At 63.5% G+C, this 230,686-nt stretch carries 180 protein-coding genes, 4 tRNA genes, 1 pseudogene and 1 riboswitch (1 of these 186 only partly in view); of the genes and pseudogenes, 105 read left to right on the top strand and 80 right to left on the bottom strand.

What is annotated here, in order from left to right; translation table 11 throughout:
* The 4 genes from frc (BM408_RS06475) to oxc form a co-directional block, all read right to left on the bottom strand.
* A protein-coding gene (gene frc / locus BM408_RS06475) for a formyl-CoA transferase (RefSeq protein WP_092128096.1) crosses the window boundary here: on the bottom strand, nucleotides 1-53 show its beginning. The gene continues 1,195 nt to the left of window position 1, outside the view; only the first 53 of its 1,248 coding nucleotides appear in the window; its start codon is at nucleotides 51-53; the stop codon falls past the left edge of the window.
* Between the two features lie 126 nt (nucleotides 54-179).
* Nucleotides 180-626, bottom strand: a complete 447-nt coding sequence (locus BM408_RS06470; RefSeq protein ID WP_092128094.1) for a PAS domain-containing protein — start codon at nucleotides 624-626, stop codon at nucleotides 180-182.
* Nucleotides 627-731: 105 nt separating this feature from the next.
* Nucleotides 732-2,003, bottom strand: a complete 1,272-nt coding sequence (frc, locus tag BM408_RS06465; protein ID WP_092128092.1) for a formyl-CoA transferase — start codon at nucleotides 2,001-2,003, stop codon at nucleotides 732-734.
* A 26-nt stretch (nucleotides 2,004-2,029) separates the two neighbouring features.
* Nucleotides 2,030-3,748, bottom strand: a complete 1,719-nt coding sequence (oxc, locus tag BM408_RS06460; protein WP_092128090.1) for an oxalyl-CoA decarboxylase — start codon at nucleotides 3,746-3,748, stop codon at nucleotides 2,030-2,032.
* Between the two features lie 264 nt (nucleotides 3,749-4,012).
* Here oxc and BM408_RS06455 point away from each other — a divergent pair, with 264 nt between their 5' ends.
* On the top strand, nucleotides 4,013-4,621 hold the full coding sequence (locus BM408_RS06455) for a Crp/Fnr family transcriptional regulator (protein ID WP_092128088.1): 609 nt from the start codon (nucleotides 4,013-4,015) through the stop codon (nucleotides 4,619-4,621).
* A 134-nt stretch (nucleotides 4,622-4,755) separates the two neighbouring features.
* Here the strand turns inward: BM408_RS06455 and BM408_RS06450 are convergent, their stop codons facing one another.
* The 3 genes from BM408_RS06450 to BM408_RS06440 all read right to left on the bottom strand — a co-directional run bounded on the left by BM408_RS06450 (nucleotide 4,756) and on the right by BM408_RS06440 (nucleotide 7,999).
* Nucleotides 4,756-6,285 carry a tripartite tricarboxylate transporter permease gene (locus BM408_RS06450; protein ID WP_092128086.1) on the bottom strand — a complete coding sequence of 510 codons (1,530 nt, stop codon included), beginning with the start codon at nucleotides 6,283-6,285 and terminating at the stop codon, nucleotides 4,756-4,758.
* A 38-nt stretch (nucleotides 6,286-6,323) separates the two neighbouring features.
* Nucleotides 6,324-6,842, bottom strand: a complete 519-nt coding sequence (locus BM408_RS06445; RefSeq protein ID WP_092128083.1) for a tripartite tricarboxylate transporter TctB family protein — start codon at nucleotides 6,840-6,842, stop codon at nucleotides 6,324-6,326.
* Nucleotides 6,843-6,976: 134 nt separating this feature from the next.
* The gene (locus tag BM408_RS06440; protein ID WP_092128080.1) at nucleotides 6,977-7,999 is read right to left on the bottom strand and encodes a Bug family tripartite tricarboxylate transporter substrate binding protein; all 1,023 of its coding nucleotides are present in this window, start codon (nucleotides 7,997-7,999) and stop codon (nucleotides 6,977-6,979) included.
* A 321-nt stretch (nucleotides 8,000-8,320) separates the two neighbouring features.
* Between BM408_RS06440 and BM408_RS06435 the strand changes: the two genes are divergently transcribed.
* Entirely contained in the window at nucleotides 8,321-9,205 is an 885-nt protein-coding gene (locus tag BM408_RS06435) for a hypothetical protein (RefSeq protein ID WP_092128077.1), read from the top strand.
* A gap of 137 nt (nucleotides 9,206-9,342) precedes the next feature.
* On the opposite strand, the gene BM408_RS06430 is transcribed toward BM408_RS06435, so the two are convergent.
* The 6 genes from BM408_RS06430 to gcl form a co-directional block, all read right to left on the bottom strand.
* On the bottom strand, nucleotides 9,343-10,353 hold the full coding sequence (locus BM408_RS06430; protein WP_092128075.1) for a 2-dehydropantoate 2-reductase: 1,011 nt from the start codon (nucleotides 10,351-10,353) through the stop codon (nucleotides 9,343-9,345).
* A gap of 22 nt (nucleotides 10,354-10,375) precedes the next feature.
* Complete coding sequence (locus BM408_RS06425; RefSeq protein ID WP_092128073.1) at nucleotides 10,376-11,143, bottom strand: fumarylacetoacetate hydrolase family protein; 768 nt, start codon at nucleotides 11,141-11,143, stop codon at nucleotides 10,376-10,378.
* 9 nt (nucleotides 11,144-11,152) lie between these two features.
* Nucleotides 11,153-11,521: an HAD family hydrolase gene (locus tag BM408_RS06420; protein ID WP_175541709.1), complete on the bottom strand. Its 369-nt coding sequence runs from the start codon at nucleotides 11,519-11,521 to the stop codon at nucleotides 11,153-11,155.
* A 234-nt stretch (nucleotides 11,522-11,755) separates the two neighbouring features.
* Nucleotides 11,756-12,688, bottom strand: coding sequence for a 2-hydroxy-3-oxopropionate reductase (gene glxR, locus BM408_RS06415; protein WP_092128071.1), 933 nt, complete (start codon nucleotides 12,686-12,688; stop codon nucleotides 11,756-11,758).
* A 28-nt stretch (nucleotides 12,689-12,716) separates the two neighbouring features.
* The gene (gene hyi, locus BM408_RS06410; RefSeq protein ID WP_092128069.1) at nucleotides 12,717-13,514 is read right to left on the bottom strand and encodes a hydroxypyruvate isomerase; all 798 of its coding nucleotides are present in this window, start codon (nucleotides 13,512-13,514) and stop codon (nucleotides 12,717-12,719) included.
* A gap of 47 nt (nucleotides 13,515-13,561) precedes the next feature.
* Entirely contained in the window at nucleotides 13,562-15,358 is a 1,797-nt protein-coding gene (gene gcl, locus BM408_RS06405) for a glyoxylate carboligase (RefSeq protein WP_092128067.1), read from the bottom strand.
* A gap of 146 nt (nucleotides 15,359-15,504) precedes the next feature.
* Between gcl and BM408_RS06400 the strand changes: the two genes are divergently transcribed.
* Both BM408_RS06400 and BM408_RS06395 read left to right on the top strand, forming a co-directional pair.
* Nucleotides 15,505-16,416 (top strand): LysR family transcriptional regulator, encoded by a 912-nt coding sequence (locus tag BM408_RS06400; RefSeq protein ID WP_092128065.1) that lies wholly within the window; start codon nucleotides 15,505-15,507, stop codon nucleotides 16,414-16,416.
* A gap of 108 nt (nucleotides 16,417-16,524) precedes the next feature.
* Nucleotides 16,525-17,484, top strand: a complete 960-nt coding sequence (locus BM408_RS06395; protein WP_092128063.1) for a LysR family transcriptional regulator — start codon at nucleotides 16,525-16,527, stop codon at nucleotides 17,482-17,484.
* Nucleotides 17,485-17,503: 19 nt separating this feature from the next.
* Here BM408_RS06395 and BM408_RS06390 read toward each other — a convergent pair whose 3' ends face one another.
* The 3 genes from BM408_RS06390 to zapB all read right to left on the bottom strand — a co-directional run bounded on the left by BM408_RS06390 (nucleotide 17,504) and on the right by zapB (nucleotide 19,233).
* A complete protein-coding gene (locus BM408_RS06390) occupies nucleotides 17,504-18,304 on the bottom strand; it encodes a sulfite exporter TauE/SafE family protein (protein ID WP_092128061.1) in 801 nt (266 codons plus the stop codon).
* A gap of 360 nt (nucleotides 18,305-18,664) precedes the next feature.
* Nucleotides 18,665-19,000 (bottom strand): cell division protein ZapA, encoded by a 336-nt coding sequence (locus tag BM408_RS06385; protein WP_092128059.1) that lies wholly within the window; start codon nucleotides 18,998-19,000, stop codon nucleotides 18,665-18,667.
* Nucleotides 18,997-19,233, bottom strand: a complete 237-nt coding sequence (gene zapB / locus BM408_RS06380; protein ID WP_092128057.1) for a cell division protein ZapB — start codon at nucleotides 19,231-19,233, stop codon at nucleotides 18,997-18,999. The genes BM408_RS06385 and zapB overlap by 4 nt, the downstream gene beginning before the upstream one ends.
* 46 nt (nucleotides 19,234-19,279) lie before the next feature.
* Nucleotides 19,280-19,575: riboswitch (cobalamin riboswitch) on the top strand.
* A gap of 85 nt (nucleotides 19,576-19,660) precedes the next feature.
* Between zapB and BM408_RS06375 the strand changes: the two genes are divergently transcribed.
* The 21 genes and pseudogenes from BM408_RS06375 to BM408_RS06275 all read left to right on the top strand — a co-directional run bounded on the left by BM408_RS06375 (nucleotide 19,661) and on the right by BM408_RS06275 (nucleotide 41,638).
* On the top strand, nucleotides 19,661-21,541 hold the full coding sequence (locus BM408_RS06375) for a TonB-dependent receptor domain-containing protein (RefSeq protein WP_092128056.1): 1,881 nt from the start codon (nucleotides 19,661-19,663) through the stop codon (nucleotides 21,539-21,541).
* A gap of 16 nt (nucleotides 21,542-21,557) precedes the next feature.
* Complete coding sequence (locus BM408_RS06370) at nucleotides 21,558-22,898, top strand: cobyrinate a,c-diamide synthase (protein ID WP_092128054.1); 1,341 nt, start codon at nucleotides 21,558-21,560, stop codon at nucleotides 22,896-22,898.
* A complete protein-coding gene (locus BM408_RS06365; RefSeq protein ID WP_092128052.1) occupies nucleotides 22,895-23,743 on the top strand; it encodes an ABC transporter substrate-binding protein in 849 nt (282 codons plus the stop codon). The genes BM408_RS06370 and BM408_RS06365 overlap by 4 nt, the downstream gene beginning before the upstream one ends.
* Nucleotides 23,740-24,324 (top strand): bifunctional adenosylcobinamide kinase/adenosylcobinamide-phosphate guanylyltransferase, encoded by a 585-nt coding sequence (locus BM408_RS06360; protein WP_092128048.1) that lies wholly within the window; start codon nucleotides 23,740-23,742, stop codon nucleotides 24,322-24,324. Before BM408_RS06365 ends, BM408_RS06360 begins: the two co-directional genes overlap by 4 nt.
* Nucleotides 24,321-25,193 (top strand): ABC transporter substrate-binding protein, encoded by an 873-nt coding sequence (locus BM408_RS06355; protein WP_092128045.1) that lies wholly within the window; start codon nucleotides 24,321-24,323, stop codon nucleotides 25,191-25,193. Before BM408_RS06360 ends, BM408_RS06355 begins: the two co-directional genes overlap by 4 nt.
* Nucleotides 25,190-26,272, top strand: a complete 1,083-nt coding sequence (locus BM408_RS06350) for a FecCD family ABC transporter permease (protein ID WP_092128043.1) — start codon at nucleotides 25,190-25,192, stop codon at nucleotides 26,270-26,272. The genes BM408_RS06355 and BM408_RS06350 overlap by 4 nt, the downstream gene beginning before the upstream one ends.
* Nucleotides 26,269-27,066, top strand: a pseudogene (locus BM408_RS06345) (ABC transporter ATP-binding protein); the annotation flags it as partial. The gene BM408_RS06350 and the pseudogene BM408_RS06345, both read left to right, overlap by 4 nt.
* Before the next feature lie 24 nt (nucleotides 27,067-27,090).
* The gene (cobO, locus tag BM408_RS06340; protein WP_092128537.1) at nucleotides 27,091-27,660 is read left to right on the top strand and encodes a cob(I)yrinic acid a,c-diamide adenosyltransferase; all 570 of its coding nucleotides are present in this window, start codon (nucleotides 27,091-27,093) and stop codon (nucleotides 27,658-27,660) included.
* Between the two features lie 4 nt (nucleotides 27,661-27,664).
* Nucleotides 27,665-28,528 (top strand): ABC transporter substrate-binding protein, encoded by an 864-nt coding sequence (locus BM408_RS06335; protein WP_254774724.1) that lies wholly within the window; start codon nucleotides 27,665-27,667, stop codon nucleotides 28,526-28,528.
* Between the two features lie 32 nt (nucleotides 28,529-28,560).
* Nucleotides 28,561-29,622, top strand: a complete 1,062-nt coding sequence (gene cobW, locus BM408_RS06330; RefSeq protein ID WP_092128041.1) for a cobalamin biosynthesis protein CobW — start codon at nucleotides 28,561-28,563, stop codon at nucleotides 29,620-29,622.
* 16 nt (nucleotides 29,623-29,638) lie between these two features.
* Nucleotides 29,639-33,457: a cobaltochelatase subunit CobN gene (gene cobN, locus BM408_RS06325; protein ID WP_092128039.1), complete on the top strand. Its 3,819-nt coding sequence runs from the start codon at nucleotides 29,639-29,641 to the stop codon at nucleotides 33,455-33,457.
* 8 nt (nucleotides 33,458-33,465) lie between these two features.
* On the top strand, nucleotides 33,466-34,542 hold the full coding sequence (locus BM408_RS06320; RefSeq protein WP_092128533.1) for an ATP-binding protein: 1,077 nt from the start codon (nucleotides 33,466-33,468) through the stop codon (nucleotides 34,540-34,542).
* Nucleotides 34,543-34,607: 65 nt separating this feature from the next.
* The gene (locus BM408_RS06315) at nucleotides 34,608-35,210 is read left to right on the top strand and encodes a vWA domain-containing protein (RefSeq protein ID WP_254774723.1); all 603 of its coding nucleotides are present in this window, start codon (nucleotides 34,608-34,610) and stop codon (nucleotides 35,208-35,210) included.
* A 24-nt stretch (nucleotides 35,211-35,234) separates the two neighbouring features.
* Nucleotides 35,235-35,639: a DUF1636 family protein gene (locus BM408_RS06310; RefSeq protein WP_092128035.1), complete on the top strand. Its 405-nt coding sequence runs from the start codon at nucleotides 35,235-35,237 to the stop codon at nucleotides 35,637-35,639.
* Nucleotides 35,640-35,694: 55 nt separating this feature from the next.
* Complete coding sequence (locus tag BM408_RS06305) at nucleotides 35,695-35,886, top strand: CbtB domain-containing protein (protein WP_092128033.1); 192 nt, start codon at nucleotides 35,695-35,697, stop codon at nucleotides 35,884-35,886.
* A gap of 28 nt (nucleotides 35,887-35,914) precedes the next feature.
* Nucleotides 35,915-36,739, top strand: a complete 825-nt coding sequence (locus BM408_RS06300; RefSeq protein ID WP_092128031.1) for a CbtA family protein — start codon at nucleotides 35,915-35,917, stop codon at nucleotides 36,737-36,739.
* Entirely contained in the window at nucleotides 36,736-37,464 is a 729-nt protein-coding gene (gene bluB / locus BM408_RS06295; RefSeq protein ID WP_371326992.1) for a 5,6-dimethylbenzimidazole synthase, read from the top strand. The genes BM408_RS06300 and bluB overlap by 4 nt, the downstream gene beginning before the upstream one ends.
* A 25-nt stretch (nucleotides 37,465-37,489) precedes the next feature.
* On the top strand, nucleotides 37,490-38,503 hold the full coding sequence (cbiB, locus tag BM408_RS06290) for an adenosylcobinamide-phosphate synthase CbiB (RefSeq protein ID WP_092128529.1): 1,014 nt from the start codon (nucleotides 37,490-37,492) through the stop codon (nucleotides 38,501-38,503).
* A complete protein-coding gene (locus BM408_RS06285; RefSeq protein WP_092128029.1) occupies nucleotides 38,500-39,522 on the top strand; it encodes an aminotransferase class I/II-fold pyridoxal phosphate-dependent enzyme in 1,023 nt (340 codons plus the stop codon). The genes cbiB and BM408_RS06285 overlap by 4 nt, the downstream gene beginning before the upstream one ends.
* Nucleotides 39,519-40,985 carry a cobyric acid synthase gene (locus BM408_RS06280; protein ID WP_092128027.1) on the top strand — a complete coding sequence of 489 codons (1,467 nt, stop codon included), beginning with the start codon at nucleotides 39,519-39,521 and terminating at the stop codon, nucleotides 40,983-40,985. The genes BM408_RS06285 and BM408_RS06280 overlap by 4 nt, the downstream gene beginning before the upstream one ends.
* 98 nt (nucleotides 40,986-41,083) lie before the next feature.
* Nucleotides 41,084-41,638, top strand: coding sequence for a DUF4124 domain-containing protein (locus BM408_RS06275; protein WP_092128025.1), 555 nt, complete (start codon nucleotides 41,084-41,086; stop codon nucleotides 41,636-41,638).
* Here the strand turns inward: BM408_RS06275 and BM408_RS06270 are convergent, their stop codons facing one another.
* From BM408_RS06270 to BM408_RS06260, 3 genes are all read right to left on the bottom strand, one after another.
* Complete coding sequence (locus BM408_RS06270) at nucleotides 41,639-42,181, bottom strand: hypothetical protein (protein ID WP_254774722.1); 543 nt, start codon at nucleotides 42,179-42,181, stop codon at nucleotides 41,639-41,641.
* 81 nt (nucleotides 42,182-42,262) lie between these two features.
* A complete protein-coding gene (locus BM408_RS06265; protein ID WP_175541708.1) occupies nucleotides 42,263-44,200 on the bottom strand; it encodes a sensor histidine kinase in 1,938 nt (645 codons plus the stop codon).
* Entirely contained in the window at nucleotides 44,166-44,891 is a 726-nt protein-coding gene (locus tag BM408_RS06260) for a response regulator transcription factor (protein WP_092128021.1), read from the bottom strand. Before BM408_RS06260 ends, BM408_RS06265 begins: the two co-directional genes overlap by 35 nt.
* 372 nt (nucleotides 44,892-45,263) lie before the next feature.
* On the opposite strand from BM408_RS06260, the gene BM408_RS06255 reads away from it, so the two are divergent.
* Both BM408_RS06255 and BM408_RS06250 read left to right on the top strand, forming a co-directional pair.
* Entirely contained in the window at nucleotides 45,264-49,574 is a 4,311-nt protein-coding gene (locus BM408_RS06255; protein WP_092128019.1) for a two-partner secretion domain-containing protein, read from the top strand.
* Between the two features lie 276 nt (nucleotides 49,575-49,850).
* Entirely contained in the window at nucleotides 49,851-54,923 is a 5,073-nt protein-coding gene (locus BM408_RS06250) for a beta strand repeat-containing protein (RefSeq protein ID WP_175541707.1), read from the top strand.
* 32 nt (nucleotides 54,924-54,955) lie between these two features.
* Here the strand turns inward: BM408_RS06250 and BM408_RS06245 are convergent, their stop codons facing one another.
* Nucleotides 54,956-56,959 (bottom strand): sensor histidine kinase, encoded by a 2,004-nt coding sequence (locus BM408_RS06245; RefSeq protein ID WP_254774721.1) that lies wholly within the window; start codon nucleotides 56,957-56,959, stop codon nucleotides 54,956-54,958.
* Nucleotides 56,960-57,202: 243 nt separating this feature from the next.
* Here BM408_RS06245 and BM408_RS06240 point away from each other — a divergent pair, with 243 nt between their 5' ends.
* From BM408_RS06240 to BM408_RS06210, 7 genes are all read left to right on the top strand, one after another.
* Entirely contained in the window at nucleotides 57,203-58,486 is a 1,284-nt protein-coding gene (locus BM408_RS06240) for an ABC transporter substrate-binding protein (protein WP_092128015.1), read from the top strand.
* A 14-nt stretch (nucleotides 58,487-58,500) separates the two neighbouring features.
* A complete protein-coding gene (locus tag BM408_RS06235; RefSeq protein ID WP_175541706.1) occupies nucleotides 58,501-60,714 on the top strand; it encodes a CHASE domain-containing protein in 2,214 nt (737 codons plus the stop codon).
* 16 nt (nucleotides 60,715-60,730) lie between these two features.
* Nucleotides 60,731-61,414, top strand: a complete 684-nt coding sequence (locus BM408_RS06230) for a response regulator (protein ID WP_092128523.1) — start codon at nucleotides 60,731-60,733, stop codon at nucleotides 61,412-61,414.
* A gap of 361 nt (nucleotides 61,415-61,775) precedes the next feature.
* Nucleotides 61,776-74,144, top strand: coding sequence for a YDG domain-containing protein (locus BM408_RS06225; protein ID WP_092128011.1), 12,369 nt, complete (start codon nucleotides 61,776-61,778; stop codon nucleotides 74,142-74,144).
* Between the two features lie 323 nt (nucleotides 74,145-74,467).
* Nucleotides 74,468-80,656: a YDG domain-containing protein gene (locus BM408_RS06220; RefSeq protein ID WP_175541705.1), complete on the top strand. Its 6,189-nt coding sequence runs from the start codon at nucleotides 74,468-74,470 to the stop codon at nucleotides 80,654-80,656.
* 339 nt (nucleotides 80,657-80,995) lie between these two features.
* Nucleotides 80,996-83,620: a two-partner secretion domain-containing protein gene (locus BM408_RS06215; protein WP_092128007.1), complete on the top strand. Its 2,625-nt coding sequence runs from the start codon at nucleotides 80,996-80,998 to the stop codon at nucleotides 83,618-83,620.
* Nucleotides 83,621-83,908: 288 nt separating this feature from the next.
* Complete coding sequence (locus tag BM408_RS06210) at nucleotides 83,909-91,132, top strand: two-partner secretion domain-containing protein (RefSeq protein WP_175541704.1); 7,224 nt, start codon at nucleotides 83,909-83,911, stop codon at nucleotides 91,130-91,132.
* 119 nt (nucleotides 91,133-91,251) lie between these two features.
* Here BM408_RS06210 and BM408_RS06205 read toward each other — a convergent pair whose 3' ends face one another.
* Together BM408_RS06205 and BM408_RS06200 are read right to left on the bottom strand one after the other, a co-directional pair.
* On the bottom strand, nucleotides 91,252-93,162 hold the full coding sequence (locus BM408_RS06205; RefSeq protein WP_092128521.1) for a sensor histidine kinase: 1,911 nt from the start codon (nucleotides 93,160-93,162) through the stop codon (nucleotides 91,252-91,254).
* A 138-nt stretch (nucleotides 93,163-93,300) separates the two neighbouring features.
* Nucleotides 93,301-94,029: a response regulator transcription factor gene (locus BM408_RS06200; RefSeq protein ID WP_092128003.1), complete on the bottom strand. Its 729-nt coding sequence runs from the start codon at nucleotides 94,027-94,029 to the stop codon at nucleotides 93,301-93,303.
* 206 nt (nucleotides 94,030-94,235) lie between these two features.
* Between BM408_RS06200 and BM408_RS06195 the strand changes: the two genes are divergently transcribed.
* From BM408_RS06195 to BM408_RS06185, 3 genes are all read left to right on the top strand, one after another.
* On the top strand, nucleotides 94,236-99,479 hold the full coding sequence (locus BM408_RS06195) for a YDG domain-containing protein (protein ID WP_092128001.1): 5,244 nt from the start codon (nucleotides 94,236-94,238) through the stop codon (nucleotides 99,477-99,479).
* Nucleotides 99,480-99,977: 498 nt separating this feature from the next.
* On the top strand, nucleotides 99,978-101,657 hold the full coding sequence (locus BM408_RS06190) for a ShlB/FhaC/HecB family hemolysin secretion/activation protein (protein ID WP_092127999.1): 1,680 nt from the start codon (nucleotides 99,978-99,980) through the stop codon (nucleotides 101,655-101,657).
* Between the two features lie 133 nt (nucleotides 101,658-101,790).
* Nucleotides 101,791-102,207, top strand: coding sequence for a hypothetical protein (locus tag BM408_RS06185; protein ID WP_139237308.1), 417 nt, complete (start codon nucleotides 101,791-101,793; stop codon nucleotides 102,205-102,207).
* 39 nt (nucleotides 102,208-102,246) lie between these two features.
* Here BM408_RS06185 and BM408_RS22680 read toward each other — a convergent pair whose 3' ends face one another.
* Nucleotides 102,247-102,444 (bottom strand): hypothetical protein, encoded by a 198-nt coding sequence (locus BM408_RS22680; protein WP_139237307.1) that lies wholly within the window; start codon nucleotides 102,442-102,444, stop codon nucleotides 102,247-102,249.
* A gap of 521 nt (nucleotides 102,445-102,965) precedes the next feature.
* On the opposite strand from BM408_RS22680, the gene BM408_RS06175 reads away from it, so the two are divergent.
* Nucleotides 102,966-104,165, top strand: a complete 1,200-nt coding sequence (locus BM408_RS06175) for a YjgN family protein (protein ID WP_175541703.1) — start codon at nucleotides 102,966-102,968, stop codon at nucleotides 104,163-104,165.
* 23 nt (nucleotides 104,166-104,188) lie between these two features.
* Nucleotides 104,189-105,307, top strand: a complete 1,119-nt coding sequence (locus BM408_RS06170) for a M48 family metallopeptidase (RefSeq protein ID WP_139237306.1) — start codon at nucleotides 104,189-104,191, stop codon at nucleotides 105,305-105,307.
* 71 nt (nucleotides 105,308-105,378) lie between these two features.
* On the opposite strand, the gene BM408_RS06165 is transcribed toward BM408_RS06170, so the two are convergent.
* The 3 genes from BM408_RS06165 to BM408_RS06155 form a co-directional block, all read right to left on the bottom strand.
* The gene (locus tag BM408_RS06165; protein ID WP_092128519.1) at nucleotides 105,379-105,720 is read right to left on the bottom strand and encodes a pentapeptide MXKDX repeat protein; all 342 of its coding nucleotides are present in this window, start codon (nucleotides 105,718-105,720) and stop codon (nucleotides 105,379-105,381) included.
* A gap of 92 nt (nucleotides 105,721-105,812) precedes the next feature.
* Nucleotides 105,813-106,604: a molybdopterin-dependent oxidoreductase gene (locus tag BM408_RS06160; RefSeq protein WP_092127989.1), complete on the bottom strand. Its 792-nt coding sequence runs from the start codon at nucleotides 106,602-106,604 to the stop codon at nucleotides 105,813-105,815.
* Nucleotides 106,605-106,634: 30 nt separating this feature from the next.
* Complete coding sequence (locus tag BM408_RS06155) at nucleotides 106,635-107,231, bottom strand: cytochrome b/b6 domain-containing protein (RefSeq protein ID WP_092128517.1); 597 nt, start codon at nucleotides 107,229-107,231, stop codon at nucleotides 106,635-106,637.
* Between the two features lie 196 nt (nucleotides 107,232-107,427).
* Between BM408_RS06155 and BM408_RS06150 the strand changes: the two genes are divergently transcribed.
* Nucleotides 107,428-107,994 carry a TVP38/TMEM64 family protein gene (locus BM408_RS06150; RefSeq protein WP_092127988.1) on the top strand — a complete coding sequence of 189 codons (567 nt, stop codon included), beginning with the start codon at nucleotides 107,428-107,430 and terminating at the stop codon, nucleotides 107,992-107,994.
* A gap of 29 nt (nucleotides 107,995-108,023) precedes the next feature.
* Here BM408_RS06150 and BM408_RS06145 read toward each other — a convergent pair whose 3' ends face one another.
* The 5 genes from BM408_RS06145 to BM408_RS06125 form a co-directional block, all read right to left on the bottom strand.
* Nucleotides 108,024-108,440: a hypothetical protein gene (locus BM408_RS06145; protein ID WP_092127986.1), complete on the bottom strand. Its 417-nt coding sequence runs from the start codon at nucleotides 108,438-108,440 to the stop codon at nucleotides 108,024-108,026.
* A gap of 69 nt (nucleotides 108,441-108,509) precedes the next feature.
* A complete protein-coding gene (locus tag BM408_RS06140; protein WP_092128515.1) occupies nucleotides 108,510-109,232 on the bottom strand; it encodes an amino acid ABC transporter ATP-binding protein in 723 nt (240 codons plus the stop codon).
* The gene (locus BM408_RS06135) at nucleotides 109,219-109,986 is read right to left on the bottom strand and encodes an amino acid ABC transporter permease (RefSeq protein ID WP_092127984.1); all 768 of its coding nucleotides are present in this window, start codon (nucleotides 109,984-109,986) and stop codon (nucleotides 109,219-109,221) included. Before BM408_RS06135 ends, BM408_RS06140 begins: the two co-directional genes overlap by 14 nt.
* Nucleotides 109,987-110,006: 20 nt before the next feature.
* A complete protein-coding gene (locus tag BM408_RS06130; RefSeq protein WP_092128513.1) occupies nucleotides 110,007-110,774 on the bottom strand; it encodes a basic amino acid ABC transporter substrate-binding protein in 768 nt (255 codons plus the stop codon).
* 222 nt (nucleotides 110,775-110,996) lie between these two features.
* Nucleotides 110,997-111,890: a dienelactone hydrolase family protein gene (locus BM408_RS06125; RefSeq protein ID WP_092127982.1), complete on the bottom strand. Its 894-nt coding sequence runs from the start codon at nucleotides 111,888-111,890 to the stop codon at nucleotides 110,997-110,999.
* A 400-nt stretch (nucleotides 111,891-112,290) separates the two neighbouring features.
* Between BM408_RS06125 and BM408_RS06120 the strand changes: the two genes are divergently transcribed.
* From BM408_RS06120 to BM408_RS22675, 5 genes are all read left to right on the top strand, one after another.
* On the top strand, nucleotides 112,291-113,097 hold the full coding sequence (locus tag BM408_RS06120) for a DUF2726 domain-containing protein (RefSeq protein WP_092127980.1): 807 nt from the start codon (nucleotides 112,291-112,293) through the stop codon (nucleotides 113,095-113,097).
* Between the two features lie 14 nt (nucleotides 113,098-113,111).
* Nucleotides 113,112-113,402: an HNH endonuclease gene (locus BM408_RS06115; protein ID WP_092127978.1), complete on the top strand. Its 291-nt coding sequence runs from the start codon at nucleotides 113,112-113,114 to the stop codon at nucleotides 113,400-113,402.
* Nucleotides 113,399-116,230, top strand: coding sequence for a 7TM diverse intracellular signaling domain-containing protein (locus BM408_RS06110; protein WP_092127976.1), 2,832 nt, complete (start codon nucleotides 113,399-113,401; stop codon nucleotides 116,228-116,230). Before BM408_RS06115 ends, BM408_RS06110 begins: the two co-directional genes overlap by 4 nt.
* A 10-nt stretch (nucleotides 116,231-116,240) precedes the next feature.
* Nucleotides 116,241-117,818 (top strand): alkaline phosphatase D family protein, encoded by a 1,578-nt coding sequence (locus BM408_RS06105; protein ID WP_092127974.1) that lies wholly within the window; start codon nucleotides 116,241-116,243, stop codon nucleotides 117,816-117,818.
* Nucleotides 117,819-118,682: 864 nt separating this feature from the next.
* Entirely contained in the window at nucleotides 118,683-119,030 is a 348-nt protein-coding gene (locus tag BM408_RS22675) for a hypothetical protein (protein ID WP_139237305.1), read from the top strand.
* Nucleotides 119,031-119,227: 197 nt separating this feature from the next.
* On the opposite strand, the gene BM408_RS06100 is transcribed toward BM408_RS22675, so the two are convergent.
* The 3 genes from BM408_RS06100 to mfd all read right to left on the bottom strand — a co-directional run bounded on the left by BM408_RS06100 (nucleotide 119,228) and on the right by mfd (nucleotide 125,424).
* Nucleotides 119,228-121,084, bottom strand: coding sequence for an ABC transporter ATP-binding protein (locus BM408_RS06100; RefSeq protein ID WP_092127972.1), 1,857 nt, complete (start codon nucleotides 121,082-121,084; stop codon nucleotides 119,228-119,230).
* 132 nt (nucleotides 121,085-121,216) lie between these two features.
* Nucleotides 121,217-121,927, bottom strand: a complete 711-nt coding sequence (serB, locus tag BM408_RS06095; RefSeq protein ID WP_092127970.1) for a phosphoserine phosphatase SerB — start codon at nucleotides 121,925-121,927, stop codon at nucleotides 121,217-121,219.
* On the bottom strand, nucleotides 121,924-125,424 hold the full coding sequence (mfd, locus tag BM408_RS06090; RefSeq protein WP_092127968.1) for a transcription-repair coupling factor: 3,501 nt from the start codon (nucleotides 125,422-125,424) through the stop codon (nucleotides 121,924-121,926). Before mfd ends, serB begins: the two co-directional genes overlap by 4 nt.
* A gap of 141 nt (nucleotides 125,425-125,565) precedes the next feature.
* Between mfd and ispD the strand changes: the two genes are divergently transcribed.
* Complete coding sequence (gene ispD, locus BM408_RS23150) at nucleotides 125,566-126,297, top strand: 2-C-methyl-D-erythritol 4-phosphate cytidylyltransferase (protein ID WP_254774720.1); 732 nt, start codon at nucleotides 125,566-125,568, stop codon at nucleotides 126,295-126,297.
* Nucleotides 126,298-126,339: 42 nt separating this feature from the next.
* Nucleotides 126,340-126,825 carry a 2-C-methyl-D-erythritol 2,4-cyclodiphosphate synthase gene (gene ispF / locus BM408_RS23145; RefSeq protein ID WP_254774719.1) on the top strand — a complete coding sequence of 162 codons (486 nt, stop codon included), beginning with the start codon at nucleotides 126,340-126,342 and terminating at the stop codon, nucleotides 126,823-126,825.
* Nucleotides 126,826-126,867: 42 nt separating this feature from the next.
* On the opposite strand, the gene BM408_RS06080 is transcribed toward ispF, so the two are convergent.
* Nucleotides 126,868-128,244 (bottom strand): sensor histidine kinase, encoded by a 1,377-nt coding sequence (locus BM408_RS06080; RefSeq protein ID WP_092127966.1) that lies wholly within the window; start codon nucleotides 128,242-128,244, stop codon nucleotides 126,868-126,870.
* Nucleotides 128,245-128,532: 288 nt separating this feature from the next.
* Nucleotides 128,533-129,270 carry an osmolarity response regulator transcription factor OmpR gene (gene ompR, locus BM408_RS06075; RefSeq protein WP_007866319.1) on the bottom strand — a complete coding sequence of 246 codons (738 nt, stop codon included), beginning with the start codon at nucleotides 129,268-129,270 and terminating at the stop codon, nucleotides 128,533-128,535.
* 414 nt (nucleotides 129,271-129,684) lie between these two features.
* On the opposite strand from ompR, the gene BM408_RS06070 reads away from it, so the two are divergent.
* Nucleotides 129,685-130,401, top strand: a complete 717-nt coding sequence (locus BM408_RS06070) for an SIMPL domain-containing protein (RefSeq protein ID WP_092127964.1) — start codon at nucleotides 129,685-129,687, stop codon at nucleotides 130,399-130,401.
* 40 nt (nucleotides 130,402-130,441) lie between these two features.
* Here the strand turns inward: BM408_RS06070 and BM408_RS06065 are convergent, their stop codons facing one another.
* Nucleotides 130,442-130,912, bottom strand: coding sequence for a multidrug/biocide efflux PACE transporter (locus BM408_RS06065; RefSeq protein WP_092128511.1), 471 nt, complete (start codon nucleotides 130,910-130,912; stop codon nucleotides 130,442-130,444).
* 154 nt (nucleotides 130,913-131,066) lie between these two features.
* Here BM408_RS06065 and BM408_RS06060 point away from each other — a divergent pair, with 154 nt between their 5' ends.
* Complete coding sequence (locus tag BM408_RS06060; protein WP_092127962.1) at nucleotides 131,067-131,936, top strand: LysR family transcriptional regulator; 870 nt, start codon at nucleotides 131,067-131,069, stop codon at nucleotides 131,934-131,936.
* Nucleotides 131,937-132,026: 90 nt separating this feature from the next.
* On the opposite strand, the gene BM408_RS06055 is transcribed toward BM408_RS06060, so the two are convergent.
* Nucleotides 132,027-132,647: an outer membrane beta-barrel protein gene (locus tag BM408_RS06055; RefSeq protein ID WP_092127960.1), complete on the bottom strand. Its 621-nt coding sequence runs from the start codon at nucleotides 132,645-132,647 to the stop codon at nucleotides 132,027-132,029.
* A 232-nt stretch (nucleotides 132,648-132,879) separates the two neighbouring features.
* Here BM408_RS06055 and BM408_RS06050 point away from each other — a divergent pair, with 232 nt between their 5' ends.
* The 3 genes from BM408_RS06050 to BM408_RS06040 are packed head-to-tail and all read left to right on the top strand — an operon-like array spanning nucleotide 132,880 to nucleotide 135,906.
* Nucleotides 132,880-133,725 (top strand): N-formylglutamate amidohydrolase, encoded by an 846-nt coding sequence (locus BM408_RS06050; RefSeq protein WP_092127958.1) that lies wholly within the window; start codon nucleotides 132,880-132,882, stop codon nucleotides 133,723-133,725.
* A 46-nt stretch (nucleotides 133,726-133,771) separates the two neighbouring features.
* Nucleotides 133,772-134,812: a histone deacetylase family protein gene (locus tag BM408_RS06045; RefSeq protein WP_092127955.1), complete on the top strand. Its 1,041-nt coding sequence runs from the start codon at nucleotides 133,772-133,774 to the stop codon at nucleotides 134,810-134,812.
* The gene (locus BM408_RS06040; RefSeq protein ID WP_175541702.1) at nucleotides 134,812-135,906 is read left to right on the top strand and encodes an NAD(P)/FAD-dependent oxidoreductase; all 1,095 of its coding nucleotides are present in this window, start codon (nucleotides 134,812-134,814) and stop codon (nucleotides 135,904-135,906) included. The genes BM408_RS06045 and BM408_RS06040 overlap by 1 nt, the downstream gene beginning before the upstream one ends.
* 5 nt (nucleotides 135,907-135,911) lie before the next feature.
* Here the strand turns inward: BM408_RS06040 and BM408_RS06035 are convergent, their stop codons facing one another.
* Complete coding sequence (locus tag BM408_RS06035; protein WP_092127949.1) at nucleotides 135,912-136,694, bottom strand: 3-hydroxybutyrate dehydrogenase; 783 nt, start codon at nucleotides 136,692-136,694, stop codon at nucleotides 135,912-135,914.
* A 118-nt stretch (nucleotides 136,695-136,812) separates the two neighbouring features.
* On the opposite strand from BM408_RS06035, the gene BM408_RS06030 reads away from it, so the two are divergent.
* From BM408_RS06030 to rimO, 5 genes are all read left to right on the top strand, one after another.
* Entirely contained in the window at nucleotides 136,813-137,733 is a 921-nt protein-coding gene (locus BM408_RS06030) for an alpha/beta fold hydrolase (protein ID WP_092127947.1), read from the top strand.
* A gap of 57 nt (nucleotides 137,734-137,790) precedes the next feature.
* The gene (locus BM408_RS06025; RefSeq protein ID WP_092127945.1) at nucleotides 137,791-140,052 is read left to right on the top strand and encodes a RelA/SpoT family protein; all 2,262 of its coding nucleotides are present in this window, start codon (nucleotides 137,791-137,793) and stop codon (nucleotides 140,050-140,052) included.
* A gap of 57 nt (nucleotides 140,053-140,109) precedes the next feature.
* Nucleotides 140,110-140,186, top strand: a tRNA-Val gene (locus BM408_RS06020).
* Between the two features lie 275 nt (nucleotides 140,187-140,461).
* Nucleotides 140,462-140,953, top strand: a complete 492-nt coding sequence (gene phaR, locus BM408_RS06015; RefSeq protein ID WP_092128509.1) for a polyhydroxyalkanoate synthesis repressor PhaR — start codon at nucleotides 140,462-140,464, stop codon at nucleotides 140,951-140,953.
* A 66-nt stretch (nucleotides 140,954-141,019) separates the two neighbouring features.
* Nucleotides 141,020-142,429 (top strand): 30S ribosomal protein S12 methylthiotransferase RimO, encoded by a 1,410-nt coding sequence (gene rimO, locus BM408_RS06010; protein WP_092127943.1) that lies wholly within the window; start codon nucleotides 141,020-141,022, stop codon nucleotides 142,427-142,429.
* A gap of 131 nt (nucleotides 142,430-142,560) precedes the next feature.
* Here the strand turns inward: rimO and BM408_RS06005 are convergent.
* Nucleotides 142,561-142,645, bottom strand: a tRNA-Leu gene (locus tag BM408_RS06005).
* 167 nt (nucleotides 142,646-142,812) lie between these two features.
* Here BM408_RS06005 and rnr point away from each other — a divergent pair.
* Nucleotides 142,813-145,131 (top strand): ribonuclease R, encoded by a 2,319-nt coding sequence (gene rnr / locus BM408_RS06000; RefSeq protein ID WP_175541701.1) that lies wholly within the window; start codon nucleotides 142,813-142,815, stop codon nucleotides 145,129-145,131.
* Between the two features lie 45 nt (nucleotides 145,132-145,176).
* The gene (locus BM408_RS05995; RefSeq protein WP_092127939.1) at nucleotides 145,177-145,746 is read left to right on the top strand and encodes a YggT family protein; all 570 of its coding nucleotides are present in this window, start codon (nucleotides 145,177-145,179) and stop codon (nucleotides 145,744-145,746) included.
* Here BM408_RS05995 and BM408_RS05990 read toward each other — a convergent pair.
* The 4 genes from BM408_RS05990 to BM408_RS05975 all read right to left on the bottom strand — a co-directional run bounded on the left by BM408_RS05990 (nucleotide 145,743) and on the right by BM408_RS05975 (nucleotide 150,704).
* Nucleotides 145,743-147,263, bottom strand: coding sequence for an NAD(P)H-hydrate dehydratase (locus tag BM408_RS05990; RefSeq protein ID WP_092127937.1), 1,521 nt, complete (start codon nucleotides 147,261-147,263; stop codon nucleotides 145,743-145,745). The two genes, BM408_RS05995 and BM408_RS05990, sit on opposite strands and share 4 nt — an antisense overlap.
* 72 nt (nucleotides 147,264-147,335) lie before the next feature.
* Nucleotides 147,336-147,839, bottom strand: a complete 504-nt coding sequence (gene lysM, locus BM408_RS05985) for a peptidoglycan-binding protein LysM (RefSeq protein ID WP_092127935.1) — start codon at nucleotides 147,837-147,839, stop codon at nucleotides 147,336-147,338.
* Between the two features lie 117 nt (nucleotides 147,840-147,956).
* Nucleotides 147,957-149,216, bottom strand: coding sequence for a D-amino acid dehydrogenase (locus tag BM408_RS05980; protein WP_092127933.1), 1,260 nt, complete (start codon nucleotides 149,214-149,216; stop codon nucleotides 147,957-147,959).
* Between the two features lie 126 nt (nucleotides 149,217-149,342).
* On the bottom strand, nucleotides 149,343-150,704 hold the full coding sequence (locus BM408_RS05975) for an amidase (RefSeq protein WP_092127931.1): 1,362 nt from the start codon (nucleotides 150,702-150,704) through the stop codon (nucleotides 149,343-149,345).
* Between the two features lie 165 nt (nucleotides 150,705-150,869).
* Between BM408_RS05975 and rpsB the strand changes: the two genes are divergently transcribed.
* The 18 genes from rpsB (at nucleotide 150,870) to BM408_RS05885 (ending at nucleotide 167,763) form a co-directional block, all read left to right on the top strand.
* Nucleotides 150,870-151,622, top strand: coding sequence for a 30S ribosomal protein S2 (gene rpsB / locus BM408_RS05970; RefSeq protein ID WP_092127929.1), 753 nt, complete (start codon nucleotides 150,870-150,872; stop codon nucleotides 151,620-151,622).
* A 126-nt stretch (nucleotides 151,623-151,748) separates the two neighbouring features.
* Nucleotides 151,749-152,663: a translation elongation factor Ts gene (tsf, locus tag BM408_RS05965; RefSeq protein WP_092127923.1), complete on the top strand. Its 915-nt coding sequence runs from the start codon at nucleotides 151,749-151,751 to the stop codon at nucleotides 152,661-152,663.
* Nucleotides 152,664-152,727: 64 nt separating this feature from the next.
* Nucleotides 152,728-153,438, top strand: coding sequence for a UMP kinase (gene pyrH / locus BM408_RS05960; RefSeq protein WP_036838012.1), 711 nt, complete (start codon nucleotides 152,728-152,730; stop codon nucleotides 153,436-153,438).
* A 61-nt stretch (nucleotides 153,439-153,499) separates the two neighbouring features.
* Nucleotides 153,500-154,060, top strand: coding sequence for a ribosome recycling factor (gene frr / locus BM408_RS05955; RefSeq protein ID WP_092127921.1), 561 nt, complete (start codon nucleotides 153,500-153,502; stop codon nucleotides 154,058-154,060).
* Between the two features lie 27 nt (nucleotides 154,061-154,087).
* Complete coding sequence (gene uppS, locus BM408_RS05950) at nucleotides 154,088-154,828, top strand: polyprenyl diphosphate synthase (protein ID WP_092127919.1); 741 nt, start codon at nucleotides 154,088-154,090, stop codon at nucleotides 154,826-154,828.
* Complete coding sequence (locus BM408_RS05945) at nucleotides 154,828-155,685, top strand: phosphatidate cytidylyltransferase (protein ID WP_092127917.1); 858 nt, start codon at nucleotides 154,828-154,830, stop codon at nucleotides 155,683-155,685. The genes uppS and BM408_RS05945 overlap by 1 nt, the downstream gene beginning before the upstream one ends.
* A gap of 8 nt (nucleotides 155,686-155,693) precedes the next feature.
* Nucleotides 155,694-156,881: a 1-deoxy-D-xylulose-5-phosphate reductoisomerase gene (ispC, locus tag BM408_RS05940; protein ID WP_092127915.1), complete on the top strand. Its 1,188-nt coding sequence runs from the start codon at nucleotides 155,694-155,696 to the stop codon at nucleotides 156,879-156,881.
* Between the two features lies 1 nt (nucleotide 156,882).
* A complete protein-coding gene (rseP, locus tag BM408_RS05935) occupies nucleotides 156,883-158,259 on the top strand; it encodes an RIP metalloprotease RseP (protein WP_092127913.1) in 1,377 nt (458 codons plus the stop codon).
* A 13-nt stretch (nucleotides 158,260-158,272) separates the two neighbouring features.
* Nucleotides 158,273-160,570: an outer membrane protein assembly factor BamA gene (gene bamA / locus BM408_RS05930; protein ID WP_092127911.1), complete on the top strand. Its 2,298-nt coding sequence runs from the start codon at nucleotides 158,273-158,275 to the stop codon at nucleotides 160,568-160,570.
* On the top strand, nucleotides 160,570-161,076 hold the full coding sequence (locus tag BM408_RS05925; RefSeq protein ID WP_092127908.1) for an OmpH/Skp family outer membrane protein: 507 nt from the start codon (nucleotides 160,570-160,572) through the stop codon (nucleotides 161,074-161,076). Before bamA ends, BM408_RS05925 begins: the two co-directional genes overlap by 1 nt.
* A gap of 48 nt (nucleotides 161,077-161,124) precedes the next feature.
* Nucleotides 161,125-162,189: a UDP-3-O-(3-hydroxymyristoyl)glucosamine N-acyltransferase gene (gene lpxD, locus BM408_RS05920; protein WP_092127906.1), complete on the top strand. Its 1,065-nt coding sequence runs from the start codon at nucleotides 161,125-161,127 to the stop codon at nucleotides 162,187-162,189.
* Nucleotides 162,186-162,626, top strand: a complete 441-nt coding sequence (gene fabZ / locus BM408_RS05915) for a 3-hydroxyacyl-ACP dehydratase FabZ (RefSeq protein WP_007866435.1) — start codon at nucleotides 162,186-162,188, stop codon at nucleotides 162,624-162,626. Before lpxD ends, fabZ begins: the two co-directional genes overlap by 4 nt.
* A gap of 34 nt (nucleotides 162,627-162,660) precedes the next feature.
* The gene (gene lpxA, locus BM408_RS05910; RefSeq protein WP_092127904.1) at nucleotides 162,661-163,473 is read left to right on the top strand and encodes an acyl-ACP--UDP-N-acetylglucosamine O-acyltransferase; all 813 of its coding nucleotides are present in this window, start codon (nucleotides 162,661-162,663) and stop codon (nucleotides 163,471-163,473) included.
* A gap of 96 nt (nucleotides 163,474-163,569) precedes the next feature.
* Nucleotides 163,570-164,700, top strand: coding sequence for a lipid-A-disaccharide synthase (gene lpxB, locus BM408_RS05905; protein WP_092127902.1), 1,131 nt, complete (start codon nucleotides 163,570-163,572; stop codon nucleotides 164,698-164,700).
* Nucleotides 164,672-165,289, top strand: a complete 618-nt coding sequence (rnhB, locus tag BM408_RS05900; protein WP_092127901.1) for a ribonuclease HII — start codon at nucleotides 164,672-164,674, stop codon at nucleotides 165,287-165,289. Before lpxB ends, rnhB begins: the two co-directional genes overlap by 29 nt.
* Nucleotides 165,286-166,089, top strand: coding sequence for a TrmH family RNA methyltransferase (locus BM408_RS05895; protein ID WP_092127899.1), 804 nt, complete (start codon nucleotides 165,286-165,288; stop codon nucleotides 166,087-166,089). Before rnhB ends, BM408_RS05895 begins: the two co-directional genes overlap by 4 nt.
* A 94-nt stretch (nucleotides 166,090-166,183) precedes the next feature.
* The gene (locus BM408_RS05890) at nucleotides 166,184-167,368 is read left to right on the top strand and encodes a cytochrome P450 (RefSeq protein ID WP_092128507.1); all 1,185 of its coding nucleotides are present in this window, start codon (nucleotides 166,184-166,186) and stop codon (nucleotides 167,366-167,368) included.
* A 50-nt stretch (nucleotides 167,369-167,418) separates the two neighbouring features.
* Nucleotides 167,419-167,763 (top strand): antibiotic biosynthesis monooxygenase family protein, encoded by a 345-nt coding sequence (locus BM408_RS05885; RefSeq protein ID WP_092127897.1) that lies wholly within the window; start codon nucleotides 167,419-167,421, stop codon nucleotides 167,761-167,763.
* Here BM408_RS05885 and BM408_RS05880 read toward each other — a convergent pair.
* Nucleotides 167,760-168,176 (bottom strand): DUF2784 domain-containing protein, encoded by a 417-nt coding sequence (locus BM408_RS05880; protein ID WP_092127895.1) that lies wholly within the window; start codon nucleotides 168,174-168,176, stop codon nucleotides 167,760-167,762. The two genes, BM408_RS05885 and BM408_RS05880, sit on opposite strands and share 4 nt — an antisense overlap.
* 167 nt (nucleotides 168,177-168,343) lie before the next feature.
* Between BM408_RS05880 and BM408_RS05875 the strand changes: the two genes are divergently transcribed.
* From BM408_RS05875 to BM408_RS05865, 3 genes are all read left to right on the top strand, one after another.
* Nucleotides 168,344-170,755 (top strand): YgiQ family radical SAM protein, encoded by a 2,412-nt coding sequence (locus BM408_RS05875; RefSeq protein ID WP_092127893.1) that lies wholly within the window; start codon nucleotides 168,344-168,346, stop codon nucleotides 170,753-170,755.
* 65 nt (nucleotides 170,756-170,820) lie between these two features.
* Nucleotides 170,821-172,428: a tetratricopeptide repeat protein gene (locus BM408_RS05870; protein WP_092127891.1), complete on the top strand. Its 1,608-nt coding sequence runs from the start codon at nucleotides 170,821-170,823 to the stop codon at nucleotides 172,426-172,428.
* Between the two features lies 1 nt (nucleotide 172,429).
* Entirely contained in the window at nucleotides 172,430-173,611 is a 1,182-nt protein-coding gene (locus tag BM408_RS05865; RefSeq protein WP_092127889.1) for a rhomboid family intramembrane serine protease, read from the top strand.
* Nucleotides 173,612-173,682: 71 nt separating this feature from the next.
* On the opposite strand, the gene BM408_RS05860 is transcribed toward BM408_RS05865, so the two are convergent.
* Nucleotides 173,683-174,681 (bottom strand): ABC transporter substrate-binding protein, encoded by a 999-nt coding sequence (locus BM408_RS05860; protein ID WP_092127887.1) that lies wholly within the window; start codon nucleotides 174,679-174,681, stop codon nucleotides 173,683-173,685.
* Between the two features lies 1 nt (nucleotide 174,682).
* Nucleotides 174,683-175,675, bottom strand: a complete 993-nt coding sequence (locus tag BM408_RS05855; RefSeq protein ID WP_254774718.1) for a Bug family tripartite tricarboxylate transporter substrate binding protein — start codon at nucleotides 175,673-175,675, stop codon at nucleotides 174,683-174,685.
* Between the two features lie 271 nt (nucleotides 175,676-175,946).
* Between BM408_RS05855 and BM408_RS05850 the strand changes: the two genes are divergently transcribed.
* Both BM408_RS05850 and BM408_RS05845 read left to right on the top strand, forming a co-directional pair.
* Nucleotides 175,947-176,792, top strand: a complete 846-nt coding sequence (locus tag BM408_RS05850) for a hypothetical protein (RefSeq protein ID WP_254774717.1) — start codon at nucleotides 175,947-175,949, stop codon at nucleotides 176,790-176,792.
* 245 nt (nucleotides 176,793-177,037) lie between these two features.
* Nucleotides 177,038-177,943, top strand: coding sequence for a DMT family transporter (locus tag BM408_RS05845; protein WP_092127883.1), 906 nt, complete (start codon nucleotides 177,038-177,040; stop codon nucleotides 177,941-177,943).
* A 39-nt stretch (nucleotides 177,944-177,982) separates the two neighbouring features.
* Here BM408_RS05845 and BM408_RS05840 read toward each other — a convergent pair whose 3' ends face one another.
* Complete coding sequence (locus BM408_RS05840; protein ID WP_254774716.1) at nucleotides 177,983-178,369, bottom strand: DUF1294 domain-containing protein; 387 nt, start codon at nucleotides 178,367-178,369, stop codon at nucleotides 177,983-177,985.
* Nucleotides 178,366-179,286 carry a CoA transferase gene (locus BM408_RS05835; protein WP_092127879.1) on the bottom strand — a complete coding sequence of 307 codons (921 nt, stop codon included), beginning with the start codon at nucleotides 179,284-179,286 and terminating at the stop codon, nucleotides 178,366-178,368. Before BM408_RS05835 ends, BM408_RS05840 begins: the two co-directional genes overlap by 4 nt.
* A gap of 237 nt (nucleotides 179,287-179,523) precedes the next feature.
* On the opposite strand from BM408_RS05835, the gene BM408_RS05830 reads away from it, so the two are divergent.
* From BM408_RS05830 to BM408_RS05815, 4 genes are read left to right on the top strand one after another with little or no spacing between them, the layout of a single operon-like run.
* Nucleotides 179,524-180,093 carry a DUF2975 domain-containing protein gene (locus BM408_RS05830; RefSeq protein WP_092127877.1) on the top strand — a complete coding sequence of 190 codons (570 nt, stop codon included), beginning with the start codon at nucleotides 179,524-179,526 and terminating at the stop codon, nucleotides 180,091-180,093.
* Between the two features lie 21 nt (nucleotides 180,094-180,114).
* Nucleotides 180,115-180,330: a helix-turn-helix domain-containing protein gene (locus BM408_RS05825; protein ID WP_092127875.1), complete on the top strand. Its 216-nt coding sequence runs from the start codon at nucleotides 180,115-180,117 to the stop codon at nucleotides 180,328-180,330.
* 54 nt (nucleotides 180,331-180,384) lie between these two features.
* Nucleotides 180,385-180,588 carry a hypothetical protein gene (locus BM408_RS05820; protein ID WP_092127873.1) on the top strand — a complete coding sequence of 68 codons (204 nt, stop codon included), beginning with the start codon at nucleotides 180,385-180,387 and terminating at the stop codon, nucleotides 180,586-180,588.
* A gap of 7 nt (nucleotides 180,589-180,595) precedes the next feature.
* Nucleotides 180,596-180,853, top strand: a complete 258-nt coding sequence (locus tag BM408_RS05815; protein WP_092127871.1) for a hypothetical protein — start codon at nucleotides 180,596-180,598, stop codon at nucleotides 180,851-180,853.
* On the opposite strand, the gene pobA is transcribed toward BM408_RS05815, so the two are convergent.
* Nucleotides 180,832-182,001: a 4-hydroxybenzoate 3-monooxygenase gene (gene pobA, locus BM408_RS05810; RefSeq protein WP_092128503.1), complete on the bottom strand. Its 1,170-nt coding sequence runs from the start codon at nucleotides 181,999-182,001 to the stop codon at nucleotides 180,832-180,834. The two genes, BM408_RS05815 and pobA, sit on opposite strands and share 22 nt — an antisense overlap.
* A gap of 126 nt (nucleotides 182,002-182,127) precedes the next feature.
* Here pobA and BM408_RS05805 point away from each other — a divergent pair, with 126 nt between their 5' ends.
* Nucleotides 182,128-182,970, top strand: a complete 843-nt coding sequence (locus tag BM408_RS05805; RefSeq protein WP_092127869.1) for an IclR family transcriptional regulator domain-containing protein — start codon at nucleotides 182,128-182,130, stop codon at nucleotides 182,968-182,970.
* Nucleotides 182,971-182,985: 15 nt separating this feature from the next.
* On the opposite strand, the gene BM408_RS05800 is transcribed toward BM408_RS05805, so the two are convergent.
* The 9 genes from BM408_RS05800 to BM408_RS05760 all read right to left on the bottom strand — a co-directional run bounded on the left by BM408_RS05800 (nucleotide 182,986) and on the right by BM408_RS05760 (nucleotide 191,727).
* On the bottom strand, nucleotides 182,986-183,978 hold the full coding sequence (locus BM408_RS05800; RefSeq protein ID WP_092127867.1) for a Bug family tripartite tricarboxylate transporter substrate binding protein: 993 nt from the start codon (nucleotides 183,976-183,978) through the stop codon (nucleotides 182,986-182,988).
* An 87-nt stretch (nucleotides 183,979-184,065) separates the two neighbouring features.
* The gene (locus tag BM408_RS05795; protein WP_092127865.1) at nucleotides 184,066-184,797 is read right to left on the bottom strand and encodes an ABC transporter ATP-binding protein; all 732 of its coding nucleotides are present in this window, start codon (nucleotides 184,795-184,797) and stop codon (nucleotides 184,066-184,068) included.
* Entirely contained in the window at nucleotides 184,797-185,546 is a 750-nt protein-coding gene (locus tag BM408_RS05790; RefSeq protein ID WP_092127863.1) for an ABC transporter ATP-binding protein, read from the bottom strand. Before BM408_RS05790 ends, BM408_RS05795 begins: the two co-directional genes overlap by 1 nt.
* A complete protein-coding gene (locus tag BM408_RS05785; protein ID WP_092127861.1) occupies nucleotides 185,539-186,561 on the bottom strand; it encodes a branched-chain amino acid ABC transporter permease in 1,023 nt (340 codons plus the stop codon). Before BM408_RS05785 ends, BM408_RS05790 begins: the two co-directional genes overlap by 8 nt.
* The gene (locus BM408_RS05780; protein ID WP_092127859.1) at nucleotides 186,558-187,421 is read right to left on the bottom strand and encodes a branched-chain amino acid ABC transporter permease; all 864 of its coding nucleotides are present in this window, start codon (nucleotides 187,419-187,421) and stop codon (nucleotides 186,558-186,560) included. Before BM408_RS05780 ends, BM408_RS05785 begins: the two co-directional genes overlap by 4 nt.
* A gap of 8 nt (nucleotides 187,422-187,429) precedes the next feature.
* Complete coding sequence (locus tag BM408_RS05775) at nucleotides 187,430-188,056, bottom strand: LysE family translocator (RefSeq protein ID WP_092127857.1); 627 nt, start codon at nucleotides 188,054-188,056, stop codon at nucleotides 187,430-187,432.
* Nucleotides 188,057-188,163: 107 nt separating this feature from the next.
* Nucleotides 188,164-189,351 carry an ABC transporter substrate-binding protein gene (locus BM408_RS05770; RefSeq protein ID WP_092127855.1) on the bottom strand — a complete coding sequence of 396 codons (1,188 nt, stop codon included), beginning with the start codon at nucleotides 189,349-189,351 and terminating at the stop codon, nucleotides 188,164-188,166.
* 212 nt (nucleotides 189,352-189,563) lie between these two features.
* On the bottom strand, nucleotides 189,564-191,141 hold the full coding sequence (locus BM408_RS05765; protein WP_092127853.1) for a benzoate-CoA ligase family protein: 1,578 nt from the start codon (nucleotides 191,139-191,141) through the stop codon (nucleotides 189,564-189,566).
* 94 nt (nucleotides 191,142-191,235) lie between these two features.
* Nucleotides 191,236-191,727, bottom strand: coding sequence for a flavodoxin domain-containing protein (locus BM408_RS05760; RefSeq protein ID WP_092128501.1), 492 nt, complete (start codon nucleotides 191,725-191,727; stop codon nucleotides 191,236-191,238).
* 156 nt (nucleotides 191,728-191,883) lie between these two features.
* On the opposite strand from BM408_RS05760, the gene BM408_RS05755 reads away from it, so the two are divergent.
* From BM408_RS05755 to boxB, 3 genes are read left to right on the top strand one after another with little or no spacing between them, the layout of a single operon-like run.
* Nucleotides 191,884-192,786, top strand: coding sequence for a helix-turn-helix transcriptional regulator (locus tag BM408_RS05755; RefSeq protein WP_092128498.1), 903 nt, complete (start codon nucleotides 191,884-191,886; stop codon nucleotides 192,784-192,786).
* A 32-nt stretch (nucleotides 192,787-192,818) separates the two neighbouring features.
* On the top strand, nucleotides 192,819-194,513 hold the full coding sequence (boxC, locus tag BM408_RS05750) for a 2,3-epoxybenzoyl-CoA dihydrolase (RefSeq protein ID WP_371326995.1): 1,695 nt from the start codon (nucleotides 192,819-192,821) through the stop codon (nucleotides 194,511-194,513).
* A 9-nt stretch (nucleotides 194,514-194,522) separates the two neighbouring features.
* Nucleotides 194,523-195,947 carry a benzoyl-CoA 2,3-epoxidase subunit BoxB gene (boxB, locus tag BM408_RS05745; protein WP_092127849.1) on the top strand — a complete coding sequence of 475 codons (1,425 nt, stop codon included), beginning with the start codon at nucleotides 194,523-194,525 and terminating at the stop codon, nucleotides 195,945-195,947.
* A 6-nt stretch (nucleotides 195,948-195,953) separates the two neighbouring features.
* Here the strand turns inward: boxB and BM408_RS05740 are convergent, their stop codons facing one another.
* From BM408_RS05740 to BM408_RS05730, 3 genes are read right to left on the bottom strand one after another with little or no spacing between them, the layout of a single operon-like run.
* Complete coding sequence (locus tag BM408_RS05740) at nucleotides 195,954-196,340, bottom strand: DUF488 domain-containing protein (protein WP_092127847.1); 387 nt, start codon at nucleotides 196,338-196,340, stop codon at nucleotides 195,954-195,956.
* Between the two features lie 49 nt (nucleotides 196,341-196,389).
* On the bottom strand, nucleotides 196,390-197,853 hold the full coding sequence (locus tag BM408_RS05735; RefSeq protein ID WP_092127845.1) for a TRAP transporter large permease subunit: 1,464 nt from the start codon (nucleotides 197,851-197,853) through the stop codon (nucleotides 196,390-196,392).
* Nucleotides 197,850-198,353, bottom strand: a complete 504-nt coding sequence (locus BM408_RS05730) for a hypothetical protein (protein ID WP_139237304.1) — start codon at nucleotides 198,351-198,353, stop codon at nucleotides 197,850-197,852. Before BM408_RS05730 ends, BM408_RS05735 begins: the two co-directional genes overlap by 4 nt.
* A 155-nt stretch (nucleotides 198,354-198,508) precedes the next feature.
* On the opposite strand from BM408_RS05730, the gene BM408_RS05725 reads away from it, so the two are divergent.
* Nucleotides 198,509-198,585 (top strand) — tRNA-Pro (locus tag BM408_RS05725).
* A gap of 85 nt (nucleotides 198,586-198,670) precedes the next feature.
* Here the strand turns inward: BM408_RS05725 and BM408_RS05720 are convergent.
* Nucleotides 198,671-199,120, bottom strand: a complete 450-nt coding sequence (locus tag BM408_RS05720; RefSeq protein WP_092127841.1) for a response regulator — start codon at nucleotides 199,118-199,120, stop codon at nucleotides 198,671-198,673.
* A gap of 209 nt (nucleotides 199,121-199,329) precedes the next feature.
* Between BM408_RS05720 and BM408_RS05715 the strand changes: the two genes are divergently transcribed.
* Nucleotides 199,330-199,406 (top strand) — tRNA-Arg (locus BM408_RS05715).
* A gap of 168 nt (nucleotides 199,407-199,574) precedes the next feature.
* Here BM408_RS05715 and BM408_RS05710 read toward each other — a convergent pair.
* Entirely contained in the window at nucleotides 199,575-200,279 is a 705-nt protein-coding gene (locus tag BM408_RS05710; protein ID WP_092127839.1) for a glutathione binding-like protein, read from the bottom strand.
* Nucleotides 200,280-200,383: 104 nt separating this feature from the next.
* Here BM408_RS05710 and BM408_RS05705 point away from each other — a divergent pair, with 104 nt between their 5' ends.
* Nucleotides 200,384-201,067, top strand: a complete 684-nt coding sequence (locus BM408_RS05705) for a hypothetical protein (RefSeq protein WP_092127838.1) — start codon at nucleotides 200,384-200,386, stop codon at nucleotides 201,065-201,067.
* Nucleotides 201,068-201,260: 193 nt separating this feature from the next.
* Here the strand turns inward: BM408_RS05705 and BM408_RS05700 are convergent, their stop codons facing one another.
* The 5 genes from BM408_RS05700 to BM408_RS05680 form a co-directional block, all read right to left on the bottom strand.
* Complete coding sequence (locus BM408_RS05700; protein WP_092127836.1) at nucleotides 201,261-202,520, bottom strand: acyl-CoA dehydrogenase family protein; 1,260 nt, start codon at nucleotides 202,518-202,520, stop codon at nucleotides 201,261-201,263.
* 64 nt (nucleotides 202,521-202,584) lie between these two features.
* Nucleotides 202,585-203,676 (bottom strand): phosphotransferase, encoded by a 1,092-nt coding sequence (locus BM408_RS05695; protein WP_092127831.1) that lies wholly within the window; start codon nucleotides 203,674-203,676, stop codon nucleotides 202,585-202,587.
* Between the two features lie 36 nt (nucleotides 203,677-203,712).
* Complete coding sequence (locus BM408_RS05690) at nucleotides 203,713-204,438, bottom strand: Crp/Fnr family transcriptional regulator (protein ID WP_092127829.1); 726 nt, start codon at nucleotides 204,436-204,438, stop codon at nucleotides 203,713-203,715.
* A 158-nt stretch (nucleotides 204,439-204,596) separates the two neighbouring features.
* Complete coding sequence (locus BM408_RS05685) at nucleotides 204,597-205,376, bottom strand: oxepin-CoA hydrolase, alternative type (protein ID WP_092127826.1); 780 nt, start codon at nucleotides 205,374-205,376, stop codon at nucleotides 204,597-204,599.
* A 147-nt stretch (nucleotides 205,377-205,523) separates the two neighbouring features.
* Entirely contained in the window at nucleotides 205,524-207,044 is a 1,521-nt protein-coding gene (locus BM408_RS05680; RefSeq protein ID WP_092127824.1) for a 3-hydroxyacyl-CoA dehydrogenase, read from the bottom strand.
* Nucleotides 207,045-207,101: 57 nt separating this feature from the next.
* On the opposite strand from BM408_RS05680, the gene BM408_RS05675 reads away from it, so the two are divergent.
* On the top strand, nucleotides 207,102-209,276 hold the full coding sequence (locus tag BM408_RS05675) for a type IV pilus assembly protein FimV (RefSeq protein WP_092127822.1): 2,175 nt from the start codon (nucleotides 207,102-207,104) through the stop codon (nucleotides 209,274-209,276).
* Nucleotides 209,277-209,316: 40 nt separating this feature from the next.
* Here the strand turns inward: BM408_RS05675 and BM408_RS05670 are convergent, their stop codons facing one another.
* The 3 genes from BM408_RS05670 to lexA all read right to left on the bottom strand — a co-directional run bounded on the left by BM408_RS05670 (nucleotide 209,317) and on the right by lexA (nucleotide 211,727).
* Complete coding sequence (locus BM408_RS05670) at nucleotides 209,317-210,324, bottom strand: D-2-hydroxyacid dehydrogenase family protein (protein WP_092127820.1); 1,008 nt, start codon at nucleotides 210,322-210,324, stop codon at nucleotides 209,317-209,319.
* Between the two features lie 142 nt (nucleotides 210,325-210,466).
* On the bottom strand, nucleotides 210,467-210,889 hold the full coding sequence (locus BM408_RS05665) for a hypothetical protein (protein ID WP_092127818.1): 423 nt from the start codon (nucleotides 210,887-210,889) through the stop codon (nucleotides 210,467-210,469).
* Nucleotides 210,890-211,022: 133 nt separating this feature from the next.
* Nucleotides 211,023-211,727, bottom strand: coding sequence for a transcriptional repressor LexA (gene lexA / locus BM408_RS05660; RefSeq protein WP_092127816.1), 705 nt, complete (start codon nucleotides 211,725-211,727; stop codon nucleotides 211,023-211,025).
* A 141-nt stretch (nucleotides 211,728-211,868) separates the two neighbouring features.
* Here lexA and BM408_RS05655 point away from each other — a divergent pair, with 141 nt between their 5' ends.
* The 4 genes from BM408_RS05655 to BM408_RS05640 all read left to right on the top strand — a co-directional run bounded on the left by BM408_RS05655 (nucleotide 211,869) and on the right by BM408_RS05640 (nucleotide 215,597).
* Nucleotides 211,869-212,825, top strand: a complete 957-nt coding sequence (locus tag BM408_RS05655; protein ID WP_092127814.1) for an asparaginase — start codon at nucleotides 211,869-211,871, stop codon at nucleotides 212,823-212,825.
* Nucleotides 212,826-212,851: 26 nt separating this feature from the next.
* Nucleotides 212,852-213,271: a hypothetical protein gene (locus BM408_RS05650; protein WP_092127812.1), complete on the top strand. Its 420-nt coding sequence runs from the start codon at nucleotides 212,852-212,854 to the stop codon at nucleotides 213,269-213,271.
* 22 nt (nucleotides 213,272-213,293) lie between these two features.
* Nucleotides 213,294-213,773 (top strand): DUF6152 family protein, encoded by a 480-nt coding sequence (locus BM408_RS05645; protein WP_371326991.1) that lies wholly within the window; start codon nucleotides 213,294-213,296, stop codon nucleotides 213,771-213,773.
* A gap of 147 nt (nucleotides 213,774-213,920) precedes the next feature.
* Nucleotides 213,921-215,597: a M14 family zinc carboxypeptidase gene (locus BM408_RS05640; RefSeq protein WP_092127808.1), complete on the top strand. Its 1,677-nt coding sequence runs from the start codon at nucleotides 213,921-213,923 to the stop codon at nucleotides 215,595-215,597.
* 56 nt (nucleotides 215,598-215,653) lie between these two features.
* On the opposite strand, the gene adk is transcribed toward BM408_RS05640, so the two are convergent.
* The 6 genes from adk to BM408_RS05610 form a co-directional block, all read right to left on the bottom strand.
* Entirely contained in the window at nucleotides 215,654-216,310 is a 657-nt protein-coding gene (gene adk, locus BM408_RS05635; RefSeq protein ID WP_092127806.1) for an adenylate kinase, read from the bottom strand.
* A 193-nt stretch (nucleotides 216,311-216,503) separates the two neighbouring features.
* A complete protein-coding gene (kdsB, locus tag BM408_RS05630) occupies nucleotides 216,504-217,262 on the bottom strand; it encodes a 3-deoxy-manno-octulosonate cytidylyltransferase (protein ID WP_092127804.1) in 759 nt (252 codons plus the stop codon).
* Nucleotides 217,259-217,441, bottom strand: coding sequence for a Trm112 family protein (locus tag BM408_RS05625; RefSeq protein WP_092127802.1), 183 nt, complete (start codon nucleotides 217,439-217,441; stop codon nucleotides 217,259-217,261). Before BM408_RS05625 ends, kdsB begins: the two co-directional genes overlap by 4 nt.
* Nucleotides 217,422-218,456, bottom strand: coding sequence for a tetraacyldisaccharide 4'-kinase (gene lpxK / locus BM408_RS05620; protein WP_092128496.1), 1,035 nt, complete (start codon nucleotides 218,454-218,456; stop codon nucleotides 217,422-217,424). The genes BM408_RS05625 and lpxK overlap by 20 nt, the downstream gene beginning before the upstream one ends.
* A 56-nt stretch (nucleotides 218,457-218,512) precedes the next feature.
* The gene (locus tag BM408_RS05615; protein WP_092127800.1) at nucleotides 218,513-218,941 is read right to left on the bottom strand and encodes an ExbD/TolR family protein; all 429 of its coding nucleotides are present in this window, start codon (nucleotides 218,939-218,941) and stop codon (nucleotides 218,513-218,515) included.
* A gap of 112 nt (nucleotides 218,942-219,053) precedes the next feature.
* Nucleotides 219,054-219,692, bottom strand: coding sequence for a MotA/TolQ/ExbB proton channel family protein (locus BM408_RS05610; protein WP_092127798.1), 639 nt, complete (start codon nucleotides 219,690-219,692; stop codon nucleotides 219,054-219,056).
* Nucleotides 219,693-220,068: 376 nt separating this feature from the next.
* Between BM408_RS05610 and xseA the strand changes: the two genes are divergently transcribed.
* On the top strand, nucleotides 220,069-221,352 hold the full coding sequence (gene xseA / locus BM408_RS05605; RefSeq protein ID WP_371326990.1) for an exodeoxyribonuclease VII large subunit: 1,284 nt from the start codon (nucleotides 220,069-220,071) through the stop codon (nucleotides 221,350-221,352).
* A gap of 70 nt (nucleotides 221,353-221,422) precedes the next feature.
* Nucleotides 221,423-222,004, top strand: coding sequence for a superoxide dismutase (locus tag BM408_RS05600; RefSeq protein WP_092127794.1), 582 nt, complete (start codon nucleotides 221,423-221,425; stop codon nucleotides 222,002-222,004).
* 87 nt (nucleotides 222,005-222,091) lie between these two features.
* Here BM408_RS05600 and BM408_RS05595 read toward each other — a convergent pair whose 3' ends face one another.
* Nucleotides 222,092-222,580, bottom strand: coding sequence for a DUF192 domain-containing protein (locus tag BM408_RS05595; protein ID WP_254774714.1), 489 nt, complete (start codon nucleotides 222,578-222,580; stop codon nucleotides 222,092-222,094).
* Nucleotides 222,581-222,675: 95 nt separating this feature from the next.
* Entirely contained in the window at nucleotides 222,676-223,041 is a 366-nt protein-coding gene (locus BM408_RS05590) for a cell envelope biogenesis protein TolA (protein ID WP_092127790.1), read from the bottom strand.
* Between the two features lie 212 nt (nucleotides 223,042-223,253).
* Here BM408_RS05590 and icd point away from each other — a divergent pair, with 212 nt between their 5' ends.
* From icd to sbcB, 5 genes are all read left to right on the top strand, one after another.
* Entirely contained in the window at nucleotides 223,254-224,507 is a 1,254-nt protein-coding gene (icd, locus tag BM408_RS05585) for an NADP-dependent isocitrate dehydrogenase (protein ID WP_092127788.1), read from the top strand.
* A 170-nt stretch (nucleotides 224,508-224,677) separates the two neighbouring features.
* Complete coding sequence (gene clpS / locus BM408_RS05580; RefSeq protein WP_092127786.1) at nucleotides 224,678-225,055, top strand: ATP-dependent Clp protease adapter ClpS; 378 nt, start codon at nucleotides 224,678-224,680, stop codon at nucleotides 225,053-225,055.
* A 68-nt stretch (nucleotides 225,056-225,123) separates the two neighbouring features.
* Nucleotides 225,124-227,460, top strand: a complete 2,337-nt coding sequence (gene clpA, locus BM408_RS05575; RefSeq protein ID WP_092127784.1) for an ATP-dependent Clp protease ATP-binding subunit ClpA — start codon at nucleotides 225,124-225,126, stop codon at nucleotides 227,458-227,460.
* 112 nt (nucleotides 227,461-227,572) lie between these two features.
* On the top strand, nucleotides 227,573-229,030 hold the full coding sequence (gene cls / locus BM408_RS05570; RefSeq protein WP_092127782.1) for a cardiolipin synthase: 1,458 nt from the start codon (nucleotides 227,573-227,575) through the stop codon (nucleotides 229,028-229,030).
* A 17-nt stretch (nucleotides 229,031-229,047) separates the two neighbouring features.
* A complete protein-coding gene (gene sbcB / locus BM408_RS05565; protein WP_092127780.1) occupies nucleotides 229,048-230,517 on the top strand; it encodes an exodeoxyribonuclease I in 1,470 nt (489 codons plus the stop codon).
* Nucleotides 230,518-230,686 lie beyond the last annotated feature (169 nt).

Raw genomic sequence — 230,686 nt, 5'->3', positions numbered from 1 at the left:
GACTGGACATGGGTGAAATCAAGAATGCGGACGCCGTCTAACGCTTTGCTCATGAAAGTTCCTGCTGGGAAGTTAAAAAGTGGTTGTTTTCACATGGTTTGAGCCATGGCCGGGCCTCTTGTGCCGGGTTCAACCCCTATGGTAATCACTGCTCCAGTGGTGTGCCTGTACGGTTTGGGTTAGGGTGTGTTGCCCTGAGGGACAAGCTGCATCTCAAGTTCCGTCAGGCGTTTTTTCAGGTTTCGCTCCTCGGCAAAGCGGGCGGTTTCATCGCGGATCACCGCGACGATGGCTGACACCTTGTTATCCGGGGTATGTAACAGGGCCACGGTAAAGGCAATCGACAGGCTACGCCCGTCTTTATGGACCGCCGGCACCCGCAGCACGTCGTTGCCGTAGCGGGTTTTTCCGGTCTCCATGGTCTTGTGGTAACCGTCCCAGTGGCGCTGCTGCTGGCGCTGCGGAATGATGATGTCCAGCGACTTGCCCAATGCCTCTTCTTCCGTGAAGCCGAACATGCGCTGGGCCGCCGGGTTCCACAAAACGATCGCGCCGCCGGCGTCAGACGCCACAATGGCGTCGCCAACGGCCTCGACGAGCTGTTTCAGGTCGGTTGTTGTTTGCATAGGTCCACTCCTGGTGCTGGCAATAAGCTGGCTGAGGCTTTAAAAAAAACGGCGCTCAATCTGAACGCCGTTTGTGCGGGCCGTCAAGACCGGTAGCTGCTGCGCTTACACCGCTTTGGCAGTGTGTATGGCCGCAATTTGCTCCTTGGTGTAACCCAGTTCAGCCAGAACCTCATCCGTGTGCTCGCCGAGCAGGGGCGATGCCGTGACTTCGGGCTTGGTGTCGGAGAACTTGATCGGGCTACCCACGGTGAAGTAGCTGCCGCGCACTTTGTGCGGCACTTCAACGATGGAGCCGCTGGCGCGCAGGGATTCGTCGTGCAGCAATTCCTTCATCGACAACACGGGTGCGCAGGGAATATCAAACTTGCGGAAGACGTCCACGGCTTCAAACTTGGTCTTGTCGGCGATGAATGCCTCGATCGTGGCGAAGATGTCCATGATGTGCGGCTGGCGTGCTTTGGCCGTGGTGTAGGCCGGGTCGGTTTTCCACTCGGGCTTGCCCAGCGCATCGCAGATCGGCTCCCAGGCGTGACCCTGGACGGTGAAATAGATGTATGCGTTGGGGTCGGTTTCCCAGCCCTTGCACTTCAAAATCCAGCCGGGTTGGCCGCCGCCGCCGGCATTGGCGCCACGTGGCACCACGCCGTCTTTGAAGGCTTCCATTTCATGCGGGTATTGTGGGTACTCTTCCAGGTAGCCCAGCTTGTCCAGGCGCAATTGGTCGCGCATTTTGACGCGACACAGGTTGAGCACGCTGTCCTGCATGGACACGGCCACTTTTTGACCCTTGCCGGTCTGCTGGCGGCCGATATAGGCCGTCAAGATGCCGATGGCCAGGTGCATGCCGGTATTGCTGTCGCCCAAAGCGGCGGCTGAAATGGTGGGGCCGGAGTTCTCGCCCTTCCAGTAGCCGGTGGTGGACGCCGCGCCGCCTGCGCACTGGGCCACGTTTTCATAAACCTTCAGGTCTTCGTAGTGGTGGCCGTCAGAAAAACCCTTGACGGACGCCAGAATCATTTTTGGGTTCAGTTCCTGAATGCGTTCCCAGGTAAAGCCCATACGGTCCAGCGCGCCGGGGCCAAAGTTCTCGACCATCACGTCGGATTCCTTGATCAGCCTTTCCAGCACTTCCTTGCCTTCGGGCTTTTTGGTGTCCAGCGTCAGGCCGCGCTTGTTGCTGTTGAGCATGGTGAAGTACAGCGCGTCAGCACCTTCGATGTCGCGCAGCTGGCTTCGGGTGACGTCGCCGGAGCCAGGACGCTCGACCTTGATCACGTCTGCGCCGAACCAGGCCAGCATCTGGGTACAGGCGGGGCCCGCCTGAACGTGGGTGAAGTCGATGATCTTGATGCCGGCGAGTGGTTTGTTGCTCATTTGATTTCTCCTTAGGATGCTTTGGATTACTTCTTTGCTGCGGCGCTTTGCGGGTTCAGACTTGTGATCCGGCCGCTCTCGGTGCCTGCAGTTTCGTCAATGATGGCGTTGATCAGGGTTGGTTTGCCGGACTTGACGGCTTCGTCCAGCGCCTTGGCCAGCTCGTCCGGTGTGTTGGCCAGAACGCCCACGCCGCCGAACGCCTGCATCATCATCTCGTAACGTGCATTCTTGACAAAAACGGTGGGGGCTACGTCGCCGCCCAGCGGGTTCACATCAGTGCCCTTGTAAATACCGTTGTTGTTGAAGACGATGACACAAACTGGAAGGTTATAGCGGCAGATGGTCTCTACTTCCATGCCGCTGAAGCCGAAGGCGCTGTCGCCTTCGATGGCGATTACGGGTTTACCCGTGGTAACGGCGGCCGCGACGGCAAAGCCCATGCCGATACCCATGATGCCCCAGGTGCCGACGTCCAGGCGTTTGCGTGGCTCGTACATGTCGACAATGCTGCGTGCGAAGTCCAGGGTGTTGGCGCCTTCGTTCACCACGATGGCGTCTGGGCGGGCCTTGACCGCATTGCGGATGACGTTCAGCGCGCTGTGGAAGTTCATCGTCGGCGGGTTCAGCGCCAGCGTAGCGGCCATCTTGGCCAGGTTCTTGTCCTTGCGCTCGGTGATGCCCTGGGTCCAGTCAGCAGGTGGCTTGGCCCATTTGGAGCCCAGGCCTTCCAGCAGTGCCGAGACGCAGGAGCCGATGTCGCCGACCAGTGGTGCGGCGATGGGTACGTTGCTGTCCATTTCGGTCGGCGAGATGTCGATCTGGATGAACTGGCGGGTGTCGGCATTCGCGCCGCCCCAGGTCTTGCCCTTGCCGTGCGACAGCAGCCAATTGAGGCGCGCACCGACCAGCACCACCACGTCGGCTTCTGCCAGCACGTGGGAGCGGGTGGCCGAGGCCGACTGTGGGTGCGTGTCAGGCAGCAGGCCCTTGGCCATGGACATCGGCAGGTAAGGAATGCCGGTTTTTTCGATCAGGGCGCGGATATCGGCGTCGCACTGGGCGTAGGCGGCGCCCTTGCCCAACACGATCAGCGGGCGTTTGGCGCCCTTGAGCAGGTCCAGCGCGCGCTTGACGGCGTCGGGTGCGGGAATCTGGCGCGGTGCGGGGTCGACAACCTTGATGAGCGACTTCTTGCCGGCTGCGGCGTCCATCGACTGGCTGAACAGCTTGGCCGGCAGGTCGAGGTAAACACCGCCGGGGCGGCCGGACAGCGCCGAACGGATGGCGCGCGCGATGCCAACGCCGATGTCTTCAGCGTGGAGCACGCGAAATGCTGCTTTGCACAATGGCTTGGCAATTGCCAGCTGGTCCATTTCTTCGTAGTCGCCCTGCTGCAGGTCGACAATCTCGCGTTCGCTGGAGCCACTGATGAGGATCATCGGGAAGCAGTTGGTCGTCGCGTTGGCCAGGGCGGTGAGTCCGTTGAGGAAGCCCGGAGCGGACACCGTCAGGCAGATACCCGGCTTTTGCGTCAGAAAGCCGGCGGCAGCGGCGGCGTTGCCGGCATGCTGCTCGTGGCGGAAGGAAATCATGCGGATCCCCTCGGCCTGCGCCTTGCGCGTCAGGTCGGTGATGGGAATGCCGGGCAGGGCGAAGATCGTGTCAATGCCGTTGAGCTTGAGGGCATCGATGACGAGGTGAAAACCGTCGATCTGCTCTGTCGAGGGGGTGGCGTTGGTCATAATGAAATGTCTCTTCGTGTGACTTCGATAAAGGTTGAGCAAAGCAGCTGGCTTTGTGTCCGGACCCAAAAATGCGTTGACGCAAGTCAGTGTCTTTTTGGCGGGCTACATCGCTTCACTTTTTATGCTCAGGCGGGGTCATTTGCACCGTCGAGGTATCATAGGAATCGATTCAGGTTCCGCCATTGACCACGGTCAATTTTCGATGGATTCTTCACCCCGAAAACCAGGCGAATTTGCGTCCTGCACACTCCTTATCGCCTCATGTCGTCAATACCCAATCATCCCGAGAGAAACGTCATCCGCGTCCAGTTGGCGCAGAACATTGTTCTGAAGGGCATGACGGCGGAACAGAGCTCGGAACTGGAGTCGCACCTGGTCATCGTTGACGGCCAGAAAGGCGACTCCCTGCTGGAGCAGGGTGTGCACGAAATGGAGCAGTATTTCATCCTTGAGGGCATCCTCAAGCGGGTGGTGACCAACGAGCAGGCCAAGGAGATGATTCTTCGCTTTGCCGACGAGCGGGACATGGAGACCAGCTATGCGGCCTGGCGCCTGGGCACGCCCACGCCTTACAGCACAGTCTGCGTCACCAAGGTCAGGGTGGCCAAGCTGCCTTTGCCCGAATGGGTGGCTTTTCTCGAACGGCATCATGAAATCAAGCAGTCGTTCGAGTACTACGTGATGCGCCTGATGAGCGAAATCATGGCCCATACCATCACACTGCATTTGCTGGACGCCCCCGGGCGCGTCAAGCGCTTTCAGCGCAAACACCCTGAGCTGTTCGACCGCATTCCGAAGAAGGAACTGGCGTCTTACCTGAATCTCTCAGCAGAAACCCTGAGCCGGCTCAAGCAGCGCGGCAAGATCTGACGGAGCCAGGCAAGAGGGGAAAGCGGAGAAAGAGGAAAAGAGGAAAAGAGGAAAAGAGGAAAAGAGGAAAAGAGGAAAAGAGGAAATAAAAAAAGCCGGGCAATGACCCGGCTTTTTTGTGGTTTCCCGCAGGATCAGTCCACCGGCTGCTCCGCCGCAAACTCCTGCTTCTTGGGTGGGCGAATCTTGGCCAGGAGGCGGGAAATCAGTGGCCAGAACAGCAGGATCAGCGCCAGGGTCGTGATGCCGCCTACCAGTGTGTTGGACCACATGATGGAGACCTCGCCCTGCGATACCAGCATGGCCTGGCGGAACGAGTCCTCGGCTTTGTCGCCCAGCACCAGTGCCAGTACCAGCGGCGCGAGCGGGTAGTCCAGCTTCTTGAACAGGTAGCCGATCACGCCGAACAGCAGCATGAACCAGATGTCCAGCATGGCGTTGTGCACCGTGTAGGCGCCGATCGCGCAAATCACCACAATCACCGGGGCGATGATGGAGAAGGGGATGCGCAGGATAGAGGCGAACAGCGGTACCGTGGTCAGCACCACGATCAGGCCGACCAGGTTACCCAGGTACATCGAGGCGATCAGGCCCCAGACGAAGTCCTTCTGCTCGACGAAGAGCAGAGGGCCGGGCTGCAGGCCCCAGATCAGCAGGCCACCCAGCAACACGGCAGCGGTAGGCGAACCAGGGATGCCGAGCGCCAGCATGGGCAGCAGGGCGCTGGTGCCGGCGGCGTGCGCTGCGGTTTCGGGGGCAATCACGCCTTCGATATCGCCTTTGCCGAAGTTGGCGCCGTTCTTGGACATCTTCTTGGCCAGGCCATAGCTCATGAACGAGGCCGGGGTGGCTCCGCCGGGCGTGATGCCCATCCAGATACCGACCAGCGAGCTGCGAATCGAGGTCATCCAGTATTTCGGCAGCTTCTTCCAGGTTTCGAGCACCACCTTGGGGTCGATCTTGGCGCTTTTGCCGGAGAAGGCCAGGCCTTCTTCCATGGAGATCAGGATCTCGCCGATACCGAACAGCCCGATCACGCCGATCAGGAAGTCGAAGCCGCGCATCAGGTCGGGGAAGCCGAAGGTCAGGCGCAACTGGCCGGTCACCGTGTCCATGCCCACGGCGGCCAGGCCGAAGCCGATAGCCATCGAAGCGAGGATCTTGAACGGCGAGCCCTTGCCCATGCCCACGAAGCTGCAGAAGGTCAGCAGGTACACCGCGAAGAATTCAGGCGGGCCGAATTTCAACGCAAACTTGGCCACCATAGGCGCCAGGAAGGTGATCATCAGCACCGCTACGAAGGCGCCGATGAAAGAGGACGTGAACGCCGCCGTCAACGCTGCACCCGCGTGGCCCTGTTGGGCCATGGGGTAACCGTCGAAGGTGGTGGCCACCGACCAGGGCTCACCCGGAATGTTGAACAGCACCGAGGTGATGGCGCCGCCGAACAGGGCGCCCCAGTAGATGCACGAGAGCATCACGATGGCAGAGGTAGGCGACATGCTGAAGGTCAGAGGCAGCAAGATAGCCACCCCGTTGGCGCCGCCCAGGCCGGGCAGCACACCGATCAGCACGCCAAGAATGATGCCGACGAACATCAGGAGGATGTTCATTGGCGTCATGATGACGCTGAAGCCGTGAAAAAGCGCGCTTATTTCATCCATGGCAGTCTTTTATTCAGTTTGTATATCGTTACGGGCGCTTAGTAGCCCAGGAATCCGAGTGGGTCGAGGGAGCCTTTGAAGAGCGGCACCTTGAACCAGACTTCGAACATCATGAAAAAGAGGACGTTGACGGCAACAGCCGCGATCACGCTCTTGATCCATGAATACTTGCCCAGCACCACCATGAACAGCGCGATGTAGATTGCCGAGGCAACGTACAAACCAAGGAACTGCACTGCGCCCACATAGACGGCCGCGGGTATCAGCACCTGCAGCACGCGCTTGAGTTGCTCACTGTCTACGAATATTTCGGTGTTGCGGCCTTTGCCCAGCAGCCCCTGGTACATGATGCCGGCGCCTGCGATGCACAGGATGACGCCGATGTAGAAGGGAAAGTAGCCGGAGCCGGGGCCGTCGCTTGTCCAGCCTGAGCCGAGATCACGTGCGCCGACGATGATGACGATGCCCATCAGCACCACCAGGGCGGCGACGACGGCTTCGACAATGTAGGTGGGAACACCGCTGCGATGGCCAGCGTCGGCTTGTTCTTTTTCCATGGAGAAACTCCTGTGTTGTGACTTGCCCCGTCCAATGGGGCAGTGGACTCTCGATCGCCGGCCCGGCGCGTTACCTGGCCGGTCCGGTTTTGCGGCAGTCCCCGTGCAGACGGGGACTGCGGTGTTCAGTCTGCTTACTTCGCGATGAAGCCAGCTTCCTTCATCAGCTCACGGTGCATCTGTTCGGCGCTACCGAGCCATTTGGTGAAGTCGTCACCGGACATGGCGGTCTGGTTGAAGGCGCCTTTTTCCATGTACTCTTTCCAGTCCGGGGTTTCCCGCACCTTTTTGAGCAGACCCACGTAGTAATCGAGCTGGTCCTTGCTGATGCCGGGGGCGGCGAAGATGCCGCGGAGCATCACGTAGTCGGTCGGCACACCGGCTTCCTTGCAGGTCGGGATGTCGCCCCAGGACATGGTGTCGGTGACTTTGGTTTTGTAAGGCATGCGCTTTTCGTCAAACACGCACAGGGCGCGCAGCTGGCCGGCGCGCCATTGCGCCACGGCTTCGATCGGATTGTTCACGCTGGAATCGACGTGCTTGCCGACCAGTTGCACCGCCACATCTCCGCCGCCTTTGAAGGGCACGTAGATGAACTTGGTGCCGGTGGCCTTTTCGATGCCCACGGTGAGGATCTGGTCTTCCTGCTTGGAGCCGGTGCCGCCCATCTTCGCCTTGCTTGGGCCCGAAGCCTTGACGGCTGCCAGGAAGTCCTTGGCGTTCTTGGCGGGGTTCTCCGCATTGACCCACAGCACAAACTGATCGAGTGCCATCATGGACACGGGCGTCATGTCGCGCCAGTTGAAGGGAACACCTGTCGCCAGGGGCGTGGTGAACAGGTTGGACAGCGTGATGATGATCTTGTGCGGATCGCCCTTGGCGCCCTTGACTTCCAGGAAGCCCTCAGCGCCGGCGCCGCCCGACTTGTTGACAACGATCAGCGACTCTTTCATCAGCTTGTGCTTGACGATGATGCCCTGGATCAGGCGGGCCATCTGGTCGGCGCCGCCGCCGGTGCCTGCGGGCACCACGAACTCCACCGGCTTGGTGGGCTCCCATGCCGCATGCGCGGGCATGGCTGCCAGCGCTGTTGCCGCGATGACGCCGGCGGTTGCCGCCGCCAATTTACTTCTGATGCTCGAAAGTTTCGTTTTCATCACGTTGTCTCCTGTGTTTGGTAACTCTGTTGTTGGCCGGAACTTCTTTACTGATTCCCTAGCCGAGCATATTGCAGACGTATGGTCTTACCAAGTGGGCCAAAAACTCTTGACAGGGGTCAAGTTTGCGGGATTTTCGAGCCGCTCTAGGGTTTCTCCGGAGCCGTTTCACCCGTGTGCGGCGAGCCTGGATAGCGTATGTCCCTAGGAGGAAAGTGTCATATCGCCGATACCATGAATTTCAGCAGGGCGGGCGCTTCGTTCCATGGCGATGACTGGGACATACAAATGTTTTGAAAGGTAATAACCATGAAAAACTCATTGTTGCTGGTTGCATTGTTTTTCTGCGGTTTGACCGCCCAGGCGCAGCAGTGCGAAGGCGGGCTTTACCTTAATCCGCAAGTCATCCGGGGTGAGGGCGCATCACAAACCGAAAGTGCCCTGAAGGAACTCGTTGACTTTATCCGCCCCACGGGGCTGTCGGTCACACCGGTGATCAACATCCGGGAGACGCAGGATGTTTTGACGGCTGTCAAAAAGCCCGCGCCACCATGCTGGGTCTATGGCAACCCGGTGGTCGGTCTTGCCTCGGGCTACCGGCCGGTGGCGGTCAACATGGACCCGATCCAGTCGGCTGTACTAATTCTGGCTGACATCGGCACCGTCAAAGACGGCAAACCGGTCGAATTGAAGACACTCCCCGCCGCAGAGCAGGCCAAAGTGCTTGCCAAACTCAAGACAACCAGTTGTTTCGGCATGAAAAGCGGCGTGACGACATCACTCGTGAAAGCCGAGAATTTTTGTGGCACGGTGGTTGAAATATTGCCTCAGCAGGGTCTGGGGCAAAGCTATTTGCCGACCAAAGCAGCTTTTCATTGGCAGGCGGACCGGTGGGCAGGCCTGATTACCCGGCTCCAGAGTGCGCAGGCTGCAACCATGAAGAGCCACCACGGCACCGATGAACGCATCCACATGGCGCAACTGGTGATCGTGCCGACCAGTAATGCGAGTTGGGGTTACGGGCTGTATGTCCACCCCAGCGCCCCGGCGGACGTGATGAAAAAAGCGGCTAGCCTGTTTGACTCCCTCAAGAACGCAAATCCACTCCTGTTAAAGGCGCTGGATCTGGGAGCCAAGTTTGATTTCGAAACCCCTTCGGACGCGGTGGTTGAGGCGATGAAGAAATCGCTGGCCTTTGGGCCTTGAGGCGGTAGTTTTTTTGGGGCTTGCCGCAGGCCGCGCCAACAGGAGAGATTGTTGTGCGCCGCAGCAAATTCTTGAGGTTTTTTTGGCCTGCGCAGGCCGATTGATGCCGGGCTCAAAGCCCGGCCATCAAGGAAGCATCAGGCGGCGAGCTGAAGCCGCACCTGTCCGCGTTCCTCGCCCATGGTTTTCGCGAGCAGCTTGACGAGGGCATACACCGTGTCGATATGCGGCGTGGGGGTTTGTGTCAGACGCCCCAGCTCCACCACCGAGCCCACGAGCGCATCGATTTCCGGAGCCCGGCCGGCTTCAATGTCCTGCAGCATGGACGTCTTGTGCTTGCCGACTTTCTCGGCGCCGGCGATGCGCTTGTCCAGCGTGACGCGAAACTCGATGCCCAGTTTGTGAGCGACCTCTTGCGCTTCGCGCATCATGTTGGCGGCCAGGTCGCGTGTCAGCGGAAACTGGCAGATGTCCACCAGCGTGGAGTGCGCCAGGCTGCTGATCGGGTTGAAGGTGAGGTTCCCCCAGAGCTTGAGCCAGATTTCCGAACGGATGTTGTCCAGCACCGGGGCCTTGAACCCGGCCTTGGAAAAACACTCCGAAATTCGCGTGACGCGTTCGCTCGTTGAGCCGTCGAGCTCGCCCACGGGAAAGCGGTCGCCTTCAATGTGTTTCACGACACCGGGCGCCACGAGTTCAGAGGCGGGGTAGACGACACAGCCGATGACGCGCTCTGGCGGAATCATTTTCAGCTGCAAGCCGCTCGGGTCCACGCTGTGGACCTGGCTGCCTTCAAGCGGGCCGCCATGTTTATGGAAGTACCAGTAGGGGATGCCGTTTTGCATGGTCACCACGGCGGTGTCAGGCCCGAACAGCTTTGGAAGGTCGTTGGCCACGGCCTCTACCTGGTGCGCCTTCATGGCCAGGATGATCAGATCCTGCGGGCCGGCTTCAGCGTAGTTGTTGGTCGCCTTGACATTCTCTGCAACATGTTCGGTGCCGTCGTGCATGATGAGCTTCATGCCTTTTTTGCGGATGGCCTCCAGGTTGGCGCCCCGTACGATGAAAGTGACGTCCTCGCCGGCCAAAGCCAATTTCACGCCCACATAACCGCCGATGGCCCCGGCTCCAATGATCGCAATCTTCACACCCGTACTCCTGGCAAAAACATTATTCGAACCGGTTGCTGAGCTTGCCGATGCCGGCAATCTCCACCTCGACCGTGCTTCCCGGTTTCATGGATCCCACGCCGATGGACGTGCCGCACAGAATGATATCGCCAGCATAAAGCGTCATATCCTGGGAGATCAGGCTCACCAGCTGCCTGACTGAAAAGCGCATGTCGCTGACGGGGTAGTCCTGGCGAATTTCACCGTTGAGGATGGTTTTCACCACCAGCTTTTCAGGATCAAGACCCGTAGCCACGACGGGGCCGAAAGGGCAGAAGGTGTCCAGCCCTTTGGCGCGCACCCACTGGGCAAACGAGGCATCGCGGTTCAGGATGTCGGCAACCGTCACATCGTTGGCGCAGGTGTAGCCGAACACGTGGTCCATGGCGTGCTGCTCGGAAACCTGCTTGCAGGTTTTGCCGATGACGATGCCCAGTTCACCTTCAAAAACCACTTTGCCGTTGCAGGGCGGTTTGACGATGATTCCGTTTGGATCCAGGTAAGAGTTTGGCGCTTTGATCAGATAGAGCGGCTCGGCCGGCACGGCCAGGTTGAGCTTCTGGCCCAGGGCGTGGAAGTTGTTCCACATCGCGATGACCTTGCTGGGCCGCACTGGCATCAATAGTTCGACACCGGCCAGCGGCACCATCCGGTCCGTAGGCACCGCGCCCGAGAACATGTCGCCCTGGCAAACCCTGATGTTCTCGCCCTCCAGAATTCCAAAGCCGGTCGAGGTACCTTCCTTGAAGCGCAGCCAACGTTTAGACATTCCGGGCCTTCACGTATGCAGCGCACTCGGGGTGAACCGGGGTGCTGGGGTGTTTTGGGGCGCGCGGCTGGCCGGTGCAAGCGGCTGATGGGACCAGACGGTATATGGCGCCGGAGTGGCCCTGTTAGCGGCCATGCTGGCGTGGCAACGGGCTTTGGCGGCTTCAATGGCTTCCACCAGGAAGTCTGCTTCGTAAGCACGCAGCAGGTGCGATTGCTCGGTTTCGAGGTAGGTGCGCACCGTACCCTGGCTGGTGGCCTGCAGGCGCGCGTAAGTCGCGGCATCCCAATGCCAGTTCAGGCCGAGTTCTTCAAACGCGGCGTTGTAGGCATGGCGGGCCAGGTCGGTGGCGGTGTTGTCAAGCAAGGTATTGAGCATGAGGGTTCTCCTTTGAAGGGTTGGCGCTCGTGAGGCACTGCCCGGCATCTATGGGTGTTTTTTGCGCGGGCTTGAGGCAACTGTAAAAAGAAAGAATGATTAATGATAGTTAAAGTATTTGATGCTATGTATTACTCATGACTAATGCATTGGATGAAAGAAAATCGAGAGCACTCAGGCTCTCGATCATTCATCCGGTCAGTGATTTCTATTGCGGTTTGCGCTGGCGCTTGCTCAGCCGGGCTTCTGGCCGATCTCGAAGTTGGCCATCTTCTCCAGCGCCCGCGCCATCGCGGAGTGATCCCAGGCTTTGCCGCCGTGCGCGCTGCAGGCGTTGAACAGCTCTTGCGCGGTGGCCGTGTTGGGCAGCGAGATGCCCAGCTGGCGCGCGGTAGACAGAGCGAGGTTCAGGTCCTTCTGGTGCAGCTCGATGCGAAAGCCCGGCTCGAAGTTGCGCTTGACCATGCGTTCGCCGTGCACCTCGAGAATCTTGGACGACGCAAAGCCACCCATCAAGGCCTGCCGCACGCGCGCCGGGTCGGCGCCGGCACGGGACGCAAACAACAGGGCTTCGGCAACCGCTTCAATGGTGAGCGCCACGATGATCTGGTTGGCGACCTTGGCGGTCTGGCCGTCGCCATTGCCGCCGACCAGCGTGATGTTTTTCCCCATCAACGCGAACAGCGGGCTGACGCGTTCAAACACCGCCTCCGCACCGCCGACCATGATGGACAGCGTCGCGTTCTTGGCGCCGACTTCGCCGCCGGAGACCGGCGCATCAAGATAGTCGCAGCCCAAGGCGTTGATTTTCTGTGCGAAGGCTTTGGTGGCGATAGGCGAGATCGAACTCATGTCGACGACCACCTTGCCCGAGCTTGTTCCGGACTTTCCTGCGGACTCCTTGAGGCCGGCGGCGATACCTGCTTCACCGAAGAGGGCCGCTTCCACATCAGGTGTGTCGGGCACCATGATGAAGATGATGTCGGCGCGTTCAGCCACACCGCGGGCGCTCATGCACTGGGTGGCGCTGCTGCCGGAGATCGCTTCCGGCATCTTGCCCAGGGTGTAGACAAACAGCTGGTGCCCAGCCTGGATAAGGTGGCCCGCCATGGGCGCGCCCATGATGCCCAAGCCAATGAAGCCGATTTTTAATGCAGACGATTGCATGGTGTCCTTTTATCTTCTTTATCTTTTTTTAAACTGCGGCCGCTTCGCCGGCCAGATGCTGGCAGCACCAGCCCAGTCCCGCTTCCGTGGTGGTCGCGGGCTTGTATTCGCAGCCGACCCAGCCCTTGTAGCCAAGGCGGTCAAGATGGGCGAACAGAAAGCTGTAGTTGATTTCACCTGTGCCCGGCTCATTGCGGCCCGGGTTGTCGGCCAATTGGACGTGGCCGATGCGGTGCAGGTATTTCTGCAGCGTCGCGGCCAGCTCTCCCTCCATCCGCTGTGCGTGGTAGAGGTCGTACTGCACAAAGGCGTTGTCCGCGCCGACTTCGTCCAGAATCTCGATCGCCTGCGCGGTGCGGTTCAGGTAGAAGCCCGGAATGTCAAAGGTGTTGATCGGCTCGATCAGCAGCTTGAGGCCCGCTTTTTTGAGCTCGGCGGCGGCGTAGCGCAGGTTGGCAATAAAGGTCCGGCGTAGCAGCGCGCCGTCCATGTCCGGCGGGGCCTTGCCGGCCAGGCAATTGAGCTGGCCGACGCCCAGCGCCTTGGCATAGTCCACGGCTTTGACCACGCCGGCGCGGAATTCATCGACGCGCCGGGGCAGGCAGGCGATGCCGCGCTCGCCCGCATCCCAGTCGCCTGCGGGCAGGTTGTGCAATACCAGCTTCAGGTCATGGGCTTCCAGGCGTTGCCGGATTTCGCTGGGGTCGAAGGCATACGGGAATAAAAATTCGACAGCCTCAAAGCCGGCTTGCGCCGCGCGTTCAAAGCGGTCGAGGAAAGGCGCCTCGTTAAAGAGCATGGTCAGGTTCGCTGCAAAGCGGGGCATGATGTGCTTTCGGTGTGGGTTGATGGGTGAGGTGAGGGCGGGTCGCGTTACTCGAGCAGGCCGGCCAGTTCCAGGCCGCGCAGGCCTTCGGGATGGCGGCAGTCGATGTCTTCGAACTCGTTGACCTTGTCGATCTCCGTGCCCATGGCGATGTTGGTGACCTTCTCGAGGATGATTTCCACCACCACCGGCACCCGGTGCTCCGCGGCGAGCGCTCGCGCCTGCTGTAGTGCGCCCTGGATTTCATCGGGGTGCTTGACGCGCAGCGCCTTGCAACCCAGGCCTTCCACCACCGCCACATGGTCCACGCCATAGCTGCGCAGTTTGTCGTCGGAGTCAGGCACGTTGATGTTGTCAAAGGCCAGCTGCACGCAGTAGTCCATCTCGAAGCCGCGCTGGGCCTGGCGGATCAGGCCGAGGTAGGAGTTGTTGACGAGCACGTGGACATAAGGCAACTGGAACTGCGCACCCACCGCCAGTTCTTCGAGCAGGAACTGGAAGTCATAGTCGCCGGTGATGGCCACCACGGTGCGCGAAGGGTCGGAGGCCACCACACCAAGTGCCGCCGGCATCGACCAGCCGAGTGGGCCGGCCTGGCCGCAGTTGATCCACTGGCGCGGGCCGTAGATCTGCATGAATTGCCCGGCCGCGATCTGGCTCAGGCCGATGTTGCTGACGTAAATGGTGTCGCGCGGAAACGCCTTGTTCATCTCTTCGTACACGCGCTGCGGCTTGATCGGCACATTGTCGAAATGGGTCTTGCGGTGCATCAGGCGCTTGCGTTCGGCGCAGCGGTAAGCCCAGTCGCTGCGGTCCGGCAGCTGGCCGGCGGCCTTGCGCTCTCGGGCAATTTGCACGAAGTGCTCCAGCGCAGCTTTCGCGTCGGAAACGATGCCGTAGTCGGGCGTGAACACCCGGCCGATCTGCGTCGGCTCGATATCGACGTGCACAAACGTCCGGCCCTTGGTGTAGACCTCGACCGAGCCTGTGTGGCGGTTGGCCCAGCGGTTGCCAATGCCCAGCACAAAGTCGCTGGCGAGCATGGTCGCGTTGCCATAGCGGTGGCTGGTCTGCAGGCCAACCATGCCTGCCATCAGCGGGTGGTCGTCGGCAATCGTGCCCCAGCCCATCAGGGTGGGAATGACCGGCACGCCGGTCAGCTCGGCAAACTCCACCAGCAAGTCGCTTGCGTCGGCATTGATGATGCCGCCGCCGGCCACGATCAGCGGGCGCTCGGCCGCTGCCAGCATGTCCAGGGCTTTTTCGATCTGCTTGCGCGAGGCTGCGGGCTTGTAGACCGGCAGGGGTTCGTAGGTGTCGATGTCGAACTCGATTTCGGCCATCTGCACGTCGAAGGGGAGGTCAAGCAACACCGGGCCGGGGCGGCCCGAACGCATCAGGTGAAAGGCTTGCTGAAAGGCGCGGGGGACCTGGCCGGGTTCGCGAACCGTGCACGACCATTTGGTGACTGGTTTGGAGATCGATTCAATGTCCACCGCCTGGAAGTCTTCTTTGTAAAGCCGTGCACGTGGCGCCTGGCCGGTGATGCAGAGGATGGGAATGCTGTCGGCGCTGGCCGAGTAAAGGCCGGTGATCATGTCCGTGCCACCGGGGCCCGAGGTGCCTATGCACACGCCGATGTTGCCTGCCGCGGCACGGGTGTAACCCTCGGCCATGTGGGAGGCGCCCTCGACGTGGCGCGCCAGGATGTGAGTGATGGATTGGCGCTCGCGCAGCGCCGAATACAGCGGGTTGATTGCCGCGCCCGGAACACCGAAGGCCTGGGTGATGCCTTCTTTTTCCATTACCAGTACGGCGGCCATGGCGGCCTTCATTTTTGCCATCGAAGTCTCCTCTAAGGGGTTGTTGAACGTTGGGCTGATGGTCGTGGCCTTGGCTGTTCCGGGGAATCCCTGCGCCGTGCATTACGCTTATTCCAAACTGGAATAAATAGTTGCCGCACTCGTGGCGCCGTGGTCTACTTGCGGCCATGGACCGCATTCAAGCCATCCGGCTTTTCATTCGCGTGGTTGACCTCGGCTCTTTCAGCAAGGCCGCGGCCGACATGGGCATGGGCCAGCCCTCGGCCACCAAACTGGTGGTGCAACTGGAAAAGCAACTCGGCTCGCGGCTGCTACACCGCTCGACGCGCGGCGTGACGCCCACCGAGATAGGCGCGCTGTATTACGCCAAGTGCAAGCTGATCGCACACCATGTCGAAGAGGCTGAGACCGTGGCGGCGCTGCTGCAGTCGCAGGTGCAAGGCGGCCTGCGAATCACCACCTCAGTGGCTTTCGGGCGGCGCGTGCTGGTGCCGCTCGTCATGCGCTTCATGCAGTTGCATCCCAAGCTGCAGATCGAGCTGAACTTTGAAGATCGTTACGTCAACCTGGTCGAACAAGGCATTGACGTGGCGATCCGGATGGGGCCGCTGGCCGACTCGACGCTGGGTGCGCGTTACCTCGGCATCAACCCATGGGTGGTGGTGGCTTCGCCCGAGTACATCAAAAAGCGCGGCGCACCGGCCGACCCGGCCGGCCTTGTTGCGCACGATGCGCTGGTTTACAGCACGGTGCAGGGTGATGCGCGCTGGCATTTCACCGGCGCTGAGGGCCATGCGCTTCCCGTCTCGGTCAGCGGGCCCTTGCGCTCGAACAATCTCTCGGCACTCCTGGTGGCGGCGCGCGGCGGCATGGGGGTGGCCGCCTTGCCCAAGTATGTGGCGCATGAGTCGATACGCAGTGGCGCGTTGATGCCTGTGCTGGAGGACTGGACGCTGCCGTCACAGGAAATTCATGCGGTTTACCCTTCGCCCCAGCTGGTGCCGGCAAAGGTCAGCGGTTTTGTCGCCTGGTTGCAGGGCCAGTTCGGCGAGGCCTGGTGGGCTGACCAGAAGAAGTAGCCTTCCGCCAAGGCCGCTTGCGGCGGGCTGGCTGCCAATCAATGATTACTCTTTACTAAACCATTTGATACTATGGATTATTCAAGAGTTATGGATTGAAGGCTTGGTATGAAGAACGCAACATTGCGCCAGCTCAAGGTGTTTGAGGCTGTGGCCCGGAACCTGAGCTTTTCGCGCGCCGCTGAAGAGCTGCACCTGACGCAGCCGGCGGTTTCCATCCAGGTCAACAAACTGGAGGATCACGCCGGCCTTCCGCTGTTTGAGCAGCTGGGCAAAAAAATCCACCTCACGCCTGCAGGTGTGGAGATGCTGCATTCCAGCCGCATCATCATCCAGCAGTTCAAAGAGGTGGAAGAAGCCATGGCGCAGTTCAAGGGCATCTCCGGCGGCAAGCTGAATGTCGCGGTGATCAGCGCCGGCGATTATTTCTTTCCGCGTTTGCTGGTGGAATTTGCGCGGCGCCATTCGGGCGTGAGCCTGGACTTCGGCGTGTGCAACCGCGAAGAGCTCCTTAACCAGCTCACCGACAACCTGACAGACCTGGCTGTGATGGTGCGCCCGCCGCTGGACATGGACACCGTGAGCGAGCCGTTTGCGCCGCATCCCTACGTGGTCGTGGCCGCGCCCGACCACCCGCTGGCCAGTAAAAAGCGCATCCCGTTATCGCGCCTGGCGAGCGAGCCTTTTGTGGTGCGTGAAAAGGGCTCCGACACCTGGAATTCGATGGAAGAGGGCTTTGGCGCCCACCTGGCCGAGCTCAATATCGCGATGGAAATCAAAAGCACGGAAACCATCAAGCAGGCGGTTATCGCCGGTATGGGCGTGAGCTTTTTATCGGCGCACACCATCAGCCGCGAACTGCAGGTCGGCAGCCTGACTGTGCTCGATGTTCAGGGCTTTCCGCTGATGCTGCACTGGTATGTCGTGCACCGCCGCAACAAGCGCCTCACGCCGGTGGCGCAAGCCTTCAAGGATTTTTTGATGAGTGACGGCGGCGGTTTGATCGAGCAGACGATAGGTATTCGCACCAGGCCGGCATCGAAGCGGGCAACACCGGCCCGCCGCTAGGCTGCCCTGCCCATCTAGATCAGCGCAGAAGGAAGTACGCGGCCAGAATGTAGAGAACGACCGCGAAGACTTTCTTCAGCGGCTGGATATCCATGCGGTGGGCTGTGCGTGCGCCCAGCGGCGCGGTGCAGATGCTGGCCAGCGAGATGATCACCAGCCCTGGCAAATAGAGGAAGCCCAAAGAGCCGGGCGGCATTTGCGGCAAATCCTGGCCGGCCCAGATGTAGCCCAGCGTTCCGGCCAACGCAATCGGAAAGCCGAGCGCTGATGAGGTGCCCACGGCATCGTGAATCTTCACATTGCACCAGGTCATAAAGGGCACCGACACAAAAGCGCCGCCCGCGCCGACCAGTGAAGACAGCATGCCGATCACGCCGCCCATGCTGAAGGTGCCCAGAGGGCCGGGCAGGGTGCGGCTGGGCTTGGGTTTGCGGCCCAGGAACATCTGGGTGGCTGAGAACGCCACGAAGACGGCAAACAGAATGCTCAGGATTTTCCCCGGCAAGGCCACCGCCAGTTGCGCGCCTAGCAGCGAGCCCACCAGGATGCCGGGCGCCAGCAGGCGCACGATGGGCCACAACACCGCGCCGCGCCGGTGATGCGCGCGCACCGACGACAGCGAGGTAAAGCAGATGGTGGCCAGCGAGGTGGCGACCGCGATCTTCACGGTGTATTCCGGCGGGAAGCCTTTGGACGTCAGGATGAAGGTGATGAAGGGCACCATGATCATGCCCCCGCCTATGCCCAGCAGGCCGGCGAGAAAGCCGGTGCACAGCCCGACCACAAGAAGTTCAGCAATGAGTTGGGGCTCTAGAAACATGGGATGGATGGTTGCGGGCGTGAGCAGCGTGGCTCTGCCGTCTTGTAAGTGTTGTGTTCGCGGCTTGGTGAATGAAGAACGGTCAAGCCGGAGTGCTGGAAAGAAAAGGTGTCTGCGAGTGCCACCGGACCGTCATCCTGAACCGGGGTTCAGGTGGGCGAGGGCAGTCAGGTTTCGGGTTCGTCTGACGCGAGACGATCACACCTGCCGGACAATTTACCAAGCCCGTGCTCGAAGAGCATTGGTTCAAGGAAATATAAAGCCCAGTGCGCATCGCAGACGTCTTCATTGTAGGCCTTTGCGGCCTTGCGCGTCGGTAAAGAAGAGTGACGGGACAAACGCGGGACGGCGCCCGAATGTTCAGAGCAGGCGGCCGTCGATGCCCAGCGCCGTATCCAGCCGCTGCAGCAAGGTCGTGAGCTGTGGGTGTTCTTTTTGCGCACCGCTGCCGTCAACTTCGACGGGTGCCGCAAGGGGCGCGGGTGCAGCGTTGGCCGTGCGCTCGGGAAGCTCAAATGCCAGGTTCAGCGCTGCCAGGACGGCAATGCGGTCGCGAGCCTTGATTTTCCCGGCGTCGCGGATCCGGCACATGGCCATATCGACCCGGTTGACGGCGTCCAGCATGCGGGCGTCGCCGTTTTCAGGGCAGCCCAGCAGATAGCTCTGGCCCATGATCTGCACTTCGAGCTGCTTCATGACTCGGTTCCCACGGTGGTTTTGCTGTGGCCATTGCTTTCGGGCAGACGCTCCAGAAGGGCATCCACGCGGGCGCGGGCGGCGCCCAGGCGCGATTTGAGCGAATCGCGTTCATTCGTCAGAACGTTGACCTGCTCCGCCAGCAGCGCGTTGGTGCGCTGCAGTTCTTCGTAGCGCAGCAACAGCCGCTCAACGCGTTCGACGATCTGGTCGATTTGGGTTTGGTTCGCCATGGCAGGCCTCATTGTAGGGTTTGCGGCCGTGTGTGGGGAAGGGCCGCGTAGAATCTGCCCTGTTGGTGCTCGCAGTGTGGTTCACACGCCGCAGTTCAACGGGAAGCAGGAGACAAGTCAAAGCCATGCATATCGGGTCAACCCTGATTCGCAGGCGCCCAGACTTTCAGCCTGCGCTGCCCCCGCAACGGTAAAACGGACGAATGCGCTTTCCCGGCCTTGAGGCCCCAGGGAGCCGTTCAGCTTTCATCATCAGCCACTGAGCGCCTTGAACAAGCGTTTGGGAAGGCGATGAAGGCAGTTCCGTCAGCCCGGATACCGGCCAACAAGGTGAACGCGCACGTCCAGGCTTTGGGCTTGGGCGTTTGTAACGCTCATGCACTGGCGGGGAAGCCGGTGAGGGTAATTTGCTGACTGTCTGATTTCAATGAAAACTGCTCCCCACGCACGCCTTGCCGTGCTTCCGCTGGCCGTTGCCGCCGCATTTCCCCTGGCTTTCTTCGCCGCTTCTCCCGCCTTGTCCCAAACTGCCGGCGCGACGCCGCAGCTCAAGGAAATGATGGTCACCGCCACGCGCAGCGCGCGCCCTGTCGGAGATGTGGTGGCCGACGTCACCATCATTGACCGCGAAACCATAGAGCGCGCCGGCGCTGTAGGGGTGGCCGACGTGCTGGCGCGCGTGCCAGGCATTGAAATCACCCGCAACGGCGGCATCGGCAATACCACCGGCGTATCGATACGCGGCGGCGAGAGCCGCCACACGGCCGTGCTGATCAACGGCGTGCGCATCGATTCGCAAACCACCAGCGGGGGCGCCGGCTGGAGCGCCATTCCGCTGTCCCAGATTGAACGCATTGAAGTGGTTCGCGGCCCGACCAGCGCGGTATACGGATCCGACGCGGTAGCGGGTGTAGTGCAGATTTTCACGAAGAAAGGCGAGGGGCCTTTTGCGCCCGTGGTGGCGCTCACGTATGGCTCCTACCAGACCCACCGCCTGGATGTTTCCGCCAGCGGCTCGGTCAACGCATTCGACTATTCGTTCGGCGTGTCCCAGGGCGCCAGCGATGGCTTCAATATCCGGCCCAATGTGGTCCCCGCCCAAAACCCGGATGCCGACGGCTACAAGGCCGCCAGCGCCAATGCCCGGCTGGGTTTCCAGATCAACGCCGACCACCGAATTGAGGCCAACATCCTGCAAAGCCGGGTGGAGGCGCAGTACGACAGCACGCCCCTGCCGCTGGTGCGCGACTACCGCCGGATCAGCAAGCTGCAAACCCTGGGCCTGCAACTGGACTCCAAATGGACGGAGAACTACAGCACCAGGATTGCACTGAGCCACGGCACCGACAAGGGCGAAGAAGTTATTGACCGCTCTGTGGACCAGACAAAGATTGCCAGCATCCTCTGGCAGAACGAATACAAGATCGGCGCCCACCTGCTGAGCGCCACGCTCGAGCAGCGCCGGGACGAGTTCCGGCTGACCAGCGCGCCCCGCGTGGACCGCAGCAAGTCGCAGACAGGCGTGGGCCTGGGTTACGCCTGGTCGCAAGCGGCGCACACCGTGCAGCTCAATATCCGCAACGACAACGACAGCGAGTTCGGCGGCAAGACCACCGGCTCGGCAGCTTATGCCTTTGCCGTCACACCGGCGTGGAAGGTCTCCGCCAGCGCAGGCACTTCATACCGCGTGCCGACGCTGTACCAGCGCTTTAGCCAGTTTGGCGTGGCAGGCCTCAAGCCCGAGTCCGGCCGCAACACCGAAATCGGCCTCAAGTACGCCGAAGGCAGCAGTGAATTCGGTGTGGTGGCCTACCGGAACAAGCTGACCAACCTCCTGACCTTCCTGTCGGGCGCAGGCGCCGCAGGCTGCCCGGTGCCCGCGAACGGCTGCTATTCCAACACGGCCAAGGCTCAGTACGAGGGCGTCACCTTCACCGCCGCCGAGAAGCTGGGCGCCTACCGCCTGTATGGATCGCTGGATATTCAGAACCCGCGGGACGTCGTGCTGAACAAGCAACTGGCGCGCCGCGCGCGCCGGCATGCTACGGTAGGTGTCGACATCCAGCTGGCCGGCTGGACACTGGGCGCCGACGTGCTGCTGTCGGCCAAGCGGTTTGACACCGCCGCCAACACCACCATCCTGCCGGGTTATGGGCTGGTCAATTTCAGCGCGTCGACGGCACTCTCCAAAGACTGGAAGTTCACCGCCAAGCTGGACAACCTGACCGACAAGGCCTACGAGACCGCCGGCACTTATGCGATGGCCCGGCGCGCCCTGTATGTTGGGTTGACATGGGCGCCTCTTTAATGGGAAAACCCTCCAGGTGACAAAGCCCTCCCGCTGCCCCGCCATCCTTATCGCTGCCCCGGCCTCCGGCCAGGGCAAGACCACGGTCGCGTGCGCGCTGGCGCGGCTGCACGCCCGGCAGGGGCGGCGCGTGCGCGTTTTTAAATGCGGGCCTGATTTTCTGGACCCGTGCTGGCACGCCCTGGCCAGCGGCGCGCCGGTATACCAGATGGACCTGTGGATGACCGGCCAGGCCGATTGCAGCGCCCGCCTGCATGCCGCGGCGCAGGAGGCGGACCTGATTATTGTGGAAGGCGTGATGGGCCTGTTTGACGGCGAGCCCAGCGCGGCAGACCTGGCCCAGCGCTTTGGCTTGCCGGTGCTGGCCGTGGTGGATGCGTCGGGCATGGTGGCAACTTTTGGCGCGCTGGCCTTTGGCCTGCAGCACTATCGCCCCCACATGCCCTGGGCCGGGGTGCTGGCCAATCGCGTGGCCAACGTGCGCCATGCGGGCATGCTGCAGGCCAGTGTGGCGCCGGACCAGTGGCTGGGCGCTGTACTGCGCAATGCCGCCATGAGCCTGCCCAAGCGCCATCTGGGCCTGACGGTGGCAGGCGAAGTGACCGATGCCATGGAGAGGCTGGATGCCGCGGCCGATGCGCTGGCCGACACGGCGCTGGGCCAGATGAGCCTGGACGACTTGCAGCGCTGGGCGGTGAACTTTACGGCTCCTGAAGTTTCTGCGCCTGTGGTGCCGGTGCTTCAGGGAAAAACAATCGCCATTGCGCGCGATGCCGCTTTCTGCTTTATCTACGCCGCCAACCTGGACACCTTGCGTGCGCTGGGGGCCGAGCTGGTGTTTTTCTCGCCGCTGGCCGATGCGGCTGTACCCCCGTGCGACGCGCTGTGGATTCCCGGTGGCTATCCCGAGCTTCACGCGCAGACCATCGCGGGCAACACTGCCTTGCGGGACAGCCTGGCTGCACACATTGCCGCAGGCAAACCGGTGTGGGCCGAGTGCGGCGGCATGATGGCATTGTTTGACACGCTGGTCACGCTCGATGGCCAGCGGCATGCGCAATGGGGTGTGCTGCGCGGCGAGGTGACCATGCAAAAGCTGCTGGCCGGCCTGGGCCCGCAGCAGTTGCAGCTGGCCAGCGGCACCGTTCGCGGCCACACCTTCCATTACTCCACCACGGCCACGCCCTTGCAGCCCGTGGCCCGCACCTCCAGACCCGACACCTTGCCCGCGCCGGATGCAGGCGAGGCCGTGTGGCAGCATGGTGCGGTGCGCGCCAGCTACTTTCACGCCTGGTTTCCATCCTGCCCCGAAGCGGTGGCGGAGCTGTTCAGCGCACCTGCGGAGGTGGCGGCATGACGGATCTGCTGCACTACCAGCCCGGCCCGCAGCGCATCGTCTGCCTGACAGAAGAGACCACCGAGTGGCTTTATCTGCTGGGCCAGGAGCGGCGCATCGTCGGCATCTCGGGCTACACCGTGCGGCCCAAACGTGCGCGTGACGAGAAGCCGCGCGTCAGCGCCTTCCTGAGCGCGAAGATCGAGAAGATCATGGAGTTGCAGCCCGACTGCGTGCTGGGTTTTTCGGACCTGCAGGCCGATATTGCATCGGACCTGGTCAAGCGCGGTGTGCAAGTCACGATCTTTAACCAGCGCAGCGTGGCCGAGATTTTCTCCATGCTCTACCAATTGGCCGCCATGGTGGGCCAGGCGGAGCAGGGCGCGCAGCGCATTGCCCAAATGCAGGCCGATCTGCGTGCGATGCAAGCGGCCGTCGCAGCCAGGGTCGCCGGCGGTGCGAGGCGCCCCAAGGTCTTTTTTGAGGAGTGGGACAGCCCCCACATCAGCGCGATCCGCTGGGTGTCGGAGCTGATCGGCATCGCGGGGGGTGACGATTGTTTTCCGGAACTCGCCGCCGAGTCGCTGGGCAAGAACCGCATCATTGCCGACGGCGCTGAGATCGTCCGCCGCAACCCGGACCTCATTCTGGGCTCCTGGTGCGGCAAGAAGTTCCGGCCTGAGAACGTGGTGGCGCGTGAAGGCTGGGATGCCGTCAACGCGGTGCGCAACCAGCAATTGTTTGAAATCAAGTCTCCCGACATCCTGCAGCCCGGCCCCGCCGCACTGACCGATGGCGTGGCCGGGATGCACCAGATCATCCTGCAGTGGATGGACTCTGACCAGGCCGGAGCGTTCCAGGCATGAACACGATGACGATTGCCCGCAGCGAACTCATCCTCGGCGGCCAGAGAAGCGGCAAGTCGCGCCGCGCCGAGCAAGTGGCGCAGCTGTGGCTGGCGCAATCCCCGCAGCACCGGGCAGTGATGATCGCCACGGCCCGGCCCTGGGACGAGGAAATGCGCGAACGCATCCGGCGCCACCAGCAAGACAGGGCCGAACGCCTGCCCGGCATGACCACGGTGGAAGAGCCGCTGGCGCTGGCCGAGGCCCTGGTGCGGCACAGCGCGCCCGATACCCTGGTGGTTGTCGATTGCCTGACGCTGTGGCTCACCAATCTGCTGATGCCCGCGCCCGGCCTGGAGCTCGAAGAGCCCGCCAGGACAGCGTGGGAACAGGCGGGCCTGCTTGTGAGCGCCATCGGCTCCGCCCCGGGGCCGCTGGTGCTGGTCGGTAACGAGATCGGCCTGGGCGTGATTCCCCTAGGCCGTGAAACCCGCTCCTTTGTGGATGCCCTGGGCCAACTGAACCAGCAGGCGGCCGGCGCCTGTGCGCGCGTGACTCTCATGGCGGCCGGTTTGCCGCTCACCCTGAAAGCGCCTTCGTGAACCGTATTGCCTTTCTCTTTCTGCTGCTGTGCCTGGCTATATCGGTGCCGGCCCGAGCCTTGCAGATCACCGACGACCGCGGCGTGACCGTCACGCTGCCCCAGGCGCCGCAGCGCATCATCAGCCTGCTGCCTTCGCTGACTGAAACGGTGTGCGAGCTGGGCCAGTGCCAGCGCCTGGTTGGTGTGGACCGCTATTCCAACTTCCCGGCCAGTGTGCAAAAGCTGCCCCAGGTCGGCGGCGGGCTGGACCCCAACATCGAAGGCATGGTGGCGCTCAAACCCGATGTGGTGCTGCTGGCCACCTCGTCGCGCGCGGCCGACCGGCTGCAGGCGCTGGGCATCAAGGTGGTGGCGCTGGAGCCCCGTAGCCACGCCGATGTGCAGCGTGTGATGCTCAAGTTGGGTCAGTTGCTGGAAGTGCGCGATGCCGCACGCATCTGGCGCTCGATTGACGCCGGCGTTTCGGCCGCAGCCCAGTCGCTGCCGCCAAGTGTGCGCGGCACGCGCGTCTACTTTGAGGTCAACCAGGGGCCGTATGCGGCCGGCGAGGCGTCCTTTATCGGCGAAACGCTGACGCGCCTGGGCGTGAAAAACATCGTACCGGCCAAGCTCGGGCCCTTTCCCAAGCTCAACCCGGAGTTCATCGTTCGCGCCAACCCCGACCTGATCATGGTCGGCCAGCGCAGCGCCGACGGCTTGCAGGCCCGGCCCGGCTGGCAGAGCATTCGCGCACTGCGTGAACAACGCGTCTGCATCTTTCCGACGGAAGAAGCCAATGTGCTGGTGCGCCCGGGGCCGCGCATGGCCGAGGCCGCGCGCCTGATGGCCAATTGTTTAGCCGGCAAAGCACCGGGAGCCAAGCCATGATGCAGGCCCGCGTTTGGTGGCTGGTGTGGGCCGGTGTGCTGGGCGCGCTGGCCCTGGTCGTGCTGGGCATTTGTGTGGGCAGCGCCGGGCTGGAGAATCTGATCGGCCCGCTGCTCAACCCAACGCTGGATCCGCCGCAAACCGCGATGGCGCAGCAAATCGTCTGGCAAATCCGCCTGCCGCGCACCCTGGGGGCCTGGGCCGCCGGCGCCTTGCTGGGCCTGGCCGGTGCGGTGGCGCAAGGCCTGTTTCGCAACCCCCTGGCCGACCCGTATTTGCTGGGCAGCGCGTCAGGGGCTTCACTGGGTGTGGCCCTGGCGCTGGCCGCCTTGGGTGGTGGGGCGGGCATGCTGGGCGGCGGCAACATGATGAATGGTGGCGTGGCTGTCAGCGTGTTTTCCAGCGCTCTCTGGGTGCGCCTGGGCCTGACGGGCGCGGCGTTTCTGGGCGCCGTGCTGGCGGTGATGCTCACGCTGGTGCTGTCGCGCGGCGTGGGCCACACCCTGCGCCTGCTGCTGGCCGGCGTGGTGGTGGGCGTGGTGTTGGGCGCCATGACGCATCTGGTGCTGCTGTTCTCACCCGAATCGCTGCAGGCCATGCAGGCCTTCATGCTGGGCTCGACCGCCTTTGTCGGCTGGACTTCCTGCGTGCTGATGGCCGGCGTCTGGGCCGTGTGCGTGCTGGCGGCGTGGCTGCTGGCGCGTGTGCTTGATGGCCTGAGCCTGGGCGACGCCACGGCCATCAGCCTGGGCCTGCCGGTGGCGCCCATGCGCGCCGCACTGGTGGCGGTGCTGGCAATGGCCACGGGCACCGCAGTGGCGCAAACCGGGCTGATCGCCTTTGTGGGCCTGGCCGCACCGCACCTGGTGCGCTCGGTGGTCAAGACCACGCACGCCCACCTGATGCTGCTCTCCAGCCTGATGGGTGGCGTGCTGCTGATGGCCGCTGACACGCTGGCGCGCTGGTTGATTGCCCCGCAGGAGCTGCCCGTGGGCATGCTCACCGCGGTGCTGGGCGGCGGCTACCTGCTGTGGCTGATGCACCGCAGCAGCAGCCTGGGCGGAGGGCGTGCGGCATGAGCAAGGACTTGAACTCCACCGCTTCCATCGCGATTGGCGCACAGTCCATTGCGGCCAGCCTCGGCCATGGCTTGCAAAAACAAGCCGTGCTTCATGACATCAGCCTCGACATTGCCGCCGCACGCTGGACCAGCATCGTCGGCCCCAACGGCGCGGGCAAATCCACCCTGCTCAGGGCGCTGGCCGGTGTGCTGCCGCACAGCGGCCAGGTCACCTTGCTGGGTCAGCCGATGCAAGACCTGCCGCACCGTGAGCGCGCCCGCCAGCTGGCCTGGCTGGGCCAGAACGAAACCTCGGCCGATGATCTGACTGTGTGGGACGTGGCCATGCTCGGCCGCCTGCCGCACCAGGCCTGGCTGGCGCCACCCAGCGCGGCCGACCATGCGGCCGTGGAGCAGGCCCTGCGCGCCACCCGTGCCTGGGACTGGCGCCAGCGCGCCCTGGGGCAACTGTCGGGCGGCGAGCGCCAGCGTGTGCTGCTGGCCCGGGCGCTCGCGGTGCAGGCCCAGGTGCTGCTGATGGATGAACCCCTGGCCAACCTGGACCCGCCGCACCAGGCCGACTGGCTGGACGTGGTGCGCGCGCTGGTGGCTGAGGGCAAGACCGTGGTCAGCGTGCTGCACGAGATCACCATGGCGCTGCAGGCCGACACCATGGTGGTGATGGCGGCAGGCCGCGTCACCCACCAGGGCGCCTGCGCCGACCTGGCCACCCACCGCGCCCTGGAAGACGTCTTTGACGGACGCCTTGCCGTCCACCCCTTGCAAGGGCAGTGGATCGCGCTGCCCAAAGTCAACACTCCTGCAAAGAAGGCCCCCATGCAAATTGAAACCCCACCCGTCGATTACGAACGTGTCGTTCCCACGGCTGAGCGCCGCGGCCTGATCATGATCAACACCGGCCACGGCAAAGGCAAGAGCACCGCGGCCTTTGGCCTGGCCTTGCGTGCCCATGGCCGGGGCAAGGCCGTCAAGGTCTACCAGTTCATGAAAGTGCCCACCGCGCGTTTTGGCGAGCACCGCTTGTTTGAGCAGCTTGGCATTCCCATTGAAGGCCTGGGCGACGGCTTCAGCTGGAAGAGCCGCGACCTGGACCACTCGGCCCAGCTGGCGCTGGACGGCTGGGCCAAGGCCGAAGCCACCATACGCGCCGGCGAGCACTTCATGGTGGTGCTGGACGAAATCATGTACCCGCTGCGCTACGGCTGGATTCCGCTGGAAGCCATACTCACCTGCCTGCGCGAACGCCCGCCGCATGTGCATGTGGTGTTGACCGGGCGCAATGCGCCGAATGAGCTGGTGGAGCTGGCTGATACGGTAACGGAGATGACTCTGATCAAGCACCATTTCAAAGCCGGTGTTCCCGCCCAACGCGGCATTGAGGACTAAAACCTTGTTTTCTTCCGCTTCCCATTCGGCATTGCGCATGCTGCCTTCGGTGCCTTCGATGGCGGCACTCGGATTGTTTTCGAGTTTTGCAATGGCGCAGGGCATTCAGCCCGTGTCACGCATCGTCACGCTGTCGCCTTCGCTGACCGAAGCCGTGTGCGCACTCGGCCGTTGCGCCCAGTTGGTCGGCACCGACCGCCACTCCACCTGGCCCGGCTCCGTGCAAGTGCTGCCCAAGGTGGGCGGCCTGGAAGACGCACAGATCGAACGCATCGTCACCCTGCGCCCCAACATGGTCTTGCTGGGCCCGCGCAGCCGTGCGGGTGAACGCCTGCAGGCGCTGGGCGTGCCTGTGATGACCTTTGATGCCCGGACCCACGCCGATCTGAAGCGCATGCTGCTGAAGCTGGGCGACACTCTGGGCGAGCCGGCCCGCGCCGCCGAGCTGGTGGCCCGCATTGACGCGGAAATGGACGCCGCAGCCGCCCGCATGCCCGCCGCTTTGCGCGGGCGTACCGTCTATGTGGAAGTAGGGGCGGGGTCGTCGGCGGCCAGTGAAAAAAGCTTTATTGGCGAAACAGTGGCCAGGCTGGGCCTGGTCAATGTCGTGAGCGGCGAGCTGGGCCTGTTCCCCAGAGTCAACCCCGAGTTGCTGCTGCGCCGCCCGCCCGACATCATCATCGGCCCGCGCGCCACCCTGGCCAACGTGGCAGAGCGCCCCGGCTGGAGCGCGTTGCCCGCGGTGCGCCGCCAGCAGCTATGCCTGCTGGATACCGAGCGCATGGATTTATTGTCTCGCCCCGGCCCGCGCCTGGGCGAGGCCGCCCAGATGCTGGTCGAGTGCCTGAGCGCACTGCCACCCCGTTAATCAGTTTTCAGTTTTACTTCGAGAACCACACCATGCAAACCCGAAAAATCCCCGCCACCATCGTCACCGGCTTTCTGGGCAGCGGCAAGACCACGCTCTTGCGCCACCTGCTGACCAACGCGCAAGGCCGCCGCATCGCCGTCATCGTCAACGAGTTTGGCGAGCTCGGCATCGACGGTGAACTGCTGCGCGGCTGCGGCATCGGCTGTGATGAGAACGGCGAAGAAAATGGCCAGCTCTACGAACTGGCCAACGGCTGCCTGTGCTGCACCGTGCAGGAAGAGTTTGCCCCGGTGATGGAAAAGCTGGCCGCCCGCCGCGACCAGATCGACCATCTGATCATCGAGACCTCCGGCCTGGCCCTGCCCAAGCCGCTGGTGCAGGCTTTTCAGTGGCCCGCGCTGCGCAACACCTTCACGGTGGATGCGGTGGTGACCGTGGTGGACGCGCCCGCCGTTGCGGCCGGAGACTTCGCCGACGACCCGGTGGCCGTCGATGCTCAGCGCCGCGCCGACGACAACCTGGACCACGAGTCGCCGCTGCATGAGCTGTTTGAAGACCAGCTCGCCACGGCCGACCTGGTGGTGGTGCACAAAACCGACGGTTTGACTGCCGCCCAGCTGACTGATGTGGAAGCCGCCATTCGCGTAGAAACCGCACCCGGCGTGAAGCTGGTGCATGCGCAGCATGGCCGCATCGACATCGGCGTGTTGCTTGGCCTGGAGCGCGCGGTGGAAGACGTGATCGACCAGCGCAAGACCCACCACGACGAGGAAGAAGACCACGACCACGACGCCTTTGACTCGGTGCAGGTGGCGCTGGACGTGACCAGCCGCGACGCGCTGCTGGCCGCGCTGCGCGGTGTGGTGGAACGCCACGAGATCTACCGCGCCAAGGGTTTTGTGGCCTTGCCCGGCGCCGCCATGCGCCTGGTGGTGCAGGGCGTGGGTACGCGCTTTGACAGCTACTTTGACCGCGCCTGGCGCGACGGTGAAACCCGGCAATCGCGCCTGGTGCTGATCGGCTCCGAACTCAATGCCGCGGTGTTGCAGGCCGAACTCAGCGCCGCGCTGGCAGCACCTGTCACGGCATAACGATAAAGAACACGCCATGCATTTGCTCTCCACCCGCCCCGGAGGCCACGTTGAAGACGGTGGCCAGGGTGTGGTGCGCGTGGAGCAAACGCCGGGCGATATTGTGGTGCTCAGCGCGGCCGACACCACGCTGTCACTGCTGGCCGATGCGGCCGGCGAGTTGGGAGCCGGCTTTCCCACGGTGCGCCTGGCCAACCTGATGTGGCTGCGCCAGCCCGCCTCGGCAGACATGTATGTCGACGACGTGCTGCGGCATGCGCGCGTGGTCGTCATCGATCACCTTGGGGCTGCCAGTGATTGGGCTTATGTGGTGGAGCGCGTGCGCGAGCTGGCCCGCGAACGTGGCCAATGGCTGGCCCTGTTTTCGGGTGATGCCAGCGAAGACCTGCAACTGCTGATGCGCAGCACCGCCCCGCATGAAGATTGCCGCCAGCTCTGGCGCTGCCTGCGTGAAGGCGGCCGTGACAACGCGCGCACCTTCTTTGAGTTGATTGGCCATTCCGCCTTTGGTTTGGGCCCGCGCCCCGCGCAGCCTTCGGCCTTGCCGCCGGCCATGGTCTACCAGCCGCAGGAAACCCGCCCATGGCAAGCCGGTGCACCCGCAGCGTTGCTGGTGTTCTACCGCGCCCATCTGCAGGCCGGCAACACGGCGGTGTTTGACGCCATGCTGAGCGCGCTCAGCAATGCGGGCCTCAATACCGTGGCTGTGGCCGTGGACTCGCTGAAGAACCCCGCCAGCCTGGCGCTGCTGCAGTCGCTGGCCGCGCAGCACCAGGTGGGTGTGGTGCTTAACGCCACCAGCTTCGCGATGACCGCGCTGGACGGTGATGACGTCGATAGCGTGGAAGGCACGCAGATGGACCCACTGGCCGGCGACGCCCCGGTGCTGCAACTCATTACCGCCGGCTGCTCGCAAGAGCAATGGCAAGCCGACCCGCATGGCCTGGCGCCGCGCGACCTGGCGATGCAGGTGGTGCTGCCCGAGGTGGATGGCCGCATTGGCACCCGCGCCATCAGCTTCAAGGGCCTGGCCTGGCGCGATGAGCGCACCGAGGTGGACGTGGTGCGCTACCAGCCCGAGCCCGAGCGCATGGCCTTTGTGGCTGAGCTGGCGCGCCGCTGGTGCGTGCTGAGCAGCAAACCCAATACCGGCAAGCGCGTGGCGCTGATCCTGGCCAACTACCCGAATGACGATGCGCGCCTGGCCAATGGTGTGGGTCTGGATACGCCGGCCTCCACCGTGGCCCTGCTGCGCGCCATGCGAGATGCGGGCTATGCCACCGGTGCCTTGCCGGTAAGCGGCGATGCGCTGATCGCTGGACTGGTGGCCGGCGTCACCAACAACCTGGACGCCAACGACGCCAGGCCCGCAGGCCAGAGCCTGGCCATGGCCGACTACCTGGAAGATTTCAACCGCCTGGACGCCGCGAGCCGCGACGCCGTCAATGCGCTGTGGGGCGTACCTGAACTCGACCCCATGGTGCGCAGCGGCCGTTTCATGGTGTCCGGCCAGATGTATGGCAATGTGTTTGTGGGCATACAGCCGGCGCGTGGCCGCGACCTGGATCTGGTGGCCACTTACCACGATGCCGATCTGGTGCCCACGCACAACTACCTGGCGTTTTACTTCTGGCTGCGCCGCACCTTTGCGGTGGATGCGGTGGTGCATGTGGGCAAGCACGGCAACCTCGAATGGCTGCCCGGCAAAAGCGTGGCGCTGGGCGCGGCCTGCTGGCCCGACGCCATCCTGGGCCCCTTGCCGCACCTGTACCCGTTTATCGTCAACGACCCCGGTGAGGGCAGCCAGGCCAAACGCCGCACACAGGCCGTCATCATCGACCACCTGATGCCGGCCCTGACCCGCGCAGAGACCTACGGCCCGCTGCAAAAGCTGGAGCGGCAGATGGACGAGTACTACGAAGCCCTGTCGCTGGACCCACGCCGTGCACATCGCCTGCGCGGTGACATTCTGGAGCGTGTGCTCAGCGAAGGCCTGCATGCCGAGTTGGGCTTTGCCAGGCCTGCCGACGAGGCCGCACGCAACGCGCTGCTGCAGCGGCTGGACGCCTACCTGTGCGAGATCAAGGAATCGCAAATCCGCGACGGCCTGCACATTCTGGGCAGCTCGCCGCAGGGCCGCCAGCAGATCGACACGCTGGTGGCGCTGGCGCGCTTTCCCGGCGGCACGGCGGCCGGGCAGCGAAGCCTGCTGGTGGCCCTGGCGCAGGATCTGCAACTGGACGGTGTGGACGGCTTCAGCGCACTGAGCCCGGAATGGGCCGCGCCGTGGAATGGCCCCTACCCGGCGGTGTTGCAGGCCGTGAGCACCGAAGCCTGGCGCCATGCCGGCCATACACGGGAACGGCTCGAGCTGTTGGCCCGGCAACTGGTCGCGGACCATGTGGTGGCCGGTGAGCCATGGGATGCCGCTATATGGCCGCACACCGCCCCCGTGCTGCAACGCATGCGCCAGGTGCTGCGCCCGCGCCTGGACGCCTGCGGCCCGCAAGAGATTGCGCAGTGCCTGCGCGGCTTGTCGGGCAAGTTTGTGCCGGCAGGCCCCAGCGGCGCGCCGTCGCGCGGCAGGCCCGATGTGCTGCCCACGGGCCGCAATTTTTATTCGGTGGACACACGCGCCGTGCCCACTCAGACCGCCTACGCCATGGGCGCCGCCGCCGCCGAGCGCGTGATCGAGCGCCACCTGCAGGACCATGGCGAGATGCTGCGCTGCCTGGGCCTGTCGGTCTGGGGCACCAGCACCATGCGCACCGGCGGCGAAGACATCGCCCAGGCCTTTGCCTTGCTGGGTGTGCGGCCCAAATGGGCCGACGGCAGCAGCCGGGTGGTGGACATTGAGGTGCTGCCCATGGCCATCAGAAACCGGCCCCGGGTGGACGTGACCCTGCGCGTGTCGGGCTTCTTCCGAGATGCCTTTCCCAATGTGATTGACCTGTTTGACACCGCCGTGCGTGCGGTGGCCGCGATCAGCGAAGAGGATGAGCCGGATGACGTGAACCCCATCCGCGCACGGGTGCAGCGTGAAGCAGCCGAGGCGCAGGCCAAGGGGCTTGACGCCGAGGCGGCCCAGCGCGAAGCCACCTGGCGCGTATTTGGCCCGCGACCCGGCGGTTATGGCGCCGGCTTGCAGGAAGTCATGGCCAGCGGCCGCTGGAGCGACGGCGCCGACCTGGCCCAGGCTTATCTGCGCGCCGGCGCCTTTGCCTACGGCCAGGGCGAGCATGGCGTGGCGGCACGCGGCAGCTTTGAGCAGCGCCTGGCCGGCCTGGACGCGGTGCTGCACAACCAGGACAACCGCGAGCACGACGTACTCGATTCCGACGACTACTACCAGTTTCAGGGCGGCATGGCGGTGGCGGTCGACCACCTCGCCGGTGCGCCGGCAGCGCTGTACCACGGCGACTTCAGCGTGCCGGGCGCACCACGCATCCGCACGCTGGGCGAAGAAGTGGCGCGCGTGGTGCGTTCGCGCGCCGTCAACCCCAAGTGGCTGGAGGGCGTGCGCCGTCACGGCTACAAGGGCGCGTTTGAGATGGCGGCTACGGTGGACTACCTGTTTGCGTTTGACGCCACCACCGGTGTGGTGGGCGACCACCAGTACGCGCTGGTGGCCGAGGCCTACCTGCATGACGACACCAACCGCGCGTTTTTGCAGCAGCACAACCCCGGGGCCCTGCGCAGCATTGGCGAGCGCCTGCTCGAAGCCATGCAGCGCGGCCTGTGGGAGGCGCCGGGCGACCACCGCGAGCGCATTGAAGAGCATTTGCTGGCGCTGGAGCGCCGGCTTGAAGAGCACGGAGAAGGACCTTTGATATGAGCACTCCCATGAGCATTCCTGAACTCACCATGCCTGTTGAGCCCGCCACGCGCGCGGCCTTTCCGTTTACCGCGCTGGTGGGCCAGCCGCAGCTGCGGCTTGCCTTGCAACTGGCCGCCATCGACCCCGGCATTGGCGGTGTGCTGATCAGCGGCCCGCGGGGCACGGCCAAGTCCACCGCGGCCCGCGCGCTGGCCGCGCTGCTGCCCGGCGCGCCGTTTATGACCTTGCCGCTGGCGGCCAGCCTGGAGCAACTGGTAGGCACGCTGAATGTGGAAGACGTGCTGCGCGACGGCCAGGTGCGCCTGGCGCCCGGCCTGCTGGCGCGCGCCCACAACGGCGTGCTGTATGTGGACGAGGTCAACCTGCTGCCCGACGCATTGGTGGATGCCTTGCTGGACGTGGCTGCCAGCGGCGTTAACACCGTGGAGCGTGACGGCATTTCGCAGCAGCACGCTGCCCGCTTTGTGCTGGTCGGCACCATGAACCCGGAAGAGGGCGAGCTGCGCCCGCAACTGCTGGACCGTTTCGGCCTCTCGCTGGTGCTGGCCAATCCGGTGGATGCCGCGCAGCGCACCGCGATCTTGCGCGCGCGCCTGGGCTTTGATGAAAATCCCGGCGCCCTGGCCGCGCAACATGCCAAAGAACAGGCTGCGTTGAGTGCCGCCCTGGTGGCGGCCCGCGCTGCATTGCCGCACCTGACCTGGCCGGACGCGGTGCTCAACCATGCAGCGGCCTGCGCGATCGCTGCCGGTGTGGATGGCATGCGTGCCGACCTGGTGATGCTGCGTGCCGCGCGTGCCTTGGCCGCGCTGCAAGGGCGCAGCGAAGTCACGGTGGACGATGTGGACGCGGTGGCCGAGCTGGCGCTGGCGCACCGCCGGCCCGAGGGCAGTGCAGCCCAAGCGCAGGGAAACAACAAGTCATCGCCTCCATCCAGAAACAATCCAGAAGGCCTGCAAGACCAGCCGCCTGCCGCGTCCGCGCAGCCGGCGCCCCAAGGCGACTGGGGCGCGCTGCCTGCCCAGCCCGAAGGTACTACCAAGGTCCGCGCCATGGCAGGGTGGCCGCCAAAAAAAGCCTAGGCCACCCCAGCCGCCGCCCGCGCAACGGGCCCGGCAGCTGGCGGTGGCCTCCACCTCACACCCTTTTGGCAAGTGCCGCGGCGCACCATGCACGGCAGCGCGGCAGCGCGATTGCCTGGCTTCCCACCGTTGTGGCCAAGGGGCCGGCCCCGCTGCAGCGTGAGCACCTGCGCCGCCAGCCCGTGGCGCTGCGCACTGGCCGCCTGCATTGCATCGTGCTCGACACCTCGGGCTCCATGCGCCAGCGCGGCCGTTTGGCGCTGGCCAAAGGCCATGCGGCTTTCATGATCGAGCAGGCCGCGAGGCAGGGTGACGATGTGGCGCTGCTGAGCTTCGGCGGCCAGGGCGTAGAGCTGCTGTTGCCGCCAGGCCGTGCGCGCGCCGCCGCGAGCCAGCGCCTGCGCCCTGTGGGCGGCGGTGGCGGCACGCCGCTGGCTGCGGCGCTGGCCCAGGCCGACCGCTTGCTGCAGCACAGCCTGCGTGTAGGCGGCCCCGTGGAATGCTGGCTATGGCTGCTGACCGATGGCCGTACGCTGGAGCAGCCGCAAGCCCCCTTGGCCGCGCAGCATCTGGTGATCGTTGACTTTGATGATCCGAAAAAGAACCTGGGCCGCTGTGCCGTCTGGGCCGCGCGCTGGCGCGCAGAACACCGTCTGGCACTGGCCTGATTCACCGAACCGCACAACGTAGTTATGTCCGATACCGAAATCATTGTCTGCACCACCTGCCGCCCGCAGGGCGCATCGCGCGAGCTGCCCGCCGACGGGTTGGCCCTGTTTGAGGCCGTGCAGGACGCGCTGCTGGTGTGCGAACTGGACACCGGGCTGCACAAGGGCCTGAAGCTTCGCGGCCTGGCCTGCATGAGCGGCTGCTCCCGCGCCTGCACGGTGACCCTGCAGGCCCAGGGTAAATTCAGCTATTACTTTGGCGACCTCGCGCCTGATGCCGAAACGGCCGCCCAGGTAATTGCCTGCGCGCAGCTGCACCGGCAGAGCGCCGACGGCAACCTGATGCGCAATACGCGGCCCGAGCGCCTGCGCGCCGGCATCCTTGCCCGGCTGCCCCCCATAGGCTTGAATGGACAGGCCTCGACATAAGGGCCCAAACTCACTATGTTTCTTTTTATTCACCCACCAACCCAAGGAGATCGCCATGACTGAACCGACAACGCTGGCCCACAGCCCTTCTCATGCCCTTAACCCCGCCCAGGCCGTGCTGCGCCCGCTGCTCGGCGCCGCCGTGCTGGGCTTCGTCGTGCTGTACGGCGTGGCCTTTGCGGAGAGCCCGCTGGCGCACAACGCCGCGCATGACGCGCGCCATGTGACCGTCAAACCCTGCCACTGATCGCAGCGCACTTCACTGGAGAACAGCCATGATTTTTCAACGATTGATCTGGGCCGCCCTGGCGGTGGCCGTGGTCGTGGGTAGCGTGCAGTCGGGCGTGCAGCAGCTGCAGGCCGTGCCCATCATCCTGGCCGCAGAGGTGTATGAAAGCCAGAAGGTGGAAGCTCCCGCTGCGGCGGCTGCGCCTGCCGCCGCCCATACGCATACCGATGGCGCCGCGCATACCCATGCGGGCGAGGCTGCCAAGGAATGGGAGCCGGCCGATGGCGCGGAGCGCATTTTCTGGACCTGGGTGGCCAACGTCCTGCACGCTTTCAGCATGGCGCTGCTGGTGTTTGTGGTGATGGGCTTTAGCCTTGCGCGCGGCAGCAACCTGCGCTCCCTGACGCTGGCCGCCTGGGTGGCCGCGGCGGGCTGGCTGACTTTTCACTTCTGGCCTTCGCTGGGCCTGCATGCGGAAATCCCCGGCATGGATGCCGCCCGCCTGGGCTCACGCCAGGGCTGGTGGGTTCTGGCGGCCGCCAGTGCGGCGCTGGCCTGCGGGTCGCTGGCCATGCTGCGCAATCCCTGGCGCTGGGCCGCCGCTGCGGCCTGGCTGGCCGTGCCTTATGTTGTAGGCGCACCCCACATTGCGACAGACCCTCTGGCCGGTTTCAGCGGCGAGGCCCAGACGGCCCTGCGCCAGCTGGGCACGCAGTTCATCTGGGCTACGACCTGGGTGTCGCTGTCGTTCTGGGTCTGCATGGGCCTGGCGGGCGGATGGGCCTTCCAGCGCTGGGTGCGCCCGGCATTGCTGGCGGTGCTGCAGCGTTCAGAGGCGCCCGTCGCGGGCGCCGTGCAAGCTCCTCAGTGAGTGGTGTGACGGGGGTGGTCTGCGCCGCTGTGGCGGGCCCGGCCGATGCGGCTGCGCCCAGCCACGCTTTCAGCGACGCTGAGCAGCAGGCGGTGTACCGCGCCATCTTTGAGCGGCGCGACATGCGCCACTTCAGCGGCGGCGCGGTGGCTGACGATGTGCTGCAGCGCCTGCTGTCGGCCGCGCACCATGCGCCCAGCGTGGGCTTTATGCAGCCCTGGCGTTTTATCCGCGTGCGCAGCCGGCCCTTGCGCGAAGGGGTTCACGCGCTCATAGAGCAGGAGCGGGTGCTGACCGCCCAGGCGCTGGGCGAGCGTGAAGACGAGTTCATGAAACTCAAGGTGCAGGGTGTGCTTGATGCAGCCGAAGTGCTGGTCGTGGCCTTGCCGCCGGGCCGTGAGCAGCATGTGTTTGGCCGGCGCACTTTGCCTGAGATGGATGTGGCCTCGGCGGCCTGCGCCATTCAGAACCTCTGGCTCGCGGCGCGTGCTGAAGGCCTGGGGATGGGCTGGGTCTCGATTTTCGACCCGCAGCAACTGGCCGCGCTGCTGCAGATGCCGGAAGGCAGCAAGCCCATCGCCGTGCTGTGCCTGGGGCCGGTAGCCGCCTTTTACGACCAGCCCATGTTGCAGGCCGAGAAGTGGGCGCGCCGCGCGCCACTGGCCGACATGGTGTTTGAAGACCACTGGGGCGCGCCTGGTGAGCCTGGCCCAGAGGCCGGCTGACGTGCTGGTGAGCTGGACACCCTTTATGGCCTCGCCGGGTTTGCCGGGCGGCCTGGCGTGGGTGCTGGCTTTGGTATTGTTGCTGGCCCTGTGGATTGACGAGCATTTCGGCGAGCCGCCTGCCAGGGTGCATCCCGTGGTCTGGATGGGGAACTACCTGCGCCTGTGTGGAAGCATCACTGTGCGCTGCCCGCCGGCGCCGGCCTTTTTGCTGGGGGCTTTGGCATGGTGGCTGGGCGTGCTTGCCGTGGGTGCGCTGGGCTGGAGTGTCCAGGCGCTGGTCTTCTGGCAGGTCAGCGAATACCGTGCGCAAGCTGACTTGCTGAGCGGGGTGGAAGCCGCCTTGGTCGCCATCCTGATGGCCTGGGTTTTGAAAGGCATGCTCTCCTGGCGCATGCTGCGCGAAGAGGTAGGTGCCGTCGAGCTGGCGCTGGCGCAGTCGCTGGAAGCCGGGCGTGAGCGCCTGTCATGGCTGGTCAGCCGCGACACCACGCAGCTCAGCGAAAGCCAGGTGCGTGAAAGCGCCATTGAATCGCTGGCCGAAAACCTCAATGACTCGGTGGTGGCGCCCATCTTCTGGTTTGTGCTGCTGGGCCTGCCGGGCGCGGCCGTTTACCGTTTTGCCAATACAGCCGATGCCATGTGGGGTTACCGCGGCATGTACCGCGGCAAAAACTGGGAATGGGCCGGCAAGTGGGCGGCGCGCGCCGACGACGTACTGTCATGGGCGCCGGCGCGCATCACTGCGCTGCTGCTGGCGCTGGCGGCAAAAGGCTTGCCGATGCGGGCATTGCAGCAGGAAGCGCGCAAGACCCCTTCACCCAACAGTGGCTGGCCCATGGCGGCCATGGCGCTGGCCTTGACTATTTCGCTGGGCAAGCCGGGTGTGTACAGCCTGAACCCCGAAGGGCGGCCGCCCGAAGCGTCAGACACCGGGCTGGCTCAGGGGCTGGCTTGCAAAGCGCTGTTCGTGCTGGTCTCTGTTGCGGTGGCCGCGCTGCTGCTGGTTGCGATGGCGACGATGGCGGTATTGGTATGAGCGCCAAACCTGCCACCTCCCGCATCCACGGCGGCCCCGACGGGCTGGGCCTGCCGCCGCATGACTTTTCCACCAACAGCAATGCCTGCGGGCCATGCCCTGTTGCGCTGGCCGCCGTGCAGCAGGCTGACGCCACCCGTTACCCCGATGCGGGCTACACCGCATTGCGCGGGCAACTGGCAGCCTTTCATCAGGTCGACGAGGCGAGGGTGCTGCTGGCCGCCAGCGCCAGCGAATTCATCTTTCGCATCACCACGCTGGCGGTGCGCCAGGGCGCGCGCGCCGTCTGGCTGCCGCCCATGAGCTACGGCGATTACGCACAGGCGGCTCACGCGCATGGTTTGCCGGTCACCGGTGAGGCAGGCGAGGCACAGTTGCTCTGGGCCTGTGAGCCTTCCAGTCCGCTGGGCGCTGCGCAGGGCGGGCTTCAAACGCTGGTCGACAGCCGGAAAGACGAAGCGTTCGTCGTGCTGGACCGTGCGTATGAACCCTTGCGGCTCAGCGCCGCGCCCTCGCTCTTGCCGCAGCAGTTGCGAAACACCTGGCAGCTCTGGACACCCAACAAGGCGCTGGGCCTGACTGGCGTGCGTGCAGCCTATGCGATTGCACCGGCAGGCCAGGCCAATGCGGCCGCTGCGCTGGAGCAGCTTTGCCCCTCGTGGCCCGTGGGTGCGCATGGCGAGGCCATGTTGCAAGCCTGGACAGGCCGCGAGGCGCAGGAATGGCTGGCCAACAGCCTCCAGACCTTGCGCGAATGGAAAGCTCGCCAGATCAGCCTCTGCGAATCGCTGGGCTGGACTTGCCTGCCCAGCGAGGCCAACTTCTTTTGCGCCCAGCCCGCCTTGCCCGAAGGGCTGAGCCTGCAACAGGCCCTGGCCGCGTTGCGCGCCCAGGGCATCAAGCTGCGCGACACCACCTCCTTTGGCTTGCCCGGCCATGTGCGCCTGTGCGTGCAGCCGCCCGCTGTGCAGGACGCGCTGCACAATGCATGGCAACGATTGATCGAAACAAGCCAATGACTGCAAAGAGTGTGATGGTGCTGGGCACCACCAGCGGCGCCGGCAAAAGCTGGCTGACCACGGCACTGTGCCGCTACTACGCGCGCCAGGGGCTCAAGGTTGCGCCGTTTAAAGCGCAAAACATGAGCAACAACGCCAGGGTGGTCGCGCAGGGTGAGATCGGCAGCGCCCAGTACTTCCAGTCGCTCGCGGCCAACGCTGTGCCTGACGTGCGCATGAACCCGTTGCTGCTCAAGCCGGAGAAAGACACGCAAAGCCAGGTCGTGCTGATGGGGCAAGTCAACCCGGAGCTCTCACGCATGGAGTGGCGCGGCCGCAGCGCATCCGTGTGGCCGGTGGTGGCGCGTGCGCTCGATGAGCTGCTGCAAGAAAACGATGTGGTGGTGATGGAGGGCGCCGGCTCACCGGCCGAGATCAACCTCAAGGCCAGCGACATCGTCAACATGCGCTCGGCGCAGCACGCCAACGCCGCCTGCCTGCTGGTGACCGACATTGACAGGGGCGGCGCATTTGCCCACCTGTACGGCACCTGGGCCATGCTGGACGAGGCGGAGCGAAAACTCCTCAAGGGCTTTGTGCTCAATAAATTCCGGGGTGACGCAAAACTGCTGGCCCCCGGCCCGCTGATGCTGCAGGACATGACCGGCATCCCCACCGTCGCAACGCTGCCCATGTGGTGGCAGCACGGCCTGCCTGAAGAAGACGGCGTGTTTGATGACCGCAGCGTGGCCAGCGGCGCCGTCAACCGGACGGTTGCGGTGATTGCTTATCCGCGCATCAGCAACCTGGACGAGTTTCAGCCGCTCAAAAATGTGCCCGGCGTGCGGCTCAAGTGGGTGCGCAGCCCGGCCGACTTGATGGGCGCCGACTGGGTGATCTTGCCGGGCTCCAAACACACCAGCGGCGACCTGGCCTGGCTGCGTGCGCAGGGGCTGGACCAGGCCGTGGCGGCGCATGCCGGCCGCGGCGGCGCGGTGCTGGGTATTTGCGGCGGCCTGCAGATGCTGGGCGAGGCGCTGATAGACCCGCACGGCATTGACGGCAACGCGCCCGGCCTCGGATTGCTGCCGGTGGTCACCGTGTTTGACGAAGCTAAAACCGTGCAGCACCGGCAAGCCGCTTTCACGCCATTGCACGGCTTGTGGGCGGGCCTTTCGGGTGTGGAAGTGCAGGGCTATGAAATCCACCATGGCCAGACGGCGCCGCATTCAGCCATGGCGGCGGCGGGCGATGTGGCGCACGCCGTGATGCCCGAAGGCCTTGCCTGGCAAAACCAGGCAGGCAATGTGCTGGGCCTGTATTTGCACGGCATGTTTGAAGACCCGCGCGTGCTCAAGGCGCTCTTCGGCGCGGCCGTGCCCACGCTGGACTCGGTGTTCGATGGCCTGGCAGACTACATCGGCGAGCATTTCGACGCGGGCTTTCTGCAGTCATTGATCGGCGTGCGCCAGGGTATCCGGTGACACACGGCCGGTAAAAATCACCTCCGCAGGCGCAGACGGCGCTCCTACAATTTCAACCACTCTGTGCCGCATCAGGCGCGGGCCTTGCAAGGATGCATATGCTGAAAAAACAATGGCGAAAAGTTCTGATGGCCGGCGCGCTGCTGGCGGTGTGGCACGGCGGCCAGGCCCAGCCGGTTTACAAATGGGTGGATGCCAGCGGCAAGACCCACTATGGCTCCCAGCCGCCCGCCGCAGAGAAGGATGTTGAGCCGATGAAGCTGCAGGGCGGAGCCGGCAGCGGCAGTACCCCCGGTAAAAACCATCTCGGGGGCACCAAGCCGATCAACAAGGACACCCGGGAGATGATGCAGGGCATGGAGATCGCCCTCAAGAAGGTGGACCCGAACACCGTTCCTTTGTCTTGCAGTACGGCGGTGGGCAATGTGCGCTCTCAGGTCACCACCATGCTGGAGACGGGCCAGCGCAATGTGCAGCAGGGCTATACCAAGGCGGCCGATTTTGAGGGCGTGGCCAGCAAGCTGCGCGAGGCGCTTTCAACAACCACGCCCGCCGATTGCGAGTCGGCCACAGGCAACAAGAAGTTGTTTTACCAGTGCATGTCCAGCGACCGCAACCACGTTGTCGGCTGCGGCTCCAAATACAAGTATTGATCAGTCCGGCACGCGCCTGAGCGGCCCGAAGCAGGCTTCCAGCGACGCTGCCTTGCACACGATGAACTGGTCCTTTTTGGGGCTGAACTGGATAAAGCGCACCACGCTTTCGTCGCCGTCGGCATGCAGGTCGCCAGAGCAGTCGCGCTTGCCGTTGCTGTTGGTCACCGTTTCGGTCAGCGGGTAAAAGCCTGCCGTTGTGGCGGCGGCCGACACCTGGTAGTCGGCCTGGGTGACCTCTTCGCCGCTAGTGCCCAGGCGCCTGCCGTCGGCGCGGTACTGCCAGGTTTCTGCGCAGGTTTTTCCGGGCAAGGTCCAGCTCCAGGTGCCCACCAGCGGATGAACGGTGGGCGTTGCCGCGGCGGCCGACGAGGCAGCGGGTGCGGGCGCAACGATGGCGGGGGAGGGCTTGAGGCCCTGCGCGGCCGCAAGGCTGCTGAGCAAGGCGGCCAAAAGGGCGCCTGCCAGCTGGAGGGCGGGGCGTTGCCGGTTGGCAGGGAAGCGATGGATGAGGAGCTTGGGGATGCGTGGCGAAATCTTCATGGGGTGATTATGAAGAGGGCAGTGCGGCAACACGGCCATGCCGGCGTAAAGGGAGGTAAAGAGGCGTAAGGACGACCGTGGTCAACCCGGGCTGCGCTTTTCGGGCAATTTCAGCGTCAGTGTGGTGCCCACATCGCTGGACGTCAGCACGATCTCCGCGCCAATGGCCTGGGCGCGGCGCCGCTGGTTGGCCAGGCCCTGGCCGGCGTGCTCTGCCTGGGCTACGGAGAACCCGCCGCCGTTGTCGGTCACCGTCACGGTGACATAGCCGTCCTCCGCGCCCGTCGTCACGCGTATCTGCGTCGCGCGGGTGTGCTTGAGGGTGTTTGTAAAGGCCTCCTGCAGTATGCGCAGAATGTGCAGCGCATTGCGCGGGTCCAGCCAGTCCAGCGGCGGCACGTCGGAGATCTCCCATCGCAGCGACACGCCCGCGCCTGCCAGCCGCGGGCCCAGGCGAAAGCGCAGAGTGGCCAGCAGCAGCAGCAGGTCGGCCTCCACCGGCTCCAGCGAATCGATGGCCAGCTTGAGGTCGTCAATGCAGCCCTTGAGGACTTCGGCCACGTCGGCTTCGCTGAGCCGCCCGCCCTCGACCACCCGCAGCGCGCTCACCAGCGAAGAGCCCAGGCCGTCGTGCATGTCCTGCGTCAGGCGCTGGCGCTCCTGGCTCAGCGTCTGGCGCTGCTCGACGTCGCGCAGCTTTTCATAGCTGGCGGCCAGTTCGGTTTCGCGCTTCCTGAGGGTTTCCTCCAGCCCGCTGTTGACCTGCTCCACCGTGGCCAGGGCGCCCACATACTGCCGGAACATGATCACGACGAACACGACAAAAAGAATCATGGCCGCGTAGGGCGTGAGGTAGTAGCTTTCCAGGTCCAGCACGTACTTCAGCCGTGCCCAGTCGTAGAAGCCGAAGACATAGCTGATCAGCAGCGCGAAGGACAGCATCTTTGCGTCCGGCGAGGTGCTGCGCCAGGAGTGCCAGAGCCCCAGGCCGGTGACCACCGTGCCCATGCCGATCAGCAGCAAGTGGGCGTAGGGCCTGAACACCAGCAGGCTGGGCAGTAGCGAGGCAAAGGGCAGCGTGATAAGGGAAAAGACCACGGCGATGCCCAGCATCAGCCAGCTGAGCCGGCGCATGACCCGGCCGTGCAGCAACTGCAGAAAGTGGTGCAGCGCCAGCAGCTGCCACATCAGCGCGTTGAGGGTGAGCCAAATGAACCAGGCGTCGCTGACGATGAGCTTTTCGGGGCCCAGCTGGAAATGCCAGCGCCGTATCGCAGCCATCAGCGCAATCGCAAACAGCAGCAGGCTGGCCGGGTGGCGGCGCACCGCCCATACCGCCAGCGAGAAAATGCCCACCGCCAGGAAGGCCGCGCTGCTCATAAAGGGCAGCTGGTAGGCCAGCCAGTCGCGTTTGGCCGCCATGTCGACCAGGCTGTCGGAGTCACCCGCGTAGAAGGACGAGATCGCGGCCTCGGGAGAAGGCAGGCTGTCCATGCGTATCAACAGGGTTTGGGGCGGCGGGCTGTCGGCCGTCTGGTTCAGCGGCAGCAGCAGCGCCGGGTGGTTGAACAAATTCCAGACCGGGCTGCCGGTGGAGCGGTAGCGCAGCTTGCCGTCGGCATACACCGCGATCTGGCCGGCCGCCAGCCAGCGGATCAGGTAGAAGTGGGTGGGGCTGCGCAGGCCCTGCAGTTCATCAAGCCGCACGCGCAGCCAGGTTGTCACGACCGGCGGTTTGCCGCCGCCCGAAGCGGCGGGCTGGGCCACAGGCGTCGGAATGACCAGCGGCAACTCCACCTTGGTCCAGCTTCCCGGCAGGGCGGCTTCGTCCACCACGGCGGCCAGCGGCTTGAAGCTGCGGCCTTCTTCGCGAAGCATCTCGGCGCTGGTGTAGTGCACCACCGGCGGCGCGGCCCACAGCGCGGTGCAGCCGGCCATCAGGCCCGCGCATAAGACCAGCCGGCGCGCGGCGCGCGCCAGCACTTCAGGCCGCCAGAATGCCCTGGTGCCTGGCTTCATAAATCGCTTCAGCCCGGGAGTTGACATTGAGCTTGCTGTAAATGCGGCGCACATAGGTTTGCACCGTGTGCTGCGACACCTGCATCAGCCGGGCGATCTCATCGGCGGTAAAGCCTTTGGTGATGAGCTCCAGCACTTCCTTCTCGCGCGCGGACAGCACGGCGTGCTCGCCCGTGGCCGGGGTTGCGGCCGGTGCGGCGGAGGAGGTCGACAGGGATGCCGGCGTTGCTGCTGCAGCTGCTGCGGGCGCCGCGCGAAAGCGCATCAGGATTTGCCGCGCGATCAGCGGGCTGATGGGGCTGCCGCCGCCGTGCAGGCTGCGGATCTCGTGCAGCATGTTTTCGGGTTCGCTGTCTTTGAGCAGGTAGCCCGAGGCGCCGGCCTCGATCGATTGCAGCACATGCGCCTCGTCGCCGAAGGCCGTGCACACCATCACGGCGCAGGTCGGCCACTGCGTGTGCGCCGCGCGTATCACGTCGATGCCCGAGCCGTCCGGCAGGCCCAGGTCCACCAGCAGCACATCGGCCGGCGCGCTTTCCAGCGACTGCAGGCCCTGCGCGCGGGTACTGGCCAGGCTCATGAGGCGTATGTCTGACGAGGCCGTGATGGCGGTCACGATGGCGTTCTGGAAGTGGACGTCGTCCTCTACAAGCGCCACATGGATAAGGGGCGGATCTAAGCTGGACTGCATATCGGTTCCTGCGTTGGCGCATGCGCTGGGCATGCAGGGGCCCCCTACAGGATGAAGAAAAGGGGCGGCCATAAATACATACGACATTGTGCGTCAACGGCGGATTGGGGCGTGTCCCTATATCTAGGGACATGGCTGCGCAGGGTCCGGCGCCCTGAATTGCCGCAGAGCCGCCGCGGAACTACTGCATGGCTACTGCAAATCTACTGCACGCCTACTGCACAGCTACTGCATCCCTACTGCAGAACTACTGCAAAAGACCGTGGTTTGTCCCCAGAACAAGGGACAGACAACAGCGCGGCGCATGGCCACATTAACGATTTTGTTGCAGTCCGCGCTGTTCGCGGGCGTCACATAGCCTGAAAGCTTTCCATGAAATCACATGCCAGCATGAACCGCATCTATCGATTGGTCTGGAACGCCGCGCTCAATCTCTGGGTGGCGGTGGCGGAAAACGCCAAGGGGCGAGGCAAGGGCGGCGCGGTGCGCGGCGGCTTGGTGCCGGTATCGGTGCAAGCTGGCGGCTTTAGCCTGAACACCGCGTGCCGGGCGGCGCTGGTGCTGTTGGCCGTGCTGGCGGTGCTGCCGCATGAAACGCATGCGGCCGACGCCGCCAATGCTAGCGTGTCCGCCGGTGCGGGCAACGTCTCCACACTGGGTAACACCACCACCGTCAACCAAAGCAGCCAGCGCCTGGCCATCGACTGGACCAGTTTGTCTACGCGGGCAAATGAGGCTTTGGTGTTCAATCAGCCCAATGCGTCGGCGATTGCACTCAACCGCATCACCGGCAGCAGCCCGAGTGAGTTCCTCGGCAGCCTGACGGCCAATGGGCAGGTCTTTATCCTGAACCCGAATGGCGTGCTCTTTGGCGCGGGCTCGCAGGTCAACGTCGGTGGTCTGGTCGCCTCGACGCTTAGCATGAGCAACGCCGACTTCATGAACGGCAACCATGTGTTCACCGGTTCGGGTGGTTCCGGTTCAGTGGTCAACAAGGGAAGCCTGAAGGCGGCCCCCGGCGGTTACCTGGCGCTGCTGGCGCCGGAGGTGCGCAATGAAGGCGTGATGACCGCCAACCTCGGAGCTGCTTTGCTCGCTGCGGGCAACAAGGTCACGCTCAACATCGACAACGGCAGCCTGCTGGGCTACAGCATCGACCAGGGCGCCATCAATGCGCTGGCCGAAAACAAACTCCTGATCCAGGCCAACGGCGGGCAGGTGCTGCTCTCGGCCAAGGCGCTGGATGCGCTCAGCTCGGGTGTCGTCAACAACTCCGGCATCGTCGAAGCCAAAACATTGAACACCACCAAGGGCCGGATCGCGCTGGAAGGCGACTTCATCGTGCAGGCCGGCACACTGGATGCGTCGGGCACGGAAGGCGGCCGCATTGACCTGAACGCCCGGTCCATTCTCGACGCCGGCACTGCCGATGCCAGCGGCACAGCGGGGCAGGGTGGCAACATTGCCTACCGCGCCACACAGGCCATCGTGCAGACCGCCGCAGCCAGGCTGAAGGCCGATGGCGCCACGCAAGGCGGCACGATCTCTTTGCAGGGCGACGAAAGTTTCTTCAGCTCCGGCACGCTGAGCGCCACCGGCCGGCGCGGCGGCACCATCGACACATTGGGCGGCAGGGTCTCACTGGCCGCCGCAGCGCTGGACGCTTCGGGCAGCGAGCATGGCGGGCTGATCCGCGTGGGCGGCGGCTTCCAGGGCCGCGACGCCGGCGTGATGAATGCGCAAGCCACCTTCGTCAACGGCGCAACCACGCTCAAAGCCAACGGCGCAAATGGCGAGATCGTGGTCTGGTCCGATGGGCAGACCGACTACTACGGCAGCGCCAGCGCCACAGGCGCCGGCCGCATCGAGGTCTCGGGCAAGAACTTGTTGACCTACGGCGGCCAGGCTGACGCGGGTGTGGGCGGCACCTTGCTGCTGGACCCGGCCAACATCATCATCAGCGACACCGCCGGCCCGGCCGCCTATGCGCTGATAGACCCGCACGCCACCGCCGGCAACCAGTTCGGCGCCAACACCACCTTGTTGGGCACCACCACCAATGGTGTGTTCACCGAAAACGGCAAGGCCGTGATCACCGTGGTCACCGACAGCCTGGCCGCCGCGAGCGCCGGCGCGGTCTACCTGTTCGACACCACCACGGGCGCGCTCATTTCCACCATGACGGGCAGCCAGGCCAACGACCGCGTGGGCAGCGGCGTGACGGCGCTGTCCAACGGCAACTATGTGGTGCGCAGCCAGTTCTGGAGCAACGGCGGCGTGGCCGCCGCCGGCGCGGCGACCTGGGGCAACGCCGCGACCGGCATCAACGGCGTCGTCAGCACGGCCAACAGCCTGTACGGCACCACCGCCAATGACGGCGTGGGCAACACCAATGTGATTGCGCTGTCCAACGGCAACTATGTGGTGCGCAGCGGCAACTGGGACAACGGCGCCATCGTCAACGCCGGCGCCGCAACATGGGGCAACGGCGCCACCGGCACCACCGGCGCAGTCAGCGCCGCCAACAGCCTGGTCGGCAGCACCGCCAACGACAACGTGGGCTCCTTCGGCGTGACCCCGCTGTCTAACGGCAACTACGTGGTGCGCAATCCCAACTGGGACAACGGCGCCGTCGTCAATGCCGGCTCGGCCACCTGGGGCAACGGCGCCACCGGCGTCAGCGGCGCCATCACCGCCGCCAACAGCCTGGTGGGCAGCACCCTGAACGACAACGTGGGCGGCACCATCACGGCGCTGACCAACGGCAACTATGTGGTGTCCAGCTCGGGATGGGACACCGGCGGCCTGATCAATGCCGGCGCCATCACCTGGGCCAATGGCATGACCGGCATCAGCGGCACGATCTCGGCGGCCAACAGCCTGGTGGGCACCTCGAACAACGACCTCACCGTGGCCGCAATCGCGCTGAGCAACGGCAACTACGTGGTGAACGCCCCGAACTGGTCCAATGGCGGCGTCAGGGTCGGCGCCACCGTCTGGGGCAACGGTAGCACCGGCCTCACCGGCATCATCACCACCGCCAACAGCCTGCACGGCACCCAGGACGGCGACTACATCGGCAGCGTTGTGACGGCCCTGCCCAACGGCAACTACGTGGTGAGCAACCGTTTGTGGGACAACGGCGCCATCTCCAATGCAGGCGCCGTGATCTGGGCCAACGGCGCCACCGGCATCACCGGCGATATCAGCACCGCCAACAGCCTCTACGGCACCACCGCGGGTGACGCTGTGGGCACCGGCAATGGTTCGGTCGTTACCGTGCTGAGCAACGGCAACTATGTGGTGAGCTCGCCCAACTGGCACAACGGCGCCCTCGCGGACGCGGGCGCGGTGACCTGGGTCAACGGCGCGACCGGCCTGGTCGGCCCGGTCAGCGCCGCCAACAGCTTTGTCGGGCTGCAGGCCAATGATGCGGTCGGCAACTACGGCATCACGGCGCTGGCCAACGGCAACTACGTGGTGCGCAGCCCGCTATGGGACAGCGGCGCACTGGCCAACGTCGGCGCCATCACCTGGGGCAACGGAAGCACCGGCCTGGTCGGCTCCATCAATGCCGGCAACAGCCTGCTGGGCAGCAGCGCCAGCGATTTGCTGGGCTCCGACGGCGTCACGGCGCTGGCCAACGGCAACTATGTGGTGCGAAGCTCCCAGTGGGACAACGGCGGTGTTGTGGACGCAGGCGCCGTTACCTGGGGCAATGGCGCCGGCGGCACCACCGGTGTCGTCAGCGCCGCCAACAGCCTGGTCGGCACCCAGCTGAACGACAAGGTGGGCGCCACCGGCGTCACCGCGCTGGCGACCGGCGACTATGTGGTGAGCAGCTCGCGCTGGGACAACGGCGCCCTGGCCGACGCCGGAGCCGTGACCTGGGGCGGCGGCTCGGGCGGCGTCAGCGGCGTGGTCAACAGCCTCAACAGCCTGGTGGGCACCGCGGCCAACGACCGCGTGGGCTTCAAGGCGGTAGACAGCACCACGGGCCTGGACATCAGCGCCGTGACGCCGCTGGGCAACGGCAATTACATGGTGGCCAGCCCGAATGCCGGCGGCAACCGCGGGCAGATATTGATGGGCACGCCGCGCGGCATCAGCTACGCCAACGGCACAGGCCAGACCATGACCTTCAACCCATCGGCCCTCAGCGCCACACTGGCCGGCGGCACGGCCGTCACACTGCAGGCCAGCAATGACATCACGGTGAACTCCAACATCAACGTGGCAGGCACGGCAGGCGGCGCGCTGACGCTGCAGGCCGGGCGCAACATCAATCTCAACAGCGTTATCAACACCGCCAACGGCGCTTTCACCGCATCCGCAGGCGATGCCGCGGCCCTGGCCGCCGACCGGCAGGCCGGGGCGGCGGGCATCAACTTCGGCGCGGGCTCGGCCATCAATGCCGGAACAGGTGTGGTCACGCTCCGGGTCAATGGCGTGTGGGTGGGTGGGACGCCGCTTCCTGTTGCCGCAAGCCCATCGGGTCCTTCGGGTGGGGAGCTGATGGCGCTCTACAGCACTGCCTTGCAAAGCATGCAGGCAGAGCAGGGCGAAACCCTGCTGAGCCCGCGGCAAAAACGCGGCGTGGGCGATGCGCCCGCAGGCACCCCTACACGCGTCGAGGGCTGCGGCGTGCGCATGCCGGCGGGTTTTGATGCCGACGAATGCTAGGCGGCACGCAAACCTGAGGCCTGGCGCTGAGTGGGTGCTCCATTTTTGATGGTGGATTGCCAATGCCAGTCTTGGGCTGCAGGCTGATTTCATTGATAAATATCGGTGCGGAGGATGCCCGCTGTAGCGCATACGTGCTACAGACAGCCGGCCCTGTCATTCGTACGATGTGGCCGTTTAATCCGGATGTTCCGCTCCGGGGTGCGGCGCACCGGCTTGGCAGCCCTGGCGGACCAGCCGGTCGCCTCAAGCATTGATCGCCTACGAAAGCCGCCCATGAAAAGCCACGCCAGCATGAATCGCATCTATCGACTGGTGTGGAACGCAAGCCTGAATCTGTGGGTGGCTGTGGCAGAAAACGCCAAGGGGCGCGGCAAGGGCGGCTCGGCGCGCAGCAGCGTGCTGTTCGGTGCGGCTCCCGAAAACGGCGGAGCCGGCTTCGCACTCAGTAGCGCCTGCCGGGCGGCGCTGGTGCTGGTCACCTCCATGGTCTTGCTCACACAGCAGGCGCACGCGGCCAATGCGGCCGACGCCAGCGTGACAGCCGGTGCAGGCAGTGTCTCCACCGTCGGCAACACCACCACCATCAACCAGGCCAGCCAGCGCCTGGCGATTGACTGGCTCAACCTGTCGACTGCGGCACAGGAAGCGCTGATCTTCAACCAGCCCAATGCACAGGCCATTGCGCTGAACCGTATTACCGGCAGCAACCCGAGCGAGCTGCTGGGCAGCCTCACAGCCAATGGGCAGGTGTTTATCCTGAACCCGAACGGCGTGCTGTTTGGCGCGGGTTCGCAGGTCAATGTCGGCGGCCTGGTAGCTTCGACGCTTTCCATGAGCAATGCGGACTTCATGGCGGGCAACAACGTCTTCACAGGTTCTGGTGGATCGGTGGTGAATCAGGGCATGCTCACCGCAGGGCAGGGCGGCTACCTGGCGCTGCTGGCGCCTGAAGTGCGCAATGAAGGTGTGATGACCGCCAGCCTTGGCACCGCACTCTTGGCCGCCGGCAACAAGGTTACGCTGAACCTGGACAACGGTAGCCTGCTGGGCTACAGCATCGACCAGGGCGCGATCAACGCCCTGGCGGAGAACAAGCAACTCATCAAGGCCGATGGCGGCCAGGTGCTGCTGGGCGCGAAAGCACTCAACAGCCTGACGACCGCGACGGTGAACAACACCGGCGTGATTGAAGCCAGGACCATTGCCAACAAAGCCGGCCGCATCATGCTCATCGGCGACATGGAACACGGCATGGTCAACATCGGCGGCACGCTGGATGCCTCTGCTCCCGATGGCGGCGATGGCGGCTTTATCGAAACCAGCGCTGCGAACTTCAAGATCCTGCCAAGCTTCAGGGTCAACACGCGGGCGCCGCAAGGCAAGACTGGCAACTGGCTGCTGGATCCGGCCACGGTGACCATTGCAAGCGGCAATGGCGGGGCGGCCAACACTTATTACGAGGACTTTCTTGAATCGGTCGGCTCCGACATGACCATAGAGGCCACGGATTCGATCAACGTCACGGGCAACTTCGCCAATGCCGATGTGGACATGCCCACTGGCCTGAACCTCACGATCAAGACCACCGGGGCCACCGGCACCGGCATTGACCTCACGGGCAGCGGCGATGGAACTGCCCTGACGTTCAAGGTCTCCGGCGGCGGCGCGCTTGCGCTGAGTACAGCTTCGGCCACCCAGGCCATCAAGAGCTCCGGGCTGGCCGTGACCGGCGGCGCAGGCACCATCACCGTCAACTCCGCCGGCGCACTGGATATCAGCAACGCGGTGGTGCGGACCAGCGGAGGCGCCATCTCGCTGACCGGGGCTGGCCAGGCGGGCAACTCGGGCGTGCTGGTGTCCCAGAGCACGGTGAACGCAGGCACCGGCGCCCTCGCCATCAACGGCATCACGGCTGACACGGCGCAGTACGGCGTGCTGCTGGACCGTGCCACCCTCACCAGCGGCAATGCCAACATCAACAGCGCCAGTTCAGCCATCAAGCTGGCCGGCAGCAGCCTGACCAGCAGCGGAAACATCAGCATTGATGCATCCAATACCAATTCAGGCAATCACGCGGTCGAGCTGGTCAACAGCGGGGCCACACAGACCAACGTCCGCACCACCGGCAGCGGCACCATCAACATCACCGGCAGGCTCAAGAGCGGCGGCGCCGCTGCTGTCGCCGCCAGCGGCGCGGCGGCAGGCGTGGCCATCGCCAACTCCAACGTCGCAGGCGGCGCCGGCACCGTCACCATCATCGGCGAGTCGGGCTGGGGCACCATCATTGCCCAGGCGGCCCGTGGGGTGCGGCTGGACTCACTGGCCAAGATCACGGGTACGGGCAACGTCGCCGTCACCGGCAATGCACACACCACTTCGACGGCCCTCAGCGTCGCCGTTGAGCTGGACACCGGCTCCGAGGTGTCCAGCACCGGCGGCAACGTCGAGGTCAGGGGCCAGATGCTCAGTGCCCTCGCCGCCGCTGCGGATACCAGGGGCATCATTGCAAAAGGCAAGGTGCAGTCCGGCGCGGCCAGTCGCATCTTGCTCGACGGCGTCGCTGATATGGACGGTGGCACGACCGGCATCGGCATCCTGGTTGATGCCGGCGCCGACCTGATCGCGGGCACGGGCGGGCTCTCCGTTTTAGGTGCTGGGCAGGGCCTCTCGACTACGGCAACGTTCACGGGCATCTCCCTGGCGGGCGGCAGCCTCAGCTCGACCGGCGCGATCACCGTGGACGGCCGCACGAATTCGGCGGTGGTACACGCCGCCGGTTCCCAGGGCCTGAGCCTGGCCGGCGGCAGCATCAACTCCAACGGCGCGGCCATGTCGCTGCTCGGATCGGGGACGGCGCCGGCCTCGCCGGCCACCAACTTTGACCTGAACATCAACGGCACCGGCATCAACAGCGGGGGCGGGGACATCGCGCTGCGGGGCGAGCGTGTCAATATCGGCAGCGCCGTCAACGCGGGCGCGGGCAGGGTGACGATCAATACGAGCAGCAGCTTCCGGGCGATCACGCTTGGCGGGGCGTCTGAAACCGCCGCCATGAACCTGAGCAATGACGAGCTCAACCGGATCACCGCTTCGGCGATCGCGATCGGCCGCATCGCCAACACCGGTGGCATCGTGATCGGCGACACCGGGGGCGCGATCAACCTGGCCAGTTCGCCGACCCTGAGCCTGATTAACGACAACCTCACGGGCTCGATCACCCAGACAGCGGCCATCACCGTCGCCAACCTCAACGCCAATGCACGAAGCGTCGTCCTGGCCAATACTGGCAACCAGATCAGCCAGCTCAGCGGGCGGGCCTACGGCACGGGCAATTTCCAGGTCCGCTCCGCCTCTGCGCTGTCTGTGGGAACGGTTGACGGAACGGCCGGTATCACCCACTCCGGCACCGGTATGGTGATGCTGCACAGCAGCGGCGCCGTGACGCAAACCCAGGCCATCGTCGGGAACACCTTGCAGGTCACCAGCTTCGGGGGCATGACGCTGACCCACGCAGGCAACCGGGTTCAGAATTTCGGCAACCTCACCAACAGTACATCAGGCAACCTCATCCTCCGCAACACAGCCGCCACCGCCAGCTTCCTGAACGGCATCTTCAGCGCCGGCCGCGTCGACATCGCCAACACGGGCGATATCTTTCTGGGTGGCAGCGCCCTTTCCACTTCGAGTAACGCCACGGGGACGACTGCGGGCACCGCCGGCTTCAGCCTGGTGGCCACTGGCGGCATCAGCGCGCAAACAGCCTCGCCCAACATCTGGACCCCCTCGGGTGGCTCGGTTTACCTGGAGGCGGGTAACGGCAGCATAGGCGCCAGCAGCGCTGCCCCGGTGACCATCTGGGACGCGAGCTCGGTCACCGCGGTGGCGAACGGCGGCACCTCGCAAGTCAATCTCTCACTGAACAATGGCGCCACCCTCGAAAACATCAGCGCACCGGGCGCTGTCAGCGTCACCGCCGCGGCCGGCAACCTGGCGGTCAAGACGGTGGCCGGCAGTTCAGTCACCCTTGACGCCGCAGCCGGCGCCATCACGGACGCCAATGGCGCGGCCAACAACATCACCAGCACCACGCTCAACGCAAGCGCCGCAAACGGCATCACGCTGGGCACCAATGTGACCGGCCTGCAAACGTTGACGACCACCGGCGCCACCGGCGACATCAGCATTGCCGCCGCCAATGCCGTCAACACCAGCAGCTTCGGCATCACCACCAATGCCGGGGCCGCGCAGACAGTCAGCCTGTCGTCAAGCGCCGGCATCACGGTAGACACCGCATTCGGCAATGCGCAGGACAAATTGAAGCTGACCACGACCGCCGGCAACATCGCCATCAATGGCGCACTGACGGCCAGCGAACTCACGCTGAACACCGCCGGCACCAGCACTCAAACCGCGGCCATCACCGCGACTGGCCTGGAGCTGCTGGGCACCGGCACGCACACCCTTAACAACGCGGGCAATGCGGTGACGACGCTGGCTGGCAATACCGGCAATGCCGAGTACTCGCAGGCCGGCGCACTGGCTGTCGGCACGGTCAACACCGCAGGCCTTAGCGCCACCGGCAAGGTGCTGGTGCGCACCACCGGCGCGGCCAGCGACCTCACCTTGAACAACGGCGTGAGCTCCGGCAGCGCGGCCAATGATTCGCTGGTGCTGGCTGCCGGGCGCAACTTTGTGAACAACGCCGGCGCCGGTGCGCTTAATCCGGGCACGGGCCGCTTCCTCGTCTACTCGACCGATCCGACGGCCAGCACCCTGGGCGGCTTGGTCTCCACCGGCAATGCCTTTGGCCGCACCTACGCCGCCAATGCGCCCACCCACGCGTCCGTGACTTCTCTCACCGGTAACCGCTTTGTCTACAGCGTTGTGCCGACGCTTAACGTGAGCGGCGACAACAAGAGCAAGGCTTTCGGCGGCGCCGACCCGGCGCTCACTTACACCGTCAACAGCGGCCTGGTGGCGGGCGACACCGCGGCCAGCGCGCTGAACGGTACGTTGTCGGCGCCCACAGGCGCTGCCACGACCGGCCCCACACATGCCATCACGCAGGGCTCGCTGGCATCGGCCCTGGGTTACAACGTCGTCTACACCAACGGCACGCTGACGATGACCGGTACGCCGCCTTCGCCACCTTTGCCTGCATCCGCTTTCGGTGTGACCGCAGCACTGGATGGGCCTTATGTCACTGCGATCAACACCATTACCGGCACGGACAAGGATCTGGGCAGCGATATTGACAGTGAGTCGACTGTGTCGAGTGACGCCGCGCTGATCAGGGCGCTGAACGCGGCTGCCGCAGAAGCCGCCGGGCAGGACGGCGGCGAATAAGGCAACAGAGCAGGACCCCGCGGGCTGCCCGGTCAGGCCGCCACAGGCCGCTGCACCGGCAGGCGCAAGGTCAGCCGCGTGCCGGCTGCCGACGATTCAAACGCCACGTCGCCGCCAATGGCCTGCGCGCGGCGGCGCTGGTTTGACAAACCCTTGCCGCCTTTGCCCAGCGCCTCTTCCACGGCAAAGCCTTTGCCGTTGTCGATGATGCCGACACATACCCAGCCGTCGCCTGCGGCTGTGGTCACGCGTATCTCAGTGGCGTGAGCGTGCTTGAGGATGTTGGCGAAAGCCTCCTGCAGGATGCGCAATATGTGCAGCGCGTTGCGCGGGTCCAGCCAATCCAGTGTGGGCACATCGCTGATCTCCCAGCGCAGCGTGATGCCGGTGCTTTCCAGCCGGCTGCCCAGGCGAAAGCGCAGGGTGGCCAGCAGCAGGAGCAGGTCGGCCTCCACCGGCTCCATCGAGTCGATGGCCAGCTTGAGGTCGTCGATGCAGCTCTTGAGCACTTCGGCCACCTGGATGTCCTCCAGCCGCCCGCCCTCAACTACGCGCAGGGCGCTCACCAGCGAGGAGCCCAGTCCGTCGTGCATGTCCTGCATCAGGCGCTGGCGCTCCTGGCTCAGCATCTGGCGTTGCTCGACTTCGCGCAGCAGGGCGTGGCTGCGGTTCAGCTCGGCCTCGCGCGCCTGCAGGCGTTGTTCCAGCCCGGCGTTCACCTGGAGGGCCTCTTCAATCGCGCGGGTGTAGCGCTGGAACATGATGTACACAAAGATAAAAAATGCGCCTACGTTGGCATAGGAGCCCAGGAAGCTGCCTTCCACGCTGACATGGTTGTTCTGCAGCAGCCAGTCGTACACGCCCATCACCATGCCCAGCAGGCTCCAGCCGGCCAGCAAAATGGCGTCGCGTGAACGGGCGCGCCAGGCGTTGAGCATGCCGCAGCCGAAAGTCACCGTACCCATGACCAGCAGGAACAGATAGATCAGCGGCGCCAGCATGGTGGCGCCCGGCCAGGCGCTTGCGAACACCGGCAGCGTCAGCGTGCCGACTGCCGCTGCAAGCAACAAGACAGAGCGGTCCAGCCAGGGCTGCTGGTGGCGGTGCAGCCGGACAATGAAGAAGTGCGCCGCGGCGATCAGCCAGAACAGCGAGTTGACGGTGAACCAGCCAAACCATTCGTCGGACACCGGCAGCCGCTGCAGGCCCACGTAGTAGTGCAGGCAGCGGATATAGGACACCACCGAGATGATGAAAAACAGCAGGTACAGGGATGCTCCTGCGGGCGAAGCACCCCCTGAACTCCGCCTTTGCCGCAACCACACCGACAGCGCAAACATGCCTACGGCCAGAAAGGCCGCGCTGGTCATCAGCGGCAGCTGGACCTGCAGCGCATCGCGCACGCGGTAGCGCCAGCCGATGTCGGCCTCGCTGCCCAGCCACATGCTGGAAATCGCGCCGCCGGTGGCGCGCAGCCGCTCGATGCGCAGCACAAGTGTTTGCACCGGCGGCACGCCGGCGGTTTCGTCCAGGGCAATCCACAGCGGGTGGTTGGAGCCGTTCCATAGCAGGTTGGCATGGGACTGGTAAAGAAGCCGGCCGTCGCCGTAGACCGCGATCTGCCCGTCGCTCTTCCAGCGCGGGATGTAGAAATATTGAGGGTTGGGCGAAGCAGGGCGGGCCGGCACCTGCACCCGGTACCAGGTGACGACGGTCTGCGGCTCCTGCGCATCATCGTTACCGGGAATCAACTGCCGCGGCAGGACGTGGGGCAGGGTGACGGCCTCCCATGCGCCCTGCGGCGTGAGCGGGTCCAGCGCATAGGGCGGCGCTGAAAAGCCGTGGCCCGGCACGGCAAGAAGCTCTGCTTCGGTGAAGTGCAGGGGCTGGACCGCCTGGTCAGGGCGTGGGCCGGCTGCAGAGGAAAAAGAGGCCAGGGCGGCCAGCGCCAGCAGCAGCGCGATCTGCGCAAGCAGCGTGTGGCGGCCGTTTCGCCGCTCGAGTCCAGGCCTCCCGCGAGGCGAAATAGCAGGCAAATCGGCCTCCAGCCCAATGTATGAGGGCGTAAGCAGCTATAAAAACAGTAGCTGGTGGATCACCTGTGCGTACCTGCTTTTGCCCGATGCCCGATTCTGCGGGCGACCATGAAGCGGCCTTGTCCCTAAAAATAGTGACAGACAAGTTCACATAAGCGCTTTACCATGCCACCCAGCGGCGGCGTGCGGTGGGCCGAAGGGCGGCGGAAAAAAACAAGAGCCAGATGAACGGGTTGGGAAGCCATGTCAAACATATTAAAAGCCGCGCTGCTGGCGATGGCCCTGGCCTTTACGGGCGCCAGCCGTGCCGAGCCGACCGAGATATCCTTTTACTTCCCCATCGCGGTGGGCGGCCCGGTCGCCAAAAGCATTTCGGCGCTGGCCGCTGATTTTGAAAAGGGCAACCCCGACATCCGCGTCAAGCCCATCTACACCGGCACCTACAAAGACTCCATCGTCAAGGCGCTAACGGCGCACAAAAGCGGCACGCCGCCCGACACGGCTGTGCTATTCGCCGTCGACATGTACACGCTGATCGACGCCAACGCCATCGTGCCCTTCGACGACCTGGTCGCCAATGCCGCCGACGTGGCCTGGCTGCGCGGCTTTTACCCGGCGCTGATGACCAACAGCCGCGCCGCCGGCCAGACCTGGGGCATTCCCTTCCAGCGCTCAACCATCCTGCTTTACTGGAACAAGGAACTCTTTAAACAGGCCGGCCTGGACCCGGAGCGCCCGCCCGGCAACTGGGCGGAGATGGCCGACTACGCGCGCAAACTGACCCGCCGCGACGCGGCCGGCAACACCACGCAGTGGGGCGTGCAGATTCCGTCGTCCGGCTTTCCCTACTGGCTGTTCCAGGGTCTGGCCACGGGAAATGGCGCGGAGCTGATGAATGCCGCCGGCACCAAAACTTACTTCGACAAGCCCGCCGTGGTTGAGGCGCTGCAGTACTGGGTGAACCTTTCGCGCGAGCAGAAGGTGCACCCGCCCGGCATCGTCGAGTGGGGCATCACGCCCAATGACTTTCTGAACGGCAAGGCCGCGATGATCTGGACCACCAGCGGCAACCTGGGCAACCTCAAGGCCAAAGCCGGTTTTGATTTCGGCGTGGGCATGCTGCCCGGCAACAAGCGCTTTGGCTCGCCCACGGGCGGCGGCAATTTTTATGTGTTCCGCAAAAGCTCGCCGGCGCAGCAAAAAGCCGCCTTCCGTTTTATCCAGTGGATGGTCGCGCCGGAGCGCACGGCGCGCTGGGGCATTGACTCAGGCTACATCGCCGTCAGCCCGGCCGCCTGGGAAACCGGCGCGATGAAAAGTTATATGGCGAATTTCCCGCAGGCAGCCGTCGCGCGCGACCAGCTGCCGCAGGCCGTGGCCGAACTCTCCACGCATGAGAACCAACGCGTGACGCGCGCGCTCAACGCCGGTTTGGCGGCGGCGCTCACCGGCGCCAAAACGCCGCAGCAGGCCCTGAAGGATGCCCAGGCCGAGGCCGAGCGCATCCTGCTGCCTTACCAGCGCTAGGGCTTATGGCGAACATGCTCACTTCCTCACCCGGTGCCTTGAACGGCGCCCAGAAAGCCCGGCCTTCGTCACTCAGGCGCCTGCGTTTTTTCAGCTACCTGCTGCCTTGCGTGGTGCTGGGCCTGGCCCTGGCCGCCGCCTGGTATTTCTGGGAGCGTGAGCGCCGCGAGATCGAGCAGGTGCTGCAGGGCGAATTTGAAGCCCGGGTGCGCGAGACCACCAGCCTGTTCCGCGAGCGCATGCTGGCCTACGAGCAGGCGCTGCGTGCCACGCACGGGCTGTTTGCCACCTCCGAGCAGGTGCAGCGCGGCGACTTCCAGTCTTTTGTGGCCAACCTGCGCATCCAGAACCATGCGGGCCTGCAAGGCATGGGCTTTGCGCTGATCGTGCCGCCCAATGAGCGCGAGCGCCACATCGCGTCGGTGCGCAGCCAGGGCTTTCCGGCTTACACGGTGCAGCCGCCCGGTGAAAACGGCGCCAGCACCTCGGCGCTGTACTTTGAGCCCACGGGTTCGACCTTTCTCAGCACGCTGGGCACGGATTATTTTTCAGAGCCCTCGCGCCGCCCCGCGATGGAGGCCGCGCGCGACAGCGGCGGCATTGCGATTTCCAACAAGGTCAAGCTGCCCGAGGAAGACGCGGCGCAAGTCCAGGCCGGCTACCGCATGTACCTGCCGGTCTACAAAAACGGCAAACCGCAAAGCACCGTGGCAGAGCGCCGCGCCAACATCGCCGGCTGGATCTACGCCGCCTTCAGCATGGACGGGCTGATGGACAACATCCTCGGCGAGCGCGCCAACATCACCGTCGAGGTGTATGACGGCGCGGGGCAGGGCGACGACCAGCTGATAGACACCTACAGCGACCGCGTGGGCGGTGAATCGGCCGTCAAGCTGTTTTACGCGACGCAGCAGGTGGAAGTCGGCGGCTACGGCTGGACGCTGACCGCCCGCTCGCTGCCCAACTTCACCACGGCGATTGCCATCAGCAAGCTGCAACTGGTGGCGCGCCTGGGCGCGGCGGCCAGCGTGATGCTGGCGCTGCTCACCTGGTTTGTGCTGCGCCGGCGCATGCGCGCGCTGAGCGCCGCCGAAAGCCTGCGCACCGCCAAAGAACACGCCGAAGCGGCCAGCCGCGCCAAGTCGCAATTCCTGGCGGTCGCCAGCCACGACTTGCGCCAGCCCATCCAGGCGCTCAGCCTTTTTGTGGCCACCTTGCAGGCCATGGCCGGGCGCGAGCAGATTCCAGGCGGGGAAGTGGGCCACATCGCCAAACGACTGCAACTGGCGCTCAACGGGCTGGGCCGCCTGCTCAATGGCCTTTTTGACTTGTCGCGGCTGGACAGCGGCACGGTGGAGGTTGCGCGGCGGCCGGTGGAAGTGGCGGGCCTGCTGGCCGATTTGAGCAATGCTTTTGCCGGGCCGGCGGCGGCCAAGGGGCTGGGCTTCAAGGTGCTGGCGCCGCGCGGCCTCTGGGTCGACAGCGACCCGCTGGTGCTGGCGCGCGTGCTGTCCAACCTGGCGGCCAATGCCGTGCGCTATACCGACCAGGGCCGCATCCTGATCGCTTGCCGCCCGCGCGGGGGCGCGCTGGAATTCCAGTTCTTCGACACCGGCATAGGCATCGCCGACGAAGAGCGAGCGCGCATCTTCGGCGAGTTTTACCAGGTGCCCAATGTGGCGCGCGACCGCGAGCACGGCCTGGGCTTGGGCCTGGCCATCGTCTCGCGCTCGGTGCAGCTGCTGGGCGGGCAGATCAAGGTCCGCTCCACGCCCGGCAAGGGCTCGGTGTTTTCTGTCACGCTGCCGCGCGCGCCGGCGCCCGAGCCCCTGGCTTCAGGGCCCGCGGACCTGGACGACCATTTCATCGGCAGCGTGCTGGTGGTCGACGACGACCCCGAGTTGCGTGAGTCCATGCAGCGCCTGCTGGACGCCTGGGGCCATCCGGTGCGGGTGGCCGCCACACTGGAGGAAGCGGTGGAGGCCGCGGCCGCGCAGGGAGACTCGCTGTCGCTGGTATTGACGGACTACCAACTGGGCGCCGGCGTCACAGGCATCCAGGTCGTCGAGGCGGTGGAGCGCCGCCTGGCCCGCCAGGTGTCCGCGGTGATCATCACCGGCGACACTTCGGCCGAACCCATCGCGGAGGCGGCCCGCCACGGCTTGCGCCTGGTCTACAAACCGGTGGAGCCGCGTGTGCTGGCCGCACTGATCAAAAGCATTCAATGAGCCAATGAGCATCACCATGACATCCACTGCCACCACCACAACAACAAGCACAAGCACGAGCACCCGGATCATTCTTGCCGAAGACCACGTGCTGATGCGCGACGGCCTGAAGATGCTGCTGTCCACCCAGCCGGGTTTTGAAGTCGTCGCGGAGACGGGTGACGGCAAGGCGGTAGAGGCGCTGGTGCGGCAGTTACTGCCCCAGTTGCTGCTGCTGGACCTGGGCCTGCCCGGCCTGCACGGCGTGGACATCGCCTCGGCCATCAAGGCCGAGTTTGCCGAGAGCGTGAAGGTGCTGGTGCTCACCGGCGACCTGCAGGCCAACTCCGTCAGGCAGGCGCTGGCGGCGGGCGCCGACGGCTATGTGCACAAAAGCGAAGACAGCGCCGAGTTGCTGCAGGCCGTGCATGCGGTGCTGGCCGGCCGCCAGTACGTCAGCGGCAACATCGCCGCCGCGTTTTTGCCGAAGGTTGCGCGCGCCGATGGCACCGGTGATGTCCTCGTGGCCACGCCGCGTGAGCGGGAGATCATGTCGCTGGTGGCGCGCGGCTTGAGCAACCGCGAGATCGCCGAGCTGCTGGCCATCAGCGTGCTGACGGTACGCACCCATCGGCAAAATCTGATGGAAAAATTCTCGCTGCGCAACGCGGCGGAGATCACGGCCTACGCGGTACAGCGTGGGTACTACACGCCGGCCTGAACCTCCAATATTTCCTGTTCGGGTTTGTCCCTAGTTTTTTGGGGCAAGCCGGTGGGCGGCTTGGGCCTCTACTGCATCGGCAGTATTGCAGCGGCCGCTTCTGTTACACAAAATCCTTTGCGTGCGGAAAACTCCTCCTGCTTCCGGTAGCCGGTGAATACGGCGTTTTGGCGGCCTAAACGCCCGGTTTAAAAGGGAAATTTTCACCTTGTGTGACAGGCCGCGTCCCCAGAATTGGGGACATACAGGCGGCGGGCGGACTTTTACGATTTGTACGTTTTGTCACGGTTACGACCGTGCGCCCGTTTGGCGCGCCCGTAGCCGCGAGTCGCCCTTGTTTATTTTCCGGAGGACCATCGCCATGAAGAGCCACGCCAGCATGAACCGCATTTACCGTCTTGTCTGGAACGCCGCACTCAGCCTCTGGGTGGCGGTGGCGGAAAACGCCAAGGGGCGGGGCAAGGGCGGTTCAGCGCGCAGCAGTGTGCTGTTTGGTTCGGCCCCGGCCGGGGCGGCTGAAGCTGAAGGGGGCGGGGGCGCCTCAGGATTTACGCTGAACACCGCCTGCCGCGCGGCGCTGGTACTGCTGGCTTCGCTGGCCGTGATCACGCACCAGGCGCGTGCCGCCGATGCGGCCAATGCCAGCGTGTCTGCCGGCGCGGGCAATGTCTCCACGCTGGGCAATACCACCACCATCAACCAGGCCAGCCAGCGCCTGGCCATCGACTGGACCAGCCTGTCCACCGCGGCGCAAGAAGCCCTCATCTTCAACCAGCCCAATGCGGCGGCGATTGCGCTCAACCGCATCACCGGCAGCAGCCCCAGCGAACTGCTGGGCAGCCTCACGGCCAACGGCCAGGTGTTTATCCTGAACCCGAACGGCGTGCTCTTTGGCGCCGGTTCGCAGGTCAACGTCGGCGGCCTGGTGGCTTCGACCCTCAGCATGAGCAACGCCGACTTCATGGCCGGCAGGCACGTGTTCACCGGTTCGGGCAGCTCGGGCTCGGTGGTCAACAAGGGTACGCTGACGGCGGCCGACGGCGGCTACATCGCGCTGCTGGCGCCTGAAGTGCGCAACGAAGGCGTGATAGCCGCGAGGCTGGGCGTCGCCTTGCTGGCGGCCGGCAACAAGGTCACCCTCAACATCGACAACGGCAATCTGCTGGGCTACAGCATCGACCAGGCGGCCCTCAATGCACTGGCCGACAACCGGCACCTGATCCAGGCCGACGGCGGGCAGGTGTTCCTGACGGCAAGCGCCACAGACGCCTTGCTGCGCACGGTGGTCAACAACTCCGGCATTATTGAAGCCAAGACCCTGAACAACCAGGGCGGCGTGATCCGCCTTGAAGGCGGCGACAGCGGTGTGGTGCATGTGGGCGGCACGCTGGACGCCAGCGGCAAGGGCGCGGGCGAGCGCGGCGGCAAGGTACAAATCACCGGCGACAAGGTGGGCCTGTTTGATGGGGCCAGCGTCGATGTCTCGGGCGATGCCGGCGGCGGCACCGCACTGATAGGCGGCGACTTCCAGGGCAAGAATGCGGCGGTCAAAAACGCCTCGGCCACCTATGTGAGTGCGGACGCAAACGTGAACGCCGACGCCATCACTTCGGGCGACGGCGGCAAGGTGATTGTCTGGTCTGACGGCACCACGCGCTACAACGGCAGCATCTCGGCCAAGGGCGGCACGGGCAGCGGCAACGGCGGTTTTGTCGAGGTGTCAGGCAAGGGCCTGCTGGCCTTCAAGGGCGAGGTCGATACCTCGGCGGCGAATGGCCACAAGGGCACGCTGCTGCTGGACCCGACCAATATCTGGATCGCCGTCGACAACGCCAGCGCGGATGCCGCTGCGGGCTATGCCGTGGGCGACAGCAGCGCCGACGGCGGCGCGGGCCAGCCCTTTACCGCCAGCGGCGCGGTGGATGATTCGCTGCTGACCACCGCGTCCCTCACGGCCGCGCTGGCCAATAACGACGTGGTCATCACCACCAATAATGCAGATGGCGGAGCCGCAGGCAACATCACGGTCGTTGACGCCGTGACTTATACCGGCTCAAACAGCAGCTCGCTGACCTTGCTTGCCACCAACAACATCAACATCAACCAGTCGATCAGCAGCAGCAATGGCTCGCTGAGCGTAAACGCCACCGCCAGCTCAGGCGATATCAGCCTGGCCAACGGCGCGGGCATCAGCACCAACGGCGGCAATGTGAAACTGACTGGCCGGGACATCACCATCGGCAACGGTTCTACCGTTACCGCCGGCTACGTGCAGCTTAGCGGCGGCCAGGACATCATCTTTAACGGCACAGGCGCCATCAACGCCTCGGCTGACGTCTACCTGGGGGGACGCAACATCCAGCAGGGCGGCACCGGCGTTGCCGTCACCGGCAACAACCTCGTCATACAGTCAAGCGGTTATATCGGCAACAGCGCTGCTGCGGTGGCGGGTGACGACACGCTCAACACCCAGGTGAACACGCTCGCCGCAGTGGCGCCGGGTGCGATTTCGGTGAGCAACACCGGCGCGTTGACGGTGGGTACGGCCTCCACACACCACGGCTTGCCCTTCCCCGGTGGGGGCGGGACGGTTGTCGGCGTCAGCAGCACGGGCGGCGCGATCTCGCTGGCCACTGTCGACTCAGGCGGCGCAACGGACAACCTGACGCTGAACAGCGCCGTCAGCACCACCGGCGGCAGCGCCAACACCATCACGCTGGCCGCCGACGACCACTATGCGCAAAACGCGGCGACGGTATCCACCGTGGGCGCGAACGTGACCATCAGCGCGGGCCGGACCCTGACCGCCTCCGGCAGCGGCAGCAGCGCCATCGTGACGTCGGGCGCACCCGGCGGCACGGACACCAACGGCTCGAATGCCGGCAATATCCAGCTCAGCACCAGCGGCGCCAATGGCGGCTCGATCACCGTGACAGGCGACCTCACCGCGCAGGGCAGCAACGCCAATGCCAACAGCACCACGGGCAATGCCGCCAACGCCGGCGGCCGCGGCGGCAATGTGACGGTGACCACGGCCACCCCGGGCGCCGGCATCGCCATCAGCGGCAATGTGCTGGCCAACGGCGGTAACGGCAGCGGCGGCGGCACCAACTTTGCCTGGATGTTCGGCACCGGCGGCAACGGCGGCAACATCACGCTGAGGAACACCGGCAACACCGGCGCCGGCGCCATCAGCGTAGGCAACCTTGCCGCCCAGGGCGGGCAGGCGGGTTACGTCGGCAATGGCGGCAGCGGCGGCACCGTCATCGTGACCACGGCCGGCACGGGCGCGGCATCCATCACCACGGGCACCATCGGCACCTGGGGCGGCAGGTACGTTGCCAACTCCAACCCCGGCAGCAACGGCGGCAATGCCGGCAATGTCACCCTGGGCACGGTAGGCGCGGGCGCCACCATCCAGTTCGGCAACCTCGACGCACACGGCGGTGCGGGTTCGCTCAACCGCGTCAACACCAACTACGGCAGCGCGACCATCACCTCAGGCACAGGCGGCACGGTGGCCATCACTTCCACGGGCACCAATGCCGACATCACCGGCAGCGGCAACGTCCTGAGCTTTGTCGAAAATGCAGGCTGCAGCAACAACGCCTTGTGCTCCATAGGCGCCGCGGGCAACATCACCATGACGGCCAGCAACGGCAGCGTCAGCCTGGCCGGCAACGCAAACGCCAAGGGCGGCAATGCCGTGGGCGGCGGCGCCCTGTTGCTCAATAACGGTGGCGCGGGCGGCAGCGTGACGGTGACCGCGGGCGGCACCAACCACAATGTGGCTATAGGCAGCATCGACGCGACTGGCGGTAGCGCACTGGCCGGTGGCGCCGCAGGGGCCAGCAAAGCGGTGGTTGTGACCGCCGCGGATGGTTATGTGCAGCAGGTGTCCGGCGGCTGGTTCAATGGTTTGACGGTTGCCGTGACGGCCAACCGCGGCATAGGCGCGGGCACGGGAGCGGGCGACCTGAGCCAGCGCCTGGGCATCATCCCGGTGACGGGCACGGCACGCAACGCGACCGGCAACGTCGCCACGCGCGCGGGCAACGTACGCGTCATTTATGGTGGCGGCGCGGTGAGCCTGGTCGGCACCCAGGTGCAGAATCTGTTCACGACGGGAGACTTGGACATCGCCACCAGCAACGGCGCGCTCACGGTGAGCGGCCTGGGCCGCAACGGCGCCGGCAACATCAGCCTGAGCGCGGGCGGCGGCAACGACCTGACCATCAACAACCTGGGCACGCTGTCGGCCATCAACGGCAATATCCGCCTTGAAGCCGGGCGCGACGTCATCTTCTCGGGCAGCGCAAGTGCCCAGACCACAACCGGCGACATTTACGTTTCAGCCGGCGCGAACATCCAGCAGGCCGCCACCTCGACGGCGCTCACCGGCAACAACCTGGCCGTGCGGGCCGGCGGCTACATCGGCGACGGCGCGGGCGGCGACAACAGCCTCAACACCAGTGTGAATGCGCTCTCAGCGGTGGCCGGCACCAACATCGGCATCAGCAACAACAAGGCGCTGGCGATTGACCAGGTGACCTTTGCAGGCGGCACCGCTCCCGGTGGCGCCATCAACGGTGTGTCGACCACCGGCACCGGCAATGTAGCCGTGGGCACCACGGTCGGCGCCTTGACGGTGACCGCGCCTGTTTCTGTGGCCGACGGAACGCTGACCCTCAGTGGCGCGGACGGCCTGGCGCTCAATGCCGCCGTCAGCAATGCCACGCGCGCGGTGCAGCTAGCCGCCGGCAGCGGCAGCATCAGCGGCACGGGCCTGGTCACGGCGGGCGCGCTTACGGCCAATGCCGGCACCGGCATCAGCCTGAACGCCGACGCGACGTCGCTGACCGCCACCAGCACTTCCGGGGCTATCAACGCGACCCTGGCCAACGGCGGCAGTATCGAGAACGTCGCCACCACGGGCACGGTGGACCTGACGGCCACGGCCGGCAACCTGGACGTGAAAACCGTTTCCGGCTCGGGCGTGACGCTCACGGCCGCTCTAGGTGCCATCACCGACGCCAACGGCACCGACAACAACATCACGGCCACTACCTTGACCGCTTCGTCGCAGGACGGCATCGCGCTGGGCACCGACGTCAGCGGCCTGCAGACGCTGTCCACCACCGGCGCCACGGGTGACATCAGCATCAGCACCGCCAACGCGATAGACACCGCCAATTTCAGCATCAGCACCGACAGCGGCTCGGCGCAGAACGTCAGCCTCACCTCTAGCTCCGCTTCGGGCATCACGGTGGGCAATGCCTTTGCTGCCACCAATGACAACATCAACCTCACGGCCACGGCGGGCGACATCAACCTGAACAGCGCCATCGGCGCCGCAGGCCTGGCGCTCAGCGCCCAGGGCAGCATCCTTGCCCCGGCGGCCATCAACGTCAGCGGCGTGTTTGACCTCAAGGCCGGCACCTTCAGCCAGACCGGCACTTTGCCCACCTTCTCCGCGGGTGACTTCCGCATCACCGGCGGCACCTTTGTGCGCGTGCTGGGCGGCGACGGCCTGAGCACCGGCACGGCCTACCAGATCGCCGACATCTACGGCCTGCAGGGCGCGGGCTCCGCCGGCATGCGGGACAAGAACTTCAAACTGGCCAACAACATCGATGCCAGCGGCACGGCCAACTGGAATGCGGGTGAGGGTTTTACCCCTATAGGTGCCAACTTCTCCGAGTTCTCAGGCAGCCTGAACGGGCAGAACCACACCATCAGCAACCTGACCATCAACCGGGCGGCCACTGACTTTGTCGGATTGTTCGGGGCGACGACGGCGTTCAGCGCGATCAGCAACCTCGGGTTGGTAGACAGCAGTATCACAGGGCACTACCGGGTCGGCGGATTGGCCGGGCAAGGCGTTGGAGCCATCACCAACAGCTATGTCATGAATACGACCATCACCGGCAATGCTGTTGTCGGCGGGCTGACGGGCTTTAACGGCGGAACGATCACCAACAGCTATGCAACGGGCGGTGCGGTCAGCGGGGACACGGTGGGTGGCCTGGTGGGCACCAACTTTGGCACTGTGGTCAACAGCTATGCGTCCACCGGCGTGAGCGGCACCACCACCGGCGGCCTGGTGGGAGGCCAGGACGGTAGTGTCACGGCAAGCTTCTGGGACATGCAGACCAGCGGCCAGAGCACCAGTTCGGGCGGTGCGGGCGCCGTGGGTAAAAACACCGCGGACATGATGAAGGCCCAGACCTTTACCGACGCCGGCTGGAACGCCAGCAACGTCGGCGGCGACGGCACCACATGGCGCATCTACGAAGGCAACACCGGCCCGCTGCTGCGCAGCTTCCTGACCGGGCTGACTTTGGCCGACACCAGCGTGACCTACAACGGCGGCACGCAGGCAGGCGCCACCACCGCCACCGCGGGTGTGTCGGGAAGCAACGTGACCGCGCGCAACGCGGGCAGCTACCGCACGGGTTATTACTCTAACCAGCAGGGTTACGACATCATCGGCGGCGGGCTGGACATCGCCAAAGCCGACCTGACGCTGACGACCAGCGACGTCGTCAAAACCTATGACGGCACGACCTCGGCCGCCGGCACTGCCGTGGCCACGGCCGGCACGGCGCTGCTGGGCGGCGACACCGCCAGCGGAGGCGCTTTTGCCTTCACCAACAAAAACGTGGGCACCGGCAACAAGACGGTGACGGCGGCCGGCGTGACGGTCAATGACGGCAATGGCGGCAACAACTACAACGTCAGCTACGCAGACAACACCAGCAGCACCATCAACAAGGCCAACCTGACGGTGACGGCTGACGCCGTGACCAAGACCTATGACGGCACGACCAGCGCTGCGGGCTCGGGCACCGTCGGCACGCTCGCCGGCGCTGGTGCGGGTGAGGTCGTCAACACGGCCGCCACGCAAGCCTTTACCGACAAAAACTTCGGCGTCGGCAACAAGACGGTGCAGGCCAGCGGCCTGACCATCAAGGACAGTGGCAACGTTGACGTCACGGGCAACTACAACATTGCCTACGTCGACAACACGACCAGCACGATCAACAAGGCTGACCTGACGGTGACGGCCAATGCCGTGACCAAGACCTACGACGGCACAACCGCCGCCACCGGTACGGGAACCGTGGCTGCGCTGGCTGGCGCGGCCGCCGGTGAAGTGGTGGACGCCGCCGGCAGCCAGGCTTTCCTCGACAAGAACTTCGGCATAGCCAACAAGTCCGTGCGCGCCAGCGGCGTGACCATCAAGGACAGCGGCAACGTCGACGTCACGGGCAACTACAACATTGCTTATGTGGACAACACGGCCAGCACCATCAACAAGGCCGACTTGACGGTGACGGCCAATGCGGTGACCAAGACTTACGACGGCACAACCGCCGCCACCGGCACGGGCTCCGTGGCTGCACTGGCAGGCGCCGGCGCAGGTGAGGTGGTGGATGCCGCAGGCAGCCAGGCCTTCCTCGACAAGAACTTCGGCATTGGCAACAAGACGGTGCGCGCCAGCGGCGTGACCATCAAGGACAGCGGCAACGCCGACGTAACGGGCAACTACAACATTGCCTACGTCGACAACACGGCCAGCACCATCAACAAGGCTAACGTGACCCTGTCGACTTCCGACGTCACCAAGACCTACGACGGCACAACCGGTGCGGCAGGCACGGTGGTGGTGACGGCGGGCACAGTGTTCGCGGGCGACAACAGCACAGGCGGTACGTTCACCTTTAACGACAAAAACGTTGGCAACGGCAACAAGACCGTGACGACTGCGGGCGTGACAGTGGGTGACGGCGTCAACAACGCCAACTACAACGTCAGCTACGCCGACAACACCACCAGCACCATCAACCAGGCCAACCTGGTGCTGACCACCAACAACGTCACCAAGACCTATGACGGTACGACCAGCGCCGCGGGTACTGCAGCGGTGTCCAGCGGCACCGTGTTCAGCGGTGACAGCCTCTCGGGCGGCAGCTTCGCCTTTACCGACAAGAACTTTGGCGCGGGCAACAAGACCGTGACGGCGGCCGGCGTGACGGTGAATGACGGCAATGGCGGCAACAACTACAACGTCAGCTACGTTGACAACACCAGCAGCACCATCAACAAGGCCAACCTGACGGTGACTGCGACTGGTGTGACCAAGACTTACGACGGTACGACCAGCGCCACAGGCACGGGCTCCATCGGCACACTGGCAGGCGCCGGCGCGGGTGAAGTCGTCGACACCGCCGCTACGCAAGTCTTTACCGACAAGAACTTCGGCATAGGCAACAAGACGGTTCAGGCCAGCGGCCTGACCATCAAGGACAGCGGCAATGTGGATGTGACCGGCAACTACAACATTGCCTACGTCGACAACACCACCAGCACCATCAACAAGGCCGACCTGACGGTCACGGCCACGGGTGTGACCAAGACCTACGACGGCACAACCACCGCCACCGGCACGGGCACCGTGGCTGCGCTGGCAGGCGCCGGCGCGGGTGAAGTGGTGGATGCCGTCGGCAGCCAGGCCTTCCTCGACAAGAACTTCGGCATCGGCAACAAATCCGTGCGCGCCAGCGGCGTGACCATCAAGGACAGCGGCAACGCTGACGTGACGGGCAACTACAACATTGCCTATGTGGACGACACCACCAGCACCATCAACAAGGCCAATGTGACCTTGTCGACCTCCGACGTCACCAAGACCTACGACGGCACGACGGGTGCGGCAGGTACTGTGGTGGTAACGGCCGGCACGGTGTTCGCGGGCGACACCAGCACGGGCGGCACCTTCACCTTCACCGACAAAAACGTCGGCACGGGCAACAAGACCGTGACGACAGCCGGCGTGACAGTGGGCGACGGCGTCAACAACGCCAACTACAACGTCAGCTACGCAGACAACACCAGCAGCACGATCAGCCAGGCCAACCTGACGGTCACCGCCACCGGCGTGACCAAGACTTACGACGGCACGACCAGTGCCACCGGCACGGGCTCCGTCGGCACCTTGGCAGGCGCCGGTGCGGGTGAGTCGGTCAACACGGCCGCCACGCAGGTCTTTACCGACAAGAACTTCGGCATTGGCAACAAGACGGTGCAGGCCAGCGGCCTGACCATCAAGGACAGCGGCAACGTCGATGTGACAGGCAACTACAACATCACTTACGTCGACAACACCACCAGCACCATCAACAAGGCCAGCCTGACGGTCACGGCTAACGGCGTGACCAAGACCTATGACGGTACGACCAGTGCAACCGGTACGGGCACGGTTGCCGCGCTGGCAGGCGCCGGCGCGGGTGAAGTGGTGGATGCCGCAGGCAGCCAGGCCTTCCTCGACAAGAACTTCGGCATTGGCAACAAGTCGGTGCGCGCCAGCGGCGTCACCATCAAGGACAGCGGCAATGTCGACGTCACGGGCAACTACGACATCGCCTATGTGGATAACACCACCAGCACCATCAACAAGGCCAGCCTGAGCCTATCGACCTCAGACGTCACCAAGACCTACGACGGCGGCTTCTTTGCCACCGGTACCGTGGTGGTGACGGCGGGCACCGTGTTCGCGGGTGACAGCACCTCGGGCGGCGCGTTCACCTTTATCGACAAGAACGTCGGTGCGGGCAACAAGACGGTGCTGACCAGCGGCGTGACGGTGGGTGACGGCGTGAATAACAACAACTACAACGTCAGCTATGTAAGCAACAACACCAGCACCATCAACCAGGCCAACCTGACGCTGACCACCAACAACGTCACCAAGACCTATGACGGTACGACGGCGGCGACCGGCACGGCCACGGTGTCGGCCGGAACGCTGTTTGGCGGTGACAGCCTGACGGGCGGCAGCTTTGCCTTTACCGACAAGAATGCCGGCACGGGCAGCAAGACGGTGACGGCGACGGGCGTCACGGTGGGTGACGGCATCAACAACGGCAACTACAACGTCAGCTATGTGGACAACACCACCAGCACCATCAACAGGGCCAACCTGACGGTGACAGCCGATGCGGTGACCAAGACCTACGACGGCACACTGGCCGCTGCGGGCTCGGGCACCGTCGGCACGCTGGCAGGCGCCGGTGCGGGTGAAGTGGTCAACACGGCCGCTACGCAAGTGTTTACCGACAAGAACTTCGGCATCGGCAACAAGACGGTGCAGGCCAGCGGCCTGACCATCAAGGACAGCGGCAATGTCGATGTCACGGGCAACTACAACATCAGCTACGTGGACAACACGGCCAGCACCATCAACAAGGCCAATGTGACCTTGTCGACGTCTGATGTCACCAAGACCTACGACGGGACAACCGGCGCGGCAGGTACGGTGGTCGTCACTGCAGGCACAGTGTTTGCAGGCGACAACACCACGGGTGGCAGCTTCGCGTTCACCAACAAGAATGCCGGTACAGGCAACAAGACAGTGACGACCACCGGCGTGACGGTGGGCGACGGCGTGAACAACGCCAACTACAACGTCACGTATGCCGACAACACGACCAGTACCATCAACCAGGCCAACCTGGTACTGACCACCAACAACGTCACCAAAACCTATGACGGCACGACCGGCGCTGCGGGCACGGCAGCCGTGTCCAGCGGCACCGTGTTCACGGGTGACAGCATCTCCGGCGGCAGCTTCGCCTTCACCGACAAGAACGTCGGCGCCGGCAACAAGACGGTCACAACCGCCGGCGTGACGGTGACTGACGGCAATGGCGGCAACAACTACAACGTCACCTATGCCGACAACACCACCAGCACCATCAACCAGGCCAACCTGGTGCTGACCACCAACAACGTCACCAAGACCTATGACGGCACGCTAGGTGCTGCGAGCACGGCCGTGGTGTCCAGCGGCACCGTGTTCGGCGGTGACAGCATTTCGGGCGGCAGCTTCGCCTTTACCGACAAGAACGCAGGCACCGGCAACAAGACGGTGACGACAGCAGGCGTGACGGTAGGCGACGGTGTGAACAACGGCAACTACAACATCAGCTACGTTGACAACACGACCAGCACCATCAACAAGGCCAACGTGACCTTGTCGACCTCCGACGTCACCAAAACCTATGACGGCACGACCGGCGCTACAGGCGCGGTGGTGGTGACGGCAGGCACGGTGTTCGCCGGTGACAACGCCACGGGCGGCAGCTTCGCCTTCACCGACAAGAACGCGGGCACCGGTAACAAGACGGTGACGACGGCCGGCGTGACGGTGGGCGACGGCGTCAACAACGCCAACTACAACGTCAGCTACGTGGACAACACCACCAGCACCATCAACCAGGCCAGCCTGACGGTGTCCACCAGCAACGTCACCAAAACCTACGACGGCAACACGTCGGCGGCTGGCAGCGCGACCGTGACCGGCGGCACGCTGTTCAGCGGCGACAGCCTGACGGGCGGCAGCTTTGCCTTCACCGACAAGAACGCCGGCAACGGCAACAAGACGGTGCAGACCAGCGGCGTGACGGTGGGCGACGGCGTGAACAACGGCAACTACGCCGTCACCTACGCCGACAACACCACCAGCACCATCAACCCGTTTGCCGTGAGCGTGTCGGGCACCCGCAGCTATGACGGCACGGCCGACGTGGCCGCCGGTGTGCTGACCATTGGCGCCCTGGTGGGCAGCGAAACCCTGGGCCTGGCGGGCACCGCCACCATGGGTGACAAGAACGTGGGCGCCAACAAGACGCTGACGGTCGCGGGCCTGAGCCTGACCGACGGCAGCGGCCTGGCCAGCAACTACACCTTCACCGGCGGCACGCAGCAGGCCAGCGTGACCCAGGCCAGCCTGACGGTGGGCACCAGCAATGTCACCAAAACCTATGACAGCACTACCTCGGCAGTCGGCACGGCCACGGTGACCGGCGGCACGCTGTTTGCCGGCGACAGCCTGACGGGCGGCAGCTTTGCCTTTACCGACAAGAATGCCGGCACGGGCAACAAGACGGTGACGACCAGCGGCGTGACGGTGGGCGACGGCGTGAACAATGGCAACTACGCAGTCACCTACAGCAACAACACGACCAGCACCATCAACAAGGCCGACCTGACGGTCACGGCCAGCGGTGTGGACAAGGTCTATGACGGCGGCACCGCCGCCACCGTGGGCTACGGCGACAACCGCCTGGGCAGCGATGTGCTGAGCATCACGGGCGTTGCCGCGTTTGGCGACAAGAACGCCGGCACCGGCAAATCGGTGGGCGTGAACAGCATCGCCCTGGGCGGCACGGACGCCGGCAACTACAACCTGCTGAACACCACCACCAGCACCACAGCCAGCATTACGCCCAAGGCGCTGACGGTCACGGCCAACGGCGACACCAAGCTGTATGACGGCTCGGCCTACAGCGGCGGCAATGGCGTGAGCTACAACGGCTTTGTGGCGGGTGACTCGGTCTCCGACATCGGCGGTGCGCTGGCTTACGGCGGTTCTTCGCAAGGGGCCGTCGCCGCGGGCAACTATGTGATCTCGGCGGGCGGCCTGAGCTCGATCTCGGGCAACTATGCCCTGGCTTTTGTGAATGGCGGACTCAGCATCGTGACCTCCAACGCCAGCACGGCGGCCGTCGGTAACGCCGGCCTCGTCAGCTCGTATGACGCAGCGCTGCAGGCGCTGGCAGGCCTGGGCGGCTCGTTCGGTGGTGGTGGCGGCGGTTTCGGCGGTAGCGCTGCGTCGGACGCGCTGGCAGCGGCTGCGGCTGAGGCTGGCAATACAGACGAGAAGTAGGCTCCCCCCGTTCAGGCTCACTTCGTGTAGCCTGCTCCCCCCTCAGGGGGCGGCGCCTGCGGCCCGGCAAAGCCGGTTCCACGGCGCCTGCTGATGTAGGGGCCTCTCCCGTTCGGGCTCGGCTTGTCGAAGATCTTCGGCAGGCTCAGGCGCGTCGCTGACACGCCTGGCCGTCCGCCTCTACTGCATTGGCAGTATTGCTGCGTGGGGCAAGCCTGCACAAAATCAAGGCCATAAGAGCGCATCTCTTCGGGGACGGACGCCGCGCATTTCCGTCTTGTTGGCTACGGCCTTGAAAGTTCCCGATGAAAACCCATGCCAGCATGAACCGTATCTACCGCCTGGTGTGGAATGCGGCTTTGAATCTTTGGGTGGCGGTGGCGGAAAACGCCAGGGGGCGCGGCAAGGCCGGCTCAGCCCGCAACAAAGCCGCCTTGCTGATGCTGGTGCCGCTGTCGGCTTTGATGCATCAGGCCCAGGCGGCGGATGCGGCGAATGCGGCTGTTGTTTCTGGAGCGGGCACGGTCGCCACTTCAGGGGTGACCACCACCATTAACCAGACCACCCAGAAACTGGCGATTGACTGGACCTCGCTTTCCACCCGCGCCAACGAGGCGCTGGTGTTTAACCAGCCGAACGCGCAGGCGATTGCGCTGAACCGCATCATCGGTAGCAGCCCAAGCGAGCTGCTGGGCAGCCTCACTGCCAATGGCCAGGTCTTTATCCTGAACCCGAACGGCGTGTTGTTTGGCGCAGGCTCGCAAGTCAACGTCGGCGGCCTGGTGGCTTCTACCCTGAGCTTGAGCAATGCCGACTTTGAAGCCGGCAACTACAAGTTCACAGGTTCGGGCTCAGGCTCCGTCATCAATCAAGGCGCCTTGAATGCAGGGCAGGGCGGTTACCTCGCCTTGCTGGCGCCTGAAGTGCGCAATGAAGGCGTGATGACGGCGAGCCTGGGCACAGCACTTCTGGCCGCCGGCAACAAGGTCACGCTGAATCTCGACAACGGCAGCCTGCTGGGCTACAGCATCGATCAAGGTGCAATCAATGCCCTGGCCGAGAACAAACAGCTGATCAAAGCCGATGGCGGGCAGGTGCTGCTCGGCGCCAAGGCACTCAATAGCCTGACGGCGGCCACGGTGAACAACACCGGCGTGATTGAAGCGAAGACGATACAGAACAAAGCCGGCCGCATCATGCTGATGGGCGATATGGACACCGGCACGGTTAACGTGGCGGGCACGCTGGACGCTAGCGCACCGAACACCGACGGTATGGGCGGCGACGGCGGTTTTATCGAAACCAGCGCCGCCCACGTCAAGGTAGCCGCCGGCACACGCGTGACCACGCAGGCAGCCAGCGGCCGGACCGGCCAGTGGCTGATAGACCCGCAGGACTACACGGTCGCGGCCAGCGGCGGCGACATCACCGGCGCCGACCTGAGCGCCAACCTGGGCACCACCAATGTCACCCTGCTGAGCAGCGGCGGCGCCGCAGCGGGCAATGGCGATATCAATATCAATGACGCGGTGAGCTGGAGCGCCAACACACTGACGCTCACGGCGGCGCGCGACGTCAATTTCAACGCCGTGGCCTCGGCCACCGGCAGCGCGGGCCTGGTGATGAACACCGGCACCGCCAACGGCGCCGACGCGGCCGTCGCGGGCGGGCTGGTCAAGATGGCGCTGGGCCCCGGCGGCTTCACCGGCCGGGTCGACATGGCCACGGGCACCAGCCTCAATATCAACGGTGAGGCCTACACCATCGTCAACAGCCTGGGCGCGGAGGGTGTGCTTTCGGGCAACGACCTGCAGGGCATGTATGGCAACCCTGCGGCCCGTTTTGTGCTGGGCAGCGACATAGACGCCAGCGCCACCAGCACATGGAACTCGGGCGCGGGCTTTACCAGCCTGGCCAATTTCAGCGGGCGCTTTAACGGCCTGGGCCACAACATCAGCAACCTCACGGTCAACCGGCCGGGTGTCAATGAGGTCGGCCTCTTCGGCAGGCTGGAGACCGGTGCGCGCGTCGGCAACGTGGGTCTGGCCGGCGGCAGCTTCACCGGTCTCACCGGCGTCGGCGCCCTGGTGGGCGGCGCCGCCGCCATCACCGACACCGTCGTCTACAACAGCTATGCCACGGCCGCCGTGAACGGCAGCGTCACTTTCGGCGGCCTGGTGGGGCATGGCGGCAATATGTCCATCCTCAACAGCTACGCCACTGGCGCCGTGACGGGTGACGCCAGCTCCGGCCAGAGTGCCGGCGGCCTCGTGGGGGCCTTCAGCAGCGGCGGGAAGATATCCAACAGCTATGCGACCGGCAATGTGAGCAGCTCGGGCAATTCCGCCAGGGTGGGCGGGCTGGTCGGCAATGCGGGAAACTCCGCCGCCATCACCGGCAGCTACGCCACGGGCGCGGTCTCCGGCGGTGGCACGTCCGCGAATGTCGGCGGGCTTGTGGGATTTGGGTTCGCGCTCAGCATCACCGGCAGCCACGCAGCCGGCGCGGTTACCGCCGCCGGCGCCTCCAGCATGGCCGGCGGGCTGGTGGGCCAGTTGCCCGTGTCTTCCAGCATTGCCACCAGCTACGCGAGCGGCAACGTCAGCAGCGGGGGTTCGTTTGTCGGTGGACTGGTGGGTTTTATGAATCCATCCAACATCAGTGCGAGCTACGCGACGGGTTCGGTCACCGTGACCGGCAACCCGTCGATCTCACAAGCCGGCGGACTCGCCGGGGCCGCCAGTGGCGGCACCATCACCGGCAGCTACGCAACCGGCGCGGTGCTGGGCACCGGCGCAGTCGCCGGCACTTCCGGTGTGGGCGGCCTGGTCGGAAGCGCGAGCAGCACGACCATAGACAACAGCTATGCCACAGGCACGGTGGGCGTCAACGCCACCGGAAACAGCGGCGCCAGGCGTGTGGGCGGTCTGGTGGGCAGCCTCAGCGGCGGCGCCATCTCCAACAGCTATGCCACCGGTGCGGTGACCGGCCCGCTCTACGTCGGCGGTCTGGTGGGCTTGATGACTTCGTTCTCCTCCTCCGTCTCCATTACCGCCAGCTATGCCACGGGCTCCGTGACCAACACCGGCATCACCGGTGAGGCCGGGGGACTGGTGGGTTTTTCAAACGCTGAAACCGGGACCATCAGCAACAGCTATGCCACGGGCAACGTTGACAACGGAGCCTCGGGGCACGCCGGCGGCGGCCTGATAGGCCTCTTCAACGCCACCACCACCGTGAGCAACAGCTATGCCACTGGCGCAGTGAGCGGCGCCGGCTTTCGCGGCGGCCTGGTCGGTAGTGGCCTCGGCAGCTTGGTCAACAATTTCTGGAACTCAAGCACCTCGACCACCGATTTCGGGTTTGGAGAGACCTCCAGCAACACCGGCGCCGCGCCGCTGACCAGCGCGCAGTTCACGAACGGCGCCAACTTCACCGGCGCCGGCTGGAGCGTGGCCAACACGGGCGGCAGCAGCGCCGTCTGGCGCATCTACGAGGGCCACACCGGCCCCTTGCTGCGCAGCCTGCTGAGGGTGGTGACCCTGGCCGACGCGGCCGACGCCAGCCTGGTCTACAACGGCGGCACACAAACCGCCGCCGCAACAACCAACACCGAGCCGGGCTTGCTGGGCGCCGCTGCGACCGGCCGCAATGCGGGTTTTTACAACGGCTACTACTCCACTCAGCAGGGCGGCCTGGACATCGTCGGCGGCAACCTGACCATCACGCGGGCCAACCTGACCGTGAGCAGCAGCGACGTCAGCCGCGCCTATACCGGCGACACCACGGCCGCCGGCTCGGCGGTGGTGACGGGCGGTGCACTGCAGGGCAGCGATCTGCTCAGCGGCGGCAGCTTTGCCTTTGCCGACAAGCATGTGGGCACCGGCAAGACGGTGAACGTCAGCGGCATCACGGTGGCAGACGGCAACGGCGGGGCCAACTACAACCTCACACTGGTAGATAACACCACCAGCACCATCAGCAAAGCCGACCTGACGGTGACGGCTGCGGGCGTGATCAAGACCTACGACGGCACGCTTAGCGCCGCCGGCAGCGCGACTGTGGACCCTCTCGCGGGAGCGGGTGCGGGTGAAGTGGTCAACACCGCCGCCACGCAAGCCTTTACCGACAAGAACTTCGGCGTCGGCAACAAGACGGTGCGTGCCAGCGGCCTGACCATCAAGGACAGCGGCAATGCCGATGTGACCGGCAACTACAACATCAGCTACGTCGATAACACCACCAGCACGATCAACAAAGCCGACCTGACGGTCACCGCCACCGGTGTGAACAAGACCTACGATGGCACGGCCAGCGCAACCGGCGCAGGCTCCGTCAGTACGCTCGCGGGCGCCGGTGCAGGCGAGGTCGTCAACACTGCCGCCACGCAGGTCTTTACCGACAAGAACTTTGGCCTGGGCAACAAGACGGTGCAGGCCAGCGGCCTGACCATCAAGGACAGCGGCAACGTGGATGTGACGGGCAACTACAACATTGCCTACGTCGACAACACCACCAGCACCATCAACAGGGCCAACCTGACGGTGACGGCCGATGCGGTGACCAAGACCTACGACGGCACACTGGCCGCTGCGGGCTCGGGCACCGTGGGCACACTGGCAGGCGCCGGCGCGGGCGAAGTGGTCAACACGGCCGCCACACAAGCCTTTACCGACAAGAACTTCGGCGTCGGCAACAAGACGGTGCAAGCCAGCGGCCTGACCATCAAGGACAGCGGCAATGTCGATGTCACGGGCAACTACAACATTGCCTACGTCGACAACACGGTCAGCACCATTAATAAGGCAGATGTGACGCTATCCACCAGCGATGTCACCAGGACCTATGACGGCACTACGGGTGCGGCTGGCTCAGTAGTGGTCACGGCAGGTACGGTGTTCGTCGGTGACAGTGCCACAGGCGGCACATTCGCCTTCACCAACAAGAACGCCGGCACAGGCAACAAGACGGTGACGACCACCGGCGTGACGGTGGGCGATGGCGTGAACAACGCCAACTACAACGTCACGTATGCGGACAACACCACCAGCACCATCAACAAGGCCAACCTGGTGCTGACCACCAACGATGTCACCAAGACTTATGACGGCACGCTCAGCGCCGTGGGCACGGCGACGGTCGCCAGCGGCGCTGTGTTCACGGGTGACAGCATTTCAGGCGGCAGCTTTGCCTTTACCGACAAGAACGTCGGCAGCGGCAACAAGACGGTCACCACCGCCGGCGTGACGGTGACTGACGGCAACGGCGGCAACAACTACAACGTCACCTATGCAGACAACACCACCAGCACGATCAACCAGGCCAACCTGACGCTGTCGACCAGCAACGTCACCAAGACCTACGACGGCACGCTAGGTGCGACCGGTGCGGTGGTCGTCACGGCGGGTACGGTGTTCGCAGGCGACAACACCTCGGGCGGCAGCTTTGCCTTTACCGACAAGAACGCCGGCACCGGCAACAAGGCAGTGGCCACCAGTGGCGTGACGGTGGGCGACGGCGTGAACAACGGCAACTACAACATCAGCTACGTTGACAACACGACCAGCACCATCAATAGGGCCAACGTAACCCTGTCGACTTCCGACGTCACCAAAACCTATGACAGCACAACCAGCGCCGCAGGCACCGCCGTGGTGACCAGTGGCACTGTGTTTGGCGGCGACAGCCTCACGGGTGGCACTTTCGCCTTTACCGACAAGAACTTTGGCGTTGGCAACAAGACGGTGACGACAGCGGGTGTGACGGTAGGCGACGGTGTCAATAACGCGAACTACAACGTCAGCTACGCCAACAACACGACGAGCACGATCAACAAGGCCGACCTGACGGTGACGGCCAGTGGCGTCAACAAGGTCTACGACGGTACGACAGCTGCTACCGTAGGCTATGGCGACAACCGCCTGGGCAGCGATGTGCTGAGCGTCACGGGCGCCGCATCCTTTGCCGACAAGAATGCCGGCGCCGGTAAATCGGTAGGGGTGAACAGCATCGCCGTTGGCGGCACGGATGCGGGCAACTACAACCTGCTGAACACCACGGCAACGACGACGGCAACCATCACGCCCAAAGCGCTGACGGTAACGGCCGCCGGCGACAGCAAGAACTATGACGGCGTGGCTTATAGCGGCGGCAAGGGCGTGAGCTACAGCGGCTTTGTAGCGGGCGACTCCGTCTCCGATATAGGCGGCACTCTGGCTTACGGCGGCTCGTCGCAAGGCGCTGTTGCTGCGGGCAATTACCTCATCACGCCCGGTGGCCTGAACTCGATCTCGGGCAACTACGCGCTGGGTTTCACCAGCGGCGCGCTCAGCATTACGGCGGTGGATGCCAGCTCGGCCTCGCTGGGCGGCCTTACGCTGGTCGGTGCCTATGACAGCGCCATGCAGGCCCTGGCCGGTGTGGGTGCACCCGGTGGTGGTTTTGGCGGCAGCGCTGCCGCTGATGCGCTGGCTGCCGCAGCGGCCGAGGCTGGCAATACAGACGAAAAGTAAATTCAAAGGCAGGGGTACAAGGCCTGAAGCCATTTCAGAACGCCACTCTTGCTTACTCCCTCCCCCGCTGGGGGAGGGCAGGGGTGGGGGCCAGCGGCCCTCAAACACCTCTTGGGGAAATTTCAACCGCCGCGAGCCCCCATCCCAACCTTCCCCCAGCGGGGGAAGGAGAAAAACAGAAGGCCAAGGTCTCTTGTACAGGCGGCTTCCCATCATGAGCCGCTCCGCACCATTGCATTTGTAATGTGAGGCCCATAGGCGAATGGCCCGAAGCGGAATACCATCGCCGGCAGGAGAAGAAGATCTTTGGGGTCCGCCCCGTCTTGCCGAAAGCACGCCATGAAGAGCCATGCCAGCATCAACCGCATTTACCGTCTTGTCTGGAACGCCGCGTCAAGCCTCTGGGTGGCTGTGGCCGAAAACGCCAGGGGCAGCCGCAAAAGCGGTGCGCGTTCCGGTGTCAGCGCAGCGAGCGGATTCACACTCAATGCTGCCTGCAGCGCCGCCTTGCTGATGTTGGCCGTTGGCGCCCCGCAGGCCTGGGCCGCGGATGCGGCCAATGCCTCCGTCTCCGCCGGCGCGGCCGGTATCGCGACGGTGGGCAATACCACTACCATCAACCAGAGCAGCCAGCGTGTGGCGATCGACTGGACCAGTTTGTCCACAGCAGCCAATGAGGCGTTGATCTTCAACCAGCCCAACGCATCGGCGATTGCGCTGAACCGCATCACCGGCAGCAGTCCGAGCGAGTTCCTCGGCAGCCTCACGGCCAATGGGCAAGTCTTTATCCTGAACCCGAACGGTGTGCTGTTTGGCGCGGGATCGCAAGTCAATGTCGGCGGCCTGGTCGCCTCAACCCTGAGCATGAGCAATGCAGACTTCATGGCCGGCAACCATGTGTTCACCGGCTCGGGCGGTTCCGGCTCGGTGGTCAACAAGGGCACCCTGAAGGCGGCCCCCGGCGGTTACCTGGCGCTGCTGGCGCCCGAGGTGCGCAATGAAGGCGTGATGACCGCGAATCTCGGAGCCGCTTTGCTGGCAGCCGGCAACAAGATCACCTTGAACCTCGACAACGGCAGCTTGCTGGGCTACAGCATCGACCAGGGCGCCATCAATGCGCTGGCCGAAAACAAGCTATTGATCCAGGCCAACGGCGGGCAGGTCTTGCTCTCGGCCAAGGCCATGGACAACCTGACCACTGCCACGGTGAACAACACCGGCGTCATCGAAGCCAAAACCGTGCAGAACAAGGCCGGCCGTATCCTGCTGATGGGCGACATGGAGACGGGCACTGTGAATCTGGCGGGCACGCTGGATGCGTCGGCGCCGGATGGTGGCGACGGCGGTTTTGTGGAAACCAGCGCAGCCCACGTCAAGGTGGCAGACGGTGCCAAAGTGACGACGCTGGCCGCCAGCGGCAACCACGGCACCTGGCTGATCGATCCGACCGACTTCACCATCGCCGCAGGCAGCGGCGGCTTGACCGGCAGCGGCATAGGCGCCACCACGCTGGCCAACAACCTCAACCTGGGCAACGTCGCGCTGGCCACCAACAATGCGGGCGGCACCGACAACGGCGACATCCACGTCAACTCGGCCGTGACCTGGAATGCCGGCACCACGCTGACTCTGAGCGCCTGGCGCAACATCAATATCAATGCGTCCATCACCTCTCAAAACGCCAACGGCAAGCTGGCACTCGAATACGGGCTGGGCGCCGTCAATGCGGGCAACACCGCCACCTACAACGTGCGCGCACCCGTCAACCTGCGGGCCGGCAACAACTTCAGCACCCGGCTGGGCAGCGACGGCGCGACTGACCCGTACAGGGTCATCACCAGCCTGGGCGCGGCGGGCAGCACCACCGGCACCGACTTGCAGGGCATCAACGGCGACCCGACCCTGAACTACGTGCTGGGCGCCGACATCGACGCCAGCGACACGGTGAACTGGAACGCCGGTGCGGGCTTTGACACCCTGGGCGGCGTGGGCGCGCCGGGCATTTTTGAGGGCCGCTTCGATGGCCTCAACCACAAGATCACCAACCTCTTTATCAACCGGCCGGGCGATAACTTTGTGGGCCTCTTCGGCATCACGCAAAGCACCAGCATCCGCAACCTCGGGCTGGTGGGCGGCAGCATCACCGGCGACAGTTTTGTGGGCGCCATCGCCGGGCAGGGCTGCTGCACCAACTTCACCAATGTCTACAGCACGGCAGCGGTTACCGGCAACGACGAGGTGGGCGGCCTGGTGGGTGAGCTCAGCCAGGGCGGCATCACCGACTCCTATGCCACTGGTGCCGTGACCGGCAACGACAAGGTTGGCGGCCTGGTCGGCAGCTCGCTGGATGGCACCATCACGCGTGCCTACAGCAGCGGCCGCGTCACCTCGGCCGGCCTGGCGGGCGGGCTGGTGGCCGAAGAGTTCGGCGCAGCCGTGACCACCGACAGCTACTGGAACATCACCACCTCGGGCCAGGCCACCAGTGCAGGCGGCACCGGTAAAACCAGCGCCCAGATGATGCAGGCGGCTACCTTTGCCGGCTGGGATATGGCCACGCAGGGCGGCACCACGGCGGTCTGGCGCATTTACGAGGGGCAGACCGGCCCGCTGCTGCGCAGCTTCCTGTTGCCCATCACGCTGCCCGACACCAGCGTGGTGTTCAACGGCGCGCAGCAGTCGGGCGCCGGTGCGGCCGGCGTCACCGCCGCTAGCGGCACCAGCCTGGGTGTCTACAACGCCTGGTCGACCCAGGAGGGTTATGACATCACGGGCGGCACATTGACCATCAGGCAGGCTGATTCGGGCGGCGATTTCCTGATTAACGAGGCCTACCGCAGCGCCATGGTTTACCTGGCCGGCGTGGTCCGCTCGGCGAACACCCCCAGCCGCCCAGACCCCGGCGCTTTGGCCGATGCCTTGTCTGCCGCAGCGGCGGAGGCGCAAGAGCAGGGCACGAAATAGGATTTCCGGCCTGGCGAGGGAAATCCCTAGCCCAGGCAAGCGCCCCTGTCCAGCGGAATTTAGAGGCCTGTTGTCGCCTGTATTGGCTACATCTTTCACGTAGTCTCCCTGCAAGAATGCCTTGATACTATTGGTAACGTAGAAGCCAATAGGTGGCTTCTTTGCGCCGCAAATGCCCAGGCACAGCCGCGTTTCCCGTTTCCCATCTTGTCCGCCGGCTTCCATGAGGTGAGCTCCGCATCACCCGCCGGCCTTTCGCGAAAGTCCTCCATGAAGAGCCATGCCAGCATGAACCGTATCTATCGTCTGGTGTGGAATGCCAGCCTGTCGCTCTGGGTGGCCGTAGCCGAAAACGCCAAAGGCGCCAGCAAAGGCGGCTCGTCGCGCAGCAGCGTGCAATGGGATGTTTTGCATGCTGAAGGAAGCGGTGGCGGTGGTGCAAGTTTCACACTCAACACCGCGTGCCGGGCGGCGCTGGTGCTGCTCACGTCGCTGGCCCTGTTTACCCACCAGGCACGCGCGGCCGATGCGGCCAATGCCAGCATCTCCGCCGGCACAGCCGGTATTGCAACGGTGGGCAACACCACCACCATCAACCAGAGCAGCCAGCGCGTAGCGATTGACTGGACCAGTTTGTCCACGGCGGCCAATGAGGCGCTGATCTTTAACCAGCCCAATGCGTCGGCGATTGCGCTGAACCGCATCACCGGCAGCAGCCCGAGCGAGTTCCTCGGCAGCCTGACGGCCAATGGGCAGGTCTTTATCCTGAACCCGAACGGCGTGCTGTTTGGCGCGGGTTCGCAAGTCAACGTAGGCGGCCTGGTCGCCTCGACGCTTGCCATGAGCAATGCCGACTTCATGGCCGGCAACCATGTGTTCACCGGCTCGGGCGGTTCCGGTTCGGTGGTCAACAAGGGAAGCCTGAAGGCGGCCCCCGGCGGTTACCTGGCGCTGCTGGCGCCGGAGGTGCGCAATGAAGGCGTGATGACCGCCAACCTCGGAACCGCTTTGCTGGCCGCAGGCAACAAGATCACGCTCAACATCGACAACGGCAGCCTGCTGGGCTACAGCATCGACCAGGGCGCTATCAATGCGCTGGCTGAAAACAAGCTCCTGATTCAGGCCAACGGGGGGCAAGTGCTGCTCTCCGCCAAGGCCATGGACAACCTGACCACTGCCACGGTGAACAACACCGGCGTGATTGAAGCCAAAACCGTGCAGAACAAGGCTGGCCGCATCCTGCTGATGGGCGATATGGAAGTGGGTACCGTCAATGTGGGCGGCACGCTGGATGCCTCAGCCCCCGATGGCGGCAATGGCGGGTTCATTGAGACCAGTGCCGCCAATGTGAACGTTGCGGCCGGTACGCAAGTCACGACCAAGGCAACGGATGGTCAAAGCGGCACCTGGCTGATCGACCCAGTGGACTTCACCATTGCGGCAGGTAATGCGGCGCAGACCACTTCCGGCATGGGGGCAGCCACCTTGTCCGCCGCACTCGGCCTGGGCAACGTGAGCATTGCTACTGACGGCTCAACGGCTGGCAATGGCGACATCAACGTCAACAGCGCAGTCAGTTGGGCGAGCCCCAGTACCTTGACCTTGACGGCGCACCGCGACATCAACTTCACCGCCAACGTGACATATTCCGGCGGCGGCGCGGGGGGGCTGACCGCACAAGCCACGCGCAACATTGCCGGCGGGGGAACCTTGAACGTGAGCAACGGCGCGATAGACCTGACGGCAGGAGGCAGTATCGGCAGCACCGACGGCCTGGGGCAGATCTACGCCAGCAGTTTGAAGATGAAAGCCACCACGGGCGAATTGGTCATGAACAGCGGTGTCACCTGGAACGCCGGCTCCTTCGACCTGTTTGCGGGCACCAACATCCGGGGAAGCGACCCCAACTCCGCCCTGATCGCCGTCATGACCACACCCGGTGGCAGCTTCACCGCTTCCTCGGGCAACACGGGCAGCGGCAGGATGCGCTTGAATGCAAGCAACAACGCCATAGGCACGCTCAACCTGACCGCCCTTGGAACGGGCGGCGGCGGGGAGATCGACTTCACCAGCGATTCGGCCGTCAGCAATGCCTTCATCACTGCTGCCAAGGACGTGAACGTCTCCGCGAACGGCGGCCTCTTCAATATCGGTTCCCTGAACCTGATGGGCGCCAACCAGAACGTCAGCCTGGGGGCTGGCAGCGGTGTGCTGACGCTGAATGGTCCGGTGAACACCGGCGCTGGCAACCTGACTTTGTCGGGCAGCGCTCTCTCGCTTTCCGGTGCCTTGAACGCCAACAACCTCAGCCTGACCGCGACAGGCGGCCTGAGCATCAACACAGACCTCACGGCGACCGGCAACCTGACACTCGCTTCCAATATAGGCATCCAGCAAACGAGCGGCGCACTGACGGTGGGCGGCACCACCAGCGTCAATGCGGGCGGGGGTGAGGTGAGCCTGACCGGCGCCGGCAACAATTTCACCGGCGCGGTCAGCGTCACCAATCTCGGCGCGAACAACGTCACCCTCAACGCCACCGGCAACCCCTTGACTCTGGGCACTTTGTCGCTGGGCAGCGGCACACTGAATATCACCGGCAACAACATCACCCAGACCGGCGCGATCACGCAAGCCGCCAACGGGGGCGCGGTGACCGTCAACGGCGGCGCCAGCGCCATCGACCTGAGCAATACTGGCAACAACTTCACCGGCGCGGTCTCGCTCAACAACACCGGCAGCAATGCCGTGACCATCCGGGACGCCGACGACCTGAAGCTGGGCGCGTCCACCGTGGGCGGCAGCCTGACAGCCATCTCCAACTCGGGCTCGATCTCGCAGTCCGACACGTTGAACGTGACGGGCGCCTCCACCTTCACGCTCAACGGCCTCAATAAAGACGTCTTGCTGGGCACTTCGTCCAACACCTTTGGCGGCGGCGTCACTGTCAATGGCACCGGCAGCGTGAGAAACATGTCATTCCGTTACGCCACAGGTTTCGCTTTTCCTACGGTGCCCAGCTACACGGGCACGCTCACGCTGGTCAGGAACGTCGGGGCCATAGACCTGGTGGGCCTGCAAACCTTCAGCGGCCACCTCTCGCTGACGGCGGGCGGCGGTATCAACATGCTTGGCGGCACGCTGCAAACGGGCGGCGCGCAAAGCTTTAGCGGCGCAGTGAACGTAGTGGGCGCCACCAATCTGATCAGCACCGGGAGCTCCATCTCGTTCGGCAGTAATGTCAATGGCCCGGGCGCACTGAGCATCACGAGTTCGGGCAACGCCGTCTTCGCGGGTGCGGTGGGCGGCACCACCGCCCTGTCCAGCCTCAGTATCAACTCGGGCGGCACCATCGTGTCGCAAACTGCGCTGAATGCGGGCGACCTGAGGTTAAGGTCGGTCAACGGCCTTAACAATGGCACTGGCGGCGCGATCAACATCAACGCGGCGCGCGTGAGCGCCATCAACACCGGCAGCGGCAATGTCGCGATGTCGTACACCGGCACCGGCAAGGTGGTGGTCACCGACCTGGGCATGGGTGACGGCATCCAGAACAGCGCGGCCGGCGGCAACGTCAGCCTGACGGCGGCCAACGGCGCCATCCAGGTGCTGGGCAGCAAGGTCAGCGCCAACAACGGCAACGTGGTGCTCAGCGCGGCGGGCAACAGCGACGCGCATTCGCTGGAAATCGTGAACAACGGCGCCACGGGCTCGACCGTCAGCACCACCGGCGCGGGCACCATCACCTTGAGCGGCAATCTCACGAGCGGCGGCGCCAGCGCCACCGGCGGGTCGGCCGCCGGTGTGGCCATCACCGGCTCCAGCATCACTGGCGGCACCGGCGCCGTCTCCATCACCGGCAGCGCCGGTGGGGCGGGCAGGGGCGGCCAGATAGAGCGCGGCTTCCGTGTGGATGCGGGCTCCACCATCACGGGCGCCGGCAGCGTCACGCTGACGGGTACCGTCACGGGCAACCAGCCCATACTGCCGGACCCGTACACCGGCCCCGCCAGCATGGGCGGGGAACTGGCCAATGGTGCCACTGTTTCCAGCACGGGTGGCGACGTGTCGCTCACGGGCTCGTTCAACAACAGTGCGCATTTCGACGGCACCGGCCTGGCGGTGAACGGCAAGCTGGAGTCTGGCGCGGGCGGCAAGATCACCATCAGCGGGACGTCCACGACCGGCACTTTCCTGAGCGGCGGGCTCATGACCGGCTCCGGCACCGGCCTGTCCACAGGGGTGTCGTCCGAAATCGTCGCGGGCACGGGTGGCCTCGATATCACGGGCACGGTGAATTCAACCGGCCTTCCAACCAACCTGACCGGGGCACGCCTGTCAGGCACCGCCAGTTCAACAGGAAACATCGCTGTGACCGGCTCATCGACGTCTGCCGGTGCGACCGGGGTCAGGGCCCTGGACATGCTGGCCGGCAGCACACTGACAGGCCTGGGCGCGGCCACCATCACGCTCAGGGGCTCGGGTGTTCCTGGGGGAGTGGGCGCATCGTCTTATGACGTCGGCGTCCTTGGCACCGTCAGCACGGCCGGCGGGCAGATCAACCTGGCCGGTGACCGGATGAGGATTGAAAACACCATCAATTCAGGCAGCGGCCGCACGGTGATCACGCCGACCACTGCCAACCGGCAAATCTCGCTGGGAGAATCGGACGAAGTCAACTTACTCAACCTGAGCAACAGCGAACTCAACTTCATCACTGCCTCGGCGCTGGTGATAGGCGGCAGCACCTATACCGGCGGTATCCGGATCGGCAACAGCAGCGGTGCGATCAATATGACCAGCACGCAAAGCTTGAGCCTGCTCAACAACAGCCTCTCCAGCAACGGCATTTCGCAAACCGCGGGATTCACGGTCGCCAACCTGAACGCCGATGCGCGAACCGTCATGCTGTCCAACACTGCAAACCAGATCAGCCAGGTCAGCGGGCGTGCGTACGCCTTGAATTTCCAGGTTCGCTCTGGCTCGGCCTCAGGCCTGACCGTGGGAACGGTTGACGGAACGGCCGGCATCACCAACGCCGGCACCGGTGCTGTCGTGCTGACCGCCACCGGCGGCGCCCTGACGCAAACCCAGGCCATCATCGCGGACAGCTTCCAGGGCGTTGGCTCCAGCGGCATCACGCTGACCCACGCAGGCAACCAGATCCAGAATTTCTTCGGCCTCAACACCACATTCGGTGGCATCACCCTTCGCAACACCGCCGCCAACGTCAGCTTCCTGGGCAACATCAACAGCTCCGGCCGCGTCGACATTGCCAACACCGGTTCCATCACCCTGGGAACGGAAACCCTTTCTACTTCGAGCAATGCCACAGGCACGACCGCGGGCACGGCCGCCATGAGCATTGTGGCCACGGGTGGTATCAGTGCGCCATCCCCCGCCACAAGTCCCGGGACGCACCTCATGACTTCGGCCGGCGGCACGATCTATCTGGAGGCCGGCAACGGCAGCATAGGTGACAGCGCCGCCAACGCCGTGAGTATTTCAGCAGCCGGCCCTATCGTCGCGGTGGCCAACGGCGCCGGCTCACAGGTCAACCTGAGCCTGGTCGGCAACAGCACCCTGGAAAACATCAGCGCTGCGGGCGCCGTCAATGTCAGTGTCAACGGGGCCGGTAACCTGGCGGTCAAGACGGTGGCCGGCAGCTCAGTCACCCTCGGCGCCGCGGCCGGCGCCATCACCGACGCCAACGGCGCCGCCAACAACATCACCAGCACCACGCTCAACGCAACTGCGGCAAACGGCATCACGCTGGGCACCAATGTGACCGGCCTGCAAACGTTGACGACCACAGGCGCCACCGGCGACATCAGCATCGCCGCCGCCAATGCCATCAACACCAGCAACTTCGGCATCACTACCAATGCCGGTGCCGCGCAGACAGTCAACCTGTCATCAGGCGTTGGTATCACTATCGACAGCGCCTTCGGCAATGCGCAGGACAAGCTCAAGCTGACCACGACCGCCGGCAACATCGCCATCAACGGCGCGCTGACGGCTAGCGAGCTGACGCTGAACACCGCTGGCGCCACCACCCAGACCGCGGCCATCACCGCCACCGGCCTGGAGCTGCTGGGAACGGGTAATCACACCCTCAACAACGCAGGCAATGCGGTGACGACACTGGCAGGCAACACCGGCAATGTCGATTACTCGCAGGCCGGCGCACTGACCATAGGCACGGTCAACACCGTGGGCCTCACCGCCAGCAACAAGGTGCTGGTGCGCGCCACGGGCGCCGCGGGCGACATCACGCTGAACAACACCGTGACCTCGGGCAGCGCCGCCAGCGATTCGCTGGTGCTGGCTGCCGGGCGCAATTTCATCAACAACGCCGGCGCCACGCCGCTCAACCCGGGCGCAGGCCGCTTCCTGGTGTATTCGACCGACCCGACGACCAACACCTTCGGCGGCTTTGCCTCCACCGGCAATGCCTTCAGCCGCACCTACGCAGCCAACGCGCCCACCGATGCGTCCATGACCTCGATCACCGGCAACCGCATGGTCTACAGCGTCACGCCGGTGATCAACATCACCGGCGACAACCAGACCAAGGTCTACGGCGCGGCCGACCCCACCCTGACCTACACCGTGGGCTCGGGCCTGGTGGCGGGCGATACGGCGGGCAGCGTGCTGTCCGGCCTGCTGGCCGCACCGACAGGCGCTGCCGCGTCGGCGGGCACGCACGCCATCACGCAGGGCGCGCTGGCAGCCGCGTTGGGTTACGGTGTCTCGTACACCAGCGGCACACTGACGGTGGACAAAGCCACGGTGAGCGTGACAGGCGTGGCCGCGAACAACAAAACCTATGACGGCAACGCCACGGCAACCCTGGGCACTATCGGTACGCTGACGGGCCTGGCCTACGGCGAGCTGTTGACCTTGAGCTCCACCGGTGCCAGCTTTAGCGACGCGAGCGCGGCCAACGGCAAGACCGTGACCGCCACCTACAACGTGACCGACGGCACCGGCCTGGCCAGCAACTACCAGCTGGCAGCGGCGCCCGTCACCACGACAGCCAATATCGACAAAGCCAACCTGAACATCACCGCCAACAACGACAGCCGGACAGCCGGCGGCGCGGCCTACACCGGCGGCAACGGCGTGAACTTCAGCGGTTTTGTGAACGGCGAAACGATGGCCGTGCTGGGCGGCGCGCTGGCCTACAGCGGCAGCTCACAAGGCGCGACCGCCGCAGGCAATTACGCCATCAAGGCTGGCGGCTACAGTGCCGGCAACTACGCACTGAACTATGTCGACGGTGTGTTGACCATCAACCCTGTTCCGGTAGCGCCGACCGCGCCGGCCGGGCAGGGCGGTGGCGCTGCTCCGGTGAGCGATGCTTACCTCAGCGCGCTGTACAACGTGGCGAACTCGGGTGGTTCGGGTGGTGGCAGCGGTAACGGTGGTGGTTCAGGTGGTGGCGCCGATCCCGGCGACGCACTCAGAGCTGCCGCCGCTGAGGCCGGCAATACGGGCGAGGACGAGTAGCTGTCTGCCGTCGGGCGGGCGAACTTCAACCGCCGCTAGCTGAATTCTTCAACCCAGCATGAGCCGCGGAACTGGCTTTGCCAGGCCGCAGGCGGGCGGCCCCCTCGGGGGGCAGGGAGCTACACGGAGTGAGCGACCGTGGGGGCCTTAGGAAGCCAAAGCGTGAAGCGCGTACCCCCCGGGCCAGATTCCCATGCCACTGTGCCTCGCAGCATCTGCGCACGCCGCCGCTGGTTGTGCAGGCCTTTGCCGGTGGCCTCTTCCAGCGCTTTTTCAACATCAAAGCCCTGGCCGTTATCACTGATGATGACCTGCACACCGTCGCCCGCTACGCTGGTTGCGACACGGATCTCGGTGGCCCGCGTATGGCGCAGGATGTTGGCCACGCTTTCCTGCACGATGCGCAGGATGTGCAGTGCGCTCGACGGGTCCAGCCATTGCAGCGTGGGCAGTTCCTGCACTTCCCAAAACAGGGTGACGCCGGTGCCTTCCAGCCGGGGTTCCAGCCTGAAGCGCAGCGTGGCCAGCAGCAGCAACAGGTCGGCCTCCACCGGCTCCATCGAATCGATGGCCAGCTTCAGGTCATCCATGCAGTCCTTGAGGATTTGCGAGACCTTCGCATCGCTCATGCCGCCGTGCTCCACGGACCGGATCGCGCTGATCAGCGTTGAGCCCAGCCCGTCGTGCATGTCCTGCATCATGCGCTGGCGCTCTTCGCCCAGCAGCTGCCGCTGCTCGACGGCGCGCAGCCGCTGGTGGCTCATTTCAAGTTCGATCTCACGCGCCTTGAGCCGCTCGGCCAGGCTGGCGTTGACCTGTTCGACTTCGACAATCGCGCCGACATAACGCCGGTACAACAGTGCGCCGAAGATGCTGAAGCTGATCGCGTTGGTCCACGCGCCCAGGTACCAGCCTTCGGGGCTGGTGAAATTGCTTTGCTGCAGCCAGTCGCCTGCGCCAAACACGGTGCACAGGGCCGTGCCCATGGCCACCAGCATGGCTTCGCCGGAAGCGCGGCGCCAGGCGTTGATGGCGCCGGCCAGCGAAACACTCACACCCATGAGCGCCACCACCGCATAGATCAGCGGCGTGACCTGGGGTGTGTTGGGCAGGGGCGCGTTCATCGGCAAGGTCAGAAGGCCCATCAGCACTGTGACGGCGATCAGGGAGCCGGTGAGCCAGGGCTGCCGGTGGCGGTGCAGCAGGACGATTGAAAAATGCACCGTCGCGACCAGCCAGAACAGCGAGTTCACTGACAGCCAGGCAAACCAGTCGTTGGCGATCAGGAATCCCACATAAAAGTGCAGGCCGCGCAGGAAAGAAGTTGCGGCCAGTACGAAGAACAGCAGGTAAGCCGTGCGGTGCCGCCACTTGAACCACACAAAAAGCGCGAAGATGCCCACGGCGAGGAAGGCCGTGCTGAACATGGCCGGCAGCTCCAGCTGCAGCCAGTAGCGCCAGCTGTGGCGCCAGCTCAGGGCCTCGGCCGGACCCAGCCACAGCGAAGACAGCGCCACCTGGCTGGCGCGCGTGTGCTCCAGGCGGATCAGGATTTCGCGCGGCGCGCTGCCGTCGGCGGTTTTCTCCAGCGGCACCCACAGGGGCATGCGCGGGCTGTTCCAGAGCGGCCCTTGCTGCTGGGCGGTGTGCACGAGCCGGCCGTCTGCATAGACCGCGACGGTGCCGTCGGTGCGCACGCGTGCGCCGTACAGCGCCAGCGGCAGCTTCGTGGGGGGCAAGCCTTGCGAGCTAACCCTGAACCAGGTGGTGCGGGTTGTCCCCGGCGCCGCGGCCGCTGCCTGGCGCAGCAGCGCCACCGGCAAGGCATGGGGCAATCCGGCGGTTTGCCAGGCGTTGGGCAGCAAGCTGCTGTCCTGCGTGGCGGGCGCGGCGCTGAAGCCGGGCGCATCGGACACCTGCCAGTCGGCCTTGGTAATGTGCAACTGCGTGTGGTTAGCGCTTTCGGACCACATGTCCAGCGCCGCTAACGCAGCCACGGCCGCCACGACTGCCAGCAAGGCGGCCGCCATGAGGGCAACCAGGCGCCCGGCCCGGCGCTGCGGGCCGGCGGGCTGCGTGGGGCTCAATGAAGGTTCATGCGCAGATGTCACGGCGGGATTGTGCCTTGTTCAGCCACGGGCCTGGCGGGGCAGGGCAGGACGCTATGGCTACAGCAGTCCCTGGCTCCTGGCTTCGTAAATCGCTTCGGCCTTGGAGGTCACTTTAAGTTTGCTGTAGATGCGGCGCACAAAGGTGCGCACCGTGAAATGCGACAGGCCCATGAGCTTGGCGATCTCTACCGCGGTGAATCCCTTGGTGATGAAGTCCAGGACTTCCTTTTCGCGTGCCGAGAGCAGCTGCGGCGCATCGCCCGGGGGCTCCGTGCCTGCGACTGCGTTGCCGGCCGCGTCTTGCCGGAAGCGGGCCAGCACCTGGCGCGCGATGATGGGGCTGATGGGGCTGCCGCCGCTGGCCAGGCTGCGGATTTCGTCCACGATTCTGGCCCGGGAGCTGTCCTTGAGGAGGTAGCCCGCGGCCCCCGCCTCGATGGAGCGCATGACGTGCATCTCGTCGCCGAAATTGGTGCTGACCATGATGCTGCAGCTGGGCCACTGGCGTGCCGCGGCGCGTATCACCTCAATGCCCGAGCCGTCGGGCAGGCCCAGGTCCACCAGCAAAACATCCACCGGCGGGCCCTGCAGCAGGGCCAGGCCTTCGGCTTTGGTGCCGGCCGTGCCGGCCAGCTTCATGTCGGGTGCGGCCAGCAGGGCGCGGGCCAGGGCGCCGCGAAAGCTGAGGTCGTCCTCGACGATGGCGACGTGTATGGTTCGCCCGGCTTCGTCCAGGTGCACTGGTTCCGCCGGGAGGTCCTGCTTGTTCGGGTTTGTCGCTTCCATCAGGTGGCTATTGTGCGGCCAATTGCGCCGCCTGCCCGTGGTTGGCTCGTAGCGCATATGCGCTACAGACAGCGCGGGCTGCTGTTCGTACTATCCCCGGGGCCAGCTGGAACGCGCTTTGCACGGCGCTTTTTCCGGCTGCTTCTGACGGCCCTGCCGTCCCTTTTTTTCTGTTGCCGGCACCCCGTTATGAAAGCCATGCCTGTATGAACCGCATCTATCGTCTGGTATGGAACATGGCCTCGGGCCTCTGGGTGGCGGTGGCCGAGAACGCCAGGGGACGCGGCAAGGGCGGCTCGAGCCGGGACGCCGTCCAGGCCGGCTTTGCCAGCGCGGGCTTCTCACTCAATTTCCTCTGCCGGGGTGCGCTGGCCATGCTGGCCGCGTTGATGATGCTGCCGCACGAAGCCCAGGCTGCGAATGCGGCGAATGCCAGCGTGTCGGCAGGGGCTGCGGGTATTGCGACCGTGGGCAATGCCACAACGATCAACCAGAGCAGCCAGCGTGTGGCGATCGACTGGACCAGTTTGTCCACGGCGGCCAATGAGGCGCTGATTTTTAACCAGCCCAATGCGCAAGCGATTGCACTGAACCGTATCACCGGCAGCAGCCCGAGCGAGTTCCTCGGCAGCCTCACAGCCAACGGCCAGGTGTTTATCCTGAACCCGAACGGCGTGCTCTTCGGCGCGGGCTCGCAGGTCAATGTGGGCGGCCTGGTGGCTTCGACGTTGAGCATGAGCAATGCCGACTTCATGAACGGCAATCATGTGTTCACCGGTTCGGGTGGCTCAGTCGTCAACCAGGGCACGCTCAACGCCGCGCCCGGCGGTTACCTTACGCTGCTGGCGCCTGAGGTGCGCAATGAAGGTGTGATGACGGCAAGCCTGGGCACTGCGCTGCTCGCTGCCGGCAACAAGGTCACGCTCAATCTCGACAACGGCAGCCTGCTCGGCTACAGCATCGACCAGGGCGCCATCAATGCGCTGGCCGAGAACAAACAGCTGATCCAGGCCAATGGCGGGCAGGTGCTGCTGTCGGCCAAAGCCATGAACAGCCTGACCACGGCCACCGTCAACAACACCGGCGTCATTGAAGCAAGGACCTTCCAGAACAAGGCCGGCCGCATCCTGCTGATGGGCGACATGGAGACCGGCACGGTGAATGTGGCGGGCACGCTGGATGCCAGCGCCCCGGCCGGTGGCGACGGCGGCTTCATCGAAACATCCGCCGCCCATGTCAAGGTGGCAGCGGGCACCCGCGTCAGCACCCTGTCCGGCGCCGGCAAGACCGGCACCTGGCTGATCGATCCGACCGACTTCACTATCTCATCGGGCAGCGGCACGCAGACCACCAGCGGCATCGGTGCCGACACGCTGTCGGCCAACCTGGCCACCACCAGCGTCACGCTGGAAACCGACGCCAGCACAGGCAGCGGCAGCGGCGACATCAACGTCAACGCCGCCGTCACATGGAGCGCCAACACCAGGCTGACGCTGAACGCCTACAACAACATCAACATCAACGCCGCCATCACCGCCACCGGCGCCAGTGCGGGCCTGGAGCTGAACCACGGCAACTACGCCGCGACCGGAATCGTCACCAGCGGCACCGACTACAAGGTCGGCGCGCCTATCACCTTGAGCGGCGCCAATGCCACGCTGGCCATCAGCGGCACGGCCTACACGCTGATCCACGACATGGCCGCGCTGGACGCGATCGACAGCACGGGCTCTTTGACCGGCAAGTACGCGCTGGCCGGGGATCTGGATGCCAGCGGCACCCCCTACATCAGGGGGCTGGTGGGCAGCATTAACTACCGCTTCAACGGCACTTTCGCCGGGCTGGGGCACACCATCAGCAACCTGACCATCAACTCAGACCTTAACGGCAACACGGGTCTGTTCGGCTACACCGACAGGGGGAGCGTGATCCGCGATATCGGTCTGGTGGGCGGCAGCGTCAGCGGCTACATCTCCGTGGGCGCGCTGGTGGGCGTGAACCACGGCAGCATCAGCAACGCTTATGCCACCGCCAGCGTTTCGGGATACGTCCGGGTCGGCGGGTTGGTGGGCGAGTCCAACTTTGGCAGCATCAGCAACTCCTATGCCACCGGCAGCGTTTCGGCAACAGGCGGCGTTGTCGGCGGGCTGGTGGGCACCGCCCTCGCTGACAACCGCATCAGCAACTCCTATGCCACCGGCAGCGTTTCGGGACCCAGCAACGTGGGCGCGCTGGCGGGCGTTAACGGCGGCACTATCACGGCCTCCTTCTGGCTGAACAGCGTCAGCACGAGGGGAATCGGCACCCGGTATAGCACCGCGACCATCGACAGCCTCACCCGCGGCCTGAGCGCCAGCGAGGCCGCCAGCGCCAGCACCTACAGCGCCGCAGGCTGGGGCGTGGCAACGGCCGGCGGCTCGTCCTCGGTCTGGCGCATCTATGACGGCAAAACCATGCCGCTGCTGCGCAGCTTTCTGACTGCGTTGACCGTCAAGACCGGCGACGTCAGCAAGACCTATGACGGCACAACCAGCCTCAACGGCAGCTACACCCCGGTCGGCAGCAGCGCCGACACCAGCCTCATCCTCGGCACCGCCGCCTACAGCACCAGCAGCAAGAACGTGGGCAGCTACGCCGTGAGCACCAGCGGCCTGTACTCTGGCCAGCAGGGCTACGACATCAGCTACGAAGACGGCGCCGCCACGATCACCGCCGCCACGTTGACGGTCAGCGGCAGCGCCGCTGCGAGCAAGACCTACGACGGCACGACGGCCGCCACGCTCAGCGGCAGCCTGACCGGCCTCATCAGCGGTGACACCGTTGCGCTCATCCAGAACGGAACTTTCAGCGACAAGAACGCCGGCACCGGCAAGACGGTGAGTTACACCAGCAGCGTTTCGGGTGCCGATGCCGGCAACTACATGCTGGTATCGGGCAGCGGCCGCACCACCGCCGACATCACGGCGGCCACGCTGACGGTGACCGGCACCACGGCGGCCAACAAGACCTACGACGGCACGGCCGCCGCCAGCGTCAGTGGCGGCGCGTTGAGCGGCCTCATCAGCGGCGACACCGTGGCGCTCAGCCAGAGCGGAACCTTCGGCGACAAGAACGCGGCGGCTGGAAAGACCGTCAGCTACACCAGCAGCGTTTCGGGCAGCGACGCAGGCAACTACGTGCTGGCATCGAGCAGCGGCACGACCACCGCCGACATCGCGGCGGCCACGCTGATGGTGACCGGCACCACGGCGGCCAACAAGACCTACGACGGCACGGCCGTCGCCAGCGTCGGTGGCGGCGCGTTGAGCGGCCTCGTCAGCGGTGATACGGTGGCGCTGAGCCAAAGCGGCAGCTTTAGCGACAAGAACGCGGCGGCCGGCAAGACGGTCACCATTGCCAACAGCCTGAGCGGCAGCGATGCCGGCAACTATGTCGTCGCCGCGGCCAGCACCACGGCCAGCATCAGCCAGGCTGCGCTGACCATCAGCGGTATCACCGCCAGCGATAAAACCTACAACGCCAGCGATGCAGCCACGGTCAATACCGCAGGCGCCAGCTACGGCGGCCTGATTGCTGGCGACGCGGTGAATGTCGCCGCGACGGGGTTGTTCAGCGACAAAAACGCGGGCGCCGGCAAGACGGTGAATCTGAGCAGCAGCTACAGCGGCGCCGACGTGGGCAACTACGCGATCACCAGCCAGGCCAGTACCACGGCCACTATCAGCCAGGCGGCGTTGACCGTGAGCGGCATCACCGCTGCCGACAAGACCTACAACGCCAGCGGCGCAGCGACCGTTAGCACGGCGGGTGTCAGCTACAGCGGCTTGTTTGCAGGTGACGTGGTGAACGTGGCCGCGACCGGCCAGTTCAGCGACAAAAACGCAGGCGCCGGCAAGACGGTGAACCTGAGCAGCAGCTACAGCGGCGCCGACGTGGGCAACTACGCCATCACCAACCAGGCCACAACAATGGCCAGCATCAGCCAGGCCAATTTGACGGTGAGCGGTATCACCGCTGCTGACAAGACCTACAACGCCAGCGATGTGGCGACTGTGAATACGGCGGGCGCCAGCTACAGCGGCCTGTTTGCAGGTGACGTAGTGAATGTGGCCGCGACCGGCGTCTTTGGCGACAAGAACGTGGGCGCCGGCAAGACGGTAGCCTTGAGCAGCAGCTACAGCGGCGCCGATGCGGGCAACTACGCCATCACTGGCCAGGCGGCAACGACGGCCAGCATCAGCCAGGCAACGCTGACCATCAGCGGCATCACGGCCGGCGACAAGACCTACAACGCCAGCGACGCAGCCACCGTCAATACGGCAGGGGCGAGTTACAACGGCCTGTTTGCCGGTGACGTGGTGAGCGTGGCCGCCACCGGTTTGTTCAGCGACAAAAACGCCGGCGCCAACAAGACGGTGAACCTGAGCAGCAGCTACAGCGGCGCTGACCTTGGCAACTACGCCATCACCGACCAGGCGACAACCACGGCCACCATAGGCCGGGCCGCGTTGACGGTGAGCGGCATCACGGCCGGCGACAAGACCTATAACGCCAGCACCGCGGCTACCGTCAGCACGGCGGGCGCCAGTTACAGCGGCCTGTTTGCGGGTGATGTGGTGAACGTAGCGGCCACTGGTTTGTTCAACGACAAAAACGCGGGCGCCAACAAAACCGTCAACCTGAGCAGCAGTTACAGCGGTGCTGACGCGGGCAACTACGCCATCACCAGCCAGGCCGGCACAACGGCCACCATCAACAAGGCCGACCTGGTGGTTCAGGCCAATGGCGTCAGCAAGGTCTATGACGGCACCACGGCCGCCAGCGTCGCGTTCAGCGGCAACGGCCTGACGGGTGACGTGCTTAACCTGACCGGCAACGCCAGCTTCGCGGACCAGAACGCCGGGCTCAACAAGGCCGTCAGCGTCACCGGCATTGCCGTCGGCGGCGCGGATGCCGGCAACTACAACCTCATCAGCGGCAGCACGGCCGCCACCACGGCGGACATCACACCGAAACAGCTGACCGTGACGGCCAACAACGACACACAGCCGAGCGGCAACCCTTACAGCGGCGGCAATGGCGTGCTCTACAACGGTCTGGCCACCGGCGACACGGCAGCCACGGTGCTGGCCGGCAGCCTGGCCTACGGCGGGAGCGCGCAGGGCGCTTACCTGGCGGGTGAGTACGAGATCACCCTGGGCGGCCTGCTGGCCAACGGCAACTACAGCCTGCGTTTTGTGCAGGGCCGCTTGACCCTCAACGGGGGGGACGTCGCCTCGGCGGCCCTGGGCGGCACGGTGCTGGTGGGCGCTTATGACGCGTCGAAAAACACCGCTGGCAGCCCAAGCGGTTTTCAGCTTTCCGCCGAGGGCGGCGGCTCTGGCGATGAAGCCAAAAGAGGCTTTCTGAACGCTGCCGCGGCGGATGCGCGGGAAGGGGGTGGGGAATGACCGGATCAGGGATTAGCCTGGCTGCGGGCAAAATCGGCCTGCGCCATGTATTCAGTTGTTTCAACCGTAATAAGTTGAATGGTTTTAATACCCAATTTGCCCCTACCATCGAGCCAATCCAGCCCGGCCGGATTTTTGCCCGGTTAACCGCATGAACAGCCCTTGCCGACTTGCCCGGAAGACCGCTCTCCGCCTGGGAATGGCCCAGGCACGGGGTGTGTCCCCAAAAATAGGGACATACAGGGCGGGCTCTCTCTGCGACATTGCTGCAACCGGTGTGCAGGGCAGGCCCTACTGCATTTGCAGTATTGTCTGGTTACCTGTCGATACACAGAATCGCATGGATCCAGAGGGCTGGTTACCTGTCGATACACCGAGCCGCGTGAAAGCCGGAGGGGGTGGTTGCCATCCAGCGGTCGAACGAAAAAATTCTGGCCGCCCCGGGGTGGCCAGGGGAAACCTGCTTCGCATCCCTACTTAATAAAACAAGCCTGTCTCATGAAACTCAACCCTCTACCTCTTTCCGCACTGACTTCCGCCTTGCTGCTGGCCCTGCAAAGCGGCGCCTGGGCCCAGACAGCGCCCGATGCCGGCCAGGTGCTGCGCGACCTGCAGCAGGCCCCGCCGGCGCCCATGCCGCAAGCCGCGCCCCTGCAGCGCATCGACGAGACCGCCGACCTGAGCCAGAAGGGCGAGGCGAGGGTAATGGTCAAGTCCGTCACCATCAACGGCAACAAGGAAATCCCGACTGAGCAGCTGCAGCCGCTGGTGGCTAGCCTGGTGGGCGCCGAGCGCTCGCTGACCCAGCTCAATGCCGCCGCACGCCGCATCACGGCCTATTACCGCAGCCAGGGCTTTGCCGTGGCGCGCGCCTATTTGCCCGCGCAAGACATCACTGACGGCGCCATCACCATCAGCATCATCGAAGGCCGTATTTCCAGCCACAAGATCAACAACCAGTCGCTGTTGTCCGACGAACGCGCCCAGGCCTACCTGGGCCAGATCAAGGACGGCGACGTCATCAAGAGCGACCAGATCGACCGCGGCCTGCTGCTGCTGCAAGACACACCGGGCGTGAGTACCTCGCGCGCCACGTTGCAGCCCGGCGCCAGCGTCGGCACCTCCGAGCTGCTGATTGAAGTCAACCCCGCCAAGCCTTACAGCGGCAATGTGGTGCTCGACAACTACGGCAGCCGCTACACCGGCGAATACCGGGTCGCCGGCACCTTCAATGTGGTCAGCCCGCTGAAAATCGGCGACCAGCTCACCGCCAACCTGCTGACCGCCGGCGACAACCTGAGCTTTGCCCGCCTGGCTTACCAGTTGCCCGTCGGCAGCGACGGCCTGAAGGTAGGCGCGGCCTATTCCGATATCCATTACAAGCTGGGCAAAGAGTTTGAAGCCCTGCAGGCCCACGGCACGGCCACCAGCGCCAGCCTGTTTGCCGCTTACCCCTTTATCCGCAGCCAGTTCAAAAACCTGAACGGCACCGTCGCGCTGGAAGACAAGCGCCTTAAAGACTATGTGGACGGCACGAACACCTTCACGCCCAAGAAAGTCACCACCACCAGCTTCGGCCTGTCGGGCAGCCTGCAGGACGCCCTGGGCGGCGGCGGCATCACCGGGCTGGACCTGTCGGTGATCCTGGGCAGCCTGAGCATCAATTCGCCCACGGCGCTGGCCATCGATGCGGCCTCGGCCCGCTCCAACGGCAGCTACACGCGCATGACCTACGGCCTGAACCGCCTGCAGCGCTTCACCGACAGCACCTTCCTGGCGGTGTCGCTGAGCGGCCAGACCGCCAGCAAGAACCTGGATTCCTCCGAAAAGTTCTCGCTGGGCGGTATCAACGGCGTGCGTGCCTATCCGCAGGGCGAAGCCAGCGGCGACGAAGGCCTGCGCGGCACGGTCGAGCTGCGCCACAACGTGATCCCCAACGTGCAGGCGACCCTGTTCTATGACTGGGGCAGCGTCACCATCAACCGCAACCCGTTTGGCCCGGCTGCCTCCAACAGCCGCAACCTGGCCGGCGTGGGCGTGGGCGTCAACGCCGCCCTGGGCCCTGTGCAGCTGCGCTCGTCCCTGGCCTGGCGCACCGACGGCGGCTTGCCGACCTCCATCCCCGCGTCGTCGGCCAAGCGGCCTACGCTGTGGATGCAGGCTTCCGTGGCGTTCTGATCTAGCTCCGCCTACTGCAATTGCAGTATTGCCGGGGCGGGGTTTCGTCTACAGAATGGCGGCACCCGCGTCAGCCGGTGCCGGGGCTCCAGGCCCCTCGCGCCGGCCACCACGCCTGCAGAGGTGACCCCGCATGACGAACGAGCTATCCCTGGAAGCCAGGGCCCGGCAAATGATGGCGAGATTTCGCACCCATGAATGGATGGGGTTTGCCGCAGGCTTTCTGATTCTTGCCGCCGTCGAAGTCCTGCGTGCCTGGTACGCCCCCAAGCTGCCGGCGCGGGCGGTCTATGGCTGGTTTGTGCCGATTGTGGGCATCGCCTCGCTGCTGGCGATCTATCTGTCTGTTTCCATGCACAAGGCGCTCAAGGAGCGCAGCGCGGTCGACCCCCTGGCGCGGCGCGAGATGTGCATCCTGTTCCTGCTGGGCTCGCAGGACACCTATGGCCTGAAGCTGATGCGCCGCATCACCATGGCCGCCAATGTGCACGCACTGAGCTTCGGCATGGCCATCGGCCTGGTGGTGTTCAGCGTGATCCGCATTTTTTAGGGCTGCCCGGCCGGCGCTGCCTTAATCGTCTTCAGCGCTTCAAGCCTTGGGCGCGCTGAAAAAATACCGCGCAGCGGTCTCCAGAACTCTCGCCGCGTTGACCTTGATGTCACGCGACAGCGGCCTGGGCGCCTGTACATAAAACGGCCAGGAGGCCGGCGCACGGCCTTGCTGCGGGCGTACGAGAGGCGTGACGGGCGCCTTGGCCTGGGCTGGGGGGTGATGTGAGAGCTGCATTGAAGTCCCTTGTGTGTTTATGAGGGCCACCTGGCTGTTTTGTTTGGGCTGGTAGGGCCGGTTGGGCTGATTTGGCTGATGGGGTTGTCTGTGTTGATGGATAAATATACTGTACATACATACAGTAAATCAACTATGATTTACCCATGGAAACAATGCCCTCAACCATGCGCTCCATCGCTGCCGGTCCTTCCGATCCGCCCAGTCCCCAGCCTCAGTGGCTTGCCCGTTGTGCGGAGCGTCTGCACGAGCGTTGGCGCACCGTAGAGCTTGGCCAGCTTGAGGAAGTAGCCGGAACAATCTGGCAAGACCCTGGTTTGCGCTGCATGGAGCCCGCCGAAGCCGCAGCGCTGTGGCTTGCGCCCGTGGCGGCCCCTCCGGCGGCATAGCGCGGCTGATCCAGCCGCAGCGCCGCTTCGTCGCGAAGGGGCGTTACATTATTTGAGAACAAGCACAAAACAAATGCGGGTCACACCTGCATGCCAATAACTAACGACCAACGACCCGGGAGGAAACAATCGATGGAGCCCCTACACAACCCAGACGCGCCGCTGGCACCACCACCGCAGACACCCTACGCGCCGCCAGCCGACCAGACACACCAGCTCAGCATCGAGTTCACCGGCTCGGGCAGCGAATACTTCCGAATCTGGATCGTCAACCTGCTGCTGCTCATAGTCACTTCCGGCATTTATTACCCGTGGGCCAAAGTGCGGCGCCTGCGCTACTTTTATGGCAACACGGTCGTCGGCGGTGAGCCGCTGGGGTTTCATGCCGACCCGACCAAGCTGCTCAAGGGTTATCTCCTGGTCGGCCTGCTGTTCATGATCTATTCCGCCGCCGGCAAGTTTTCTTCCATCGCCGGCTTTATTGCGCTCCTGATCGTGGCGGCCTTGTGGCCCGCCTTGCTCAAATCCGCCATGCAGTTCCGCATGGCCAATACCAGCTGGCGCAGCCTGCGTTTCAGGTTTAAGGGCTCGCTGGGCGATGCTTACCGCGCAGTGCTGCCGCTGTTTGTGCCCAGCCTGGTGATACTGGCTGCGCTGACCCAAGTGGCAGATCCTGAAAAACCGCCGACCTGGTACCTCCAGCTGGTGGGCGTGGTGATGCTGGCCACGCTGCCCGTGTTGCCCTGGCTGCTCTGGAACCTCAAGAAATACCAGCACAACCACTACGCGCTGGCGACCCTGCAGACAAGCTTCAAGGCCACACTGGGATCGTTCTACAAGCTCTTCTTCAAAATCATCGGCGTCACGGTGTTGCCGCTGCTGGTGCCGGTGGGTATTGCCGGCGCCATCCTCTACTCGATGAAAACCAGCGGCGCCTTGACGCGGTCTTCCATGGGCCCTGTCATCACGATTGCCGTGTTCGGCATCTTCGCCGGCATGATGGCCATGATGATCATCGCCAAACCCTATGCCACGGCCCGCTTCCAGGACCTGGTGTGGACGCGCACCGGCAATGTGTCCCTGCGCTTTATCAGCCGCCTGAGCTTCAGGTCGCTGCTGTGGGTGACGCTGAAAAACTGGTTCCTGATCGTGCTCACGCTGGGGCTTTACTGGCCCTTCGCGGCCGTGGCGCTGGCCCGCGTCCGCCTTCAGGCCGTGACAGTGAAGACACGGGTGAGCCCGGATACGCTGATCGCCATGGCCGGCGTGGTGGAGGGCGATGCGGCCGGTGAGGCCGGCGGCGACCTGTTCGGCCTTGACATTGGCTTCTGAGTTTTGACTAGGCTCTAATTTTGATGACGACCACGCCAGCCAGCCAGGCACCCACGCTGACCGCCAGTTATTTTGACGGCGCCAGCGGCCGCGCCTGGCCCGTCACGCTGCAGCTCGAAGGCGGCGAACTGCTGATCCAGGGAGAGGGCGTGCATCGCCGCGTGGCGCTGCGCAAGGTGCAGTGGCCCGAACGCACGCGCCACGGCATGCGGGTGGCGCACTTCACCGAAGGCGGCTCCGTACAGTGCGCCGATGCCGCCGCCTGGGACGACTGGAGCCGCGCCAGCGGCCGCCGTGAGTCGGTGGTGGTGACGATGCAGCAAAGCTGGCGCTGGGTGATTGCCAGCGTTGTGGCGCTGGTGGTGGTGTTTGCCGTGATCCAGCAATGGGGGCTGCCGGTGGCGGCGCGCGCCGTGGTCGCCGTCACGCCATTGAGTGTGGACAGCTCGCTGGGCGACACCTCGCTGGCCGTGATCGATGAGCACCTGATGCGCCCCAGCAAGCTGCCGGCGGCCGAACAGGCGCGGTTGCGTGACGCGTTTGCCAAAGCCGTCAGCGCCATGCCGCCCGGCAGCGTGCCGGCATGGCAGCTGGTGTTTCGCCGCAGCCGCATCGGCCCCAACGCCTTTGCCTTGCCGGGCGGAACCATGGTGATGACCGACGAGCTGGTGGAACTGGTGGGGCGCGACGACAAAGTCATTACCGCCGTGCTGGCGCATGAGCTGGGCCATGTGCGGCACCGCCACGGCCTGCGCATGCTGATACAGGCCACCGCGCTGAGCGGGCTGGCCGCCATGGTGGTGGGCGACTTCAGCACCGTGCTGGCCGGCGTGCCGGTGTTGCTCGGCCAGGCCAGTTATTCGCGCGATGCCGAGCGTGAAGCCGACCAGGAGGCAGTGCGCATATTGAAATCGGCCGGCATTTCACCGGCGGTGATGGTGACCCTGTTCGAGAAGATCGCCGCCCAAAGAGCCGAAGCAGCCAAATCAGGCAAGGCCGGCAAACCAGGCGAATCCGCTGAGGGTGCGCCTGCCGGCGAGAAGCTGCCGGAGCAGGACTCCTGGCTGGGCATTGCCTTTGCCTCGCACCCCGCCGACGCCGAGCGGATCCGCTACTTCACGGAAGCCGCCGCCGAACGCTAACGCGCAGGCATTGAGACCTGGGGCAGGGCGCCAGGCCATGCCCCGGGTATACGGGTATCGCGCGCAGGGCCTTACTTCTTCATCTCGTCCTTGCCCATGGCGTCTTTTTTCATGGCGTCTTTGCTCATACCGTCCTTGGCCATGTGATCCTTCTTCATCTTGTCCTTCTTGGCCATTGCCATCTTGTCGTCCTTCGCCATGGCGTCCTTACCCATAGCGTCTTTCCCCATGGCGTCCTTGGCCATGGCATCTTTGCCCATCGCATCTTTTTTCATGCCGTCTTTGGCCATGGCGTCCTTGCTCATCGCATCCTTGCTCATGGCGTCTTTTTTCATGGCGTCCTGCGCCATGGCGCTGCCGCCGGCAAAAAGCAGGCAGGCCGAAAGGAGGGAGGCGGTCAGTGTGGTGTTCATGGTGTTGTCCTTGAAAGAATGTTGGAAAGTCATTGAGAAAAAAACGGCAAGGGTCGCTGCCTTTGCCGGCGTTGCAGGGCCTCTGAGCGTGCTCAGCTGCCTCCGAACCAGTTGTAGCCCTGGTCTTCCCAGTAGCCGCCAGGGTAGGTGTTGGTCACAAAGATCGCCTGGATATGTTTGGGGTTTTTGTAGCCCAGCTTGGTGGGCATACGCAGCTTCATCGGAAAGCCGTATTTGGGCGGCAGCACCTGGCCGTCGTAGGTCAGCGCCAGCAGGGTTTGCGGGTGCAGCGCCGTCGCCATGTCGATGCTGGTGAAGTAATCGTCGGCGCACTTGAAACCCACGTATTTGGCCGTGGTGTCCGCGCCCACCTTGCGCAAAAAATGAAAGAAGGGCACACCGCCCCATTTGCCGATGGCGCTCCAGCCCTCCACGCAGATGTGGCGCGTCACCTGGTCGACCTGCGGCATCGCGCGCAGCTCGGGCAGCGACCATTTGCGCCTGTCGGCCACCAGGCCGGCGACTTCCAGGCGGTAACTTTCCTCCTCGACCTCGCGCACTTCGTCTTCGCCGTAATAAGCGTTGAAGGGGAAGGGCCGGGTGATCATGGAGTCGGGGTAAGTGGGCGCCAGGCGATTGGGGTCAAACAGCAGGCCCTGCACGTCATCGTTGATGCGCGAGATGCGGGTGAGGGCGGTGTTGACAGCCTCGCTGTCGTCCAGCACGCAGCCGGTCAGCATGGACAGGCCACCCAGGGTGAGCGAGCCGCGCAGAAACTTGCGGCGGGCCAGCGAGAGCTTGTGGGCCGTGGCGATGCGGTCAACGGCTTCCTGGAGGACGGCATCGCCGTCGATGTTCAGGCGTGGAGGGCGTTGGATTTTCATGGAGCTTCCTTGAGACTTGTGCGCCGCCGCTCAGCGGCCGCGCAGCATGTAAACCAGCGTTTTCGGCACCAGCGCCACCATCACCAGGTGCACCACCACAAAGCCGGCCAGCGCCGCCATGGCAAAAAAGTGAACCAGGCGCGCGCCTTCATAACCGCCCATCAATTCGCGCAGCAGCGGGAACTGCACCGACTTCCAGAGCACCAGGCCGGACAGCACGATCAGCACGCTGTCAGCCATCACAAAGAGGTAGGCCAGGCGCTGCACCATGTTGTAGTGGCGCGGGTCGGCATGGGCCAGCTTGCCTTTCAGCGCGGCCAGCAGGTCCGTGAAAATGCCTTTAACCGACAGCGGGAAAAACTTGTGAAACAGCCGCCGCGTAAAGAGGTTGAAGCCCAGATAGAGCAGGCCATTGAAGAACAGCAGCCACATCGCCGCGAAGTGCCACTGCAGCGCACCGCCCAGCCAGCCGCCCAGCGTGAGTTCCTTGGGAATGGCAAAGCCGAGGAAGGCCGTGGCGTTATAGATGCGCCAGCCGCTCATCATCAGCACCACCACAGCCAGCGCATTGAGCCAGTGCATGGCGCGCAGCCAGCCGGGGTGTATGGCCTCGTTGCTTGTTTTCATCAAACGCTCCTCAGGGTTGTCCGCGATGTCCGGCGCTTTCTTCAAAGGAAGAAGAAAGGAAAGGCCGGGATTTCCGCCGCAGTTTTGCTGCGTGTTGGGCTTTGGTCGGGCCGGGCGCGGCTTTCTTACAGGCCGGCAAAATTTATTTGCAGGCAAAATCGCGGGAACTTCCCGCCAACACCGCAAGACCCCGCAGATGCACCGCTTCAAACGACTGTTCGCCGTGCTGGCCTTTCTGGGCCTGTTGCTGGCGGTGTTTCAGGTCTCGGGCTTGCGTGACAACTTCAGCCTGGCTTTTTTGCACCAGAAATTTCTGGACAACGAGGCCACCGGGCTGCTGATCTTTATCGCGCTGTTCGCGCTGGGCAACCTGATCCAGATCCCCGGCTGGATATTCCTGGCGGCCGCGGTGCTGGCGCTGGGCGAGGTGTGGGGCGGCGTGGCCACCTACCTGGCGGCGGTGGTCTCCTGCGCCTTTACCTTCTGGCTGATACGCCTGCTGGGCGGCGATGCACTGCGGCAGATCAAAGGGAATTGGGCGCAGCGCATCCTCGCTCAACTCGATGCGCGGCCGGTGGCCAGTGTCGTGGTGCTGCGCATGCTGCTGCAGACTGTGCCGGCGCTGAATTACGCGCTGGCGATGTCGGGCGTGAAGTTTCGCGACTACCTGGTGGGCACGCTGCTGGGCTTGCCGCTGCCGATCGCGCTGTACTGCGTGTTTTTTGATTACCTGGCGCGGGTGCTGAAGGTGCCGGGGTATTGAGTTGCGGGTTTACGCGGGATTGCGCGGAACTACGCGGAAATACCGGCCATACGTGCCAGCAGGGGCAGAAGAAGTGCCGCTGCAGTGCTCAGGAAAAAAACCAGCGCATAAGTGATGAGGGCCAGCAAGGCGCCGCCCTTGAATCCGACCGGCGCACCGGTAGCCGTCCTGGCGCGCGGCCCCAGGAACCAGGCGCCCACGGCCAGTTGCGCCAGCAGTCCGGTGGCGATGTCCAGGAGTGCGGCTGATACGGGCTCTGAAATGAGGTTCAGCGCCCTCACGCAGGTGCCGACGGCCAGCAGCACAAGAAACAGCACAACACCAAAAACGGCGGCGTGCTTCCAGCTCAACTGCGTACGGCGATAGAGTCTGGCCGCCAGCTTGATGCAGACGACATAGGCAAAAATCGTGAAAGCCGTGGGAAGCAGACCAGGCAGTTGCGGCATGGGTTATTCCTGTGGGCAGGCAAAAGGTGGGCAAAAGAAAAAGGCCCACAGATCATGCGGGCCCCTGACTTACAACACCTTGCTCAAAAAGCGCTTGGTGCGCTCTTCTTTCGGGCTGTCAAAGATCTCGGCGGGTGAGCCCTCTTCAATCACCAGGCCTTCGTCGATAAACATCACCCGGTCGGCCACCTGGCGGGCAAAGCCCATCTCGTGGGTCACCACCACCATGGTCATGCCTTCTTCGGCCAGGGCCTGCATGACGGCCAGCACTTCGCCCACCATTTCGGGGTCGAGGGCGGAGGTGGGTTCGTCAAACAGCATGATGCGCGGCTGCATGGCCAGCGCGCGGGCGATCGCCACGCGCTGCTGCTGCCCGCCCGAGAGCTGGTTGGGGTAGGCGTCGATCTTCTCGAGCAGCCCGACCTTGACCAGCAGCTCACTGGCGCGGTTGCGTGCTTCGAGCGCCGTCAGCTTGCGCACCTTGGTGGGCGCCAGCGTGATGTTTTCCAGCACCGTCTTGTGCGGGAACAGGTTGAAGCGCTGGAACACCATGCCGATTTCTGAGCGCAGGGCGTCGACGTCGGTTTTCGGTTCATGCACCGACACACCGTGCACCAGCACTTCGCCGCCGGTGGCTTCTTCCAGGCCGTTCAGGCAGCGCAGGAAGGTGCTTTTGCCGGAGCCCGAAGGGCCGATGACGCACACCACTTCGGTGGCCTTGATGGCGCAGTCGATGCCGCGCAGCACCGGGGTGTGACCAAACTGCTTGGTCAGCCGGTTAACGCGAATCACCTCGTCCATAACGAGCCTCCAGTTTCTTGACAAGGTAAGCCAGGCCCAGCGTCAGCACCCAGTACATGACGGAGATGGTGAGGTAGGGTTCCCAGTAGCGTGAATAGGCGCCGGCGACGGTGCGCGCGGCGTAGGCCAGCTCGGCCAGGCCGATGGCCGAGATCAGCGACGAATCCTTCAGCAGCGAAATCGCGTTGTTGCCCAGGGGCGGCAGCATGCGGCGAAACGCCTGCGGCAGCACCACGTGGTACATGGTGCGCGGAAACGACATGCCCAGTGAGCGCGAGGCTTCAACCTGGCCTTTGTCGATGGACTGGATGCCGGCGCGGAAGATCTCAGAGATATAGGCGCCGGCATTGAGCGTGAGCGCCACGATGCCCGACAGGAAGGCGCCGTAGTTCTGCTTGATGTTGCGCGCGGTTTCACCCGAAATGACCAGGCCGTCGGCCGGGTTGATGAACACCGGCAGCACGGCGAAGTGGATCAGCAGGATCTGCACGAACAGCGGCGTGCCGCGGAAAAAGCTGACATACACGGTGGAAGGCCAGCGCAGGGCGTACTTGCAGAGCTCGCGCGCGGGTGAGTGGCGGGACTCGGCGACGCGCGCCATGCCGATGGCCAGGCCCAGCAACGTGCCCTGCGCGATGCAGATCAGCGTCACCGTGATGGTCATCTGCAGGCCGCGCCAGAACAGCACGCCGTACTCTGCAATGATGTCGGCCCGGAACCAGCCGAACCAGAGAACTTGCTCCATAACGAAGAAGTCTTAAGCGCTTATTGCGCGGGCAACGCTGGGGCGTCGGCCTGGAACCACTTCTTGTAGATGGTGGCGTAGCTGCCGTCGGCCTTCACGGCAGCAAGGCCGGCGTTGAGCTTGTCCAGCAGGGCCTTGTTGCCTTGCTTCACGACGATGCCGAAGTATTCCTTGGGAAAGCTCGCGTCACTCACGGTCTTGAGCTGCTTGTGTTCCTGCGTGCGGAAGGCGATCACGCCGTTGTCGCCGATGGCGGCGTCAAGGCCGTTGTTGGCCAGCTCGGAGATCACCACGGGGGTGCTTTCAAAGCGGCGGATATCGGGGTTGGTCTTGCCGAATTCGCGCGAAGCCATGTCGTCGCCGGTGCTGCCGGTGACCACGCCGATTTTTTTGCCGGCCAGGTCTTTCAGGCCTTTGGCGGTGCTGTTGCTTTGCACGGCGATCAGCTGGCGCGCTTCAAAGTAAGGGGTGGTGAAGTCATAGGACTGCTTGCGCTTGTCGTTGATGGTGACGCCCGAGATGATCAGGTCCACGTCACCGTTGTTCAGCGCGGCGAAGATGCCGGTCCAGGGGGTGTTGACGATCTTGATCTGCAGGCCGGCCTTCTGGGCGACGGCCTTGATCATGTCCACATCGTAGCCGACGATTTCCTTGGTCGGGCTTTCATAGGCAAACGGGCGGTAGGTGGCGCTGGAGCCGACGACCAGCTCCTTGTTTTGAGCGTGGACAGTACCGAGCGCGAGGGTGAGCAGGCCGGCCGTGGCGGCGATTTTGTGGAGGAGTTTCATGGTGATGTCCAGAAAGAGGGTGGAGGAAATGCCTGGCGGCCCGCACAAAGGGGGACGGAAAAGCGAAAGTAGCCAATGGTAACGCCTGCAAAAGCCGTGCCCGGAGGGTTCCGGGCAGGGTTTTCGCCAAGGAGGCAGGGGTGAACCGGGGAAAAGTGCGTCCGGAAGGCGTCCAGAAGGCGCCTGGAAGGGGCCCGAAAGACGTCCGGAAGCTGCCGGGAATCAGCCGGTCCGCAGCTGCCGGTTGAAAAACGCCAGGGTGCGTTCCCAGGCCAGTTTGGCGGCGGTGGCGTCGTAACGCGGCGTGGTGTCGTTGTTGAAGCCGTGCTGGGTGCCCGGGTACTGGTAGGCGGTGTAGTTCACGCCCGCCGCCTTCAAAGCGGCCTCATAGGCGGGCCAGGAGGCGTTGATGCGTTCGTCGACCGCCGCGAAATGGATCAAGAGCGGGGTTTTGACCTTGGCGGCGTCTTCCACGGCAGGCTGGTTACCGTAAAAAGGCACAGCAGCGTTGAGCTCAGGCAGGCGGGTGGTGAGTGTGTGCGTCATACCGCCGCCGTAGCAGAAACCGACCACGCCCAGCTTGCCGCTGCAATCGTCCCGGCCTTTGAGGTAGGTGACGGCGGCCACAAAGTCCTCGGTGCACTTGCGCTGGTCCAGCTTGGCGAACAATTCGCGTGCCTTGTCTTCGTCGCCCGGGTAGCCGCCCAGCGGCGTCAGGGCGTCGGGCGCAAAAGCCACAAAGTTGTCCAGCGCCAGGCGGCGCGTGATGTCTTCTATATGGGGGTTCAGGCCCCGGTTTTCATGGATGACCAGCACGCCGGGCAGTTTGCCGGTGGCATTGGCCGGCTTGGCCAGGTAGCCTTTGACGGTGCCTGTGCCGGCGGACGAGGGGTAGCTGACCATCTCGGTCTTGATGCGGCTGTCGTCTTTGGCAATTTGCTGCCCCGCCGCAAAGTTGGGGCTCAGGGCTGCCAGCAGCGCCGCGGCGCTCATGCCGGCCGTGGCGAATTTCTGGGCGCGTTCCAGAAAGCCGCGCCGGTCCAGGGTGCCGTGCACATAGGCATCAAACAGAATCAGCAGTTCCTGGTCAAAGTCCTGGGCGGTCTTGAGTGGCATGGCGGCTCCTGCAAAAAAAATCCAGCATAACGATTCGGGCGCCGGCTGGCAAAGGCCTTGCGCCCGGTTGGCGGTTGAGGTGGGGCGCTGTTTAGACCGTGAACGGCTTCTGATGTTCCCTGGATACCCTTGCGATGTTGCCAAGGCGTGAAAATAGCGGCTGGGCAAACCGGATTGCTATGAAAAATATAGCTGCTAACGGGCATGCAGGCTGGGTCAGGGGCTTAATTTGGTTTGCAATTTGGCCGAAGGCCGGTAAAAACCTGTTTTAATAAGGGCTTGGACCGCCGGCCGCTTGATTGACACGGCTGGCGTTCTGTGACTCACTGGGCTCAACGGGGATTGCCTGACTGCATCGTCTGTGGCGCCGTAGCCCCCAAAAATCGAGGAGAACTGTATCTTGAACCTGATTTCATGGCTGATGGCATTGCTGGGCGTCGCTGTCGGCGCGGTAGGCGGTGTTTTGCTCTACGCCTTCTGGTTACGGCAAAAGGCGGGTGAAAAGTTGCGAATCCCCCACAAATGGCCGCTGACCGTACGCGGCATCGTGACCAACGACGAGTACGAAGTATGGAAATGGCTGCGCAGCACCTTCCACGACCATACGGTCATGGTCAAGCTGCCGGTGCTGCGTTTCACCATCCCGACCGAAAAAGAAAAAGACAAGGAAAAAGACAGGGAAAAGAACGCGCGCCTGCTTGAGCTGCTCAACGGCGTCTACACCACCTTCACCATTTGCAGCCTTGACGGCAAGGTGGTGGGTTGCGTCGATTTGCGCGGCAAGCGCGATGTAAGCCGGGCCAGCCGCCAGCTCAAGGAAACCCTGCTGTCCGACTGCGGCGTGGCCTACACCACGGTCAGGGCCAGCCGCCCGCCTACCGTCAGCGCCATGCGCGCGGCTTTTCTGGGTGAAATCCCTGAAGAGCTGGCGCAGGAAGCCGAGGAAACCCGCGGCGGCGACAGCAGCTTTCACGCCGACCTGGAGTCTTTCACCCGCGAGCGCGTAAAAGCTGCCAAGGACGCCGCGCTCAAAGAGCTCAACAAGGAAAACCAGCAGGAGGCCGCCCAGGCTGCCGCCACACGCAACATCGGCTTCAGCTCCGACGGCGGCAGTGGCCTGCGCGGCGGCGACACCGACCGTTTTGCGGTGCAGTGGGAAGACTCCTTCATTCAGCCTGCGGACACGCGGCCGGCCAAGCTCGAATAGGAAGCGGCCGATTCGTGAGCCGGCTGGGGCATACGCGGGACAAGATCTACAAGACCGTGGCGCGGCAGCTCCATGGCGTGGTGCCGTGCTGGGTGTGCGGCGAACATGTCACGCGCGAGGCCGCCACGCTGGAGCACATCCAGCCCCTGAGCGAGGGCGGCAACAGCCACGCGGAGAACCTGGCCATCAGCCATGAAATCTGCAACGGCCAGCGCCACGCGGCAGGGCAGGTGCCGGCCTCGGCCACATTGCCCGGCCGGGTGCAGAGGCGCCATGCGGCCACCGCCGGTGCAGGCAAAGCATGACAAAGCGCGCCGCACACCTTGCGCGGGCCGTGGCCGCTTTGCTGCTGGCCGCAATCGCGATGGGCGCCGGCGCGCAGCCGCAAGCCCCGGCAAAAAAGGCCGCTAACACGGCAAACACCGCTGCCGCCGCCAACCCGGTCAATCCCAATTCCATCACCGCCGCCGCTGAGGGCGAGCTCCCCATCGCCAACGACGACAGCTACGCACTCTCGCGCTCCTTCACTTACCTGGACGATGCAAGCGGTGAGCTGACCCTGGCCGACATCCTGAAGCCGGATGCCCAGTCGCGCTTTCAGCCCGTGCCGCAAACCGGCTCGGCCACCAATTTCGGTTTGACCTCCTCGGCCATCTGGCTGCGCGTGACGCTACGCACCGAGCGCGACGCGCCCGCCGACTGGATGCTGGAGCTGGCCTACCCGCCGCTGGACCGGCTGGAGCTCTACACACCCGACGGCAAGGGCGGCTTTGGCCGGCAGGTGGGGGGCGACCTTTCGCCCTTTGCCGAGCGTGCCGTCGTGCACCGCAACCACGTCATGCCGGTGCGCCTCAAACCTGGCGCCGCCCAGACCCTTTACCTGCGCGTGATGTCGGGCGGCACGGTGTCGGCGCCGGTCAAGCTCTGGCGGCCCGCCGCCTTGTGGAAGCATGACCAGGCCGAGTACGCCACGATCAGCCTGTACTTTGGCCTGCTCATCGGGCTGCTGCTGTACAACCTGCTGCTGTTTTTCTCGGTGCGCGATAGGCCTTACCTGATCTATGTCGCCTTTGTGGCCTGCATGGCGATTGCGCAGGCGGCCCTCACGGGTTTTGGCGCGCAATTCCTCTGGCCCGGGCTGCTCTGGTGGAACAGTGTTTCGCCGCCGGCCGGCATGTCGGCGACGGCGGTCTTTGGCCTGCTGTTTGCGCGCAGCTTTTTGTCCAGCGCGACCAAAATGCCGCGCCTGGACCGCCTGATCCTGGCGCTGGTCGCCGGCTGGCTGCTGACGCTGCTGGCCGCGCTCACCCTGCCTTATGTGGTGTCGTCCTTGATGGTGACGGTGCTGGCCGTCTTCAGCGTGATCACCCTGGTGATGGTGGGTGTGCTGAGCCTGCGCATGGGCCACCCCGGCGCGAAATACTTTCTGGCGGCCTGGGCTTTGCTGCTGGTCGGCGTCGTCACCCTGGCGCTGCACAACACCGGCGTGCTGCCATCCAATGCGCTCACAGCCAACTCCCTGCTGATCGGCTCCGCGCTTGAAATGGTGGTGCTGTCGTTTGCGCTGGCCGACCGCATCAACGTGACCCGGCGCGAAAAGGAACTGGCCCAGGCGCGCATCCTGGCTGAGCACGCCATGGTGGAGGCGTTGAGCCTGTCGCAGGAAAACTTCCGCACGCAGCTCAAAGAGCGCGAGATGATCCTCGAGAACTCCATCGTGGGCATCGCCTTCCTCACGCCTGACGGGCGCTTTCGCTGGGCCAACCAGGCCATGCTCAAAGTCTTTGGCGCCGGCAGCAACGCGCTCACCTCGATGGAGCCGTTCTACCTGTCGCGGGAGGAGTACATCCGCGTGGGCGGCGAGGTGGCCGCCTGCGTCGCCCGGGGCGAGAACTATGAAGCCGAAATCCAGGTGCAGCAGTTTGACGGCACGCGGATCTGGGTGTCGCTGTCGGGCAAGGCCGTCAGCGAGCGCGACCTCAGCCAGGGCACGGTCTGGGTGATCATCAACATCACCCAGCGCAAAGAGCTGGAGGCGCAGCTGGTGCGCACCTCGTCCGAGCGCGAAGCCATTCTCAACAGCGCGCTGGTGGGCATCGTGCTGTCGGTGCAGCGGCGCCACGAATGGGTGAACGAGAAATTCGCCCAGATGATGGGCAGCCCGCGGGCGGAGCTGATCGGCAAGCCGTCCAGCTACATCCATCCCGACCTGGCCACCTGGGAGCAATTCGGCAAGGAAGCACGCCAGACCCTGATAGAGACCGGCAGCTACATCGCCGAGCGCCAGCTCAGGCGCCGTGACGGCACGCTCTTTTGGGCCGAGATGGCCGGCAGCTGCATACAGCCCAAAGACCCCGACTCGGGCGTGATCTGGGCCTTCCTCGACATCACCGAACGCAAAAGATCCGAAGCAGACACGCAGGAAGCGCTGGAGCAGCAAAGGGCCCTCAATGAATTGCGCACCCGCTTCGTCGCCATGACCAGCCACGAGTTCCGTACGCCGCTGTCCGGCATTTTGTCGGCCGAAGAACTGCTCAGGCACTACGGCAGCCGCCTGCCGGAACATGAAAAGCTGGAAATCCTGGACAGCATCGCCGCCGGCGTGAAGCGCATGACGGGCATGCTGGACCGCGTGTTGCTGCTGGGCAAGGCCGACGCGCAGATGCTGGAGTTCGAGCCGCATCCGCTGGATTTGCAAAAGCTGTGCTACCAGCTGCTGGAAGAAGCCGGCATGCAGCAGCCCGACAGCCTGTGCGACCTGCGCCTGGAATACACAGCCTCGCCCGGCCTGGGCCTGTACGACGAAAAACTCTTGCGCCATATTTTCGGCAACCTGCTTTCCAACGCCGTCAAATATTCGCCGCTGGGCGGGCTCGTGCTCTTCAAGGTGCGTGACGACGAAGACATGATCGCCATGGAAGTGACCGACGAAGGCATAGGCATCCCGGAAGAAGAACTGCCGCACCTGTTTGAATCCTTCCACCGTGCCAGCAATGTAGGCACCATCCAGGGCACGGGTTTGGGGCTGGCGATTGTGCGCAACGCGGTCGACATCCACGGCGGCACCATCGCCGTGGACAGCAGCGCGGGCCACGGCACCCGCTTTACCGTGCGCCTGCCGGTCCGCCGCTAAGGGCTTCACCATGAGCACTGCCACCCTGATTCAACGGCGCCAGCTTTTGCAGTCGCTTGCCGCGGCGGGCGCCGGGCTGTACTTGCCCCTCAGCGCGTGGGCCCAGGCGAAGGTCGCCGGCAACCCTTTCACCCTCGGCATCGCCAGCGGCTCGCCCACGCATGATTCGGTCGTGCTCTGGACGCGGCTTGCGCTGCAAAACCAGGACGCCGCACCTGTCGCCGTACGGTGGGAAGTCGCGCATGACGACAAGTTTTCCCGCATCGTGCAGAAAGGGCAGGCCCAGGCCGTGGCCGGGCTGGCGCATTCGGTGCATGTGGAAGTGCAGGGCCTGGAGCCCGACCGCTGGTATTTCTACCGCTTTGCGGTGGGCGACGCGCTCAGCGCCACCGGCCGCACCCGCACCTTCCCGGCGCCCGGCGCCGAGGTCGCGCGCCTGCGGCTGGCCTACGCCTCCTGTCAGCGCTGGGACCACGGCTTTTACAGCGCCTACCGCCACATGCGTGACGAAGCGCTGGACCTCGTGATCTTTCTGGGCGACTACATCTATGAATACCCCGGCGCGGCCCGGGCCGTGCGCGTGCCCACCGGCGGCTGGGTGCTCACGCTGGACGACTACCGCCAGCGCTACGCCCTGCACAAGAGTGATGCCGAGCTGCAAGCCATGCATGCCGCCTGCCCGTGGATGGTGACCTGGGACGACCACGAGGTGCAAAACGACTACGCGGGCCTCACACCCGGCGACGGCGGGCCGCCGGCGCCTGACTTTGCCGCCCGCCGCGCTGCCGCCTACCAGGCGTTTTATGAGCACATGCCAGTGCGTGCTTCGGTGCTCACCCAGGCCATGGCAGGCCTGGCCAGCGGGGCAGAGATGCGCATCTACCATCGCGTGCCCTACGGCCGCCTGGCCTCGCTCTATATGCTGGACGCCCGGCAATACAAAGATGCGCAAGTCTGCACGCGGGACGGCAAGGCCGGCTCCAGCTCATTGAACCCCGCGCACTGCGCGACCTGGAACGACCCGGCCCGTAGCATGCTGGGCCTGCAGCAAGAGCGTTGGCTCGACGCCGAGTGGGGCAGCGCCGCCGCCAGGGAAAGCAGCTGGAACCTCGTCGGCCAGCAATCGCTGCTGGGCCAGCGCGACTTTCACCGCGGGCCAGGCCAGACTTTCTGGAATGACGGCTGGGATGGTTATGCGGCGGCTCGCACGCGCTTTACCAACGCCCTGCAAAAGCATGTAGTCGCCAACCCGGTCATCCTGGGCGGCGATGTGCATGAAAACTGGGTAGGCCACGTCAAGACCGACTACGCCGATGCCGCCAGCGCGTCCATCGGCACAGAGTTCTGTGGCACCAGCCTCACCTCACGCTCCAACGGCAACGCCAAGATCCCCGAGTACCTCGCCGAGAACCCGCACTTTGTCTTTGCCGACTCCGAACGCAAAGGCTATGGCGTGGTCGAACTCACACCGCGCAGCCTGACCACCACCTTGCGCGTGGTGGACGACGTGGCACGCGCCGATAGCGGTGTGCAGACGCTGGCCAAGTTTGCGGTGCAGGCGGGGCGGCCGGTGGTTGAGAAGGCCTGAATCTGGTCTGCGCCTCGGATGTACTTTGGCCGCAGGCATGGGTGGCGGTAACGCCTAAATTGCAGATTGCTGAGAGGATGAGCTTGGATCAGTCGGAAAAAATATGGAAGTGGGTTATGCGTGGTGCGACTCTGCTGCTCATTGTTGCGGTGGTATGCAGTTATTTGCTCCCGCCAGGCACAACGCGATATGTCGCATTTGCTTCCCTGCCGATCTGCTTGGTACTGTTCTTCGTAGCGAGGGCAAGAGCGCGCCCGGACGAAGAGTTTAAAGATACGCCGTGGGGCATTTAAATTTGCAGGGGCCTGATAGGGTCAGCCGATCGCGAGAGGGCGGGGCAGATTGTCGTGAAGTGCAATACCGAAGGCTTAAATCTCTTCAATCGATTTTCTGCATTCAAGGATCTGACGAATCTCATCGGAATGGGAGTCCTCAGTGATTCAAATCTATTGTGTTTTCCTGGTTGGAAAACCTTTTCTTTTAGGTGACGATAAAAGAGAGTTTGGGTTTTATCGCAATGAGTATGTCGCGGCATGGTCTGAGGAGCGTGCGGTTGCCATTGCAAAAATCAGGACCACGAAGCGTCTTCAGCGCCAGAGAGTTAAGTTCGTCGATGGAGAACCATTGGCCCTGAAAGTTGAAAATATCAAGCGAGGAATACCTCCGTGGAGACTCTTTCGTAGCGAGGGATTCTTGTTCTTTCCGATGGATTCGTAGGCACTTGTCACACTCCAATCAGGGAGTGTCAAGTGTCGTTGAACCTGCCTCTGTGGGTTTTCGCGTTTGTTGATCCGTTTTCATCAGGCAACCGCGAAAGAACCGGGGCTGATCGACGTGAACTTCAACGGTTACTAGGATTGCTCCATGATAGATCCAGCTTCCAATTCCCCGCGCGAGCTTTTACCTGGAAAAAATTTGGCGCATGTCGCCAGCATTGAAGGGGAATTTGTTGATCTTGCGCATCAGCGTTCTCTGGGAATTTTCACTGATTGTGACGATCTTGGCCTTTTTTCTGCGGCCAAATTTGTCCTGCCCGATGGGTTTGAGTTTTGGATTTATAAGTACCAAGGAATGCCGAACGGGAGCGTTGAGGTATTTTTTGAATCGCAACTGCAAATTTGGGAAGCGCGCTTGAGTGATGTTCTCAATTTTCTCGGGATTTCTTCCGGCTCACTTACCTGGAAAAATGCGGCGTACTTGAAGACGCCGTAGATGTTGAATTGTGCTCAGATCTGTCTCTTGCCGCCTTGTTCGATCAACTGGGCAACCGCTCAGATGAGGCCAAGCAGTCAATGACGGTTTGATGTTGTGTTGAGTCTTGCTGAAGTCTTACCTCATCGTTTCATCGATACCCGATCTACCCTTCCTCCGGGCAACAGGGTAGATCAGGTTTAAGCGCAACCGCCAGCTCAAACCGCCAGCTCTTCCTCTTCCAGGTTATCACTCAAAAAGCCGCCGCTCTGGTGCGCCCAGAGGCGCGCATACAAGCCGCCGTTGGCCAGCAGGCTGCGGTGGTCGCCTTCTTCGACGATGCGGCCTTGGTCCAACACGATCAGCCTGTCCATGGCAGCGATGGTTGAGAGGCGGTGGGCGATGGCGATGACTGTCTTGCCTTGCATCAAGGTGTTCAGGCTGCTCTGGATGGCGACTTCGACTTCGGAGTCGAGGGCGCTGGTGGCTTCATCCAGCAGCAGTATGGGCGCGTCTTTGAGCATGACGCGTGCAATCGCGATGCGCTGGCGCTGGCCGCCCGAGAGCTTGACGCCGCGCTCGCCGACGTGGGCGTCGTAGCCGTGGCGGCCGTGCGGGTCGGTCAGGTCGGTGATGAAGTTGTCGGCTTCGGCGCGCCGTGCGGCCAGGCGCATATCGTCGTCGCTGGCGCCGGGGCGGCTGTAAGTGATGTTGTCGCGCACCGAGCGGTGCAGCAGCGAGGTGTCTTGCGTCACCATGCCGATGTGGCCGCGCAGGCTGTCCTGGGTGACGTGCGCGATGTCCTGGCCGTCAATCAGGATGCGCCCGCCGTCGAGGTCGTAAAACCGCAGCAGCAGGTTGACCAGCGTTGACTTGCCGGCGCCGGAGCGGCCTATCAGGCCGATTTTTTCGCCGGGCCTGACGGTCAGCGTGAGCTTGTCGATCACGGATTTGTTTTTGCCGTAGCTGAAGTTCACGGCCTCAAAGCGCACTTCGCCGCGCGGCACGTCCAGCGCGGCCGCATCGGGCGCATCGACGATGGTGCGGGGCCGCGAGAGCGTGTTGATGCCGTCCTGCACGGTGCCCACGCTTTCAAAGAGGCTGGTGGTCTCCCACATGATCCAGTGCGACATGCCTTGCAGGCGCAGCGCCATGGCAGTGGCCGCGGCCACCGCGCCCGCGCCGACCTGGCCCAGGTGCCAGAGCCACAGCGAGGTGCCTGCCATGCCAAGGATCAGGCCCATGCTGAGGGCGTGATTGACGATTTCAAACGCGCTGACCAGTCGCATCTGCGTATAGCCGGTCTTCATGAACTCGCTCATGGCGTCACGCGCAAAGCCGGCCTCGCGCCGGGTGTGCGAGAACAGCTTGACGGTGGTGATGTTGGTGTAGGCGTCAGTGATGCGGCCCGTCATCAACGAGCGGGCGTCGGCCTGCTGTTTGCCGATGCGGCCCAGCCGCGGCACAAAGTAAAAGAGGCTGGCGATGTAGAGCGCCAGCCAGACCAGGAAGGGCGCGACCAGCTTCGTGTCGAAGGCCGCGGCCAGCACCGTCATGGTGGCGATGTAGACGCCCATGGCCACCAGCACGTCGGCCAGCACAAAGAGCGTGTCGCGCACCGCCAGCGCAGTTTGCATGACCTTGGTGGTCAGCCGGCCGGCGAACTCGTCCTGGTAGAAGGACATGCTTTGCCCCAGCATCAGGCGGTGAAAGTTCCAGCGCAGCCGCATCGGGAAGTTGATGGCCAGCGTCTGGTGCTTCACGGTGGTCTGCAACGCCACGGCGGCGATGCTGGCCACCACGAGGAGCGCGAGCCAGCTTAGCGCGGTGCCGTGCTCGGTCCACAGGTTGGCGGGCGCCGTGGCGCCCAGCCAGTCGACGATGCGGCCCAGCATGGCGAACAGCAAGGCCTCAAACACCGCCAATACCGCCGAGAGCAGCGCCAGCAGCAGGATGTAGCCGCGCGCGCCTTCGGTGCAGGCCCACAGAAAGGCCATGAATCCCTTGGGCGGCAAGGATGGGTCGGCGTCAGGGTAAGCGGGAAGCTGGCTTTCGAATCGTTTGAAAAAACCCATGGATGTCGCTGTCTTTATTTCAGGTGTTTTGGTTTCAGGTGTCTGCTTATAAGGTGTTATGGCTGCAGGAGGGTTGATTTATTGGGGAAGGATTGATGCGTATGTGCGATGGATGCCTGCCGCGTGGACGCGTTAGCTGAAAAGCTCCAGCAGCCGGTCCAGCCCGCCTTGGTTGATGGCGACCATGGCCTGCTCGCGCACGCGCGGCTTGGCGTGGTAGGCCACCGAGAGACCGGCTACGCCCATCATGGGCAGGTCGTTGGCGCCGTCGCCCATGGCAATCGCCTCAAGCGGGTTGATGCCCAGCTTGCCGCAGGTCTCGATCAGCATCTTGCGTTTTTCGTCGCCGTCGCAGATGTCGCCCCAGGGCTGGTCGACCATCTTGCCGGTAAGGAATCCGTCTTTCACTTCCAGCACATTGGACCGGGTGTAGTCGATGCCCAGCTCGTCGCGCACGCGGTCGGTGAAGAAGGTAAAACCGCCGCTGACCAGCAGCACTTTCATGCCGGCCTCCTTGCAGGCGTGCACCAGCTCGGCTGCGCCGGGGTTGAGTTGCAGGCGCTGGTGGTAGACCTCGTCCATGCTGGCCACGCTGACGCCCTTGAGCAGCGCCACGCGCTGGCGCAGGCTCTCCTTGTAGTCGGTGATCTCGCCGCGCATGGCGGCTTCAGTGATGGCGGCCACCTCGGCCTTGCGGCCGGCGGCGTCGGCGATTTCGTCCACACACTCGATGTTGATGAGTGTGGAGTCCATGTCAAAGGCGATCAGCTTGAAGTTGCTGAGCTTGAGCTCTGGCGTAGAGACATTGACGACGAGGCCGGGGGAGATTTCAGCAGGAGTCATGCGGGCGTTGCTTCTGTGGTGGAGGGGGTTTTAGGTTGTCCGAGCGAGCGCAGGATGTCGCGCACCATTTGCGCACGGTCTTTGGGTTCGGGCAGTTCGCGCTCTATGCGCAGCTTGTCGTTGCCGGCCAGCCTGATGTGCCGGTTTTTCTGGATCAGCTGCATGATGGCCATCGAGTCGATGGGCGGGTCTTTCTTGAAGGTGATGTTGATGCCGCCGGGCGCAGCATCAACCTTGACCACGCCGTAGGGCCGGGCGATCACGCGCAGGCGGTGCACGTCGATCAGCGTCTGTGCCTGCGGTGGCAGCTTGCCGAAGCGGTCGACGATTTCTTCGAGCAGCGCATCGATCTGGTCGGTGTTCTTCGCGGTGGCCAGCTTTTTGTAGAACGACAGGCGCAGGTGCACATCGCCGCAGTAGTCGTTGGGCAGCAGGGCGGGGGCGTGCAGGTTGATCTCGGTCGTCACGCTCAGAGGTGAGAGCAGATCGGGCTCGCGCCCGGCCTTGAGCGAGGCCACGGCTTCGCTGAGCATCTCGTTGTAGAGCTGGAAGCCGACCTCGAGCATATTGCCGCTCTGGTTCTCGCCTAACACCTCGCCGGTGCCGCGAATCTCCAGGTCGTGCATGGCCAGGTAAAAGCCAGAGCCGAGTTCTTCCATTTGCTGGATGGCTTCGAGCCGCTGGCCGGCCTGCTTGGTCAGGCCTTCGATGTCGGGCACCATCAAATAGGCATAGGCCTGGTGGTGGCTGCGGCCCACGCGGCCGCGCAGCTGGTGCAGCTGCGCCAGGCCGAACTTGTCGGCGCGGCTCATCACGATGGTGTTGGCGGTCGGCACGTCGATGCCGGTTTCAATAATGGTCGAGCACAGCAGCAGGTTGTAGCGCTGGGCGATGAAGTCCTTCATCACGCGTTCCAGCTCGCGCTCGGGCATCTGGCCGTGGGCTACCGCAATGCGGGCCTCGGGCAAGATTTCTTCGAGCTTCTCGCGCCGGTTCTGGATGGTTTCGACCTCGTTGTGCAGGAAGTAGACCTGGCCGCCGCGCTTCAATTCGCGCAGCACCGCCTCGCGGATCACGCCGTTGTTTTCGCTGCGCACAAAAGTCTTGATGGCCAGGCGGCGCTGCGGCGCGGTGGCGATCACGCTCAGGTCGCGCAGGCCTTCCAGTGCCATGCCCAGCGTGCGCGGAATCGGCGTGGCCGTCAGCGTCAGCACATCGACTTCGGCGCGCATGGCCTTCATGGCCTCTTTGTGGCGCACGCCGAAGCGGTGCTCTTCGTCGATGATGAGCAGGCCCAGGCGGTCGAACTTCACATCCTGGCTCAGCAGCTTGTGCGTGCCGACCACGATGTCGACCGTGCCGTCAGCCAGGCCCTTGATGGCGGCGGTGATTTCCTTGCCTGAGCGAAAGCGGCTCATCTCGGCGATCTTGACCGGCCACTTGGCAAAGCGGTCCACCAGCGTCTGGTAGTGCTGCTCGGCCAGCAGGGTGGTGGGCGCCAGCAGCGCCACCTGCCGCCCGCCGGTGACGGCGATAAAGGCCGCACGCAAGGCAACTTCCGTCTTGCCGAAACCCACATCGCCGCAGACCAGCCGGTCCATGGGGCGGGGGCTGATCATGTCCTGGATCACCGCATGGATAGCGGCGCGCTGGTCGGCGGTTTCGTCAAAGCCGAAGTCGTTGGCAAAGGTCTCGTAGTCGCCGGGCGAATAGCGGAAGGCATGGCCTTCGCGCGCGGCGCGGCGGGCGTAGATGTTGAGCAGCTCGGCGGCGGAATCGCGAATCTGCTCGGCGGCCTTGCGTTTGGCTTTTTCCCACTGACCGCTGCCCAGCCTGTGCAGCGGCGCTTCTTCGGCGCTGACACCGGTGTAGCGGCTGATCAGGTGCAGCTGGCTGACGGGCACATAGAGCGTGGCGCTGTCGGCGTATTCGAGGTGCAAAAACTCCTGCAGCAGCGGCGTGCCGTCAGCATTCGTGCCCTGGCCCAGGTCCATGTTGATCAGGCCGCGGTAACGGCCAATGCCGTGGGCGCTGTGCACCACCGGGTCGCCCACGTTGAGCTCCGAGAGGTCCTTGATCAGCGCTTCGACGTCACTGACCTGCTCCTGCTTCTTGTTGCGGCGGCGCACGGTGGCGCCGGCGGCAAAGAGCTCTGTCTCGGTGATGAAGTCGATGCTTTCTTCGAGCCAGCTGAAACCGGTGTTCAGCGCCGCGGTGGCGATGCCGAGCTTTTCGTCGCTGGTCTGGAAGTCTTCGAGTGAATCAAAGGCTGGCGGGCTGACGCTGCTGGCGCGCAGGAAGTCGAGCAGGCTTTCGCGCCGGCCGTCGCTTTCGGCCAGCACCAGCACGCGGTGGGCGGTGTTGCGCACATGGCTCTTGAATTTGGCCAGCGGGTCTTCAGCGCCGCGCACCACCGCCATTTCGCCCAGCTTTTGAAACTGCGCGTTGTCGGCGATGTCTTCCACCGTGGCGCGTATCGCCAGTTGCGCGTAGTCGTTGGCGCGCGCGTAAAACTGCTCGGCGCCCAGGAAGAGCGACTCCGGCGGCAGCGCCGGGCGGTCGGGCGCGTCGCGCACCAGGCGGTAGCGGTCTTTGGTGTCTTGCCAGAAGCGCTGGAAGGCCGGCTCCAGGTCGCCGTGCAGCACCACGGTGGCATCGCTGCCGAGGTAGTCGAACACCGTGGCGGTTTCTTCGAAGAAGAGCGGCAGGTAGTACTCAATGCCGGCGGTGGCCACGCCGTTGCCCATGTCTTTGTAGATGCGGCTTTTGGTCGGGTCGCCATCCAGCAGCTCGCGCCAGCGGCTGCGAAAGCGCGCGCGCGCGTCGTCATCCATCGGGAATTCGCGCCCGGGCAGCAGGCGCACTTCCGGCACCGGGTAGAGGCTGCGCTGGCTGTCGGGGTCGAAGGTGCGGATGCTGTCGATCTCGTCGTCAAACAGGTCGACGCGGTAAGGCACGGGGCTGCCCATGGGGAAGAGGTCTATCAGGCCGCCGCGCACCGCGTATTCGCCGGGGCTGACGACTTGCGTGACGTGGCTGTAACCCGCCAGCGTGAGCTGGGCCTTGAGCCGCGTTTCATCGAGCTTTTGTTTGACCTTGAACTGGAAGGTGTAGCCCGCCAAAAAGCTGGGTGGCGCCAGGCGGTACAGCGCCGTGGTCGCCGGCACGATCACCACGTCGGCGCCGGTTTCCTTGTCGCGCTGCTGGATGCGCCACAGCGTAGCCAGGCGCTCGCTGATCAAATCCTGGTGCGGCGAGAAGGTGTCATAGGGCAGGGTTTCCCAGTCCGGAAACAGGGCGCAGCGCAGCTCGGGCGCAAAAAACGCGATCTCGTCCATCAGGCGCTGGGCCGTGGTGGCGTCCGAGGTGATGATGGCGGTGAGCTTGCCGGCGGCTTTTTCGCGGCTGCCCAGGCGCGCCAGCAGCAGGGCATCGGCAGAACCGGCGGGCTGGGGCAGGGTGTAGCGTTTGCCGGTGGCGAGTGAAGGTAGCTGCATTGATCGGTACGCGGTGAAGATCTGGCTGAATGCCCGGTTAAACGTGTTCAAAAATCAAGCGACAAAAGCCAAGCACCCCAAACCATCTGGAGTGGGGTGCCTGCGCGTTCAATCCACGATTTTAGAATCTATGATGAAGTTATGACGACAAGCCGTGCCAATACCCGTTCCGATGCCCGTTTTTTTGTGCTGATCCCCTGTGCCGGGCAGGGCAGCCGGGCCGGCACCGCCCAGGCCAAGCAGTACCAGCAGATTGCCGGCCAGCCCATGGTCAAACACACGGTGGAGGCTTTCCGGGCGCTTTCCGGCACTTTTGCCGCGCTCTGGGTGGTGGTTTCGCCGTCCGACGACGAGTTTCTCAGCGTCTTTCCCGACTACAACCACAGCAATGAACACCTGCACCCCGGTGGCGGCGCGACGCGGGCGGCCACGGTGCTCAACGGCCTCAAGGCCATGGTGGCGCAGCCCGGCGGCGCGACCCTGGACGACTGGGTGCTGGTGCATGATGCCGCGCGCTGCCTGGTGATGCCCGGGCAGATCGAAGCCCTGATTGCCGCCTGCCGCGACGACGCCGTGGGCGGCCTGCTGGCGCAAAAACTGCCCGATACCCTCAAGAGCGAGCACGGCGGCCGTGTTGCAAGCACTATAGACCGCAGCGAAAAATGGCTGGCGCAGACGCCGCAGATGTTTCGCATAGGCATGCTCATCGACGCGCTGGAGAAAACCGGGGACCGCGTCACCGATGAATCCAGTGCGATGGAGGCCGTAGGCCTGGCGCCGCGGCTGGTGGGCAGCAGCGCCGAGAACTTCAAGGTCACCTATCCGGAAGACTTCGCGCTGGCGGAAGCCATCTTCAACAGGCGCAGCAAGTAGTCCCAGTCCCGTGATCCCGCAGCAACCCCGGAAAAGGCATTCATGAGCAGCATCAATTTTCGAATCGGCGAGGGCTGGGACACGCATGCCCTCGTGCCCGGGCGCAAGCTCATCATCGGCGGTGTCGATATTCCCCACACCGTGGGCCTGCTGGGCCATTCGGATGCCGATGTGCTGCTGCATGCGATCACCGATGCGCTGCTGGGCGCCGCGGCGCTGGGCGATATCGGCTCGCATTTCCCCGACACCGATGCGCGCTTCAAGGGCGCAGATTCGTCGGTGCTGCTCAAGGAGGTCGGGCGAAAGCTGGCCGAACTCGGCTGGCAAATCGGCAATATCGACAGCACCGTGATCGCGCAGGCGCCCCGGCTGGCGCCGCACATTGCGGCAATGCAGGCCAATATCGCCTCTGCGCTGGGGCTGGAGAATGGCCAGGTGAATGTGAAGGCCAAAACAGCGGAGAAGATGGGGCCCGTCGGGCAGGGCCTGGGCATGGAAGCCCGGGCCGTGGTGCTGCTGCACCGCTAGACGGCTGGCCGCCCCTGGCCCCGGTAGGTAGCGGGGGGGCGGTCAGTTTCTGCGCAGCTTGATATGCGCAGCCAGCCCGCCTGAGCCGGTGTTGGCCAGGCCAAACACTCCGCCCATGCGATGAATCGTTTTTTCAACAATCGCCAGGCCTAGGCCCGCGCCAGTGGCCGCGGTGCGTGCGGCATCGCCGCGAAAGAACGGGCGTGTGAGCTTGGAGAGCGTCTCGGGCGCCACGCCCATGCCGTGGTCGCGCACCTTGATCAGCACCCACTGGTCGCGCGCCTTGGCGGCAATGTCGACCAGCGCGATGCCGGTTTCGGGCGTCTTGCCGTAGCGCCTGGCGTTTTCCAGCAGGTTGGCGATGACGCGCGACAGCTCCACCTCGTCAGCCAGTACGGCCATGTCGTCAGGGATGGTGACGGTGACGCGCATGTCTTCATAGTCGGCCACGGCGTACACGGCGGCATCGACCACGCTGTTGAGCGAGACGCGCTCCAGCCGTGGCGGCTCGGGCCGGGCGTAGTCCAGGAATTTGTCGATGATCGCGTCCAGCTGGGTGATGTCGGCGGCCATGTGCTCGCGCGCATCGGCGTCAGAGACGCTCATCTCGGTTTCCAGGCGCAGGCGGGCCAGCGGCGTGCGCAAGTCATGCGAGATGCCGGCCAGCATGATGACGCGGTCCTGCTCGATTTTGGAGAGCTGCTCGGCCATGCGGTTAAAACCAATGTTGACCTCGCGGATTTCACTGGTGGCGACTTTTTCGTCCAGCAGGCTGGCGTCGAAGTCGCCGTCACGCATGCGGCTGGCCGCAAAAGACAGCTGCTTGAGCGGCCGGTTGATCAGCCGCGCGATAAAGGCCGCGCCCGCCAGCGACAACACAGCCGCCGTGATCAACCAGATCACCCAGGTGCTGTTGCGCGACGGGCCGATCTTTGAGGGATCGGTGAGCAGCCAGTACGAATCCCCGTCAATGGAGAAACCCACCCACAGGCCCTTTTGGCCGTTAACGCTGCTGGCCACCACGGTGCCCGTGCCCAGCCGCGCTTTGAGCTCCTCGGCGGTGCGCTCGCCAAACTCGTCGCTCTCAAAAACGTCATATTTGTCTTTGGGCTCACGCGGCGTGATGCGCACACGTTCCTCGTCGGCCAGGGTCTTGATCAGCGAGACGCGGGCGATGGAGTCCGAATAGCGCAGGGCGGCCCGGCTCAGGTTGACCAGTGAGGCCAATTGCTGCGCACTCTGGATGGCGCGCGGCTCGGACTCCAGCGCACGAAAGGTTTGGAGCCAGGCCACGATGGAGCCGAACAGCAGCAGCGACAGAAAAAAGAATGTCCGCCAGAACAGGCTGAAGCCCCGCCGCGGGCGCATTTCCAGCGGTGCCGGGGCGGTTTCAAGAGGGGCGGGATTGGTTGCGTCCATAAAAAATCGGGTACGTGCCGTGAGTGCGGGCGGAAATGCCAGCAGGAGTGCCGACGGAAATGGACGTTAGCACGATAGCCCGCGCTACGGCAGGCAAGCTGTAGCCGCCTGTAGCTGCCTGTTGCAAGCGCGCGTCAGGTGGTTGTGGTCCCCAAGGTCGCGTGCCCGATGGAATTCTCCAAGCCAGCATGAGCCCCGGAACCGGCTTTGCCGGGCCGAAGGGCGGGCGGCCCCCTCGGGGGGGCAGCGCATTACACGAAGCCGAAGGCGCAGTGAAAAGCGTGGGGGCTAGTTAGTGCCGTCCGGAACGAACACGTAGCCGATACCCCAGACAGTCTGGATGTAGCGGGGCACGGCGGCGTCGACCTCAATCAACTTGCGCAGGCGCGAGACCTGCACGTCCAGGCTGCGGTCAAAGGGCTCGAACTCGCGTCCGCGTGCCAGCTGGGCCAGCTTTTCGCGCGACAGCGGCTGGCGCGGGTGGCGCACCAGGGTTTTCAGCATGGCGAATTCGCCGGTGGTCAGCGGCAGTTCTTCACCGTTCTTATGCAGGGTGCGCAGGCCCATGTCGAACGAGAAGGGGCCGAAGGTAATGACTTCCTGGTCGCTGGAAGGCGCGCCCGGCACTTCGGCGGTCGGCCGGCGGCGCAGCACGGCGTGGATGCGGGCCAGCAACTCACGCGGGTTGAAGGGTTTGGCGAGGTAGTCGTCGGCGCCGACTTCCAGGCCGACGATGCGGTCCACATCTTCGCCCTTGGCCGTCAGCATGATGATGGGGGTGCGGTCATTGGCCGCACGCAGCCTGCGGCAAATGGACAGGCCGTCCTCGCCGGGCATCATCAGGTCCAGCACGATCAGGTCGACTGCGTCGCGCAGCATGATGCGGTTGAGCGCTTTGCTGTCTTCGGCAAGGATGACTTCGAAACCTTCCTGGGCCAGGTAGCGGCGCAGCAGGTCGCGGATGCGGGCGTCGTCGTCAAGGATCAGGATTTTGTCGGCGCGGGCGTTGGGTTGAGCTTGGGTCATAGTCATCTGGTAATTTGTAACAGAGCCATTTTGAAGGCTGAAAACACGCGATGTCTCATTTTTCAGTCACTTTGACACACTGTTACACAAGTTGCGGCTGCGTGCACGTACTTGATTTGATTATGGAAATCCTCCTACACCCGCCCGGAAACAGGCGTGTGAAAATTGTGGCCCCCGCGCTGTGCGAATGCTGGCGGCCCGCTTATATGGCCTTGCAAACCCGGCAAGAGATGATCGGGGTCGCAGTCAACGGCAGATTTGGAATTGGCGCCAGGATGGCTTTTGCTTGCCAAGACCCAAATTTTTTGCCCTGTTTTAACCCCTTTTGGCGTCTGCTTTCGTTTCACCTTATTCCTGGCCACTTGCGCTCTAGTGGCCAAAAGACCAGATCAACCACCTGAAAGGTAATTTCCCATGCGAACTTCCGAATCGATAGCTGCCTGTGTCCTGCTGGCGGGCGCCGCCATGGCCTCGGCCGTTATGGCCCAGCCTGTGTACCCCGAGCCCCTGCAGAACGTGGCGCAGATTTCGGCCACCGGCTCTGTCGAGGTGCAGCAAGACCTGCTGTCGATCTCGCTGAACACCACGCGTGACGGCACTGACGCCGGCGTCGTGCAGACCCAGCTCAAACAGGCCCTGGACACCGCCTTGGCCGTGGCCAAACAGGCGGCAGCACCGGGCCAGATGGACGTGCGCACCGGCAACTTCAGTCTGTACCCGCGGTATGGCAAAGACGGCAAGATCAACGGCTGGCAGGGCTCGACCGAGCTGGTGCTTGAAGGCAAGGACTTCCCGCGCATCACCAGCACGGCCGGCAAGATCCAGACGCTGACCATGGGCAATGTGAGCTTTGCGCTGAGCCGTGAGCAGCGCGCCAAGGTAGAGGGCGAAGCCCAGGCCCAGGCCATCGAGCGCTTCAAAGCCAAGGCCAGCGAAGTGGCCCGCAGCTTTGGTTTCAGCAATTACTCGCTGCGCGAAGTTTCCATCAACGCCAATGACCAGGGTCCTATCCCACGTCCCCGCATGATGGCGATGTCGGCCAAGGCTGAAATGGCCGATTCATCGGTGCCGGTGGAAGCCGGCAAGAGCACTGTGCTCGTGAATGTGTCGGGCTCTGTGCAGATGAAATGATGAAGCGGGGCGGCCCAATCTCATGGGGCCGCCCCGGCATTCAGGCTGCTGAAGTACAGGCTTTCTGCTTCTGGCGGGTCTTGCGCGCGTGGTGCGCTACCACCTTGGCGCGGATGTGGTCGTAAGCCCAGTTAAAGCCGAAGGTATAGGGCAGGAAGAACAGCACGATGGCGATGTCCAGCACAAAGGCTTCCCAGAGGCCGATGTCCAGCCACCAGGCGGCCAGCGGGACCACCGCGATGATCAGGCCGATTTCAAACAGCACGGCGTGCACCGCACGCGCGCCCAGCGTGCGCTGAAAGCCCATGCGGCGTTGCGCCCGGTCAAAAATGGCGTTGAACACCATGTTCCAGGTCATCGCCATCAGCGACACCATCAAGGTCAGCAGGCCCATGTGCGCCAGCGAATAACCCAGCAGCCAGGCGCCCAGCGGCGCGCAGATGGCAATGGCCAGGACTTCAAACCCGAGGGCGTGGAAAAAACGTTCTTTGAGGGATTTCTGGAGACTCACGATGCACTTCACTTTCTGACTGATTTCAGCCCCATCAGCACGGTGCTCAGGCACAGGTGCTCGGTGGCGATGGGTGTATTTTCATCGTTATTTCGAATACATTAAAATCAATAACTATCGTAAAAACAGATGGTTATCGACAAAGACTAGCCCCATGCGCCATTCCCCCGAAGCCCTGACCGCCTTTGCCGAAGCCGCCACACTGGGCTCGTTTTCGGCCGCGGCACGCAAGCTGGGCAAAAGCCAGTCGACCGTGAGCAGCGCGATTGCCAACCTGGAAATAGACCTGGGCATCACGCTGTTTGACCGCAGCAGCCGCAAGCCGGCCTTGACGGAGCAGGGCAGGGTCATGCTGGGCAAGGTGCAAGAGATCCTGGCCGCCAGTGACAGGCTGGACCGCGCCGCCAGCCAACTGGGCGGCGGCATGGAGCCCAAGCTCAGCGTAGTGTGGTCAGACACCTACCAGTCCGACCGCTTTGAAGAGATGCTGCTGGCCTTTGAAAACCGCTTTCCCGATCTCGAGTTCGAGTGCCTGATCGCCGAGCACGGCGACCTTGTCTCGCTGGTGCAGACCGGGCGGGCGCACATCGGCGTGGTGGCCGCGCAAAGCGCCTATCCGCCGGATGTCGGCTCAGCCACGATTGCCGAGCAGTCCGAGATCACGCTGTTTGTGGCCACCGCCCACCCGCTGGCCGTCATGAAAGACATCACGCCCGACGTGCTGGCTAACTTCAGGGAGTTGCGGCTGGATACGTATATAGAAGCAGAGCAGGGCGCGCCGCAGTCGCGCCGTGCCTGGTCGGCGCCCAGCTATTTGATGCTGATGGAAATGGCGGTGCTGGGTTTTGGCTGGGCCGCCATTCCGCGCTGGATGGTGACGCGCTTTGCCACCGGCAAGCTGGTGGAGCTCAACGCGCGCGGCTGGCCGCGCCGGGTGCCGGTGGACGCCGTGTGGTCGCGCCAGCGCCCGCTGGGCCGCGCCGGGACCTGGCTGTTGCAGGAGATGCTGGCGCCGGCCCGGTAGGCGGTGCCTTGCCGCCGTTCTTCAAGAAAAAAGCCCGCCGCCTGTGAAGGCGTGCGGGCTTTTCCTTTGGAGGACGGGGATGACGAAGGCTTAGAAGCGGTAACGCAGGCCCAGGCTGGTGGTGCTGATGCGGTCCTTGCCTGTGCCGACGAACTTCAGGTTGTGCTCGTCCCAAGCCAGCACGGCCGACAGTGCGGGCGTAAAGGCCCATTCAGCGCCTATGCCGTAAGACACGCCCCAATCGCTTTCATTGCCGGATGCCAGGCCGGAGGCCGGCAATGCCGACACACGGGTGCGGCCGTAGGTGGTGCCCAGCTTGCCGAGCAGGTTGAAGGAGTTGCTCAGTGGCAGGCGGCCCACCAGGCTCAGGTTGATGCCCTCGGCTTCGGTCTGGCCGCCGCCGCGGTTGACCTTGCCGAAGTCGGTGTAGCCGAGCTCCAGGCCGAAGTTGTTGTTGAAGTAGCTGCCGCCGTAGATGTTGTACGAAGTGTCTTTGCTCTCGGAAGGAAAGCCGCCCGCACCGCTGGGCAAGGAGAAGTCGGACTGGCCGATGTTCAGCCCGAAGTAACGGGAGCCGGGTGCGTAAAACGTGTAGTTGCCGCTGGCCGACGCGCCGGTGCTGCTGCTTGTTTGGGCCTGTACACCGGTGGCGGCTGCCAGTGCGGCGGCTGCCAGCACGGTGGCGGAAAAGGTACGGGTCAATGATTGCATGGTGCTTCCTTCATGGATAAATTTACTTTTCACGCCGGCCTGAAAATCAACATGAAACCGGACCGGCGTGCGTGGTTTCCGTCATGAAATTTAGGGGCTGGCCCGGTGCGCCGGTGTGAGTGCAATCGTTGAATGCCTGTAGGACAAGCGGAAGTTTGCGCACTGCAACAACATCGCACCGTGCGCTCAATGTCCCGGCTTTTGCCAGTGCCGCTGCTGCTAAAGTCAAGCCATGCAGCGCATTACCCATCTGCCCGGAAGCACTCCGGTGGTTCTTGATTCCCCTCACAGTGGCACCGTGTATCCCGCCGATTTCAGGCACGCCTGCGAGCTCGACGTGCTGCGCAGCGCCGAAGACACGCATGTTGAAAAGCTCTACGACTTTGCGCCCGCAATGGGCGTGCACTGGATAGAGGCGCATTTTCCCCGCAGCTACCTCGACGCCAACCGCAACACCACCGAGATGGATGTGACCCTGCTCGATGCGCCCTGGCCCGGTCCGGTAGAGACCGACCCCAGAATCATGTCCAAGGTCCGCCTGGGCAAGGGCCTGATCTGGCGCACCACCGACGAAGGCGTGCCGCTGTATGACCGCAAGCTGGGCGTGGCCGAAATCCAGGCGCGCATCGAGCAATGCTGGGTGCCGTATCACGCGGCGGTGGAGCAGGCGATTGACGCTGCGCATCGCCAGCACGGCTACAGCCTGCACATCAACTGCCATTCCATGCCGGCCGTCGCCTCGAGCAGCGCGACGGACTTTCCGGGCGAGGAGCATGCCGACTTCGTGGTGGGCGACCGCGAAGGCACAACGGCCAGCCTGGCCTTGTCGCAGCGCGTGTGCGAACACCTCAAGGCGCAGGGCTACAACGTGGCCTACAACCACCCCTACAAAGGCGTGGAACTGGTGCGCCGCTACAGCAACCCGGCAGCGCACCGGCACAGCATCCAGCTGGAGATCAACCGCAAGCTCTACATGGACGAAACCACGTTTGCGTTAACGCCTGGCGCCGCGCAACTCAAGACCTCGCTTCGCTCGCTGGTTGAGATGCTGCTGAAGACGGATCCGCGCACGCTTTGATTCCGCGGGCCCCGGCCTGCACTTTGTTCGTCCAACCATTGCCGCCATGCTCACTTTCTTCAGCGACAGCCACCACGCCCATGCCCCGCAGTACGAATTTTTTCGCGGCGAGCGCGTGCCCTGCTTTGAAACCCCGGCCCGGGCCGAGTTCGTCAAAACCCGCCTGACCGAGCGCGGCCATGTGCTGCGCACGCCGCATGCAGACAGCCGCGCGGTGCTGGCCAAGGTGCACACCGCCCGCTACCTGGCATTTCTGGAACACGCCTGGCGCGACTGGGTGGCGCTGGAGGCCGGCAACGAGCAGCGCCAGCCTTTCCCCTCGGTATGGCCGGTGCGTACCCTGCGCAGCGATGTGGAGCCCGTCAATTTCACCGCGCGGCTGGGGCTGTATTCGATGGACAACGGCTCGCCGCTGTCAGCCGGCACCTGGCAGGCCGCCAAGGCCGGTGCCGATGCTGCCGCGAGCGCAGCCGCTTTGCTGGGTAGCGACAGCGAACGCGCCGTGTTCTGCTGCAGCCGCCCTCCCGGCCACCACGCGGGGCCAGACTTCATGGGCGGTTACTGCTTTTTGAACAATGCGGGCGTCGCCGCGCAGGCGTTGCGCGACGGCGGCGCGGCGCGTGTGGCCGTGCTCGATGTCGATTACCACCACGGCAACGGCACACAAAGCATTTTTTACGGCCGCGCCGATGTGCTGTTTATCAGCCTGCACGGCGACCCGATGACGGAATACCCGTTCTACCTGGGCCACGCCGACGAGACCGGCGAGGGCGAGGGCGCAGGCTTTAACCTGAACCTGCCGTTGCCCGCCGGCTGCACAGTGCCCCGCTGGTTTGAGGCGCTTGAAACGGCCTGCACGCGCATCGCCGGCTACCGCGCCGACGCGCTGGTGGTATCGCTGGGGCTGGACACCTTTGCCGAAGACCCGATTTCCAAATTCGCACTGCGGCCAGACGACTTCATCCGCCTGGGTGAGCGCCTGGGCAAGCTGGGCCTGCCGACTGTGTTTGTGCTTGAGGGCGGTTACGCCGCAGCGGAGCTGGGCACCAATGCCGTCAATGTCATTGAAGGCTTTGAAGGGCGTTGATGGACCGGGTTGATTGCGTGGTGGTTGGCGCAGGCGTCGTAGGCCTGGCCGTAGCGCGTGCGCTGGCCTTGCAGGGCCGCGAAGTGATGGTGCTGGAAGCGGCGGACGCCATAGGCACCGGCACCAGCTCGCGCAACAGTGAAGTGATTCACGCCGGCATCTACTACCCGCAAGGCTCGCTCAAGGCCAGGCTGTGCGTGCACGGCAAGGGCCTGCTGTATGACTACTGCGCTGAACGCGGCATAGGCCACCAGCGCTGCGGCAAGCTCATCGTGGCAACGAGCGATGCGCAGGTCGCGCAACTGCAGGGCATCCGCGAGAAAGCCGACGCCAACGGCGTATTGGACCTTGTGCTGCTCACACGTGAGGAAGCTCGCGCCATGGAGCCGCAACTCGAATGTGTGGCCGCGCTGCATTCACCCAGCACCGGCATCGTCGACAGCCACGGCCTCATGCTGGCCTTGCAGGGTGATCTGGAGAACGCGGGCGGACTGGTGGTGTTGAATTCGCCTTTGGCCCGCGCGGAATGCACGCCGGCGGCTATTTATTTGATTGCGGAGGACGGTACGGAGCTTGAGGCAAAAACCGTCGTCAACGCTGCGGGTCTGCACGCACAATCTCTGGCCAGCCGCTTTGCAGGCTTGCCCGCAGAGCATGTGCCGCCCAGCCACTATGCCAAAGGCAATTACTTCACCTTGCCCGGCCGTTCGCCCTTCAGCCGCCTGATTTACCCCGTGCCCGAAGCCGCTGGGCTGGGTGTGCACCTCACCATCGACCTGGGTGGCCAGGCCAAGTTCGGGCCCGATGTGCAATGGGTCGATTCACCCGATGACCTGGTAGTGGACCCGGCGCGCGGCGATGCTTTTTATGCCGAGGTGCGCAAGTACTGGCCAGCGTTGGCCGACGGTGCACTGATGCCTGGCTACTCGGGCATGCGCCCCAAAATCCAGGCGCCGCATGAGCCCGCCAAGGATTTCCTGATTCAGGGCCCGCGTGATCACGGCGTGCCTGGCCTGGTCAATCTTTTCGGTATTGAGTCGCCGGGGTTGACTAGCTCGCTGGCGATTGGCGATTACGTGCGCCGGATGCTGTAAGCCGCTTACTGCGCCGCCCAGCCGCCGTCCATGTTCCAGGCCACGCCGCGCACGTTGTTGCCGGCAGGCGAGCAGAAAAACACCGCCAACGCGCCCAGCTCTTCGGGCGTAGTGAATTGCATCGACGGCTCTTTTTCGCCCAGCAGTTGTTTGGTGGCCGCCTCGTTGCTGATATTGCCGGCGGCGGCTTTGGCGTCCACCTGTTTTTGCACCAGGGGCGTGAGCACCCAGCCGGGGCAGATGGCGTTGCAGGTGACGCCGGTGGTGGCGTTTTCTAGCGCGGTGACTTTCGTCAGGCCCACAATGCCGTGCTTGGCGGCGACGTAGGCGGATTTTTCGGCCGAGCCGACCAGGCCGTGCACCGAGGCCACGTTGATGATGCGGCCCCAGCCTTTGCCGCCGTCGGCGGCCAGCATGGCAGGCAGCGCCAGGCGCGTGGCGTGGAAGGCGCTGCTCAGGTTGATGGCGATCACGGCGTCCCATCGTTCAACCGGGAAATTCTCGACGCGGGCCACGTGCTGGATACCGGCGTTGTTGACCAGGATGTCGACCTGGCCGAACTGCGCGGCGGCGTAACGCATCATGTCTTCGATGTCCGAGACCTTGCTCATGTCGGCGCCGTGGTAGGCCACACGCGCGCCTAGCGCTTCCACTTCTGCCTTGGGGCCGTCGACGTCGCCAAAGCCGTTGATGACGATGTTGGCGCCTTGCGCCGCCAGCGCCTTGGCGATGCCCAGGCCGATCCCGCTGGTCGAGCCGGTGACGAGGGCTGTTTTACCTTTGAGCATGTTGTTTCTCCGGATGATTTACGATGGTTGAACTGGGGCTTTGAACGGTGCGCGGCGCAAGCGGCGGCCGGTCAATATCTCAAGCAATTATCAAGCCTTTGATTGAAACGCTATCACCATGACCCAACCTACGCTGAACTACGTAAATTGCCCCGACGCCTCAGGCGGACACCGCATGGCTTATTGGCAATGGGGCCAGGCGGACAGCGCCAACGTGGTCGTCTGTGTGCACGGCCTGTCGCGCCAGGGGCGGGACTTTGACGTGCTGGCGCGGGCATTGGTCGAGCAGGGCGCCGGGCGCCCGGGCGGCTTGCGTGTGGTCTGCCCCGATGTGGTGGGCCGCGGTGAGAGCGACTGGCTCAAAGACCCCATGGGCTACCAGATTCCCGCATATGCGGGTGACATGCTTGCCATGCTGGGCCAGTTGCACGCCCAGGCGCAGGTCAAGACGCTGGATTGGGTGGGCACCAGCATGGGCGGCCTGATCGGCATCGGGGTCTGCGGGCAGCCCGGCTTGCCATTGCCCGTGCCTGTGCGCCGCTTGGTGCTGAACGACGTTGGGCCGGCCATCCAGTGGGACGCGATTGTCCGGATTGGTGCTTATCTGGGGCAGGCGGGCCATTTTGGGTCGGTGCAACAGGCGGCCGATGCGATGTGGGCGATTTCGCAGAGCTTTGGCCCGCACACCCCTGAGCAGTGGCTGGCGCTGTCGCGCCCCATGCTCAAGCGCGTGTCGGACGCGGCCGATGCCGAGTGGCGCCTGCATTACGACCCGGCGATTTCCGTGCCCTTCAAGCAGGCAACGCAGGAGTCCACGCTGCAGGGTGAAGCCATGCTCTGGCAGCTCTATGACAATATCAAGGCCGAAACGCTGTTGATCCGGGGCAGGCAGTCGGACCTGCTCAGCCCCCAGACAGCCCAGGCCATGACGGCGCGCGGCCCGCGGGCCCGCCTGGTGGAATTTGAAGGGGTAGGGCATGCGCCCACACTGATCGCAGCCGACCAAGTGGCCGTGGTGGCCGGTTTCCTGCTTGGGTGATCCCCGTGATGGCTGGCGCATGTGCAGCCAGCCTTGCAACTATTTGACTGAAGTTTCATGAAAAGCAATGTGGCCGGGCCGGGTGGCCCGGCAAGCTCCCAGGGGGCGAACGCCTCCATCGTGACCGCCACGGCCGACAGCCTGCCGGACCAGCCGCACGCGCTGGCCCGCGCCCGCGCGTTTGCCGAGCCGCTGATCGCCAGCGAAACGCACGATACGGGCGAGAACATCCTGGCGCATGCCGATGCGGTGGCCGCCATTCTGAAAACCATTGGCGGCTCAGAGGCCATGCAGGCGGCGACTTACCTGGTCTACGCCTGCCAGCACCTGACCAAGCCGCAGGAAGTGATCACCAAGGCCTTCGGCGCCAACTACGCCGCGCTGGCGATGGAGACCACCAAGCTGGTCCATGTGCAACGCCAGGCGCGTTCGGCCAATGCCAAGGCGCAGTTGCTGGACGACCCGGCTGCGCAGACTGAAAACGTGCGCAAGATGCTGCTGGCGTTTTCGCGTGACTTGCGGGTGGTGATGCTGCGGCTGGCTTCGCGCTTGCAGACGCTGCGCCACTATGCGGCCACGCGTCAGACAGCGCCTTTGCCGCTGGCGTATGAGTCGCTGCACGTCTTTGCACCGCTGGCCAATCGCCTGGGCATCTGGCAGATCAAATGGGAAATGGAAGACCTGGCTTTCCGTTTCCTGGAACCCGATACGTATAAACAGACGGCGCGCCTGCTCGATGAAAAGCGAGTAGAGCGCGAAGGCTTTATGGAGGCCCTGCGCGCCCAACTTGAGCGCGAGCTGAACCAGAACGGCATTGCCGCGCTGGTGCAGGGTAGGCCCAAGCACATCTACAGCATCGTGAAAAAGATGCGCGGCAAGTCGCTGGACTTCGAGCAGGTGTTCGACATTCGCGCGCTGCGGGTGATCGCCGCCGACGTGAAGGGCTGTTATGCGGCGCTTGGTTTTGTGCATTCGCGCTTCACACCGGTAGACGGCGAGTTCGACGACTACATCGCCAAACCCAAGACCAACGGTTACCAGTCGCTGCACACTGTGGTGCGCGACGACGCGGGCAGGGCGGTGGAGATTCAGGTGCGCACACAGGCCATGCATGACCATGCAGAGCACGGCGTGGCTGCGCACTGGGCTTACAAGGAAGCAGGGGCCAAGGGCTATGCCGGCGTGTCGGCGAGCAGTGAGTACGACGCAAAAATTGCGGTGCTGCGGCAACTGCTGGCCTGGGAGCGCGACCTTTCGGGCCCGGCAGCGCAGCGTGCGCGCGATGCCAAGCAGGGCCTCTTTGAAGACCGCATCTATGTGCTGACGCCGGACGCGGCCATTGTGGAGTTGCCGCAGGGCGCGACCACAGTCGACTTTGCCTACAGCGTGCACACCAGCTTGGGGCATCGCTGCCGCGGCGCGCGCATTGATGGTGTGATGGTGCCGCTCAATACCCCGCTACAAAACGGCCAGACAGTTGAGGTGATCACCGTCAAGGACGGCGGTCCTTCGCGCGACTGGCTCAATCCGGAGCTGGGCTTTTTGTGCAGCCACCGGGCCAAGTCCAAAGTACGCGCGTGGTTCAACGCGCTGGCGATGGAACAGACGGTTGCCAGGGGCCGTGAAGCGGTTGAAAAACTGCTGCAGCGCGAAGGCAAAACGGCGATGAAGCTGGATGACCTGGCGGTGCAGCTTGGCTTCAAGACGGCGGAAGATTTGTTTGAGGTGGTGGGCAAAGACGAGTTGTCGCTGCGCACCATCGAGAACATGCTTAGGCCGCCCGAACCGGTCATGAGCCAGGACGACTACGTGCTGGCGAAAAAGGCGCGCGCGCCCAGCCCAGGCTCGAAGAAAGGTTCCGGCGGCGTGCTGGTTGTCGGTATGGGATCGCTGTTGACCCAGCTCGCCAAATGCTGCAAGCCCGCGCCACCCGATGAAATCCTGGGCTTTGTCACCAAGGGCAAAGGCGTCAGCATTCACCGCAGTGACTGCAGCAACTTCCGCAACATGGCTAGCGGCAGCCCTGACCGTGTGATCGAGGTGGAGTGGAACTCGCCCAAATCGCCCGACGGTGCGGTGTACCCGGTGGATGTGGCCGTGGAAGCCGCCGACCGCCAGGGCCTGCTGCGCGATATCTCGGAAGTGTTCGCCAAGGAAAAAATGAACGTGATCGGCGTGCAGACGCAGTCAGTCAAAGACAACCGCGGCGGCACGGCCTGGATGACCTTCACGGTGGAAGTGGCGCAATCGGGCCGCCTCAACCAGGTGCTGGGCATCGTGGCCGAAGTGCCGGGTGTGCGGTCTGCGCGAAGACGTTGAGTCTCGCAGTGAAGACCGTATTTTATCGTGTTATACTGCTAGCTTCGAACAGTCCTTAGGCGCGTAGCTCAGCTGGTTAGAGCACCACCTTGACATGGTGGGGGTCGTTGGTTCGAGTCCAATCGCGCCTACCAATTCCCTCAAATCGGTTCCTGTAAAAGCTTTGCATCACTGTGATGTAAGGCTCATCACACAGGGTAAACCAAGGGGATTGAGTACATCAGAATTCCTAGAATGTATTGAGTCCCGGCGTTTCGGCGCCGGTCGTCATTCAGAGGAGAAATCAGTGCCAAAAAGCAAATCCACCAGCCCGGCATCCGGCATTCCGCCTTCACAGGCAGAGGCAGCTGCCGACGGCAATCCCGGCGCCAAAAGCGGCCGGGCGGCCGGCAAGGCTGCGGCGTCGCGCGTGATCAAGAAGTATCCGAACCGCCGGCTCTACGACACCGAGACATCGACCTACATCACGCTCACTGAAGTGCGCCAGTTGGTGATGGACACCGCCGATTTTGTGGTGCGTGATGCCAAGACCAACGAAGATCTGACGCGCAGCATCCTGCTGCAGATCATCCTTGAAGAAGAAACCGGCGGCGCGCCGATGTTCACCGAGGCTGTGCTCGCCAACATCATCCGTTTTTACGGCAATGCGATGCAAAGCTTCATGGGCGCCTACCTCGAGAAGAACGTGCAGAGTTTTATGGACCTGCAGGTCAAGATGGCCGAGCAGTCCAAAGGGCTGACGCCCGAGATGTGGGCGCAGTTCATGAATGCGCAATCTCCCATGATGCAAGGCATGATGGGCAACTATGTGGAGCAATCCAAAACCGTTTTTACGCAGATGCAGGAGCAGATGCAAAAGCAAAGCGAGCAGATGCTCCAAGCTTTCGGCTTGAAGCGCTGAAGTGAAAGCCAGGGGTTGAATCTCTGGCGGTCCCGTAGAAATCGGTGACCTGAGACAATACACCCCATGAGCGAAGTTATTTCCCCACCTATTTCCATTACCAACAAGCCCGCGCCGCGCGTGGGTTTTGTCAGCCTGGGCTGTCCCAAGGCCCTGACCGATTCCGAACTGATCCTCACGCAATTGAGTGCAGAGGGCTACCAGACCTCCAAAACCTTTGAAGGCGCTGACCTGGTCATCGTCAACACCTGCGGCTTCATCGACGATGCGGTCAAGGAAAGCCTGGACACCATTGGCGAAGCACTGGCCGAAAACGGCAAGGTCATCGTCACCGGGTGCCTGGGTGCCAAGGCAGGCGAGGGCGGCGGCAACCTGGTGCGCCAGATGCACCCCAGCGTGCTGGCTGTGACGGGCCCGCACGCCACGCAAGAGGTGATGGATGCGGTGCACCTGAATCTGCCCAAACCCCACGACCCGTTTGTGGACCTGGTGCCTAACGCCTTTGGCATTGCCGGCATCAAGCTCACGCCCAAGCATTACGCCTACCTGAAGATCAGCGAAGGCTGCAACCACCGCTGCACCTTCTGCATCATCCCGTCCATGCGCGGCGACCTGGTGTCGCGGCCCATCGGTGATGTGCTCAATGAGGCACGTGCACTGTTTGAGGGCGGCGTGAAGGAGTTGCTGGTGATCAGCCAGGACACCTCGGCCTATGGCGTGGACGTGAAATACCGCACCGGCTTCTGGGACGGCAAACCCGTGAAGACGCGCATGCTGGAACTGGTGCAGGCGCTGGGCGAAATTGCCGAGCCTTACGGCGCCTGGGTTCGCTTGCATTACGTGTACCCGTACCCCAGCGTGGATGAAGTGCTGCCGCTGATGGCCACCGGCAAGGTGTTGCCTTACCTCGACGTGCCCTTGCAGCACAGCCATCCGGATGTGCTCAAACGCATGAAGCGGCCGGCCAGCGGTGAGAAAAACCTCGAGCGCATTGCGCGCTGGCGCGAGATCTGCCCCGAGATCGTGATTCGCAGCACTTTCATCGCCGGCTTTCCCGGCGAGACCGAAGCGGAGTTCGAGCACCTGCTGGACTTCATGCGCGAAGCCAAAATCGACCGTGCAGGCTGCTTTGCCTACAGCGCGGTGGAAGGCGCCACGGCCAACGACATTCCCGGCATGTTGCCGATGGAATTGCGTGAAGAGCGGCGCGCCCGTTTCATGGCGGTGGCCGAAGCTGTTTCCAGCCAGAAGCTGCAGCAGCGCATAGGCGTGACCATGCAGGTGCTGGTGGATTCGGCGCCGGCCTTGGGCCGCAAGGGCGGCACGGGGCGTTCTTATGCTGATGCGCCCGAGATCGACGGCGTGGTCAAGCTGCTGCCGCCCGAGAAAATCAGCAAGACGCTGAAGGTCGGTGAATTCACCCGGGCCCGCATTGTCGGAACCCAGGGCCACGACCTGGTTGCCGTACCTGTTTGATTAACACCGTAGATGAAAAACGGGCCTGAAGATGGGGCCCGGCCACAAAAAAAGCCACTGGGTCACAGTGGCTTTAATCTTGCTTTACCCCAGAACCCATTCAAGAGTCTGGAGAAGCTGTTTGGTGTATCTGGTGCCCGGGAGAGAACTCGAATCTCCACATCTTGCGATACACGGACCTGAACCGTGCGCGTCTACCAATTCCGCCACCCGGGCACAGCTAGCAGTGTACCATTACTTCAACGCTTTCTCAGGCCCTGGCCCCCAAATTTTCCTGAAATATTTCGGCTGCATACTCAAAACCAGCAGCCTCCAACGAAAAGAGACTTTCTATCAAAACAACTCACTCCCATTCGGGCGGATCGTCCGCCCATTCATCCGGTTTGCTCGCTGAATTCGAGGGCACCGTTTCCGGCCACCGAGACGGCCACGGCTTTGTATTGCGCGACGACGGCGAGGCAGATATTTACCTGCCGCCCAACGAAATGCGCGCGGTGCTGCACAAGGATCGCGTCAAGGCGCGCATCGTGCGGCACGACCGAAAAAACCGGCCTGAGGGCCGCGTCACCGAGATCATCGAGCGCTCTTCCAACCCCATCATCGGCCGCCTGCTGCAAGAAAGCGGCGTCTGGCTGGTCGCACCCGAAGACAAGCGCTACGGCCAGGACGTACTGATCCCCAAAGGCGCTACCGGCTCGGCCAAGTCCGGCCAGGTGGTGGTGGTGCAGCTCACCGAGCCGCCGGCGCTCTTTGGCCAGCCTGTGGGCCGCGTCAAGGAAGTGCTGGGCGAGATCGACGATCCCGGCATGGAAATCGAAATCGCCGTGCGCAAGTACGGTGTGCCGCATGAATTCAGCGACGAAGCCCTGGCCCTGGCCCGGGCGCTGCCTGACGCCGTGCGGCCGGCCGACAAAAAGCATCGCGTCGACCTGACCGATGTGCCCCTGGTCACCATCGACGGCGAAGACGCCCGGGATTTTGACGACGCCGTGTACTGCGAGCCCGCCAAGGTGGGACGTGGCAAAGGCTGGCGGCTGCTGGTGGCGATTGCCGACGTGAGCCACTATGTGGAAACCGGCAGCGCCATCGACGTCGACGCTTATGACCGCGCTACCAGCGTATATTTTCCGCGCCGCGTGATTCCCATGCTGCCGGAAAAACTCTCCAACGGCCTCTGCTCGCTGAACCCCAATGTTGAGCGCCTGTGCATGGTCTGCGACATGCTGGTCAACGCCAAGGGCGAGGTCCATGCCTACCAGTTTTACCCGGCGGTGATGTTCAGCCAGGCACGTTTTACCTATACCGAAGTGGCGGCCATCCTGGCCAACACGCGCGGCCCCGAAGCCGCGCAGCGCAAGGCGCTGGTGCCGCACCTGCTCGATTTGCACGACGTCTACCAGGCGCTGCTCAAGGAGCGCGGCGTACGCGGCGCGGTGGACTTTGAAACCACCGAGACGCAAATTGTCTGTGACGAAGCCGGCCGGATTGAAAAAATCGTCCCGCGCACCCGCAATGTGGCCCACCGTCTGATCGAGGAGGCCATGCTGGCCGCCAACGTCTGCTCGGCCGACTTCATCTCGCAAAGCAAGCATGTGGGCCTGTTCCGCGTGCACGAAGGCCCGACGCCCGAGAAGAAGGAGATGCTGCGCAATTACCTGAAGGCGGCCGGCATCGGCATGACCATCAGCGACGACCCGGAGCCGGGTGAGTTCCAGCGCATCGCGATTGCCACCAAGGATAGACCGGACGCGCAGCAAATTCACTCGATGCTGCTGCGCTCCATGCAGCAGGCGATCTATACGCCCATCAACAGCGGCCACTTCGGCCTGGCGTATGAGGCCTACACCCACTTCACCAGCCCGATCCGGCGCTACCCCGACTTGCTGGTGCACCGCGTCATCAAGGCGGTGCTGAACAAGACCAAATACCAGTTGCCGACCCTGCCCACACCGGGCGAGGCCGAGGCCAAGCTGTCCAAACGACTGGCCTCGCGCGTCAAGGAGCCGACGCAAAAGCCCAAAAAAGCCAGCGCCGACGAGCTTGCCTGGCAGGCGGCGGGCCTGCATTGCAGCGCCAATGAACGCCGAGCCGACGAAGCCAGCCGCGACGTTGAGGCCTGGCTCAAGTGCAAATACATGCGTGAGCACCTCGGCGAGGAGTTCGGTGGCGTTGTCACGGCAGCCACCGGTTTCGGCATCTTCGTCACGCTCGATGCCATGTACGTGGAAGGCCTGGTGCACATCACCGAGCTGGGCGGCGAATACTTCCGCTTCGATGAAGCCCGCCAGGAACTGCGCGGCGAGCGCACCGGCATCCGCTATGCCATCGGCACGCGGGTGAGAGTGCAGGTCAGCCGTGTTGACCTGGATGGCCGCAAGATCGATTTCCGCCTGGTCAATGAGGGCCAGGACGTGGTCGGGCGCGCCATGAAGGACAAGACCGGCGGCCATGCCACCGAGTTGCCGGCGAAGGAGCGCGGCGCCACGCGCCACACCGAGGAGGCCCGTACAGGCAAGACCGGCAAAAAGACGGCCGGCAAGCATACGGAGAGCCGCTCCAGCAGCCGCAGCAGCGGTTCTGGCCGGAGTAGCAGCGCCGGCAGTGAACGCGCGCCCAAGTCGCCTATCCAGGCGCTCAAGGCCGCCGTCAAGAAGGCGGCAGGTAACCCCGGGCGCAAGCAGGGCAAGAAGCCGCGCCGGTAAAAACGCCGCAAACTTTCAACCTTTCTTGCTCAAAACCGACGACCCATGCTGATCCGTATCCTGGCCTTCCTGCTTGAAACCATCTTCTTCGTGCTGATCGCGGCGGCGCTGCTGCGCGCGTGGATGAACTGGGTGCGTGTCAACATGAGCGCGCAGCCCGGCAGCTTCGTGATGGCTTTGACGGACTGGCTCGTCAAGCCCCTGCGCCGCGTGCTGCCCAGGTCGCTGGCGCAGTCGCGCGTCGATTGGGCCAGCGTGATCGCCGCGGCGGTGCTGGCGCTGGCCTATGGCTTGCTGTGGTCCTTGCTGTTTGGCGTGCTGGCGGGCGTTGCGTACTGGTCGGTGCAGGCCGGCCCCGTGGCGCTGCTAACCCTGTTGACCTTCGCGCTGAAGATGCTGATCCGCGTGGCGCTGCAAACCCTGATCATCCTGGTGCTGGGCTTTGCCATCCTCTCGTGGGTCCAGCCCGGCTCGCCGGTTTATGCCTTGCTGGGCCGCCTGACCGAGCCCGTACTGGCGCCGTTGCGCCGGGTGATTCCCCCGATAGGCGGTGTTGATATCTCGGCGATCGTGTTGATCGTGCTGCTGCAGATCGCCTTGATGGTCCTGGTCTAAAGCAGCACAGACGCCGTCAGCGCCGGCCCATTGACGCGGGCGGGCCATTCATCCGCTGCATGCCCGTGCGCAAATACTGCGCCGCAGGCTGCCTCAAAAGCTCCCAGCCCTGCGGCCATGGCCGCTCCCAGCATGCCGGCCAGCACATCGCCGGTGCCCGCTGTTGCCAGCAGAGCATTGCCGCTACTGTTGATGGCGCTGGCGCGCCCCGGTGCGGCAACGACGGTACCTGAACCTTTAAGCACCACCACGCACTGAAACCGTTCAGCCAGTTGGCTGGCAAACGCCAGCCGGTCGGCCTGGACTTCCTTGGACGTGACCCCGGCGAGCCGCGCAGCCTCCAGCGGATGGGGTGTCAGCACCGTGCTGTAGCCGCGGTGGTGGCGGGCTGTGAGCTGGGTCTGCAATTGCGTGTCTGCGGCGATGGCGTTGAGTGCGTCCGCATCCAGCACCAGGCGCGGCGCCGCCGACAGCGCCTTGGGCAGCACAGCCCGCACGGCGTCGCCGCCCCCGCAGCCGCACACCACCACCTGCTGTGCCAGGTCCTGCGCGTCGGGTGCGCGAAACATCAGCTCGGGTTGTTGTGGGTCCACGGTGAGTGCAGGACTGCCGAGCAGCACCACGAACACCCTGCCTGCGCCCGCGTGCAAGGCAGCACGCGCGGCCAGCAGCGCGGCGCCTGCCATATGGCTGCCGGCGGTGGACTCCCCACCCAGCACGGCCACATCGCCAAAGCTGCCTTTGTGGCTGGCGTGGGCCGCACCTGATCGCGCCAGCGGCGCCGCCCGGTCGGCGCCGAGCAGCCATGCGCTTGGCGGTTTGGCTGCGCTGGCTGATAGTGGGCCGGCACCCAGGTCGTCAAACCAGACCTGGCCCGCGCTGTCGCGGCCGTCCGCAGTGAAGAGTCCCGGTTTTAATGTCAGCAGGCTTAGGGTAAAAATGGCTGTAACGACCGATGGACGGGCGTGGTCAGCTACTAAATGTGTAGCGGCGCCGGTTTCGGCATCCAGGCCTGTGGGGACATCCACCGCGAGTCGTGGCACGCCACTCGCCTGCATCCGCGCCAGCCACTCCACCATCCCGGCTGTGCCGGGCCGGGCCGGGTCCAGCGTGCCGCCAATGCCCAGCAGCGCGTCGATGCAGAAATCAAAATGATCGGGTGGCTCGGCGGTCACGGGCACGCCGGCGGCCAGGGCACGCTCGCGCGAGGCTTGCGCGTCGGGTGGGAGTTGGTTTTTACCGGCGGGCAGGCCGGTCCAGGTCACGGTCACCTGCTTGCCCCACTGGTGCAGGTGCATGGCGGCTTCAAAGCCGTCGCCACCGTTGTTGCCGGGCCCGCAGGCGATCCAGATGCGTTGCGCGTGCGGCGCCAGAGCCAGCGCCAAGCGGGCGACGGAGAGGCCGGCCCGCTGCATCAGCGCGTGCGGCGGCAGTTGGCTGGCGGCAAGCTGTTCGAGTTCACGGGTGGCCGCCACGCTGTGAAGCGGCTCGCTGTGGGCGCTGGAGATTTTTCGCATGGCCCGATTGTGCGGCCCCGGGCGTAAAAAAGCCCGGCATGCCGGGCTTGGGATAGCGCAAAGGGGCGGGCTTCAGGCGTCCGGTGGAATCCGCAGGACCTGGCCGGGGTAAATCTTGTCGGGGTGCGTCAGCATGGGCTTGTTGGCTTCGAAGATCTGCGGGTATTTGTTGGGCGTGCCGTAGAACTGTTTGCTGATTTTCGAGAGGTTGTCACCGCTGACGACCACATGCCATTGTGATTCCGGCTCGGGACTGGATACCGTCATCAGGTCGTTCACGGCGGCCACTGTGGCCACATTGCCGCAGCACAGCAGGACCTTTTCTTTGGTGGCCTGGTCGGGCGCTACGCCTGAGACCGTGACGGTGGCGCTGGCGGCGTCAAAGCCGATCTCCAGCGCCTGCACATTGAGGTTCATGGAGTTGATGTAGCTGGCGATTGCATCACCCGCCGCCTTGCTCAGCGCCTCGATATTTTCGGGTGTGGGCTTGGCTGCGGCGGCTTCCTGGGCGGCTTTGGCTTCGCCGCGCCCGAAGAGCTTTTCTCCGGCTTCCTTGATAAAACTGAACATGCCCATGGAAACTCCAATCAGTAGTGAGGTTGCAGAAATAGCGACCCGGAAAAAACACCGGGCTGCAACTACTGTACTCGCCTGTCGTGACGTTTTTTCGGCTTGAAGTGGAGAGAAAGAGGCTCAGTCCAGGCGCGAAACGCCCAGGCCTTCCATGTCGATGTCGGCTTTTTTGCCGGCCATCAGGTCGGCCAGAGCCCGCGCGCTGCCGCAGCTGAGCGCCCAGCCACTGGAGCCGTGGCCCAGGTTGAGCCAGAGGCCGGGGATGCCGCTGTCGCCGATGATGGGCGGGCCGTCGGGCAGCATGGGCCGGGCGCCTTTCCATTCCTGCACGCTGGCGCCGGTGTTGGCGAGCTGCGCAGCGCCCGGAAACCAATCATGTAAAACCTTGTAAAGGGTTTGAAGAGAAGCAGCGCGTTTGTTGTCCAGCGACCCGCCGATCTCGGCGCTGCCGGCCACGCGGACGCGGTTGCCAAGGCGGGAAATCGCCACCTTGTAGCGCTCGTCCATCAAGGCGCTGCGCGGCGCGTTCAGCGGCTCGCGTATCGGGGCGCTGATGGAGTAGCCGTAGACCGCCGCCATCGGAATCTTCAGGCCCAGCGGCTTCAGGAGCTGCGCTGAAGCCAACCCTGCGCACATGACGAGGCGGTCGAAGCTGCGCGGCGAATTCTCGCCTGCTATCAAAATGGAAGCGGGTTGCGCTCGTTCCACCTGGGCTACAGCCGTATTGAACTCAAAATTGACGCCGATACGCTGGGCCTCGTTCTTCAGCAGCAAGGCAAACTGCCGGCAGTTGGCCACCTCGTCGTCCGGCAGGTGCACCGCGCCCAGGAAGCTGGTGTCCGGGTTGAGTGCCGGCTCGATCTTGCGTACCTCGTCGGGGCCGATTTCCTTGAAGCTCACGCCGGCTTCGCGCAACACGGCCAGACCCGGCTGCACCAATTTGCTGTCTTTTTCAGAGCGAAGCAACACCATGTAACCCGGGCTGCCGTCGTATTCGAGTTCCAGTTCAGCTGTCAGGTGATGCAGGCGTTCGCGGCTGTAGAAGGCCAGGCGCTGCATGCGCGCGCGGTTGGCCAGGTAGGTATCGAGCTTGCAGGCGCGAAACCACTTCCACATCCAGGCCAGTTCGCCGGCCGACAGCGGCAGGCCGAGCTTGACCGGCGCATGGCGGCTAAAGAGGTGGCTGAGGACCTTGCCCGGCATGCCGGGCGCCGCCCACGGCGTGACATAGCCGGGCGCGACCAGGCCGGCATTGGCAAAGCTGGTTTCTTCGGCTGCTGCGCCGCGCCGTTCGAATACGGTGACTTCATGGCCGTCCAGGGCCAACTCGTACGCAGTAGTGATGCCGATGATGCCGGCGCCTATGACTGCGATCTTCATGCGTGAGCGCCGCAGTGGCGTAGGTAAGTCGGCACGGGTGCGCGCCGGAAGCGGAAAATCGTGTTGTGCATTGTTTTTGTGAGTGAAATCGGCCGCTAGCCCAGTTGATATGGGCGTAAACAGCTATTATTTTTGTAGCGATTGATTCAGGGCTGCTTCCACCTGCAGCGCCAGGTCCAGCACCGCGTCGTCATGCAGCGCCGCGTGCCAGAGCATCAGGCCCACCGGCAACTGGCCGGGCGTGTGACAGGGCAGGGAAATCGCGCAACCGTCGAGCATGTTAACCACGGAGGTGTTGCGCAGCAAAAGGCCGTTGACTCTAAAAAACTCGGTGTCGTCGGTCAGCACGCTGGCAATCGGCGGAGCGACGATGGGCACCGTGGGCGATATCACCGCGTCAAAGCCGTCCAGGCGCACTTCCATGCGCGCTATCCAGGCTTTGCGCGCCGCCAGCAGGTCGATGTAGTCGGCCGCGCTCATGCTGGCCCCGCGCAGGATGCGCAGCGCCACGCGCGGGTCGTAGTCGGATTGATGTTCAGCAATCAGCTTGCGGTGCCAGGCGTAGCTTTCGGCCGCCGAGAGGCCGCCAGTGGCGTTGATGGCTGCCAGGTCCGCGATTTCATCGAGCGCGATCTCCTCGATACTCGCACCGGCCTGGCGCAGCACCTGCAGGCTTCGCTCGAACGCCTGGGCGACGGTATCGTCGAGTGCGTCCTGCATCTGCGTGCGGGCTACGGCCAGGCGGCAGGCGGACAGGGGTTTGCCGGCAAGGCGAACCTGTCGCGCGGCCAGCACCTCGTGCACGATGATGGCGTCGCGCACCGAGCGCGTCAGCGCGCAGGCGGTGTCCAGGCTGGTAGACAGGGGCAGGGCGCCTGCAGTCGGCACCAGGCGCGCCGTGTTCTTGAAACCGACGATGCCGCAAAGTGCCGCCGGGATGCGGATGGAGCCGCCCGTGTCGGAGCCCAACCCCACCATCGCCGCCCCCGTGGCCACCGACACGGCCGCGCCAGACGACGAACCGCCCGGGATGCGGGCTATGGCCGGGTCGGCCGGGTTGACGGGTGTGCCGTAGTGGGGGTTGACGCCGACGCCCGAAAAGGCGAATTCGACCATGTTGGTGCGCCCCACCAGTGCGGCGCCTGCGGCCCTCAGGCGCGCAACGGCAGGGCAATCGGCCTGGGCCGGGGCTGCCTGGGCTAGGGCGGTAGAACCGGCCCGGGTGGGCTGACCCGCCACGTCGAACAGATCCTTGACCGATACCGGGATGCCGGCCAAAGGAGGGCTGGAGGAGCTGGAAAGGCCGGTGGGAGCGGTTTTCAGCGTTTCAGACGGGTCGGACAGGCCCCCGGGCATGAAAACGTGGCGGCAGGCCTCGCTTTGGGCGACCAGGGCAGCCTGGGCCAGGATGTCCCGAATTTGCGTCTGGCCAGCCTGGAGTGCCTGGCGAGTGGCATGGAGGTCGCCTGGGGAGGGGGAGTGGCTCATGGGAGGGGAGGGAGCGGAAGAATGTTATACTCGACAGGCTTTGCAAATGACGATTTTGTTGTTTGCAATGCAAATCGCAAATCAGCCACCCAAGGTGTTGCCCCACGAATCTCAAAGGTGGGGCGATAAGCGCTGATTTTAGACACAACCTTTTGGAGTATTCCTATGTCGACCACTATGCGCGAAATGCTGGAAGCAGGCGTTCATTTCGGACACCAAACCCGCTTCTGGGACCCCAAGATGGCCCCTTACATCTTCGGCCATCGCAACCGTATTCACATCATCAACCTGGAAAAATCGCTTCCGATGTACCAGGAAGCGATGAAGTTCGCCAAGCAGCTGTCCGCCAACCGCGGCACCATCCTGATGGTGGGCACCAAGCGCCAGGCTCGCGAAATCGTCGCCACCGAAGCCAAGCGCGCCGGTGTTCCTTACGTTGACCAGCGCTGGCTGGGCGGCATGCTGACCAACTTCAAGACGGTCAAGACCTCCATCAAGCGCCTGAAGGAAATGAAGGCCCAGCAAGAAGCCGGCCTCGATTCCATCAGCAAAAAAGAACAACTCACCTTCAAGCGTGAAATCGAAAAGCTTGAAAAAGACATCGGCGGCATTCAGGACATGAACGCCCTGCCGGACGCCATCTTCGTGATCGACGTGGGCTTCCACAAAATCGCGATCCTGGAAGCCAAGAAGCTCGGCATCCCCCTGATCGGTGTGGTTGACTCCAACCACTCGCCTATCGGCATCGATTACGTGATCCCCGGCAACGATGACTCCTCCAAGGCAGTCGCCCTGTACGCCCGCGGTATCGCCGACGCGATCCTCGAAGGCCGCGCCAACGCCGTGAACGAAGTCGTCAAGGCAGTTTCGGCCGAGAGCTCGGATGAGTTCGTCGAAGTGGAAAACGCAGCGGGCTGATAGCTTTCGGCTCTGCGCCAGACGCGAAAAAGGGGCTCGCGTAGCCCCTTTTTCACAACTTAACGAAAAGCTGGGTGCGAATTGATCGCTTCCAGCGGGTCAAAACGACAAAACGGAGAATCAAAGATGGCAATTACTGCAAGCATGGTCGCTGAACTGCGCGCCAAGACCGACGCCCCCATGATGGAGTGCAAGAAAGCACTGACCGAGGCGGAAGGCAACTTCGAAAAAGCAGAAGAACTTCTGCGCGTCAAGCTCGGCAGCAAGGCCGGCAAGGCTGCTTCCCGCGTTACCGCTGAAGGCGTGGTCGCTGCGCATCGCGAAGGCGATGTGGGCGCGCTGGTTGAGATCAACTGCGAAACCGACTTCGTCACCAAAAACGACAGCTTCCTGGCTTTCACCAAAGCCGTGGTCGAAGGCATCGTCAAGAACAACCCGGCCGATGTGGAAGCCGTTGGCGCCATGCCCCTCACGCTGGACGGCTTCGGCCCGACCGTGGAAGACGTGCGCAAGGGCCTGATCGGCAAGATCGGCGAAAACATGAGCGTGCGCCGCTTTAAGCGTTTTACCGGCAGCAAGCTGGCTTCTTACCTGCACGGCACGCGTATCGGCGTGATCGTGGAGTTTGAAGGCGACGAAGCCGCCGCCAAGGACGTCGCGATGCACGTGGCCGCCATGAAGCCGGTGTCCCTGTCCAGCGCTGAAGTACCAGCCGAACTGGTCGCCAAGGAGCGCTCTGTGGCTGCAGCCAAGGCTGCTGAAGACGCTGCCAAGGCCCAGGCCGAAGGCAAGGCTGTGCAGTCTGCCGAAATTGTTGCAAAGCGTATCGAAGGCGGCGTGCAGAAGTACCTCAAAGAAGTCAGCCTGTACAACCAGACTTTCGTCAAGAACGACAAGCAGACCGTTGAGCAAATGCTCAAGGAAAAAGCGACGACGATCAAGTCCTTCACGCTGTACGTGGTGGGCGAGGGCATCGACAAGAAGGTGGACGATTTCGCCGCCGAAGTCGCCGCCCAGGTCGCAGCCGCCAAAGGCGCTTAAGTCCTTAAGCCCAGCCGGAAGGCCGCTAAACTCCAGTTCACTTTAACCACAGAAAGCCCCTCACATGCCAGCCTACAAGCGAATCTTGTTAAAACTGTCAGGTGAGGCCTTGATGGGGGACGATGCCTTCGGCATCAACCGCGCCACCATCGTGCGCATGGTGGAAGAAATCGCCGAAGTCACCCGCATGGGTGTGGAGGTGGCGGTGGTGATTGGCGGCGGCAATATTTTCCGCGGTGTGGCGGGCGGCTCGGTCGGCATGGACCGCGCCACCGCCGACTACATGGGCATGCTGGCCACCGTGATGAACGCCCTGGCGTTGGGTGACACCATGGACAAGGCCGGCCTGATTGCGCGCGTGATGTCCGCGATCGGCATCGAGCGCGTCGTCGAGCCTTATGTGCGCCCCAAGGCCTTGCAATACCTCGAAGAGGGCAAGGTCGTCATTTTTGCGGCCGGCACCGGCAACCCTTTCTTCACCACCGACACGGCGGCCGCATTGCGCGGCGCTGAGATCGGCGCCGAAATCGTGCTGAAGGCGACCAAGGTCGACGGTGTTTACACCGCTGACCCGAAGAAGGACCCGAAGGCCACGCGTTACACCAACATCACGTTTGATGAAGCGATGGGCAAGAACCTCGAAGTCATGGACGCCACGGCTTTCGCACTGTGCCGCGACCAGAAACTGCCCATCAAGGTGTTCAGTATTTTCAAGCACGGTGCGCTCAAGCGCGTGGTGCAGGGTGAGGACGAGGGAACCCTGGTTCACGTTTGACCTTCCGAATCCGCCAATCCGAGGCTTGCTTTTTTCGCTATCAAAATCCGGAGATCCGACCATGAGCATTGCTGACGTCAAGCAGCTGGCAGAGCAAAAAATGCTGCAGTCCATCGACTCGTTCAAGAACGGCCTGACCAAGATCCGCACAGGCCGCGCCAACCCCGGCTTGCTCGACACCGTGCATGTCGACTATTACGGCTCCATGGTGCCGATCAGCCAGGTGGCCAATGTGTCGCTGCTCGATGCACGCACCATCAGTGTCTCGCCCTGGGAAAAGGGCATGGGCGCCAAAATCGAAAAAGCCATTCGCGATTCCGACCTCGGCCTGAATCCAGCGGCGCAAGGCGATCTGATCCGCGTCCCCATGCCGGCGATGACTGAAGAGCGCCGCAAGGAGCTCACCAAGGTTGTGCGCGCCGAGGGTGAGCACGCCAAGGTGGCCATCCGTAATCTGCGCCGCGATGCCAACGATGGCGTCAAAAAGCTGGTCAAGGACAAGCTCGCCTCTGAGGACGATGAACGCCGTTCGCAAGACGATATTCAGAAGTTCACCGACCGTTTCATTGCCGAAGTCGACAAACTGGTCGCAGGCAAGGAACAAGACATCATGGCGGTTTGACGCTTCGCCGTCTGGCCTGATTTCACTATGGCCACCAACCATTCCATCGTCCCGCACCACGTCGCCATCGTCATGGATGGCAATGGGCGCTGGGCGACCAAACGATTTTTACCCCGTATTGCGGGCCACAAGCAGGGCGTTGATTCGCTGAGCCGCTGTGTCCGGGCCTGCCTGGAGCGCGGCATCGGCGTGCTCACGGTGTTTGCGTTTTCGTCGGAAAACTGGAACCGGCCTTCTGAGGAGGTATCCGGTCTTATGGAGCTGCTGGCCCTGTCGCTGGCCAAGGAGGTCCCCAGCCTGAACGAAAACGGCGTGCAGCTGCATTTCGTGGGCGACCGTGAGCGCTTGTCCGAAAAAGTCCGGGCCGGGCTGGCCAAGGCCGAGCTCGACACCTCGGCCAACAGCCGGCTGATTTTTAACGTGTGCTTCAACTACGGCGGCCGCTGGGACATTGCCCAGGCCGCGCAGAAGCTGGCCAGCCGCGGCGAAGCGATCACCGAGCAGTCGCTGGACCGTGCGATGGCCTTGGCGCATGTACCCGATCCGGATTTGCTGATCCGTACGGGTGGTGAGCTGCGCATCAGCAACTTTTTGCTATGGCAGGCCGCTTATTCCGAGCTGCATTTTTCAGACAAACTGTGGCCTGAATTCGACGAAGCGGCGCTGGACGAAGCGATCGCCGTTTTCCGCACCCGCGAACGGCGCTTTGGCAAGACCTCCGCCCAGGTCGGTGGCCACGGCAACAACGACAACGTAAAGGCTGCCTGATGCTTAAACAGCGTGTGATCACGGCGATCGTTTTGCTCGCCATCTTGCTGCCTGCACTCTTTTATAAAACGCCCCAGCCGTTTTGCGCTGTGGCGCTGCTGCTGATTGCCGCAGGGGCCTGGGAGTGGGGCCGCCTGAATGGCTACGGGCAAGGCCTGTCCACAGGGCTTGGCGTGGTGTGCGTAGCCTTGTGCGCGCTCTCCTGGTACGGTGGACTGCTTGAGCAGCCCTTGCCGATGATCTGGGCCGTTGCGGGTGCCGCGTGGGTACTGGCGGGTGGCTGTCTGCTGCGCAACGGTGTGGCCGGCTGGCCACGCATTCCCAAGGCGCTGCGGCTGGTTGGAGGGCTGGTGGCGCTGTGGCTGGCCTGGCTGGCCGTTGCGCAAGCCCGCGTTGTCGGTATCAATTTCCTGTTGTCCGTGCTGTTGCTGGTCTGGGTGGCGGACATCTTTGCCTACTTTGCCGGGCGTACTTTTGGAGGGCGTTTCAGCAAAGGCAAGCTGGCGCCATCGATCAGTCCGGGCAAAAGCTGGGAAGGTGTGTGGGGCGGCATGGCGGGCGTGGTTGCGCTGTCGCTTGCATGGGTTTATGCCAGCACGACAGGTTCGGCCGGTTTCTGGAGCGAGCCGACGCTTTACAGCCGGCTGGCGGCGAATCACGGCATCGTGATCATGCTGCTGGCGGTTATCTTCCTGGCCGCGATGAGCGTGGTCGGCGACCTGGTGGAGTCCCTCATCAAGCGAAGCGCGGGTGTGAAAGACTCCAGCGGGCTCTTGCCTGGCCACGGCGGCGTGCTGGACCGGGTGGATGCCTTGTTGCCCACACTGCCGCTGGCGATGATGTTGGTCAATTTCTAGGTTCTGGCATGGCGTTCAAAAAGCAGCGGGTTACCGTCCTGGGTTCTACGGGGTCCGTAGGTGTCAATACGCTCGACGTGATTGCACGTCATCCCGAGCGCTTCGAAGTATTCGCGCTGAGCGCCGCCACACAAATTGATTTGATGCTGGCGCAGTGTGTGCAGTTCAAACCGCAGTATGCAGTGATGGCGAGTGAGCCACACGCGCGCCAATTGGCGGAAAAAATCAAGTCAAACCAGCTTCCTGTCCAGGTTCTACATGGTCAAGATGCTCTCGAAATGATTGCGTCTCACGAATTGGTGGACGCTGTTATGGCCGCCATCGTGGGCGCCGCCGGGCTGGCGCCGTGCATGGCTGCGGCAAAAGCCGGCAAGCGCCTTTTGCTGGCCAACAAGGAAGCTCTGGTGGTCGGAGGCGAAGTGTTCATGCAGGCTGTTCGCGAGGGAGGGGCCAAGTTGCTCCCCATCGACAGCGAGCATTCAGCCATTTTTCAGTCTTTGCCCGAAGACTCCGCCACCTGGGCTCAACGCGTCGAAAAAATCATCCTCACTGCGTCGGGCGGGCCGTTTCGCACGCGCGATGCCGCCAGCCTGCGCAACGTGACGCCTGACGAAGCCTGCGCCCATCCCAACTGGGTCATGGGCCGGAAAATCTCGGTCGACTCGGCGACGATGATGAACAAGGCCCTGGAGGTCATCGAGGCCAAATTCCTGTTTGGTCTTGCGCCGGCTCAAATCGAGGTGGTGATCCACCCCCAGAGCATCATCCACTCCATGGTGCAATACCGTGACACCTCGGTGGTGGCGCAGTTGGGAACGCCTGACATGCGCGTTCCGATCGCCTATGGCCTGGCCTGGCCTGATCGGGTTACTTCGGGGGCCAAGGCGCTGGATTTCAGGTCGCTGGCCACCATGACATTTGAAGTGCCGGACGATGACCGCTTTCCCGGGCTGCCCCTGGCCTGGCAGGTCTTGAACGGCCCGGCGGGCAGTACGGCAGTGCTGAATGCCGCCAACGAGGTGGCCGTTGCGGCTTTTCTGGACAAACGAATCAGGTTTGATCACATTCACCATGTAAATCACGCAACTTTAGAGGCGATTAGCGTCTCTGAAGCGAGTGATATCGAAGGCCTGCTCGCACTGGATGAGCAGGCTCGCCGTGTTGCCGTTCAAATTGCCGGACAACTGGAGGCATGACATGCTGACCATGATTTCCTTTGTTGTAACGCTGGGCATCCTGATCGCCGTGCATGAGTACGGCCATTACCGTGTTGCCGTGGCGTGCGGCATCAAGGTGCTGAAGTTTTCCATCGGATTTGGCAAGCCTCTTTACACCTGGCGGCTGAAGAACAAATCGACCGAGTTTTCCATCGGCATGCTGCCCCTGGGGGGCTACGTCAAGATGCTGGATGAGCGCGAGGCGCCGGTCGATCCGGCTGAGCGCCATCTGGCTTTTAACACCCAGCCGCTCAAATCCCGGGCCGCCGTGGTCGCAGCCGGGCCGGCGGCCAACCTTCTTCTGGCGGTGCTGCTTTACGCCATCGTTAACTGGAGTGGCTTGCAAGAGCCCAAAGCCGTCCTGGCCAGTCCGTTGGCCGGCTCCGTGGCTGAAAGAGCAGGGCTTCGCGGCCACGAAACCGTTGAGCAGGCCGCTTTTGAGGGCGATGAACTTCAGGCTGTCCGGTCCTTTGAGGATCTGCGCTGGCGCCTGACCCAGGGGGCGCTCGACGGGCGTGATCTCATGCTGGTGATGGGGGAGGGCTCGGCAAATCCGGGCCAAACAGTGCGGTTGGCGCTCAGCACCCTGGGCGCCGCGGAAGCCGATGCCCAGCTGTTCCGCAAAATCGGCATCCTGGGCCCCTGGACGCGACCCGTGATTGGCGAGGTCATGGTCGGAGGAGCGGCCGAGAAAGCCGGGTTGCGTGCAGGCGACGAGGTGCTCCGCGTGGGGGAGACGGCCATTGTGGACGGCCAGCAATTGCGTGAGGTGATCCGTACGTCGGCCCGGCCGGCCGATGCGGCCAATCTCCCACTTGCCTCCCAGAACTGGCAAGTCAACCGCGACGGCGAGACACTGGCGCTGCAGGTGACGCCCCAGCTCAAACAGCTCAATGGAACGCCAACGCCTCGCATAGACGCCTATGTAGGGGCACCACCGGAACTCGTGACGGTGCGGTATGGATTTTTCGATGGCCTGTGGCAGGGCGCTGTCCGCACCTGGCAGGTGTCCATGCTCACGCTTCGGATGATGGGGAAAATGATCACCGGAGAGGCTTCGTTAAAAAACCTCAGCGGGCCGCTCACCATTGCCGATTACGCGGGTAAATCAGCCAGCCTTGGCTGGAGCACTTACCTGGTGTTTCTTGCCCTCATCAGCGTCAGTCTGGGCGTCCTGAATTTACTCCCGCTGCCGGTTCTGGATGGGGGGCACCTGATGTATTATCTTTGGGAGGCGATCACCGGCCGGGGCGTGTCTGACGCCTGGATGGACCGGTTGCAGCGCGGTGGCGTTGCAATCCTGCTGGGCATGATGTGCGTTGCCCTGTTTAACGATGTCACCCGGCTTTTGGGCTAACTCCATACATTTCATGCAAAAACAAATAAATCGTTTCAAAGTTCGTGCAGTTTGCGCCATCGCCGCCGGTCTTTTTGCCGCCAGTTCCGCTTGGGCCGTAGACCCTTTCACCGTTCGTGATATCCGGGTTGAAGGTCTGCAGCGCGTAGAGCCAGGAACCATTTTTGCGTCGCTTCCCTTTCGTGTCGGTGAAACCTATAACGACGACAAAGGCACCACCGCCATTCGGGCGCTGTTCGGTCTGGGCCTGTTCAAGGATGTGAGGCTTGAAGTCAGCGGCGACGTGCTGGTGGTGATTGTGGAAGAGCGTCCCACCGTGGCCGATGTGGATTTCGTCGGAACCAAAGAATTTGAGAAAGATGCGCTCAAGAAAGCGCTTCGCGAAGCCGGCATCGCCGATGGCCAGCCCTTCGACAAAGCGCTTGCCGACAAGGCCGAGCAGGAGCTCAAGCGCCAGTACATCAACAAGAGCCTGTATGGCGTTGAAGTGATCACCACGGTCACCCCGATTGAACGCAATCGCGTCAATCTGACCTTCAGTGTCGTTGAAGGTGAAGTGGCCAAGATCAAGGAAATCCACATCACCGGCAACAAGGCCTTCAGCGAGTCCACGTTGCTGGGGCTGTTTGACCTCGACACGGGCGGCTGGCTGAGCTGGTATACCAAGTCCGATCGTTATTCGCGCACCAAGCTCAATGCCGACATTGAAACATTGCGCTCCTACTATCTGTCGCGCGGTTACCTCGAGTTCAAAATCGACTCCACCCAGGTTGCAATTTCGCCGGACAAGCAGAGCATTGCGATTACCGTCAATGTCACGGAAGGCGAACGCTTTGTGGTGTCGGGCGTCAAGCTCGAAGGCAACTACCTGAACAAGGAAGAAGAGTTCAAAACCCTGGTGAAGATTGAGCCAGGTGAGCCGTACAACGCCGACCAGGTGGCGGAAACCACCAAGGCCTTCACCGACTACTTTGGTACGTTCGGCTTTGCCTTTGCCCGCGTTGAGGCGGTACCTGAAATCGACCGCAGCAACAACCGCGTGGCTTTTGTGCTTCAAGCCGATCCTTCCCGCCGGGCTTATGTGCGTCGCGTCAATGTGGCGGGTAACAACCGCACGCGTGACGAAGTGGTGCGGCGTGAGTTCCGCCAGTTCGAATCCTCCTGGTACGACGGCGACAAGATCCGCCTTTCACGCGATCGCGTTGACCGCCTTGGCTTCTTCACCGAAGTGAACATGGACACGCAAGAGGTGACCGGCACCGCCGACCAGGTCGACGTGACAGTGAATGTGGTTGAGAAGCCGACCGGCAATCTGCAATTGGGTGCGGGTTATTCCAGTGCCGACAGCATTGCCCTGATGTTCGGTATCAAGCAGGAAAACGTTTTCGGTTCCGGCAACTACCTCGGGATCGAGGTCAACACCAGCAAGTCAAATCGCCAGATCGTCTTGAGCACGATTGACCCGTACTTCACGGCAGACGGGATTTCGCGCACCATTGACGTCTATGACCGGACGTCCAAGCCCTTGTCCGGCCAGGGCGGTGACTACTCCCTGAAAACGCGTGGTGCCAGCATCCGTTTCGGTGTTCCGTTCACCGAAAACGACACGGTTTATTTTGGCAGCGGCTATGAGCAGCTGACGATTGTCCCCGGCACCAACCTGCCGACCAGCTACCAGACCTATGCCAACCAATTTGGTTACAAAAGTGACTCGATCCCACTGACGGTTGGGTGGTCGCGCGACAGCCGTGACAGCTCACTGGTGCCTACTTCCGGCCGCTACCAGCGCGTCTATGGGGACTGGGGCGTGGCAGGTGACATCAAGTTTGTGCGTGCCAATTACCAGGTCCAGCAATACATCCCCCTGAACAAGCAGTTCACCATCGCCCTGAACGGCGAATTTGGCTGGGGCAAGGGGCTGAATGGCCAGCCATACCCACTTTTCAAGAATTACTACTCGGGCGGTCTTGGATCGGTTCGAGGGTTCGAACAAGGGTCGCTGGGTCCTCGGGACGCCTCCGACCTGGCGATTGGCGGACCGAAAAAGCTGACCCTGAACGCTGAAATCATCGCGCCGTTCCCGGGCGCAGGCAATGACAGGACCTTGCGCTTGTACGGTTTTGTGGATGCCGGTAACGTATTCGGGGAAAAAGATCCATACCGCTTGAACGACCTGAGGGTATCAACAGGTATCGGTATCAGCTGGATTTCCCCGGTGGGGCCTTTACGGATAGCCATTGCGACGCCGCTCCGCAAAATGCCTGGCGATAGAATAGAGCGGTTGCAATTCCAAATTGGTACATCTTTCTAATGAAGCATCTTTCAAGCAAAATTTTCCTGGGCCTCTTTGTTGCTCTTGCGGCCTTCTCCGCGAGTGCGCAGGAGTTCAAGGTCGGGGTTGTGAATCTGGATCGGATTTTCCGCGAAGCCAATTCGGCCAAGACCGCCCAGACCAAACTCGAACAAGAGTTCAGCAAGCGGGAAAAAGAACTCAATGACCTCGCTACCCAGCTGAAAACACTGTCGGACAAGTTTGAGCGCGAAGCCCCCACGCTGCCCGAAAGCCAGCGCGCTACCCGCCAAAAACAATTGGTCGATCAGGACCGCGATTTCCAGCGCAAGCGCCGTGAATTCCAGGAAGACCTGAACACCCGTAAAAATGAAGAACTCCAGCAAGTGATTGAGCGCGCCAACAAAGTGGTGAAGACGCTGGCTGAAACCGAAAAATACGACCTGATTCTCCAGGAGTCGGTGTACGTCAATCCCAAGCATGACATCACCGACAAGGTGATCAAGGCGCTGAACGCTTCGCGTTGATGGCGGGGTGTTCACGACGCTCACCATCGTGAAAACGGCAGGCGCAGTGTGACGCTCCGTCTTGCCGATATCGCCCAGTTCCTCTCAGAGGCAGTCAATGCCGAATTGATCGGCGATCCTGGTGTCCTCATCAAGCGGCTCTCTACTTTGGAGGCCGCCGGACCCAGCGACCTGAGCTTCCTCAGCAACCCGAAATACCAGGCCAAGCTGGCGCATTCTGCGGCAGCCTGTGTCATCGTAGGGCCTGCCGCCCGTGAGGCGGCTGTCAGCCGGGGTTCTTGCATCGTGGCTGATGACCCTTACCATGCGTTCGCGCTGGTCACCCAGTTTTGGAAGCGGCGGCAATCCGCTGAATCGGCGCCATACATACATCCCACCGCCTTTATTGATCCCGGCGCCACTGTGTCGCCGACGGCATCCGTCGGCGCGTTTGCCTGTATAGCGGACGGTGCGGTGATTGGCGATGGCGCACGTATCGCGGAGCATTGCGTCGTGGGCCGGCATGCCCGGATCGGGGCTGGCACCCGTCTGTCGGCACGCGTCACGGTGGCCGATGGCTGCAGCCTCGGAGAGCGCTGCATCGTGCATCCAGGCGCGGTGATTGGCGCCGATGGATTTGGTTTTGCGCCTCACCAGGGGCAGTGGATCAAGATTGAGCAACTCGGCGGCGTGCTCATCGGCAACGACGTGGAAATCGGGGCCAATACCTGTATTGACCGTGGTGCGTTGGAAGACACGGTGCTGGAGGACGGCGTCAAGCTGGACAACCTGGTCCAGATCGGGCACAACGTCCGGGTGGGCAAGCACACTGCCATGGCCGGTTGCGCCGGTGTTGCCGGTAGCGCCACCATAGGCGCGCACTGCACGGTAGGCGGGGGGGCGATTGTGCTGGGCCATTTGATACTGGCCGATGGCGTTCATATCTCGGCGGCCTCGGTCGTGACGAGATCGATTTTGAAGCCCGGAAACTATACCGGCCTCTTTCCCATAGACGACAATGCTGTCTGGGAGAAAAATGCCGCCACGCTCAAGCAGCTTCACACGTTTCGTGAACGCTTGCGGCAGGCTGAAAAAGCTCTTCTGCATTCAGGACACATTCAAGAAAAATCATGATGGATATCCACCAAATTCTCAAGCAGCTGCCGCACCGTTACCCCATCTTGCTGGTGGACCGCGTATTGGAAATCGAAAAAGGCAAAAGCATCAAGGCACTTAAAAATGTCACGATCAATGAGCCTTTTTTCATGGGGCATTTCCCCCATCACCCGGTGATGCCCGGTGTGCTGATGCTTGAAGCCATGGCGCAGGCCGCCGCCTTGCTGGCGTTTGAAACGCTGGGCGTGACGCCTGACGACAAAACGGTTTATTACTTCGCGGGTATCGACGGAGCGCGTTTCAAGCGCCCGGTGGAGCCCGGCGACCAGTTGATCATGGACGTCACGTTGGACCGCATGAAGGCCGGCATTTTTAAATTCAAGGGCGTCACCCGTGTAGGTGACACGGTAGCCTGCGAAGCCGAGTTGATGTGCACCATGCGCACAATAGCGTGAGCCGGGTTGTGACGAAGATCAAGGCAGACGCGACATGACGGCATCTCCTTCCACGCCGGGCATTCACGCCACGGCGATTGTGGACCCGCAAGCCCAGCTCCATGAGTCGGTGAGTGTCGGGCCGTACACCGTCATTGGGCCGCACGTGAAGGTCGGCGCCGGCACCACGATAGGCGCCCATTGTGTGATCGAAGGTCACACCACGATAGGCCGTGACAATCGGATCTTCCAGTTCAATTCGCTGGGAGCCATTCCGCAAGACAAAAAATATGCGGGCGAGCCATGCGAGCTGGTGATCGGCGACCGCAACACCATTCGCGAGTTTTGCACCTTCAACATCGGCTCACCCGGCGACACCGGTGTGACGCGCGTGGGCGATGACAACTGGATCATGGCCTACGTGCACCTGGCGCATGACTGCTCGGTAGGCAACAACACCATTTTTGCCAACAACTCCCAGCTGGCCGGCCATGTGCATGTGGGTGACTGGGTGATTCTTGGCGGGTTCACGGTGGTGCACCAGTTTGTCAGGCTGGGCGCGCACAGCATGACGGCCATGTGCTCTTTGCTGTTTGCCGATTTGCCGCCTTTTGTCATGGCGCAAGGCCAGCCTGCCGAAGCCCGCTCCATGAACTTTGAAGGCCTGCGCCGGCGCGGTTACTCCCCGGAGCGGATTTCCGCCGTCAAGGCCATGCACAAGGCGCTGTACCGCGATGACCTCACCCTCGAGCAGTCCCGGGCAAGAATTGCCGAACTGACTGCAAAGCAGCCGGAAGCGGCTCCTGATGTGCAGATGATGCTCTCCTTTCTGGAGCAAACCTCGCCGCAGCGCGGCATCGTCCGGTAAGGCTCCATGTCTCTTGAGACCAGCCCTCTGCCAGCCCGTAGAGAGGCTGACGACCCCATGCCGGGGTTACCAGCTGCCCGCGCGCCCAATGTGGCCATGGTGGCAGGCGAGACCTCCGGAGACCTGCTGGCGGGTCTGCTGCTCGACGGTTTCAAGGCCCGCTGGCCGTCCCTCAGCTCTGCCGGTATTGGCGGGCCGCAAATGGCCAGGCGCGGCTTTGAAGCCTGGTGGCCCAGCGAGAAGCTGGCGGTGCGCGGCTACGTCGAGGTATTGCGCCACTACCGCGAGATTGTGGGCATACGCGAGCAGCTCAAGCAGCGCCTGCTCGGCCAGCAGCCCGACATCTTCGTCGGTGTGGATGCGCCCGATTTCAACCTCGACCTGGAAGCGGCTCTCAAGGCCCAAGGCATTAAAACGGTTCATTTTGTGAGTCCGTCCATCTGGGCCTGGCGCGCAGACCGTGTCGAGAAAATCCGGCGCAGCGTAGACCACGTGCTCTGCATCTTTCCGTTTGAACCCGCCTTGCTGGCCAGCCATGGGATTGCAGCTACCTATGTCGGGCATCCGCTGGCCAACGTCATCCCCCTGCAGCCCAACCGTGCCGCTGCAAGGCGCAAACTGGGCTTGGGGGACGAGGACACGGTGATCGCGATTTTGCCGGGAAGCCGGAAATCAGAGATTCAGTACCTGGCCTTGAGGTTCTTTCAGGCCGCAGCGCTGATACAACATGCGCAATCAGCTATCAAATTCATAGTGCCGGCTATTCCCGCGCTAAAGGGCGTGATAGAGCGCATCGCCGGCGAAGCGGGCATGCGCGACCGCCTGCAGATTCTTGACGGCCAGTCCCATACCGCCCTGGAGGCCTGCGATGCCACCCTGATCGCCAGCGGCACCGCCACGCTGGAGGCGGCACTCTTCAAGCGGCCCATGGTGATCGCCTACAACATGAACTGGCTGTCCTGGCAGATCATGCGGCGCAAAAAGCTGCAGCCCTGGGTAGGCCTGCCTAATATCCTGTGCCGGGACTTTGTGGTGCCCGAGCTCCTGCAGGACGCGGCCACGCCCGAAGCGTTGGCGGCAGCCATGCTGCAATGGGTAGAGGCAAAATCGTCGGCACCTGCCAAAATAGCGGCAGTCGAACAACGCTTTACGGCGCTGCATGCCGAGCTGCAGCGCGATACTTCCAAACTGGCGACCGATGCGATCCAGAAAATTCTTGAACGCTGAGCAAACCCCGCTGTCCTGGGATACCCCGGGCCTGGTGGCGGGCGTTGACGAAGCCGGCCGCGGGCCGCTCATGGGACCCGTAGTGGCTGCCGCCGTCATTCTCGATGAACTCAATCCCATCAAGGGCCTGGCCGACTCCAAGAAGCTGACGGCCTTGCGCCGCGAAAAGCTGTATGACGAAATTCGCGCCAAGGCTTTGTGCTGCTCGATTGCACTGGCCACGGTGGAAGAGATCGACAGCATCAACATCCTGCAGGCCACCATGCTGGCGATGAAGCGCGCGGTAGAAGGCCTGCGCCTGAAACCCAACAAAGTGCTGGTCGACGGCAACCGCTTGCCGACGCTGGTCATTCTGTCCGAGGCCATCGTGGGAGGCGACGCGCTCGTGCCTTCCATCTCGGCTGCGTCCATTCTGGCCAAGGTGCACCGTGACCGTTGGTGCGCCGAGTTTCACCTTGAATACCCGCAATACGGCTTTGCCGACCATAAGGGATACGGCACGGCCGAGCACCTGGCGGCCTTGCGTGAGCATGGCGCCTGCCCCCAGCACCGCAGGTCCTTCGCCCCGGTGGCCGAGGTCTTGCGGTGAGCTTCGCGGGCGCAGCGCCATCCGCCGCAGTTACGCACATCACTTCACGCGACAACCCGCTGATCAAGGAGCTGCGCAAGCTCTCGCAGGACAGTACGGCCTACCGCAAGCAAGGGCGTATCTGGCTGGAGGGCGACCATCTGTGCCGCGCTGCGCTTGCGCGGGGCCTGAAACCCGCTCTGGCTCTATTTTCTGAGTCATTTTGGCCCCTGGCGCACACAGAATGGGCGCAAGCCGCTATCAAAACCATAGTAATCGCCGATTCGCTGCTGCCTGAAATCAGCGGCCTGGAGTCGCCCGCCCGCATGGGCTTTGTGCTGGACTTGCCCGAAACACCCGGCCTGCAGCCAGGCGCCGCCTCGGTGATCCTCGACCGGGTGCAGGACGCCGGCAACGTTGGCTCCATTCTGCGCAGCGCGGCAGCCTTCGGTTTCACGCAGATCATCGCCTTGAAGGGTACGGCGGCACTCTGGTCGCCCAAGGTGCTCCGGGCCGGCATGGGCGCCCATTTTGCGTTGCAGCTGGTGGAGGGGGTTGACCCCGAGGCGTTGGGTGCATTGGCGGTTCCCGTTGTGGTCACCAGCTCGCACCAAGGCGAATTTCTGCACCAGCAGAAGCTGCCCATGCCCTGTGCCTGGGCCATGGGCCACGAAGGGCAGGGCGTCAGCGAGGGCCTGATGGCCAAGGCGGCGTTCAAGGTCCGGATTGACCAACCCGGCGGTGAAGAGTCGCTCAATGTCGCAGCCGCTGCCGCCATCTGCCTGTACGCAAGTTCGCTGAGCGCAGTGCGCACACCCTGAGCCCCGGCGAGGGGCCACCTGCCCATCGCGGGCGCCTCAACGCTTCGTTCTGAAACGAAGCATGGCGGCCTGGTTCCGGGCAAAAATGGTCCGCATGAATTCCGAACCACACGTTCCCGTCGACCATATCCTTGCGGCATCTTCCCACCGCGACCCTTATGCGTACTACGCCGCGCTTGTCGCGGGCCCCGCGCTGGTATTTGACGCACCGCGCAAGCTGTGGATTGCCAGCAGCGCTGCCAGCGTGAAAGCAGTTCTCGGCAACGCCGCCTGCCACGTCCGCCCTCCAGCGGAGCCGGTGCCCGCCGCCATCATGGGTTCGGCCTCCGGCGAGGTGTTTGGCCACCTGGTGCGCATGAACGAGGGCGTGCGGCACGATGTGCCCAAGCTGGCATTGCAGCGCTTCCTGGCAGGCGTGGATCTCAGGCATGTTCAGGCGCGCACGGAGGCATTGGCGGCCACACAGGCGGGGCAGGGGCCGCTACGCGGTGCAGCCCTTTCGCGATGGATGTTTGAGGTGCCCGTGATGGCAGTGGCCGATATGCTGGGTTTTGCCGACGCTGAATTGCCCCAGGTGGCGCGCTGGATGGCCGATTTTGTGGCCTGTCTTTCGCCTGTCAGCACACCGGCCCAACTGACGGCGTCTGCCGAAGCCGCATCGGCTTTGCTGGCACGGTTCGCTGAGCTGGTTCGGGACGCCAGTGCACATCCGGGCAGCGCATTGGCACGCTTGCAGCACGAGGCAATACAAGTTGGCTGGCACGACGCAAATGCTTTGCTGGCCAACGCGGTCGGCTTGCTGTCGCAGACCTACGAAGCAACGGCGGGCCTCATCGGCAACAGCATCATCGCTTTGGCAACGCAGCCTGGGCTGCTCGAAGCGATGAGCCGGGAGCCCGGCCAACTGCTCCAGATGGTTAACGAAGTCAGCCGCTTCGACCCCTCCATCCACAACACACGCCGCTTTGTGGCCGAAGCCACTCAGGTGGCGGGTGTTTCACTGCAAACGGGCGACGTGGTGCTGCTGGTGCTGGCCGCCGCGGGCCGCGACCCCCTGTGTAACGTAAGGCCAGATGCGTTTCTGCTGGACCGGCCGGACCGTGATGTACCCGGCTTTGGCCGTGGCCCGCACCAGTGCCCCGGCCAGGCGCTGGCTTGCCAGATCGCGGCGGCTGCCATCAAAAGCTTGCTGGCGTCTGGCCGGCTGCAGGCGGTTTCATCTTTCAGCTGGCAGTACCGGCCCTCCATGAATGCCCGGATTCCGGTGTTTGTGGATTGATGCCACCATCCCAAGCACTGCCATCATCATCACCAAAAGAAGAGCCCACCATGATTGCCATCATTTTTGAAGTGCAGCCTGCAGAAGGCAACAAGCAAACCTACCTCGATATCGCTGCGGCGCTCAAACCCCAGCTGGAAAAGATCGACGGCTTTATCTCCATCGAGCGCTTTCAAAGCCTGAGCAACCCAGGCAAGCTGCTGTCGCTGTCATTCTTCAGGGACGAGGCCGCCGTGCTGGAATGGCGCCGGCTGGAATCGCACCGCAAGGCGCAAAGCCGCGGCCGTGGCGGCGTGTTTGAAGACTATCGTTTGCGCGTAGCCCATGTGCTGCGTGATTACGGCCTCAACGAGCGCGACCAGGCGCCCGCAGACAGCCGCGAACTACACGGCTAGGCGTTGCGGGGCGTGGCGCGCGTCCAGCGGGGTGGCCACCACCACCAGCTCAGCAGTACCAGCACGCCGAACGCGGTGTACGCCGCCATGAACACCCAGCCAGGCGCGTTGAAAAAGATCAGCCGCGACAGCCAGTGCTCAATGAACGAGCCGCCATAGCTGCTTTGCCCGGCCTGCAACCGCAAAGACTGCTCCCATATCGTGAGCGGGCAGATCTCGCCCAGCCAGCTTTGCACCACCACAAAGCCGATCAGCGCCAGATGCGCAAGCCTCACCCACGCAATCCGCACCCAGGCCCAACCGAGCCAGCCGCCGGCCATGAATAGCAATTGCCCGAGCACGGCAAAGGCGACGATGGCGACATGCAGCACCAAAATCGAGTCAGCGAGGAGGGCGGCGGTGAAAGGGCTCATGGACGTGTGAGAAATCCGCAAAAGCGCGATTATTCGCGGCCATTCGTGGTCGTGGGGCCACTTTAAACATGCCAATCGTGCATGAGCAGGCATTTGTAGGGCTTAAATGCCGAATAAAGAGGCAAAACTCAGGGTAAACCTTACAATGGAGGGTTACCCCAAAGCCCATGAACGCCCCCGTCGACGTCTCCTTTTTTACGCGTGCCGCCAAGCCGCTCACCAGTTACCGCAAGTACTGGGCGGCTCGCTTCGGCACGGCCAAATTTCTGCCCACCAGCCGGGCCGAAATGGACGCGCTCGGCTGGGACAGCTGCGACATCATCGTGGTCACGGGCGACGCCTATGTGGACCACCCGAGCTTCGGCATGGCCGTCATCGGCCGCATGCTGGAGGCGCAAGGCTTTCGCGTCGGCATCATCGCCCAGCCCGACTGGCAAAGCGCCGACCCCTTCCGGGTGCTGGGCAAGCCCAACCTGTTTTTCGGCGTTACCGCCGGCAACATGGACTCGATGATCAACCGCTACACGGCTGACCACAAGATCCGCAGCGACGACGCCTACACCCCCGGCGACATAGGCGGCAAGCGCCCCGACCGCGCGGCGCTGGTGTATTCGCAGCGCTGCCGCGAGGCCTACAAAGACGTGCCCATCATCCTGGGCGGCATTGAAGGATCGCTGCGCCGCATCGCGCATTACGACTACTGGTCTGACAAAGTGCGCCGCAGCGTGGTGGTGGATGCGAAATGCGATTTGCTGCTGTACGGCAATGCCGAACGCGCGATTGTCGAAATCGCCCACCGCCTGGCGGCCAAAGAACCGGTGGCCAATATCACCGACGTGCGCGGCACCGCGTTCATACGTCGCACCGGCGACGAGACAGCCAACGGCTGGTTCGAGATCGACTCCACCAGCGTTGACGCACCGGGCCGGGTCGAGGCGCACGTCAACCCGTATTTGATGATTTCCGACCAGGCGCGCGAGCAGGGCGCCACCTGCGCGCGGGAAGACGAAGCCGCTGAAGTGGCCGTTGAAGCCGAAGCAAAGCGTTCACCGGTATTGGCCAAGGCCGTCAAACCCGCCGCAGCCAACCCGGCCATCAAGCCCTTGACCTTCGTCGCTAATCCCAATCTGCCGTCCACGGTGCACACCGCGCAAGGCAAGATCAAGGTACCGCCGCGCGATCGCTCTGTCATCCGCCTGCCGTCTTACGATCAGGTCAAAAGCGATGCGGTGCTGTATGCCCACGCCAACCGCGTGCTGCACCTGGAAACCAACCCCGGCAATGCCCGCGCCCTGGTGCAGGCCCACGGCGAAGGCGCTACAGCGCGCGACGTGTGGATCACGCCGCCCCCCATCCCGCTGACCACGGCCGAGATGGACTACGTGTTTGACTTGCCTTACGCGCGCGCACCGCATCCGCGCTATGCCGATGAAAACGGCAGCCATGACGGCGCCACCAAGATCCCCGCGTGGGAAATGATCCGCTTTAGCGTCAACATCATGCGCGGCTGCTTCGGCGGCTGCACCTTCTGCTCCATCACCGAGCATGAAGGCCGCATCATCCAGAGCCGCTCCGAAGACTCTGTGATCCGCGAGATCGAGGCGATCCGCGACACCGTCAAGGGTTTTACCGGCGCGATTTCCGACCTGGGCGGGCCAACCGCCAATATGTACCGCATCGGCTGCAAGTCGCCCGAAATCGAGGCCGCCTGCCGCAAGCCGTCTTGCGTGTACCCGGGCATCTGCTCCAACCTCAACACCAACCACAACCCGCTCATCCAGATGTACCGCCGCGCGCGGGCCTTGAAGGGCGTGAAGAAGATTCTCATCAGCTCCGGCCTGCGCTACGACCTGGCCGTGCAGTCGCCTGAGTACGTCAAGGAGCTCGTCTCACACCATGTGGGCGGCTACCTCAAGATCGCGCCCGAGCACACAGAGCAGGGCCCGCTCACCAAGATGATGAAGCCCGGCATCGGCAGCTATGACAAGTTCAAGCAGATGTTCGAGAAGTACAGCCTCGAAGCCGGCAAAAAGCAGTTTTTGATCCCGTACTTCATCGCCGCCCACCCGGGCACCAGTGATGAAGACATGATGAACCTGGCCATCTGGCTCAAGAAAAACGGCTTTCGTGCCGATCAGGTGCAGACTTTTTACCCCAGCCCGATGGCCACGGCCACGACGATGTACCACACCAACAAGAACCCGCTGCGCAAGATCACGCGCGACAGCGAGACGGTGGACATCGTGCGCGGCGAGCGCCGCCGCCGCCTGCACAAGGCGTTCTTGCGTTACCACGACCCCAACAACTGGCCGGTGCTGCGCGAAGCACTCAAAGCCATGGGCCGCGCCGACCTGATCGGCAACGGCAAGCACCATTTGATCCCGACCTTCCAGCCGATGACCGACGGCAGCTACACCAGTGCGCGGCGCAAGAATTCAACGCCGCTGGTTGGCAAGACCTCTGCTTCCGGGGTTTCACTCAAGAGCGCCACCCCGGTCAAAGGGCGCATTCTGACTCAGCACACCGGGCTTCCGCCACGGGTGACTGGTTCGGCCAAACCACGCAAGACAGGGCGTTAAGGTCCGCAGCAACATCCCTCCTAGAATGCTCGATGAGCATAAAAGAGATCATGAGGAGGGGAATCATGCAGACAGGCTCCGCAAAGCTGTTCATCGCGACAGTGTTGCTTTGTACGGCCGGTGGCAGCGTCCTGGCGCAGGTCCAGCAAACCTATCAGGCAAAAGTCGGGCGCACTTTGTCCGCCGACGAGCAACAGGTTCTGCTCCTGGTCAACGAGTCTGCCGCCTTGCTCGACCAGGGCCGTACCGAACCCGCAAGCTCCACCGCCCGGAGGGCTCTGGAACTGGCCAAAACAACACGCATGCGTGATATTGAGGCGCTAGCCCTGCATAACCTTGCGCGGATCGAACTCAAAAACGGAAACAGCGACGCCGCCATGCGCCTGCTGCGCCGCAGCCTCTTGCTCTACGAGATCGAAGGCAACATTGGTGGGCAAGGAACGATTCGCCTGGAGATGGCCGACATGCTCAACCAGCTGGGTCAACCCGAAGCGTCTCAAACGCAAGCCGATGCCGCCCGCAAGCTGTCGGCAGCCGCGGGCGACAGCCTGGGTTTGCTCAATGCCACCAGCCTTGCCGTGCGAACCCGTCGCGGAGATCCCGCAACCAAGGCCTCCCAACTCGAAAGCCTGCTGGAGCAATCCCAGTCGCAAGGCTCACCCCTCGCGGAAGCAACGGCCTTGCGCCAACAGGGCCGCCGGGCGATGGATGACGGCAACCTGCAGGCGGCACAACAGCTTTTCGAACGTGCCCTGGCCCGTGCCTTGACAGCCTTGAACCCGGAGGCGGAATCCTATTCACTGCTCGCGCTGGGTGAGCTCTCCGTTGCCCGGTACAAACTGCCTGAAGCGATGGCTTTCTACCAGCGCGCCCTGGCGGCAGCCCGCAAAAGCAAAGACTCGGGCGCTACGGGTAACGTCCTGCTGAAGTTGGCCTTGCTACACGGTCTGATGGGCAACGCGGAGCTCATGCGTGAGCAGGCCACCCAGGCACAGGCGGCCTTCAAAGCTGATGCGCAGCTTGTTGGACAAGGCCTGGCCAGCGAGGCGCTGGGTGACGCCGAATGGATAGACGGCCGCAGGCCACAAGCCGAGGTTTTTTACCGCGCGGCCATCAAGGCGGGCGAGACGACCAAGCAACCCGGCAATGAAGCCAGCGCGCGCCTGCGTCTGGCCTCGCTGCTGCGTCCCACGGCGTTTGAGGCGGCAAAGCCTGAAGCCGAGCGTGCCATCGAGCTCTACAAGGCGGCGGGCATGAAGTCCGGCGTCGCGCAAGGGCTATACGAACTCGGGCGTATTCATGGCGCGGCGAACGATATCCGCACCGGCCTGGAGATGATCCAGCAAAGCCGCGATTTGTTCGCGCAAATCAATCACCAGGACAAGGTGGCCATGGCGGACCTGATGATTGCGGGTGGCCAGCGTTACGCCGGCAATTTGCCCGAAGCGCTGGTGGCCGTGCGGCGTGCGATTGATGGCTACGGCAAGGTTGGCATGCTCGCGGACGGGGCCAAGGCAGAGCTGGAGCATGCCGAGATACTGGCAAAAATGGGTGACTCGCAAGGTGCGCAAGCGGCGCTGCAGCGGGCTTTGGCGCTGGCCCGGCAAGACGGCAAGCCCAAGCTGGTCGAGACGGTCCTGCGGCGGATAGACGCATTGAAGAAAGGGGGCTGAAATGGCAACAGCCTTTGATGACACCCGGCCGGACACGCAGCCCGCAGCCCTCGATGCGCGGATAGAGCCCAGGCCTGCATGGGCCTGGTGCACAGTGCTGATTCTTTTGGCGATGCTGGGCCTGACTGCGGTGATGCTCTACAGTGCCGGCACCTGGTTTACTCCGGGCAATGATGCTTTGCTGACATGGGGTGGCAACTCTGCCACGACCACTCTGGAGAGTGGAAATTGGTGGCGGCTTGTCGCCTCCAAACTGCAACTGGGCTCCGTGATCGGCCTCGTGACCTTCATTCCCTTTTTCTGGGTAGTCTCAGGCGCTTTCGAGCGTACCTATGGCGCCTGGCGTCTTTTGCTTTCGTTTGTGCTGGTATCTGCGCTGTGCAGCGTGGCGACGCTTTATTTTCGTGATTTCATGACCGTGAGTGTGGGTGCCGGTGGACCGGCGCTGGGCCTGGGCTTGTGCCTTCTCATTGCCATGTGGCGAGGGGCCGAAGGGGCGCCGCGAAGGCAGGACCTTTCCATACTGAGGGGACTGGCCCTGTTGCCGCTACTTGGACTTCTGGGCTTTGCCGTTGTCAAGGGCTCGGCGGACTTTGGCTCCCTGCTTGCCGGCTTGCTGTGCGGTGTCGTGCTGGGCGTGGTGCTGCGGCCCAAGGCTTCCCAGGCAGATGCGAGGCGAAGTGGCTGGCTTGCCCCTGTGGCGGCATCCCTGATAGCGGTCATCGTCATCGCTGCCGGGACGTTTTACGCGCCCAAACCGCCTTACTACTGGTCGGAAGTCATGGCATTGCAGCAGGCTGCGCGCGAGTACGAATCGCAGATCAATCCGCTGAATGCGCGGTTCGAGGCATTCATGAACAAGGCACTCGAAGAAGATATCCCCGCGAAAGACCTGGTGCCGCAGATGAGCGCTGAACTCATTCCTGCCTGGCGGGCGGTGGAGCAACGGTGGAGTGCTTTCACCATCAATCCGGCGATGCCCGATGCATCTTTGTTGGCCGCGATGAAGCAGTATCCGCAGAGCCGCCGGGCATTCCTGGAGGCAACGTTCAAAGGCTGGTCAACCGGTGACGAAGCTGCTTTTATCGAAGCCTCAAAACACAAGGACATGCTCGAGCAGGCACGGCTCGCGCTGATCAAGGCGCCGGTTGCCAAGGCGGAACCGAAAGCGGGAAAATCCTGATAGCCCGCGACCCGGGCATTGATCCCGGGCGTGTGGCGCTGGCTGCGGCGCGTTCAGCCGCCGCGCGTCCATCACACCTTGTAAGAGCCCAATACCTGCTTCGGGAAAAGTTCTTCCACGTCCAGCTTGCGGTGGCACACGCCTTGTTCAAAGCCGAACTTCAGGAAGGCTTGTAGCGTGGCGCGGTTGATGTCGCCGCCGCGTCCGGGACCTATGCCGTAGGGAAAGAAATCGTCGCCGAACATGCCGCGCATGCGCTCGGTGTATTCCGCCAGCCAGGCCAGCGGTGCGTGCGAAGCGGTGACGTCCGACAGGCGCTCGATGGAGCGGTTTTTGGCTTCGGTGAAGGCCTTGACGAAGCTCATGCCTGTCCACGGGTGGGCTTCCAGCACCGGGCCCTTGAGCACCAGGCCATGCATGATCGGGTAGATGCTGGTGTCTTTGAAGTACTGCTCTTCGGCCGCCTGGTAGTCGGGCATCAGCCTGACGATGCCTTGGCCCAGCGCGTTGGGCGGGCGGGCCGACATCACGGCATCGACCTCGCCCTTGAGCAGCATCTCGTTGAGGCTGCTGTCGGGCACGTTGCGGTACTGCATGCCTTCGGGCAGCTTGAGCTTGACCTTCTCCTTGCGGCCGGGTTCGTTGACGCCGGCCTGCACCCACTGGATGTCCTTGAGCTTGAGGCCCACATAGTCGCTGAGGTAGCCGCGGCCATAGATGCCGGCGGTCTGCGCCCACTCGGGGATGCCGATTTTTTTACCCTGCAGGTCTTCGGGGCGTTTGATGGCGCTGCCTTCCCGCACATAAAACATCGAGTGCCGGAACGCGCGCGAGATAAACACCGGCAACGCCATCACGCTGGTGTCGTCCTGCGAGCGCAAGGCGATGTACTTGCCCATGGACATTTCCGACACGTCCCATTCGCGGTGCAGCGTGAAGCGGTAAAAGATTTCCTCAATCGGCAAGTCCAGCGTGCGCAGCTGCACGCCTTCCACGCGGACCGTGCCGTCGGTCACGTCGCGGGTATGGTCGTAGGGGCCCAGGGCCAGGGTCAGGGGAAGGGGATTCAATTTACTCTGCCTCGATTTTTGCGGTTTTGATCACGCGGGACCATTTGTCGGATTCGCTCTTCACATAAGCTGCCAGTTCTTCAGGCGTGCTGTACACCGCCTCCTGGCCCTGCTTGTCGAGCTGTGCGCGGTGCTCGGGGTTTTTGCCCAGGGCCACCATTTCCTTGTTGAGCCGCGCGATGATGGCGGGCGGCGTACCGGCGGGTGCGAAGAGGCCGTACCAGGAGCTGGCTTCCACGCCCTTGTAGCCCAGCTCCACCATGGTCGGCACATCGGGCGCCGCTTCAATGCGTTTGGGCGAAGTCACTGCCAGTGCGCGCAGCTTGCCTGATTTGACAAAAGGCAGGCTGGACACCACGCCGCCAAACACCATCTGCGTTTCACCGCCCAGCACGGCGGCGGCCGCCGGGTTGCTGCCCTTGTAGGGGATGTGCTGGATGTCGACACCGGCCGAGAGTTTGAAGAGCTCGGCCACCAGGTGCAGCGGTGAGCCGTTGCCGCCGGATGCGTAGTTCAGCGAGCCTGGCTTGGCCTTGGCCATGGCGACCAGCTCGGGCACGGTCTTGGCAGGGAAGGCCGGGTTCACCACCAGGATCTGGTAGCCCTGCGCCACCATGCTGACAGGGGCGAAGTCTTTCACGGGGTCGTAGTTGACCTTGCCCAGGTGCGGCGTCATCGCCATGTTGGCGACAAAACCCAGTGTCAGTGTGTAGCCGTCGGGCTTGGCGTGTGCCACCAGTTCGGTGCCCAGGTTGCCGCCGGCGCCGGCCTTGTTGTCGACATAGACCTGCTGGCCCAGCGCAACGGAAAGGCGCTGCGCCACCAGCCGGCCCAGCGTGTCATTGCCGCCGCCGGGCGGGTAGGGGATGACGAGGCGTATGGGTCTGTTGGGGTAGTCCTGCGCTTGCGCCGAAGCATGAGGGGCGTAGGCGGTCAATGTGATCAAGGCCAGGCAGGAGAGGGCGCCAAAAAAGCGCGGCAGGAAGTTCTTCATGGGCGTGTCCATGCGGGTTGAAGAGAGGCTGAAGAGGGGCTGAAAAGGGTGCCGGTGAGCGATGCGGAAAAGTGCCTGAAAATTAATAAGCATGCTTATGATATTTCCGATGTCGCGGAGCCATCTAGGGAATAACCCGAGCCCTTTTGTAAAGCTGCCTGGGCCACCCAGGTACAAGTCTTTGCATGTCTTTCTGGCAAGATGCTTCACACGCCGCGGTGGTCAAAACGCATCGCCGCAGCACCGCTGATTCACACCCGCAGGAGATCCAATGTCTGTTGCCATGACGACCGTACGAAGAGCCCTCGTGGCCTTCACCATGGCAGCCCTCACGGCCTGCGCCTGGCTCGCCCCGCTGGACGCACCCGCCATGCAGCAGGTTGATGCAGGACTCAAGCGCGCATTGGTGAGCTTTGCGACCGCCAGGCTGCTCAACGCGGTGATCTCCGTCGCGCAGGGCACTGAGGCTTCGGTGCAGCCTTTCGGCGTGGGCGTTACCTTCGCGCCGGGGCAGATTCTGGACCCCGTCAACGACCTGGTCGAGCAGTTCTCGCACTTGATGCTCGCGGCCAGCGTCGCCTTCGGCATCCAGAAAGCGCTGATCAGCATCGGCAGTTACTGGCCAGTGTCGTTCGCGCTGAGTGCTGCGGCATTGGGCTGGTGGTGGTGCTACATGCGCCAGCCGCAAGTGCCTTCGTGGCTCTCCAGGCTGCTGGTGATTTTGCTGATGCTGCGTTTTGCCGTGCCGGTGGTCACCCTGGGCAGCGACTTGCTATGGCAGAAATTCCTGTCAGCCGATTACGCCGCCAGCCAGCAGCTCATCGACAGCACGGCAGGCCAGACCGGCAAGCTCAACCCGGCCGTCGCCGCAACGCCCGACAATCGCGGCATGGTCGACACCCTGAAAGACTGGCTGGCCAAAAACGGCGACGTCACCAAACACGTCGAGAACCTCAAGCGCGCAGCCGAGCAGGCCACCGAGCACATCATCCGGCTCATCGTGATTTTTGTGCTGCAGACGCTGGTGATTCCTTTGCTGCTGCTCTGGGCCCTGTATGCCTTTGTCCGGCTGGTGTTTGAGCGGCCCCGGCAAGCGCGTGCAACCGCGTCTGCCTGACCCCGGCACTCGGGCTTTTGCCGCGCCGGCTTTCCGCGTTTCGCCCTTCGTTATCATTCGTCCCATGCACCTCCAGCTTTCTCCCCCCTCCGTCACTCTGTGATGCATCCGGCTTGGTGCCGGACTGCGCCCATCGGTTGCGTCTGTTCTGCTGAACAGCGTGCGACCTTGAGTTGACGCGCCTGCCTGCTTTTTTCTTGCGGCGACCCCGCTTGCGGCAGGCGCACGGATGGAGAACTTTTTTCATGAAAACCCAAACATCGGCCGCCTTGGCCTGGGGTGGCGTCCTGCTTGCGGGCGTCTTGTGGGGTGTGGGCGCCGTGGTTGCCCAGTCTGTAATGGCCGGGGGCATGACGCCTTACAGCCTGTCTCTGGCGCGCTTTGCGCTCGGCTTGCCGCTGTTGTGGTGGTGGCATTGGCGGCAAATGACCGCCGCGCCCAGGGATGCCCAGTGGCGGCATTTGCCCTGGCGGAGCAGGGGGCTTGTCGTCGGCACCGGCCTGGCCATGGCGATGAATGTCACCAGCTGGTTTGTCGGCGTCAGCCATATCGGTGCTGCATTGCCCACCGTGATCTCGATCTGCTGCGCGCCGGTGATCGTTGCGCTGCTGTCGGTGCTGCGCGGCTATGAGCGCGCCAGCGGCCGGTTGCTGCTGGCGCTCAGCCTTGCACTGACCGGCGTGAGCCTGATCGCCTGGCCGGGTGAAGCGCTGAGCCTACCTGTTCACTATGCGGCTGGCGTGGCCTGGTCTCTCGCGTCGGCGGGCCTCTATGCACTCGTGGTGCTGGGTAATGCGCGCATGCCTTCGCACATCCCTGCCGTGACGGCCTCGGCCTGGAGCATGAGCGCTGCTGCCTTGCTGATGCTGGTCATTGCCGTAGCGCAGGGCATCACCTGGCCGCAGCACACCATCGCCTGGCTGCAGGTGGGCTACACCGGCGTCGTCACCACCTCAATTGCCTACCTGGCGTTTGCCTGGGGTGCGCGCAGGCTGTCGCCCACGGCGACGGTGATCGGCACGCTGGTGGAGGCATTGGTGGCGGCCGTTGCGGCGGCATGGCTGCTTGCCGAGCCGCTGACAGCGCAGCAGGGTGTGGGAGCTTTGTTGCTGGGGGCTGCAATGCTGGTGCTGGCGCGGCGCACCCCGTGAGCGCCGCGCTGGTACGGTGAGCTGCCTGATCGCCTGGATCTACCGCCAGGCGGTCAGCGACGCTCTTAGCGGCGGCCAAAACAGCCAGGCCCCAAGCAGCAGGCCATGCAATGCCGCCATCAACCAGTAGACGGCCCGAAAGGGCTGTTTGCTCGACTTGTGCCGCAAGACCTGCTGCGCCAGCCAGGCACCGGGCCAACCGCCCGCCAGCGCCAGAAGTTGCAAGGTGCTTTCCGGTGTACGCCACTGGCCAGTTTGCGCCGCGCGTTTGTCGACCCAGTACATCCAGAACGTCAGCAAATTGAACGCAAACAACGCTGGCAATATCCACAACGGCAGCAGTGAGCGCCAAACCGCCCAGAGCACCAGGCCGCAGTAGGCGGCGATGGCGGGCAGCATGAGTCCGGAACTGCGCGTGCGCGTCACGGCGCCAGCGTGTGCAGCGGTATGTCCTGCTGCACCGCGAGCTTGTCCAGCTCCTTGCGCGTGCGGGTTTTGAGCCAGGCCTCAATCGTTTCGTGCGTGGCGGGTGTAAACATGGCCTTCATGCCGGATGCTTCAACGCCTGCGGCCGCGCACAGGCTGGCCGCGAAGTGCGGCTCCAGCGCCGCCACTGCGACGCGGCCGTCCTTGCATGCATAGACGCGGTAACCCGCATGCCCGCCGCCCACGGCCGAGCCGGCTTGTGTCAGGCCCCAGGCGCGGGGCAAGGCCATGTAGGCTGCGGCGCCGGAAAGGGCGACCTCCAGGTACACACCTTTGCCTTTGCTGCGCTGGTGCATCACGGCCTGTAGCACGGCCTCGCTGGCCATCAGCGAGCCGCCCATGTCGGCATACAGCGTGGCGGGCAGATTCAGGCCGGTGAGCAGGTCGTTTTCTGCAAGGTAGGTGAGGTCATGGCCGGGCTCCTCGGCGCGCTCGCCCAGGCTGCCGACGATGGCGACCTGGCTCAGGTGTGGGTGCTGCTTGTGCAGGGCCTTCCATGTCAGGCCCAGCTTGACCAGCGCCGATGGCCTGAACGAGGTGATCAACACATCGGTTTTGGCGAGCTCGCTGTGCAGCTTCTTTTGGCCAGCCTCAGTCTTGAGGTCGGCCAGGCCCGTGCGCACGCCGTCATGCAGCGCGGCATAGGCTGTGGGGTTGTAGTGCTTCATCGGGTCGCCCGATGCACCGGCCGGTGCGCCTTGCGGCGGCGGGGGTTCGAGCTTCACGCAACTGGCGCCCATCTGGCGGCAACGCATCAGGGCCGCCGGGCCGGGCAGGTTGAGCGCCAGGCTCAATACGCGCACGCCTTTGAGCGACTGAAGGGAAGGAGTTTTGCGTGCGGCGGTTGGTGTGGGCATGGTGGTGGCAGGAATGAGGATGTCTCTTTTTGGAAGGGCCGCCCGCGGGCAGTCCCGGTGCTTGTGAGGCCAATTTACCCCAAACCCACCTCAGGCCTTTTCCTGCCGGGTTTTGGGCTTGTCGCCAAAACACTGCATTAAGGCTGCTTAATTTCTGTTTTAAAGCTATTAATTATTGTTTTACAGAAATTATTCTGAAACAATGGAATCCTCTTCACAAGGCAAAGAGGTGCTCCCATGAAACACACCATCATTCCCACGGTCAAGTCCGGGCCTGATGTGCAGGGCATCAGCAGCGTGTTGGCTTGGGCCTGCGCATTGCTGGCATTGGCCTTGCCCCTGGCGGTGGCCTACCACCTGCTGAGCACGCCGGTTGAGAGCCTGTTGCTGCGGGCTGGCCTGTCGCTATCGGCCTCGCAGGCCGCGGCTCTGGACATCACGCTGGGGCAAAAGTGCCTGGCCGTGGTGCTGGGTGTTTTGCCCGTGTGCTGCGCGTCTTACGGGCTGGTGTGCGCTATGCGCTGCTTCTCGGGATTTTCGCAGGCCGAGTATTTCAGCCTTCGCACCGTCAAATATCTGCGCGGTTTTGCCGCAGGCATCTTTGCCTCCGTGGTGATGGGCGTGGTTTCGTCCACGCTGATCACGGTGGTGTTGACGGCCGGCGCACCGGCCGGGCAGCGCGCGCTGTCGCTGGGTTTTGGCAGCAATGAGCTGCTGACCTTGTTGTTTGCCGGCATGGTGTGGCAGATCGCCGCCGTGATGGCCAAGGCCGTGGCGCTGGCTGAAGAGAACGCGCAGTTCGTCTAGCGTTTTCTTTCTCTTCCGCGCATGCCCATCGTCGTCAAACTCGATGTGATGCTGTCAGAACGTAAAGCCAGGTCCAAAGACCTGGCCGCGTATGTCGGCATCACCGAAGCCAACTTGTCTTTGCTCAAACAGGGCAAGGTCAAGGGCGTGCGCTTTGACACGCTGATGCGGATTTGCGAATTTCTGGATTGCCAGCCGGGCGACCTGCTTGTTTCCCGGCCTGACGACACCACCTGAGTCGGCAAGAAGCGCCGTCAACTTTTTCAATCAAACCGTTCCGGAGCCTTTCTCATGACACGCCTTGCCATTGCCGCAGCCCTGGTCGCCTTGCTGGGCGCCTGCGCCGACATCAACTGGAATCAAACCGCCCGGGAGTCGGTCAAGTCAGCCTGCCGTGGCGCGAGCAATTGCAGCATTCCCTGTGACCGCGCCAACCCGGCCACCTTCAACGACCCGCAATGCCTGGTTCCCGGCGCCAGGCGCGCCACGCAGTAAAACATCCATGAGCACCCCGGAAGAGCCGTCTGACAAGCCCACCCGCAAGCCGCGCTGGGTAGACCGCCACCAGTCGCTGGCGGCGGTGCTGATTGTCATGTTCTCCATGTTTTCACCGGCGATTGACCTGCGGCCCAAGCCGCTGTTGCCGGCGCAGTATGAAATGGCGGAGCCGTCTGACCCGCCTGACCTCGGTCTTGATGCCCTTGCCGGCCAGATCGAAGACCCGGCGGCAGATTCACCTCAGAGCGGCAAACCCACGTAGTTCTCAGCCAGCGACGTCGACGCGGCCTGCGAGTGGATCAGGTAGTCCAGCTCCGCCTCCTGGATCTTCTGGCCGAAGCCACCCGCATCCGGGAACTTGTGCATGAGGGAGGTGAACCACCATGAAAAGCGCACGGCCTTCCAGACACGGCGCAGGCACGTGTCTGAATAGTGGTTGATACCGGCTTCGCTGCCGGCGTAGAACTCAGCCAGCGCCCGGGCCAGGTAGCGCACATCGCTGGCGGCCAGGTTCAGGCCCTTGGCGCCTGTGGGCGGCACGATGTGGGCCGCATCACCCGCCAGGAAGAGGCGGCCAAAGCGCATGGGTTCGGCCACAAAGCTGCGCAGCGGGGCGATGCTTTTTTCAATGGACGGGCCGGTAACCAGGCTTTCGGCCAGCTCGGGCGCCAGGCGGCTGCGCAGCTCGTCCCAGAAGGCGTTATCGCTCCAGTTTTCCACCTTGTCTTCGAGCGAGCACTGCACGTAGTAGCGGCTGCGCGTGTGGCTGCGCATGCTGCACAGGGCAAAGCCGCGCGCGTGGTTGGCGTAGACCAGCTCTTCCGAAACCGGCGGTGTGTCTGACAACACGCCCAGCCAGCCAAAAGGGTAGACGCGCTCATAGGTCTTGAGCGCCGCCGCCGGCACGCTGGCGCGGCTCACGCCGTGAAAGCCGTCGCAGCCGGCAATGAAGTCGCATTCGACCTCATGCGCCACGCCATGCTGCACATAGCGCACCTTGGGGTTGGGGCCGTCAAAGTCATGCAGGCTGACGTTCTCGGCCTCATAGGCAGTGGCCAGGCCTGCGGCGGCGCGCGCGTCCATCAGGTCGTGGGTGACTTCCGTCTGGCCGTAGACCATCACGTTCTTGCCGCCCGTGAGCTTGTTCAGGTCAATGCGGTGGTGCGCGCCGCCAAAGCCCAGCGCAAAGCCGCCGTGCACCAGGCCTTCCCGGTGCATGCGCGCGCCCACGTCCACTTCGTCAAGCAGGTCGGTCGTGCCTTGCTCGAGTACGCCGGCGCGTATGCGGCCCAGCACGTAGGCCTGGCTGCGTTGCTCGATCACGATGGCGTCAATGCCGGCTTTGTAGAGCAACTGGCCGAGCAAATGCCCGGCCGGGCCGCCGCCCACGATCGCTACCTGTACACGCATGCTGGTCTCCATGGCTTCACTGAGCCTTGTTTCACTGGCCCTGAGGGTAGGCGGCGGCGGCCGTCGCGCCTAGGGCCGGCGTGCGCCTTTGCACGATGTTTGGCGTACTTGTGCGATGATCGCGCAATGGTCGCTTCCAAAACCGTTATCAAACAGGGTGTTTTTCCCATCGCCAAGGCCGACATGATCGAAGGCATGGCCAAGGGCATGGCCGTGCTGGAGAGCTTTGACACCCAGCGCCAGCGCCTCAATGCCACGCTGGCCGCCGAGCGCGCCGGCATCACGCGGGCCGCGGCGCGCCGGCATTTGCTGACGCTCACCCACCTGGGTTATCTTGAAACCGACGGCAGCTACTTCTGGCTGGCGCCCAAGGTGCTGCGCTTTTCCGGCAGCTACCTGGCTACCGCGCGCCTGCCGCGTGCCATCCAGCCCGCGCTGAACCGGCTGGCCGCGCAGGCACAGGAGTCGTTTTCAGTCGCGGTGCTGGACGGCGACGAAATCGTCATCATCGGCCGCAGCGGATTTGAATGGAAGTCACCGGCCGACGGCAAGACGGCGCCGGCGCGCGTGCTGGCTTACGGCCTGCACCTGGGCGCGCGCCTGCCGGCGCATGCCACCTCCACAGGCCGCATCCTGCTGGCCGCCAAAACCAAGAGCGACTTCAACGCCTGGCTGAAAGCCAAGACAGAGACCGGCAACCTGGCCCGGCTGACGCTGCACACCACGACCGACCCGCGCAAGCTCAGGGCGGTGGTGGACCAGGTGCGCGTCGACGACTACTGCCTGGCCAGCGAAGAACACGAGCTGGGCGTGCATGCCCTGGCCGTGCCGCTGCGCGACATGCAGGGCCACACGGTGGCATCGCTCAATGTGGTGTCGTCGCCGCAGCGGCTGCGGCCCGAGGCGATGCAGCGCGAGCTGCTGCCTTTGCTGCTGGATGCGGCCAGGGAATTGCGCTCTTTGCTGTAGGGGAGCGCAGCCGCCTTACTGCGGCACCAGGCCGGCCGCTTTCACCAGCTCGGCATGAATCCGGATTTCTTCCGAAATCACCTGCGCCAGGGGTTTGGCTTCATCGACGGCCGGCTCCATGCCGATTTCAATCAGCCTGTTTTTGGCATCGCCGCGAAGCATGGTTTTGACGGACTTGCCCAGGCTGTCCAGAATCGGCTGGGGCGTTTTGGCGGGCGCCAGCAGGGCGATCCATGCCGACAGCACCACGTTGTTCACGCCGCCTTCTTTCAGCGTCGGAATTTCCGGCGCGGAGATAGCGCGCTTCTCGCTGAGCACTCCGACCGGATGCAGCTTGCCGGACTTGATGTGGGGCAGCGCCTCCGGCAGAGGGGCGAAAGCCATGTCCACCACGCCGCCTATCAGGTCGGTGATGGCCGGCGCGCCGCCCTTGTAGGGGACGTGCAGCAGTTTGGCGCCGGTCTGGCTTTCAAACATCAGGCCGGCCAGGTGTTGAGGGCTGCCGTCGCCAGAGGAGGCATACGTAAGCTTGCCGGGGCTTGCCTTGGCAGCAGCCAGCAGGCCGGCCGGGGTTGAGTACTTCGCCTTGTCGCGCACCACCAGCACCATGGCCTGGTTGACCAGCTTGGTCACGGGCACAAAGTCGGTTTCCGGGTTGTAGGGGAGGGTCTTGAAGATGCTCTTGTTGGTGGTCAGGAAGGACGCCGGCGACACCATGAGGGTGTAGCCGTCCGGCGGCGCCTTGGCGACCGCCGGCAGGCCGATCTGGCCGGATGCGCCTGCCCGGTTGTCGACCACAAAGGGCTGGCCCAGGTCGGTGCTCAACTGCTGGCTGATCTGCCGCGCCACCATGTCCACACTGCCGCCCGCCGGCAGGGCGACGATGACTTTGACCGGCCGGTTGGGGTAGGCGTCTTGCGCTGAAGACGGCGTGGCGAACAGACTGGACGCCGTACAGAGCGCTGCCAGCAGGAGGGGGCGGATTGAGCGGGGGCGGGTGGAAGGCATGGCTTGCTTTCAGAGGGGGAAAGGGTATGGCGCAACTCGCAAGTTGCGTACCAACCTCGCCTCAAACCACACTGCCAAACGCCGGGATTAAACGCCCAGGTATTGCGCCAGCAACTCAGGCTTGGCGTGCAGCTCGGCCGAGCTGCCTTCAAATACGACCTGGCCTTTGACCAGGATCACATTGCGGTCGGTGATCTGGGTGACGTGTTTCCAGTTCTTGTCGACGATCACGCTGCTGATGCCGGTTTCGCGGATCAGGCCGCAGATGCGCCAGATGTCTTTGGCGATCAGCGGCGCCAGGCCTTCGGTGGCTTCGTCCAGGATGAGCACGTCCGGGTTGGTCATCAGTGCGCGGCCTATGGTCAGCATCTGCTGCTCGCCGCCGCTGAGCTGCTGGCCGCCGTGGCCCAGGCGCTCCTTCAGGCGCGGAAAGGTGTCGAGCACTCGCTCATAGGTCCAGTCGCGCTGGCCTTTGGTGCCGGGGCGCGCCGCCATCTTCAGGTTTTCGACCACGCTGAGGTTGCCGAAAATGCCACGGCCTTCGGGCACGTAGGCAATGCCCAGGCGGGCGACTTCGTAAGGCGGGGCGCCCGTCATCGGCCTGCCGTTGATCGCCACCGAGCCCGAGCGCGGCTTGACCAGGCCCATGATGCTTTTGAGCAGGGTGCTCTTGCCCATGCCGTTGCGGCCCATCAGGCCAATCGTTTCGCCGCGTGCGACGTGAAAGTCAATGCCGCGCAGCACATGGCTGGCGCCGTAGTAGGTGTTGATGTCCTGGGCGGCGATCAGGATGTCGATCTGTTTTTCGGGGGCGTTCATCAGTGTTCCTCGCCAAGATACGCAGCTTGCACGCCGGCGTCGGCACGGATCTGCGCGGGCGTGCCGCTGGCGATGACCTGGCCGTTGACCATCACGGTGAGTTTGTCGGCCAGTGTGAACACCGCGTCCATGTCGTGCTCAACCAGCAGGATGCCGTGGTTTTTTTTGATGGCCAGCAGCAGGGCGACCATGCGCTCGGCCTCGGCCACACCCATGCCGGCCAGGGGTTCATCCAGCAGCAGCACCTGCGGCTCGGTGGCCAGCGTCATGGCGATCTCCAGCTGGCGCTGCTCGCCGTGGCTGATGGTGCCGGCAATCGCGTGCTTGCGGCTTTGCAGGCCGGCCAGCTCCAGCGCTTCTTCGGCGCGGGCGTTGACGGTGGCAAAACTGGTGGCGCGCTTGAGCCAGTGCGCGGCATGCGGCTCGCGTGACTGCGAGGCCAGCCGTACGTTTTCCCACACGCTGAATGGCAAAAAGATATTCGTCTTCTGATAGCTGCGGCCCAGACCTTTGCCCGAGATTTTCTCGGGCGTCCAGCCGGTGATGTCATTCCCACCCAGCGTGACTGTGCCCGAGCTGGGTGGCAGGTCGCCCGAGAGCAGGTTGGTCAGCGTGGATTTGCCGGCGCCATTGGGGCCGATGACGGCGTGAATGTGATTGCGCCAGAGGTCGACCGACACATCGTTGACCGCTGCAAGACCACCAAAACGCTTCGTCAGGTTCTTCGCACTGAGGAGGACTTCACTCATGGCCAGCCTCCGCCTTGTCTTTGCGCTGGGTGAATTTTTCGACCAGGCCCAGAATGCCCCGCGGCGCAAACGTCACCAGCAGCACGATAAAAAGACCCATCCACAGCTGCCAGTGCTTGCCCAGATTGACGCTGCCGAGCTGCGGCAGGTCCTTGAAGACATGCAGCAAATACTCAAACGCAAACGCACCGACGATGGCGCCGGCAAAGTTGCCCATGCCGCCCAGGATCACCATCATGATGGCGTGCGCGCTCATGTGAAAGCCCATGAGTTCGGGGTTGATATAGCCCGTCTGTGTGCCCCACAGGTAACCTGCCAGCCCGGCCAGTGCGCCGGCCAGCGTGAAGGCCGAGAGCTTGTAGCCGAAGGTGCCAAAGCCCATGGCGCGCATGCGGTGCTCATTCACGCGGATGCCGGCCAGTGTGCGGCCAAAGGGGCTCCAGAGCAGGCGGCGCAAAAAGACATAGACAAGCAGCAGTGCGCCCAGCGTGAAGTAGTAGAGCGTGACCTTGCTGTCCAGATCAAACGGTACCCAGCCGAGGATGGCCGCGCTGGGTTTGAAGTTGACATAGAGGCCGTCAGAGCCGCCCAGCGCCTTGTTGTCGAAGAAGAGATAAAACACCATCTGCGCAAACGCCATGGTGACCATGATGAAGTAGATGCCGTGCGTGCGCACCACAAAGAACCCGATGATGAGCGCCGCCAGGCCAGAGGCCAGCACGGCCACCGGCAGCGTCCACCACAGGCTCACAGGCTCGCCGGCGGGCGTCAAAAAGGCCAACGCGTAACCCGCCAGCCCGAAGTAGGCCGCATGGCCCAGCGACACCAGGCCGGTCACGCCCTGCAGCAAATCGAGGCTCATCGCAAAGATCGCCATGATCATCATGCGTGTGACCATCTGGGTGTAGAAATCGGTGCCGACAAAGGGAAAGGCGACCAGGGCGATCAGGCCCAGTGCCAACGCCACCTGCACGCCGCGCGGCAGGATTTCGAGATTTGCTTTTGCCGCGCTCATTGCTTGAACAGACCTTCAGGTTTCCAGAGCAGCACGGCCGCCATCAACATATACACCAGCATGCCGGCCATCGAAGGCAGCAGCACTTTGCCAAAGGTATCCACCAGGCCGACCAGCAAGGCAGAGATCAAGGCGCCGCGCACCGAACCGATGCCGCCAATCACCACCACCACAAAACACATGATGAGCACCTGCGAGCCCATGTTGGGGTAGACGCTGGCCACGGGCGCGGCAATCATGCCCGCCACCGCCGCCAGGCCCACGCCCAGCGCAAACACCACCGCGTGGATCAGCTTGATATTGATGCCCAGCGATTCGGCCATGTCGCGGTTAAAGGCGCCGGCGCGAATCTTCATGCCCAGGCGCGTGCGCGAGATCATCCAGTACAGGCCCAGTGCCAGCGCGATGCAAACGCCCGACATAAAGAGGCGGTAGACGGGGTAGGAGAGGTTGTCGGTGAGCGGCACCGAGGCACTGAGCAAATCGGGGATCGTCACGCCGTGCACGTCATCACCCCAGAGGATGGAGCGGACTTCCTCAAAGATGTAGATCAGGCCGAAAGTCAGCAGCACCTGGTCCAGGTGGTCGCGCTTGTAGAAATGGCGAAACAGCAGCCACTCCAGCGCCAGGCCAAAAATGATTGATAGCACCGCACCGCCAATGATGGCCATCGTGAGGCTGCCTGTCAGCGTACTGAGCGACCAGGCGAGGTAAGCGCCCAGCATGTAAAAGCTGCCGTGGGCCAGGTTGACCACGCCCATGATGCCGAAGATCAGCGTCAGGCCGGCGGCCAGCATGAACAGCAACAGGCCGTACTGGACGCTGTTGAGCAGCTGGATGAGGAAGTTGGCTAAATCCATAAATCCGATTAGGTGTGGCGGCGGGTAAACAGAAGCAGGCTGCCCATCAGGGTGAAGAGGCCGCCCGAGACGCGGTTAAACCAGCGCACGGCGCGGCTCGAACGCATAAGCGGCGCGATGCGTGCCACGCCCAGCGCGCAGCCGCTCAGCACGGTGAACTCAAAGGCCATGAAGGTGAGGGCGAGGATCGCGAACTGCGGCACAAAGGGCGCGGCCGGGTTGAGGAACTGCGGGAAGAAAGCGGCAAAGAACAGCACGGCTTTTGGGTTGCTGGCGCCGACCAGAAAACCGCGCAGGAAGAAAGAGCGGCGCTGGGCTGGTGCTTCACCGGCGGCAGGGTCAAACACGGCGGCCTCGCTGCGAAAAGTCTTGATGCCCAGCCAGATCAGGTAGGCCGCCCCAATGACCTTGGCCACGGTGAAAGCGGTTTCAGACGCCGCCAGCAACGCGCCCAGGCCCATGGCCGACAGCAGCATCACACACAACACGGCGCTCACGCTTCCGGCGACCGAAGTCATGGCCTTGCGCGGGCCATGATTGAGCGCATTCGTCATGCACATCAGCATGGTGGGGCCGGGTGTCAGGATCAGCAGGGCGACTGCTGCGACGTAGAGGAGGTAGGTGGTGAGCGTCATGAAGGTAAAGATATCACCGGTAAAGACCCGTCAGCATGGCGCGAGCCAGCTTTTATTCAAAAAAATGGGAGGCCAGAAGACCTCCCATTTCGCAGGAACCCGGGTGATCAAGCCATCTTGCAGCCGGCGCCGGAGTCGGCGAGGGCTTTGGCGGCAACGCCGATCACCTTGTTTTCCTTGTTCTCGACCACGCGCAGGTACATGTCCTGCACCGGGTTGTGCGACGGGCTCATGGTCCACTTGCCGCGCGGGCTGTCGATGACGGCGCTTTCCATGGCTTTGTAGAGCGCCGGCTTGTTGTTCAGGTCGCCCTTGACGGCGTTGGCGCCCTGGATCAGCAGCAGGCCGGTGTCATAGCCCTGCACCGCGTACACGTCGGGTTGCAGCCTGAAGGTCTTGGCGTAGTTCAGGCGGAACTGGCCATTGCGCAGCGTGGGCAGCGAGTCGCTGTAGTGCATGGTGGTGATGATGCCGTTGGCTGCGGGGCCGGCGGCGTCCAGAACGCCTTCGGTCAGGAAGCCGGAGCCGTAGAGGGGGATCTTGTCCTTCAGGCCTGAGGCGGCGTAGTCGCGGATGAACTTGGCAGCGCCGCCGCCGGCGAAGAAGCAGGCCACGGCGTCGGGCTTGAGCGCGGCGATTTCGGTCAGCAGCGCCTGGAACTCGACCTGCGGGAAGGGCAGGCCCAACTCCTTGACGATGGTGCCGCCTGCGGCGGTGTAGCTTTCCTTGAAGCCTTCAAACGCCTCGTCGCCGGCGGCGTATTTCCAGGTGATCCAGACGGCCTTCTTGTGGCCGCGGTCGACCATGGCCTTGCCCAGGGCGCGCGTGGGTTGCGAATTGGTGAAAGAGGTGCGGAACACATTGGGTGCGCACAGGCTGCGCGTGGCGGCATGCACGCCGGCGTTCGGGATCAGGCTCAGCACGCCGGTGTCGCGCGCGACTTTCTGGATACCCATCTGCACGCCGGAGTGCACGGTGCCGACCAGCACGTCGACCTTGTCGCGCTGCACCAGCTTGTTGGCGTTCTCAATGCCCTTGGATGGCTCGGACTCGTCGTCCACCTTGAAGTATTCGATCTCGCGGCCGCCGAGCTTGCCGCCTTGTTCGTTGACGGCCATGCGAAAGCCGTTTTCAATCGCCACGCCGAGCTGGGCGAAGGTGCCGGTGTAGGGCAGCATGAAGCCCACACGCACCTTGGCGGACTGCGCACGCACGATTTCGGGCAGCAAGAGGCCGGTGGAGGCGGCGCCGATCACGGCAGCGCTACGGGTCAGTACAAGTCGGCGTGAAGTCATGGAATAGCTCCTGGTTGAGACTGAAAACAGTTAGACGAATAGTAAGCGTGCGTTACGACGGAAGGCCTAGTGTAAAACCCGAGATTGAAGATTAAATTGTTTACACTTAAAGCAATACCCGTGCCCGGTTTGCCTGTGATTTCAGGCTTTTTCGGGTGATGGTTTTGCGGCATCAGGGCTTTAGAGCTTCAGGGGCTTGGCGCGTCGGGGTGTCAATGCGCCTGGCGCAGCTTGAAGCGCTGGATCTTTCCGGTGGCTGTCTTGGGCAGCTCACTGACAAACTCGATCCAGCGCGGGTATTTGTAAGGCGCGAGCTGCTGCTTCACATGGGCTTTGAGATCGTCCATGGTGGCGGCCTGGCCGGGCTTGAGCACCACATAGGCCTTTGGCTTGATGAGCTGGTCGTCGTCGGCCACGCCGATCACGGCCACTTCCAACACCGCGGCGTGCGTCATCAGGCTGGCTTCCACCTCGAAGGGCGAGACGTAAATGCCGCCGACTTTCAGCATGTCATCGCTGCGCCCGCCGTAGGTGTAGTAGCCGTCAGCATCGCGTGTGTACTTGTCGCCGCTCTTGGTCCATTCGCCGGCAAAAGTGGCTTTGGTCTTGGCGCGGTTGTTCCAGTACATGATGGCCGCGCTGGGTCCGCTGATCTGCAGCTCGCCGATTTCGCCGTCACCGCACTCGCGCCCGTCGTCGCCGACGATGCGCAGCGCATAGCCGGGCACCGCCTGGCCGGTGGTGCCGTAGCGCACCTGGCCCGGCCGGTTGCTCAAAAAGATGTGCAGCATTTCGGTGGAGCCGATGCCGTCCAGGATTTCGCAGCCATAGTGGGCCGTCCATTTTTTGCCGATTTCGGCGGGCAGCGCCTCGCCGGCGCTGGTGCATACGCGCAGGCGAAGTTCGGCTTTTGCTGGTTTGGCCGGGTCCGCCAGCAGGGCGGCATACAGCGTAGGCACGCCGTAGAAGATGGTGGGCTGGTATTTTTTGAGCAGCGCAAACACGTCGGCCGGGGCAGGGCGCGCCGGCAGCAGCACCGTGGTGGCGCCCACGCTCATCGGAAAGGTTAGCGCATTGCCCAGGCCATAAGCAAAGAACAGCTTGGCGGCTGAATACACCACGTCGGATTCGCGGATGCCCAGCACGCCGCGGCCATACAGTTCGGCCGTCTGGACCAGGTGGCTGTGCAGGTGCACCGTGCCCTTGGGCGTACCGGTAGAGCCGCTGGAATACAGCCAGAAGCAGGCGTCGTCGGCGCAGGTGCGCGCGATGGTTTGGGTAGCGGCCTGCGCACGCAGCAGGGGGGCCAGCGCGTGGTGCGGCGACGCATCTTCGGTACCGGCAACGATGACGGTCTTGAGCGTGGCGATCTTGCCGATCAGTGGTTCAAACGAGGGCAGAAGGGCCTGCGAGACGATGAGGCCTTGCGCGCGTGAATCGCGCAACATGAACTCGAAGTCTTGTGAGGTCAGCAGCGTGTTGGCTGCCACCGGCACCACACCCGCCAGGATGCAGCCCAGAAACACGACCGGCCACTGCGGTGTGTCCAGCATCGCCAGGAGTACGCGGCTCTCGGGCGCGAAGCCTTGCGCGCGCAGGGCGTTGGCAAAGCGGTGCGATTGGTAGGTGAGTTCGCCGTAGCTCAGCTGCTCGCCCGTGAGCGCGTCCATAAACGCTACCTTGCCGGCGCGCGAGGTATTGCGTGCTAGCAGGTCGTGCGCGGCGTTGTAGTCGCGCGGGATGTTCACCAGGGGCGGGCTGGCCGAGTGGTCAGCGCTACTTGCTTGCATGCTTGTCTCCAGATTGCTTTTTTGTCTTGCTATTATTTTTATAGCTGGTCACGCACGCTATTCAGGGGCGATGCGGCGATTTCTCTTGAAATTCTCAGGCGGTGGCAGAACTCGCTCCCAGGGTCTGCAGCGCGCCGGCCAGCCAGGTGCGGCACCACTCGGTGCCTTCGGTTTCAGGCATGGTGCCGCTGCTGGCGTCGTGGAGCCAGACGTCTCCGATGCGCTGGGCGCCCAGGTCGGTCAGGCGTTCGTCAAATTTCTTGCCGCCAAAACAGAAGGTCTGCATGTAGGTGCGGTCGCCCAGCGCGATGACGCCGTAGCGCACGTGGCCCAAGAACTGGGGGTTGGCACCCAGAGATTCGTACAGGGCACGGGCGTTGTCGGGCACATCGCCCGAGCCGTAGGTGGATGTGCAGATGAGATAAAGTGCATCTTCTGCGTTCGCAGCATCAAACACGCTGATGTCCAGGTCGTCCATCAGCAGCACTTCAATCTCGCTCACCAGATCTGCGCAATCCATCTGGATTGCCTGCGCCACATAGTCGGCGGTGCTGGTCATGGTGCCTACGAGGATTTTGAGTTTCATCATCTGTCTCCGGATAAAAGATGCAATAAACTGCTTGACATCGATTTAACCTGAAGTATACTGCAATTCATTGGGGGCGCAAGTCCTGAAACCCCTCAAACGCGATTTTTCGCAACTTTCAACGACTTTTTCTTCCACAGGTGCTGCTTGGAAACCATGTCTGAACAGGAATCGAAAGCCACGCTCAGCGAACTGGGCGCCCGTGTGCGGGCCTGGCGTGCCCGCCGCGGCATGACGCGCAAGCAGCTGGCTTCCGACTCCGGCCTCAGCGAACGCTTTCTGGCCGACGTGGAAACGGGCAAGGGCAATGTCTCCATCAATTCACTGGAGGCCGCGGCCCGCGCGCTGAATATCTCCATACTCGAACTGCTGCAGGACGCCCCGCGCCCGGCGCTGGCGCGTGTGCAGGGCCTCTTGATGCGGCTGGACGACACCCAGCTGGACCAGGCCTACGGCATGCTGGGCAGCACCTTTGGCCTCAGTGACTCCCAGGGCCGCGAGCAGCGCATCGCCCTGATCGGCTTGCGCGGCGCGGGCAAGTCCACGCTGGGCAGCCAGCTGGCGGCCGAGCGCGGCGTGCCTTTCATCGAGCTGGACCGCGAGATTGAACGCGAAGCCGGCACCAGCATGAATGAAATTTTGCTGTTGCATGGGCAGGCCGGCTACCGTCGCTATGAACGCCGCGCGCTGTTCCGCATCGCCGAGGACCACCCCGGCGGCGTGGTGATGACCACTGGCGGCAGCATCGTGAGTGAACGCGAAACCTTTGACTTGCTGCAAAGCCGGTTTTACTGCGTGTGGCTCAAGGCCAGCCCCGAAGAGCACATGGCCCGTGTGGTCGCCCAGGGCGACATGCGGCCTTTTGACACGACACGCGGCGCGACCAGCGAAGCGATGGAAGACCTGCGCCGCATCCTCTCAAGCCGTGAGGCACTGTACGCCCGCGCTGACGCCGTGGTTGACACCGCAGCGCGCACACTGAAACAAAGCCTGAAAGACCTGGAGCGCGCCGTCCCGAAAACGGTTGTACGTGCCGAGGCCAAGAGCGAACATCAATAACCGGACATCACTGGAGACACCCCATGAACGCCATGACAGAACCCCTTTTGTTCAAGCAGGTCATCGAAGGTCAGGAGCGCGAGCTCGTGAGCTTTTCCACCCACCCCGCCAAGTACCAGCATTGGACGCTGAGCGTGGAGGGTGATGTGGCGCGCCTGAAGCTCGACATCAATGAAGACGGCGGCATCAAGCCCGGTTACAAGCTCAAGCTCAACAGCTACGACCTGGGTGTCGACATTGAGCTGCACGACGCCATCAACCGCATCCGCTTTGAACACCCGGCCGTCAAGGTAGTGGTGTTTGAGTCGGGCAAAGAAAAAATCTGGTGCTCGGGCGCCAACATCTACATGCTGGGCCTGTCGACCCACGGCTGGAAGGTCAACTTCTGCAAGTTCACCAACGAAACCCGCAACGGCCTGGAAGACTCCTCGCGCCATGACGGCCTCAAAGCCATCGCGTCGGTGACCGGCGCCTGTGCCGGCGGCGGCTACGAGCTGGCCCTGGCCTGTGACCGCATCATCATGGTGGACGACCGCTCGTCCACCGTCAGCCTGCCTGAAGTGCCTTTGCTGGGCGTGCTACCCGGCACCGGCGGCCTGACCCGCGTGACCGACAAGCGCAAGGTGCGCCGCGACCTGGCCGATATCTTCTGCACCACCAGCGAAGGTGTGCGCGCCGACCGCGCCAAGGACTGGAAGCTGATCGACGCCCATGCCAAGCCGCAGCAGTTCGGCGACTTGCTGGCAACGGAAATTGAAGCGCTGCGTAAACAATCCACGAGGGCTGCAGCCTCAAAAGGCATTGAACTCACGCCGCTCAAGGCCCTGATCGACGACACCGGCTACCACTACAGTCTGGTTGATGTGCAGGTTGACCGCGAAAAGCGCATTGCCACCATCACCGTCAAGGCACCGGCCGCAGCCATTGAATCCACACCCGACACCATCGAGGCCGCCGGCGCCAACTGGTACCCGCTGAAGCTGCAGCGCGAGCTCGACGATGCCATCCTCAACCTGCGCACCAACGAGCTGGAAGTCGGCACCTGGGTTATCAAGACCAGCGGCGACGCCGGCCAGGTGATCCGCATGGATGGCGTGCTGGCCAGCCTCAAAGACCACTGGCTGGTGAAAGAAACCACGGGCGCGCTGCGCCGCACGCTGGCCCGGCTGGATGTGACCAGCCGTTCGCTGATTGCGCTGGTCGATGCGGGTTCTTGCTTTGCCGGCACCTTCTATGAGTTGGCCCTGGCTTGCGATCGCATTTACATGCTGGATTTGCCGGATGCGCCCGACAGTGCACCCGCGTTGCAGCTGAGCGCTGCCAACTTCGGCTGGTTCCCGGCCGTCAATGGCCTCACGCGCCTGCAGACGCGCTTTTGCGAAGACGCCGACACGATTTCGCAGCTGCAAAAACTCGGCGACAGCCCGCTGCGCGCCGACCAAGCCTTGGCATTGGGGCTCGTCACCCTGACGCCCGACGACATCGACTGGGACGACGAGATTCGCATCATGCTGGAAGAGCGTGCGTCGCTGTCGCCTGATGCGATGACGGGCATGGAAGCCTCGCTGCGCTTTCCGGGCAAAGAGACGATGGAGACACGTGTCTTTGGCCGCCTCTCTGCCTGGCAGAACTGGATCTTCATCCGACCTAATGCGGTGGGTGAAGACGGCGCTCTCAAATTGTTTGGAACAGGCAAGAAGGCCAAGTTCGACTGGAAACGGATTTAAGGAAACACCATGAGCTCTATTGACCTCCAAGCCCTCATCCCCAACAACGTCCACCTCGGCGAAAACCGCCAGCTCCAGCGCGCGCTGGAGCATTGGCAGCCCGCCTTTCTGAACTGGTGGGACGAGATGGGCCCCAGCGACTTCAAGGCCAAGGAAGTCTATTTGCGCACCGCCGTGGGCGTGGACGCGTCGGGCTGGGCCAGCTACGGCTACACGCCCATGCCCGACTACCGCTGGGGCATCTTCCTGGCCGACAAGGAAGAGGGCCGCAAGATTGGCTTTGGTGATCACATGGGGGAAGACGTCTGGCAAGACGTGCCTGGCGAATATCGTTCCACCTTCCGCCGTTTGATCGTGACGCAGGGCGATACCGAGCCGGCGTCTGTCGAGCAGCAGCGCCTCCTGGGCCATACCGCGCCCTCGCTGTACGACCTGCGCAACCTGTTTCAGGTGAACGTCGAAGAAGGCCGCCACCTCTGGGCCATGGTGTATTTGCTGCACGCGCACTTTGGCCGCGATGGCCGTGAAGAGGCTGAAGAGCTGTTGATGCGCCACAGCGGCGATGCCGACAAGCCGCGCATCCTGGGCACCTTCAACGAGCCCATGGACAACTGGCTGAGTTTTTTCATGTTCACCTACTTCACCGACCGCGACGGCAAGTTCCAGCTCAAGTCGTTTGCCGAATCCGCATTCGACCCGCTGGCGCGCACCACGCGCTTCATGCTCACGGAAGAAGCCCACCATATGTTTGTGGGTGAGACGGGTGTGGGCCGCGTTATCAAACGCACACTGGAAGTGATGAAGGAGCTGGACACCGACGACGTGGCCACGCTGCGCAAGGCCGGTGTGATCGACCTGCCTACCGTCCAGAAATTCATGAACTTCTGGTTCACCTCCTCGCTGGACCTGTTTGGCTCGGAAGCCTCGTCCAACGCCGCCAACTATTTCAGCAACGGCATCAAGGGCCGGCCGGATGAAGCCAAGTTCGCCGATCACGTCGAGCTGGAAACCGAGATGAGCATCGTCGTGCCGAACGGGCAGGGCGGTGTGAAGAACGAGACCATCTCGACCCGCAACGGCATGAATGAAATCACGCGCCTCGAATACGTCAAGGATTGCAATGTCGGTGTGACGCGCTGGAACATGGGCATCAAGCGGGCCGGGGTTGACTTTGAACTCACGTTGCCGTCAACCCGTTTCCGCCGTGAAGTCGGCGCCTGGGCCGGCAACTTCACCGACCCGCTGGGCAACCCGATTACCGCTGCCGAGTTTGAAGCCAAAAAAGACCAGTGGCTGCCAACGCCTGCCGACACGGCGTTTGTGAAAAGCCTGATGAACCGGGTGACGGAGCCTGGCAAGATGGCCGCGTGGATTGCGCCGCCGGATCGCGGGATTAACGCCAATCCGCTCGAGTACGAGTACGTAAAGCTCTAAATCCAGCTAGTCGATTTTTGCGCCGCGTTCGCTGAGCAAACCCCGCAACAGCGAACGATGGCAGCGCGCCTCGTTCTCGCAATAGCAGCCCATCGCAAAATTCGACTGATGCGACAGCGCTGCCAGCAAGTCCAGGTTGCGGCTGGCGTCGGACTCGTTCATCTCGGCGCGGTATTTCTTGCTGAAGGCGGCCCAGTCCTTGTCGGATTCGACGGATTGACCCAGCTTCATGGTCTCCAAACTGGGTGCGAGGTTGGGGTACCACACGTCATACCAGTTGCCGGAGGCGAATTCGGTTTTGGGTACACCACGCGGCGGCCTGCGCACGGTGCCTATGCGCAGCCCTTCGCCGGCACTTCGCGCCGTGCCCAGCCTGACGATCTTCACGGCCATTGCGGTCTCCTTGTTTGTGAACAGTTCACAAGCCCTATTCTGGAACGATTCAGGGGGCAGCGGGAACGGTGGCTGCGCCCGGCTCCAGAGGTTCTACGCGAGACATCTCCTGCATCTGGCGCGCGATCTCATCGTCGGCCATGGGCGCCTGCACGGACTCCGGCGGCGCGGGTGTGTCCAGCCAGTGCACGGTGGCAGGGAAGGCAAACACCACCACCGTAAGCGCCACCTGCACCAGCAGCATGGGCCATAGCGCGCCCAGCAGCCGCCGGCTCGAAATGGCCGGGAGGCCCGAGCGGGACCGGGCCATCAGCACCGCATAGCCCATGGGTGGAATCAGGAAACTCAGCTGCAGCACCAGCAGCAGCAACACTGCGGCCTGTTGCGCGTCGCCCAGGCGAGCAATCAGCGCCGGCGCGACGATGGGCACGATGACAAAAATCATTTCGAAGGCATCGAGCACCCAGGCGCATAGCGCCACCAGCAGCAGCACCAGGGCTGCCGTTACGCCAGGTGGCAGCGTGGAGCCCAGCAGCAGGGCGTTGAGCCAGCGGTCGGTGCCGAACACGCGAAATACCAGGCTGAAAGTGGTCGCGCCCACCAGCAGCGCAAACAGGGCGCCACTGAGCTTGAGCGTGTCGGCCAACACCGTCTGCCAGGCTGCCACAGAAAGTGAACGGCCCGCGAGGGCCGAGGCCACCAGCAGCGTGGCGCCAGTGGCTGCAGCCTCCACCGCATAGAGCTTGCCGGTAAAGACGCCGGCCAGCAGCAGGACGATGGTGCCGCCCGCGACCAGCGCGACGGTGGCCTGCGTGCGGCCAAGAGGCGCTTGCGGCGGCGCTTCCTGGCGCTTTCGCGCCTGGCGCCAGGCCACCAGGGCCCAGAGCGCCAGCACGCACAGGGCGGGCAGCAACGCGGCGTGCATCACGTCCTGGGTGTTGATGATGCGCTGGCCGGCCTGCAGATAGCCCGGCAGCCGGCTGGCCTCCAGGTGGGCCAGCAGCATGGCGTCGCCCAGCAGCAGCAAGACCAGCGAGGGCGGCACCACCACGCCTATGGTGGCGGCGACGCTGATGATGGAGACCGCCCGCGCGGTGTCCAGGTGCGCCATGCGCGGCGCCACCAGGCGCGAGAGCAGGGCGGAGCTGGAGGCGACCGACCCGTTCATGGGCGCGATGAGGGCGCCTACGCCCAGGGCCGAGAGGGCGTGCGCGCCGGCCAGCGGACGAAATAGCCGCAGCAGCGCGGAGAACAGCGCGTCGGCGACCGTCAGGCGCTGCAGCAACACGCCCATGAAGACATACAGCGGCATGGCCTGCAGCAAATCGTTTTCCAGCAGGCCCAGCGTCCGCACAGGCAGGGCCTGCAAAATCTGAAGGTCGAAAGCGCCCGCGGCCAGGCCCAGCGCCGCGAACAGGCTAGACACCCCGATCAGCAACGCCCAGACCGGCAGGCCGGTGGCCAGGATCAGCACGCCCAGCGCCAGCAGCATCCACAAGCCCGCGAGGCTCATGGTGAGCCCGGCGCGCGGCCATGCGGCAGCAGTTCGAGCAAGCCTTCCACCAGCACCAGCAAGAGCATCAATGCCATGGCGAGCTTGATCAGGAAGTACCCCGGACTGAGTGTTTCGCCGAATCGCTCGAAAGAAGCCACGGAGGCCGCAACCAGCGGCCAGCCGGCCCAGAGCATGAATAGCGCCCAAGGCGTCACGCAGGCCAGCAGCGCCCAGGCCTGCCAGCGCGGGCGGGGCGCGCCGTCTGGACGCGGCTGCAGCGAGGCTAGGTGGGCGTGACTTCTGGAGGCCGCAGTGACGGCCACCGCCACATACAGCGCGAACAGTACCTGCGCTGCGTCATTGGCCTGGCGCGAATAAGCCTGTACGAGCTCGCGCAGCGGCCATTGGGCCAGCAGCAGCGCCGCCAGCGGCAGCACCAGCAGCCCGAATACCGCCGTCATGTGTGTCAGGCCCTTGTCCATCCAGGACGCTGCCTTGGCCGCGTGCAGCAATCTCATGCACCGGCAGGGCTGCAGGGGCAGCCCTTCTCGCTGGGCCAGTGCGAATCCGGCTGGGCAGCGAGGCGAAGTTTCATGGTGCGGGCCCGTGAATGGAAAAAATGAGGGGGAGTGCGGCAAAGTGTAGCGGGTTCGGGCTATAATATTTGACTAGTCGGAGTGTGGCGCAGTCTGGTAGCGCACCTGGTTTGGGACCAGGGGGTCCAAGGTTCGAATCCTTGTACTCCGACCATTATTTCCCGGTAAAAAGCCCACGCAAGTGGGCTTTTTCATGTCTGCCTTTCCTGTAGCCGGCCTTGCCGGGGCCGTTACGGCTGTCACAGTCCCGGGTTGATCAGCGGTGCGAAGTTGGACGTGCGCCAGTATTCGCGCAACTGCTCCAGTTTTTCCTGAAAATCCCGAAAGTGCAGCGGCTTGCGCACGTAGCTGTTGAGCCCGCCTTTAAGGGCCATGACCGCCCTGGAGCTTTCCGGCGAAGCGGTCAGCATGACGACGGGGACGAAGAAGGTTCGCGGGTCGCCGCGCATGCGCTGCATCACCTCCAGTCCGCTCATGCCGGGCAGGCCCAGGTCCAGCATGACGAGTTCGGGCGGCTGGTCGCTTGGCCGGCCGCTGAAGGCGCCCTCGCAGAACAGGTAATCGAGGGCTTCCTTGCCGTCGCGCGCGACGATGATTTCGTGGTCCGCGCCGTTTTCCTGCAGCGTGACCATGGTGAGTTCCGCGTGGGCAGGGTTGTCCTCTACCAGCAGCATGGTGGGTCGGGTCATTCTTGGAGGTCTCCTCGCCAGTGGCTTGTGGCCGAAGAGACCAATATATACCCCCGCCACCGTTTGGCGGTGTCAGGAAAACTCGCTGGTAATAGTGACAAGTCCACGAGGTGAAATGCGTGGGCCGCGGTTGATTGAAGGTATGATTCGCGACGAGCTGAAACGGCCGCCGCCCCGCGCGGCATTGCCTCAGCCTCCACATACACAAACTGCCCGTAGCTCAGTTGGATAGAGCATCAGCCTTCTAAGCTGAGGGTCGGGGGTTCGATCCCCTCCGGGCAGGCCAATTTGGGCCATCTCGCTACTGCGAACGCGTGATCAAGCCCGATGCGCTCCTCAGAATCCTCACGTACCTGAAGTACGTTCCGGTTCCTGCGGTGCGGCTCGGACTTGCTGACGCGTTCTCGCTACGCGATCTGATCCCAAATCAACTGCGCTCAGGAGCGCATTGATCTCAACGCTTTTTGTACTGCGTCTTGCCGAACAGGACTTCGCGCGCCTTGTCGTCGGTGATGGGCCGGCGCAGGTCGGCCAGCACCTGCACGCCGCGCTGCACGGCGGGGCGTTCGCTGATGAGGTCGAACCATTTCTTTAAATGCGGGTAGTCGGCCCAATCGATGCCGTGGTTTTGCCAGTTGCGCAGCCAGGGGAAGATGGCGATGTCGGCGATGCTGTATTCGTCGCAGGCGATGAATTTGCTGCCGGCCAGCTGCTTGTCCATCACGCCGTAAAGCCGTTTGGTTTCGTTGGTGTAGCGGTTGATGGCGTACTCGATCTTTTCGGGTGCGTACTGGCGAAAGTGGTGCGTCTGCCCAATCATGGGGCCTACGCCGCCCATCTGGAACATCAGCCACTGCAGCACCTGGAACTTGAGCCGGTCGGTTTGGGGTAAAAATTGCCCGGTTTTGGCGGCCAGGTAGAGCAGGATGGCGCCGGATTCAAACACCGAAATCGGCTTGCCGTCAGGCCCCACGGGGTCGACCAGGGCCGGAATCTTGTTGTTGGGGCTGATGGCCAGGAATTCGGGCTTGAACTGGTCGCCCGTGCCGATGTTGACGGGGATGGCCTGCCAGTCACGGCCCAGGCGGAAACCGCATTCCTCCAGCATGATGTGGACTTTGTGGCCGTTGGGCGTAGGCCATGTGTAAACGTTAATCATTGAGACTTCCTTGGCTACTATGATGTGATGTTTGCGCGCTGTCGATGCCAGGTCTGAAAGACCCCGTGCGATGTCTGCTGCACTTTAAGAGAAAAGACAAAACCATGTTTGAGCGGCTCAAGAAAGTCTTTGTTGCGGGTAAGGCGGATGCCAATGACTCTGCGCTGTCGGAAGACCCGGTGTCAGAATGGGCCGGCACGCGCGGCTTTTCGTACACCGGCATGGACGGCAAGGGCTTTGCGCTCAAGGGCACGATCAGCGGCAAACCCTGGAAGATGGAACGGGGCCGCGCCTCGCGTGACTACATCCGCGGCGAGGAGCTGCGCGCCCGGGGCGAGGTCAAGGTCAATGACGATGTCTCGGTGCTGGTCATGAACCGGCCGCTGAAGGAAGCGCTGGAAAAGCGCGCTTACCAGGCCTACACCGACACCCTGCAAACCACGGCCGACCCGAGCCTGCCCGAAGAAATGCGCTGGCTGGCGATGTATTCGGAAGTGGGCTGGGAAAGCCTGCCCAAACCCTTTTGGCAGCGCTATGCCGTCATGGCCGACCAGCGCATCCACGCCCAGGCCTGGCTGGACACCCACCTGGTCGAGCTGCTGATGTCCTGGCCGGAGCCCTCGCCGGACCCGCAGGTGCCTTTTATCCTGATGGTGCTGCGCGGCAAGACCTACCTGCGCATGCAGTACACGCCGGCCGATATGCCCACGCTGGAGCATGCCGCGCAGATCTTCACCAGCGCCTGCGAATCGGCGATTGCGGGGCTGACGAACGACATCACGCTTTGAGGAAGGCTGGGATGGGGCCGCCTGGCCGGAATTACAGGCTGATAAAAGCCCAAAATTTCCTGTCTTTTTGGCCTCCAGCCTTTTAACCACTAGCATAGGCAGCTATTAATTTGATAGTGATTCGAGTCAGTCTAGCCGGTTCACCCTGACTGGTTCTGGCCACTTTCGGGGCCCTGGATGGCCCCAAACCCCCTCAACCGCCCCGCGTCACCGGCATTTCCACCTCACCCGGCATCAAGAGATGCTTGGCCAGCTCCAGCTTGGCCAGCGAGGCGCGGTGCACCTCGTCCGGGCCGTCGGCCAGGCGCAGGGTGCGCTGGCTGGCGTAGGCGTAGGCCAGCGGGAAGTCGTCCGACACGCCGCCGCCGCCGTGGGCCTGGATGGCCCAGTCGATGATCTGGCAGGCCATGTTGGGGGCGACCACCTTGATCATCGCGATCTCGGCCTTGGCGACCTTGTTGCCCACGGTGTCCATCATGTAGGCGGCCTTGAGCGTCAGCAGGCGGGCCTGCTCGATCATGCAGCGGGCTTCGGCGATGCGTTCGTGCCAGACCGACTGGCTGGCGATCGGCTTGCCGAAGGCGACGCGGGTGTTCAGCCGCTTGCACATCAATTCGAGTGCGCGCTCGGCAATGCCGATGCTGCGCATGCAGTGGTGGATGCGTCCGGGGCCGAGGCGCCCCTGGGCGATCTCAAAGCCGCGGCCCTCGCCCAGCAGCAAATTGCCGACGGGCACGCGCACATTGGTCAGGCGCACTTCCATATGGCCGTGCGGGGCGTCGTCGTAGCCGAAGACGGAAAGCGGGCGTATCACCTCGATGCCGGGCGTGTTGGCCGGCACCAGGATCATCGATTGCTGCTCGTGGCGGCCGGCGTCGGGATTGGTCTTGCCCATGACGATGTAGATGGCGCAGCGCGGGTCGCCGGCGCCGGACGACCACCATTTCAAGCCGTTGAGCACATAGTGGTCGCCGTCGCGCGTGATGCGGCACTGGATGTTGGTGGCGTCGGACGAAGCCACTTCCGGCTCGGTCATCAAAAAGGCCGAGCGGATTTCGCCCTTGAGCAGCGGGTCCAGCCACTGGTCCTTGTTGGCTTCGGAGCCGTAGCGGGCAATGGTTTCCATGTTGCCGGTGTCGGGCGCCGAGCAGTTGAACACCTCGGCCGCAAAAGGCACGCGGCCCATGATTTCGCACAGCGGCGCGTATTCAAGGTTGGACAGGCCTTCGGGTGCGCGCGGTGAATGCGGCAGAAAGAGGTTCCAGAGACCGGCGGCGCGGGCCTTGGGCTTGAGCTCCTCGACCAGCTTGGTCGGAATCCAGGCATTGCCCTTGGCACGGTTCTCGGCGATTTCGCGGAAGAAGCGGGCCTCGTTGGGGTAGACATGCTCGTCCATGAACTTGAGCAGGCGCGCCCGCAGTTCCTGTACTTTGGGGGTGTAGTTGAAGTCCATGAAATCTCCAGAAAGGGATGTGAGGCGATGTTGTTGTAAGGGGGCAGTGCGTCCGGCAGGCGTGTCAGCCCTGGCTCTTCAGCGCAAAGCCCCAGGCCATCTTGGCCAGCAAGGGCGCGCCGGCAGCCGAGCTGACAGCCTGCGCGCTGGAGGCCGTTCCCGCCTCGACGCGCTTGGCAATACCCTGCAGGATGGCCGCGATACGAAACAGGTTGTAGGCCATGTAGAAGTTCCAGTCGGCCTTGAGCGCCTCAGGCGTGGCCAGGCCGGTGCGCTCGCAATAGAGGCGTATGTAGTCCGATTCGGTCGGGATGCCCAGGCTGACCACATCGAGCCCGCCGATACCGCGGAAAGCGCCCGGCGGAATGTGCCAGGCCATGCAGTGGTAGCTGAAGTCGGCCAGCGGGTGGCCCAGCGTAGACAACTCCCAGTCCAGCACCGCCAGCACGCGCGGCTCGGTGGGGTGAAAGAGCAGGTTGTCGAGCCGGAAGTCGCCGTGCACGATGGAGACCATGCTTTCATCGCGCGCGCTGGCCGGGATGTTGGCCGGCAGCCATTGCATCAGGCTGTCCATCTCGGCAATCGGCTGGGTGATGGAGGCGGCGTACTGCTTGCTCCAGCGGCCAATCTGGCGCTCAAAGTAGTTGCCGGGCTTGCCGTAGTCGGCCAGGCCGCGCTCGGCAAACTTCACCTTGTGCAGGGCGGCGACCACGCGGTTCATCTCGTTGTAGATCTCGCCGCGCTGTGCGTTCGTCATGCCGGGCAGGGACTGGTCCCAGAGCACGCGGCCTTCCACAAACTCCATCACGTAAAAAGCACGGCCGATCACGGACTCGTCTTCGCAGAGGCAATACATTTTGGGCACCGGCACATCGGTGCCTTGCAGGCCCTGCATCACCTTGAATTCGCGCTCCACCGCATGGGCCGAGGGCAGCAGCTTGGCCACCGGGCCCGGCTTGGCGCGCATCACATAAGCGGCGCCCGGCGTGATCAGCTTGTAGGTCGGGTTGGACTGGCCGCCCTTAAAAAGCTCCACCGTGAGCGGGCCTTTAAAGCCGGGCAGGTGCTGGTCCAGGTAGGCGGTCAGGGCGGCGACATCAAAAGCATGCGCGCCGGTAACAGCCCGTGTGCCGACAAAGTGATCGAAATTGCTCATGCTGGAACGAGTTGTCTCTGTTTGATTGTTTGTTGATTACTTGTCGATCTCGGCTTCAGAAATTCGCATCAGCGCTTCGCGGTTGCGCACCACCAGGCCGCCCGGCTCGATGCGGATGGCTTCCTCGCGCTCCATCGATTTGAGTTCCTGGTTGACGCGCTGGCGCGAGGCGCCCAGCAACTGGGCCAGTTCCTCTTGCGCCAGTTGCAGGCCGATGCGCACTTCGCCGCCGTCCGCCAGGCTGGGCACGCCGTAGCTGCGCACCAGGTGCAGCAGCTGCTTGGCCAGCCGCGCCCGCAAGGGCAGGGTGTTGAGGTCTTCCACCAAGCCGAAGAGCTGCCGGATGCGCCGCGCATGCAGGCGCAGCAGGGCTTCGTAGAGCTCGACGTGCTGGCTCAAAATCTTGCGCAGGTCGGCACGTGAGACGCACAGCAGCGTCGTCTCGCCATGCGCATAGGAGTCGTGCGTGCGCCGCTCGCCGTCGAAGATCGCCACATCGCCGACCCACAGGCCCGGCTCCACGTACGTCAGCGTGACCTGCTTGCCCGAGATCGAGGTCGAACTCACACGAATCGCACCGCGCGCGCACGAGATCCACTCTTCCGGCACGTCGCCGCGCGCAGAGATGAGTTCGCCGTCTTTGTAGCGTTTGACGTAGGCGCATCGGAGTATGTCGTGCCTCAGGGATGGGGACAGGGATGAAAACCAGCGGCCGTTGTTAATGGCCTCTCGTTCCTCTATCGTAAGAATGGGATCGTCCATGGTCTGTCTTTTGAGTGACTAACAAGGCGTCCATTGTCGCTTGAGGGACGCAGGCGGCGCCATCCCGCTGTCGCATGGGTGTCGCGGGGCCGCAGGCGGCCCTTTTGATGGGGGATGGGGAGTACCCGGGCCGTAGGCGCCCGGGGTTGGCGCAGAGCCTAGCGGTAGTGCGGCGTGCGCTTGGTCAGGAAGGCGTCTATGCCTTCGCCGGCATTGGCGTCGTGCAGGTTGCGCACGAAGTGCGCCTGCTCGCTGGCCAGTTGCGCGTTGAGCGTGCTGCCGGCGGCGTCGTTGATGAGCTCCTTGATGCTGGCCAGCGCGTTGGGGGCGCGCGCATTGAGGCCGGCCGCCAGCTCCAGCGCCTGGGCCAGGGCTTCACCCGAGGCCGTCACGCGGTTGACCAGGCCGAAGTCGTGCAGCCGGCGCGCGCCTATGCGTTCGCCGGCCATCAGCAGCTCGCTGGCCAGCGCACGCGGCAAGGCACGCGCCAGGGCCCAGCTGCCGCCGCCATCGGGCGACAGCGCCACCGTGCTGTAAGACATCACAAAAATCGCGTTATCCGCCGCCACCACAAAGTCGCAGGCCAGCACCAGCGAAAAACCGGCGCCGGCGGCCGCGCCTTCCACGGCGGCGATCACCGGCTTGGGGTAGGTGCGGATCGAGTCGATCCAGTTGTGCAGGCCTTCAATGCTTTGCGCCTGCACCTCGGGCGGCTGGCGCCGGTTGGCCTCCAGCCGCTGAAGGTTGCCGCCCGCGCAAAACATCGGGCCTTCGCCGGTGATCACCACGCTGCGGATGTCGGGGTTGTTCTCGGCGGCATTCAGCGCTTCGATGCCCGCGGCGTAAATGTCCGGGCCCAGGGCGTTCTTGAACTCCGGGTTGCTGATCGTGAGGATGAGTGTGCCGCCCTCGCTGGTACTTTTCAGTGCGCCTGCCATGTCAGTTTCTCCGATACGAAATGAGGGGTGGGCAGGGAACAGGTTCCCGTGCAAGTAGGGGCCGCGGAACTGGCTTTGCCAGGCCGCAGGCGCTGCCCCCTCGAGGGGGGAAGGTGCTACACGAAGTGAGCATCCGACGGGGGTGCTTCACTCTTCTTTATGCAAGAGGCTCAGGCCGATGGCGCCCCGGCGCCGCAACCAGGGTGAGGGGCGGTAGCGCTGGTCGCCGTACACGGTCTGCATGTTGAACAGCACTTCCAGCACATTGGTGGGCCCGTAGCGATCGCCCATGGCCAGCGGGCCCATGGGGTAGCCCAGGCCCAGTGTCACGGCGGTTTCCAGGTCTTTCGGGCTGCAAATGCCTTGCTGGCAGATGTCGCTGGCGATGTTGACGATGGCGGCGACCACGCGCTGGGTCACAAAGCCGCCGCTGTCGCGGATCACGCTGACGGCCTTGCCGTCGCGGGCGAAGAGGGCGTGCGCGGCGTCGCGCATGTCGGTGCGGGTGGCCGGGTTGGTGGCCAGCACGCGGCGCTTGGTGGCCGCGTCGTCGATCAGCATGTCGATGCCGACGGTGCGGGCCGGGTCCAGGCGCTCCACGACAGCGACGGTGGTGATGTCAAAGCCCAGCGGGGCGACCAGCATCAGGGCCTGCGGTGATGCGGAAGCGCCGGTTTCGATTTTGGCGCCCAGGTTTTTCAGCAACTGCAGCAACTCGGAGCGGCGCGAAGCGCGCGGCGACACCCACACTGGTGGAAGTTCAGCCACCTGGGGAACGGGCGGCTCTGGCGGCACCTGGATGGCGCCGTCCGGGTAGCGGTAGAAGCCTTCGCCCGTCTTGCGTCCCAACACGCCGCCGGCCAGGCGCTGCGCCGTGATCACATTGGGGCGGTAGCGGGCTTCTTCGTAGTACTGGTGGTAGATCGCCTCCATCACGGGGTGGGAGACATCGAGCCCGGTCAGGTCCATCAGCTCGAAAGGGCCCAGCTTGAAGCCGGCCTGGTCGCGCAGGATGCGGTCTATGGTGGCGAAATCGGCGATGCCTTCGCTGACGATGCGCAGCGCCTCGGTGTTGTAGCCGCGCCCGGCGTGGTTGACGATAAAGCCGGGCGTGTCTTGCGCCTGCACCGGCGTGTGGCCCATCTGCCGGGCGTATTGGCTGAGGCCCTCGCACACGGCGGGGTTGGTCTTCAGTCCGGCGATCACTTCGACCACTTTCATCAACGGCACGGGGTTGAAGAAGTGATAACCGGCCAGGCGTTCGGGGTGCTTCAGGCCTGCCGCGATAGCCGTGACGGACAGTGAGGACGTGTTGCTGGCCAGCACAGCACTGGCGGGCAGCAGTGCTTCGAGTTCGGCGAACAGGGTTTTTTTGACGTCCAGCCGCTCCACGATGGCTTCGACGATGAGCTCGCAGGTTGACAAATCACTGAGAGTGCCGGCGATCAGCAGCCGGTCTTTGTGTCCGGCGGCTACGTCGGCCGCAATGCGGCCCTTCTCCACCAGTTTGTCCCATTGAGCACAGATCGCTTCGCGTGCTTTTTCGGCGGCGCCTGCCTGCGCGTCCATCAACCTGACGGTGCTGCCGGCCTGGACGGCGATCTGCGCGATGCCGCGCCCCATGGCACCAGTGCCAACTATTCCCACATTCGCGTAAATTACTTTCATGCCCGAATTATGGCCGAGCGTAATTTGGCGACGGCGGCTGGCAAAATTAGGCACCTTATGAAATTTGCCGAGAAGTCTCTCCGAATCGTCCTCGGCGTCTTGCTGATGGGGGCTGCCGCCAACAGCCTGGCTTTGTCTCTGGGCCGCATGCGCGGCGCGGCGATTGTCGGCCGCCCGCTGGACGCCACGCTGTCCGTGCAACTCGACGCCTCCGAAGGGCTTTCCGCCGTTTGCGCGGCCGTCGACGTGTTCTTCGGCGACAGCCAGGTCTCTTCCAGCAGAGTCCGCGTCGCCACTTCAGCAAGCCCGACGGCCGGTGAAGCCCTGATCAGAATCCGCACGACCTCTGTTGTCGACGAGCCGGTGGTGACTTTGTACGTGCAAGAGGGCTGCCAGCAAAAGAATACGACGCGCAAGTACGTCATGCTGGCGGAAGCGCTGGCTGACAATATCGTCCCCGTCCCCGCAGTTTCGCCCCCCGCGCCGGCGGCGGTGCAACTGCCGGTGGTTCCTGGCACCCGCGATACGCGCGATGCGCGCGGCGCTACGGCGACAGGAGCGGGGGAAGGGCAAGCGGAGTCCGTGCCCCGCGCCGGCGCCCGCAAGGCGTCCAAAGCAAAACCGCAAGCAGATTCAACCGGCATAGATGCCGTGCCCCGGTCCAGCCCCCGAACCGGCGCCATGGCGTTCTCGTTGGCCGCACCACCTGCTCGTCAGGCCCGCAAGGCCAAAGCCGGACCGGAAGCGGCGCAGCCCTCGCGTTCACGCCTCAAGCTTGACCCGATTGACCTGACTGAAGCGCGTGATCCGGTGCTTCGTTCGTCGCCCGAATTACTGACCGCACCTTCGTCGGACCCGGGGCAGAGGGCTGCCGCCGCCGCCTTGTGGCAGGCCTTGAATGCACAGCCCCAAGAGATGGAACGCCACAACCAGCGCCTCAAGTCGCTTGAGGCGGATGTTGCCAACATGCTGGCCCAGGGGCGCAAAACCGACACGGCCATCACGGAGTTGAGAGGCCAGCTCGAGCAGGCGCGCGGTGAGCGCTACGCCAACGGGCTGGTATATGCCCTGGGCGGATTGCTTGCGTTGGCGCTGGCAGCGGCGGCTTTCCTGTGGGTGCGCAGCCGGCAGCAGCAACGGGGCCCGTGGTGGGGGGATGAAGCGGGTGGTGGCAAACGTGGCATGGAGAGCGGTTTTGCCGCAGCCGCGGCGATTGCCGCCGCGGGCACGAGCCGCTCGCAAAAGTCGGTGGTGGACCTCAACCTGGACGATCTCCACGCTGAAAGCACTGAAAGCAGGCCGGCACCCCTGCCGGTAAAACCTGCCAGGGCGCCTGAGGCCAGAGAACATCCGGAGTTTCTTCCCAGCCTGGGAGGTTTGAGCGGGATGCCGCGGATTGTGAACGCCGAAGAGCTTTTCGACGTGCAGCAGCAGGCGGATTTTTTCCTCTCGCTGGGCCATACCGACAAAGCCGTGGAGGTTTTGCTCCACCACATCATGGACAACGTGGAGACCAGCGCGCTGGTGTATCTGGACCTGCTGGACCTGTATCACAAGCTGGGCCGCAGGGACGAGTACGACGCGCTGCGCAAGGATTTCCACCGGATGTTCAATGCCCAGGTGCCGGCGTTTGATGATTACGCGATGGACTCGCACGGGCTGGAGTTTTACGTCGCGGCCCTGACGCGCATTGAATCGTTGTGGCCGACGTCCAAAGTGCTGGACGTGCTGGAAGAGTCGATTTTCCGCAAGCCCGATTCACGCAGCGAGGTTTTCAGCCTTGCGGCTTACCGCGAACTGCTGCTGCTGCATTCCATTGCCAAGAAGGTCATTGCCCCGGTTGCGGATGCGGGGGCGCCTTCTGCGTTGAACACGCCCACCACGAGTTTTGGGCCAACCAACATCCAGCCTTTGTCTGCGAAGCTTCAGGAAACGCCGCCGCCCCTGCCCACCGGGCTGCCCATCCCGCATGCTGCGACTGCCCCTGAGGCAGCGTCTGCAGTCCCGCCCTCGGAGCGTACGGTGGTGCTGGATTTGACCCGGCCTCCTGTGTCGTCCCGGCTGGGACTGGACATTGACCTTAGCCTGGAAGTGGAGGGCGCGCTTGCGCCTTTGCCTTCAATCGTCGTGCCGGATGCGCCGGATGCGTCGCTGGAGCCCAAAGAGGTGAGTAACCTGATCGAGTTTGACCTCGATACGCCTATCGTTACCGCTCCTGTGCCGAAACCCTAGGACTCGCCAGTCCTGTTTTTGAAGCGCGCGAGGGATCGGCTCAGCGCCGCACTTGAAGCGCGCCGGGGTTCACGATATTGGTGGGTGTGCCCTTGATGAAGTTGACGACGTTGTCAAATGCCGCACCAAAGTACAGCTCGTAGCTGTCCTGCTCCACATAACCGATGTGTGGCGTGCAGATGCAGTTTTCGAGGCGAAGCAGTGCATGCCCTTGCAGTATGGGCTCCGACTCAAACACGTCGATCGCTGCCAGGCCGGGCCGGCCGCGGTTGAGTGAGGCAATCAGCGCTTCGGGCTCTATCAGCTCGGCGCGTGAGGTATTGACCAGCAGTGAAGTGGTCTTCATTCGGGACAAATCCTCCAGCGTGACAATGCCGCGGGTTTCGTCGTTCAGCCGCAGGTGCAGGCTGAGTACATCGCTCTGCTCGAAGAATTCGGCCTTGCTGGCGGCGATTTCAAAGCCATCGGCCTTGGCCCGCTCCAGAGAAGCTTCGCGGCCCCAGATGACCACACGCATGCCGAACGCCCGGCCATAACCGGCGACGATTTGCCCGATCTTCCCGTAGCTCCACACGCCCAGAGTCTTGCCCTTGAGCACCGTGCCGATCCCAAAATTGGGCGGCATGGAGGCGGATTTGAGCCCCGCCTGCTGCCAGGCGCCGTGCTTCAGGTGCGCGACGTAGTGGGGGATGCGGCGCGTGGCGGCCATCACCAGTGCCCAGGTGAGTTCGGCCGGTGCGGTGGGCGAACCGGTGCCTTCAGCCACCGCGATCCCGCGCTCGGTGCAGGCTGCGACGTCGACATGGCTGCCGACGCGGCCGGTCTGCACAATCAGCTTGAGTTTGGGCAGTTTTTCAATGACCTGCCTGCTCAGCTGGGTCCGCTCGCGGATGAGGACGATGACATCGGCATCTTTAAGCCGGACGGACAGCTGGCCTATGCCTTTGACAGTGTTGGTATAGACCTTGGCGGGGTAGGCCTCCAGTTTGGCAGCGCAGTTCAGTTTTCGCACTGCGTCCTGGTAGTCGTCGAGGATCACAATATTCATGCCGATATTGTGCCTGCAAGATTTTTCTTCCCGGCGCCAAGGGTTGCCCGAAGGGGCTGATTTTGTATCGTGAAGAAACGATGGCGGCCTCTCTTGAGAGGCTCGCCGGGCTTCAGCAGCCCAATTGCGGCAAGGGCGCTCTTTACTGCGCCTGCAGTGCAGCTTCGCGCTGCGCCATGCGCTCAAGCTCCGCGCACACATCGGCCATGCGGCCGGAGATGACCATGCGGCCGGCGCAGGCGGGGCCGACATTGGAGTCGAACTCCCGGACCACCCGCAGGCGGCTGGGCGCTGGCTTTTTCAATGGAAGCTTGATGATTTTGGCACCCGCTGCCGAGGCGGCTGCGGGCCGAAGCGCCTCGGGGAAGGTGCCCGTGAGAGGGGCGCGGCCCGAGGCAAAGGGCAATACGAGCTGGCGGGCACGTTGGGCAGCCGCAGGCGGGGTGAATTGTCCGGATGATCGTCCGGACGCGTTTTGTGCAGGCACAAACCACGCTGCCAACGCATGCACCGGGGCCAGCAGGACTGACAGCATTGACGAGTGTGAAAAACTGATGATTCCCATGATGAACTCCTGTATGAGAGAGGTTTACACAGGCAGGATTCGAACCGGCAGATCTGCCGGCGGGGCCGCCGCACCAGGGTGTTGGCCATTACGGCCAAACGCCCGCCACCTGGTGAGCGGCCAAATAAGCTGCTTACATCAGCATGGTGTTGCGGATCAAACCGACGGCCAGGCCTTCAAGCTCGAACGGCTCACCCGGTTCGACCACAATGGTTTTGAAGTCGGGGTTTTCGGGCAGAAGCTCGATCACATTTTTGGTACGGCGAAAGCGCTTGACGGTGACTTCCTCACCCAGCCGGGCCACGACGATCTGGCCGTTCTTGGCTTCTTTGGCCTGTTTGACCGCCAGCAGGTCGCCGTCCATGATGCCGACGTCGCGCATGCTCATACCTTTGACTTTGAGCAGGTAATCGGGCTGGCGCTGGAACAGGCTGCTTTCAAAATAATAGGTCTGCTCAATGTGTTCCTGCGCGAGAATCGGGCTGCCAGCAGCAACCCGCCCCACCAGAGGCAGGGCGAGTTGGGCCAGGCTTTGCAACGGCAGGGAAAACTGTTTTGTGCGCGATTCGTTGATGGAGCGCAGGGTGTCGCCACGCAGGCGTATGCCCCGGGAGGTGCCGCTGACGAGTTCGATGACGCCTTTACGGGCCAGCGCCTGAAGATGTTCTTCGGCAGCATTGGCAGATTTGAAGCCCAGTTCGTTAGCGATCTCGGCGCGGGTGGGAGGTGCCCCGGTACGTGCAATGGCGCTCTGGATGAGTTCCAGGATTTGTTGCTGGCGCGCCGTGAGCTTGGGGCCTTCGGAGGGAAAATGCGAAAAATCGTCTAGCGTGCTCATGACCGTTGCTCCTTGAATTAACAGCACCTGGCCGGGTTTATGGCATGCCGCCTTGGCGTGCCGTAACATGGCGAGTAGCTGTTTTAATATCCAGTACCTGTATTTTCATCCAGTTTTTAAAAGATTGCAAGCCCACTTTCTATGCACCGTCAACAAATTGTGATCCTGGGCACCGGCGGCACGATTGCCGGCCGGGCTGAAAGCGCTTCGGACAACGTCGGCTACACCGCGGCCCAGGTCGGCGTCGACCAACTGGTCGCGGCGATTCCCGCCCTGGCCGAAGCCGGCCCCGTCCTGACCGAGCAAGTGGCGCAAATCGACAGCAAGGACATGGGCTTTGCGGTGTGGGCGCGGCTTGCCGCCCGCGTTAACCATTTTCTGGCTCAGCCGGACGTGAAGGGCATCGTCATCACGCATGGCACGGATACGATCGAGGAAACCGCGTATTTCCTGCACGCCGTGTGCCGCCCAGCCAAACCGGTGGTATTGACCTGTGCCATGCGGCCGTCGACCGCGCTGGTGCCGGACGGCCCGCAGAACCTGCTGGACGCGATGGCCGTGGCCCGCCACCCAGATGCCGCAGGCGTGGTGCTGGTTTGCGCGGGAACCGTCCACGGCGCGGTGGATGTGCAGAAGGTGCACACCTACAAGCTGGATGCTTTCAGTTCGGGGGATGCCGGGCCGCTGGGCCACGTCGAGGAAGGCGCCCTGAGAATGTCAAGAAATTGGCCTTCAGTCCCCGTCGATCCTGTGGGAGTAGCGATAAAAACAGTATCGGAACTGGCAGAGCCGGATCGCTGGCCCCGTGTGGAAGTCGTCATGAGCCATGCCGGCGCGAGCGGCGCCGTGGTCCAGGCGCTGCAGGCGCAAGGTGTACAGGGTCTCGTGGTTGCCGGAACGGGCAACGGCTCTCTGCACCAGGACCTGGAGGCGGCCCTGCTGCAGGCGCAGGCCGCGGGCGTGCGGGTGGTGCGCGCAACAAGATGCCCCAATGGCAGGGTGCTACCCGCGCCGAAGGACAAGATCCCTGATTCGCAAGGCCTGAGCCCGGTGAAAGCACGGATCGCGTTGATGCTCCGGTTGATGGCGCCGGCCTGACGGCAGGCTCTGAGGCAGCCCTCGCAATGTTCACCGCACTCAAGACGCATGTCTGGGCTTATCCGGCCCTGGAGATCATCCACATCAGCGGTATTGCACTGCTGCTGGGCAACCTGGTGTTGCTGGAGCTGCGGGTGTTTGGCATGGGCGCCGGCTTGCCGGTGAAAGACCTTGCGCGACTGAGCCTTGGCATTGCAGTGGCGGGTTTTACCCTGGCTGCCGCTTCCGGCTTGCTGATGTTTGCGTCCCAGCCCGCGGAGCTGTTGAGCAACCGCGCCTTTACCCTGAAGATGCTGCTGTTATTGGCGGCGGGATGTAATGCGGCATGGTTTCATGGGCGAGGGTCGGTGGGCAAACTGGATGCCTTGGCCTGTGCGCAAATGGTTTTGTCGACCCTGATCTGGTTGGCTGTTGTGGCTTGCGGCCGCTGGATCGCCTATCTTTGACTCAAGCCCCAAGGAGTGAATGATGAAACGACGTGAAGTGTTGAAGGTGTCGTTGTTCATGGCTGCGGGCGGCGCAGCGCCGTTGGCCGGCGCGCACCATGGCTGGAGCAGTTTTGACCAGGACAGGCCGGTTTACCTGGAGGGCAGGGTGGCCAAGGTGCTGTGGCAAAACCCGCATGCCGAACTTGAAATTGATGTTCCCGCAACGCTCAGGCTACCTTCAGACCTGGCCCAGCGTGTTTTGCCGGCGCAGACGGCGCCTGTGGACGGCAAGGCCTTGCTTGCCAAGGCTGTCTTGCCCAATCGCAAGGATGCGCGCTGGGAAATCGAGCTGGCACCGCTGACGCGCTTGCAGGCGTGGAATCTGGCGGAGATCAAGGCCGGCACCATGGTCTCCGTCGTCGGCTTTACCTTGACCGAAGAAAAGGGCGATGCGGTGGTGCGCGCTGAATACCTGTTTGTCAACGGCAAGGCTTATGGGCTGCGGTCCAGTCCCGCCTGAAAAATGGAACCGGCCGGCAAGGCAAATGACACCAACAAGATAGACAAGAAAAACAAAAGCCCATGAACAAAGCCGTCAGCAGGACGGCTTTCAGGGTGCAGCGGGCCCCACGCCCTTTATTTTTTTGACACTCGCACCAGATAACTCATGCAAACCCCGTACGAACTCGGCAACCACAACCAGACAACCACCTGGGCCGCCTGCATCCAGTTTTATGAAACGCTGGCCCAGCGTTACCCTGCCGTGCTGCAGTTTTCGCAAATCGGCGTGTCGGATGCCGGCATCCCCATCCACGCTGGCATCGTGAGTGCCGACGGTGTGTTTGACCGCGAGCAAATCCAGCGGGCGGGCCGCACCGTCTTTTTTAACAACAACGGCATCCATCCCGGGGAGCCTGAGGGTATAGATGCATGCATGGCGCTGGTGCGCGACCTGTGCCTGGAGCCCGAACGCCTGGCCGCACTGGGCAGTACGGTTTATCTTTTCATTCCTGTCTACAACGTCGACGGCAGCTGCAACCGCAGCAACACCAGCAGGGTCAACCAGGACGGGCCGGAGTCTTTCGGTTTTCGCGGCAACAGCCTGCACCTGGATCTGAACCGCGATTTCATCAAATGCGACAGCCTCAACGCGCAGCTGTTCAACCGCTTCTTCACGGCCTGGGACCCGGACGTGATGGTCGATACCCACACCTCCAATGGCGCGGACTATGCCTATACGATGACCTTGATCCACACTCAGGCCGACAAGCTGGGCGGCGGCTTGGGCGCGTTCTTGCGGAGCAGCATGCTCCCGGCGATTTACCGCGGCATGGAAGCAAGGGGCTGGCCGACTTGCCCCTATGTGAATCCCGTCCACGTGAGTCCCGACCAGGGGATCGCCGATTTCCTCGAGGTGCCCAGGTTCTCAACCGGCTACGCGGCGCTGAACCACACCATAGGCTTTATGCCCGAAACCCACATGCTCAAGCCGTTTGCGGACCGCTATGAATCCATGCGCGCGCTGCTGGACGTGACGCTGGCCTTCACGGTGGCGCATGGGCCGGAGATTCAGGCGCTGCGCCGGCAAGCCCGGCAGCCGGTGGGCGGCAGGGCGCAATGGCCTGTCCGCTGGAAGCTCGATGAAGCACGCCCCTCGCGCGTGCTCTTTAAAGGCTACGCCGCCGTGCGTTCACCCAGCGTGCTGGGCAATTACCAGCGTCTGGCCTATGACAGGAGCCAGCCCTGGGAGCGCGAGATCGACTACTTCACCCACTTTGCCGAGGAAACGGTGGTGCGCGCGCCCGTGGCCTATGTCGTCCCACAGGCCTGGCGTGCTGCGGTCGAACGCCTGGACTGGAACGGCGTGAAGATGGAGCGCCTGGCCGCGGCCCGTACGGTGCAAGCCCAGGTCAGCCGCATCCGGAGTGTGCAGAGCCGCCCAGGCGCCTATGAAGGCCATCTTTTCCATGACGAACTCACGCTGGAAACAAGCCTTCAATCCGTCGAACTGCAAGCCGGCGACTGGTGGGTACCGCTGGACCAGGACAAGGCCCGCTATGCGGTCGAAACCCTGGAGCCGCATGCGCACGACAGCTTTTTCCGCTGGGGATTTTTCAACAGCATTCTCGAGAAGAAAGAGAATTTTTCGGACTATGTCTTTGAAGACATGGCGCTGCAATTGCTCAAGGATGAGCCGGAATTGCGCGCGCACTTTGAGCAGTGGAAGACGGACAACCCAGCGCTGCTGTCCGACCAGAAACAGGTACTGGGCTTTATCTTCGAGAACTGTGCACGTTATGCCGAGGCGCAATGGCGTCGTTACCCTGTGCTCTCGGTTTTTTAAAGACCGCCCATAAAAAAAGCCGTCGGAAGACGGCTTTTTTTCACCCTGAGGCCTTCTTAAGCGGCCAGGGCTTCAAAGGCTCGCGCCGTGATCTGGTCCACCGTGCCCATGCCGCTGATGGCGCGGTATTTGGGTGCGGCATCGGGAGCGACCTTGGCCCAGCCTGAGTAGTAGTCCACCAGGGGGCGGGTCTGGGCGCTGTAGACCTCCAGCCGCTTGCGCACGGTTTCTTCCTTGTCATCGTCGCGCTGGATCAGCGCCTCGCCTGTCACGTCGTCCTTGCCTTCGGCCTTGGGCGGGTTGAATTTGACGTGATAGGTGCGGCCGGAAGCGGGGTGCGACCGGCGTCCGCTCATGCGTTCGATGATGGCTTCAAACGGCACGTCGATTTCCAGCACGTAGTCCAGCTTGACGCCTGCCGATTTCATCGCGTCGGCCTGCGGAATGGTGCGCGGAAAACCGTCGAACAAAAAGCCCTTGGCGCAGTCGGGCTGGGCGATACGTTCCTTGACCAGGTTGATGATCAGGTCGTCGCTGACCAGTGCGCCGGCGTCCATGATTTTTTTGGCCTCGATGCCCAGCGGCGTTCCGGCCTTGACGGCTGCGCGCAGCATGTCGCCGGTGGAAATCTGGGGGATGCCGTATTTTTGGCAGATGAAGGTCGCTTGCGTCCCTTTGCCCGCGCCAGGCGCGCCCAACAAAATCAGTCTCATGGATGTCCTCGGATTTTATGAATTCTTGAAGTCAACCCCGGGCCGGCAAGCCGATGATCCGCTGAGGTTGCTTGACAGGTGTTGAGGGCTGCCCGCACGCCCTGCAGGCCCCACACTTGTGTTTTTCCCAAGGATAGCATGCACGTCCCTGACACCAACTTACAGGCGGCCGCCCTCCCGGGGGGACACCGCGTCAGGAAAACAGCTTGCGGGCGCGGTCCAGGTCTTCGGGGGTGTCGACGCCCGGCCCCGGTGCGTCGTCGGTGATGTGCACGGCAATGCGATGGCCATGCCACAGGGCGCGGAGCTGCTCCAGGCACTCCAGTTGCTCAAGCGGGGACTGGGAGAGGCGGGGGAATTCCCGCAGGAAACCCACCCGGTAGCCATAAATGCCGACATGCCGAAGCGGCTTGGGCAGCTTGCTGCCGGCTTCCCACCAGGCCTGGCCGGCGAAGTCGCGGCCCGCAGGGATAGGGGTACGGCTGAAGTAATGCGCTGTGTGCTGTGCATCCAGCACGACCTTGACCACGTTCGGATTGAGAAAGTCGGCCAACTGGTCGATAGAGTGCGCGGCCGTGCTCATGGCGCAATCGCGCCGTTTGTTGAGCAGATGGGCCACGGCGTCGATCAGCGCCGGGTCAATTAGCGGTTCGTCGCCTTGCACATTCACAACGATCTCGTCGTCCGCCAGGCTTAGTACGCTGCAGGCCTCGGCCAAGCGGTCGCTGCCGCTGGGGTGGTCTATGCGTGTCAGAACCGCCTCGACGCCAAACGCCGCGCAACTTTCGATGATCTCGTTGCTGTCGGTCGCCACGACGGTACGCAGGGCGGTGCTTTGCATGGCGCGCTGGGCCACGCGTACGACCATGGGGGCGCCACCTATGTCGGCCAGCGGTTTGTTGGGCAGTCGGGTAGAGGCCAGCCGGGCCGGAATCAGGACGGTGAAGCTCACAAGCCCAGCTCTTCGTCGGTCAGGGTGCGTGCCTCGGTCTCCAGCAGCACCGGCAGGCCATCGCGCACGGGGTAAGCCAGGCGGGCACCGCGGGAGACGAGCTCCTGCTTCTCCCGGTCGTAGTCGAGTGGGCCTTTGGTCACGGGGCAGACCAGCAGTTCAAGCAATTTGGTGTCCATGCTTCGATGGTAATGGAGAAGAAAGCCGCGACGCCAGCAGTGCGTCGAACCCGGCAAAAAAGGCGGGCTCCGGGGAAAACTCAAGCGGCACGGCCCACAGGTCGAGCCGGGCCGCCTCAGGCAGGCGGAAAAGCTTGACCGCGTCCTTTTCGGTACACAGGACGGTCCGGCCGTCCAGCCCGGCGAGGTCGCTGCCCTTGAACGCGTGGTGGTCGGGCAGGGCAAGGGTCGCCTCAAGTGTCAAACCGCTGTTTTTGAGCATGTCGAAGAAGGCCTGCGGGTTCGCGATGCCGGCCATCGCGGTCAACGGCCGTCCTCGCAAACTGGCCAGCGCGACCCGTTTGCCGTCCACGGCATAGGCTTCATTTGACAGGTGCCGGCTGGACGTGAATCCTTCAAATGCGGGCTGGCGTCCGGTGTGCAGCACAAGGTCAATGCCCTGATGCTTGCGTGCAGGCCAGGCCTCGCGCAACGGGCCTGCCGGCAGCAGCCAGCCGTTGCCAATACCCCGGTCGTCAAATACCGCGATCTCAATATCGCGCTGCAGGGCGTAGTGTTGCAGGCCGTCATCGCAAACCACGACAGCGGTGGATGGATGCGCAGCCAGCAGCGCACACAGGGCCTCGGTGCGCTTGTTGGCGACAAAAACAGGCGCGGCCGTCGCCCGCTGGATGAGGGCCGGTTCGTCGCCGGCTTCTTCAACGCGGGAGCTTGAAGTGACTTCCACGCAATCGGGGCTGGAGCGCCCATAGCCACGGGAAATCACACCTACCGCCAGTTGCTGTGCCTGCAGGTGCTTGACGAGGGCAATCACCAGCGGCGTCTTTCCGGCGCCGCCCGCAATCACGTTGCCAACCACGATGACCGGCACTCCAGAACGTTCGGATCTGAGGAATCCGTGGCGGTACAAGATCCTGCGCAGGTGGACCAGCAGCCCATAAACCTGCGCCAGCGGCCAGAGCAGGCAAGCCAGCCATCCCCGGTTGAGCCAGGCCTTCTGCAGGGTTTGTTTCACGCGGTTCAAGCCGTCTGGCCGGAAGGTTTGAAGGCGGCGGGCAAAGGAGCCTGAGCCTACTTCGCTCCGGCCATCGCGGCGCTCTGGGTGGCAAACGTGATTTGCGTGAGGCCATGCCGGCGGGCGGCCTCCATGACGGTGATGACCGCCTGGTGGGTTGCGCTGGCGTCGGCGCTGATGATGATGACGCTTTCCTTGCCGGCCTTGGCGGCTTCGGCGAGCGCGGCGCCCAGCGCTTCAATGCTGCGGCCTTCGACCAGCGTCTTGTTGACCATGTAGCGGCCGTCGCTGCTGACGGCAACGATGACTTCCTTGGGATAGTCGCGCTGCTGCTCTGCATCGGCAATCGGCAGCTTCACCTGAAGTTCCGTGAATTTGCTGTAGGTGGTCGACAGCATCAGGAAGATCAGCACCACAAGCAATACATCGATGAAGGGGATCAGGTTGATCTCCGGCTCGTCATGAGGATGAGGACGGAAGTTCATAGCTCGTCCTCCGCTGGCAGCGCCACCGTGCGCAGCGCCGGGCCGCCCCAAGCAAGCACAGCCCCCTCGGGGGGCAGCGCATTACACGAAGTGAAAAGCGTGGGGGCTTTTGTCATTTGCGCAGGTTGTTGAGGTGGCGCACGAAACGCTCGGCAGCAAGCTCCATGGTCAGCAGGTAGCCGTCTACGCGAGCCCGGAAGTAGCGCCAGAAAATCAGCGAGGGAATCGCCACCATCAGGCCGAATGCCGTGTTGTAAAGGGCGATGGAAATGCCTTGCGCCAGTTGCGCCGGGTTGCCCCCGGCGGCGTTGCTGACGCCACCGCCGCCAGCCTGGGAGCCGAAGATTTCGATCATGCCGATCACCGTGCCCAGGAGGCCGAGCAGGGGCGCGGCGGAGGCAATGGTTGCCAGGGCCGCGAGATAGCGTTCCAGCTTGTGCGCCGCCTGGCGTCCGGCGCCCTCCAGGGTGGCGCGCAAGTCGTCTTCGCTGATCCGCGGGTTCGCGTTCAGGGCGCGAAAGCCGCTGGCAAGCACCTCGCCAAGCAATGAATTCTGCTCAAGTTGCGCCACGACATCGGGCGAGGGGATGGCTGCGCGTGAAACCGTAATGGCTTCGTCAAGCAGTTTGGGAGGGGCGACTTTGCGGATTTTGAGGCTGGTAAAACGCTCAATAACCAGCGCCAGAGCCAAGACGGAACAGGCAACCAGAGGCCAGATCGGCCAGCCTGCGGCTTGTATGATCGAAAACAATGCACATCTCCAAGCAGATAATTTGTGGTGGATTATGGCTTACAGAAATTGCAGCACCCGACCGGCGGCGCATCATTCGCGATTGTTTGCAAGATCATGTTTTGTAAGACGTAACCCACAGAAGCTGTGGATAACTTTGTGAGCAAGTGATGGTGGAAGAGGCCACAGGCCGCACCAAATCGTGCGTATGACAAAACGATGAAATTTTGAGCAGAATTAAGTTATTCAAAATCAATGAGTTATACGAAGCTATCGCATTTCCCGCAGCAAAGTAGTGGTTTTGCCCATGCTGGACGGTGCTCTGTGGAGTACTACCCCTGCGAAATCAAGGGGTTTAGGCGTGTTTGAGACTCCGTCTCATTCTGAAAAACCTTTTTTGCCCGGACGCGAAGCGGGTGTTCGTATCTGGCCCGTGGGCTCTTTGCTGCGCGCGATTGCGGACAGTCTCGAGGCTCGTTTCAACCCTGTAGCCGTGCAAGGTGAAATCAGCGGGTTTTCGCGGGCAGCCAGCGGGCATTGCTATTTTTCCCTGAAAGACGAGCAGGGGCAGGTTCGCTGCGCCATGTTTCGCCGTGCGGCCGGCCTGCTGGACTTTTCGCCGCGCGACGGCCAATTGGTCGAGTTGCGGGGGCGCCTGGGCGTTTATGAGCCGCGCGGGGAGTTGCAACTGGTCGTGGAGTCCATGCGCCAGGCGGGGCAAGGCAACCTGTTCGAGCAGTTTCTGCTGCTAAAGGCCAAGCTGGAAACTGAAGGCCTTTTCGATACCGGCCGGAAAAGGCCCTTGCCCGTCATGCCGCGCGCCATCGGCGTCATCACATCCCTGGGGGCTGCTGCCTTGCATGACGTGGTGAGCGCGCTGCAGCGGCGTGTGCCGCACATTCCCGTGGTGATTTACCCGGCCACTGTGCAGGGTGCCCAGGCGGCGGGCGAGTTGCGGGGGGCATTGCTGAAGGCGTATCAAAGGCGGGAGCAGGACAAGGTGGATGTTCTGCTCCTGGTGCGCGGCGGCGGCGCGATGGAGGATTTGTGGGCCTTCAACGACGAGCAGCTTGCGCGCACCATTGTTGAGGCTCCCATGCCGGTGATCAGCGGCGTGGGCCATGAAACCGATTTCACCATTGCTGATTTTTGTGCGGATGTGCGGGCCCCTACACCGACCGCCGCGGCCGAACTTTGTGCGCAACCGCAAAGCGTGTGGCTGGGGGCGCTGGGGCTGGCCTTGTCGCGGTTGCAAAATGGCGTTGACCGCCAGATGCAGTCGCACAGCCAGCGCCTGGACTGGGCGGCGTCCCGGGTGGGCAGGCCATCCCACCTGGTGACACGGCAACACGCCCGTCTGGCGGGGCTGGGCCAGAGTCTGAACCACGCGGTGCGTTCAGCCTTGCAGCACGAACGCGTCAGGCTGAAAGCGCTGAGCACGGACTTTCCCCGGGAGGTGGAAGGCAGCTTGCAGCGCGGCCTGCAGCGGGTCGAGCGCGCGCAGTTGCGGCTTGAGCTGCTGGACCCCAAGCTGGTCCTGAAGCGCGGCTATGCCTGGCTCGCCGACCTTCAAGGTGAGCCCATCACCAGTCCTGAAAAAACGCACGTGGGCCAACCGGTGCGCGCTACCCTTGCCGGCGGCGAGGTCGATTTGACAGTCTCTGCGCGCCGCCTGATTTAGTTTTTACAATGGCCCGGACAGCGTTCACAACAGTTTTCACAAAAGTTCATTCATCACCACGAGGAAAATCATGGAACACAAGCTCCCACCGCTCCCTTACCCGATCGACGCCCTGGCGCCGCATTACAGCCAGGAAGCCTTTGAATACCATCATGGCAAGCACCACAATGCTTACGTGGTGAACCTCAACAACCTGCAAAAGGGCACCGAGTTCGAGTCGATGACGCTCGAAGAGATCGTCAAAAAATCCAGCGGTGGCGTGTACAACAACGCAGCCCAGATCTGGAACCACACCTTCTTCTGGAGCTGCATGAAGCCCGCGGGTGGCGGCGAACCCAGCGGCGCGCTGGCAGCGGCGATCAACGCCAAGTTCGGCTCTTACGCCGCCTTCAAGGAAGCCTTTGTCAAGTCGGCCGTGGGCAATTTCGGTTCCGGCTGGACCTGGCTGGTCAAGAAAGCCGACGGCACGGTGGACATCGTCAACACCGGCCCTGCCGGCACTCCGCTCACCACCGCAGACAAAGCCCTGCTGACGGTTGACGTCTGGGAACATGCCTACTACATCGACTACCGCAACCTGCGCCCCAAGTTTGTGGAAACCTTCCTGTCCAATCTGGTCAACTGGAGTTTTGCGGAAGCCAACTTCGCCTGATTGCCTGGGTCACGCTTCTGGCGTGCACAAAAAAGCCGACTTCAGTCGGCTTTTTTTGTTTCGGGCGGAGTTTAGGCTGGGGAAAGATCAGCGCTTTGCCTCAAAAGGCGGGCCGCCCAGTTTGCTGCCGGCCTTGATACCTTTTTTGGCGAACCAGCCCTTGTTCATTTCCAGCACATAGCGTACTGGTTGCGCCGAGCAGTGGGCATCGGTGGTTTGCGGCTTCATGTCCGCCAGGTTCACGATGGTGCCGTCGTCTGCCACAAAAGCAGCCGTCAGGGGCAGCAGGGTGTTTTTCATCCAGAAGCATTGCTGGCTGGCTTGCTCGAACACGAAGATCATGCCTTCTTGCTGCGGCATCTCCTTGCGAAACATCAGGCCGATTTGCCGTTGCTCGGGCGTGAATGCGACTTGCGCATCAATCAGGTGCATGCCTGCTGTGAGTTTGACGCGCTGCAGATTCATCTGCGGGCCTTCCTGTGCGGAGACGAGCATCGGAGAAAGCAAGGCAGCCAGGGTAAAGGCGAGGCCCAGGAATGCCTTGCCATAAGATGCCGCGCCGGATTTTGAAAACATAGAGTCACCACGCATAAAGTTGATTTGCCAGCATAAACGACGCGCATAAAAAATGCCCGCACGCGGCGGGCATTCTGACCGAAGTCACCAGGAATTTACTTCTTGGCTTCAGCTTTCTTGGCGTCAGCCTTTGCTTTCTTGGCAGCGGCGGCTTCAGCCTTCTTGGCGGCAGCTGCTTCAGCCTTTGCCTTCTTTGCAGCAGCAGCTTCAGCTTTCTTGGCAGCAGCGGCGTCAGCCTTTGCCTTCTTGTCGGCAGCAGCTTTTTCTTTCTTTGCGGCTGCAGCGGCTGCTTTTTCTTCCTTGGTGGGCTTGGCTGGCTTGGCAGCTGGGGTAGCGGCAGGAGCAGCAGCGGGAGCTGGTGCGGCTGCGGCGGCAGGAGCGGAAGCAGGCTTGGCAGGAGCTTGTGCGTATGCACCAACAGCGAAGAGGCCAGCGATCAAAGCAGCGAGGATCTTGTTCATTTGGAATTTCCTTAATACTTAATAATGTGATTGGAAAAAGTACCCCGAACTTCTCGGAGGCCCTACCGTAACGAGCCCCGTTCGCAAGCCGTTGACACAAGCCCCCAAATTCTTTTGCCCAATGCTTTTACGGCTAGAATTTAGGGGTTTTTACCTAAACTGCTACGCGGCGTACCTACCCACGCCAGAGCGCTCACCGGAGACTTCCCTACATGTACCAGCACATCAAAGTGCCTTCCCAAGGCCAGAAAATCACTGTCAACGCCGACAACTCCCTGAACGTGCCTGACGAACCCGTCATTCCGTTCATCGAAGGCGACGGCACCGGCGCCGACATCACGCCGGTCATGTTGAAGGTGGTGGATGCTGCTGTTGCCAAGGCCTACGGCGGCAAGAAAAAGATTCACTGGATGGAGGTGTATGCCGGTGAAAAATCCACCAAGGTCTACGGCCCGGACGTGTGGCTGCCTGAAGAAACCCTGCACGCCGTGCGCGACTACGTGGTGTCCATCAAGGGCCCGCTGACGACCCCTGTGGGCGGCGGTATCCGCAGCCTGAACGTTGCGCTGCGCCAGGAACTCGACCTTTACGTCTGCCTGCGCCCCATCCAGTACTTCGCCGGCGTTCCTTCGCCCGTCAAAGAGCCGCAGAAGACCAACATGGTCATCTTCCGTGAGAACTCGGAAGACATCTACGCCGGTATCGAGTTCGAGTCCGGCAGCGACAAGGCCAAAAAGCTGATCAAGTTCCTGCAGGACGAGATGGGCGTCAAGAAAATCCGCTTCCCGAACACCTCCGGCATCGGCATCAAGCCGGTTTCCAGCGAAGGTACCGAGCGCCTGGTGCGCAAGGCCATCCAGTACGCCATTGACAACGACAAGTCCAGTGTGACCATCGTGCACAAGGGCAACATCATGAAGTTCACCGAAGGCGGTTTCCGTGACTGGGCTTACGCCCTGGCCAAGAAGGAATTCGGCGCGGTGGAAATTGACGGCGGCCCATGGATGAAGTTCAAGAACCCGAAAACCGGCAAGGAAATCACCGTTAAGGACAGCATCGCCGACGCCTTCCTGCAGCAGATTCTGCTGCGCCCCGCTGAATACAGCGTGATCGCGACCCTGAACCTGAACGGCGACTATGTTTCCGACGCGCTGGCGGCCCAGGTCGGCGGTATCGGCATCGCCCCCGGCGCCAACCTGAGCGACACCGTCGCCATGTTTGAAGCTACCCACGGCACGGCGCCCAAGTACGCCGGCAAAGACTATGTCAACCCCGGCTCCGAGATCCTCTCGGCCGAGATGATGCTGCGCCACATGGGCTGGACCAAGGCTGCCGACCTGATCATCAGCTCCATGGAAAAATCCATTGAGTCCAAGAAGGTGACTTATGACTTCGCGCGCCTCATGGAAGGTGCGACGCAGGTCAGCTGCTCCGGCTTTGGCCAGGTCATGATCGACCACATGTAAAAAGCGCCGAAGCGGGCCCAGCCCTCTATTTTGAAGCCGCCCGGGAGCAATCCCGAGGCGGTTTTTTCTTGTCCGTAAAAAAGGCAAAAAATCACGCTTGAATGTCGCGTTCCCGCCACCAATTTCCCTACCAGGCGCACTGAGCAACATCGGTGGCTAGAATGAATTCCATGGCAACCAAGTCTCCCAAAACCCCTAACTCCCCGGTGCAGCATCCGGTTCCTGCCGTCAGGCCGGATAACGGCAACGGAGGAGAGTCGGTTGTACTGGAGCGCCGCCCGCAAAAGACCAAACCACCGCAGATGTACCAGGTGGTGCTGCTCAATGACGATTACACCCCGATGGAGTTTGTGGTGGTCGTTATTCAGGAATTCTTCAATAAAGACCGTGAAACCGCCACGCAGATCATGCTGAAGATCCATCTGGACGGTAAAGGCGTTTGCGGCGTCTTCTCCAAAGACGTGGCTGCCACCAAGGTTGACCAGGTCACCGAAGCCGCCCGCAAAAACGGCCATCCACTGCAGTGTGTCAGTGAGCCCATTGAATAATCGTAAATCCGGCCAATATTCGAGCTATAAGTCAGTAAAGTAACCCAAGCAAGCCGAAAGGAAGATCAATGATTGCCCAGGAATTAGAAGTCAGCTTGCACATGGCGTTTGTCGAGGCGCGTCAGCAGCGCCACGAGTTCATCACCGTTGAGCACCTACTGCTTGCCTTGCTGGACAACCCCAGTGCCGCCGAAGTGCTGCGCGCCTGCTCCGCCAACGTCGATGATTTGCGCAAGTCGCTTGCCAACTTCATCAAGGACAACACCCCACAGGTGGCGGGCACCGATGATGTCGACACGCAGCCTACGCTGGGCTTCCAGCGTGTGATCCAGCGCGCCATCATGCATGTGCAGTCCACCGGCAACGGCAAGAAAGAAGTCACCGGCGCCAATGTGCTGGTCGCCATTTTTGGTGAAAAAGACTCGCACGCCGTGTATTACCTCCACCAGCAAGGCGTGACCCGCCTGGACGTGGTGAACTTCATCGCGCACGGCATCAAGAAGAGTGACCCGCCCGAGCCCGCCAAGGCCGGCGAGAGCGCTGCCGAGAACGAAGAGGGCGGCGAGAAAAACGAAAAGGCGTCTCCGCTCGAGCAGTTCACCGTCAACCTGAACCAGCTCGCCAAGGAAGGCAAGATTGATCCGCTTATCGGCCGTCAGTACGAAGTCGAGCGCGTCATTCAAATCCTCTGCCGCCGCCGCAAGAACAACCCGCTGCTGGTCGGTGAGGCTGGCGTTGGCAAAACGGCGATTGCCGAGGGCCTGGCTTGGCGCATCACGCAAAAAGACGTGCCCGAGATCCTGGCCGAAGCCAATGTGTATTCGCTCGACATGGGCGCCTTGCTCGCGGGCACCAAGTACCGCGGCGACTTCGAGCAGCGCCTGAAGGGCGTGCTCAAGGCGCTGAAAGACAAGCCCAACGGCATTCTCTTCATCGACGAAATCCACACCCTGATCGGTGCCGGTGCGGCTTCGGGCGGCACGCTGGATGCGTCCAATCTGCTCAAACCCGCCCTCAGCTCGGGCCAGCTCAAGTGCATCGGTGCGACCACCTTCTCCGAATACCGCGGTATCTTTGAAAAAGATGCGGCCCTGTCACGCCGCTTCCAGAAGGTCGACGTGGTTGAGCCGACCGTGCAGGAAACCGTTGATATCTTGAAGGGCCTGAAGTCGCGCTTTGAAGAGCACCACAGCGTCAAGTACGCCGTGGCTGCCCTGCAGGCCGCGGCCGAGCTCAGCGCCAAGTACATCAATGACCGTCACCTGCCTGACAAGGCAATCGACGTGATCGATGAAGCCGGCGCCGCCCAGCGCATCCTGCCTGCGTCCAAACGCAAGAAGATCATCAGCAAGGCCGAGGTCGAAGAGATCGTGGCCAAGATCGCCCGCATTCCGCCCGCCAACGTCTCCAACGACGACCGCGGCAAGCTCAAGACGCTGGAACGCGATCTCAAGAGCGTGGTTTTCGGTCAGGACAAGGCACTCGACGTGCTGGCGTCCGCCGTCAAGATGGCGCGCTCGGGCCTGGGCAAGGACGACAAGCCGATCGGCTCCTTCTTGTTCTCCGGCCCCACGGGCGTCGGCAAGACGGAAGCCGCCAAGCAGCTGGCCTACATCATGGGTATTGAGCTCATCCGCTTCGACATGTCGGAGTACATGGAGCGCCATGCCGTGAGCCGCCTGATTGGCGCACCTCCGGGCTATGTCGGTTTCGACCAGGGCGGCCTGCTGACCGAGGCCATCACCAAGAAGCCGCATGCGGTGCTGCTGCTCGACGAGATCGAGAAGGCGCACCCGGACATCTTCAACGTGCTGCTGCAGGTCATGGACCACGGCACGCTGACAGACAACAACGGGCGCAAGGCTGACTTCCGCAACGTGATCATCGTCATGACCACCAATGCCGGTGCCGAGACGATGAACAAGGCGACCATAGGCTTTACCAACCCGCGCGAGTCTGGCGACGAGATGGCTGACATCAAGCGCCTGTTCACGCCCGAGTTCCGCAACCGCCTGGACGCAACCGTGAGCTTCAAGGCGCTGGATGAAGCCGTCATCCTGCGTGTGGTCGACAAGTTCCTGCTGCAGCTTGAAACGCAACTGGCCGAGAAGAAGGTGGAAGTCACCTTCACCGACACGCTGCGCAAGTACCTCGGCAAGAAAGGTTTCGACCCGCTGATGGGTGCGCGCCCGATGCAGCGCCTGATCCAGGACACGATTCGCCGCGCCCTGGCCGACGAGCTGCTGTTCGGCCGCCTGATCGACGGTGGCCGCCTGACGGTCGACATGAAAGTGACGACCGACGAGAAGGGCGTCGAGACCGGCGAGGTCGAGCTCGACATCCAGCCGCTGCCCAAGAAAGAGGGCAAGGCCAAGCCTGAAGCCGAAGCGGCAGAGACCAACTAAGCCAAGCCAAGGCAGGCGCTGATTTTTCAGCACCCACCCAAAAGGCCGGTAGCATCACGCTATCGGCCTTTTTTCATGTCCGCCAGCGCCGTCCACTCTTTGAAACCCCGCCTTGACGCTTCCTGAACTCAGCTCCGAATGGAAAACCGGCCTGTCCCTGGCCTGGAGCATCTATATTGCGGTGCTGTCGATCTGGATCGTGATGCAAAAGCGCGCCCCGGTGTCCACCATGAGCTGGATACTGTCGCTGGCCTTGCTGCCCTTCGCGGGTTTTGTCATCTATTACTTCCTGGGGCCCCAGCGCCTGAAGAAGCAGCGCCTCAAACGTCTGCGCAGCCGTGCCGGTGAACGCGCAAGTGACGACCTCGCACTCTTGCGCGAGGCCGCCCAGAGAGCGCCGGAGGCCCTGCGGCAGATGGCCGCGCTGGGCACGGCCGCCTGCGGCCTGCCGGTGTCCAGCGCGACCGCGGTTGAGCTGCTGTCGGGCGGCGCGCGCACCTTCGACAGCATCTTCGAGGCGATTCGCGGCGCACGCGACCATATTCACCTCGAGTACTACATCTTCGAGCCCGACCAGATCGGCACCGCTCTGCGCGACCTGCTGGTGCAAAAAGCCGGTGAGGGCGTCAGCGTGCGCCTGCTGGTCGATGCCATCGGCTCACAGCGCCTGGGCAGCAGGTTTCTGGCGCCGCTGGAGGATGCCGGCGGGCACGTCGCCTTCTTCCACGACACCCGCATAGGCCGCCGGCTGCGCCCGGTGACCAACTACCGCACCCACCGCAAAATCGTGGTGTGCGACGGCGCCATCGGCTTTACCGGCGGCGTCAACATCACCGACGAAGAAGACATGCGCACACGCAAGGACGCCTATCACGACGTTCACCTGCGTATTGAAGGCAGCGCCGTGCGCTGGCTGCAAACCACCTTCCTGGAAGACTGGGCCTACACCACCGGCGAATACCCCAGCGACAAGAACCGGGCGCTGCCGCACCTGCTGCCGCAGCTCTTGCCCGACGCAGAAGCCGGCGATATCCCGGTGCAGATCATCACCAGCGGGCCCGACACCACGCTGGAGCCCATACACCGCATGCATGTCGCGGCCATCAACGCCTCCTGCCAGCGCGCCTGGCTGACCACACCATACTTTGTGCCTGGCGAGCCCGCGCTGATGGCGCTCACCAGCGCTGCGCTGCGCGGCGTTGACGTACGCTTGCTGGTGCCGCGCCGCAGCGACAGCCTGATCGTCAGCGCCGCCGCGCGCTCCTACTACGACGAGCTGATTGACGCCGGCGTGAAGGTGTGGGAGTACAAGGCCCGCATGCTGCATTCCAAGACGCTGGTGGTCGATGACAACTGCGCCATGGCCGGCACCGCCAATTTTGACAACCGCAGCTTTCGCCTGAACTTCGAGGTCATGGCGGTGGTGTACGGCCCGGCGCTGACGGGGCCTCTGGCGGCACAGTTCGAAACCGACCTGCGCAGTGCGGCCCCCGTGCGCGCCCACAGGCCGCAGCGCTTTTTGATGCGGCTGGCCGACGCCACGGCACGGCTGTTTTCTCCCTTGCTTTAATTCTTTCGAGACGCTCCATGGCTTCCCACACCTTTCTCTGGCACGACTACGAGACCTTCGGCATCAACCCGCGCCGCGACAGGCCCGCGCAGTTTGCCGGCATACGCACTGACGCCGAGCTCAATGAAATCGGCGAGCCGCTGATGATTTACTGCAAGCCCGCCAACGACTACCTGCCGGATCCGGAGTCCTGCCTCCTCACCGGCATCACGCCGCAGCTGTGCCTGGAGCGCGGCGTGGCCGAGCATGAGTTCGCCGCAAAGATTGAAGCTGTACTGGCCGAGCCCGGCACCATAGGCGTGGGCTACAACACCATCCGCTTTGACGACGAAGTCACGCGCCACCTGTTCTGGCGCAACCTGATAGACCCTTACGCGCGCGAATGGCAAAACGACTGCGGCCGCTGGGATCTATTGGACGTGGTGCGCATGTGCTACGCCCTGCGGCCCGAAGGCATCGTCTGGCCGCGCAAACCCGACGAGCGCTTTCCTGATGACCCCAGCGTGACCCGTCCCAGCTTCAAGCTCGAAGACCTGGCGCGTGCCAATGGCCTGATGCACGATGCGGCGCACGACGCGCTGTCCGACGTGCGCGCCACGATTGCCCTGGCGCGCCTGATACGCCAGGCCCAGCCCAGGCTGTTCGACTTCGCCCTGAGCCTGCACAAGAAGGACCGCGTCGCCACCGAACTCGGCCTGCCCACCAGCCCGCAGACGGCCCAGCCTTTTTTGCACATATCAGGCATGTTCCCGCCCGAGCGTGGTTGCCTCGCCGTCATGTGGCCACTGGCAACGCACCCCACCAACAAGAACGAGCTGCTAGCCTGGGATTTGTCACAAGACCCGAGCGAATTGCCGCTGCTGGATGTCGCCACGCTGCGCCAGCGCCTCTTCAGCAAATCGTCCGAGCTGCCCGAAGGCGTGCAACGCCTGCCCATCAAGTCAGTGCACCTGAACAAGTCGCCCATGGTCGTTCGCAAGCTCGCCACGCTGACGCCCGAGATGGCGGCCAAGTGGGGCGTTGACATCGATGCCGCACTGGCCAACGCCGAAAAAGCCGCCAGCCTGCCCGACATGAGCGCGATCTGGCCTGAAGTCTTCCAGCGCCCCAAAGAGGCCGCGGCCGATGTCGACGAAGACCTCTATGGCGGCTTTATCAACAACGCCGACCGGCGGCGCCTGAACCAGCTGCGCGCCCTGTCGCCGGCCGAGCTGGCCCACAGTCGCACCGGTTTTGATGATGACCGGCTGGAGGAAATATTGTTCCGCTACCGCGCCCGTAATTTTCCCGAGACCCTGTCGCCTGAAGATGCCGAGCGGTGGGAGGCGCACAGAGTGGCCTGGCTGCTGGAGGGCGAGGGTGGAGCGCGTAATGTGGATGCGTTGTTTGCCCGGATTGATGTGTTGTCGGAGACGGCTGATGAGCGGGGGGAGGAGATTTTGGGGGCGCTTTATGAGTATGCGGAGTTTGTAGCGCCCGAGGTTTAGCTAGGTCGGATCTTGCTCCGGCCTTGCGCGCTTGTCTGAGAGCTGCTGGCCGGGGGTGGCCCGGCGGCCAGTAACTTTCTTTTGCTTCGCCAAAAGAAAGTCACCAAAGAAAAGGCGACCCGCAGTCTGGGTCCCTGCGCTTCGCTTCGGGCAACCTGCGGTGCTCGAG

Origin of the sequence: Polaromonas sp. YR568, from assembly GCF_900116715.1 — a bacterium.
In the GTDB taxonomy this organism is placed as follows: Bacteria; Pseudomonadota; Gammaproteobacteria; order Burkholderiales; family Burkholderiaceae_C; genus Polaromonas.
The sequence above is the reverse complement of the archived record's forward strand: the minus strand, read 5'-3'. Positions and strand labels throughout refer to the sequence as shown.

Coding starts and splice junctions, on each gene's coding strand:
- BM408_RS05870 (WP_092127891.1), top strand. CDS start 170,821: ATGCAGACAGGCTCCGCAAAGCTGTTCATCGCGACAGTGTTGCTTTGT.
- BM408_RS06210 (WP_175541704.1), top strand. CDS start 83,909: ATGAACCGTATCTATCGTCTGGTGTGGAATGCCAGCCTGTCGCTCTGG.
- BM408_RS05890 (WP_092128507.1), top strand. CDS start 166,184: ATGAATTCCGAACCACACGTTCCCGTCGACCATATCCTTGCGGCATCT.
- BM408_RS06365 (WP_092128052.1), top strand. CDS start 22,895: ATGACGGATCTGCTGCACTACCAGCCCGGCCCGCAGCGCATCGTCTGC.
- adk (WP_092127806.1), bottom strand. CDS start 216,310: ATGAGACTGATTTTGTTGGGCGCGCCTGGCGCGGGCAAAGGGACGCAA.
- BM408_RS06110 (WP_092127976.1), top strand. CDS start 113,399: ATGACAAAGCGCGCCGCACACCTTGCGCGGGCCGTGGCCGCTTTGCTG.
- BM408_RS06385 (WP_092128059.1), bottom strand. CDS start 19,000: ATGAAGCAGCTCGAAGTGCAGATCATGGGCCAGAGCTATCTGCTGGGC.
- BM408_RS06060 (WP_092127962.1), top strand. CDS start 131,067: ATGCGCCATTCCCCCGAAGCCCTGACCGCCTTTGCCGAAGCCGCCACA.
- oxc (WP_092128090.1), bottom strand. CDS start 3,748: ATGACCAACGCCACCCCCTCGACAGAGCAGATCGACGGTTTTCACCTC.
- mfd (WP_092127968.1), bottom strand. CDS start 125,424: ATGCAGCTACCTTCACTCGCCACCGGCAAACGCTACACCCTGCCCCAG.
- BM408_RS06310 (WP_092128035.1), top strand. CDS start 35,235: ATGTCCGATACCGAAATCATTGTCTGCACCACCTGCCGCCCGCAGGGC.
- BM408_RS05740 (WP_092127847.1), bottom strand. CDS start 196,340: ATGGCCGTGAAGATCGTCAGGCTGGGCACGGCGCGAAGTGCCGGCGAA.
- BM408_RS05825 (WP_092127875.1), top strand. CDS start 180,115: ATGCCCATCGTCGTCAAACTCGATGTGATGCTGTCAGAACGTAAAGCC.
- BM408_RS06400 (WP_092128065.1), top strand. CDS start 15,505: ATGGACCGCATTCAAGCCATCCGGCTTTTCATTCGCGTGGTTGACCTC.
- hyi (WP_092128069.1), bottom strand. CDS start 13,514: ATGCCCCGCTTTGCAGCGAACCTGACCATGCTCTTTAACGAGGCGCCT.
- BM408_RS06185 (WP_139237308.1), top strand. CDS start 101,791: ATGACGAACGAGCTATCCCTGGAAGCCAGGGCCCGGCAAATGATGGCG.
- BM408_RS06270 (WP_254774722.1), bottom strand. CDS start 42,181: ATGAAGATTTCGCCACGCATCCCCAAGCTCCTCATCCATCGCTTCCCT.
- BM408_RS05710 (WP_092127839.1), bottom strand. CDS start 200,279: ATGATTAACGTTTACACATGGCCTACGCCCAACGGCCACAAAGTCCAC.
- BM408_RS06100 (WP_092127972.1), bottom strand. CDS start 121,084: ATGGGTTTTTTCAAACGATTCGAAAGCCAGCTTCCCGCTTACCCTGAC.
- BM408_RS06375 (WP_092128056.1), top strand. CDS start 19,661: ATGAAAACTGCTCCCCACGCACGCCTTGCCGTGCTTCCGCTGGCCGTT.
- BM408_RS06470 (WP_092128094.1), bottom strand. CDS start 626: ATGCAAACAACAACCGACCTGAAACAGCTCGTCGAGGCCGTTGGCGAC.
- BM408_RS05765 (WP_092127853.1), bottom strand. CDS start 191,141: ATGCAAGCAAGTAGCGCTGACCACTCGGCCAGCCCGCCCCTGGTGAAC.
- rnhB (WP_092127901.1), top strand. CDS start 164,672: ATGCGATCCAGAAAATTCTTGAACGCTGAGCAAACCCCGCTGTCCTGG.
- rpsB (WP_092127929.1), top strand. CDS start 150,870: ATGTCGACCACTATGCGCGAAATGCTGGAAGCAGGCGTTCATTTCGGA.
- BM408_RS05945 (WP_092127917.1), top strand. CDS start 154,828: ATGCTTAAACAGCGTGTGATCACGGCGATCGTTTTGCTCGCCATCTTG.
- BM408_RS05790 (WP_092127863.1), bottom strand. CDS start 185,546: ATGAGTGAAGTCCTCCTCAGTGCGAAGAACCTGACGAAGCGTTTTGGT.
- BM408_RS05925 (WP_092127908.1), top strand. CDS start 160,570: ATGAAGCATCTTTCAAGCAAAATTTTCCTGGGCCTCTTTGTTGCTCTT.
- boxB (WP_092127849.1), top strand. CDS start 194,523: ATGAGCTCTATTGACCTCCAAGCCCTCATCCCCAACAACGTCCACCTC.
- clpA (WP_092127784.1), top strand. CDS start 225,124: ATGATTGCCCAGGAATTAGAAGTCAGCTTGCACATGGCGTTTGTCGAG.
- BM408_RS06360 (WP_092128048.1), top strand. CDS start 23,740: ATGAACACGATGACGATTGCCCGCAGCGAACTCATCCTCGGCGGCCAG.
- icd (WP_092127788.1), top strand. CDS start 223,254: ATGTACCAGCACATCAAAGTGCCTTCCCAAGGCCAGAAAATCACTGTC.
- BM408_RS05625 (WP_092127802.1), bottom strand. CDS start 217,441: ATGGACACCAAATTGCTTGAACTGCTGGTCTGCCCCGTGACCAAAGGC.
- BM408_RS06025 (WP_092127945.1), top strand. CDS start 137,791: ATGAAAAGCAATGTGGCCGGGCCGGGTGGCCCGGCAAGCTCCCAGGGG.
- BM408_RS06305 (WP_092128033.1), top strand. CDS start 35,695: ATGACTGAACCGACAACGCTGGCCCACAGCCCTTCTCATGCCCTTAAC.
- pyrH (WP_036838012.1), top strand. CDS start 152,728: ATGCCAGCCTACAAGCGAATCTTGTTAAAACTGTCAGGTGAGGCCTTG.
- BM408_RS06165 (WP_092128519.1), bottom strand. CDS start 105,720: ATGAACACCACACTGACCGCCTCCCTCCTTTCGGCCTGCCTGCTTTTT.
- lysM (WP_092127935.1), bottom strand. CDS start 147,839: ATGGGCATGTTCAGTTTTATCAAGGAAGCCGGAGAAAAGCTCTTCGGG.
- BM408_RS06170 (WP_139237306.1), top strand. CDS start 104,189: ATGACGACCACGCCAGCCAGCCAGGCACCCACGCTGACCGCCAGTTAT.
- BM408_RS06390 (WP_092128061.1), bottom strand. CDS start 18,304: ATGTTTCTAGAGCCCCAACTCATTGCTGAACTTCTTGTGGTCGGGCTG.
- sbcB (WP_092127780.1), top strand. CDS start 229,048: ATGGCTTCCCACACCTTTCTCTGGCACGACTACGAGACCTTCGGCATC.
- BM408_RS06255 (WP_092128019.1), top strand. CDS start 45,264: ATGAAATCACATGCCAGCATGAACCGCATCTATCGATTGGTCTGGAAC.
- BM408_RS06080 (WP_092127966.1), bottom strand. CDS start 128,244: ATGGACGCAACCAATCCCGCCCCTCTTGAAACCGCCCCGGCACCGCTG.
- lexA (WP_092127816.1), bottom strand. CDS start 211,727: ATGAGCACGCTAGACGATTTTTCGCATTTTCCCTCCGAAGGCCCCAAG.
- BM408_RS06350 (WP_092128043.1), top strand. CDS start 25,190: ATGATGCAGGCCCGCGTTTGGTGGCTGGTGTGGGCCGGTGTGCTGGGC.
- BM408_RS05995 (WP_092127939.1), top strand. CDS start 145,177: ATGCTGATCCGTATCCTGGCCTTCCTGCTTGAAACCATCTTCTTCGTG.
- BM408_RS05865 (WP_092127889.1), top strand. CDS start 172,430: ATGGCAACAGCCTTTGATGACACCCGGCCGGACACGCAGCCCGCAGCC.
- BM408_RS06155 (WP_092128517.1), bottom strand. CDS start 107,231: ATGAAAACAAGCAACGAGGCCATACACCCCGGCTGGCTGCGCGCCATG.
- BM408_RS06320 (WP_092128533.1), top strand. CDS start 33,466: ATGAGCATTCCTGAACTCACCATGCCTGTTGAGCCCGCCACGCGCGCG.
- rimO (WP_092127943.1), top strand. CDS start 141,020: ATGAGCGAAGTTATTTCCCCACCTATTTCCATTACCAACAAGCCCGCG.
- BM408_RS06050 (WP_092127958.1), top strand. CDS start 132,880: ATGCAGCGCATTACCCATCTGCCCGGAAGCACTCCGGTGGTTCTTGAT.
- BM408_RS05875 (WP_092127893.1), top strand. CDS start 168,344: ATGAACGCCCCCGTCGACGTCTCCTTTTTTACGCGTGCCGCCAAGCCG.
- BM408_RS06445 (WP_092128083.1), bottom strand. CDS start 6,842: ATGGAAAAAGAACAAGCCGACGCTGGCCATCGCAGCGGTGTTCCCACC.
- fabZ (WP_007866435.1), top strand. CDS start 162,186: ATGATGGATATCCACCAAATTCTCAAGCAGCTGCCGCACCGTTACCCC.
- BM408_RS05795 (WP_092127865.1), bottom strand. CDS start 184,797: ATGAACGCCCCCGAAAAACAGATCGACATCCTGATCGCCGCCCAGGAC.
- BM408_RS05640 (WP_092127808.1), top strand. CDS start 213,921: ATGCAAACCCCGTACGAACTCGGCAACCACAACCAGACAACCACCTGG.
- BM408_RS05850 (WP_254774717.1), top strand. CDS start 175,947: ATGTCTGTTGCCATGACGACCGTACGAAGAGCCCTCGTGGCCTTCACC.
- BM408_RS05975 (WP_092127931.1), bottom strand. CDS start 150,704: ATGAGCCACTCCCCCTCCCCAGGCGACCTCCATGCCACTCGCCAGGCA.
- BM408_RS05650 (WP_092127812.1), top strand. CDS start 212,852: ATGTTCACCGCACTCAAGACGCATGTCTGGGCTTATCCGGCCCTGGAG.
- BM408_RS06420 (WP_175541709.1), bottom strand. CDS start 11,521: ATGCTCAATACCTTGCTTGACAACACCGCCACCGACCTGGCCCGCCAT.
- bamA (WP_092127911.1), top strand. CDS start 158,273: ATGCAAAAACAAATAAATCGTTTCAAAGTTCGTGCAGTTTGCGCCATC.
- BM408_RS06040 (WP_175541702.1), top strand. CDS start 134,812: ATGGACCGGGTTGATTGCGTGGTGGTTGGCGCAGGCGTCGTAGGCCTG.
- BM408_RS05845 (WP_092127883.1), top strand. CDS start 177,038: ATGAAAACCCAAACATCGGCCGCCTTGGCCTGGGGTGGCGTCCTGCTT.
- BM408_RS06205 (WP_092128521.1), bottom strand. CDS start 93,162: ATGGCGGCCGCCTTGCTGGCAGTCGTGGCGGCCGTGGCTGCGTTAGCG.
- BM408_RS05695 (WP_092127831.1), bottom strand. CDS start 203,676: ATGAGCAATTTCGATCACTTTGTCGGCACACGGGCTGTTACCGGCGCG.
- serB (WP_092127970.1), bottom strand. CDS start 121,927: ATGACTCCTGCTGAAATCTCCCCCGGCCTCGTCGTCAATGTCTCTACG.
- BM408_RS06285 (WP_092128029.1), top strand. CDS start 38,500: ATGAGCGCCAAACCTGCCACCTCCCGCATCCACGGCGGCCCCGACGGG.
- BM408_RS05665 (WP_092127818.1), bottom strand. CDS start 210,889: ATGGGAATCATCAGTTTTTCACACTCGTCAATGCTGTCAGTCCTGCTG.
- BM408_RS06130 (WP_092128513.1), bottom strand. CDS start 110,774: ATGAAACTCCTCCACAAAATCGCCGCCACGGCCGGCCTGCTCACCCTC.
- BM408_RS05780 (WP_092127859.1), bottom strand. CDS start 187,421: ATGGATTTAGCCAACTTCCTCATCCAGCTGCTCAACAGCGTCCAGTAC.
- BM408_RS06450 (WP_092128086.1), bottom strand. CDS start 6,285: ATGGATGAAATAAGCGCGCTTTTTCACGGCTTCAGCGTCATCATGACG.
- BM408_RS06125 (WP_092127982.1), bottom strand. CDS start 111,890: ATGCCACTCAAGACCGCCCAGGACTTTGACCAGGAACTGCTGATTCTG.
- BM408_RS05760 (WP_092128501.1), bottom strand. CDS start 191,727: ATGAAACTCAAAATCCTCGTAGGCACCATGACCAGCACCGCCGACTAT.
- BM408_RS06300 (WP_092128031.1), top strand. CDS start 35,915: ATGATTTTTCAACGATTGATCTGGGCCGCCCTGGCGGTGGCCGTGGTC.
- BM408_RS05685 (WP_092127826.1), bottom strand. CDS start 205,376: ATGGCAGGCGCACTGAAAAGTACCAGCGAGGGCGGCACACTCATCCTC.
- BM408_RS05800 (WP_092127867.1), bottom strand. CDS start 183,978: ATGCCTTCCACCCGCCCCCGCTCAATCCGCCCCCTCCTGCTGGCAGCG.
- clpS (WP_092127786.1), top strand. CDS start 224,678: ATGGCAACCAAGTCTCCCAAAACCCCTAACTCCCCGGTGCAGCATCCG.
- BM408_RS22675 (WP_139237305.1), top strand. CDS start 118,683: ATGATAGATCCAGCTTCCAATTCCCCGCGCGAGCTTTTACCTGGAAAA.
- BM408_RS06055 (WP_092127960.1), bottom strand. CDS start 132,647: ATGCAATCATTGACCCGTACCTTTTCCGCCACCGTGCTGGCAGCCGCC.
- cobN (WP_092128039.1), top strand. CDS start 29,639: ATGCATTTGCTCTCCACCCGCCCCGGAGGCCACGTTGAAGACGGTGGC.
- BM408_RS05830 (WP_092127877.1), top strand. CDS start 179,524: ATGAAACACACCATCATTCCCACGGTCAAGTCCGGGCCTGATGTGCAG.
- BM408_RS05775 (WP_092127857.1), bottom strand. CDS start 188,056: ATGACGCTCACCACCTACCTCCTCTACGTCGCAGCAGTCGCCCTGCTG.
- glxR (WP_092128071.1), bottom strand. CDS start 12,688: ATGCAATCGTCTGCATTAAAAATCGGCTTCATTGGCTTGGGCATCATG.
- BM408_RS06220 (WP_175541705.1), top strand. CDS start 74,468: ATGAACCGTATCTACCGCCTGGTGTGGAATGCGGCTTTGAATCTTTGG.
- BM408_RS06145 (WP_092127986.1), bottom strand. CDS start 108,440: ATGCCGCAACTGCCTGGTCTGCTTCCCACGGCTTTCACGATTTTTGCC.
- BM408_RS06265 (WP_175541708.1), bottom strand. CDS start 44,200: ATGAAGCCAGGCACCAGGGCATTCTGGCGGCCTGAAGTGCTGGCGCGC.
- BM408_RS06235 (WP_175541706.1), top strand. CDS start 58,501: ATGCTCACTTCCTCACCCGGTGCCTTGAACGGCGCCCAGAAAGCCCGG.
- BM408_RS05735 (WP_092127845.1), bottom strand. CDS start 197,853: ATGAGCCTCGCGGGCTTGTGGATGCTGCTGGCGCTGGGCGTGCTGATC.
- BM408_RS05880 (WP_092127895.1), bottom strand. CDS start 168,176: ATGAGCCCTTTCACCGCCGCCCTCCTCGCTGACTCGATTTTGGTGCTG.
- frr (WP_092127921.1), top strand. CDS start 153,500: ATGAGCATTGCTGACGTCAAGCAGCTGGCAGAGCAAAAAATGCTGCAG.
- lpxB (WP_092127902.1), top strand. CDS start 163,570: ATGGTGGCAGGCGAGACCTCCGGAGACCTGCTGGCGGGTCTGCTGCTC.
- BM408_RS06260 (WP_092128021.1), bottom strand. CDS start 44,891: ATGCAGTCCAGCTTAGATCCGCCCCTTATCCATGTGGCGCTTGTAGAG.
- BM408_RS06175 (WP_175541703.1), top strand. CDS start 102,966: ATGGAGCCCCTACACAACCCAGACGCGCCGCTGGCACCACCACCGCAG.
- tsf (WP_092127923.1), top strand. CDS start 151,749: ATGGCAATTACTGCAAGCATGGTCGCTGAACTGCGCGCCAAGACCGAC.
- cobW (WP_092128041.1), top strand. CDS start 28,561: ATGCAAACCCGAAAAATCCCCGCCACCATCGTCACCGGCTTTCTGGGC.
- BM408_RS06105 (WP_092127974.1), top strand. CDS start 116,241: ATGAGCACTGCCACCCTGATTCAACGGCGCCAGCTTTTGCAGTCGCTT.
- rseP (WP_092127913.1), top strand. CDS start 156,883: ATGCTGACCATGATTTCCTTTGTTGTAACGCTGGGCATCCTGATCGCC.
- BM408_RS06280 (WP_092128027.1), top strand. CDS start 39,519: ATGACTGCAAAGAGTGTGATGGTGCTGGGCACCACCAGCGGCGCCGGC.
- BM408_RS06035 (WP_092127949.1), bottom strand. CDS start 136,694: ATGCTCAAAGGTAAAACAGCCCTCGTCACCGGCTCGACCAGCGGGATC.
- BM408_RS05770 (WP_092127855.1), bottom strand. CDS start 189,351: ATGACTTCACGCCGACTTGTACTGACCCGTAGCGCTGCCGTGATCGGC.
- BM408_RS06240 (WP_092128015.1), top strand. CDS start 57,203: ATGTCAAACATATTAAAAGCCGCGCTGCTGGCGATGGCCCTGGCCTTT.
- BM408_RS05680 (WP_092127824.1), bottom strand. CDS start 207,044: ATGAAAGTAATTTACGCGAATGTGGGAATAGTTGGCACTGGTGCCATG.
- BM408_RS05980 (WP_092127933.1), bottom strand. CDS start 149,216: ATGAAGATCGCAGTCATAGGCGCCGGCATCATCGGCATCACTACTGCG.
- BM408_RS22680 (WP_139237307.1), bottom strand. CDS start 102,444: ATGCAGCTCTCACATCACCCCCCAGCCCAGGCCAAGGCGCCCGTCACG.
- BM408_RS06275 (WP_092128025.1), top strand. CDS start 41,084: ATGCTGAAAAAACAATGGCGAAAAGTTCTGATGGCCGGCGCGCTGCTG.
- gcl (WP_092128067.1), bottom strand. CDS start 15,358: ATGGCAAAAATGAAGGCCGCCATGGCCGCCGTACTGGTAATGGAAAAA.
- BM408_RS05720 (WP_092127841.1), bottom strand. CDS start 199,120: ATGACCCGACCCACCATGCTGCTGGTAGAGGACAACCCTGCCCACGCG.
- cbiB (WP_092128529.1), top strand. CDS start 37,490: ATGGCCTCGCCGGGTTTGCCGGGCGGCCTGGCGTGGGTGCTGGCTTTG.
- ispF (WP_254774719.1), top strand. CDS start 126,340: ATGAGCAGCATCAATTTTCGAATCGGCGAGGGCTGGGACACGCATGCC.
- BM408_RS06455 (WP_092128088.1), top strand. CDS start 4,013: ATGTCGTCAATACCCAATCATCCCGAGAGAAACGTCATCCGCGTCCAG.
- BM408_RS06160 (WP_092127989.1), bottom strand. CDS start 106,604: ATGAAAATCCAACGCCCTCCACGCCTGAACATCGACGGCGATGCCGTC.
- BM408_RS05600 (WP_092127794.1), top strand. CDS start 221,423: ATGGAACACAAGCTCCCACCGCTCCCTTACCCGATCGACGCCCTGGCG.
- BM408_RS06190 (WP_092127999.1), top strand. CDS start 99,978: ATGAAACTCAACCCTCTACCTCTTTCCGCACTGACTTCCGCCTTGCTG.
- BM408_RS06230 (WP_092128523.1), top strand. CDS start 60,731: ATGACATCCACTGCCACCACCACAACAACAAGCACAAGCACGAGCACC.
- boxC (WP_371326995.1), top strand. CDS start 192,819: ATGACAGAACCCCTTTTGTTCAAGCAGGTCATCGAAGGTCAGGAGCGC.
- BM408_RS06395 (WP_092128063.1), top strand. CDS start 16,525: ATGAAGAACGCAACATTGCGCCAGCTCAAGGTGTTTGAGGCTGTGGCC.
- BM408_RS05615 (WP_092127800.1), bottom strand. CDS start 218,941: ATGAACTTCCGTCCTCATCCTCATGACGAGCCGGAGATCAACCTGATC.
- lpxA (WP_092127904.1), top strand. CDS start 162,661: ATGACGGCATCTCCTTCCACGCCGGGCATTCACGCCACGGCGATTGTG.
- BM408_RS06195 (WP_092128001.1), top strand. CDS start 94,236: ATGAACCGCATCTATCGTCTGGTATGGAACATGGCCTCGGGCCTCTGG.
- BM408_RS06440 (WP_092128080.1), bottom strand. CDS start 7,999: ATGAAAACGAAACTTTCGAGCATCAGAAGTAAATTGGCGGCGGCAACC.
- BM408_RS05820 (WP_092127873.1), top strand. CDS start 180,385: ATGACACGCCTTGCCATTGCCGCAGCCCTGGTCGCCTTGCTGGGCGCC.
- ispD (WP_254774720.1), top strand. CDS start 125,566: ATGACGACAAGCCGTGCCAATACCCGTTCCGATGCCCGTTTTTTTGTG.
- BM408_RS05785 (WP_092127861.1), bottom strand. CDS start 186,561: ATGAGCGCGGCAAAAGCAAATCTCGAAATCCTGCCGCGCGGCGTGCAG.
- BM408_RS05590 (WP_092127790.1), bottom strand. CDS start 223,041: ATGAACAAGATCCTCGCTGCTTTGATCGCTGGCCTCTTCGCTGTTGGT.
- BM408_RS05675 (WP_092127822.1), top strand. CDS start 207,102: ATGAAATTTGCCGAGAAGTCTCTCCGAATCGTCCTCGGCGTCTTGCTG.
- BM408_RS06030 (WP_092127947.1), top strand. CDS start 136,813: ATGACCCAACCTACGCTGAACTACGTAAATTGCCCCGACGCCTCAGGC.
- BM408_RS05835 (WP_092127879.1), bottom strand. CDS start 179,286: ATGCCCACACCAACCGCCGCACGCAAAACTCCTTCCCTTCAGTCGCTC.
- BM408_RS05700 (WP_092127836.1), bottom strand. CDS start 202,520: ATGGACTTCAACTACACCCCCAAAGTACAGGAACTGCGGGCGCGCCTG.
- BM408_RS05805 (WP_092127869.1), top strand. CDS start 182,128: ATGGTCGCTTCCAAAACCGTTATCAAACAGGGTGTTTTTCCCATCGCC.
- BM408_RS06070 (WP_092127964.1), top strand. CDS start 129,685: ATGCGAACTTCCGAATCGATAGCTGCCTGTGTCCTGCTGGCGGGCGCC.
- BM408_RS05730 (WP_139237304.1), bottom strand. CDS start 198,353: ATGAGATTGCTGCACGCGGCCAAGGCAGCGTCCTGGATGGACAAGGGC.
- BM408_RS06045 (WP_092127955.1), top strand. CDS start 133,772: ATGCTCACTTTCTTCAGCGACAGCCACCACGCCCATGCCCCGCAGTAC.
- BM408_RS05690 (WP_092127829.1), bottom strand. CDS start 204,438: ATGGACGATCCCATTCTTACGATAGAGGAACGAGAGGCCATTAACAAC.
- ompR (WP_007866319.1), bottom strand. CDS start 129,270: ATGACCCAAGCTCAACCCAACGCCCGCGCCGACAAAATCCTGATCCTT.
- BM408_RS06150 (WP_092127988.1), top strand. CDS start 107,428: ATGCACCGCTTCAAACGACTGTTCGCCGTGCTGGCCTTTCTGGGCCTG.
- BM408_RS06425 (WP_092128073.1), bottom strand. CDS start 11,143: ATGTCTAAACGTTGGCTGCGCTTCAAGGAAGGTACCTCGACCGGCTTT.
- BM408_RS05705 (WP_092127838.1), top strand. CDS start 200,384: ATGTTTGAGCGGCTCAAGAAAGTCTTTGTTGCGGGTAAGGCGGATGCC.
- BM408_RS06135 (WP_092127984.1), bottom strand. CDS start 109,986: ATGGAGCAAGTTCTCTGGTTCGGCTGGTTCCGGGCCGACATCATTGCA.
- BM408_RS05990 (WP_092127937.1), bottom strand. CDS start 147,263: ATGCGAAAAATCTCCAGCGCCCACAGCGAGCCGCTTCACAGCGTGGCG.
- BM408_RS06215 (WP_092128007.1), top strand. CDS start 80,996: ATGAAGAGCCATGCCAGCATCAACCGCATTTACCGTCTTGTCTGGAAC.
- BM408_RS05670 (WP_092127820.1), bottom strand. CDS start 210,324: ATGAATATTGTGATCCTCGACGACTACCAGGACGCAGTGCGAAAACTG.
- pobA (WP_092128503.1), bottom strand. CDS start 182,001: ATGCGTGTACAGGTAGCGATCGTGGGCGGCGGCCCGGCCGGGCATTTG.
- BM408_RS05815 (WP_092127871.1), top strand. CDS start 180,596: ATGAGCACCCCGGAAGAGCCGTCTGACAAGCCCACCCGCAAGCCGCGC.
- BM408_RS05655 (WP_092127814.1), top strand. CDS start 211,869: ATGCACCGTCAACAAATTGTGATCCTGGGCACCGGCGGCACGATTGCC.
- BM408_RS06225 (WP_092128011.1), top strand. CDS start 61,776: ATGAAGAGCCACGCCAGCATGAACCGCATTTACCGTCTTGTCTGGAAC.
- frc (WP_092128092.1), bottom strand. CDS start 2,003: ATGAGCAACAAACCACTCGCCGGCATCAAGATCATCGACTTCACCCAC.
- BM408_RS05595 (WP_254774714.1), bottom strand. CDS start 222,580: ATGTTTTCAAAATCCGGCGCGGCATCTTATGGCAAGGCATTCCTGGGC.
- BM408_RS05855 (WP_254774718.1), bottom strand. CDS start 175,675: ATGAAGAACTTCCTGCCGCGCTTTTTTGGCGCCCTCTCCTGCCTGGCC.
- zapB (WP_092128057.1), bottom strand. CDS start 19,233: ATGGCGAACCAAACCCAAATCGACCAGATCGTCGAACGCGTTGAGCGG.
- BM408_RS05645 (WP_371326991.1), top strand. CDS start 213,294: ATGAAACGACGTGAAGTGTTGAAGGTGTCGTTGTTCATGGCTGCGGGC.
- ispC (WP_092127915.1), top strand. CDS start 155,694: ATGGCGTTCAAAAAGCAGCGGGTTACCGTCCTGGGTTCTACGGGGTCC.
- BM408_RS06200 (WP_092128003.1), bottom strand. CDS start 94,029: ATGGAAGCGACAAACCCGAACAAGCAGGACCTCCCGGCGGAACCAGTG.
- BM408_RS05755 (WP_092128498.1), top strand. CDS start 191,884: ATGTCTGAACAGGAATCGAAAGCCACGCTCAGCGAACTGGGCGCCCGT.
- cobO (WP_092128537.1), top strand. CDS start 27,091: ATGCAAATTGAAACCCCACCCGTCGATTACGAACGTGTCGTTCCCACG.
- BM408_RS06250 (WP_175541707.1), top strand. CDS start 49,851: ATGAAAAGCCACGCCAGCATGAATCGCATCTATCGACTGGTGTGGAAC.
- BM408_RS05885 (WP_092127897.1), top strand. CDS start 167,419: ATGATTGCCATCATTTTTGAAGTGCAGCCTGCAGAAGGCAACAAGCAA.
- uppS (WP_092127919.1), top strand. CDS start 154,088: ATGGCCACCAACCATTCCATCGTCCCGCACCACGTCGCCATCGTCATG.